General features: G+C 38.6%; 204 protein-coding genes and 1 pseudogene (1 of these 205 only partly in view). 75 read left to right on the top strand and 130 right to left on the bottom strand.

Annotation, left to right across the window (positions count from 1 at the left end):
- The 5 genes from AOB46_RS01795 to AOB46_RS01815 all read right to left on the bottom strand — a co-directional run.
- Positions 1 to 74 carry the 5' portion of a WxL protein peptidoglycan domain-containing protein gene (locus AOB46_RS01795; protein ID WP_241489146.1) on the bottom strand. It extends 727 nt beyond the left edge of the window, so the window shows 74 of its 801 coding nt (coding positions 1–74); it begins with the start codon at positions 72 to 74; its stop codon lies beyond the left edge, outside the window.
- An 80-nt stretch (positions 75 to 154) separates the two neighbouring features.
- The gene (locus AOB46_RS01800; RefSeq protein ID WP_062696322.1) at positions 155 to 700 is read right to left on the bottom strand and encodes a hypothetical protein; all 546 of its coding nucleotides are present in this window, start codon (positions 698 to 700) and stop codon (positions 155 to 157) included.
- A gap of 203 nt (positions 701 to 903) precedes the next feature.
- Positions 904 to 1,449, bottom strand: a complete 546-nt coding sequence (locus tag AOB46_RS01805; protein WP_062696323.1) for a hypothetical protein — start codon at positions 1,447 to 1,449, stop codon at positions 904 to 906.
- A 205-nt stretch (positions 1,450 to 1,654) separates the two neighbouring features.
- Complete coding sequence (locus AOB46_RS01810; protein ID WP_062696324.1) at positions 1,655 to 2,197, bottom strand: hypothetical protein; 543 nt, start codon at positions 2,195 to 2,197, stop codon at positions 1,655 to 1,657.
- A 418-nt stretch (positions 2,198 to 2,615) separates the two neighbouring features.
- A complete protein-coding gene (locus AOB46_RS01815) occupies positions 2,616 to 2,978 on the bottom strand; it encodes a winged helix-turn-helix transcriptional regulator (RefSeq protein WP_062696325.1) in 363 nt (120 codons plus the stop codon).
- A gap of 127 nt (positions 2,979 to 3,105) precedes the next feature.
- On the opposite strand from AOB46_RS01815, the gene AOB46_RS01820 reads away from it, so the two are divergent.
- A complete protein-coding gene (locus tag AOB46_RS01820; RefSeq protein WP_062696326.1) occupies positions 3,106 to 3,897 on the top strand; it encodes an SDR family oxidoreductase in 792 nt (263 codons plus the stop codon).
- A gap of 21 nt (positions 3,898 to 3,918) precedes the next feature.
- Positions 3,919 to 4,236 (top strand): hypothetical protein, encoded by a 318-nt coding sequence (locus AOB46_RS01825; protein ID WP_062696327.1) that lies wholly within the window; start codon positions 3,919 to 3,921, stop codon positions 4,234 to 4,236.
- 97 nt (positions 4,237 to 4,333) lie between these two features.
- Here AOB46_RS01825 and AOB46_RS23940 read toward each other — a convergent pair whose 3' ends face one another.
- Genes AOB46_RS23940 through AOB46_RS01840 form a run of 4 tightly spaced genes read right to left on the bottom strand, consistent with a single transcriptional unit; the run spans position 4,334 to position 10,068 of the window.
- The gene (locus AOB46_RS23940; protein WP_262486706.1) at positions 4,334 to 4,762 is read right to left on the bottom strand and encodes an alpha/beta hydrolase; all 429 of its coding nucleotides are present in this window, start codon (positions 4,760 to 4,762) and stop codon (positions 4,334 to 4,336) included.
- Positions 4,708 to 5,508, bottom strand: a complete 801-nt coding sequence (locus tag AOB46_RS23945; protein WP_262486707.1) for an esterase — start codon at positions 5,506 to 5,508, stop codon at positions 4,708 to 4,710. Before AOB46_RS23945 ends, AOB46_RS23940 begins: the two co-directional genes overlap by 55 nt.
- A 35-nt stretch (positions 5,509 to 5,543) precedes the next feature.
- On the bottom strand, positions 5,544 to 7,835 hold the full coding sequence (locus AOB46_RS01835) for a glycoside hydrolase family 3 protein (RefSeq protein WP_062696328.1): 2,292 nt from the start codon (positions 7,833 to 7,835) through the stop codon (positions 5,544 to 5,546).
- A gap of 10 nt (positions 7,836 to 7,845) precedes the next feature.
- On the bottom strand, positions 7,846 to 10,068 hold the full coding sequence (locus AOB46_RS01840; protein WP_241489147.1) for a TonB-dependent receptor: 2,223 nt from the start codon (positions 10,066 to 10,068) through the stop codon (positions 7,846 to 7,848).
- A 382-nt stretch (positions 10,069 to 10,450) separates the two neighbouring features.
- Between AOB46_RS01840 and AOB46_RS01850 the strand changes: the two genes are divergently transcribed.
- Entirely contained in the window at positions 10,451 to 11,200 is a 750-nt protein-coding gene (locus AOB46_RS01850) for an NUDIX hydrolase (RefSeq protein ID WP_062696786.1), read from the top strand.
- Between the two features lie 571 nt (positions 11,201 to 11,771).
- Here AOB46_RS01850 and AOB46_RS01855 read toward each other — a convergent pair.
- The 9 genes from AOB46_RS01855 to AOB46_RS01895 form a co-directional block, all read right to left on the bottom strand.
- Entirely contained in the window at positions 11,772 to 12,290 is a 519-nt protein-coding gene (locus tag AOB46_RS01855) for a DUF2911 domain-containing protein (RefSeq protein WP_062696331.1), read from the bottom strand.
- A gap of 22 nt (positions 12,291 to 12,312) precedes the next feature.
- Complete coding sequence (locus AOB46_RS01860) at positions 12,313 to 14,004, bottom strand: sodium:solute symporter (protein ID WP_062696332.1); 1,692 nt, start codon at positions 14,002 to 14,004, stop codon at positions 12,313 to 12,315.
- Between the two features lie 100 nt (positions 14,005 to 14,104).
- On the bottom strand, positions 14,105 to 16,609 hold the full coding sequence (locus tag AOB46_RS01865; protein ID WP_062696333.1) for a PIG-L family deacetylase: 2,505 nt from the start codon (positions 16,607 to 16,609) through the stop codon (positions 14,105 to 14,107).
- A gap of 262 nt (positions 16,610 to 16,871) precedes the next feature.
- Positions 16,872 to 17,999 (bottom strand): L-dopachrome tautomerase-related protein, encoded by a 1,128-nt coding sequence (locus AOB46_RS01870; protein WP_082376996.1) that lies wholly within the window; start codon positions 17,997 to 17,999, stop codon positions 16,872 to 16,874.
- A 16-nt stretch (positions 18,000 to 18,015) separates the two neighbouring features.
- A complete protein-coding gene (locus AOB46_RS01875) occupies positions 18,016 to 18,951 on the bottom strand; it encodes an NADP-dependent oxidoreductase (RefSeq protein WP_062696334.1) in 936 nt (311 codons plus the stop codon).
- 39 nt (positions 18,952 to 18,990) lie between these two features.
- Positions 18,991 to 20,064 carry an L-dopachrome tautomerase-related protein gene (locus tag AOB46_RS01880; protein WP_062696335.1) on the bottom strand — a complete coding sequence of 358 codons (1,074 nt, stop codon included), beginning with the start codon at positions 20,062 to 20,064 and terminating at the stop codon, positions 18,991 to 18,993.
- Positions 20,065 to 20,208: 144 nt separating this feature from the next.
- Entirely contained in the window at positions 20,209 to 21,099 is an 891-nt protein-coding gene (locus tag AOB46_RS01885) for a helix-turn-helix domain-containing protein (protein WP_062696336.1), read from the bottom strand.
- Positions 21,100 to 21,199: 100 nt separating this feature from the next.
- A complete protein-coding gene (locus tag AOB46_RS01890) occupies positions 21,200 to 22,024 on the bottom strand; it encodes an SDR family NAD(P)-dependent oxidoreductase (RefSeq protein WP_062696337.1) in 825 nt (274 codons plus the stop codon).
- Between the two features lie 298 nt (positions 22,025 to 22,322).
- On the bottom strand, positions 22,323 to 22,694 hold the full coding sequence (locus AOB46_RS01895) for a glycine cleavage system protein H (protein ID WP_062696338.1): 372 nt from the start codon (positions 22,692 to 22,694) through the stop codon (positions 22,323 to 22,325).
- 265 nt (positions 22,695 to 22,959) lie between these two features.
- On the opposite strand from AOB46_RS01895, the gene AOB46_RS01900 reads away from it, so the two are divergent.
- Together AOB46_RS01900 and AOB46_RS01905 are read left to right on the top strand one after the other, a co-directional pair.
- A complete protein-coding gene (locus AOB46_RS01900) occupies positions 22,960 to 23,646 on the top strand; it encodes a Crp/Fnr family transcriptional regulator (RefSeq protein WP_062696339.1) in 687 nt (228 codons plus the stop codon).
- Positions 23,647 to 23,749: 103 nt separating this feature from the next.
- Positions 23,750 to 24,469 carry a YoaK family protein gene (locus AOB46_RS01905; protein ID WP_062696340.1) on the top strand — a complete coding sequence of 240 codons (720 nt, stop codon included), beginning with the start codon at positions 23,750 to 23,752 and terminating at the stop codon, positions 24,467 to 24,469.
- Positions 24,470 to 24,504: 35 nt separating this feature from the next.
- Here AOB46_RS01905 and AOB46_RS01910 read toward each other — a convergent pair whose 3' ends face one another.
- From AOB46_RS01910 to AOB46_RS01960, 11 genes are all read right to left on the bottom strand, one after another.
- Complete coding sequence (locus tag AOB46_RS01910) at positions 24,505 to 25,173, bottom strand: MarR family winged helix-turn-helix transcriptional regulator (protein WP_062696341.1); 669 nt, start codon at positions 25,171 to 25,173, stop codon at positions 24,505 to 24,507.
- A gap of 63 nt (positions 25,174 to 25,236) precedes the next feature.
- On the bottom strand, positions 25,237 to 26,265 hold the full coding sequence (gene hemH, locus AOB46_RS01915) for a ferrochelatase (RefSeq protein ID WP_062696342.1): 1,029 nt from the start codon (positions 26,263 to 26,265) through the stop codon (positions 25,237 to 25,239).
- A gap of 36 nt (positions 26,266 to 26,301) precedes the next feature.
- Positions 26,302 to 27,585: a cryptochrome/photolyase family protein gene (locus AOB46_RS01920; RefSeq protein WP_062696788.1), complete on the bottom strand. Its 1,284-nt coding sequence runs from the start codon at positions 27,583 to 27,585 to the stop codon at positions 26,302 to 26,304.
- Positions 27,586 to 27,787: 202 nt separating this feature from the next.
- Positions 27,788 to 28,087: a hypothetical protein gene (locus tag AOB46_RS01925; RefSeq protein ID WP_082376997.1), complete on the bottom strand. Its 300-nt coding sequence runs from the start codon at positions 28,085 to 28,087 to the stop codon at positions 27,788 to 27,790.
- Positions 28,088 to 28,187: 100 nt separating this feature from the next.
- Positions 28,188 to 28,877, bottom strand: coding sequence for a lycopene cyclase domain-containing protein (locus tag AOB46_RS01930; RefSeq protein WP_062696343.1), 690 nt, complete (start codon positions 28,875 to 28,877; stop codon positions 28,188 to 28,190).
- Positions 28,874 to 29,326, bottom strand: coding sequence for a sterol desaturase family protein (locus tag AOB46_RS01935; RefSeq protein ID WP_062696344.1), 453 nt, complete (start codon positions 29,324 to 29,326; stop codon positions 28,874 to 28,876). Before AOB46_RS01935 ends, AOB46_RS01930 begins: the two co-directional genes overlap by 4 nt.
- Before the next feature lies 1 nt (position 29,327).
- The gene (locus AOB46_RS01940) at positions 29,328 to 29,795 is read right to left on the bottom strand and encodes an SRPBCC family protein (RefSeq protein WP_062696345.1); all 468 of its coding nucleotides are present in this window, start codon (positions 29,793 to 29,795) and stop codon (positions 29,328 to 29,330) included.
- 57 nt (positions 29,796 to 29,852) lie between these two features.
- Positions 29,853 to 30,689, bottom strand: a complete 837-nt coding sequence (locus AOB46_RS01945; protein WP_062696346.1) for a phytoene/squalene synthase family protein — start codon at positions 30,687 to 30,689, stop codon at positions 29,853 to 29,855.
- Position 30,690: 1 nt separating this feature from the next.
- Positions 30,691 to 32,181 carry a phytoene desaturase family protein gene (locus tag AOB46_RS01950; protein ID WP_062696347.1) on the bottom strand — a complete coding sequence of 497 codons (1,491 nt, stop codon included), beginning with the start codon at positions 32,179 to 32,181 and terminating at the stop codon, positions 30,691 to 30,693.
- Between the two features lie 44 nt (positions 32,182 to 32,225).
- Positions 32,226 to 32,882 (bottom strand): MarR family winged helix-turn-helix transcriptional regulator, encoded by a 657-nt coding sequence (locus AOB46_RS01955; RefSeq protein ID WP_062696348.1) that lies wholly within the window; start codon positions 32,880 to 32,882, stop codon positions 32,226 to 32,228.
- A gap of 330 nt (positions 32,883 to 33,212) precedes the next feature.
- Positions 33,213 to 33,569, bottom strand: a complete 357-nt coding sequence (locus AOB46_RS01960) for a hypothetical protein (protein WP_131724292.1) — start codon at positions 33,567 to 33,569, stop codon at positions 33,213 to 33,215.
- Between the two features lie 404 nt (positions 33,570 to 33,973).
- On the opposite strand from AOB46_RS01960, the gene AOB46_RS01965 reads away from it, so the two are divergent.
- The 5 genes from AOB46_RS01965 to AOB46_RS01985 are packed head-to-tail and all read left to right on the top strand — an operon-like array spanning position 33,974 to position 39,482.
- Entirely contained in the window at positions 33,974 to 34,981 is a 1,008-nt protein-coding gene (locus AOB46_RS01965; protein WP_062696350.1) for a LacI family DNA-binding transcriptional regulator, read from the top strand.
- A 54-nt stretch (positions 34,982 to 35,035) separates the two neighbouring features.
- A complete protein-coding gene (locus AOB46_RS01970) occupies positions 35,036 to 35,950 on the top strand; it encodes a carbohydrate kinase family protein (protein WP_062696351.1) in 915 nt (304 codons plus the stop codon).
- Between the two features lie 10 nt (positions 35,951 to 35,960).
- Positions 35,961 to 37,205 (top strand): sugar MFS transporter, encoded by a 1,245-nt coding sequence (locus AOB46_RS01975; RefSeq protein WP_062696790.1) that lies wholly within the window; start codon positions 35,961 to 35,963, stop codon positions 37,203 to 37,205.
- A 5-nt stretch (positions 37,206 to 37,210) separates the two neighbouring features.
- On the top strand, positions 37,211 to 38,620 hold the full coding sequence (locus AOB46_RS01980) for a carbohydrate porin (protein WP_062696352.1): 1,410 nt from the start codon (positions 37,211 to 37,213) through the stop codon (positions 38,618 to 38,620).
- A gap of 19 nt (positions 38,621 to 38,639) precedes the next feature.
- Complete coding sequence (locus tag AOB46_RS01985; protein ID WP_062696353.1) at positions 38,640 to 39,482, top strand: sugar phosphate isomerase/epimerase family protein; 843 nt, start codon at positions 38,640 to 38,642, stop codon at positions 39,480 to 39,482.
- A gap of 165 nt (positions 39,483 to 39,647) precedes the next feature.
- Here AOB46_RS01985 and AOB46_RS01990 read toward each other — a convergent pair whose 3' ends face one another.
- Positions 39,648 to 40,331, bottom strand: coding sequence for an MBL fold metallo-hydrolase (locus tag AOB46_RS01990; protein WP_062696354.1), 684 nt, complete (start codon positions 40,329 to 40,331; stop codon positions 39,648 to 39,650).
- A gap of 55 nt (positions 40,332 to 40,386) precedes the next feature.
- On the bottom strand, positions 40,387 to 40,974 hold the full coding sequence (locus tag AOB46_RS01995; protein WP_062696355.1) for a Crp/Fnr family transcriptional regulator: 588 nt from the start codon (positions 40,972 to 40,974) through the stop codon (positions 40,387 to 40,389).
- A gap of 255 nt (positions 40,975 to 41,229) precedes the next feature.
- Between AOB46_RS01995 and AOB46_RS02000 the strand changes: the two genes are divergently transcribed.
- Complete coding sequence (locus AOB46_RS02000) at positions 41,230 to 41,811, top strand: Crp/Fnr family transcriptional regulator (RefSeq protein WP_062696356.1); 582 nt, start codon at positions 41,230 to 41,232, stop codon at positions 41,809 to 41,811.
- A gap of 376 nt (positions 41,812 to 42,187) precedes the next feature.
- Here the strand turns inward: AOB46_RS02000 and AOB46_RS02010 are convergent, their stop codons facing one another.
- The 4 genes from AOB46_RS02010 to AOB46_RS02025 form a co-directional block, all read right to left on the bottom strand.
- Entirely contained in the window at positions 42,188 to 43,069 is an 882-nt protein-coding gene (locus tag AOB46_RS02010) for a pirin family protein (protein WP_062696358.1), read from the bottom strand.
- A 250-nt stretch (positions 43,070 to 43,319) separates the two neighbouring features.
- Entirely contained in the window at positions 43,320 to 43,904 is a 585-nt protein-coding gene (locus tag AOB46_RS02015) for a Crp/Fnr family transcriptional regulator (RefSeq protein WP_062696359.1), read from the bottom strand.
- 9 nt (positions 43,905 to 43,913) lie between these two features.
- Complete coding sequence (locus tag AOB46_RS02020) at positions 43,914 to 44,225, bottom strand: hypothetical protein (protein WP_062696360.1); 312 nt, start codon at positions 44,223 to 44,225, stop codon at positions 43,914 to 43,916.
- Positions 44,226 to 44,292: 67 nt separating this feature from the next.
- Complete coding sequence (locus AOB46_RS02025) at positions 44,293 to 45,897, bottom strand: Na+/H+ antiporter (protein WP_062696361.1); 1,605 nt, start codon at positions 45,895 to 45,897, stop codon at positions 44,293 to 44,295.
- Positions 45,898 to 46,076: 179 nt separating this feature from the next.
- Here AOB46_RS02025 and AOB46_RS02030 point away from each other — a divergent pair, with 179 nt between their 5' ends.
- Positions 46,077 to 46,790 (top strand): 2OG-Fe(II) oxygenase, encoded by a 714-nt coding sequence (locus AOB46_RS02030; protein WP_062696362.1) that lies wholly within the window; start codon positions 46,077 to 46,079, stop codon positions 46,788 to 46,790.
- Positions 46,791 to 46,870: 80 nt separating this feature from the next.
- Here AOB46_RS02030 and AOB46_RS02035 read toward each other — a convergent pair whose 3' ends face one another.
- Positions 46,871 to 47,776 (bottom strand): DNA-3-methyladenine glycosylase family protein, encoded by a 906-nt coding sequence (locus AOB46_RS02035; protein ID WP_062696363.1) that lies wholly within the window; start codon positions 47,774 to 47,776, stop codon positions 46,871 to 46,873.
- A 58-nt stretch (positions 47,777 to 47,834) separates the two neighbouring features.
- Complete coding sequence (locus tag AOB46_RS02040; protein WP_082377010.1) at positions 47,835 to 48,473, bottom strand: hypothetical protein; 639 nt, start codon at positions 48,471 to 48,473, stop codon at positions 47,835 to 47,837.
- Between the two features lie 362 nt (positions 48,474 to 48,835).
- On the opposite strand from AOB46_RS02040, the gene AOB46_RS02045 reads away from it, so the two are divergent.
- Complete coding sequence (locus tag AOB46_RS02045; protein ID WP_062696364.1) at positions 48,836 to 49,624, top strand: PhzF family phenazine biosynthesis protein; 789 nt, start codon at positions 48,836 to 48,838, stop codon at positions 49,622 to 49,624.
- Between the two features lie 126 nt (positions 49,625 to 49,750).
- Here the strand turns inward: AOB46_RS02045 and AOB46_RS02050 are convergent, their stop codons facing one another.
- Positions 49,751 to 50,488: a hypothetical protein gene (locus tag AOB46_RS02050; protein WP_062696365.1), complete on the bottom strand. Its 738-nt coding sequence runs from the start codon at positions 50,486 to 50,488 to the stop codon at positions 49,751 to 49,753.
- A gap of 639 nt (positions 50,489 to 51,127) precedes the next feature.
- Here AOB46_RS02050 and AOB46_RS02055 point away from each other — a divergent pair.
- Positions 51,128 to 51,310: a hypothetical protein gene (locus AOB46_RS02055; protein ID WP_062696366.1), complete on the top strand. Its 183-nt coding sequence runs from the start codon at positions 51,128 to 51,130 to the stop codon at positions 51,308 to 51,310.
- Here AOB46_RS02055 and AOB46_RS02060 read toward each other — a convergent pair.
- From AOB46_RS02060 to AOB46_RS02075, 4 genes are all read right to left on the bottom strand, one after another.
- Positions 51,307 to 51,501, bottom strand: a complete 195-nt coding sequence (locus AOB46_RS02060) for a hypothetical protein (protein ID WP_062696367.1) — start codon at positions 51,499 to 51,501, stop codon at positions 51,307 to 51,309. The genes AOB46_RS02055 and AOB46_RS02060 overlap by 4 nt on opposite strands.
- 70 nt (positions 51,502 to 51,571) lie before the next feature.
- Positions 51,572 to 52,111, bottom strand: a complete 540-nt coding sequence (locus AOB46_RS02065; protein WP_131724293.1) for a hypothetical protein — start codon at positions 52,109 to 52,111, stop codon at positions 51,572 to 51,574.
- Positions 52,112 to 52,419: 308 nt separating this feature from the next.
- Entirely contained in the window at positions 52,420 to 53,181 is a 762-nt protein-coding gene (locus AOB46_RS02070; RefSeq protein ID WP_062696369.1) for a LytR/AlgR family response regulator transcription factor, read from the bottom strand.
- Between the two features lie 7 nt (positions 53,182 to 53,188).
- The gene (locus AOB46_RS02075; RefSeq protein WP_062696370.1) at positions 53,189 to 55,141 is read right to left on the bottom strand and encodes a tetratricopeptide repeat protein; all 1,953 of its coding nucleotides are present in this window, start codon (positions 55,139 to 55,141) and stop codon (positions 53,189 to 53,191) included.
- Positions 55,142 to 55,382: 241 nt separating this feature from the next.
- Between AOB46_RS02075 and AOB46_RS02080 the strand changes: the two genes are divergently transcribed.
- The 18 genes from AOB46_RS02080 to AOB46_RS02165 all read left to right on the top strand — a co-directional run bounded on the left by AOB46_RS02080 (position 55,383) and on the right by AOB46_RS02165 (position 71,308).
- Positions 55,383 to 56,081 carry a hypothetical protein gene (locus AOB46_RS02080; RefSeq protein WP_062696371.1) on the top strand — a complete coding sequence of 233 codons (699 nt, stop codon included), beginning with the start codon at positions 55,383 to 55,385 and terminating at the stop codon, positions 56,079 to 56,081.
- Between the two features lie 95 nt (positions 56,082 to 56,176).
- Complete coding sequence (locus tag AOB46_RS02085) at positions 56,177 to 56,647, top strand: hypothetical protein (protein ID WP_062696372.1); 471 nt, start codon at positions 56,177 to 56,179, stop codon at positions 56,645 to 56,647.
- Positions 56,648 to 56,950: 303 nt separating this feature from the next.
- Positions 56,951 to 58,834 carry a type VI secretion system Vgr family protein gene (locus AOB46_RS02090; RefSeq protein WP_062696373.1) on the top strand — a complete coding sequence of 628 codons (1,884 nt, stop codon included), beginning with the start codon at positions 56,951 to 56,953 and terminating at the stop codon, positions 58,832 to 58,834.
- Positions 58,835 to 58,911: 77 nt separating this feature from the next.
- Entirely contained in the window at positions 58,912 to 60,564 is a 1,653-nt protein-coding gene (locus AOB46_RS02095) for a DUF6402 family protein (RefSeq protein ID WP_062696374.1), read from the top strand.
- The gene (locus AOB46_RS02100) at positions 60,530 to 61,036 is read left to right on the top strand and encodes a hypothetical protein (protein WP_131724294.1); all 507 of its coding nucleotides are present in this window, start codon (positions 60,530 to 60,532) and stop codon (positions 61,034 to 61,036) included. The genes AOB46_RS02095 and AOB46_RS02100 overlap by 35 nt, the downstream gene beginning before the upstream one ends.
- 59 nt (positions 61,037 to 61,095) lie before the next feature.
- Positions 61,096 to 61,803 (top strand): hypothetical protein, encoded by a 708-nt coding sequence (locus tag AOB46_RS02105; protein ID WP_131724295.1) that lies wholly within the window; start codon positions 61,096 to 61,098, stop codon positions 61,801 to 61,803.
- A 58-nt stretch (positions 61,804 to 61,861) separates the two neighbouring features.
- Positions 61,862 to 62,437: a hypothetical protein gene (locus AOB46_RS02110; RefSeq protein ID WP_131724296.1), complete on the top strand. Its 576-nt coding sequence runs from the start codon at positions 61,862 to 61,864 to the stop codon at positions 62,435 to 62,437.
- Positions 62,438 to 62,457: 20 nt separating this feature from the next.
- Positions 62,458 to 64,122, top strand: a complete 1,665-nt coding sequence (locus AOB46_RS02115; protein WP_062696378.1) for a hypothetical protein — start codon at positions 62,458 to 62,460, stop codon at positions 64,120 to 64,122.
- Positions 64,119 to 64,601, top strand: a complete 483-nt coding sequence (locus AOB46_RS02120) for a hypothetical protein (RefSeq protein WP_062696379.1) — start codon at positions 64,119 to 64,121, stop codon at positions 64,599 to 64,601. Before AOB46_RS02115 ends, AOB46_RS02120 begins: the two co-directional genes overlap by 4 nt.
- A gap of 18 nt (positions 64,602 to 64,619) precedes the next feature.
- Complete coding sequence (locus AOB46_RS02125; protein WP_062696380.1) at positions 64,620 to 65,489, top strand: hypothetical protein; 870 nt, start codon at positions 64,620 to 64,622, stop codon at positions 65,487 to 65,489.
- A gap of 125 nt (positions 65,490 to 65,614) precedes the next feature.
- Complete coding sequence (locus AOB46_RS02130; protein ID WP_062696381.1) at positions 65,615 to 67,207, top strand: hypothetical protein; 1,593 nt, start codon at positions 65,615 to 65,617, stop codon at positions 67,205 to 67,207.
- Entirely contained in the window at positions 67,200 to 68,183 is a 984-nt protein-coding gene (locus AOB46_RS02135; RefSeq protein ID WP_062696382.1) for a hypothetical protein, read from the top strand. The genes AOB46_RS02130 and AOB46_RS02135 overlap by 8 nt, the downstream gene beginning before the upstream one ends.
- 343 nt (positions 68,184 to 68,526) lie before the next feature.
- Positions 68,527 to 68,763, top strand: a complete 237-nt coding sequence (locus AOB46_RS02140) for a hypothetical protein (RefSeq protein WP_062696383.1) — start codon at positions 68,527 to 68,529, stop codon at positions 68,761 to 68,763.
- A gap of 130 nt (positions 68,764 to 68,893) precedes the next feature.
- Complete coding sequence (locus AOB46_RS02145; protein ID WP_062696384.1) at positions 68,894 to 69,124, top strand: hypothetical protein; 231 nt, start codon at positions 68,894 to 68,896, stop codon at positions 69,122 to 69,124.
- Positions 69,125 to 69,587: 463 nt separating this feature from the next.
- Complete coding sequence (locus AOB46_RS02150; protein WP_062696385.1) at positions 69,588 to 69,995, top strand: hypothetical protein; 408 nt, start codon at positions 69,588 to 69,590, stop codon at positions 69,993 to 69,995.
- A gap of 45 nt (positions 69,996 to 70,040) precedes the next feature.
- On the top strand, positions 70,041 to 70,484 hold the full coding sequence (locus AOB46_RS02155; RefSeq protein ID WP_062696386.1) for a hypothetical protein: 444 nt from the start codon (positions 70,041 to 70,043) through the stop codon (positions 70,482 to 70,484).
- Between the two features lie 90 nt (positions 70,485 to 70,574).
- Positions 70,575 to 71,000 (top strand): SMI1/KNR4 family protein, encoded by a 426-nt coding sequence (locus AOB46_RS02160; protein WP_062696387.1) that lies wholly within the window; start codon positions 70,575 to 70,577, stop codon positions 70,998 to 71,000.
- Positions 71,001 to 71,035: 35 nt separating this feature from the next.
- On the top strand, positions 71,036 to 71,308 hold the full coding sequence (locus AOB46_RS02165) for a hypothetical protein (protein WP_062696388.1): 273 nt from the start codon (positions 71,036 to 71,038) through the stop codon (positions 71,306 to 71,308).
- A 193-nt stretch (positions 71,309 to 71,501) separates the two neighbouring features.
- On the opposite strand, the gene AOB46_RS02170 is transcribed toward AOB46_RS02165, so the two are convergent.
- On the bottom strand, positions 71,502 to 71,996 hold the full coding sequence (locus AOB46_RS02170) for a hypothetical protein (protein WP_062696389.1): 495 nt from the start codon (positions 71,994 to 71,996) through the stop codon (positions 71,502 to 71,504).
- Between the two features lie 280 nt (positions 71,997 to 72,276).
- Between AOB46_RS02170 and AOB46_RS02175 the strand changes: the two genes are divergently transcribed.
- The 3 genes from AOB46_RS02175 (at position 72,277) to AOB46_RS02185 (ending at position 73,809) form a co-directional block, all read left to right on the top strand.
- A complete protein-coding gene (locus AOB46_RS02175; RefSeq protein ID WP_062696390.1) occupies positions 72,277 to 72,765 on the top strand; it encodes a GNAT family N-acetyltransferase in 489 nt (162 codons plus the stop codon).
- 4 nt (positions 72,766 to 72,769) lie between these two features.
- Positions 72,770 to 73,051, top strand: a complete 282-nt coding sequence (locus AOB46_RS02180; RefSeq protein WP_062696391.1) for a hypothetical protein — start codon at positions 72,770 to 72,772, stop codon at positions 73,049 to 73,051.
- Between the two features lie 92 nt (positions 73,052 to 73,143).
- Positions 73,144 to 73,809 carry a hypothetical protein gene (locus AOB46_RS02185; RefSeq protein ID WP_062696392.1) on the top strand — a complete coding sequence of 222 codons (666 nt, stop codon included), beginning with the start codon at positions 73,144 to 73,146 and terminating at the stop codon, positions 73,807 to 73,809.
- Positions 73,810 to 73,970: 161 nt separating this feature from the next.
- On the opposite strand, the gene AOB46_RS02190 is transcribed toward AOB46_RS02185, so the two are convergent.
- The 9 genes from AOB46_RS02190 to AOB46_RS02230 all read right to left on the bottom strand — a co-directional run bounded on the left by AOB46_RS02190 (position 73,971) and on the right by AOB46_RS02230 (position 78,742).
- The gene (locus AOB46_RS02190; protein ID WP_062696393.1) at positions 73,971 to 74,339 is read right to left on the bottom strand and encodes a hypothetical protein; all 369 of its coding nucleotides are present in this window, start codon (positions 74,337 to 74,339) and stop codon (positions 73,971 to 73,973) included.
- Positions 74,340 to 74,525: 186 nt separating this feature from the next.
- Positions 74,526 to 74,963 carry a hypothetical protein gene (locus AOB46_RS02195; protein WP_062696394.1) on the bottom strand — a complete coding sequence of 146 codons (438 nt, stop codon included), beginning with the start codon at positions 74,961 to 74,963 and terminating at the stop codon, positions 74,526 to 74,528.
- Positions 74,963 to 75,232: a hypothetical protein gene (locus AOB46_RS02200; RefSeq protein ID WP_062696395.1), complete on the bottom strand. Its 270-nt coding sequence runs from the start codon at positions 75,230 to 75,232 to the stop codon at positions 74,963 to 74,965. Before AOB46_RS02200 ends, AOB46_RS02195 begins: the two co-directional genes overlap by 1 nt.
- Positions 75,233 to 75,282: 50 nt before the next feature.
- On the bottom strand, positions 75,283 to 75,831 hold the full coding sequence (locus AOB46_RS02205; RefSeq protein WP_062696396.1) for a hypothetical protein: 549 nt from the start codon (positions 75,829 to 75,831) through the stop codon (positions 75,283 to 75,285).
- Positions 75,832 to 75,885: 54 nt separating this feature from the next.
- Positions 75,886 to 76,629 carry a hypothetical protein gene (locus AOB46_RS02210; RefSeq protein WP_062696397.1) on the bottom strand — a complete coding sequence of 248 codons (744 nt, stop codon included), beginning with the start codon at positions 76,627 to 76,629 and terminating at the stop codon, positions 75,886 to 75,888.
- 35 nt (positions 76,630 to 76,664) lie between these two features.
- Complete coding sequence (locus AOB46_RS02215) at positions 76,665 to 77,168, bottom strand: hypothetical protein (RefSeq protein ID WP_062696398.1); 504 nt, start codon at positions 77,166 to 77,168, stop codon at positions 76,665 to 76,667.
- Positions 77,169 to 77,256: 88 nt separating this feature from the next.
- Positions 77,257 to 77,418 (bottom strand): hypothetical protein, encoded by a 162-nt coding sequence (locus AOB46_RS23270; protein ID WP_157845027.1) that lies wholly within the window; start codon positions 77,416 to 77,418, stop codon positions 77,257 to 77,259.
- Between the two features lie 79 nt (positions 77,419 to 77,497).
- Positions 77,498 to 77,677, bottom strand: a complete 180-nt coding sequence (locus AOB46_RS02225; RefSeq protein ID WP_131724297.1) for a hypothetical protein — start codon at positions 77,675 to 77,677, stop codon at positions 77,498 to 77,500.
- Between the two features lie 282 nt (positions 77,678 to 77,959).
- Positions 77,960 to 78,742, bottom strand: coding sequence for a DUF4261 domain-containing protein (locus AOB46_RS02230; RefSeq protein ID WP_062696401.1), 783 nt, complete (start codon positions 78,740 to 78,742; stop codon positions 77,960 to 77,962).
- Between the two features lie 550 nt (positions 78,743 to 79,292).
- Here AOB46_RS02230 and AOB46_RS02235 point away from each other — a divergent pair.
- The 3 genes from AOB46_RS02235 (at position 79,293) to AOB46_RS02245 (ending at position 82,342) form a co-directional block, all read left to right on the top strand.
- The gene (locus tag AOB46_RS02235) at positions 79,293 to 79,781 is read left to right on the top strand and encodes a hypothetical protein (protein ID WP_062696402.1); all 489 of its coding nucleotides are present in this window, start codon (positions 79,293 to 79,295) and stop codon (positions 79,779 to 79,781) included.
- A 100-nt stretch (positions 79,782 to 79,881) separates the two neighbouring features.
- On the top strand, positions 79,882 to 80,430 hold the full coding sequence (locus AOB46_RS02240) for a hypothetical protein (RefSeq protein ID WP_062696403.1): 549 nt from the start codon (positions 79,882 to 79,884) through the stop codon (positions 80,428 to 80,430).
- Positions 80,431 to 80,710: 280 nt separating this feature from the next.
- A complete protein-coding gene (locus tag AOB46_RS02245) occupies positions 80,711 to 82,342 on the top strand; it encodes a helix-turn-helix domain-containing protein (protein ID WP_062696404.1) in 1,632 nt (543 codons plus the stop codon).
- A gap of 57 nt (positions 82,343 to 82,399) precedes the next feature.
- Here AOB46_RS02245 and AOB46_RS02250 read toward each other — a convergent pair whose 3' ends face one another.
- A complete protein-coding gene (locus AOB46_RS02250; protein ID WP_062696405.1) occupies positions 82,400 to 82,612 on the bottom strand; it encodes a hypothetical protein in 213 nt (70 codons plus the stop codon).
- A 1,541-nt stretch (positions 82,613 to 84,153) separates the two neighbouring features.
- Entirely contained in the window at positions 84,154 to 86,079 is a 1,926-nt protein-coding gene (locus tag AOB46_RS02255; protein WP_131724298.1) for a helix-turn-helix transcriptional regulator, read from the bottom strand.
- A 338-nt stretch (positions 86,080 to 86,417) separates the two neighbouring features.
- Here AOB46_RS02255 and AOB46_RS02260 point away from each other — a divergent pair, with 338 nt between their 5' ends.
- From AOB46_RS02260 to AOB46_RS02285, 7 genes are all read left to right on the top strand, one after another.
- Entirely contained in the window at positions 86,418 to 86,741 is a 324-nt protein-coding gene (locus AOB46_RS02260) for a DUF4870 domain-containing protein (RefSeq protein WP_062696792.1), read from the top strand.
- Positions 86,742 to 86,977: 236 nt separating this feature from the next.
- Complete coding sequence (locus AOB46_RS02265) at positions 86,978 to 87,586, top strand: hypothetical protein (protein WP_062696407.1); 609 nt, start codon at positions 86,978 to 86,980, stop codon at positions 87,584 to 87,586.
- Between the two features lie 41 nt (positions 87,587 to 87,627).
- Positions 87,628 to 88,161, top strand: a complete 534-nt coding sequence (locus AOB46_RS02270) for a hypothetical protein (protein WP_062696408.1) — start codon at positions 87,628 to 87,630, stop codon at positions 88,159 to 88,161.
- On the top strand, positions 88,149 to 88,685 hold the full coding sequence (locus AOB46_RS02275; protein ID WP_062696409.1) for a hypothetical protein: 537 nt from the start codon (positions 88,149 to 88,151) through the stop codon (positions 88,683 to 88,685). Before AOB46_RS02270 ends, AOB46_RS02275 begins: the two co-directional genes overlap by 13 nt.
- A 124-nt stretch (positions 88,686 to 88,809) precedes the next feature.
- Complete coding sequence (locus AOB46_RS02280; RefSeq protein WP_131724299.1) at positions 88,810 to 89,553, top strand: hypothetical protein; 744 nt, start codon at positions 88,810 to 88,812, stop codon at positions 89,551 to 89,553.
- An 80-nt stretch (positions 89,554 to 89,633) separates the two neighbouring features.
- Positions 89,634 to 89,801, top strand: a complete 168-nt coding sequence (locus AOB46_RS23275) for a hypothetical protein (RefSeq protein WP_157845028.1) — start codon at positions 89,634 to 89,636, stop codon at positions 89,799 to 89,801.
- Positions 89,802 to 89,930: 129 nt separating this feature from the next.
- Positions 89,931 to 91,628, top strand: a complete 1,698-nt coding sequence (locus AOB46_RS02285; RefSeq protein WP_062696411.1) for a CocE/NonD family hydrolase — start codon at positions 89,931 to 89,933, stop codon at positions 91,626 to 91,628.
- Positions 91,629 to 91,630: 2 nt separating this feature from the next.
- On the opposite strand, the gene AOB46_RS02290 is transcribed toward AOB46_RS02285, so the two are convergent.
- The 10 genes from AOB46_RS02290 to AOB46_RS02335 form a co-directional block, all read right to left on the bottom strand.
- Positions 91,631 to 92,056: a hypothetical protein gene (locus tag AOB46_RS02290; RefSeq protein WP_131724300.1), complete on the bottom strand. Its 426-nt coding sequence runs from the start codon at positions 92,054 to 92,056 to the stop codon at positions 91,631 to 91,633.
- A 33-nt stretch (positions 92,057 to 92,089) separates the two neighbouring features.
- On the bottom strand, positions 92,090 to 92,623 hold the full coding sequence (locus tag AOB46_RS02295) for an SMI1/KNR4 family protein (RefSeq protein ID WP_062696793.1): 534 nt from the start codon (positions 92,621 to 92,623) through the stop codon (positions 92,090 to 92,092).
- Between the two features lie 317 nt (positions 92,624 to 92,940).
- Entirely contained in the window at positions 92,941 to 93,906 is a 966-nt protein-coding gene (locus AOB46_RS02300; RefSeq protein WP_062696413.1) for an alpha/beta fold hydrolase, read from the bottom strand.
- A 178-nt stretch (positions 93,907 to 94,084) separates the two neighbouring features.
- Positions 94,085 to 94,702, bottom strand: a complete 618-nt coding sequence (locus AOB46_RS02305) for a hypothetical protein (protein ID WP_062696414.1) — start codon at positions 94,700 to 94,702, stop codon at positions 94,085 to 94,087.
- Positions 94,703 to 94,843: 141 nt separating this feature from the next.
- Entirely contained in the window at positions 94,844 to 95,170 is a 327-nt protein-coding gene (locus AOB46_RS02310; protein ID WP_062696415.1) for a transposase, read from the bottom strand.
- 73 nt (positions 95,171 to 95,243) lie between these two features.
- Positions 95,244 to 95,669: a transposase gene (locus AOB46_RS02315; protein WP_062696416.1), complete on the bottom strand. Its 426-nt coding sequence runs from the start codon at positions 95,667 to 95,669 to the stop codon at positions 95,244 to 95,246.
- 91 nt (positions 95,670 to 95,760) lie between these two features.
- Positions 95,761 to 102,009 carry a hypothetical protein gene (locus AOB46_RS02320; protein ID WP_131724301.1) on the bottom strand — a complete coding sequence of 2,083 codons (6,249 nt, stop codon included), beginning with the start codon at positions 102,007 to 102,009 and terminating at the stop codon, positions 95,761 to 95,763.
- Between the two features lie 204 nt (positions 102,010 to 102,213).
- The gene (locus tag AOB46_RS02325; protein ID WP_062696418.1) at positions 102,214 to 102,741 is read right to left on the bottom strand and encodes a hypothetical protein; all 528 of its coding nucleotides are present in this window, start codon (positions 102,739 to 102,741) and stop codon (positions 102,214 to 102,216) included.
- A 407-nt stretch (positions 102,742 to 103,148) separates the two neighbouring features.
- Positions 103,149 to 103,496 (bottom strand): AraC family transcriptional regulator, encoded by a 348-nt coding sequence (locus AOB46_RS02330; RefSeq protein WP_062696419.1) that lies wholly within the window; start codon positions 103,494 to 103,496, stop codon positions 103,149 to 103,151.
- Positions 103,497 to 103,666: 170 nt separating this feature from the next.
- The gene (locus AOB46_RS02335) at positions 103,667 to 104,422 is read right to left on the bottom strand and encodes an SDR family oxidoreductase (RefSeq protein WP_062696420.1); all 756 of its coding nucleotides are present in this window, start codon (positions 104,420 to 104,422) and stop codon (positions 103,667 to 103,669) included.
- A gap of 367 nt (positions 104,423 to 104,789) precedes the next feature.
- On the opposite strand from AOB46_RS02335, the gene AOB46_RS02340 reads away from it, so the two are divergent.
- Positions 104,790 to 106,370 (top strand): helix-turn-helix domain-containing protein, encoded by a 1,581-nt coding sequence (locus AOB46_RS02340; RefSeq protein ID WP_131724302.1) that lies wholly within the window; start codon positions 104,790 to 104,792, stop codon positions 106,368 to 106,370.
- 265 nt (positions 106,371 to 106,635) lie between these two features.
- Here AOB46_RS02340 and AOB46_RS02345 read toward each other — a convergent pair whose 3' ends face one another.
- The 3 genes from AOB46_RS02345 to AOB46_RS02355 form a co-directional block, all read right to left on the bottom strand.
- Positions 106,636 to 109,719, bottom strand: coding sequence for a T9SS type B sorting domain-containing protein (locus tag AOB46_RS02345; protein WP_062696422.1), 3,084 nt, complete (start codon positions 109,717 to 109,719; stop codon positions 106,636 to 106,638).
- A gap of 100 nt (positions 109,720 to 109,819) precedes the next feature.
- A complete protein-coding gene (locus AOB46_RS02350) occupies positions 109,820 to 112,159 on the bottom strand; it encodes a T9SS type B sorting domain-containing protein (protein WP_062696423.1) in 2,340 nt (779 codons plus the stop codon).
- A gap of 162 nt (positions 112,160 to 112,321) precedes the next feature.
- Positions 112,322 to 114,607 (bottom strand): fibronectin type III domain-containing protein, encoded by a 2,286-nt coding sequence (locus AOB46_RS02355; protein ID WP_062696424.1) that lies wholly within the window; start codon positions 114,605 to 114,607, stop codon positions 112,322 to 112,324.
- A gap of 379 nt (positions 114,608 to 114,986) precedes the next feature.
- Here AOB46_RS02355 and AOB46_RS02360 point away from each other — a divergent pair, with 379 nt between their 5' ends.
- The 9 genes from AOB46_RS02360 (at position 114,987) to AOB46_RS02400 (ending at position 122,422) form a co-directional block, all read left to right on the top strand.
- Positions 114,987 to 116,633: a helix-turn-helix domain-containing protein gene (locus AOB46_RS02360; protein ID WP_062696425.1), complete on the top strand. Its 1,647-nt coding sequence runs from the start codon at positions 114,987 to 114,989 to the stop codon at positions 116,631 to 116,633.
- Positions 116,630 to 117,760, top strand: a complete 1,131-nt coding sequence (locus tag AOB46_RS02365; protein ID WP_062696426.1) for a tetratricopeptide repeat protein — start codon at positions 116,630 to 116,632, stop codon at positions 117,758 to 117,760. The genes AOB46_RS02360 and AOB46_RS02365 overlap by 4 nt, the downstream gene beginning before the upstream one ends.
- Before the next feature lie 186 nt (positions 117,761 to 117,946).
- On the top strand, positions 117,947 to 118,168 hold the full coding sequence (locus AOB46_RS02370) for a hypothetical protein (RefSeq protein WP_062696427.1): 222 nt from the start codon (positions 117,947 to 117,949) through the stop codon (positions 118,166 to 118,168).
- The gene (locus AOB46_RS24075; RefSeq protein WP_062696428.1) at positions 118,165 to 118,350 is read left to right on the top strand and encodes a LytTR family transcriptional regulator DNA-binding domain-containing protein; all 186 of its coding nucleotides are present in this window, start codon (positions 118,165 to 118,167) and stop codon (positions 118,348 to 118,350) included. The genes AOB46_RS02370 and AOB46_RS24075 overlap by 4 nt, the downstream gene beginning before the upstream one ends.
- Positions 118,351 to 118,537: 187 nt before the next feature.
- On the top strand, positions 118,538 to 119,071 hold the full coding sequence (locus AOB46_RS02380; RefSeq protein ID WP_131724303.1) for a hypothetical protein: 534 nt from the start codon (positions 118,538 to 118,540) through the stop codon (positions 119,069 to 119,071).
- A 458-nt stretch (positions 119,072 to 119,529) separates the two neighbouring features.
- A complete protein-coding gene (locus AOB46_RS02385; protein ID WP_062696430.1) occupies positions 119,530 to 120,096 on the top strand; it encodes a hypothetical protein in 567 nt (188 codons plus the stop codon).
- 81 nt (positions 120,097 to 120,177) lie between these two features.
- Positions 120,178 to 120,879, top strand: a complete 702-nt coding sequence (locus AOB46_RS02390; RefSeq protein ID WP_062696431.1) for an ABC transporter ATP-binding protein — start codon at positions 120,178 to 120,180, stop codon at positions 120,877 to 120,879.
- A gap of 3 nt (positions 120,880 to 120,882) precedes the next feature.
- Positions 120,883 to 121,926 (top strand): hypothetical protein, encoded by a 1,044-nt coding sequence (locus AOB46_RS02395; protein WP_131724304.1) that lies wholly within the window; start codon positions 120,883 to 120,885, stop codon positions 121,924 to 121,926.
- A 52-nt stretch (positions 121,927 to 121,978) separates the two neighbouring features.
- A complete protein-coding gene (locus tag AOB46_RS02400; RefSeq protein ID WP_062696433.1) occupies positions 121,979 to 122,422 on the top strand; it encodes a hypothetical protein in 444 nt (147 codons plus the stop codon).
- A 398-nt stretch (positions 122,423 to 122,820) separates the two neighbouring features.
- On the opposite strand, the gene AOB46_RS02405 is transcribed toward AOB46_RS02400, so the two are convergent.
- Together AOB46_RS02405 and lpdA are read right to left on the bottom strand one after the other, a co-directional pair.
- Positions 122,821 to 123,621, bottom strand: a complete 801-nt coding sequence (locus AOB46_RS02405) for a patatin-like phospholipase family protein (RefSeq protein ID WP_062696794.1) — start codon at positions 123,619 to 123,621, stop codon at positions 122,821 to 122,823.
- 362 nt (positions 123,622 to 123,983) lie between these two features.
- Complete coding sequence (gene lpdA, locus AOB46_RS02410; protein WP_062696434.1) at positions 123,984 to 125,372, bottom strand: dihydrolipoyl dehydrogenase; 1,389 nt, start codon at positions 125,370 to 125,372, stop codon at positions 123,984 to 123,986.
- Between the two features lie 278 nt (positions 125,373 to 125,650).
- Between lpdA and AOB46_RS02415 the strand changes: the two genes are divergently transcribed.
- The gene (locus tag AOB46_RS02415; protein ID WP_062696435.1) at positions 125,651 to 126,541 is read left to right on the top strand and encodes a hypothetical protein; all 891 of its coding nucleotides are present in this window, start codon (positions 125,651 to 125,653) and stop codon (positions 126,539 to 126,541) included.
- Positions 126,542 to 126,633: 92 nt separating this feature from the next.
- Here the strand turns inward: AOB46_RS02415 and AOB46_RS02420 are convergent, their stop codons facing one another.
- The 15 genes from AOB46_RS02420 to AOB46_RS02490 all read right to left on the bottom strand — a co-directional run bounded on the left by AOB46_RS02420 (position 126,634) and on the right by AOB46_RS02490 (position 145,456).
- A complete protein-coding gene (locus AOB46_RS02420) occupies positions 126,634 to 126,897 on the bottom strand; it encodes a hypothetical protein (protein ID WP_062696436.1) in 264 nt (87 codons plus the stop codon).
- A gap of 136 nt (positions 126,898 to 127,033) precedes the next feature.
- Complete coding sequence (locus AOB46_RS02425; protein WP_241489148.1) at positions 127,034 to 128,509, bottom strand: alpha-L-fucosidase; 1,476 nt, start codon at positions 128,507 to 128,509, stop codon at positions 127,034 to 127,036.
- Between the two features lie 17 nt (positions 128,510 to 128,526).
- Positions 128,527 to 129,426, bottom strand: a complete 900-nt coding sequence (locus AOB46_RS02430) for a TIGR01777 family oxidoreductase (protein WP_062696437.1) — start codon at positions 129,424 to 129,426, stop codon at positions 128,527 to 128,529.
- A gap of 82 nt (positions 129,427 to 129,508) precedes the next feature.
- A complete protein-coding gene (locus AOB46_RS02435; RefSeq protein WP_062696438.1) occupies positions 129,509 to 130,219 on the bottom strand; it encodes a YqjF family protein in 711 nt (236 codons plus the stop codon).
- A gap of 35 nt (positions 130,220 to 130,254) precedes the next feature.
- On the bottom strand, positions 130,255 to 130,707 hold the full coding sequence (locus AOB46_RS02440; protein WP_062696439.1) for an SRPBCC family protein: 453 nt from the start codon (positions 130,705 to 130,707) through the stop codon (positions 130,255 to 130,257).
- 3 nt (positions 130,708 to 130,710) lie between these two features.
- Entirely contained in the window at positions 130,711 to 131,493 is a 783-nt protein-coding gene (locus tag AOB46_RS02445; protein ID WP_062696440.1) for a fatty acid desaturase family protein, read from the bottom strand.
- An 11-nt stretch (positions 131,494 to 131,504) separates the two neighbouring features.
- On the bottom strand, positions 131,505 to 132,317 hold the full coding sequence (locus AOB46_RS02450; protein ID WP_062696441.1) for a DCC1-like thiol-disulfide oxidoreductase family protein: 813 nt from the start codon (positions 132,315 to 132,317) through the stop codon (positions 131,505 to 131,507).
- Positions 132,314 to 132,685 carry a hypothetical protein gene (locus AOB46_RS02455; RefSeq protein WP_062696442.1) on the bottom strand — a complete coding sequence of 124 codons (372 nt, stop codon included), beginning with the start codon at positions 132,683 to 132,685 and terminating at the stop codon, positions 132,314 to 132,316. The genes AOB46_RS02450 and AOB46_RS02455 overlap by 4 nt, the downstream gene beginning before the upstream one ends.
- 62 nt (positions 132,686 to 132,747) lie before the next feature.
- A complete protein-coding gene (locus AOB46_RS02460; RefSeq protein ID WP_062696443.1) occupies positions 132,748 to 133,410 on the bottom strand; it encodes a class I SAM-dependent methyltransferase in 663 nt (220 codons plus the stop codon).
- Positions 133,403 to 134,347: a hypothetical protein gene (locus tag AOB46_RS02465; RefSeq protein WP_062696444.1), complete on the bottom strand. Its 945-nt coding sequence runs from the start codon at positions 134,345 to 134,347 to the stop codon at positions 133,403 to 133,405. Before AOB46_RS02465 ends, AOB46_RS02460 begins: the two co-directional genes overlap by 8 nt.
- A 153-nt stretch (positions 134,348 to 134,500) precedes the next feature.
- Positions 134,501 to 135,004, bottom strand: coding sequence for a GbsR/MarR family transcriptional regulator (locus tag AOB46_RS02470; RefSeq protein WP_062696445.1), 504 nt, complete (start codon positions 135,002 to 135,004; stop codon positions 134,501 to 134,503).
- Positions 135,005 to 135,259: 255 nt separating this feature from the next.
- A complete protein-coding gene (locus AOB46_RS02475) occupies positions 135,260 to 139,828 on the bottom strand; it encodes a TonB-dependent receptor plug domain-containing protein (RefSeq protein ID WP_062696446.1) in 4,569 nt (1,522 codons plus the stop codon).
- Positions 139,829 to 139,831: 3 nt separating this feature from the next.
- Positions 139,832 to 142,597, bottom strand: a complete 2,766-nt coding sequence (locus tag AOB46_RS02480; RefSeq protein ID WP_062696447.1) for a hypothetical protein — start codon at positions 142,595 to 142,597, stop codon at positions 139,832 to 139,834.
- 64 nt (positions 142,598 to 142,661) lie between these two features.
- Positions 142,662 to 144,926 (bottom strand): TonB-dependent receptor plug domain-containing protein, encoded by a 2,265-nt coding sequence (locus AOB46_RS02485; protein ID WP_062696448.1) that lies wholly within the window; start codon positions 144,924 to 144,926, stop codon positions 142,662 to 142,664.
- An 11-nt stretch (positions 144,927 to 144,937) separates the two neighbouring features.
- Positions 144,938 to 145,456: an RNA polymerase sigma factor gene (locus AOB46_RS02490; RefSeq protein ID WP_062696449.1), complete on the bottom strand. Its 519-nt coding sequence runs from the start codon at positions 145,454 to 145,456 to the stop codon at positions 144,938 to 144,940.
- Between the two features lie 288 nt (positions 145,457 to 145,744).
- On the opposite strand from AOB46_RS02490, the gene AOB46_RS02495 reads away from it, so the two are divergent.
- Complete coding sequence (locus AOB46_RS02495; protein WP_062696450.1) at positions 145,745 to 146,947, top strand: aminopeptidase C; 1,203 nt, start codon at positions 145,745 to 145,747, stop codon at positions 146,945 to 146,947.
- A gap of 381 nt (positions 146,948 to 147,328) precedes the next feature.
- Here the strand turns inward: AOB46_RS02495 and AOB46_RS02500 are convergent, their stop codons facing one another.
- Positions 147,329 to 148,390, bottom strand: a complete 1,062-nt coding sequence (locus AOB46_RS02500) for an NADH:flavin oxidoreductase (RefSeq protein ID WP_062696451.1) — start codon at positions 148,388 to 148,390, stop codon at positions 147,329 to 147,331.
- A gap of 180 nt (positions 148,391 to 148,570) precedes the next feature.
- Between AOB46_RS02500 and AOB46_RS02505 the strand changes: the two genes are divergently transcribed.
- Positions 148,571 to 148,957: a winged helix-turn-helix transcriptional regulator gene (locus AOB46_RS02505; protein ID WP_062696452.1), complete on the top strand. Its 387-nt coding sequence runs from the start codon at positions 148,571 to 148,573 to the stop codon at positions 148,955 to 148,957.
- Positions 148,958 to 149,026: 69 nt separating this feature from the next.
- Here the strand turns inward: AOB46_RS02505 and AOB46_RS02510 are convergent, their stop codons facing one another.
- Positions 149,027 to 149,764 (bottom strand): methyltransferase domain-containing protein, encoded by a 738-nt coding sequence (locus tag AOB46_RS02510; RefSeq protein WP_062696453.1) that lies wholly within the window; start codon positions 149,762 to 149,764, stop codon positions 149,027 to 149,029.
- Positions 149,765 to 149,897: 133 nt separating this feature from the next.
- Entirely contained in the window at positions 149,898 to 152,330 is a 2,433-nt protein-coding gene (locus AOB46_RS02515; RefSeq protein ID WP_062696454.1) for a transketolase C-terminal domain-containing protein, read from the bottom strand.
- Between the two features lie 137 nt (positions 152,331 to 152,467).
- On the opposite strand from AOB46_RS02515, the gene AOB46_RS02520 reads away from it, so the two are divergent.
- On the top strand, positions 152,468 to 152,761 hold the full coding sequence (locus tag AOB46_RS02520) for a hypothetical protein (RefSeq protein ID WP_062696455.1): 294 nt from the start codon (positions 152,468 to 152,470) through the stop codon (positions 152,759 to 152,761).
- A gap of 1 nt (position 152,762) precedes the next feature.
- Here AOB46_RS02520 and AOB46_RS02525 read toward each other — a convergent pair whose 3' ends face one another.
- The 5 genes from AOB46_RS02525 to queA form a co-directional block, all read right to left on the bottom strand.
- Positions 152,763 to 153,740, bottom strand: a complete 978-nt coding sequence (locus tag AOB46_RS02525) for a polyprenyl synthetase family protein (protein WP_062696456.1) — start codon at positions 153,738 to 153,740, stop codon at positions 152,763 to 152,765.
- 73 nt (positions 153,741 to 153,813) lie between these two features.
- Complete coding sequence (locus tag AOB46_RS02530; protein WP_062696457.1) at positions 153,814 to 154,692, bottom strand: hypothetical protein; 879 nt, start codon at positions 154,690 to 154,692, stop codon at positions 153,814 to 153,816.
- 140 nt (positions 154,693 to 154,832) lie between these two features.
- Positions 154,833 to 155,768, bottom strand: a complete 936-nt coding sequence (locus AOB46_RS02535; RefSeq protein ID WP_410470260.1) for a sterol desaturase family protein — start codon at positions 155,766 to 155,768, stop codon at positions 154,833 to 154,835.
- 77 nt (positions 155,769 to 155,845) lie between these two features.
- On the bottom strand, positions 155,846 to 156,880 hold the full coding sequence (gene rlmN, locus AOB46_RS02540; RefSeq protein ID WP_062696459.1) for a 23S rRNA (adenine(2503)-C(2))-methyltransferase RlmN: 1,035 nt from the start codon (positions 156,878 to 156,880) through the stop codon (positions 155,846 to 155,848).
- Between the two features lie 186 nt (positions 156,881 to 157,066).
- On the bottom strand, positions 157,067 to 158,116 hold the full coding sequence (gene queA, locus AOB46_RS02545; RefSeq protein ID WP_062696460.1) for a tRNA preQ1(34) S-adenosylmethionine ribosyltransferase-isomerase QueA: 1,050 nt from the start codon (positions 158,114 to 158,116) through the stop codon (positions 157,067 to 157,069).
- Between the two features lie 155 nt (positions 158,117 to 158,271).
- On the opposite strand from queA, the gene AOB46_RS02550 reads away from it, so the two are divergent.
- The 6 genes from AOB46_RS02550 to AOB46_RS02570 all read left to right on the top strand — a co-directional run bounded on the left by AOB46_RS02550 (position 158,272) and on the right by AOB46_RS02570 (position 163,591).
- Positions 158,272 to 158,997 carry a hypothetical protein gene (locus tag AOB46_RS02550; RefSeq protein ID WP_131724305.1) on the top strand — a complete coding sequence of 242 codons (726 nt, stop codon included), beginning with the start codon at positions 158,272 to 158,274 and terminating at the stop codon, positions 158,995 to 158,997.
- Positions 158,998 to 159,030: 33 nt separating this feature from the next.
- Entirely contained in the window at positions 159,031 to 159,723 is a 693-nt protein-coding gene (locus tag AOB46_RS02555; protein ID WP_062696462.1) for an AIM24 family protein, read from the top strand.
- 60 nt (positions 159,724 to 159,783) lie between these two features.
- Positions 159,784 to 159,921 carry a hypothetical protein gene (locus AOB46_RS23280; protein ID WP_157845030.1) on the top strand — a complete coding sequence of 46 codons (138 nt, stop codon included), beginning with the start codon at positions 159,784 to 159,786 and terminating at the stop codon, positions 159,919 to 159,921.
- A 352-nt stretch (positions 159,922 to 160,273) separates the two neighbouring features.
- The gene (locus AOB46_RS02560) at positions 160,274 to 161,671 is read left to right on the top strand and encodes a Gfo/Idh/MocA family protein (RefSeq protein ID WP_062696463.1); all 1,398 of its coding nucleotides are present in this window, start codon (positions 160,274 to 160,276) and stop codon (positions 161,669 to 161,671) included.
- Positions 161,661 to 162,569 carry an NDP-sugar synthase gene (locus AOB46_RS02565; protein ID WP_062696464.1) on the top strand — a complete coding sequence of 303 codons (909 nt, stop codon included), beginning with the start codon at positions 161,661 to 161,663 and terminating at the stop codon, positions 162,567 to 162,569. Before AOB46_RS02560 ends, AOB46_RS02565 begins: the two co-directional genes overlap by 11 nt.
- Entirely contained in the window at positions 162,560 to 163,591 is a 1,032-nt protein-coding gene (locus AOB46_RS02570; protein WP_062696465.1) for a phosphotransferase enzyme family protein, read from the top strand. The genes AOB46_RS02565 and AOB46_RS02570 overlap by 10 nt, the downstream gene beginning before the upstream one ends.
- A gap of 210 nt (positions 163,592 to 163,801) precedes the next feature.
- Here AOB46_RS02570 and AOB46_RS02575 read toward each other — a convergent pair whose 3' ends face one another.
- The 5 genes from AOB46_RS02575 to AOB46_RS02595 all read right to left on the bottom strand — a co-directional run bounded on the left by AOB46_RS02575 (position 163,802) and on the right by AOB46_RS02595 (position 169,769).
- Positions 163,802 to 164,293, bottom strand: a complete 492-nt coding sequence (locus AOB46_RS02575; protein ID WP_062696466.1) for a DNA-deoxyinosine glycosylase — start codon at positions 164,291 to 164,293, stop codon at positions 163,802 to 163,804.
- 81 nt (positions 164,294 to 164,374) lie between these two features.
- Positions 164,375 to 166,369, bottom strand: coding sequence for a S9 family peptidase (locus AOB46_RS02580; RefSeq protein ID WP_062696467.1), 1,995 nt, complete (start codon positions 166,367 to 166,369; stop codon positions 164,375 to 164,377).
- 262 nt (positions 166,370 to 166,631) lie between these two features.
- On the bottom strand, positions 166,632 to 166,976 hold the full coding sequence (locus AOB46_RS02585; protein WP_062696468.1) for a phage holin family protein: 345 nt from the start codon (positions 166,974 to 166,976) through the stop codon (positions 166,632 to 166,634).
- Positions 166,977 to 167,084: 108 nt separating this feature from the next.
- Positions 167,085 to 167,507, bottom strand: a complete 423-nt coding sequence (locus AOB46_RS02590; RefSeq protein ID WP_062696469.1) for a PaaI family thioesterase — start codon at positions 167,505 to 167,507, stop codon at positions 167,085 to 167,087.
- A 135-nt stretch (positions 167,508 to 167,642) separates the two neighbouring features.
- Positions 167,643 to 169,769, bottom strand: coding sequence for a type IA DNA topoisomerase (locus AOB46_RS02595; protein ID WP_062696470.1), 2,127 nt, complete (start codon positions 169,767 to 169,769; stop codon positions 167,643 to 167,645).
- A gap of 622 nt (positions 169,770 to 170,391) precedes the next feature.
- On the opposite strand from AOB46_RS02595, the gene AOB46_RS02600 reads away from it, so the two are divergent.
- From AOB46_RS02600 to AOB46_RS02630, 7 genes are all read left to right on the top strand, one after another.
- Positions 170,392 to 171,390: an EamA family transporter gene (locus AOB46_RS02600; protein ID WP_062696471.1), complete on the top strand. Its 999-nt coding sequence runs from the start codon at positions 170,392 to 170,394 to the stop codon at positions 171,388 to 171,390.
- Between the two features lie 18 nt (positions 171,391 to 171,408).
- Entirely contained in the window at positions 171,409 to 172,437 is a 1,029-nt protein-coding gene (locus AOB46_RS02605; protein WP_062696472.1) for a methionine ABC transporter ATP-binding protein, read from the top strand.
- Entirely contained in the window at positions 172,430 to 173,086 is a 657-nt protein-coding gene (gene metI / locus AOB46_RS02610) for a methionine ABC transporter permease MetI (RefSeq protein ID WP_062696473.1), read from the top strand. The genes AOB46_RS02605 and metI overlap by 8 nt, the downstream gene beginning before the upstream one ends.
- A gap of 37 nt (positions 173,087 to 173,123) precedes the next feature.
- Entirely contained in the window at positions 173,124 to 173,930 is an 807-nt protein-coding gene (gene metQ, locus AOB46_RS02615) for a methionine ABC transporter substrate-binding lipoprotein MetQ (RefSeq protein ID WP_062696474.1), read from the top strand.
- A gap of 263 nt (positions 173,931 to 174,193) precedes the next feature.
- The gene (locus tag AOB46_RS02620) at positions 174,194 to 176,404 is read left to right on the top strand and encodes a glycoside hydrolase family 3 C-terminal domain-containing protein (protein ID WP_410470261.1); all 2,211 of its coding nucleotides are present in this window, start codon (positions 174,194 to 174,196) and stop codon (positions 176,402 to 176,404) included.
- Between the two features lie 236 nt (positions 176,405 to 176,640).
- A complete protein-coding gene (locus AOB46_RS02625; protein ID WP_131724306.1) occupies positions 176,641 to 177,753 on the top strand; it encodes an SMI1/KNR4 family protein in 1,113 nt (370 codons plus the stop codon).
- Between the two features lie 4 nt (positions 177,754 to 177,757).
- Positions 177,758 to 178,249: an SMI1/KNR4 family protein gene (locus tag AOB46_RS02630; RefSeq protein WP_062696477.1), complete on the top strand. Its 492-nt coding sequence runs from the start codon at positions 177,758 to 177,760 to the stop codon at positions 178,247 to 178,249.
- 47 nt (positions 178,250 to 178,296) lie between these two features.
- Here the strand turns inward: AOB46_RS02630 and AOB46_RS02635 are convergent, their stop codons facing one another.
- From AOB46_RS02635 to AOB46_RS02685, 11 genes are all read right to left on the bottom strand, one after another.
- Positions 178,297 to 179,091 carry a response regulator transcription factor gene (locus tag AOB46_RS02635; protein ID WP_062696478.1) on the bottom strand — a complete coding sequence of 265 codons (795 nt, stop codon included), beginning with the start codon at positions 179,089 to 179,091 and terminating at the stop codon, positions 178,297 to 178,299.
- Positions 179,092 to 179,211: 120 nt separating this feature from the next.
- Entirely contained in the window at positions 179,212 to 181,359 is a 2,148-nt protein-coding gene (locus AOB46_RS02640; protein WP_062696479.1) for an outer membrane beta-barrel family protein, read from the bottom strand.
- A 185-nt stretch (positions 181,360 to 181,544) separates the two neighbouring features.
- On the bottom strand, positions 181,545 to 182,099 hold the full coding sequence (locus AOB46_RS02645) for a DUF2652 domain-containing protein (protein WP_062696480.1): 555 nt from the start codon (positions 182,097 to 182,099) through the stop codon (positions 181,545 to 181,547).
- Between the two features lie 58 nt (positions 182,100 to 182,157).
- Positions 182,158 to 183,573, bottom strand: coding sequence for an efflux transporter outer membrane subunit (locus AOB46_RS02650; RefSeq protein WP_062696481.1), 1,416 nt, complete (start codon positions 183,571 to 183,573; stop codon positions 182,158 to 182,160).
- 18 nt (positions 183,574 to 183,591) lie between these two features.
- Positions 183,592 to 186,732, bottom strand: a complete 3,141-nt coding sequence (locus AOB46_RS02655; protein ID WP_062696482.1) for an efflux RND transporter permease subunit — start codon at positions 186,730 to 186,732, stop codon at positions 183,592 to 183,594.
- A 9-nt stretch (positions 186,733 to 186,741) separates the two neighbouring features.
- Positions 186,742 to 187,887 carry an efflux RND transporter periplasmic adaptor subunit gene (locus tag AOB46_RS02660; protein ID WP_062696483.1) on the bottom strand — a complete coding sequence of 382 codons (1,146 nt, stop codon included), beginning with the start codon at positions 187,885 to 187,887 and terminating at the stop codon, positions 186,742 to 186,744.
- Positions 187,888 to 188,103: 216 nt separating this feature from the next.
- A complete protein-coding gene (locus AOB46_RS02665; protein ID WP_062696484.1) occupies positions 188,104 to 189,018 on the bottom strand; it encodes a helix-turn-helix domain-containing protein in 915 nt (304 codons plus the stop codon).
- Positions 189,019 to 189,100: 82 nt separating this feature from the next.
- Entirely contained in the window at positions 189,101 to 189,847 is a 747-nt protein-coding gene (locus AOB46_RS02670) for a metallophosphoesterase (RefSeq protein WP_062696485.1), read from the bottom strand.
- 75 nt (positions 189,848 to 189,922) lie between these two features.
- Positions 189,923 to 190,702 (bottom strand): GLPGLI family protein, encoded by a 780-nt coding sequence (locus AOB46_RS02675; protein ID WP_062696486.1) that lies wholly within the window; start codon positions 190,700 to 190,702, stop codon positions 189,923 to 189,925.
- 105 nt (positions 190,703 to 190,807) lie between these two features.
- A complete protein-coding gene (locus AOB46_RS02680) occupies positions 190,808 to 191,071 on the bottom strand; it encodes a hypothetical protein (RefSeq protein ID WP_062696487.1) in 264 nt (87 codons plus the stop codon).
- 478 nt (positions 191,072 to 191,549) lie between these two features.
- Positions 191,550 to 192,938 carry an MFS transporter gene (locus AOB46_RS02685; protein WP_062696488.1) on the bottom strand — a complete coding sequence of 463 codons (1,389 nt, stop codon included), beginning with the start codon at positions 192,936 to 192,938 and terminating at the stop codon, positions 191,550 to 191,552.
- Between the two features lie 142 nt (positions 192,939 to 193,080).
- Between AOB46_RS02685 and AOB46_RS02690 the strand changes: the two genes are divergently transcribed.
- Entirely contained in the window at positions 193,081 to 193,551 is a 471-nt protein-coding gene (locus AOB46_RS02690; protein ID WP_062696796.1) for an Lrp/AsnC family transcriptional regulator, read from the top strand.
- A 186-nt stretch (positions 193,552 to 193,737) separates the two neighbouring features.
- Here AOB46_RS02690 and AOB46_RS02695 read toward each other — a convergent pair whose 3' ends face one another.
- The 11 genes from AOB46_RS02695 to AOB46_RS02745 form a co-directional block, all read right to left on the bottom strand.
- Positions 193,738 to 194,256, bottom strand: a complete 519-nt coding sequence (locus AOB46_RS02695) for a hypothetical protein (protein ID WP_062696797.1) — start codon at positions 194,254 to 194,256, stop codon at positions 193,738 to 193,740.
- A 19-nt stretch (positions 194,257 to 194,275) separates the two neighbouring features.
- A complete protein-coding gene (locus AOB46_RS02700) occupies positions 194,276 to 195,274 on the bottom strand; it encodes a hypothetical protein (protein WP_062696489.1) in 999 nt (332 codons plus the stop codon).
- Positions 195,275 to 195,603: 329 nt separating this feature from the next.
- Entirely contained in the window at positions 195,604 to 195,885 is a 282-nt protein-coding gene (locus AOB46_RS02705; RefSeq protein ID WP_131724307.1) for a hypothetical protein, read from the bottom strand.
- Between the two features lie 249 nt (positions 195,886 to 196,134).
- Positions 196,135 to 197,733 carry a hypothetical protein gene (locus AOB46_RS02710; protein WP_062696491.1) on the bottom strand — a complete coding sequence of 533 codons (1,599 nt, stop codon included), beginning with the start codon at positions 197,731 to 197,733 and terminating at the stop codon, positions 196,135 to 196,137.
- Positions 197,733 to 198,668 carry a hypothetical protein gene (locus AOB46_RS02715; protein ID WP_062696492.1) on the bottom strand — a complete coding sequence of 312 codons (936 nt, stop codon included), beginning with the start codon at positions 198,666 to 198,668 and terminating at the stop codon, positions 197,733 to 197,735. The genes AOB46_RS02710 and AOB46_RS02715 overlap by 1 nt, the downstream gene beginning before the upstream one ends.
- A 3-nt stretch (positions 198,669 to 198,671) precedes the next feature.
- Positions 198,672 to 199,697, bottom strand: coding sequence for a hypothetical protein (locus AOB46_RS02720; RefSeq protein WP_062696493.1), 1,026 nt, complete (start codon positions 199,695 to 199,697; stop codon positions 198,672 to 198,674).
- A 128-nt stretch (positions 199,698 to 199,825) separates the two neighbouring features.
- Entirely contained in the window at positions 199,826 to 202,216 is a 2,391-nt protein-coding gene (locus tag AOB46_RS02725; protein WP_062696494.1) for a DUF262 domain-containing protein, read from the bottom strand.
- A gap of 3 nt (positions 202,217 to 202,219) precedes the next feature.
- Positions 202,220 to 204,115: a DUF262 domain-containing protein gene (locus AOB46_RS02730; RefSeq protein WP_062696495.1), complete on the bottom strand. Its 1,896-nt coding sequence runs from the start codon at positions 204,113 to 204,115 to the stop codon at positions 202,220 to 202,222.
- A 129-nt stretch (positions 204,116 to 204,244) separates the two neighbouring features.
- A complete protein-coding gene (locus AOB46_RS02735) occupies positions 204,245 to 204,967 on the bottom strand; it encodes a siderophore-interacting protein (protein WP_062696496.1) in 723 nt (240 codons plus the stop codon).
- A gap of 88 nt (positions 204,968 to 205,055) precedes the next feature.
- Complete coding sequence (locus AOB46_RS02740) at positions 205,056 to 205,931, bottom strand: helix-turn-helix domain-containing protein (RefSeq protein ID WP_062696497.1); 876 nt, start codon at positions 205,929 to 205,931, stop codon at positions 205,056 to 205,058.
- A gap of 81 nt (positions 205,932 to 206,012) precedes the next feature.
- Positions 206,013 to 207,296, bottom strand: coding sequence for a retropepsin-like aspartic protease (locus AOB46_RS02745; RefSeq protein WP_062696498.1), 1,284 nt, complete (start codon positions 207,294 to 207,296; stop codon positions 206,013 to 206,015).
- Positions 207,297 to 207,511: 215 nt separating this feature from the next.
- Here AOB46_RS02745 and AOB46_RS02750 point away from each other — a divergent pair, with 215 nt between their 5' ends.
- Positions 207,512 to 208,108, top strand: a complete 597-nt coding sequence (locus AOB46_RS02750) for a helix-turn-helix domain-containing protein (protein WP_062696499.1) — start codon at positions 207,512 to 207,514, stop codon at positions 208,106 to 208,108.
- Positions 208,109 to 208,196: 88 nt separating this feature from the next.
- Positions 208,197 to 209,681 carry a serine hydrolase gene (locus AOB46_RS02755; RefSeq protein WP_062696500.1) on the top strand — a complete coding sequence of 495 codons (1,485 nt, stop codon included), beginning with the start codon at positions 208,197 to 208,199 and terminating at the stop codon, positions 209,679 to 209,681.
- Positions 209,682 to 209,824: 143 nt separating this feature from the next.
- On the opposite strand, the gene AOB46_RS02760 is transcribed toward AOB46_RS02755, so the two are convergent.
- From AOB46_RS02760 to AOB46_RS02805, 11 genes and pseudogenes are all read right to left on the bottom strand, one after another.
- Positions 209,825 to 210,370, bottom strand: a complete 546-nt coding sequence (locus AOB46_RS02760; RefSeq protein ID WP_062696501.1) for a hypothetical protein — start codon at positions 210,368 to 210,370, stop codon at positions 209,825 to 209,827.
- 208 nt (positions 210,371 to 210,578) lie between these two features.
- The gene (locus AOB46_RS02765) at positions 210,579 to 211,706 is read right to left on the bottom strand and encodes a 1-acyl-sn-glycerol-3-phosphate acyltransferase (protein WP_062696502.1); all 1,128 of its coding nucleotides are present in this window, start codon (positions 211,704 to 211,706) and stop codon (positions 210,579 to 210,581) included.
- Between the two features lie 157 nt (positions 211,707 to 211,863).
- Positions 211,864 to 211,971: pseudogene (locus AOB46_RS24080) on the bottom strand (DUF4357 domain-containing protein); the annotation flags it as partial.
- Positions 211,972 to 212,102: 131 nt separating this feature from the next.
- Positions 212,103 to 212,648 carry a hypothetical protein gene (locus tag AOB46_RS02770; protein WP_062696503.1) on the bottom strand — a complete coding sequence of 182 codons (546 nt, stop codon included), beginning with the start codon at positions 212,646 to 212,648 and terminating at the stop codon, positions 212,103 to 212,105.
- Positions 212,645 to 213,898, bottom strand: coding sequence for a condensation domain-containing protein (locus tag AOB46_RS02775; RefSeq protein ID WP_082376998.1), 1,254 nt, complete (start codon positions 213,896 to 213,898; stop codon positions 212,645 to 212,647). Before AOB46_RS02775 ends, AOB46_RS02770 begins: the two co-directional genes overlap by 4 nt.
- Positions 213,895 to 215,166 (bottom strand): condensation domain-containing protein, encoded by a 1,272-nt coding sequence (locus tag AOB46_RS02780; RefSeq protein ID WP_062696505.1) that lies wholly within the window; start codon positions 215,164 to 215,166, stop codon positions 213,895 to 213,897. Before AOB46_RS02780 ends, AOB46_RS02775 begins: the two co-directional genes overlap by 4 nt.
- Before the next feature lie 4 nt (positions 215,167 to 215,170).
- Entirely contained in the window at positions 215,171 to 217,576 is a 2,406-nt protein-coding gene (locus tag AOB46_RS02785; protein WP_062696506.1) for a glycosyltransferase, read from the bottom strand.
- The gene (locus AOB46_RS02790; protein ID WP_062696507.1) at positions 217,569 to 218,351 is read right to left on the bottom strand and encodes an alpha/beta fold hydrolase; all 783 of its coding nucleotides are present in this window, start codon (positions 218,349 to 218,351) and stop codon (positions 217,569 to 217,571) included. Before AOB46_RS02790 ends, AOB46_RS02785 begins: the two co-directional genes overlap by 8 nt.
- Positions 218,352 to 218,456: 105 nt before the next feature.
- Positions 218,457 to 218,642 (bottom strand): hypothetical protein, encoded by a 186-nt coding sequence (locus tag AOB46_RS23780; RefSeq protein WP_241489149.1) that lies wholly within the window; start codon positions 218,640 to 218,642, stop codon positions 218,457 to 218,459.
- Positions 218,630 to 222,877, bottom strand: coding sequence for a type I polyketide synthase (locus AOB46_RS02800; protein ID WP_062696508.1), 4,248 nt, complete (start codon positions 222,875 to 222,877; stop codon positions 218,630 to 218,632). The genes AOB46_RS23780 and AOB46_RS02800 overlap by 13 nt, the downstream gene beginning before the upstream one ends.
- 18 nt (positions 222,878 to 222,895) lie before the next feature.
- Positions 222,896 to 229,828: an SDR family NAD(P)-dependent oxidoreductase gene (locus AOB46_RS02805; RefSeq protein WP_410470262.1), complete on the bottom strand. Its 6,933-nt coding sequence runs from the start codon at positions 229,826 to 229,828 to the stop codon at positions 222,896 to 222,898.
- Between the last annotated feature and the right edge of the window lie 858 nt (positions 229,829 to 230,686).

Genomic DNA, 230,686 nt, shown 5'->3' on the forward strand with positions numbered 1-230,686 from the left:
GAGATACTTTGTGCCAAAAGTGAAGAAGAAGCTGTAAGGATAAAGAAAATGAAAAGGTGAATAAGTTTGTGCATGGTGCAAATAGTTTAATAGTAAAATATTCTCAAAACTACTGAAAACATAGTAAAAAGTACTTTTATAAACTAAAATTTTATTACAAAGCAGTTGCGGTATAAGTTACCGTTTGCGTATAGGTTCCGGCCGGTTTACCTAAAATATCAGAAGATGATGATTTTGCTGCCGGAATGATATAGTCCAGATTCAGCGTTAATGCACTTCCAAGCGGAGCATTTTCTACCAGTTTTTTTTCTCCTGCAGATAAAACCACGTCGTTTTTTGTTCCGCCCATTGTTCCGGAAGCTGCTGCAGCTTTGATTGTTAAAACATCTACAGGGATTGAGTTTGAACCATTGACGAAAGTCGGGCCACCTGCTTTCACCTTTACATTAAAGACTTTTGTTGAAGTGATTTTCAAAGCAGAGGCCTGAGCAACTGTTTTTTCCGAATTATAGTCCGCTGCAGTAACATAGTTAAAGGCAACTGTGCCGCCAATTGCAGTACTTCCTGCGTCAATAGAGATGACATCGTTCAGGGTGATGTTTACCGTTGTGGTGGCGGTTGTATTTTGAGCCAGAACATTATGAGTTCCTAATATGATTGCTCCGATAGTTAAGGCTGTGATTACGATTTGTTTTGTCATGGTAGTAAGGTTTAATTGTTATTCTTGTTTAATTGTTCTCTTTTGAACACTACAAATCTACAGCGGCGACAAAAGTTTCTTTGTAGAGGAAAGAGGAAGTTCATGTAGTAAAATAACTACAGGATTACGTATTGGGTTTAAATAGAAAAACCCTCAATACCTGGAAAGTGCTGAGGGCATATATAATTGATGTGTTTTTTTTATTATAAAGCAGTCGCGGTATAAGTCACTGTTTGCGTATAGGTTCCGGCCGGCTTACCTAAAATATCAGAAGATGATGATTTTGCCGCTGGAATGGTGTAGTCCAGATTCAGTGTTAATGCGCTTCCCAGTGGAGCATTTGTCACTAAATTCTGATCCGTTGCAGATAAAACTACAGTATTTTTTGTTCCGCCCATTGTTCCGGCAGCTGTTGCAGCTTTGATTGTCAAAACATTAACAGGGATTAAATTGGTTCCATTCATGAAATTAGCACCTCCTGCTTTTACTTTAACATTAAAGTTCTTCGTGGAAGTAACTTTTAATGAGTTGGCTTTAGTAATCGTCTGATCAGAGTTATAGTCTGCTGCAGTAACATAGTTAAAATCAACTGTATTACCAATGGCAGTACTTCCTGCGTCAATAGAGATGACATCGTTCAGGGTGATGTTTACCGTTGTGGTTGCGGTTGTATTTTGAGCTTGAACACTGTTAGTTCCTAATATGATTGCTCCGATAGTTAAGGCTGTGATTACGATTTGTTTTGTCATGGCAGTATTATTTAATTGTTATTCTTATTTAATTGTTCTCTTTTGTATACTGCAAATTTATAGTGGTGCTAAAAGTTTCCTTGTAGTGGAAAAAGGAACTTCATGTAGTAAAATCACTACACGGTTTATTCATTTGACTTAAATAGAAAAGCCCTCAACACTTTTTAAGTGTTGAGGGCTTATATAAAATTTCTGCTTGTTTTTATTATAAGGCGGTCGCGGTATAAGTTATTTTTTGTGTGTAAGTTCCCTGTGGTTTTCCCAGAAGTACCCTGGACGCATTTTCCGCCGAAATGGAGTAAGCAATATCTAAAGACTGTTGGGTACCTAAACTTGCATTACTCACCAGCACCTGGTCATTTGTAGATAAAGTGACCTCATTCAGGGTTCCCACCAAACTTCCGCCCGGTATTGCTTTTACCCGTACTATATCTACGGGAATTACATTTGCGCCACTTACAAAGTGGGCCCCTTCAGATTTTACTTTTACATCAAAATTTTTAGAGGAAATAATGACTAAACTGTTAGGAACGGTCACATTTTTTGATGATTTATAATCTTTTGTGCTTCCATAGTTAAAATCTACAGCACCTTCTGAAGCAACAGAGCCAACATCCATTGCAATAACGTCCGATAAGATAATATTAACTGACGTACTCACCTGCTCTGAATTTTGTGCCATAACCTGTTGGGTTCCTAAGGCGATTGCTCCCAGAGACAGCGCAGCGATAAGGATTTGTTTTTTCATGATTAATAAATTTAATGAGGTATACTAAAATATTGTCATTCAGAAACTCATTATAAAGCTAATAACATTATCTGACATTACCAAGAATTTTTTCATCATTGCGTGTATTATCATCATAAAGTTTACAGATATTCAATCTGATAGAGTTAATTCTTGTTATGCATGATCTTACATTTCAATGGGAGGAGATGCAGATTTGTCGCTGAAATCATGGAATTAGCATATGTACGATAAGAATAAATAATCAAATTACCAGCAGCGTGATAGTTAAGGAAATTGTTGAACGGTCAGCCCAATCTGCAAAAGTTATATTATTGAATTAATGAACAGCAATTTCCTCTCGCTCCCTTCGTTTACAAGAGCAATCCATACCTTATTATTAGCCATAAATGTAATTGAATATAGATTTAAATAGTCATCAAGTATTTCCCCATTTTTTTAAAATTACTTCTCTTAGTCTATCTTCATTTTCGTCTCCCCAGCTTCCCAAAGCACTTATGACAGGAATTAAAGTTTTTCCAAACTCTGTTAGACTATATTCTACTTTTGGAGGTACCACTGGATATATTTTCTTTGCAATCAATTCGTGGTCTTCCAGCTCCTTTAACTGGATATTTAAGACCCTCCGTGAAGCATCCGGGATCTTACGCTGCAATTCGCTTGGCCGTTTATATCCCTGATCAATAAACCAAAGCAAACGTATTTTCCATTTACCGTAAAGTACTTCACCAATCAGATCGAGACCACAATTCAGATTTGGGATTATTTTTCTTTCATACATAATGTAAAATTAAACGTATGTTCCGATTTGCACAATAGGGGAAAAATTTATCCCTATATGAATCGTATTTCCGTACTTGTACCAACTGTTTTTATAGCCCAATTTTGTCCTATAAACAAATCTAAAAATGGAACAATTTAATTTCAACAATGAATTATCAGGCAAGATTGCCTTGGTGACCGGAGGTACAAAAGGGGCCGGAAGAGCAATTGCAGAAAGACTGCTACATGCTGGAGCAACAGTGATTATAACCGCAAGAAATACACCTGAAAAAGAAAACAGCAGTCTGCATTTCATTCCATCCGATTTGAGTAAAGCAGAAGGTGCCCAAAAAGTAGTCAACGAGGTCCTTACTAACTATGGAAGACTGGATATTCTGATAAACAATCTTGGTGGATCATCAACCCCTGCTGGCGGGTTTGCAGCGCTCAGCGATAAGGATTGGGAATCCACGCTACAGGCTAATCTTTTGGCTCCGATTCGTCTGGACAGAGGATTTTTACCACAAATGATCGATCGGAAAACAGGTGTAATCATCCATATTGCTTCAATTCAGGGTAAATTGCCTCTATATGATTCGACTTTACCGTATGCTGCCGCAAAGGCAGGACTGCGAAACTACAGTAAAAGCTTATCGAATGAAGTGACACCAAAAGGTGTTCGTGTGCTGACTGTTTCGCCTGGATGGATCAATACCACAGCGTCGGAAGCCTGGCTGGGTGAAATTGCAAGAAACGCTGACAGTACTGTAGAAGAAGCGCAACAAGGTGTAATGGACGCATTGGGTGGAATCCCCTTCGGGAGACCTGCTGACCCTCAAGAAGTGGCTGAGCTCGTTGGTTTCCTTGTTTCACCGAGAGCCAGCTATCTAACAGGAACTGAATATGTAATCGATGGTGGAACAGTACCGACAATTTAATATAATTTAAAAATAGAAAATATGAACTTACCTAAAATAATCACCGAGCTAGTAAAAACGCAGAACAATTTCGATAGTGCTGCTTATGCCAAATGTTTTACCGAAACCGCCGTAGTCTTTGATGAAGGCAAAAACCACAACGGAAAAGCAGAAATTGAACAATGGATTGACAAATCCAATAAAGAGTATGAAGCTACTATGGAGCCATTAGATTATGACGAAAAAGCAAATATTCTATCTGCAGAAATTTCTGGATCTTTTCCTGGAAGTCCGGTTATTTTAAAATTTCATTTTCAGTTGTCTCATGGGCTGATTCAATCCCTGAAAATAACCGGATAAAATCTGAAACAATCAGATTCAAAAAAGCTGAAGTATTTACTCCAGCTTTTTTAAAATTAATATGGTTGTTATGAATATTCTTTCATTTTCAACTTGTTTATTTAAATAACTGAGGAAGAAAATCATTGAGATAAGTTCTCCAATTGCTCCATGTATGACCGCCTTCGGATTCTGCGTATTGGTGTTTAAAGTTCATTTTGCTGAGCTTTTCACGATATTCCTTCACATTTTTGTATAGAAAATCTGTTTTTCCTATGGCAATCCAATACAATTTATAAGAATTGGTTTGCTGGGTTTTCAGCTTTTGCTCTAAATTCTGATAAACAGGACTTTTCTTTTCATCAGGCGGAAGAATTGCCGGAGAAAACAATCCTACATAATCAAACATTTTCGGCTGATTGGCAGAAATATACAATGAATGGAATCCACCCATTGAAAGGCCGGCGATCGCCCTATTTCCGGCGTCTGATTTTACTCGGTAATTATGCTCGGTAAAATCCATGATCTCACTGAAATAAGTTTCCATATCACCACTGAAAATATCGGGTGTTCGCATACCAATCTTATAAACCCCCTTGAAGATTCTCCCGGTGCGGCAGAATTGCTGGTATGGCCATTCGGCATAACAACAATCATAGGTTTTGCTTTTCCCTGAGCAATCAGATTATCCAGAATCTGTGAGGCTCTTCCTAATGTCATCCAGGCATCTTCATCACCTCCCATTCCATGTAACAGGTACAAAACAGGAAATTTTTCTTTTGAATTTTCATATCCCGGAGGTGTATAAACCGTTAATCTTCTGTCTTCTTTCAATCCGTCTGATGTGTACCATCTTTTAGAAACGGTTCCATGCGGGACGTTCTGAACTTTGTAATTTTCAGATTGCTTTCCATCAATCAAAATCATACTCATCACCGATGAAACATCACGAACCTGATATGAATTGTTTGGGTCGTTAGCCTTTACGCCGTCAACAATAAACGAATAGGTATAAATATCAGGGGCCAGGTCATCTTGATAGAATGACCAGATTCCATCCTTATCTTTTTTTAATTCCGCTGTTCCCGGTTCCCAACCTTGTCCCGGCATCCAGTTTCCCTGAAGTTTTACTGTTTTCGCTTCCGGTGCACGAAGGCGGAATGTTACGTTTTTACCTTTGATCTCCGGTGAAACTATTTCTTTTTTTCCACTGAAATCAAGGCTCTCCTGAGCATCGGTAAAACAAAGTGCACCAAAGAAAAGTGAACAAAGTAAAATATATCTGATTTTCATGTTGTCTCTATTTTAGTGATTGAATTTTTGCCGGACTATTTTTTATATTTCTCTGTTCTTGCATCCTTAATTACACCAGACCAGTTCATTCCGTACCCGAAATCATACTGATGACCTTCCGAATCTTTATGTGTTTCCATATCGTAAGGAACATCTTCTTTTTGCTTTTCAACGGTCGCCATATTTGCAGGCATCTGAAGCGGAAGCAATCCTGAAGGTTCATATTTTCCGGTTACGATATCCACAACCGCCTGATTGGAGACATTGAAATTCATCAGAATAGCATCAGCATGCTTTTCAAATTCGTTGAAAACCATCGGCTTTGAAGCTGTTACAGAAACAATAACAGGCTTTCCGTTCATTGCTTTGTATGTGTTTTCAATCGTTAATAGATCTGTAAAGTTAGTAGCAGTTGAAGTTTTATTTTTAAATGTTCTGTCATGCACATTGGGTGCCACAACCGGGTCGCCTGCAGCAATACTTTTCTCCCGGGCTTCGGTTGCTGTATACGTTTTGTATTGAAGAGAAATCGGAAGATATCCGTTTCCTCCTTCTGCTGCATCAATATCACTATAGCCGCCTTCTTCACTGTGAGGACTTTTCACGAAAACCAATGCGAAATCAGCTTTTGCAGGATCTTCGGTTACGTTGTAATGCTTTTTGATTTTTTCGATGTCAATTGGATAATCCAGAGAAGGAGCCGTATAAATTCCCCACCAGTTAAATGTTGCCGGAGAATATCTCTTCGGGATGTAAACCGTTTTTCTTTCCTTAATGGGTAAAATATTGTCCCTATTTTTTAACATCACGATGGATTTTACCTGAGCTTCATAACCCGCCTTCATAAATTCAGGATTACCAACAATCTTTTTGGTTTCTTCAATGTTGACATAAGGATTTTCAAACAATCCTGTTCTGAAGAAATTTCTCAGCAAACGAACGGCAGACTGTTCAAATTTTGCACGGTATGCTTTCTCGCCATATTGTTTTACGCCCATCTGATAGGCTTCCAAAACAGGTCCTTTATCATTATTTCCCCCGAACTGGTCAACACCTGCTTCCAACACTTTGTAGTGACGTTCAGCGATAGATAATTTCTCCGCGCCCCAAGGCTTTCCTGCAAATCCTCCCGGGGTTTTCGGCTCATCAGCTGTAATCAGCCAGTCCGTACACACAACACCATCATATTTATATTTTCCACGCAGTAAATCGGTGATAAGATATTTACTGTAGCCGTTTCCTACATTTTCCCCGTTTTTCGTATCCTGATTAAAACTAATTGTATAATAAGGCATTACTGCGGAGGCTTCTTTTGTTCCTCCGTTTAATTTGAAAGCACCTTCCGTAAAAGGTTTTACATGATTCTGGAAATTATTCCCCGGATAAACCGCAAATTTTCCCATCGCCCAGTGACCATCACGACCGCCTTCTTCCGGGCCACCTCCTGGCCAGTGCTTTACCATAGCATTTACACTTTTATTACCCCAGCCGTTTTTACTTCCGATGGTTGTCTGGAAACCGTCAATATAACCTCGTCCTAAATCTGCCGTCAGCTCCGGACTTTCAGAAAAAACGTAAGCGATTCTGTACCAACGTGGTTCTGTCCCCAAGTCGATCTGAGGAGACAGAGCTGTTGAAATTCCCAATGCCCTATACTCCTGGGCAGCAATGTTCCCGAATTTTCTAACCAATTCCGGATCGAAAGTTGCACCCATTGCCAAACCATCAGGCCAAAGTGAGATCTGTCCGCCTGCCCCTTCATTAAACTCAGCCGTTACGGTTGCGGAATGTCTCGGGTCTGTACTGTTGTTGGCTGGAATTCCCAACCCTAAGCCTTCTATGTAAGCCTGGATATTGTTGCTCCATTGTGCTGCAATTTCAGGAGATTCAACAGTCGTTACCAAAACATGACGAAGGTTATCTTCTTTTAAAAATTTCTTTTGTTGGTCTGTTAAATCAGAGGCTTTTGCCCCACTTTCTTTGTACAGCATTCCGTTATACTTTCCTGCCCGGAAACCGTCTGCAGGTGCAGGAACAGATTGGTGACCGCTGTAAAGCATTAAACCTGCAATCTGCTCAACCGTCATTTTTGATGCTAAATCTTTTGCTCTTTCATCAACGGGAAGCCGCCAGTCTTCGTATTTGTCAAGTTTTCCGTTTCTGTTTAAATCTTTGAATTTACTTCCGCTAATGGTAAGAATTTTCACCCCTGAATCTGCGGAATACCCTAAAACCGGACCTTTAGAATTTGCCACTGTCTGGATATTCTGTGAAAATGCTGTTACTCCTAAAAATAATGCAGCAATACTTAAAACCGTTCTTTTCATTGTTTATATTTTAGAAATTGAAGCTTACTGATAATTGACCTGTTAATGGCATAATGTATGTTCCTGTCAACAGCTTTCCATAATATGGACTTGCATCTGTAATCAATTCGGCACCATTGATGGTTCCACTGGCTCCTCTTTGGTTCAGGAAGTTGATGACTGTTGCACCAATGTTGATGTTTTTGTTTACTGTATAGCTTACACCCCCAAAGGTTTCCCATCTTGGCGCAAAGTATAGTGCATTGGTAAGATTTGCATATTGTTTTGAGAAATACCGGAAACTCGCCCAGAATTTCCATTTGTCAATAGAATAGCTTGGATCGATCTCCATTAAAACTTTAGCAACTCCTAATACATTGTTGTCGTTATAATCATAATCTTTTCCGAAAGCATTAAAATTAAATTTCTTATACACAGGATTTTGGAATGTAACCAAATAATGCAGATTGAATCCTTTGAATGGTTTTAAAACAAAATCCGTAGTCCAGCCCAGTGTCTGAATATCATAATAAACTGTTGTGGTTTGCGCTTGAGAACTATTTGCAGGATTTACCAGATTATATCTGTTAAGGTTGTTATTTTTCTTCAGATATGTAGCCTGAGAAATCAATTGAATCCAGTTTGTATTCCAGAAAACTCCGAATGCTCCCAATGGGCTTTTAATTTTATTGGTATTGGGTTCAAAAGCCTGGGAATAACTTTCCAGTCTTCTGTTTTCTTCTGTGTATAAGAAGTTGGCTAAGACCCCGAAGTTTTTGGTTATATTATAGGTAGCATTGAGGCTTCCAGCTACATGAAACCAATTTTCATTGATATTTTTAAAATCATCTGGGCCAAAAGTGAAGCCTGGGGTTCTTGGAGCTAGTGAAAATTTACCATCAACGGTATGGTGCCTTAAATGCAGGCCGTAACTAAGGTTAAAGTTATTAGACACTTTCCATTCATCAGTCGCATATAGTGAGATCTTGTTTTCTGTACCGCTGTGGAATTCGCCGCCCACATTATAATTATAAAATCCGTTGCCATCCGTAGTTGGACCAATCAGGCGTTGAGGCTGTGCACCTACAGTCTGAAAGAAGAACGATCGGTTGGAGGTGAAATCATCCACTTTATAATATTGTTCCAGAAGCCCAAGGGTAAGATTATGAGCCCCCAGCTGTTTGTTCAGTGAAAAACGTCCTGAAAGACTTGTAACCGGTGTTTCAGGTGTATGCATGGCAAGCTGGGTACCAACAGCTCCGGAGTAAGGCTGTCCATTGGAAGCCAGCGTATAGCCATTTGACGCATTTGCCTGGAAAATACTCAAAGGAATAATAGTGGAAATTTTCACTTTGGAAAAATGTGCCCGGGTTGAAAATTTAAAATTCCAGCCATTATCAAGCAGATAGTTACCAAAAATGTCGATATTATGAGATTTCGATCTGTTGTCATTTCCGTTCATAGAGGCCCAGTAATCTTTACCGGACAGGATATCTTTCATCTTTATCTTTCCGTCATTAACAACGTAAGAATCTCTGCCTATCCTGAAATCGTCCAACTCCGTCACTTTACCGTTTTCCCCATATTGAAATACGGCATAATTACCAATATTATATGAATCTGCATATTTATAGAGTGCTGTAATCTGGCCTTTATCATTGTTAAAATATTTGGTCACCCCTGCTCTGAAAATTTTTGTTTCATCAACATTTCTTGCAAAGCCTAACTTAAATGTGTTAGGGTCATAATTCAAAAATGCTCCGGCAGTATAGGTCCAGCCATTTTTGGAAACAGGACCTGAGATATTGGCATCTCCCTGTAGCCATCCAAAATTACTGGTTGTAAATTTACCTTTAATCTTAAGGTCTTTGGTTCCTGTTTGTGCATATGAATTTACAGCAAAACCAAGATCTCCCATCGTATTGGCCAGCTGGTCCATTTTTAAAAGTCCCGTTCTTTCCAGGCCAACACTTTGTCTCCATGTTTTATTAGGCAGTTCAGGCCAGAAAAAATAAACAACCGGAAGATCATTTTCAAGGATCGTTATTCCTCCAACAGTAGAAGGAAGTCCGATATTGACATCACGGGGGCTGGTATTATTGGCAGCATTGAGCATCACATTTCTGTTATTGTCCTCTTTGGAGGAAGTGATCTCTTTCTTGTTCAATGTTAAGCTGTCGGTTTTCTGTCCAAATGCTGCTCCACAAGAAAACATTAGTAACAAAGTAGAAATTCGGATTCTTGAGTTTTTCATAATTATCAATTAATCTGTTTTTAGTTGGATTACATAAGGAGACATTGAATTCCAGACAAATAACTTGTTTAAAATCAAATAAATAGCCAATAAGCCTATTTTATTTATATTTTGATATCTCCTACTAATTTTAGTTGCTTCATAATGAAGCAACCCAATATTACATTCTTTTCCTGATACAACCAAATCAATGTTAATTTTTTTTAACATTATTTTATATAATTGATTTACAGTTAAATAAAAAACAAATAATTAAAAATACTCCGAAAAAAAAGCATTTATTGCCTCAGAATTATAATCTATATGTTACCAAAAAGCATAGATGTTTGCTCCTTCATGAATATCCCCTTAAATTTGTTCACCAAGAACAATGAAAATAAAAATGAATCCCCGTAAACAGATCTTACAAAAATCAGCTGAAGCTTACCAGTTATATATTCCCCATATTTCTATTGACACTGTTATTTTTGGATTCAGTGAAAATGAGCTTAAGGTACTGGCTATTAAGATGAAGTTTAACGAGCAATGGTTTCTGCCAGGAGGCTATCTTAAAAAGGAAGAGAATATAGATAATGCAGCAATAAGAATTCTCCGTGACCGCGCGGGTGTAACGGATATTTTTTTGGAAGAGTTTTCCGTTTTTGGGGATAATGGCCGAAATGAGGAAGTTTTCAGTGATTATGATGATAGTTTATGGCATAAGCAAAGGTTTATTTCTATCGGTTATTATGCGCTTGTGAACTACAATGACGTTTCCCCAAAAGCTGATGAATTAAGCCACGAATTTGAATGGCTGGATGTGAATAACCTTGATCAGTATTCCATCACAATGGACCATAAGCAGATCATCTTAAAAGCGCTATTAACACTCAGGGAACGAATAACTTACAAGCCTATCGGCTACAACTTACTGCCAGAAAAATTTACAATGACAGAATTGCAGCGGCTATATGAAACGATATTAGGCAGGAATCTGAACAGGGGTAACTTCTATAGAAAAATAAAAAATTTAGGAATTCTGACTAAATTGGACGAACTGCGAACAGGCGGTGCTCATAAGCCACAAGATCTCTATTCCTTTAATAAAGAGCACTATGAAAAGGCTCTTCAGAATGGAGTGAATAGCTGGTAGCTGACTGGAAAGCCCAATATCGTAATGCAGTAATTATTTTTGTTTTATAATCGGGTTTAACAGTAACATGAAATTTCCATTAGCTTTTCTCCGGCATTAAAGAACCTACCAAAGAATCTTCTTTAGATAGCTGTAGTGCAGCATAAGTTGATTTCCCCTTCAAAAAAAACAATTGATTTTCAATAAGGTAAATTCAAAATACTTTCTATATCTGTAAACAGATAGTTCTTATATCCTACTGAACTCCAAGATCTATCCTTTCAGAAACGCCCAGGCCTTTCCCCTTGCACATAATTTTCTCACGGATCATTAAAATTAACCAGATCATTAAATTTAAATTAGTCCGGCATTCAGCTTATTTCGTCAGAATTTTTTCAGCAAATTCTTTAATCCTATCCATTACTTCTTTTTTTAATCCATTCATCAATACCATACCGTCTTATGGCTTCCTGATTAAAAAATGCTTAGTCTGTTTTAAATAGACAGTCTGAAATTACCTTAATCGTAATCTTTGATACAATAAACAAAAAAATCCCGTTAATTCCGGGATTTAATTTATCATATTTTAAATTTATTTTATCTCTACAGGAACTGAGATTTTGTCCCAATCCATTGTGAATCCATTACTATTTATTTTATACACTAAATTTTCCTGTGTTGCCTGTAAAGCTTTTGTTTTTACATCAACACGTAAAGCATCTTTAGCCTGCTCGTATTTATAAGCGCCCCATTGTTTTGGTTCTTTGTTAAAAATCGCAGTCCAGGTTCCGGATTCTTTAGGGATTAAGAAAAAGCTGTATTTACCTGCAGGCAGTTTTTTTCCCTGAACGGTAATGTCTTTATCTGTTTCGAAAGTAGTTGCTTCATTGGCTCCCGCACGCCAGACTTTATCATAAGCTTCTAAACCACCCCAGATTGTACGCCCTCTAACGGAAGGGCTGCTGTAGGCAATGGTAATGGTTGCATCTTTAATTTTTCCCGTTGCAGTAGCCGGAGGGCTTTTAGGTTTTTTAGTATCCTGTGCAAAGGCATTTACTGAAATCGTCATTGCAGCGAAAAGTACGGTAGCAGACTTGAACATTGTTTTCATAATATTTTTGTTTGTTGTTTGTTTACGAATTTACTGCTTTTGGCTTATAAAACAATAAACCGGTTGCCGAAAATATAATTACCGCCGCTGCCCCAATTACATTAAGCCAAAGGAAAGAAACGATATCAAACTGATAAACGGCAATAACCGCAATTTCTGATAAAATAGCAGAAATAAATACATTAGGACCGTTGATTTTTTTATAGTAAAATGCGACAAGAAAAATCCCCAATATCGGACCGTAGAAAAGAGAGCCCAATACATTAACCGCCTCAATAAGGGAACCCATTTGCGTGGCAAACATGGCAACGCCGATTGAGAAAATTCCCCAGGCTAAAGTATGCAGGCGGCTATACTTCAATTCGGTTGCATCATCAGGGATTTCTTTTCTGAATATCAGATGAACATCTTTTAAGGAGCAGGCAGCCAGTGAATTCAGTGCTGCTGAAATTGAACCCCAGCTGGCCAGAAAAATGACTGCAAACAGTAAACCGATCATCCCTACAGGTAAGGTATTTTTTACGAAATACAGGAAAATGTAATTGGTATCTGTTTTCTCGGCATTATAGTTTGAATTATTGATGGCTTCCTCTACCCTGCTGTGCAGTGCTTTTACCTGGATTTGTGTGTTTTTAAAATCCTGAATTGTTTTTTGGAGTTGTGGAGAATCATGTTCTTTCAGCTTTAGAATTTCTTTCGATTCTGCATTAAATTTTATTTGTAAATCCTGATGTTCTTTTTCAAAAACCGCAGCCTGTTCTGGTTTTGTTTCTTTTAAATATTGATAAGAGCGTTCGTTAAAATAAATCGGAGCCGGTTTTAGAGAGAAGAAAGCAAAAAGCAAAGCACCAATCAGGAGAATCGCAAACTGCATCGGAATTTTAACCAATCCGTTCAACAGCAGGCCCATTTTTGCATTGGTATTGTCTTTCGCTGTAATATACCTCCCTACCTGGCTCTGGTCTGTACCGAAGTAAGAAAGTGCCAGAAAAAAACCGCCAATCAGCCCGCTCCAGATATTGTATTTATCTTTCCAGTCGAAATCTGTAGTGATTACATTGAGCTTCCCTGATTTCCCCGCCAGATACAGCGCATCATTAAAACCAATTCCATCCGGCATATTCTGAATAAGCAGGTAGCCGGCAAAAGCCATTGTTCCCAGGATAATGAGAAACTGCAATTTCTGGGTGTGAGCGATCGCTTTTGCACCGCCAACATAGGTATAAATCAGCAGGATACCGCCTGTTAAAACATTGGTTAAATAAATATTCCAGTTTAAAACACTTGATAAGATGATACTGGGAGCATAAATGCTGATTCCTGTTGATAATCCTCTGGAAAAAAGAAAAAGCAGTGAAGTGAGCACCCTCGTTTTCTTATCAAAACGGTTTTCCAAATATTCATAGGCAGTGTAAACATTTAAACGCTGAAAAATCGGAATGAAAGTAATACAGATCACAATCATTGCCAAAGGCAGACCAAAGTAATACTGAACGAAACGCATACCGTCCGTATAAGCCTGACCCGGTGCTGAAAGGAATGTAATAGCGCTTGCCTGGGTAGCCATAATACCTAAAAGTACAATATACCACGGCATTTTATTATCTGCTTTCAGGTATGATTCGTTGCTTTTCTGGCCACGACCGATGAATACGCCGTAAACCACCACTGCAACAAGTGTAAAAATGAGAACTGTCCAATCTGTATTACTCATGCCCAGAATTTAGTAAACCAATAATAAAATGCGATCTGTAATACTAATGCAAAGGCTAATAGTATGTACCAGGTATTCCAATTTTTAAGTTGCTTGTTCATCAGTTTTTCTGTGCAGCTAAAAAGTTAAAAAATAAACGTGCCGCCCCAACATTTCCTGCAGGCAGCTGTCTGAAAAAGGCCAACGGGGTATAAATAAAATTACCTTTCCCGTATCGGGCATATAAAGTTGATCCCTGCAGAGGCTCTTCACCGGTATCGTGCATTTCAAAAAGCGGTTCATACGCTGCATCCCATTGAGCAGGGAAATAAGCCCCACGCTCCTGTACCCAGCCTTTAAAATCATCCGCAGTAATTTTGTTCGGGAAGTTCAGTAATTTATGATCAGGATTTAAAAACTTAACCGCAGCATTTTCTTCGGTAACACGCTTATTGGCAATACTGAAACTGTACATTCCCAATGTGTCAACGGTGGTATCCTGATTGGTGTTATACTGCATCACCAGATTACCTCCGGCTTTTACATATGACCATAAAAAGGGCATCCAGCGACCCAGCTTTTTCTCTGTGTTATTGGCACGAACACCAAGTACAATGGCATCATATTGTGATAGCTTGTTCTGACCTTTACTTTCACCAGATTCATCTATGTTTCCATAAAAATCCCCGTCTTTCAAAACATCTACCTGAATACCTGCAATGCGCAGGAAATCAGGAATGAAATCTCCCGCTCCTTCTATGTACCCCACTTTTTTAACCTTCGCCTGAATATCGCCTTTCATTACAGTTGCAGTTGCAGGCGCAAAATATTGTAAGGAGGGTAAATGCGGGTACTGAATTAATACCTGTTTTTTATTATAAGCAACTCCATCTGCGACAAAATCTGCATCCAATTGCAGGCGGGATGACTGTATTGCGGCAAGCTTCGTTTTTGGAATAACGTAATCAACAGTAAAATCGTTCCCACTGAGTGAATTTATATGGGTGCCACCTAACCGTTCTCCGTTATACATCAGGTTCAGAGTACCGTTACCGTACTGTCTTTTAGAATTAACCTTGAAATTTAAACTCAAATGTAAGTCTTCATTTTCTTTGGCCCAATAAAGCGGTTGTGTAAATTTCAGTTCCAATGCAGGAACAATACGCAGGGCTTCGACCACATCACCACGCACCGGGTCTAATTTCTTGAACGACAAAGGAAGTTTAACCTGAAACTTTTCCGAACCGATTCTTAAATCCAGCAAAACATTCAGTGGTGATTCTGCTTCGGGCAAACCGACTAAAGTATCATTCGGGACTGAGAAAGTTGCTGCATTTACAGGAGGTTTTGCCAACCAGTAAGGTTCGGTGAGTGCTGCATCCGCAGGAATCTGAATGTCATGCTGAATGGTAATTAAAGAATCTTTTGATAGTTTTCTGTTGAAACTTTCTGACGTATTTAACCACTGTACATTTTCCAGAACAACAGGATTTGCGGCTCTTGATATCAGATTTAACCTGAAATTATAATGATCCCCGGCAACCGCTTCAGCCTGATTGGTAACGACCTCGCCCATAAATCCTGCGCAACTTAAAATAATATTGTCAAGAGATTTAAGTTTATCCTTTTTCAGATCTCCATCCTGTAGCGCCACCACCTTTTTGCGTAAAGCAAGCAAAGCAGGTAAGCTGAGGTCGGGATTATTGAAATTGAAAGCGGAAATAATTTTATCTAATGACTGGTCAATATCAGCGTTTCCTTGTGAAGTCCAGGTTTTAACGATTCCGTCAAAAAGTGTTTTTTTTGCAGGTTCGCCACTAACGTGTGCAAAATATTCAGTTCTGATGCCGGCTACAGACTGCGTTCCTGCTCCCTGGCTTTTATGTAAGCTTCTGCTTAATCCGGCCAATTCACCATAGCCCATTCCCAATTGCGCATCATATTGCCCAACGGTAACTTTCAGTTGATTTTCAGCTGTTGTATTGACTCCACCAAAACGGAAGGTATTCCACAATACGCGTTTGGGCTGCCATACATTACCATATTTTAATTGATCCGGGAAAGCGGTTTTATCGCCTGCCAGCTTAAAAGCTTTTTCTGCAACCACCGCCGAAGCCGCATGCTGTCCGTGTCCTGCCGCAGCCGTAGGAGGAAAACGACAAATGATAACATCCGGACGGAATTGACGGATTACCCAGACTACATCAGCCGTAATGCTATTTTCATCCCATTGTTTGAAGGTGTCTGTTGTATTTTTAGAGAACCCGAAATCAATCGCACGGGTAAAAAACTGTTGGGCTCCGTCTAGCTTTCTTGCCTCTAAAAGCTCATGTGTTCTTATTAATCCCAATGCAGCACCCTGCTCTGTGCCTAATAAGTTCTGCCCGCCATCACCTCTGGTTAAGGATAAATAGCCCGTTTCTACATTTTGATCGTTGATTAACCAGGAGAGTAATCCTGTATTCTCATCATCAGGATGAGCCGCAAGGTATAAAACTTTACGCAGCTGTTTAAGGGTCTTGAGTTCCCGGTAAATTTCAGATGATTTAGAGGGCCGGACCTGCTGGGCCGAACAAAAAACCGTATAAAATCCAAGGATAAATACAGTACTTACTTTTTTGAACATTTAATTTTACTTTGCAGAGCAAATATAAGTAAATCATCTTTCTTTCAACCTTAAAAGAGTTAAACTGTGAATTTCATAAAAAAACTGTTTAAACTTTTTTTATTTAACCACAAACCGAAAGCTCGACGTAGTCAAAAGGCACAAAAGATTTTAAACACTTAAGTTGATTTTAGGAAATAGTTAATTGGTGAGAAGAACACTTAAGTTTAAAAAATCAAAGATTTTTTTGTTTGAATTAGTCAATAACACATTTCCTCTTATTTTAAATTTTAATTCTGAAAACTTTAAAAGGTCTTTTAAATTCTTCTTTTCCTTTATGAAACCAGGGCATTAACTGTATCTGCGAGTTGGAAATATATAAATATCCATCATCAGAAATACTATAGCTGTCAGGCCAGATCAGCTTTTCGTCATCTTTTATCATCGTATGCATTTTCAGGTCCGGTGTTACTTTCACAATTGAATTTTTCTCTAAATCTCCCAGATAAAGATTTCCTTTTTTGTCGAAAATCATTCCGTCTGTTGTGATAAATTTCCCCAAGTCTTCCACGTTTTTGTTTAATATCTCATCAGCTGTTTCAAAATTCCTCAGCAGTTCGGTTTTAATTCTGTATAAACGGTTATCGGTAAGGGGTTTGTAATATAAATACTGATTATCGGGAGTAAGGGCAATTCCATCTGAATTCACCTTCAATAAAGAGCCATCGCCTTTTTTGAGCTCGGTGCCCAACGGGGCAAAATGATAGTCCGGGTCTGATTTTACAGAAGGTGAATTTGCTAAGACCAGTCTTGATTCTCCACTTTTAGTATTTAAAACAACAATTCCACCGGTATTTGAATCGGTTAAATAAGCAAAACCATTTTGATTGTCGACACGGATATCATTAATATAAACATTTTCCCCCACTACACTACCCGGAAATCTGTAGATTCTTTCAATGGTATTTGTTGCCAGATTGATTTTCACTACCTTACTGCTGTTCTGATAAACTTTTCCCAGACCAATTCCTGCTGCATCTACAATCCAAAGAAAACCTTTGTCGTCAGCTACTACAGATTGTACCGTCACGAACTTATTTTGGCCGTCCTCCCCTTTTTGGAAGCTGTTCCATTCTTCGTCGGGATAAGGAACAGGCTTTCCGTTTTTCACTTCAATAACTGAATAAGAGTGGGTGTCCGTCCAATACGGATAATTCACAAAAATCCTGTTATCCTTTGCAGCAGCAACACCGGTCAGCTGATAAGTACTGTCTGAAAAAACCTCTTCTAACTGTGCATTTTTCGCTGTTGAAGTTTCAGGGATAGCTTTATCTGCCCTATTCGGGGATTTATTACAGGAGGCCAATGAAATCAATGCAGCTACCCATAATGTTATATTTTTAGAATTCATTTTTTAATAATGTTTATTACAGACTAACGACAATTTTCCCCACTGTTCTTCCGGTTTCCAGCTCCAGATGTGCTTCCTTCATTTCACTGAAAGGGAATATTTTTGAAACATGGGCTTTAATAGCGCCACTTTCCAGTAAAAAAGCAATCTTCTTCATATCTTCCCCACTGGACTGCACGAGAATAAAATAGCCCTTCACCCCTCTGGATTCTGCTTTTGAGGTTACTTCTTCGTTCAAACCGGTTGGGATGCTGATGATGGAACCGCCATCTTTTGTTACTTCCAGAGAATGATCAATATTATCTCCGCCAATCGTATCCAATACAAAATCAAAAGTTCTTCCGGCTGATTTCCAATTGAAACTGTGGTAATCGATATGCGAATCTGCTCCTAAACCTAATACGAAGTCTTTATTTTTTGCTGAAGAAGTTCCGGTAACTTTTGCCCCCAAATGTCTGGCAAGCTGTACCGCAATGTGCCCCACACCTCCGGAAGCTGCATGAATCAAAACATTTTGCCCCTTCTGAATATTGGCATTGTGAACCAAAGCCTGATAAGCGGTAAGAGCTACCAGCGTAGAAGCGGCAGCCTCTTCAAAAGAAATATTCTGAGGTTTTAATGCCAATTGATTAGCCGGAGCGGCAACATATTCTGCGTAAGCCTTTCCGTGTCCGGGGAAATTAACCATTCCAAAGACCTCATCACCCACTTTAAAATCCTGGCTTTGACTTTCTTCTACAATTCCGGAAACATCCCATCCTAAAATCAATGGATTTTCTGTTCTGATTCTACCGTACACTCCTTTTCCGGCACGGCTTTTTACATCAACCGGATTGATGCTGATGGCTTTTACCTTTATTAATACTTCACCTTCGCCAATCGTTGGTTTTGCCAATTCTGCATATTCTAAATTGTCTACATTTCCGGCTTCTTTTAATACAATTGCTTTCATAATTATTGTAATTTGTTGAATATAATTGATTTTCTGAATCTAATTCCTCTGAGGTTTTGCATTGATTTTCATCTTATAAATCACCACCGGGAATTTCACCTTACTTTTACCGCCCTGAAAACCTGCCAGCCGATTCAGCTGACCAGCCGGAATCCATAAGTATCCATTGTCATCAATCCATAAAGCGTCAGCCCAAAGCAGTTTTTTATCTTTAATGACCAGACTTTCTTTTCCTTCCGGTGATATTCTGATGATTTCACTTTTATTAACATCACTTAGATAGATATTTCCATCTGCATCTATGGCTGTTCCGCCGGTTGACGGGGTTTTATAAAACAATTCCACCCTGGAAGCTAACTGTTCCTCAGATGTATTTCCATCATTCAGATATTTTGTTTCCACTCTCCAGAGCGGCCCGCTTGCAGGCTGAAAGTAAAGCCATTTTCCATCAGGAGAAATTTCCAGCTGGTCTGCATGAATCCTGACTTCATTTCCTTTTTCATCTTTCATTATCCTTCCTTCGGCCTGTATAGGTAAATGATCTGTTGTTGAGGGATGGTTTTCCAAAACACGCCTGCCCTTTCCTGTAGCTTTATCCAAGACAATTAAAGCCGGTTCTCCCGCATCTGTAAGATAAATAGTATTTCCGGAGATCCTAAGGTCATCTATAAAAGTTGATGGTTTTGCGATTCCCGAGAGAGGGATAATCTGCTGAACGGTATTGGTTTTAATATTAATGGAAATTAGCTTCAAAGCATTTCCGGGTAAAGGATTCTGTCCCATCGAAGGGGTTCCCGTATCTACTACCCAAAGCAGGCCGTCTGGTCCTATTCTCAGCGAATTGGTTCTTACAAATTTATGAGCGGCATCTGCCCCGGGTTTCCATTTATTCCATTCTGAATCGGGATAGGGAATAATTTTTCCGTTTTTCAGGACTTCGCCTATCCGGATTCCTTTATCCCCTTCTATTCTCGGAAAGTTAACAAAAATTCTTCCTTCCGCACTTGTGGTTACACCATTCCAAACAGTACCTGAAACCGCTGCCTGTTCAAGCTGTGCATTGGCTAATCCGAAGTAAGCAAGCAAAATAAAGAGATTGATCCTGGTTTTCATCTGTTTTGATTTTCAATGATTTAATAAGCCAAAGATAGAGTCATTATCTCTGAATAAATAGAACATTTCGTAGTAATAATAGCACAGATTTACAGAAATTAAAAAGGCTGTTTCAAAAATGAAACAGCCTCCGTCATAGCTAATTTAATTCATCTGGGATTTTCTGAACTCCAGAGGTTTCATTCCCGTTTGTTTTTTGAATAATCTGGTGAAGTAAGACGCGTTTTCGAAGCCCAGTTCATAGGCAATCTCAGCAACTCCTTTTTCGCCTAATCTCAACAGGTTTTTCGCTTCGGAAATCATAAAAATATGGATGAGCTCCATGGCCGTTTTTCCTGTTTCCTGCTTTAATAAGTCACTCAGATATCTTGGAGAAACAAAAAGCTTTTCTGCTAAAAATGCCACATTAGGAAGCCCGTTTGTTTCAAGCAAACCATCCTCCAGATATTTCTTCAGGGCCTCATTAAATCTGGAAGCAGTTTTCCCGTTTACCTGCGCTCTGTCTATAAACTGTCTCTTGTAATATCGCTGTGCATATTTCAGGATAGACGAAATATGGCTTAAAATAATATCCCGGCTGTATTCATCAGGATTATTCTGATATTCTCCCTGAATTTTGGAATGGAGCTCCAAAATAATCTGTTCTTCTTTGGGAGAAAGATGCAGGGCTTCCGTCACTTCATAGTCAAAAAAGCTGTACTTTTCTATTTCCCTGAAAAGTTCATGCCCGTGCAGATAATCTTCATGAATCATCAGCATATATCCTTTTTCTTCAAATTCAAGATTTTTCATCTCGATAATCTGTCTTGGCTTAGCAAAAAAAAGACATCCGTTATTGTGGTCGTACGGTGTTCTTCCATACATAAAAATGCCTGATTTAATTTTTTTGAAAGCAATCATATAGCAATCTGTGGTAAACTCCCTATTCCCTAATTTACATTCAGACTGGCAGCCTATCATACTGAAAAGCGGATGTTCCGGAGCGTTCCAATGATTACCTAAATGTAATTCCGTAAGGGTTTTATAATGTTGCATCGGTTTAATTTTATCTAAGTTAAAAATAATTTGCCGGAAGCAGGATTATTTTATCCTAAAAAAAGGTTGATATATCCTGCGCTTTTGGAATAATATCTGATTAATGGCCGTGTGCGGCTATACTGACTTCTTTCCAGCTCTCAATATCTTCCAGTCTTTTCCTGTATACCTCATTGATACCATAGTAAGCAATTTTACCGAACAATAATCTTTGCGGAGGATTTTGGCTGTCGATAAGATTTAAAACAGGTTCAACCGTGGCTTCCGGTTTTCCCCAGATATCCGGATTATCTCCGCTTTCAGCAAAAGCTGCACGCACCGGGTTATAATCTGCAATATCCGAAGATGTCTGAACCGCAGAAGCCCCCGCCCAATCTGTTGCAAACCCGTTAGGTTCAATTAAAGTGGTTTTTATTCCCAAATGGGCCGTTTCGGAACCGATAGTCTCAATTAAACCTTCGACTGCAAATTTTGACGCATTGTATAATCCCAAAAGGGGTAAAGTTGTTAATCCCAAAAAGCTTGAAATCTGAATTATATGTCCGCTTTTCTGTTTTCTCATTACCGGCAGAACCGCTTGTGCAACCCATAATGAACCAAAGAAATTGGTTTCCATCTGCTCCCTGGCCTGCTGTTCTGTTGTTTCTTCTGTTGTTCCGAATAAGCCAAAACCTGCATTGTTAATCAAAACATCAATTCTTCCAAAATGTTTTTTAACCTGATCTGTAACTTCAAAGACTTCTGAACGGTTGTTAACATCCAGTTTTAAAGGAAGAATATGATCTCCGTATTGATTTTTCAGATCTTCCAGAGCCGAAATATTTCTGGCTGTAGCCGCTACCTTGTCTCCTCTTTTCAAAAGTGCTTCAGTCCATAATTTTCCGAATCCTTTTGATGCTCCTGTAATAAAAACTATTTTACTCATTTAATTTTTTTTTTGTTATTGTAATGATGCAAAGTTATCATCAAACATAAACGAACAGGTAGTCTGTTTCAGCGGAAGAATAGCACAGAATTACGAAACGGCTCTGCCTGGTTTGAACAGCTTATATACGACAGCAGTAATTCAGTAAAATATTTAAGCAAACCTCAGTTCAGGATAAGGATATCCGGCCTTTACAAAAAAGGTATTACCACAAATGCGGTAATACCCAAAAAAAAATACATAATATTCAGACCATGTAATTCAGTTCGCAAATTTTAATAAAATTGCCCTATAGAAATCATCTTATTATTTTCATATAATCTTCATATGTTAAAAATTCATCGGTTGAAACAGGGGTTGACAGAATAAAAAACCAGCAGCTGTAAGGATCTGTGTTGATATGGGAGGGCCTTACAGCTATATTCCGGTTTATTTCAGCAACTTTTCCATCACAGGGAGCAATAAGCGGAAAAGTCTTATTTACACCATATACAGCCCCGCAGGAACTTTCTTTTGTTATAAAAATTTCTTCCTTACTGAATTCAATCAGATGTATTTCTCCTATCTCTTTCTGGGCAAAATCTGTAATACCCGTACAGAAATCATACAGTCCTATTTTTCTTAACCACAAATGGTTTTTAGTATAATAAAGATTTTTAGGAACAAGCATACAATTGGTCAGTAAATAAATCTGACCATGGGGTGTCAGTGATACTTTTCTTCTTCAATCTATATTCAGATTTTGCATAGGCATCTGTTACCATATGCTGATCTTCCGGAGAACGCAGAATTTTTAAATATTCCATAAGCTTATGCTGATTGGCTATGTTCACAAAAGTATGGGCTTTACCATAAAGAAGAAATGATGCATATCTTTTATAAATTTGATTTAAGTCAAATTTAGATTGGAATAAAATTCATTACTTTGATACTCCATGATTTCAAAGTTTATTTTTAATAATCAATATCTTTTTGAAGAGCTTCCTCCTTATGATAAAGAGATGCTTCAAAAAGTGATGCAGATTAAAAATTACCGTAAAAATGAGGCTATTTTTACCGAAGGAACAATTCCAAACGGTATTTTTTTTTTAAAAGAGGGCAAGGTAAAAAAATATAAAGTTGATAATGACGGCAGAGAACAGATTATCTATATCTATAACGCAGGGGAGTTTTTTGGCTATTCGGCTATATTGAGTAATGATTCGTATGGTGATACAACACAAGCCATAGAGGGTTCTGTTATTGCTTTTATCTCCAAAGAGAATTTTCTGAATATTCTTGATCAGTCTGAGGTATTTTCCAAATTACTTCTCAAAAGCCTCAGTCATGAATTCAGTGTAATGGCTAATCTCATGACGGTTTTATCTCAACGAACGGTTAGGGAACGTGTAGCGCTCAGTTTACTAATCCTCCATAAAAAATATAAGGCAGATGCTTTGGAAAATAAAATATACATCACCCTCTCCCGAACAGATCTCGCCAGTATGGTAGGAACTGCCAGTGAAACATTAGCCCGGATCCTACATGATTTCCGGGAAGAACATCTCATTGGAATGGAAGGAAGAAAAATACATTTAAAAGATCTGGAGAAACTCACCCATATAGCCAATATTTACAGTTAACATACAGGCTTTAAACCTTTCCGGCGTGTTTACTGAAGCTATATGAGAAAGGATTTTCCTCCTATAAATTCAATTTAAAAAATTTGACATAAAGCAACGATTCATGTTTAGACATACAGGGAAGGGACGAAAATTTTCCCATAATTTAAAACTGGCTTCCATATTATCCGGTGTAGCCGGACTGGTTAATATCACCGGGGTTTTGTCTGTAAACAGCTTAACCACCAATGTAACAGGACATTTTGCTTTTTTTTCAGAACAACTATTCTTAAAGAATTATAAAATGGCTCTTATTTATTTGCTGTATATTTTATTTTTCTTATCCGGTGCCTTTATTTCAGGATTAGCTATTGAATGGACCGCCAAATACAAGCCTCACGGTTCCTATATCATTCCTCTATCCATTGAAATTATCATGATTATTTTTGTGGCCTTTTCATCTGATTTAATACCTCTTTACTCTCCCATGATCATCTCTTCGGCATTGCTTTTTGCCATGGGACTACAAAATGCACTCGTCACACGTGTTTCACAGTCTGTAGTACGAACCACTCATCTCACAGGGCTGTTTACAGATCTGGGAATTGAGTTATCCCTGTTGCTTTTTCATCATCAAAAAGGGAAACGGATACAGGTAAACAAAAGCATCTTTTTAAAACTAATGATTATCTTCTGCTTTTTCCTGGGAGGAATTGTTGGGGCACTCACCTATCAGCATTTTCAGTTGAAAACTCTTGTTATTCCTGCCGGTTTACTTTTATTTGCCTTGTGGTATGACAGATTATTAGTCAGATATTATCATATTAAAAGGAAATTCAGATAACTATAATTTACTCCTGATTAACCCTCCGGTAATCCTTAAAATGTATACTCATCATATACTGTATTGATAAGCTGATCTGAATTGATATTTCGTGAGAAAATAGGATAATGAAAACGATCCAGCTTATTTAGAATACGGATAAGCTCCATCTTTTCACGGTGATTAAGATTTCCGGCTACGATATTGGTCGCCTGGCGGATCTTTTCCATCTGGTTTTCCAGAACCTGCAATCCTCTTTCAGTAATACGGATCAGCTTACTGCGCTTATCCTGATCAGAATCGGTCTGCTCAATAAGTCCCTGACGTAACAATCTGGCAATAATAAGCATCCCCACAGGCTTATCATGGATATTTTTCTTGATTAGGGCCATCTTGGTCATCTCGCCAAAAGCTTTCAGGTTAATGAGATATATAAAGTCTTCCTGGGTAGAAAATTCTGAATCTGCAATGGCAGATTTTGAGTAGGTTTTCGCATACCGGTTAAGATGCACAAGCAATGTGCTTATGGCACTTTCCGGTGTTCTTCCATTCTCTTTTCCTTCCCAGTAGGGCTCTTCAGATTGATTGACTTCTGTTTTCTCCTTATCAGAAACCCATTCTTTAAATCCCTGAATGGTTCCCGGATACAAATCAGGACAAGCCTGAACTTCGGTTTCAAACTCCTGCAGCAGGTCTATAAAATCTTTAATAAGTGTATAATTCATATCCGTTAAATAGTTTACAAAAATACCTAATTCCTGAAAGAATTATGCAATATATCACCAAAACTATACTAAATAGAACTGATTCAGCTGTTCTTCACACAGGGTCCGGATGACTTCAATCCAGCGGTCTTCGTCGTTCAGGCAGGGTATATAGGTAAAATTTTCACCGCCTGCTTCCAGAAACTGTTCTTTTCCCTCAACGGAAATTTCTTCCAGGGTTTCCAGGCAGTCTGAAACAAATGCGGGGCAAACAACCGCAAGATTTTTAATTCCTTTTTCAGGAATAGTTTCTAAGGTATGATCGGTGTAAGGCTCTATCCATTTGTCTTTTCCTAATCTGGACTGAAAGGAAACAATGACCTTATCTTTTGGTAATCCAAGCTTTCTGATAACCCTATCGGTGGTATTAAAGCACTGATGGCGATAACAAAATGAATGACTGGGATGAGTGTCTTTGTAACAGCAGTCGTTCATATTACATGTCTTTGTTGGATCTGTTTTGTAAATATGCCGTTCGGGGACACCGTGGTAAGAAAATAATAAGGCATCAAAATTTTCAGGAAGTTTCTCCCTGATACTTTCCGCCAGGCAATCTGTATAGAGTTCCCGGTTATAAAAAGGTTGCACATAGTTGATTCTTACACCGGGGAATTTTTTCTTTCTGATCTCTTCTGCTTTTTCAATAACCGTTTCAGTGGTACTCATGGCATACTGCGGATAAAGGGGAAACAATACAATTTCCGTGACTCCTTTTTCAACAAGGCTGCTGATGCCTGTCTCAATGCTTGGTTCTGCATATCTCATGCCGATCTCAACGGGGACATCTACTGTCTTTTGCAGCTTTTCCCGTATCTTTTTTGTTATCACAATAAGAGGTGACCCTTCGTCTGTCCAGACCGTTTTATAAGCTTCTGCCGATTTTGCCGGGCGGGTCTTTAAAATAATTCCACGAACCAGAAGTGCCCGAAAAATCCATCGGTAATCAATTACTTTTTCATCCATCAGGAATTCATCCAGATATTCCTTTACATCTTCTACTGCCGTTGATCTTGGAGAACCAAGATTAATTAATAGGATTCCTTTTTTAGCCAATGTTATTTATTTTATAATGAATAGGTATACAACCGGCTATTCTGCCAATGCTTCTTTGTAAGCCTTCAATGCTCTTTCTCTGGCTTTTGTGTGTTCTACAATAGGCTTTTCCCTGTAATCTTCAGGAAGCCACTTTCTGATATACTGAGTATCTTTATCAAATTTTTTTGTCTGTTCATAAGGATTGAAAATCCTGAAATAAGGAGCGGCATCACAACCACAGCCTGCGGCCCACTGCCAGTTTCCGTTATTGGCAGCCAGATCGTAATCCAGCAGCTTTTCAGCAAAATAAGCTTCTCCCCAGCGCCAGTCAATAAGCAGATGTTTGGTAAGAAACCCTGCTGTAATCATTCTTACCCTGTTGTGCATAAATCCGGTTTTATTGAGCTGCCTCATTCCGGCATCTACAATTGGATATCCGGTTTTACCTTCACACCAAGCCTTAAATTCTTTTTCGTTGTTTCTCCATACAACATTTTCATATTTCTTTTTAAAACAATGGTGAACAACGTATGGAAAATGATAAAGGATCTGCATAAAAAATTCCCTCCAGATCAGCTCATTAAGCCATACTTCATTATGATTAACAGCATATTGCACACATTTTCTGACCGAAATGGTTCCAAAACGAAGTGCTGTTCCAAGATGGGTGGTATGATCCATTGCCGGGAAATCCCGGTATTCTCCGTAATAATCTATTATTTTTTTGTCCAGTTCCGGTTCTGTGAACTCAAGATCCGTTTTCTCAAATCCGATTGCTTCCAGTGAAATGATCTCTGAAGGTCCGTCATAATTTGCAAAATGAGTCCAGTTGGCAGCAAACGTTTCTATATTTTTCAGATTTTCCTTCCATTTCTTTGAATAGGGGGTAAAAACAGTATAGGGAGAAAGATTATCTTTCAGAATATCATTTTTTTCAAAGATGACCTGATCTTTATAATCTTTTAGCCGGATATGATGTTTCAGCAACAGCTCAGCTATCTGCTGATCCCGTTGAATGGCCTGCGGCTCATAATCCCTGTTGCAAAATACGGTACCAACGTTAAAATCCTTAATTATTTTTTTAAAGACTTCTGTTGGGGTACCATAATAAACATAGAGTCCGCTGTTATTTTTTTTCAGTTCCTGATGAATCCGTTGTAAAGCCTGATGAATATAATCTACCCTTCTGTCATTTTTATGCTGAAGCCGGGTGAGTATATCAGTATCAAAAATAAAAACAGGAATCACCTTTAATCCTGAATGAAGCGCATGATGAAGTCCTGTATTATCTTCCAGTCTGAGATCTCTTCTGAACCAAAAAATATTCACTTTATTCATGCTCCTGTCTTGTTTAAGATTTTTGTTATTTAAATACAACACAAATATACTATTTATATTTCAAAAAGAATATTTATAAACTAAATTTATACAAAATATATACCTTGGGAATTAAACACGCATAAAATAAAATATAAATAAACCAAATATGAATAAATAAATGACCGGAACTCTCTGAATTCCGGTCATCTGTCAAACTAACTTAATTGGTTTTCTTTCGCCATTCTGCTTTAACGTCTTCAGCCGCATCTTTGGTCTTTTCCCATGCTTCATCAGCTTTATCCTTAATATCTTCCCAGGCATCGGAAACGTTTGATTTTACTCTTTCCAGCCAGTCTTCCTGAGTTGCTTCCTGATCATTATTTCTTTTTTCGTTGATATAATCTTTAGCCTTATCCGCTAAATCGCTGATCTTCCACTTTGCTTCATCAGCTGCATTTTTTAAAGAATTTTTTGCCTGGTCCACTGCATTTTCGGCTTTGTTGTAATCTGAATTATTCATAATATGATATTTTAGTAATTGGTATATAAATAAACAATTTCCATGCCTGAAAAATAATTATCCTGTTAAAAAAACTTAATTTTTTTCAAGTTACCTGTATTTATTTTTGATTTTCAGTTATTTTTTTAAAGAAATAGATATTCAGTAAAAACTGACTGTAGCCGTAAACCGCATCTTCTACAGGGATCGTTCCTATTCTGATACCCAAAAAGTCATCAGGATTATAGTTAACAACTGGCGAAGGAATCAAAGATCCCGTCAGGATTCCGTTCACTGCAAAAAATCCGGGCATCAAAACCAGATATACAAAGCTGGCCCTTCCTATCCATTCTTTTTTAGCGATAAAATGCAGATAGCAAAGCGTGGATATTGTTACGATCACAGTTAGCAGGGTATATATTTTTTCATAATAGAGAAGCCCTACAACACCCAGAATAATAAACGCCGTAAATACAATAAGATTATTTAAAGTATCCGCCCGGTTGAGGGTATAAAATTTTTCCAGACAATAGTATGTAAAAACACAAGCGAAAGGAATACAGTAAAAAAACAGCCATTCTTCAATGGGAAGTCCTGCTATTTTCAATCCCAGAGTGTAATTAAGATCAAACCACCAAACCCCTTTTGCGGTGAACCATATATCCCAGATAATGAAAGGAATTGCCACAATGGTAGACGACAAAAGAAATTTTGCAAAAAGCTTATTAAATTGTATCCTCCTGTCAAAAGAAGCCAAAAAACATATAATGACAGTGAAAAAGTTAATCAGTATGTAAGTGTAAGGCATCATTTTTTATTGAAATACATTTTAAAATATTTAACAGGAACCCAGAGAAAGCCGAAACATTCTCCATTTTCTTTTCCCAGATGTTTGTGGTGCTGTTTATGAGCCCGCCTGATGGCAAGGAAATATGGATTCTTTGTCCGGGTAAAAATTTTTGTCCTCTGATGAATAAAAATATCGTGTACAAAGAAATAGGCCATTCCATAAAGGCTTATTCCCAGGCCGATAAAAAACCAATAACTGAAATCCTGCTGTACTCCAAGGTATAACAAAGCGATGGCCGGACTTGCAAAAATGAAAAAGAAGAGGTCATTTCTCTCAAGCTTCCCGTTATGGCTATGATCGTGATGATCCCGGTGCAGGCTCCACAGAAAGCCGTGCATAATATACCGGTGGATCAGCCATGTAGCCCCTTCCATGGAAATAAATACCCCCAAAACGATCAGAAAATTCATTTTAATGATGTTTGCTGTTAAAAAGATGATTTAAAACCCTGTACCTGAAATCGAAAATGCTTTTGAGCTTTTCTTTAACAAATAACTGATGGGCTATTTTACCTAAAATCCCCATCGGGAGTTCATAATCTACAGTATCTTTCATCAATACTCCGTTCTCATTAGGAATAAATTCATGAAAATGATTCCAGTGCTTATACGGACCTTCTTTCTGAAAGTCTGTAAAACTTTTATATTCTTCTACCTGGCTGATGATGGTCTTCCACCTCATCGGGATTCCCAATAAAGGAGAGACTTTGTAATCTATTTCCATTCCTTTAAAGATGGGCTTATCCTGAATATCCGAAAGAACCACAAAATTCATGCTTTCAGGGGTTATTTCGGATAAATTATGAGGGGATGAGAAAAACGTCCATGCCGTTTCTATAGTACAATTCAGCTGCTGTTCTCTGTATAATCTGTACATCATTTATTTTTGTTTGACTTTTAAACTTTTCAAAAATTATTTTACAACAGAATCCTGCGATCAGAAATAAGCAGATTTGTACCGTATATAGCTTTTAAATGCAACCAGCAGCTTTTGTGAATTGGCAATTCGGATTCTTTGCTGCAACATATTTTGGGAACTTGTCTTCTTTATTTTTTCAAATAGGGAAAGGTAGTATCTATAGGCCAGATAAACACCAAAAATGGAAGAGCCCGGTAGTTTTTTTATTCCCTGTAATGCTTCTTTGAATTCTTCTTCAATTTCTTTTTCAATCCGGGCTTTTACTGCATTATCGAAAACGGACATGTTCAGTGACGGAAAATAGGTTCGTCCTAAAATCTGATAGTCATCTTTCAGGTCCCGCAAAAAATTAACTTTCTGAAAAGCTGATCCCAGCTTCATAGCAAACGGCTTCAGTTTTTCATATTGCTGCTTATTTCCTTCTGTAAATATCTGTAGACACATCAGCCCCACCACTTCCGCAGATCCGTAGATATATTCTTTATACAACTCTGAGTTATAATCAATTGTACGGAGATCCATTTCCATGCTGTGCAAAAACTGATTGATCAGCTGTATATCAATATCATACTGACGAACGGTTTCCTGAAATGAATGCAAAATGGGATTAAGTGATATGCCATCTTCCAGCGCATTATAGGTTTCAGCCTTCAATCTCTTCAAAAGCTTCTCTTTGTCATAGCCATGAAAGCTATCTACAATTTCATCGGCAAGGCGCACATATCCATACACAGCATAAACAGCAGGTCTGATGGAAGGCTTCAATGCCAGTATTCCCAATGAAAAACTGGTGCTGTATTTCTGAGTAGTGTGCTTACTGACTTCGTAAGACAATTCATCAAACAATTTTTTCATATTATTTCATTTTTAGTTTACTTACTTCAGCCGCTACAATTTTCCCTGAAATAATTGACGGAGGAACCCCGGGCCCCGGAACCGTCAGCTGTCCTGCATAAAAAAGATTACTGATCTTCCGGTTTCTTATTTTAGGTTTTAGGACTGCTGTCTGCGATAATGTATTGGATAATCCGTAAGCATTTCCCTGGTAAGCATTATAGTCCGAAATAAAATCGCTTACACAATAGCTTCTTTTATATTCAATTCTGGAAATAAGGCGGCGCTCCCCGGTATGGTTTTCAATTCTTTCAAGCATTTCTGCCAGATATTTTTCTCTTACATCTTCCTCATCATGAATTCCAGGAGCCAGAGGTAAGAGCAGGAAAAGATTTTCACAATCCTCGGGAGCAACATCCGGATCTGTTTTTGAAGGACAGCACGCATAAAAAAGTGGTTTAGCAGGCCATTTCTTATTTTTATATATACAGTCTATATGATTGTCTAGTTCATTTTCAAAGAACAGGGTATGATGTTTTAAATGAGAAATCTTTCCTTTAATCCCCAGATAATAAATAAGGCATGAAGGAGCAAAGGTTCTGTTTTTCCAGTATGCATTATTATAGTTCCTGAGCGATTTAGGTATTAATGTTTCTGTATGGTGATAATCTGATGAAGCAATTACGGCATCAAATTCATACTCTTTACCATCTGCTGTTATTGAAGCAACCTTTCCGTTTTCTATATTAAGTTTCTTTACCTCATGATTAAAATGGAAAGTTACCCCTTGTTTTTCTGCCACTTCTTTCATTGCCGTGACAAGCCGGTAGAACCCTCCCATCGGATATTTTGTTCCCAAAACATAGCCTCCGTAATTCATAAGGCTGTAAAGGGCCGGAATATGCTGAGGTGAGGCACCGAGAAATATAACCGGAAATTCCATCAGGGACCTGAGTTTCGGATCAGCAAAATAGCCTGAAACATATTTCCTGAAATCACTTAAAAGATTAAGCTTTAAGGCACTGGCTGCTATTTTTAAAGAAATAAATTCCATCCAGCTATAGCAGGGTTTTGTGACAAAATCTTTCATTCCCACTTCATATTTAAATTGAGCAGACTTCATAAATTTGTCATACTGCCTGGCCGCTCCGGGCTCTATTTTTTCAAATAATTCACGGATATCACCATTTTTTTCCGGAACGGAAATCTTTTCTTTTGAAAAAACCATTTCAAACTGAGGATCTAAAGAAACCAGGCTAAAAAAATCGGCTGCTTTACAATTAAAATCAGTGAAAAAGCCTTCGATAATATCATGCATCCAGTACCAGCTGGGCCCCATATCAAAAACATATCCTTCGTCTGTCTTAAATTGTCTTGCCCGTCCGCCGGGCTGGTTGTGCTTTTCAAATACATGTACTTCATTTCCGGATTTCGCTGCGTATGCAGCAGCAGAGAGGCCGGAAAATCCAGAACCTATCACCGCAATCCTCTTTTTCTGGGTTTCAGTATTCATTGTTATTTATTTAATAGTCTGAACAGGTATTTTTTTATGCTGAATCAGTTCAACCTTTTATAAGCAGCATCCAGCAGATCCCTTGCTTCAAGATTCATACGGTAAAAAGAATCGTGGAATTCATCAAGTTTAGAGAGTATGGCAATGAGCAGCATTTGTTCGGAATGCGTCAGGTCCCCTACTACAACCCTTGAAGCTTTACGGATTTCACTCATATGCTCCTCCAATACGGCAAACCCTTTGTCTGTCATCTGGATGTATTTTTCCCGTTTATCTTTTTCAGAAACTGTCTGCTTAACCCAGCCATTACGGATTAATCGGTTAATAATCAGTATCCCTGAAGATTTCTCATGAAGATTATGTCTTATCAATTCCATTTTTGTCATAGCTCCCATTGTTTTCAGGCTTATCAGATAAATAAAATCATCCTGACTTGAAAAAACAGAATTGCCGATTGACCGTGAATATGTTTTTGCATACCTCCCCATTCTTATCAATAAAGTATTGATGATACTGTCGGAGCTCCTCCCTGACTCCTTACCTATCCAGTCAGGATCATCCGGCTCAGAAGCATTTTTACAGGAAGCATTCATCCACTCAGTAAATCCCCTGAGATCGTTGCTGTATATCGTCCTATCTTCATTTTGTTCTATAAATTGCTGAACAAGTTCCACAACTGCTTTTATAAGATCAAAATTCATTTCAAACAAATTAGTATACAAATATACTAATAAAAGATTATAAATATACTTTTATTTTGTTTTTATTTTGAACTTCAGAATTGTTTAAATACTTATTTCAAAAAAAAGACAGCATGAATTCAAAAAACAAATACATGAAAAACAATAAATTAACAACAGAACATAAAAAAACCTGTCCAATAAAAGACAGGTTAAAAAATCAATATAATATCAATAGCTAATAATTCAATAGTCTATTAATACTCCAAAATACGTTTTTCTACAGATGAGATCCGGATGAATGAGAGCTATTTAATACAAAGTTTAAAGCAGCATTTACTGATGTAAAAATTAAACCGGGGCATAACAGTATAAACACATCCAGCGTCCTTCATTATTTACAGCCTCAGCATCAAATACATAAAGTCCTTTGCTTACAATGTATTCTCTCTGGCTTTCCGTATTCCCTCCATCGGAAATAGTGGTTATATAAATGATGACACCATCCTGTTCGGCTCCGTATAAATTATTGCCTTTTGCTGTCAGCTCTGCTAATGTTAGTCTTGGAGGCAGTAATCCATCAATTTTCAGGGCTTCTTTTTTTGCAGTTACGTCCAGGGTAGCCTTTGGAGTATCTGTGTTAATTCCGGTTTGAGCAGACAAGCAGGATGCTGCAGCAATACAAATAATACTTAAAAAAGTTTTCATGTTGATTATAATTTTAATAATGTATAAGTTTTTAATAACCTCAGCCCGGGATAAAGATATCAGATAGGTACAGTTTTTAAGTCTGGAAGCGAAAAAGTACAGCTTTCAGCCTTTATACCCCAAGTCTTTAACCTGAACTTTTCTTACTAAGAAAAATCAGACAAATATATAATCTTTAAAAAAAATACTGGATAAACGTTTAACTAAATTTAATAATCATTAGGCTATAATGTAATAATTTATTAACACCAGAGTAATTAATACATAATAAAGCATTGAAAAACAAATACTTACATTATGATTGGAAATTTTGCGAATTTACATTATTTTATTAAACTACCAAAAAAATCCTGCTATTGTTTTTTTACTATTTTATGAAATATTTTTGCACAACAAATAATTAAATGAAAAGACCTTCTATAAAAGATATTGCAACATTGGCAGGAGTTTCCGTAGCCACGGTATCTTATGTTCTCAACAGAAAGGAAGGGCAGCGTATTGGCGAGGAGACCCGAAAAAAAATTTTTGAAATTGCTGAAACGATTAACTACACTCCCAATAAGATAGCTAAAAGTCTTAAAACCAATAAAACTAAGCTTCTGGGACTTATTGTTGCAGATATTTCTAATGAATTCTACTCGCATATGGCAAGGAATCTGGAAGATAAGGCTTTAAAACTAGGCTATACTCTGATTATTGGCAGCTCTGATGAAAATGCAGATAAATTTAAAAAACTTACAGAGCTTTTTTCTCAGCAGCAGGTAGACGGAATGATTGTTGCCCCGGTAGCAGGATCAGAAAAAACACTTGAAAGCCTTATCAATATCAAATATCCCGTTGTCACTATTGACAGGTATCTTAAGGGTGTTACCATTCCCGGGATTACCATTGATAATCAGGAAATAGCAGAGAGTACGGCCAGATTACTGATCAGTAAGAATTTCAATAAAATAATTTATGCCGGTTACGAAACAGAGCTTCCGCAACTGCTGGACCGTCAGCACGGTTTTGAAAAAGCGGTAAAATCTTCAGAAAAACCGCTTGAAATACACTACCTTTTGGTAGGATTAGAAAATATAGCCCAAGAAGTTCATTTAAAGCTAGAGAAGATGCTTGGAACAACACCGGAAAACACAGCACTGTATTTTTCCAGTAATAAACTGGCAGTAGCCGGACTTTCCTATATTGTTAAAAATAATATAAAGGTTCCGGAACAGGTATCTGTAGTGGCCTTTGATGAAACTGATGCATATGACCTTTTCCCTACGGAAATAACCTATATTCAGCAGCCTATCGAAGAGATGGCCGAAGAAGCTATTAAGCTGCTGGATGGGCAGATCAGTAATTATGCAGAAACCGGAAAAAAAGTTACCTTAACAGCCAAGCTGGTCTCTAAGGCCTCTTTAAAATAACCCAATTACAATTAATCATTTTTTTTATATAATAACTTAAACGTTTAACCAATTATGAATACAGAAAATATTAACTATGTGGTATGCTTTGGGGAGGTTCTCTGGGATATCTTCCCTTCCGGTTCCAGAGCTGGTGGTGCACCATTTAATGTAGCCTACCATCTTTTCAAAATGGGAATTGATACAAAAATGCTCAGCAGAACAGGAAATGATGAGTTAGGTCATCAGCTTCTCAATCAAATCGATCAGTGGGGAATAACAAAGGATTTTATACAGGTGGATCAGGAAAAGCCAACAGGAACTGTACTTGCTGATTTTGATGAGCATGGAGAAGCACGATATGAAATTGTAAAAGATGCGGCATGGGATTTTATTGAGGTTCTTCCGGAGCATACAGAACTGGTTCAAGGTTCTAAGGCATTTGTTTTTGGAAGTCTGATCGCGAGAAATGAAGTTTCCAAAAAAACGTTACTGGAACTTTTAGAGCATTCAGAATTCAGGGTATTTGATGTTAATTTCCGCCCTCCTTTCACTGATTCTGATTTCATTAAAAAACTGCTGCACAAAGCTGATCTTGTTAAAATGAACAAAGCGGAGCTTAGAACAATCCTGGAATTTCTCGGCGTAGATTATGTTGATGAAGATATCAGTATCAGACATCTTCAGAATTATTTTGACCTGAATGAAATTGTTCTTACCAAAGGAAGTAAAGGGGCCAGGTATTTTGTAGGCAGTACCTCTTACAATTTTCCGGCAGTTCATATTGAGATTGCAGACACGGTAGGAAGCGGAGATTCGTTTCTTGCGGGGTTTCTGTCTAAAAGGATTCAGGGCAGCTCACCTGAAGAGATTATGAAGCAAGCGACGTCGTTAGGTGCTTTTATCACTTCAAAATCCGGTGCGTGCCCGGATTATACGTATGAGGAATTCAGAACATTCAGAGAAAATAACTGCTGTAAAACTTCTTAAAACAGATACTATGACTACTCCAAAATTTACAGATAAGAAATATTATATTATCCTGTCTTTTGTGACTTCCCTATTCTTCTTCTGGGCTATTGCCCTTACCATGGGCGACGTCCTTAATAAGCATTTCCAGAATGTCCTTCACATCTCAAAATCCAAATCAGGACTTGTGCAGCTTTCCATTTTTGGTGCCTATGCACTCATGGGGATTCCTGCAGGCCTGTTCATGAAAAAATTTGGCTATAAATTGGGTGTCATCTTAGGACTTTCATTGTTTGCTCTCGGATCTTTTTTATTTATCCCGGCAGCCAATGCTTCTTCCTTTGAATTTTTCAGATTGGCTCTTTTTGTTCTTGCCATGGGAATGGCAACGCTTGAAACTGTAGCTCACCCTTTTGTTGCCGCTTTAGGAGATGAAAGAACGAGTGATCAGAGAGTAAATTTTGCTCAGTCATTTAATGGTTTGGGCGCTATCATTGGTCCTCTTTTAGGCGGGTATTTTATTTTCGGAACTCCGGATTCAGGATCAGGATCTCTGGATTCTGTAAAAAACCTTTATACCTGGATTGGTATTGTGATCCTGGTGATTACCCTTATTTTCAGCTTCATCAGAGTACCGGATCTGAAAGATCCTCACGCAGAAGAAAACCTGATTCCTGAAAATGAAAACAGTGAAGACGTTTCTGTTTCAGATCCTGATGCTCCGCTCTATAAACAGAGGCATTTTATATTTGCAGTCATTGCCCAGTTTTTCAATATTGCAGCACAGGGTGGAACATGGGCATATTTTATCAATTACGGCGTAGAAAAAATGCACCTTCCAGAAATACAGGCATCCTATTATTTTTCATTGAGCATGGCTATGATGATGATCGGAAGGTTTATCGGAACCTTTCTGATGAGGTTCATTGCTCCCAATAAACTGCTGGCCATATTTACAGCATGTAATATTATTCTCTGCCTGATTATTTCCCAGAGTTTCGGATGGGCCTCATTTATAAGTCTCATTTTACTCAACCTGTTCCTCAGTGTAATGTATCCTACCATTTTCAGTCTCGGACTTAAAAGATTGGGATCAAAGGTTCAGCAGGCTTCCTCATTCCTGGTGATGGCGATGTTTGGAGGCGCTGTTTTCCCTCCGATAATGGGCAGAATTGCAGAGAAGGATATAGCGCACGCTTATCTCCTTCCTATTCTGTGCTATGTGGTTATTTTATTGTTTGCACTAAAATTCTATAAGCCTAAAACCCTTAAGTAACTCCTATGAAAACAAAGATGTTATGGATCTGGTGCATTTTACTTATATGCATCAGCAGGAAAATTAATGCCCAGATTACCATCACCAACAAGAAATTTTCGTTGGGAACCACCGGGAGAATCGGAGCCGGATACTCTCCGAATGCAGACGGAAAAACAGGAAGACAGCTGAATCTGAATAATCAGGGATCTTTAGGGGGAAGGATGGACCAGGGAGATTATGTTGATTTTTTACCTGCTTTCCATTTCAGTCCTGTGGTTAACGGTGACAGTACAACAAGTACAAAGATTGATATGCAGGCAAGATTAAGCTTTTACTCCGGAGGAACTTTTCTTGGAAATGTAGATTCAAAATCTAATCAGGGAATGATTATAGCCTTACCGGAAGCATTTGTAGAGGCGAGGAATATTATGGGAAGCGATTGGGATGTATGGGCAGGGTCAAGATGGCTAAGGTATGACGACATTCATATTGCAGATTATTTTTATTTTGATGACCACTCGGCAACCGGATGGGGAATAAAACATAAGAACACCCGGTTTTCCATGTTTTTTCCGGCAGCTATTGATACCGCAGCCAGTAATTCTACTCCATACTCTTATACCAATGTCATCAGTGGATCAAAAAACCTGATCTACAGGCAGAGAGAAGTCTTTGTTCTGGAGCAGGCACTTCCTTTTAAAAATTCAGGACATTCTCTGAAGTTACTCGCAGAATTCCACCATGTAGAAAAATCAGGAGAAAACTCCATAGAGCAGTATCCGTCTGATCGGGGCTGGGTTTTCGGGGCGAAACTAAATACCCGTCTGCCTACAGAAATCCCGGGTTCATTCAATCAGATTTCTGTGAGATACGGAACCGGAATTGCCAATGGCGGAGATAATGGAAATACCCAGACCTGGAGGACGTATGGAGCTCCTGATGAACTGACAAAAACATACAAAAGCGCTTATTCTCTCACAGTCGTTGAACATTTCCTTTGGAATATTTCAAATCGATGGGCGCTTAATCCCTATGCTGTTTTCACCAAAAGCAAAGGAGGATCCGTCAGCAATGATAAGGCTGTGGACTATTATCACCGTGAAATTTTCAACAGGAAAACAGAATTTAATACGGGAATAAGAGCCACCTATTATTTTAACAACTGGTTTCATCTCCTTTCCGAATTCCATTATGCTTCCCGGAAAAACGGGACACAGGATGCTGCATCCATGATGAAGCTGGTTTTTGCTCCCACCATTGTTCCTACCGCAGAGCGAAGTGTTTGGGCCAGGCCCCACATCCGTTTTATTGCAGAAGTATCAAGATATAATAACCAGGCTATGAATAGTCTTTATTCCCCTTTTTTACAGCAGTCGGGAGCAAAAAGATTCGGAACTTATTTCGGAATACGAACAGAATGGTGGATTTTTTAAAAATAAAATAAAGAAAGTAATGAATATAAAATTAGGGGCTTCCCTACTCTCCTGGATCACTCCGCAATGGAATGCAGAATCCGGAAAATATGCTATAGAAAAAACCGCACAGACCGGGTTTGACCTCATCGAGATACTGCTGCCGAATTCAATGGAGTTTGATGCTGCTACGGTAAAAAAACAGCTTAGAGAAAATGATCTGGAAGCCGTATGCTCATTAAACCTTCCCAAAGATGCCCATATTGCGTTTTATCCCGGGATCGCAGAAAAACTCATCAAAAAAGCAATTGATAAAGTTAATGAGCTTGATACCCACCTGCTGGCCGGGGTACTGCATGGCGGAATAGGCGTCTTTACCGGAAAACCTGTCACAAAAAAGGAAAAGGACATCATCACTGAAGTATGGTGTAATGTGGCAGATTATGCCCAAGCCAGAAATGTAGATATCGCCATAGAACCTGTTAACCGCTATGAATCTTATGTCTGCAATACAGCGGAAAATGTTCTGGAGCTTATAAAAAAAACAGGAAAAAACAATCTTTTTCTTCACCTTGATACGTTTCATATGAATATTGAGGAAAACAATTTTTATGACCCCATTATCAATTCCGGAAAAAGGCTGAAGCATATTCATGTTACAGAGTCCCACCGCGGTATGCCGGGAGAAGGAACCGTGAACTGGGACGCATTTTTCTCGGCACTGGAAGAAATCAATTTTGAAGGGAATCTGGTTCTTGAAAATTTCAGTTCTTCAATTCCGGGAATGCAGGAAAAGGTTTCATTATGGCAGCAGTCACCGCATAATGCCCAGGAACTTGCCGAAGGAAGCCTTGCTTTTTTAAAGAAACATACAAAAAAATAGTCATTATCCGAGTAATGATTCACTTACGTTTTTCCGGCTATTATCACAATAGCCGTTTTGTTTTTGTCTTTAACTCCTTCATCTGCTCTTTAAGGTTTTCATTTTTTTACATTCCGCATTTGTGATTTTTCTTCTTTTAAATCTTAATTACAGCACGATGTATCTTTAAACAGCCGCGCCACATTCAGCCACAAATTTCTCAAACTTCCGATCTGTATTTCGCATGACCGGTCCGTGCCCGAAACAGATAATGGCAGGATTAAGCTCTGCTAACTTCCGGAGCGACCGGATATTGCGATGCTGATCTGAGGTGAATATGTTGGGCGGAAGCCGCAGTCCGGTTGCTGTCGTAAGAAGGTTCATATTGGTCGCCGCATCCCCTATTATCAGTACACCATCACGCTCACGGAATAAAGAAATATGGCCTGGCGAATGCCCGGGCGTCTCTATTACCCGAAAGTTTCCTATGCTGTCATTTTCAACGATTGTCCGTTCAACTTTATGCCCCTGCCCTGCCCAGTATTTCTGCTGGAGCTTTGCTACCCAATGTTCCGGGGCCGGATAATCGTTGGTTACCATACCCGTTTCGGTCCTGAAAACTTCGTCGGGATGACAGAGTAAGGGTATCGCGAATTCAGCGCATATCTGATCGCTACAGCCCTGGTGATCTGCATGCGCATGCGTAAGTATATGTTGATAAACAGGAATTTTCTGAAGTGCTTTCTTTACAGTGGTATATGAACTCCGTATTCCGGAATCTACCAATACACCTTCAATAATATAGCAGTTGATGCTGTTTCTGGGCATGAGTGAAATCTGGGTTACTTCGGGAGCAATCTTACGTAGCATTGTTTTTTTTATGCAAATCTACATTGATGGCCAGGATTGCATAAGGACATTTGTCCTATAATACATCAGGTCTGTGTATTTGTCCTTTTGCCCGAGTAAGCGATCGCTGCGTGATGCCCAGATATGATGCCAGATCCTGTGTTGCAGTGCGCTGGACAAGCATGGGTTCGCTGGATAAGACATGACGGTACTTGTCCACAGCAGATCTGTTATTGTAATTCAGCAGATAAAGTTCCTTTTCCCGATACTCCTTTTCCATCACTAATTTTATAACTCCGTTCCAGGCAGTTACCTGGCTGAGCAAATGCTGATAGTCCGGATAGCTTATTGTATAGATTATACTATCTTCTATAGCCCTGATACTCCTTCTGGACTTTTCCTGTTTCACAAACTCAGGAAACGAGGTTATGAATTCCTTTTCAAACTTGAAGCAGGTTATATTTTCCTTTCCTTCTTTGTCGGTAGCATATGCCTTTACAGCACCACTAACGATAAATCCAATATGACGGCAGAATTCATCCTCACGAATAAAAAAGTCACCTTTTTTTAAGCGGATCGGTTTGAAGAACTGCGCAGAAAAGCTGATTTCTCCGGCAGACAGCTCTTCTGTTGAGGATAGATAATTTTCAAATACTTCAGTCATTCCGCACTATTTTTTCTCTTTTTATATTCTTCTTAACCGTCTGCAGATTACAGACAAATCCGGCATTCAAATCTAACCATTATTTTACATTCAAAAAAGGGAGGATGTCTCAAAATATTCTGTTCTCAGGATGCTTATCAATACCAATCAATTTCCGGGTACGGACTCACCTGAACAGTCATAATCGTAATATTCCTTATGAAGGATTCCTATTTTCAGTATATTTACTTTTGAGTTAGGTAAACATAACAACTAATGTACGACACTTTAATAGAATATATTAATTCGCGGGTATCCAGACCTTTATCAGCCAATGAAATTGGCATTCTGAAAAGTAATTTTGCTCCTCATAAACTTAAAAAGCGTGATTTCTTTTTACATGCAGGAGATGTAAGCAGCTATATGGGATTTCTTGCTAAAGGTTCCATGAAAAAATACAGTACGGACAGCAAAGGTACCGAGCACATCATGAGCCTCTATATTGAAGGCTGGTGGGTAGGTGATCGTGAGAGTTTTGCCAAGCTCACTCCTTCTTCCTTTAATATTGAAGCTTGTGAAAATACTGATTTACTTGTTTTAACTAGGGAAGCAACAGCAGAAGTATTCTCTCTTCCTATTATGGATGAACTCAGACGTCAACTGGATGAAAATTATTCTTTCGCCAGCCAAAAAAGAATCAATGCAGCTATAAGTATGACGGCTGAAGAGCGGTATAACATGCTCATTGAAAGCTACCCTGAATTTTCGCAGCGATTTCCACAGCATATGATTGCATCGTATTTAGGCATTACCCAGGAAACCCTGAGCAGAATCCGTTCCCGGGCTATCAAAAAATAATCAGGATTGATTGACAATAAGAATTACTTTTCCCCGGTTAATTCAATAACTGATATTTTTTATAAAAACAACGGGCTGCCCCAACAGGAGACAGCCCGTACATCAACAATATTAATGAAACCTGTTCATTATTTCTTTTCAGACTCCGAAATAGCTTCCGAAATTCCGCTTTCCGCAGTTTTAAAAAAGGCGGGGCCTGCGAGCAGATATACTTTTTCTAATTTTTTTGTTGAAGAAAATTTAGCATGTATAATTCCTCTGACTACATTTCCTGCTATCAAAGCGGTTGGAGAATATATTCCTGCATCTTTTAAATCGCTGACAAAAGCTGCTTACGGTATTTTGTACTATACTTTTCATGATATTAAATCTTGGGTTATAATGTCATGGGTACTTCCATTACAAGAATTTCTGTATCTGCTGTAGTTGTTTTTAGGTTGATCTCTTTAACATCCCAAACCCCGAAACCATCTCTTTTTTCTAATTTTTGTCCTTCAATTTCAATGCTTCCTTTTATCAGAAATACATAAACCCCGTTTCCTTTTTTTCTGATCTGGTAATTAATTTCCTTCCCTTCATCAAAAGATCCCATATGAAACCAGGCATCCTGATGAATCCAAACCCCTTCAGCATCAGCATCAGCATCAGGTGAAAGAATCTGTTGAAATTTGTTGTGGCTTTTTGTTTTATCCAGAGTGATCTGATCATATCTTGGCGCTACGTTTCTCTTATTCGGATACACCCAGATCTGGAGGAACTTCACAGGCTGGTCACTGTTTCTGTTGAATTCGCTATGCATAATTCCTGTTCCTGCACTCATGACCTGGATGTCTCCACTTTTGATTACTGCTGTATTTCCCATGCTGTCTTTATGCTCAAGGTCACCTTCCAGAGGAATACTGATAATTTCCATATTGTCATGAGGATGAGTTCCAAAACCTCTTCCTGCTTCTACTTTATCATCATTCAGCACTCTTAATACTCCGAAATGCATTCTTTCAGGATTATAATAGTTGGCAAAACTGAAAGTATGCTGGCTCAGTAACCATCCGTGGTCTGCCTTTCCTCTTGAATCTGCTCTATGAATTACGGAGTTATCTTTGATTTTCGATTCTGTATTAGGCAGATGGTTATATCCGATTGGTTCCAGGGGTTCAATTTCATCAATCTCATTTTTCATGGTATTACCTAAAGAAGCAGATGCGACAAACATTCCTGTTCCCAGCAATCCTTTCTTTAAAAAATCTTTTCTATCCATATCTCACTTGTTATTTGCTTGTTTTTGATATAACAAATTTAGAGAAACGGAAGAGCCTGCACATTTAACTAGTTTAATAAATGACTTCAGCAAAAAAATGCAACTGAGTTTTTTGATAGTAACAGCTTGGAAAAACGCAACAAGCCAGTATCCCACAAACCACTGTAAATCCAATACAAAGCTGAAGTTTTAGAAATAATACAGAATGTTAATCTGCGCGATCAGTTTAATTTACGCTGCAACGGGAAGCTTATTTTTCCCTGGAAGCAAGACGCTTTCTGATTGTGCTTACAAATTCTTTAGAAACGCCCAGATATGAAGCGATATAATATTGAGCAACTCTCTGGGAAATAGAAGGATATACTTTGATAAACTCAAGGTACCGGTCTGAAGCTGATTTTGAAATGGTATTGACCAGACGGTTCTGAAGGGTGAACAGATTTCTCTGTACCAGCATTCTGAATACCCTTTCAAACTTAGGAATTTCTCTCAGCAATTTTTCTTTTGTTGTCGGATTCAGCATATAAATTTCTGAATCTTCCAGCGTTTCTATATAAACCCTTGCCGGTTTTTGTTCCTGAAATGAAGAAATATCACTGATCCACCAGTCTTCGATGGCAAACAGCAGGGTAACCTCGGTTCCGTTATCATCTAAACAATACATCCGCAAGCATCCTTTATGAATATACCCTTCAAACTGGCATATTTCTCCTTCTTTTAATAAAACGGATTTCTTAGGAAATGTCCTGCAAACCAATAAGTCTGTAAAGGTTTTTTCTTCTTCCGGAGTAAGGCTGATAAACCGTGTAATGTTTTTGATGATATTATCAAACATAAAAATATTTTATGTCTGCAAATTAGGAAAAAGACTGTAAACTTCATTCTTTAACAGTCCGCTTCCTCCTCCATAATGCTCAATAACGTTTACTTTTTTGTCTAAATTTCCACAAAATACTTTAATATCTTTCTCAAACTGCTCTTCCAATCCGGAACTTAAAAGAACAATATCCACATCATTTTCTTTAATATATGCATAACTGTGTTCTTCATCACTTTGAATTTCTGCAGTCCAGCCTTCATTATTTTCTATAATCCGCTTTAAGACATCCAGAATTTCCTGATTTTTTCCAATGACTAAAAAATGTAATACTTTCATTAGGGTTTAAGGTTTAAAGTTCAGGGGTTAAGCTTTATTCTGAGCATTATTTTCAGTTTTCAGGCCGTTATAAATGTTTGTTTCCCGTTATTTTCAATTCATTTAAATCAAGCTGTGACTCTGCTTTTCTGATTTCATCATCACTGAACAATTTTTCACGTTTCATTTTGAACAATTCTTTCCTCTGTAAGGCAAAAATATCAAGCATGATCTTATGATACTCCTTCATATCATTTTGCCTGTTGGTACACATTTCCAGGGAACTTAAATGATTCTGATGAAGTTTAATATCATTTTCCAGGGCAGTCTTAAGGTTTTCAATTAAACTGTTGGAGCTGACCTCCTGCTCTTTATTAAGCTGTTCTATAGCAAGCCTGTCGAGTCTCATCTGAATTCCTGCCTGCTGTTCATGGGAAGGGATCACAGGATCAATCTCTCCTATTTTTGTTAATCTGATGATCAAAGGTAAGGTAAGCCCCTGAAAAACCAATGTTACAAAAATAACGATGAAGGTCATAAAAATAATCAGGTTTCTCATAGGGAATTCAGTCTGTGCGTTCATCATTACCGGAATGGATAATGCTGTGGCCAGGGAAACAACTCCTCTCATTCCTGCCCATCCTATAATCAATGGATTTTTCCATCCCGGATTGGGATCACGCCGGGCTTTTTCACTTATCCATCTCGGAATATGAGCTACCGGATAGATCCATAAGAGACGAACGATAATAACAATACAACTGATGATTAATCCATATTTAATTCCCTGTACCAAAGAGGTTTCTCCCAACCCGCTGATAATATCCGGCAGCTCAAGGCCTATCAGAACAAAAACCAAAGCATTCATTACAAAAATCAACGTATTCCAGACTCCCGTCATATTAATTCTTGTTGTTCCTGTTTTGAAAATTTCATGAGCCCGGAAAGACATGAACAGTCCTCCACTTACTACGGCCATTACTCCGGAAAAGTGAAAATGTTCTGCAGAAAGAAATAAAATATATGGTGTCATTACCGTAAGTGCGGCATCAATAGCCGGAGTCGTAGGCAGAAACCTGTGAATGGCATAGAAAATATGAGCTCCTGCAATCCCTGTAACAATTCCCATTCCTGCCACCCAGAAAAACTGTCCGGCTGCTTCATGCATAGAAAAAGCTCCTGTCATTACCGCAGCCAGTGCAAAACGGAATACGATCAGGGAAGAAGCATCATTAATCAGGCTTTCTCCTTCCAGTATTTCAATGGTTCTTTTGGGTACTTTCAATCCTTTTAATACAGTTGTGGCTGCTACAGCATCCGGCGGGGAAACAATTCCCCCCAGTAAAAAACCTAGCGCCAGTGTAAATCCGGGAATCAAAGCCTGTGAAGCATAGGCTACCACCAGGGAAGTCAAAAATACCAGTCCAAAAGCCAAGAGGCTTATGGGGCGCTTCCATTTCCAGAAATCATTCCATGAGGTATACCAGGCCGCTTCATACAATAACGGTGGCAGGAAAATAAGAAATATAATATCCGGATCCAGCTTTAAAACAGGAACTCCCGGAATCATGCTGATGCCAAGCCCGGCAAGAACCAGGAAAATAGGATAGGCAATTTTTATTCTTTGTGCCAGCATGACCAGCAGCATAACAATGAGCAGTAATCCCAATATTAAAAGTAGTTTTTCGTGCATGGGCTATAAATAATAATAGTAATCTTTAATTTTTAAGCTAAATTACAACTCATAAATGACTTGTACATTTAACTGGTTTAATAAATCTGAAAAATTCAGAATTCAGTTTCCAGAAATACCACAGGTTTCGGATTTTCTTCTCCCCCGCTTAAAGCTAATTTTATTCCCATAAAAATATTATGAAAAATATAGAAGCAAGATTAGAAACCAAAGACTGGCAAGCAATCAGGGAAGAACTGCACGACAAAGGCTTTGTTATTGTTCCGGAGGTATTGAGCAAAAACGAATGTGATGACTTGATTGAGGCTTATAATGCAGATGATACCTACCGGAAAACGATCATTATGGAACGGTATCGTTTTGGCCTGGGGGAATACAAATACTTTCAGTACCCATTGCCAGAACTGATAACTGCATTGCGGGAAAACGTTTATGCTAAAATAGCACCTGTAGCCAACCTGTGGATGCAGCAACTGAATATAAACAGGAAATTTCCATCTGCACATGAAACAATGAAAAAACTCTGCCGGGAACACGGCCAGGAAAAACCTACGGTTCTTATTCTGAAATATGGTGAGGGAGGTTTCAATACCCTGCATCAGGATCTATATGGTGAAATTTTCTTTCCGATACAGATGGTTTTCATGCTTGATCAGGCAGATGAAGATTACACCGGCGGTGAATTTGTCATTACCGAACAGATTCCCCGCGCCCAGTCTAAAGTAAATGTGTTAAAACCCAATTGTGGTGATATGGTATTATTTACCACCAATTTCCGTCCTGTGAAGGGAAGCAGGGGCTACTACCGGGTCAATATGAAACATGGCGTCAGTCCGCTTCATAGCGGTCACAGGCATAGTCTCGGCATTATTTTTCATGATGGGCGCAGTTAATTCCGGCTTTCAGCATTTATAAAAAAGCGAAAACAGGCACAGGCTGTTTTCGCTTTTTATATTTATTGAACCGGATGTAATTATTCTTTGGGCCGGGCAAGTGTACGCCATAGATAAAATACTAAGTAAGCCTCCCACCCTGTAAAGGGTTTGAAGAATTCCTCTATGGATGCTTTATCATTCTTTGCTTCAATAATTCCATGATTTATGAGGGCATTTAAAAGTCCTGCATCCCCGTGTGGTATGCCGGATGGTTCTTTCAGGCTTTTCATCAGCGCATAGTTCGCCGTCCAAAGACCAATACCCCTTATATTGGTAAGGTATTTAATCCTGCTTTCAAGATCGGGAAGGTTCTGTAATAATTCCCGGCTTAATGTTCCGGCCGAAAAAGCTTTGGCAATAGTAATCAGATATTCTGCTTTCTTCTCAGAAAACTGAAGCGCTCTCAGGTCATCAGTCTTCACTTCTGAAAGTACTTCAGCTGCCGGAAACACGTAATATTTCTCATCTTCATACAGGGTAAATGTTCCGTACTTCTCTACAAGCCTGCGCTTTAGCTTATAGGCAAAAGAAAGATTGATCTGCTGCCCGATGATGCCCCAGGCCAGCGCTTCAAAAAGGTCAGGAATACCGATAAATCTCAGTCCTGAATACTCTTTTGCGATATGAGCTATCCGTTTATCCTCAAGAATTATGCTGTAAAATTGAGTTAAGTCTGTCTCCAGATCGAACCATTCTGAAACAAACCGGATTACGTTTTCAATATCCTGATCACATGGCTTCATGTTCAACCACTCTAAAACCAATTCATCCGGCATCATATAAACATCCACAACCATAATGCTCCCGGCTTCACCAAATGCCCTTCTAACCCGGTCTTTATAAACACGATACATACAATCATCAAAATCACGGCTCAAAAACCATAAACATTCGTCTTTATTGAATAATTCCGGTACCGGTATCTTTATTTTTGTATTTTCCATATTTCAAAAAGCGCTATTTTCAAAGATAAGGAATGCGGATTTTATGATGAACATTCCCTCAGCTGCCCTGCAACTCTGCAGTCTTATCTATCTGGGGCTTATATCCTGCCATAAAGGTATTAACAATGGAATGAGGTGTAAGCACCTTAACAATAAGCTCGGGCATTGCCACCTGGCAACGATCATATCCAGACGGCGTCCAGTGATGGAGTTTTCCATTGAAAAGAAGATAACATTCCTCTTTAATATCAACGAAAATTCCGTCGGGCAGGTTTTTAATCTGCTCAGGGTACATCAGCTTCTGCCGGTTCCGGTCAATACGCTCATAGTGTATAATATCATCAATTTTCTTAACAGGTGTTTTCATGTCAAACCCATATTGAGGGTTGCCTTTTAGCCAGTATTCCTTAAACCGCATGTGATCTTTGTACCTGCATTGAAAGCAGGGTCTATGCCCCGCGGAAAATGTTGTGGCCTCATCAAGAAAGAAAAGTTCTGTCCAGGAATTGGGCTGCATTATTTCCCTGTGCCTTCCCCTGAATTCCAGTACGCATGTTATCCACGCTTTAAGTTTAAATGGCTTTATAATTTCCTGCTTCTCATTGTGGATAACCCCACGATTGCCAAGCCAGGCGCCCCGTGCTTTGGTTCTGATAAGGGAGCCATTGGGAGAAACCCTATTCTGCATTATTGTCATAAAAGGTAAAATGTTTGTTACTACTATATATTTTGGGGATGATAATGGTTTTATTCTGATATTTATTTCAACCATCCGAAAGCATCTCCGCTTGTTTAGGCTAACCTGAATACCCTGTTTCTCTAATTTCCATAACTGATCTTTTTTTATATTACAAAATTATTCCGGAAAATAAGCTTATACAATCTGAATCCTGCTTTAATTGGCAAAAAATATATTTAAAAATACAGGAAACAGATTTTCCACCGGGCAAATAAAAAATTTAACCCGGAAGAGCTAAAAGTATTCATCATTAATTTGCCTTAAGCGAAGGACTGTTCCGGAAATACATTATCTTTGTTACCTCCCTAAGTTAATTAATAATGAAGTTAGAATTATACCAGATAGATGCATTTACAGAAGAAATTTTCCATGGAAATCCTGCATGTGTTGTCCCGTTAAAAAACTGGTTACCCGATGAGATGCTCTTAAAAATAGCCCGTGAAAATGCTGTGGCAGAAACAGCTTTTTTCATTGATAATGGCCATAGTATTCATCTGAGATGGTTTACCCCGGAAATAGAAATGGACTTATGCGGCCATGCTACCCTTGCCACAGCTCACTGCTTAGTTTCCATCCTAAACTATCAGAACAAAAGAATTGTTTTTGAAACCAGAAGCGGAACTTTAACCGTAGAGGTAAAAGACGGATTGTATTATATGGACTTTCCCTCAAGAATGCCTGATGCCTCCACTCTTCCGGATAGTATAGCCCGATCTCTCAATATACAGCCTAAAGAGATCTTCAAATCAAGAGACTATGTTCTGGTATATGAATCTGAGGAGGATATACAAAAAATCAAAATTGAAAGATCAGTTTTCGACCTCATCAATCTGGATCCGGGAGGGGTTATTGTAACGGCTGAAGGTACTGACAGTGATTTTGTTTCAAGATATTTTACACCTCAATCCTCAATTCTTGAAGATCCTGTAACCGGCTCTGCGCACTGCTCGCTCATTCCGTTCTGGTCATCAAGATTAGGAAAAGATAAGCTTTTCGCCCGCCAGCTCTCTGAAAGAGGAGGACAGCTCTATTGTGAAAATAAAAACGAAAGAGTGATTGTGGCCGGTAAAGCCAGGACTTATTCTATGGGATATTTATGGACAGAATAATAATTCCGTTATAATGGGCAACAGTAAAAGTATTTTTGCGGTCATCCTGCCGGAGCTGCCAGCCCCATAATAAAAGAGAAGCTGACCTTTTGAGGAACAGCTTCTTTTTTTATTTTTCTAAAATTATTATTCTACTACTTCAATATTGGTTATTTTACCGTTTTTCCAATGAGTGGTTACTTTGGCTTTAGTACCTAGAACATTGGTAACATTGAAAATATATTTTGTCCCGTCTTCTGTGAAATAGGAAAGCTCTGCTTTATTACTCATCATGTTGCTGGCAGTAAGAAAACCTTCCTGGGTTGCAATATCATGAACATTTTTTCCGGTTTCAACATAAGGAGCAAAACCTTCCAGCAGTCCAATGGCTTTATTTTCGGAATAAGAATCAATAATACGCTGTACATCTTCAGGAATAGAAATTTTACTTTTTGTTGCCACCGGATTCAGCACGGTATATTCAGTTTCGGAAGGTGTGGTAATTATAATTTTGTCAATAGCGGTATTTTCATCTACAAGATAATAAGCATCCTCGAACCCGCTTTCTACATCGTGGGTATAATACATAAGATTATCTTCTGATTTCAGCTCTTTATCTTTACTAAAGGCTTTCAGGAAAATCATTTCATTTTTCGGATTTTTTACTTCCAGATAGATGTATTTTTTTCCTTTTGGCGCTACCTTCACCATTTCTTCTTTAACTGCACGCAACACTTTTCCTTCCTCCAGTTTTAGAATCGTTACAGGGCTTTGATCTACTTTAAATTCCTTCCCTATTTCTACATTGGTAACTTCTTTTCCGCAAGATGTAAAAAGAAGGGTAAGGGAAAGAAGCGGGATTAAAAAAAATGACTGTTTTCTCATAAGTTTAATGATTTTGAATTAATAGTATCAGTTTATATAATTATTAAATTTTCTCCTTTTTCTGAACGATTTACACTGCAATAATAAATGAAAGTAAAATATGAATTCTGTTTAATGAACATTTGTCAGAATTTCAGATATATTCGTTGGGGTTTTAAATAAATTTGTCGGAATGACTGTTTTTATTTTCAGTACGGCATTGATACAATACCCCTTTATTTTATTCAATTTATAGTAAAATAAAATCCCGTTAAAAAACGGGATAGCTTTAGGGAACAAGGCTAATAGAGCCCAATCACCATTTGATACGGGTTTCTGTTTTCGAAATATTCATCTCTATCATTTGCTGTTCCCGCCTTCTTTGAAAATTTCAGTTTCTTCAGTGGTGTTCATGGATACTATATAAAGAATGGCAATCCAAATTGTGTTACCCAATCCAAAAAACATTAATATCATGTCTGTCATTGATAAACTATTCATTTTTCCGCCGTTTAATTTTTATGAACCATCAGTTTACTGAACCCGGGATTTTAAAAATACTGCTTAACCTGCAGCAGGGTTAATGATAAAACCGGAAGCTGGGAGAAGGAGACTGGAAGTTAATTTTAGTTATACAATTACTGAGTGTCATCATAAAAGATGAAAACAGATGTAATGGTTATTTTTCATGGTTTTTACAGCTTCTATCCCCCGGCTTCAAACCTGTCCTGCATCCCGGCCAATGCCGTTATACAGATCATCGGTTTAAAAATGGCCTGTTGCTATATAGAACATAAGCCAGCCCAGACAACCAACTGCCAGCCTCCAGATCAGTTTTTTTAATAAATTATTAGATATTGCTTTTCCTGTTTCCAGATGTGCATCTGTATTTTCATTGGCTGTTCCTGCCTTTTTTGAAAGTTTGGTTCCTGCCACACAGCACTTAATGATAATATATAAAGCACTGCAACCCAGGCGGCATTCGCAAATCCAAGAAACATTAATATCATTCCTATTATTGATAAAGCATCCATGTTTTTATTAGTTTTAATTTTGTTTTTTTATTATCCTAAACTCACTGGTTTTTGAACTTCAATTTATTATTTAAGCAGCAACTCTCTTTTTTAGATGTAATTTATAGCTCATAAAAGCACAGGCTGAAGAAACCGCTAAAGCTCCCCATGCAATTAAAGCAACTGTTTTAGGATTCATTCCAGAGTATTTACCCGCTGCAATGTCAGGCGCTGAAAACCATACCACAAGTCCTAAAATGACTACAGCTATGCTTAATTTTGTTACCAGCTCCTTTTTCATAAATGCGGTAATTACCATCACAAAAGCAAGAACAGCTAATAAAATTCCTAATTTCCCTGCATATTCAACTTTCCATCTTGGAGGTGTTTTTGAAATAATATCAAGGCTTTCCTGAATCTGGGGATCGTCTACCTTGGTTATATCCACCCCCTGTTTCTTTAATTCATCAATTTCTTTTTGTGCATTATCTACAAGAGCGTAAACCTGCTCCGTTTTTTGAGAATCACCATCGGTTCCCATCCTGTTTTCTATGCACTTAAATTGAATTACCGATAAAAACCCGCCTATTATAAAGGCTAAAACCATAAAAATTAAAGTTAATACTCTCATAAAATTGTTGTTTAAATTGAATAATGGTTAGTCATGTTTAGATGCTTTACTCAAGCACTTTTCAAAAATAAAACAAAAGTTTTTTCAGAGTTCAGTGAATGAACATTCGTAGGAAATTGAAGGAAATTCGTTAAGCTCCGAATATATCTAAGGTATAGCACTGCCATTATGAAAATAAGCAGGTGAGTAAATGCGGTCTTTGGGAGGAAAAATACGGATCATGACATCCGTTACTTTTTGATAAGCTGAACCCCACAGCAACAACCCATGGCAGCTTTACAGAGGTTATTGATTAATGGAACGGCTATTTAAAAAGGGCTTACAGTATTTTCAAGAAGTCTTAAAAAGTCATCTTTTTTTCTTACAGACAGCGGAATAACCGTTTTGTTTTTCATGATAATTGTATTCCCGCCATCAGCTTTGATAAAATGGTCAAAATAAGCCATATTAATCAGATGGGACTGATGTGTTCTGAAGAAATTAAACGGTGTCAGCATGTTTTCATATTCCTTCAGATTGGTAGAAACCACAAGTTTGGGCGCATTGATGAAATAAAAGGTGGTATAATTTTTATCGGATTCACAGTTTACAATATCCTGGATGTTCACAGAATAGATCTTATCCGCAGTTTTCAGGATTAAATTCTGAAGGTTTTTAGGACGTTCCAGATTGGCAAACAAATTACTGAGCTTCATATCAAAAACATCTTTGCTCAATGACTCTTCTGCTTTTCTTACTGCTTCAACCAATTCGCCGGCATTAAGTGGTTTCAATAAATAGTCGATTGCAGAAAAACGGAAGGCTTTTATGGCAAAGTCTTCGTATCCTGTAATGAATATTACTTTAAATGTAATGGGAGTTAGCTTTTGAAGCAAGTCGAAACCGGTACCGTCAGGCATTTCTATATCCAGAAAAACAATATCGGGGGACAGTTGCCTGATTATTTTTATCCCTGAATCTACCGAATCTGCCTGTCCTATTATGGTAATATTGGGGCAGTTGGCTTTTATCAGAGTACTGTTCTTCTGTCTGATTTCCTCATTGTCATCAATTACGATGGCTCTTAACATGCTTCAATTAGTTTTCACAAATATAAGGTATTTTAAACATAACTTTCGCTCCTTTCAGGTTTCCTTCGGCATCTACCCTGTTTTCTGATATAATTTCAAAATTTTTATTTTGGGTATAGTTCAGGAGGCGTTCTCTGGTAATATTCATCGCCATTGATTTATGACCATGCTGTTTCTTTTCATGATTGAAGCCCAAACCATTATCAGTTATTTCAAATAATAATTTTTCCTGTTTTAACGAAAAAACAATTTCAATCATTCCTTTTTCAGCCTTATTTCTCATCCCGTGCTTAATTGAATTTTCTATAAACGGCTGGGCCAGCATTGGTGGTATAAAAAAGGATTCTGTATCAGATATTTTTTCAATATTGATGCTGAAATCAAATTTGTCTTTATAAAGAAGCTGTTGTATGGATAAGTAATTTTCAATCATATCCACCTCTTCTTTCAGCGAAATATAATTCTCATTAGAGTTTTCAAGGATCTGCCTTGTCAGTTTGGAAAAACTGTCCAGATAGGATACCGCAACCGTCTCTTTATGGTTGATGATAAGACTTTGGATGTTGTCTATTGAGTTGAAAATAAAATGAGGATTCATCTGTGAAAGCAAAAGCTTCTGCTTTATCCTGTCTTTTTCAAGGACAGTAATTTTCTGTTTCTGCCTGTTGTTCCTGTAATAGAAATAGCCCCCGAGCAATACGAGCAGCAGGGTTCCCGACAGTGCAATCAGCCAGTTATTTTTGGCGGCAGCCTTCTTTTCGGCCTCCAGCTTTAAATTTAATGCTTTTTTCTCGTAGCTGTACTTAAGCTGCTGCTGTGCCAGTGCATTTTTAGAAGCTTCGGTTTTGCTGGAATCGTTTAACTTCGCCTGGAACTCATAGATTTCCAGGGCTTTTTCGAAATTATTATTTTCTTTGAAGACTTTCAGAAGCAAACCTGCAGCGTTCTCCTGAAGCTGTAAATTTTTAATTTTCTTACCGATGAGAAAACCTTCTGATAAAAAATTCTCAGATCTGATAAAATCTTTTTGCCGGTAATACAGATCTCCTAAATTAATATAGGCATTGGCTTTCGATAGTTCATCATCATTATTTTCCAGGGCCTGCTTCAGAAAAGTTTCAGCTTCCGTATATTTCCCCTGCTCCATCTTTACCTGAGCAATTTTACTCAGGCTTATACTGATGTAGGGGCCATTATTTATTTTCTTAAAATAGAAAAGCGCTTTATTAAAATAACCGAGAGCCTCTTCATATTTTTTTGAAGACAGGTAAAATGTACCACAATTTATAAGTGCTTCACTCAGGCGGTATTCATCTTCTCCGGCCAGCTTTTTCTTGGAATTAAAATAATCAATGGTTTTTTTTGAATAGGCAATGGCTTTGTCATACATGTTCTGATCTCCGTACAGGGTTGCCAGTGTATTATTTACATAGGAAATGCCTTCCTGATTTTCTTCAGGGTTTTTCTCAAAATATTTTAATGCGGTGAACAGACACTGTATCGCTTTTTCCTTATCATTAATCTGGGAATAGAAAATTCCTTTGCTCACCAACACATAATTCATTTCATAATCTGCCCCGATGGATTTAAACAGTGCCATACTTTTATCTATATAGGAAACCGTTTTCACCGCATCTCTTTTCATGGTATACTGCCCGGCTAAGTTAGAATAATAGGCAGCCAGATATTGGGTATATTTTACGTGCAGATCCTGCGGATTTGTATTTTTTAAGTTTTTTGAAGCCAGCCTGCCCATCATTTCATTCAGTTCCTGGGCTCTTTTATCATTGGAGGGTATCTGGTCTATCACCGTGGCGATGCTCATCAGCCTGGTGGTATCATGTATTCTGGGGTTCTGCAATGCTTTTTTCAGAGAATCAATCGTTCTGTCCTGTGCAAAAGAACCCGAAGATATAAAAAACAAGAATGCAGCAGCGATTATTAGTTTAGTTTTATACATAAAAGAAAGTGAAAGAATATATTTCAGTCACAAAATTAAGTATTTTAGGCACTTTCACCTAGTCATATTTATTTTTCTCTGCCTTTATCTTATCTTTTTTTATCTTTTTGAAGAAATATCTTAATAATCAGGTGTGCAGCAGAGATTTTTTGTTATTTTGCACCCGCCTTTAAACTAAGTAACCGCTGTAAATTCAGGATTCAGCATACCCTTGAATCAATCTTTTCTAAAATAGAAGAAAATGGAAGATATATACCTATACAAAGACGAATTTGAAAACGATTGCCAGTTTCTCAGAAAAAAGTATTATGAACATGTATCTGCCATAATTACAGATTTTTTTGAAGAACCATTACCCGATAATGAATTTCATCAACGTTTTCTGAATATGCTCAATACTCCTGAAAATTATGAGGATGTATACCACATCACAACCGAAATGCCTTTTTACTGGGCCATCTGCATCATCGAAGACAGATGGACGAATAATCATCTGATTAAAAATAAAACCAATGATGATTATAGAAAATGGAATAACAGGTATTGTATAGAAAATGATATCATCACATTTATTATACAAGGGATTAATGAAGAAACCTATGTTTTTAACAATAATGAGGGCGGTAAAAGCATATTTTTAGTTAAAAAATTTTATGAATTTGTAAGCAGTCTGGTGACTGATTTTTTCAAACAGCCTTTTGAATATAATATAATGAATGTCAGACTTATCAATCGTTTAAATGCTTTATGTTCTAATGGATATTATAAAGATATTAACCCATTCATAGGCAACCCGCCTTATTGGGCACTGTCGATCATAGAAAATAAAGAAACAACCTGTGTTTTGAGTGTAGAGCAGTTAAAATTATATCCGGAATTTCTTGAGAAGTTTTTTAAGAAAAACGGGATCAGCTCGTTTGTTATTCCGGAGAGTTCATAAAAGAACTTTTAAATTTAAACAATATTAAGCAAAGCAAAAAAACATCTTTTCAAAAGAAAATCCTAAATATTCCGTTTAATTCTTAAATTTGACTAATGCAAAAGAATCTTTATCTCATCATTATATTATTTTCCCTTAGCAGCTGCTATACTTACCAGGTAAAAAAGCAAGCAGATCCGGTGTCCGATAATAGGCCGGAAGCGAAAAAGAAGGCAGCTCTTGCCAATACTACTGCTGCGGAAATGAAAGGTGCACCTGCTGACCCTCTAAGCCAGACCCCAAAACAGGCACCTATGCCTATGAATATCCGGGAAAGGCTTGTCCCTAACAAGAATTTTAAAATTGACGTTGATGGCAGATCTTATAAAATAATCGTTGACCGCTGGGAAAGCGACAGTCTGGTGGCCCATCCTGTTAATAGTCCTAAAAAAACACTGAAATTCCATAAGAACCAGATTAATGCCGAGAAAATTGCAGAAAAACGATTCTCACAACCCATAGCTGATATTATTACAGTGGTGGCTTATACCGCAATTGGTGCAGGAATCTATCTTCTTGTCCGCTAATTTTTAAAGTTTTTCCGGTAATTACAGAAATACTGCTGTCCGAAGTCTCCTGACTTCGGACAGCAGTATTTTAGACACCCCATAACTCCTTATTAAAAAACCTCTTTTATCACTAAAACTCCCATCCAACCTCTCCCTCTATTTAATTTTTTCCCCGCTACCGCGCGAATCCTTTCGTATGGTCTTCAATACTACAATCGTAGTTCTACTACAATTTTACAGATTTAATGAAAAATTACATTTCATAATCTATTTTTTATCTAAATTAGGTGATATAATACCAAAAAAAACGCATAAAATATTATGAAAAACACCTCAAATTCTGATAAAGTGTCAGAAAACCACATTGCGGGCATCAACCGGGTGGTAAAACTGGACATTGTGGTTGAGGGCAGGGCTATCAATCACTTTAAACACTTTCGTTTACAACAGAGTGCAAGAAAGCACCATGATTTTGAACTGGTATTGGCTCACGATTCTTTGGGTGAAGTGCAGAACCACAATCTTGCACAGGCCCAGAAGTTTCTGGGAAAAAGAATCACCATTGTCTTCAGATATAAAGATGCCGAAGATGAAAGCCCCGAAAGAACCTTTGTGGGCCTCATTACCAAAGTGGCATTCAGCCAGGAAAAAATGAGCCTGGGAAACATTATCCTGAAAGGAAAAAGCCCCACGATTCTGATGGATGCGGCCCCGCATACCCAGAGTTTCGGAGGAAGCCAGGAAGTGAATACCAATATTATTGCCAACCGGATTATTAAAGAAACGTTAGGCACCAATAAATTCGATTTCAGAATAGACACCCAGAATAAAAGCTATATCAGCTACAGCTCCCAATACAACGAAACCCATTACAACTACCTTACAAGGATTGCGGAAGCTTATGGAGAACAGTTTTATTATGACGGCGAAATCCTTCATTTCGGAAAGCTTCCTTCTTCTGAAAAACCGATCCAGCTGATGTATGGAAGCAATGTAACTGATGTGATGGTTGAACTGAAAGCTGTTCACACCAAACCGGAATACTTTGGCTACAACAGCAGCAGCCATACCAAAATGGTGGGTTCCGATGATCGTATACAGCATTTGGGAGAATTATCATCCAGAGCCTATGAGCTGAATGACACAATTTTCACGACCCGATCTCTCACCCCTACGCCCGTTAACCCCAATATGTTCCTCGATGTGGATGATTCCCAGAAAAGCGCAAGGGGAAGTAAGGCCGTAGAGGTTTTTACCGTTACAGGGCAGACTACCGTTCCGTTCCTATATATCGGTTGCGTGGCAGATTTAGCCATGAGAAAGACAGACAGCAATGAAACCTCACATTTTACCACCTTAATGATCACAGAGGTGAGTCACGAAGTGGATGCAAGAGGATACTATACCGGGACCTTTGAAGCCATCGCCGAAGGAACCGGCTTTATGCCTAAACCTGATTTTGAAATGCCCAATGCAGAACCGCAGGTAGCCACTGTGATCTCCAATGCAGATCCACTGAATCAGGGCAGAATACAGGTACGCTTCGACTGGCAGCTGAATGATACCACCCATTTTATCCGAATGATGAGCCCCGATGCAGGCGGAACAGATGCCATTACCCAAAACAGAGGCTTTGTAGCCATTCCGGAGATTGGCGATCAGGTGATGGTAGGATTTGAATACCATAATCCCGATTTTCCGTTTGCCATGGGCGGAATGTTCCACGGACAGGTAGGCCTGGGCGGAGGCGTAGACAATCACCTGAAATCTATACAGACCAGAAGCGGCATAAGGGTTTTAATGAACGATGCGGACAAAAGTGTAACCATTAAAGACCCAAGCGGAAACACCTATTTTATGGATGGACAGGGCAATATCCAGGTGACAGCTCCAAAGAATATGACCTTTATAGCCGGAGAAGACATGCATATTTCAGTGGGAAGGAACATGACCACCAAAATCGGGCAGGACAGCACCATCAATATCGGCAATGACCACACCGAATCGATCACCAAAAGATACACCCAGATCTCAGAAAACAAAAGTGTTACGGTTAGAAAAGATCAGACGGAAAGCACTGGCAATAAATTTAAAAGCATTGCCGGAGAAGCCGATATACAGACCTCTAAAGGTGATTTAAAACTTAGAGGAACCACACTGGCCGTATTCCAGGGAGGAAAAGACGTTAAAGTCAGTAAAGGCTAGCCAACTACAGGTGATGAAAGTAAATTTTCAGTTGTTAACAGCTACAGCAATTGAATCCAAATCCAAAATATGAACACATGGAAGAGCAAAAGACTTCAGCGCATGACCGGAAGCTTTCTGAAAAAAGAGCAGAACGGCAGAAAAAATCCAGCGAAGATTCTCCATCAGAAAAGAGAGAGATGGTAATGCATGGAGCCAAACTGAGCTGTCCTTATGCTCAGGCGCCAGGAGAGCTGAAAGTTACCTCCAATGAAATAAATCTTCAGGATAAGCTATTTGCCACAAAGGGCGATGGAAACAACATGGTAAACCTTCAGTTTAAAGGAACCTGCGGACACCCGAAATGGCCCGCCAAAAACATGTCTCCTCCACCCTGCATGAGCGTGATCAAATTAAGTCCATGGCAGAACCTGGGAACCTCCATCATACAGGAACAGACCGTTCTGGTAAAAGAATCTTACATCAATTGCACTCCTGATTTTAATGCGGCTGTTGCTTCACCAATTCCGAAGGCTGCAAGTATAGCTTCCAGTATTGATGATAAACCAATCATTATTTCAGGGTATTGGGTTGATAAGAATAATCAAAAAGTAAAGCTGCACCCTTACGGTGATGATCAGTTACGTTTTTATTTTGAAGTGAATAAATCAGCTGTAGGAAAAAAGATAACATTTACAATATATGAATTAGATTCAGGCCCATTAAATGATGATAATGTATATGAAAAAGAATACACGGTCGCTCATGAAAAAAATTACATCAAAGTCCCTTTAACAGCAGATCTGTTTACCAAAGGTGGGGAAAGCATATTACAGCTATATGCGGAAATTAAACTAGAAAGCACCACCTATGAACTTCCGCAGGAAACCGATCATCTCAAAATTCACGTCGTTGAATTTGTTCCTAAAATAGAAGGCGCATTGAACTGGACAAAAGCTAAAATGCTGCAGGAAATATGGTTTAACGGCAATGAAAATGATAAACCCTGGTTAGTTGATCCTAAAGTTGATTTACTCTCCATGGATTGGGTAATATCCTATTCCAGAATGAAGACTGAATATGATAAAATTATTGCAACTAAATGGAAATCTGAAAATGCTTTAAAGCTTCTGAAAAAAAGGATTAAAGAAATGACAAAAAATCCTGATGTAGGCTTAAAGCTTCCTAAAAAAGATAACGAAACGGTAAATTTTGGAGTATCCCGAAATGACATCCGGAAGTTTAATGATATTGAACAGCCTAAATTAGGAGGAAAAAAAGCCCAGGAAATAATGCCATTATTTGAACGGTTTTATTATCAGAGTGTTTCCTATAATATCAGCAAAAATCCTTTTTCAATGGAGCCTTTGGACGATTTATTCGGAGCATTGGCGAGCTGCCAGTTCAGAGTCATTGCATTTGGAACCATTACACGTAAAAACTGGAAGTCACCTTTAGGAATGAATTTAAACAGCTATCTGGTTAAGATCACAAAAATTGGAGTTTATATAAAGGACAGTTTCGATTTTATCACAGAAGATGAATATCTGGGTGACTGGTCGCCTAAAAAGAATACAGTATCGGTAAATCCATATGGAGTTACCAAGGATACTTTCTATACCATAGAGAACAAATCATATAGAGAATGGAGAAAAGATTATAAAAAAGGAATGGACTTTAATTTGTATACCGATGTAAAATATTTAAATGTATATCATGAATTTTATGCTTCCCCTAACGAAATTGAATAGATTATCCTATACTGTTGTATGCAGTACGACATTTTTTGTCGCTGCATCAGTACTGTATTTTATTTTGAATAATTTGGTTGATAAAGTCGTAGGTTCTCCTTTGGGAACGGCCTATCATTGGGCACATCCTTATTCATTTATTATGGTATTTGCTGTTTTTTTTATGATAACGATGCTGTTGACAGGAAACAGAAAGACTGCTCACAGCAATATGTTCTATTTTATTTTTTATGCAGTCTGGATTGTGCTTTCTTTGGTTTTTTCCGGTTTGTTGTGGTCTCTTTTTGATATGAGCGCAGGCTACTTCCCCCAGGGATCTGATCTTTTCAAAAAAATATTTTCGGATATGTTTTATGGGTTAACCTGGGGCGGCTGGGCTATTTTAAGTGCTATTCCTTTTAATTTTTTAGTTTTTGGAGTGTCATTTTTTATTATTAAAAATTATAAAAATTTTATTATCAATCATTCTTAAACAAATAAGAATTAGAATTAGAAAAGTAAACAGTGATTTAGAATGTTTAAATTTTAGAGATGAAAGTTATTCGTAGTGTAATTCTAGCGTTATTGCCTGCTTTCGTTAGTTGTCATTCATCTGTAAATGCGTCTAAGGATATTTCGGTTGGAAGTATAAATGACTCTATCAATCTTTATGCATTTATAGGAGAGAAAATTTCAGTTGAAGAATTTGATCCTAATATCAATAACGAGATTACAGGAAAAGAAATTGATGAAGAAACCGGAGATTCAGTACGTGTTATTAAACAGCATTTTGTAATGGATAAGGCATATCGTTGTAAATATAAGATAGTGAAAAACATCTTCAATAATTTACCGAATGACACTATTGAATTTGTAGCCTATGATCATTATGGAAAACCTGCATTTTCAGAAAGAGACTTTGCAATTCTTTATCTCTCGGAAAATAAAAAAGACAATCATTATTTTCATCAGAAATATCAATATGATGGGGTGTTCAGAGATAAAGACGGAAATTATTACAGCTATCCAAAATTCAGAAATACAGAAGATTTGAACTATGCAAAAGAAAATATAAAAAGCTTTAAAGCAAACTTAAAAAATGAAAAATTTAATTTAACAAATTTAAACTCTGAAGTCAGAAAAACATACTATCCGGAAGAGTTTTATGCAATTAAAAACAATTTTGCTTTCCCAATCAAAGGACTGTATTTAAATGAATTAATACATTACAGGCTAAAAACATCCTTTAAGGATTTGTAAAATTAACCTATTGAATTACAAATATGAAGATCAAAACTTTAACTGTTTATTACAAAAAATGAAAAAATTGATTACTGGCTTCATATTATTTTTCTTGATCTCTGTTTGTGGGCAAAAAGCTGCTCATGACAGTTTGAAAATGTATTACCAGGATTCATTGATTGTCAATAGAAACTTTAAAGACGGAACGGGATTCAGTAAACTGACCGTGAAGGTGATCAATCCGTGTAATGGGGAAAAAGAAAGATTTGACGGAGTGGTAACCATGATCAGTGCTGTTGTTAAAAATAAAAATTACGGCGATAGTATAGTTTATGATTATCCTGATGCACAATCGGGCTTAATTAATTTAAAAGCAGAGAATATCTCTAATTATACAGTAAATAAAAGTCAGGCTGTCTTCATCCCTTTTACGTATTGCGGAAATTGGGATAATGATACAAAAGTCTCATTCATCATACTGTATAGCCGCAAAAAGTATCTGTATCATATCAAATACTATTGTGGTGAAGATGGAAAATGCAGAATTAATGATAATCTGAACATCAGATTGAAAGATCTGCCTTCAGAATTAAGACTGAAAGTGAGGAAAGACTTGGAAACAAAGTATAATAAATCAGATGATTTTTACTAATCAGCTCAAAATAAAAGGTTATGAGTGACGAACAACAAAAAGATGATTATTCTGCCAATCCCAATCAAAAAGTTTATGATGTGCCGCACCAGGTGGATCATGAAGTGAATGTGGTGAAAATATATTTTGCAAAACAGGTTCCTAAAATGATCTGGGAAACTAAAGAAGAAACCTATCCTGTAAAAAAAGGAGGGCTGGTATCTGATGTAAAAAAGAAATATGAAAAAAAAGGAAGAAGGAACATCCGGGCCGATAAAGAAGATTCTGTAAGATTAGCCGCAAAAGAAGAAGTGAAAATCACCTGGGAAGAAGAAGTACAGGCAAAGAAAGCAGATGGCACCCCTGATTTTGATTTTGAGCAGATCAACAGCACCACCATTAAAAAGAAAGTCTGGGTGGTAGCCAACTGTGAAGGAGCAAGCGGAAAACTCTCTGTTGAGATCCACGAAAATAAACTGAAAAACGCAGAAAACGTCTATGAAAATCCGGTGAAGTTTTTAGATGGAGAAGAAGAGAAAAGCAAAATTGAATTCAGCATCAACGGAACACTGGTTTATTCCAAAGAAATAACACTTCGTCCCAAAAGTGATGAAGATTTAAATAAGCTGATCGAAAAACTTAATAAAAGGGATGATTTAAACGCCTTCTTATATTTCAAAGCCGAGGTAAAAGAAACAGAAGATGAAGTAAAGTTTCCGGATGACACCCATGAGTTTCTGAATAACGACAGCGAAAGATTTGAGATCAGGTACTGTGACTGCGGAAAAAAATATACGATCATCTGTACCCGGTACAGTGGTGAATACGGGCCCGCCTACTGGGGCACAAAGAAACTTGAAAATTATGCCGACTGGGGCACCCTGATTGAAGACAGCAAAATTACCGCTGAAGAAAAGGCTATACTGGTAGGAATGTCTGAGAATGAAGGCAAGCTGGACTCCGTTCAGTCCTATGACTGGGATCTCTCCGGTGAAAAGATGATATTAACCGCAGGGGCAATGCAGAAAACAGTGGATCATACCGGAAAAGGTGAATTTACCACACAGGTTGAAGAGTTTAAAGCCCAGTATCCTGAAAAATATGAAGAGCTGTTTGTATCATGCGGATGGACGGTTGACTCCGGGATTTTGTATTATAAAGATCCGGCAGATTCCAAAGCGGAAAAAATTACAGGCAATACCCTATCCGCTAAAATCAGGGAAAACTGTAAAGAATCTTTATTTGGAAAAACGGTAGAATCCAAACCTCTGCAGCCCATCGTCAACGCCGTTATTGATAAAACATTTCAGGAAAAGCAGGTGCTTGATTTTATCAAGAGATTAAAAGAAGTGGTTATGCCTATAGTGCCAACGGGACATTCCTATAAACTTTCAGATTACTTAAAATCAAAATTAGGAAAGGCCACCGCACTGGATCACCATATTAACAGGCCCGGATTTGTAAAAGATGATTTCGGTGCTGCATTAAACAGGTTTTTTGCTAAAAAAGATGCCCAGACGGACAAAGAAAATAAAAACAGGAAAGAAGGTGAAAAATTAGGAAAAATATCGAGAAATCCCGGCGAATGGGGAAATATGCACAGCACCTATGAACAGGAGATTCTTGATGATTATGGTAATAAAAGAAGAGGTACCGATATGGATAAACGGTATGAAAAAATGAAAAATAATTCAAACTTATCATGAAAAAAATGACAACCCTGCTGATGATTTCAGTGACTTTAATTACGTGTGGGAATATGGCTTCCCCCCGGAATCATGATGGACAGAATAAAACGGTAAAGAAAGATACCCTTCTTACGCTAAACAATAATGTATCCCTGTATTATGCGTCATACAACAAGGATATGAAGCTATGGTACAACCTCTATATTATTAATAAAAAGAAGCGTATAAAAATAGATAAGGGAAATCAATACAAAGGTACCGGAAGCGAGCTCTTTACTTCCCTGTCCCCGAATGCCAATTATGTAGTAGTGGATGCCATCATCAAAGATTATGTGCATGAAAGCGACAAAGACAGTACCCTTCACGAAAACTACACGTGTGCGATTATTGATTTAAAAAAAGCAAAAATAGTTAAACAGATGCAGCAGGACTGCGACGGATCGTGGAACAAAAAAAACCAGTGGGTTTCTTCCGGAGGAAAAGTAGTTTTTGAGTAAAATAAGGAGTAGAGAATTATGGAGCCAGTATTTCCCATAGATATTCAAGTAAACCTTACTGAAGGAAAAAAATTTTACCGTTATTCCTGTAATGAGTATACCACCACCAACGGAAATACGCACAGAAGCGAACTCAATAAAAATTTTCATGTTACGCTGAAGCGTTTAGAAGAAGAAAAATTTGAATACCATATAGAAATTTTTGACAGGGTTCACCGGGATAAGGAACTGTCACTGTCTGAAAAAGATTTCTTAGCCAGAATTGCAGACATCAATGATGAGGTAGTCCTTATAACAGACAAATATGGCCGTTTAAAAAATATACAGGGATTGTCTGTTCTTCAGGATAAAGCAGAAAAAACGATAGAAAAGCTCTCCCGGTCCTATGTAGGTAAAAAGGCTGAAGATTTTTATCGGTTTTTAAAAGACTTTTACCAGAAAGAAAATTTAGTATGTAAAGACTTTTTAAAAAACAATCATTTCGGAATGATCCTCCATAAATTTTATGGAACATATGAAAAGGAAAATCAGGTAAAGTACAGCACCCGTTACTCTAATTTTATGGCCAATACCATAATAGATATAGACGAAACGGTAGAAACAGAAGCCATGCGTTATGATGATGAATTATTACTCTTACAGTATACCGGCACTATTCCTTCAGATAAAAACAGGGAAATGTTTTATGGAGAAATGAAAAGAAAGGAAATCACTTATAACGCTGAAACAGATGCTCCTAAACTGGATAAATATAAAGGACAGATGTTATTGGATTTTACCACCAAAGAAGTTTTGGAACATAAGCTTACCATAGAATTTTCACTGGGGGAAAACTACCAGAAGAAGATCATCTATCATATAAAAGAAATAAGCTATGAAGAAGTATAAAAAACAGGATGGCTTGAAGAAATGCAGCCACGGGAAGATAAACAATCCGGCGAAGGGATATCCCATCCCGGCTGTATATTTTTATTATTTGGGTAATTCCCGTATTTAAAAAAGAAAAATTTAAAATGGCAACACGTATTACTATAACAGATTCCGGACAGACCCAAACTTTAAACGGTCCATTGGCTCCGGATACTCCCGATGATTCATTACAGCGTATCACTGACGTTTATTTTGCCAAAAAAGTGACCACAAACGATGGAACAAGAGTAAGTTTCACAAAAATTGACTCTGCCCATGTGCAGCAGGACCATCTGAACCAGCCGATTCCTTACGACGCTGTACTAGGAAAAACGGTCTATCTGGTCCTGGAAACCAGCAATATGACCAGCCTGAGTATAGATGTGGCCATAAGACCTTCAGCAAATACGTTAACCGGAAATACAGATACATTACAGCTAATGCGTTTCATATCCCCCAACCGATATGAGGCACAAAGACTGTTTACTGTACAGGTTGGAAATTTTGATGCCCTGAACAACAGAGCAGGAGCTCATAATCATTATACTAATTTACAAAGCGATCACATCAATAAAGCCATAATTAAACTGCAGCTGAGACCTGACTCAAGAGCCACTCTTGATGAATGGACCGAAAGACTGGCTGATGGCAGCATTAATCTGGAAGTGGCAGTAGAAAGAACGGACAATAATCCCTGTGCCTACGGAGATGGACAGGAAGAAGTAAACGGAGCCGGTATTTTCCTGAATGATGACAGAGGAAGGTTCCGATTGGTCAATAAGACGATATACAACATTCATCATGGTGATAATACTTACAATACTTTAGCCGTAATCAGTACAAATCCGGAAAGAAGAAGAAGGATCCAGAAAGTGGTGAGTAATCATTCTACCGAGATTATTTATTTTTATTATGATCAAAATGATAATGAACACAGGATCTGTTCCAGAACCAAAGAAACTGTAACCAGGAAAAGAAGAGTGAATACGGTTCCACCGCTGGCTCAAAGAGGAAACCTTTTGCAGACCATAGATTTTACCGCGAACAGAAATGCCGGAGAAAGTATAGACGCCCATCAGCTATTGGTATATTCCAACGGAACCCTTGGTGATGGAGCCACCGATAAATGGTATGCCAATCAGCCGGGAGAAGTAGAACTGATCAATATGGATATTATAGGAAATGCAGGCGTTGGGCCACAAATTTTTGAGGCATTCAACTATAACCGGGATGGCGTTATCATCCGATATGGATTCCAGCATACCAGGAGAAGAAGTATTCAGCCGGATTTATTTTCCGGTTTCCTGGGGGCATTGGCACAATTCAGACAGGCTGGAAACAATCATTATATTGTATCCCAGGGCTTTTCCTATTCTGATGCATCGTGTTATCCCAGTGCAGAGCATGTAAACGGAGAAGCAGGAGACCTGAATTTATTAACGACTCAGGAGGATGGAGTCAATACGGTCCTTACCGCAGCGAATTTTGATTATGACAGTCAGGTAACGCTTCGGAATCTTCTTTATGAATTTGGATTTGAATCGGGACGGTCAGAAAATTTTTCCAACCCTTCAAATCCCAGCACTGAAGACAATGCCACCACACGGTTGCCCCATACCACGCATACCGCTACTCCAAGACATAATAATCACCTGCATGTTCACGGTTTCACCCCAATATCAGATATATATGCCTAAAATTAATATCTCTTTTACCATTTTGTTTTTCCTCTTTTTCAGCTGCACTACAGCTCAGACGGAAAACAAAGTAATAAACAGGGAACCACAGTCACCAGGGAAAAAGTCAATCCCGTTCAGCAACAGTACAACGGATTGTATAGCCCTGCCTTTTGGATATTCAGATATTTCAAAACGCATGACCGCCGATGCTGTTCTGCCTGTCCTGCAGGATGTAAAGAAATTAAAGGAAATCAATGCCTTAAAATTTGAAACACCCATCAAAAAAGATCTTATCTTACTTCCCGAACAGTATGATGTTTTTCTGCCATTCAGCAAAGACGTCAATGAAAAATATGACCGCATTAAGATTGCATCCCATTTCATTTGCCATGGAGAGTATTCTCTGTACTTTATGGCAGTTTATAATACCGTTCGTTACGCAGAGCCGTTTATTGAAAAAATATATCTGATTTCAACAAAGGACAATAAGCCTCTTGATATGAAGAGAATATATCTTCATCATGAAGGAGAAATGGGTTTTGCCAGCCATACATTGTTTAATATTGATAAAAACCATATCATTTCCCTCCAGGATTATGAATTTTCCGAGAGTCCTTTTACCTTAAAACCTTTACAGAAATACCAGATTTTACCCTCCGGAAAATTTGCCCGGTATTATGATCAGGATGGTCTTTATAAAAATGATGAAGAACAGGGCATGGTGAAAAACCACATCAGAGAAGGAAAATGGACAGAATTCAAACCCAACAGATTGGTAGACTCACAACTATCTCCGGAATTTACAGATCCCTATACTTACCTGGAGGCAGAGTATAAGAATGGTTTACCCGTTGGAGAATGGAAATGTTATAAGCTGCTCCAGAAATATAATGAAGAAACCGGAGAATCTATCATCAATACGAGGAAAAAAGGACAGCTGATCTATACGGAAATATATAAAAACGGAGTATTGGAGAAACGGGATTTTCAATAACACAGATGTTGGTGAAAAACCTGCATAATCTACAAGAGAATTAATTTTTTATCGCCGCGAATGCACGAATCCTTTTCATTCGTGCATTTGTGGCATTATAAACCAGTCCTCAATTTTATTCGGAAATAGATACAAAGTCATTCTGAAAATCTAAATACAACCTGAATATTTTAAGTTTAAAATATTTCATATCAAAACATTACAAATAATTATCTGATTTACACAATCTGAAACCTTCCCACATTTAAAAGAACTATTTTTGATAACAATATTTAATTATATTTGAAAATAACTATACTCCGTAACCAGGAAACTTAATTGATCTGATTTTTTAAACTTATCCATGAATAAAAGAAAATTATTAGAAGAAAAAGAATGGGAATATTATGTTTTTGAGGAAAATGATACTATCCAATTATCAGTTCCAATTCCTGCTCCAACCCCGGGATTTGATATTATATATACTCTGAACGATTCTGAACGGGAAAAATACTTACGTACGGGTATTAAAGCCCTTGAAGAAAGGATACAGGATATGAAAGTCAATTTTTCAAATTATACCATGAATTCATGGAGATAATCCTGTATCATCAATACAAAAAACAATTTGCAGATCATTTCTATTCTCAGCAGCAAATGCAGCACTTTCACTAACAGCTCACAAGATATTTCCGTATGCAAAATCAATGGAAACAGATAAAATATAAAAAATGAAAGCAAAAAAGATAATGTTTGCCCCATCGGCAGTAGAGCAATTTACATACAGGTTCAACCAGGAAAATAACACCTATATTGAGCATACAGATGAAATACTGGACGGCTCACCTTTCGTTACAATAGATTTTAAAGAAACTCCATTTCAGTTAATTTTTGAGTACACTTACGAACTGGGAAGTATACAACATCATTTAGAAAAAGAAAATAAAGATTTTTTACATTAGATTACTACCCCTTTCCTCCTGAAGATGGTAAAAATATAGCTGACGTTCGCCAGACCAAACAGGAATTATTTGACGGAGATGAAGAAAAATGCCTGCATAAGATTTTTAACATTGACGATCAAAAAGTCACCGTAACAGATTTTTACAACAGCCCATTAAGAGCATTACAAAAAGAAATAGATGCTGAAAGTTTTGATCAGGTAATTGAAGAAAGTAAATTTAACCTGATCAACTCGTACAATGAAATATATACATCTGAAGAAGGACTGGAAGTTTATTATCTCATAAGAAATGAAATGATCTACCTGTTTTCCTACGGGGAATATCAGACAGGCAGATATATGCTGTTTTTAGAAGGGGTCTGGTATTACAAACCATGGAATAAAGATGAATAAAGAACAGCTATTGGATCATTTTATTAATGAAAGATAATCAAATAAGGAGATTTTAAGTATTTTAAGGAATGGAAAATAATAATTTTGAATTCAGCCTTACTTTAAATGGCTCTATACCGGGAACATCATTTAAAAAAATAGAAGAATTAATAGTTCCTCATTTTAAAAATATAGAGAAGATCAATTTCCATGATGATGGGTATGGTAATGTAACGGTTGAAAATAAATACTGGGAAATTTATATCTGTCTCTCGAATATGCTGATAGAAGATGTAGAAGAAGATTATTTATTAAGTATGGCCTATAAAGGCTCTTTTGAAGAAGGAGAAAAAGAGCTGAAAGAATTTGCAGCGTATCTGTATGAGAAAGGCTTTATCTATTCTCTGGAGTATGAAGATATAAATGATCATGAGTATCTGATACAGCATCCTCAATGGAAAACTTTTTTTGAGGAAAGAAGAAAATATTATAAATAATTGAATGAGACTTTGCAGTAGAATATTTTTAATCCTTTACATAAAATGGACGAAAAAGAATTTGAAATAGAAGGATTCTTCAGTACCTCATTGGTAGAAGAAATCATGAAAGAATTTGTATGGCCAATGTCTTACACAATAATTGATGATGATCTTGATCTTTTTGCAGAGATTATTTTCCCTCAATGTACATTGCTGTTGTCAGATGATGGTCTTGGTGCGACAGATTTAGATTTTACTTCATATAAAAGTGAAGAAATAAGGATTAATATTGCTGTTGCATTAGGAGCCAGAAATTTGAAAAGCTCTCATTTGCACCTGGCAAAACGGTTAAGTGTCTGGCCTAATGCAGAAGACATGAAAACAGCCATACGAAATACAATGATAATTTTACAGGCTTATTTCCTGCCATTTATTACAGGAAATGATGACCAGCTGATGAAAGATACTCAAAAATTTTTATTAAGTTTTCCAAAATATAAATATTAGCAAGTATAGGCAATAAAGGAAATTATAAAACTGAACAGTCCTCTTAAAAAGCTTAAACAGGTTTCAAATTAAAAAAGTAGTACATTTAAAATGATAGATATAAAAATTAAAAATAAGCTTATTACCGAAAACGAAATCAGTGAGCTCACCAATCAAACAGGGAAAATATTTCCAAAAGATTATAAAGATTTTTTGCTGAAAAACAATGGTGCTTATTTTGAATCTAACGATATTTTCTTTGGAGAATATGACGATGATATCAATGTATTTGAAATTTACTCTTTAAAATATGGAAAATCAAACTTTTCAGAACACAACGAATTCAATGATGGTATTCTTGATGATGGTTATTTTAATATAGGCAGAATTAGAGGAGGTAATATCTGTATGTCTTTGCAGGAACAGAATTATGGTTCCATATATGCTTATTATTCTACTGGAGAATTAGAATTTCTGGTACCTTCTTTTACTGAGTTTCTGGAGGGATTAATTGATTACAAAGATATTTTGGGATAAACCCACTACTCTGCTGCCACACAAATTCTTTAAACATGATAGACGTAAAAGTAGAAAACGGAATAAAAAAAATTAATAACAAAAAACTGGAAGAGGTACTGGAGCACATAAATCCCGTTCACACTAATATTAATTTGATTGAAAAAATATTTAATGATATAACTTCGGAAGATGATTTCGTAACGGAACTTAGGCTGTTAAAAGAAAAAGAAACTCCCACGGCCCTTCTTTTATACATCATGCACATAGGAAGCCTGGATTCTTTGTATGATGCCAACATCATTTTTGCAAAAGTATTAGAAGGATAACCTCCGCCGCCGCACAAATCTTTTCGTGTGGTTTCTAATATTATAAACACTCCGCTCTCCGAAGTCTCCTGACTTTGCACAGCGGGGGATCTATTTGACACCAAAGAACTCTCACCTGGCAATGAAAATGTTGTAAAAAAAGCCTCACCATCAATGTGAGACTTTTTTGTTTTTTGGAAAATACTATTTTAGCTTAAGGATTTTTATTCAATACAACGGTATAAACAACATTAGGACTAACAGTAGTAGAACGTTTTAAACGAATGATATCATTCCCTAGATTAACAGACAGTTCACCTGTAATACTCAGATCTGAAATCTGTTCCCGATTAAAAGTATATTCTCTTTTATAAACAAGATGATTAACAGGATCAACAACACTCCACCCTACACTCAGCTTATGAATAGTATATGATTCGAGAGGGTTAGGAGAAGTACTGACATATAAGGCTGTTTGTCCATTGCTAATATACTTGCTTATAGACAGCAAAGGACCTGAGACGCAGGAACTAGGTGGTGTTGTTAAATAGCACGTAGTAATGTCGTATTCTGCTGTTACCTTTATGGATGGTTTAGGCGTAGTTCCTTCTGCTTGGTACATAATACTGAAAGAAGTTTGCGCAAAAACTTTGGTTCCTGAAGCCAATGTAAATAAAATGGCTAAGAAAAATGTAATGTTTTTTTTCATAATAAATAAAATTTAAAAAATTGTAATAATTTATAGTTTTTATTAAAATTAGAATGACTCCACAGGCAAAGCAAATTAAACCTTATAACTGCGAATATTGGGTTTATAAGTGCGAATGTTTGGTATACAAGTGCGAGTTCCCGCTACCGCACGAATCCTTTCGTGTGGTTCCTAATATTATAAACCCTCTCTTACCATTTTAATAAAACACGACACCTGAAATATAGGTCCTGATCATAATATTTAATTATATTTGAAAATCCACTAATCAACCATTAAGATGAGCGATAGCAAATACGAAATAAAACTCAGGCCGACAACAGTTGCTGATTTAGATATTCTCTATCAGTTCCAGATTGATGATGAAGCCTGTCATCTGGCAGCATTTACATCAAAGGACTCTGCCAATAAAGAAGCCTATCTGGCCAAATATACCCGATTACTGAATGATCCTACCGTGAACAACCAGACCATTATTGCCGATACTGTTATCGTAGGAAGCATAGCAAAGTTTGTATTGGAAGGTGATGCGGAAATCACGTACTGGATTGATAAGGCTTTCTGGGGAAAAGGTATTGCCACAACAGCATTGAAAGATTTTCTTAAGATTGAAAAAACAAGACCTATTTTTGGACGTGTTGCCTTTGATAATATGGGCTCACAGAAGGTTCTTGAAAAATGCGGCTTTGTAAAAATCGGTACTGACAAAGGTTTTGCCAATGCCAGACAAATGGAAATTGAAGAATTCATTTACAGACTTGATATTTAATTCAATGAAAATAAGCAGCGCTTTTTATGCAGATATTGCCGTAATACAGTTTACCCATTGGTTTAATACTCAAAACAATACACAAATCTGTGCCTGTGCAGAACTTAAAGAAGGAGTCCCTTTTGTGGAAATTGATTTTAAGGATACTGGCAAAGAATTTATCTTTAAATATGCGCTCCGGCTTGGAGAAATACAAAATGAATTATCCCAAAAAGAAAAATATTCTTTGGATTACTTACAGTATCCATTACCCCCAAAGGAAGATGAAAGATATCAGTTAGATTAAATAAAAAAAATAATGATAAAAATTTCTGCCTCTCCTAAAGTCAGAAGACTCTATCAGCAGCAGGCAGAAATCCCCTGAAAAACTAGTAACTTATGAAGTATTTTGAGATTATCATCAATGCAGATTTGCCGGTAACAGGCAAATATCCTCAGGTAAAAGGTTTAAAAATTAATTTTCATGAAGCAAGGGCTTCACAATGGGGAATAATAAGGCAATGGAAATCTGAAGACGATATCCCGGATCTGAATAATTTCCTTTTTCAGAAAGGTTCCAAACTCACAGATATTGTCACCAATAACTTTGTTAACATTAACTCCGGAATTTTCATCAGCGAAAAGGCCAAATCTGTTTTTGATTCTTTCAGGATTAACGGTACTATTTATCCGGTTTCCATTTACGAGCAGGATAAAAAGCACAGCTATAATTTCCTGTGGTATGAAATAGGCGGCAAAAGTAAAACAGACTGGAAAGCATCTGTATTTATGGAGTATCAAACTATTGAAGAGCAATATGGTGAAATCATTCCGATTGAGGATTTTGAGGATTATAAAATGAAAGGCAGGAAATTAGATACAGAGAAAGATGGATGGGATATTGTTCTGAAAACATTGAAGCTGAAAGAATATTTCGATATTACCCCGGCTTTTGGTATTGGTTTAATATGCAATGAAAAAGTGAAAAATGCCATTGAAGAAAGTCATTTAACCGGTTTTCTGTTCAGGCAGTTAGACACTGAAGTTGTTTTTGAACAATCATAAATTACCTCTGCTCTCTGAAGTCCCCGCTCTCCGAAGTCTCATGACTTCAGAGCATACTTTACAATTTTTTTTGGGTGTATAGGCTCAAAGTCAGGATCCTTTACACAGAGGCCAGGCCTTCATTTATTTTTATCTGCTTATTCCCTTGAATGTTTCTAAAATTAGAGATACCTTTCATAGTCTGTTTCAAAAGAAATACCTTGATAGCTTTCATCCTGCCAGCTTTCTCCCGGAAAGAAAATATTCCACATCAGAAAAAATATTTCCTGAAGTTCTTCATTCTTATCACTCGGGGCCAAATCTTCTATAAAAAAGAACTGAAATAAACTCACTTTCTCAAGATTATTCAATGTAATTTTCAAACTTTCCCTGAACCTCTGAAAAAAAAGATCCCGGTCATTTCTTCCCATGATCTCTTCTTTTATTTCATTAAACCGGATGTTATAGGCATGATATAAATCTTTTTCAAAAACAGCATCTACCGCCTGCCCGATTACATATTGTATGTCACTAAAATAAATGGTTTTCATGTTAATTTTTATTTAAAACATTAAGATCCTTTAAATCTTAAGATGAATTAAGGAAAAAATCTAAGATTTTTGTAACCTTAACACTTTAAGACAATGCCCGGTTTAATATTCTGAAAACTTCCACTTCTTAATCCGGATAAAAACAGGGCATCAGATTAAGATAAAACTTTTCATTCCAAACAGATCTTAAAAATCATTTTGGATAACGAAGCAAGCCTCAATTTTTATGGGTTTTCCTATGGGATTCAGGGCCTGCAATTCATCGTCCTCCCCTAGTTCGGCTAAAAATTCTTCTTCGGAACCGGCTGTTCCGAAAACAATCCACGGTTTTCCGAAATCGGTATGCATATAATACACAGGAATCTGTGACTGCCCGGAATCTGAGTAAAAAACATCACCAACCGGAAAACCATGTAGTTCTCCGATGCGTTCGAAATCTGTGCAGTTTTCCCGGTCTCCGACTGATTTTAGAAGCCGGGAACGCTGCGTAGATTCTATTTCCCAGCTTTCATCTTCTTCACTTTGGGATGCATTATTAAAAGCTGGCCGCTCTGTACGCAATACAAAATACCGTGTACTGCCCGACGCTTTATAAATGCTGAAAATATAATGTCCACCTGCCATCAGAATGAGTTTTTTAGATTATGTACATTGGAAAAACTGACGCACCAGGCGTGAATGCCATAAAATGGAACATCAGGCCTTCCCCCTTCAGGTTTTGCGAGAATTCCGGGAACAGAAAATTCCGGAATCAAAATCTTCTGTTCAGTGTATTTTTTATCTTTTTCCACCAAAGCTTCTGCCGGATAGCTCGTCAGCATTCTGTCTGGTGAACCCGGCGAGGCACCGGGCGATCCTAATTTTTTATATTTGGTAAACTGTCTTGGTTTCATTCTATTTTTAGTCCTTATTTTTTCCTGATGCAATTCAGAAAACTTATTATTTAATGGATATACCGTCTTATGTTAGTTTGGTTTTTATTGATCTCAACACTGTCTGAGGAAATAAATTCCACTCCAAAATCCAGTTCATCAATTGACAAATAAGTGGGTACGCTGCAGCCTGTTAATTTTTGGGCTTCTATCCAGCATGATTCAAACCAATCATCAAAAATTTCATACTTTTCCTGTTCATATTCCTCCCTCATTTCTTCCCATTCTTCCTCATCCTCACAATCATCTTCCAGATCACTGACAATGTCCATTAACTCTTCTGACTCTGAAAAATAAGCGTTCAGCTCATTCCTCAGGAAGTCAATTTTTTCTGTAATGGTCAAACCAGCTGAATTGGAGCCGAAAAATACCATTGAAAACCATTCGTGGCGGTATTCAAAATTATGGGCTGCAATATCCTCTTTCTTAAAATCCGGAAGCATTGAAATGGCGTTCCCATTGAGGACATTCACCAGCTCACCTGTTATTTTTTCACGAATACCATTTAAAGCTGATTTTAATATTCCGTTGGATTTTTTAAGTTCTTCTATCTGTTCCATTGTGTTAATTGTATTTCATATGCTGTCTGTTATTTCGGGCAGATTGGTTAATGTTTAAGCCGGAAACCACTCAATAATCCGTTCCTTTACTCCTTCTACCTGCTTTTTTTGAGCCTCTAATTTTTTCACTTCCCAATCAAGAGATTCCATATAATTATTGACTATTTTCTGCTGGATTCTTGTGTTCCCTTCATGAGCGGACAAACCTGCCATCATACGCGACTGGCTTTCTAAATCCGCTTTATCGAGTATATTATTAAAAAGGTAAATCGCTGAATAATCATCCCAGACTGTTGTTTCCCGGATAATTCCCTGGGCCGTCATTTGAAGTTTCCAAAGCTCTCCGAATACGGAATGGAACATTTCTAACGCTTCATACTCCTCCGGATATTCATTCCTGTCTACAAACTTCATTACATTATGGCATGACTGGGCAGCCATCTGGTAGATGAACCCCGTTGCCAGAAAGTAATCGGAAATATCTAGTTTACCTTCTTTAAAATTGGATAAAAATGTGGACAATCCTTCTATTTGTCCCCGTGAAAACATGTCTGATGCGTCTTCATGGGTTTTTACAACAATAAAAAATAATCGAAAATTTTTTCCGAATCTTTCATAGGCTGCTTCAATTTCTTCATGTTTATGATCTAAATGATAGGTAAAAACCGTAAGTACATTTTCAAATAACTGCTCATCATAACCAGTTTCTTTGAAATATGTTTCGGTATTTTCTATTCCATTGGCAAAATCGCTGAATTTAGAGCTTTTAAGCTGCTCAAGTATGGCTTCTCGTGTCATCTTAGTTTCTTTTTAAATAAATAGGTATACATTGTTTATGATGCGAAAAACGGATTGGCTATTTTAAAAATTCCGTAGTCATAATTCTCATTGGACTTGTCAGGGTTCAGATAAAATGTAATGTGCAGATCAAGTTCTCTTTCATCATCAAGAATATGATCAGGAGCTTGTTTGATAACGTCTAAAAAGTTTTGATGCCCGTCAGGAGATGAAAAAATGGGAATTGAAAAATTTAGTTTCTTCTGGTTGCTAACTGTCATTGGAAGTGCGGTCGTCTGATCAATAATAGCCTGGTGCTGTCCGAATTTGTCATCAGATTTCATCAGATAGATGTCGAAAGCATCAATATCCGATTCATCTTCATAGCTGAAAAAGTTCACTTCCTGCAGGGCAACCTGAAAAGTAACATCTTCCACAATAAGCTCTTCGTGCAAGTCCAGCGTTACTTCTACATCAAAGGAATCTATATCGTAACTTCCTGTGTCCTTAGGATCAAATTTATGTTTAAGTTCTATCTCAATTTCTTTTTTGTAGTTCATCGTTTTAGTAATATGTATTAATGTATTTTAATTGGCAGATCATTATCTATTTTAATGATTCTTCAAAACTTGTAAGGATTTCAATAAATTATTTCTGCTTAAACGAAATTGAATCACAGTACACCATAAATTCAGGGTCATCCCAGGCACTCTGAAGATACCTGATCAGACTTGCTTCAAACCCATTATCTAACTGATAATAGGCCATATCCAGCGCTTCCAGATCTGCATTTCTTTTTACTTGATTCAAGATGTTCAACCCCTCAGTAAATCCGATTTCTTTAAATGCCTGCTTTATTTTTGCGTGGGTAATTTTTCCATATTTTATTTCATATAAATAAATACATGTCAAAGCCTCTGCTTTTTATCATTCCATCGCCATAAACAGCAATATATATATTCTTTGCTACAGGATTACCGTCCAGAATTTCCTGACTATTAACGGTTCTTAATATCGGATTACCATATTCTTCCCGAATGGCTTCATAGAATTCGAGAACCGTGTTCATGTTTATTGTCATCGTTATTTATTTATCATTTATTAATCGTATTTAACCTTAGTTTGGGTTAAGATGTTTAAATGTAAAAGGCTGGAAGATGGAAGCAGGAGGCTGGAAGTTACTTTTAGTTATACGCATTGAAAGTCACCAGAAAATCAAATTAAATAAAAACTGATCAATATTTATTCTTAGTGGCTTTTCAGAACTTCCCTCTTCCATCACCCAGCTTCAAACCTGCCTCCATCAGATATTCTTATCCCGGAATGAGGTTATTTAATGATCATCAGGAATTTACAATTCAAACTTAAATGATTCGCCTTCTACAAACACTCCTTTTGACTGCACTATTTTAATTTTCTGTTCGGCCGTAAAACCTAATGTTTCACCGCTTTTAAATGTGACATTGCTTTTGATGACATACCCGCAGATTTCGCTTAAATAAGTATGCAGTTCTCTCAACTCAAGCGGTGCGTTCACAAATTCCATTTCCAGCTTATCAAAAGTCGTTAATCCGTAAGAATAAGCACTATTCCCCTTCTCTCCTCTCCTGACACCGATATAAACCCACAAATCCAGCGGAACCACATCCGATTTCAAAGCTTCCGCACTATCCAGGTACTGCTCTTTTGGAATAAGCAAAGACTGAGAACCCTGGTATACCCCAATACAATTGCTGGTAGCAAGAATTGCCGTCAGAACTTTTGTCAAAATTCCAAAGCGCTCTTTATGATTAGTATTGTTTGACAGGATGGTTACGATAAGGTGTGAATTATGATCTTCCAGATCAGCTTCTGCAGTGGGCCAGTTGTAAGCATATTGTGCAGCTCCCTGAATGTCTCCCCACGGAATCTGTGCAGCAATTGTACCCAGTACAACCGTTTCTCCCTGAACAGAAAAGCTCACTGTTTCCGATGAACCGTTGATATCCGTTGCTTCAATCCCCCAGTCGGATAAAAGGTAGGCTATGACTTTTTCCAGATCAAATGTTTCTCCGTTATTAAACATCGGCATCGCCAATAATACATTGCTTTTAGATTTTTCTTCCTTTTTTTCTTTCTTTTTAAATAATCCCATGGTTTTAAATTGGTTTTTATAGTTAACTGTTTAGTTTTTTTAATACCTGAAAATACTCTCCTGCTTTTGAGTATATATTGATTTTTGTTTTCGGATCAATTGCTGATATAAGCTGCAGCTTCAGGGTTCTGATGTTTATACAGGCTTACCGGAAAAAGGATGAACGGAAGGAAGCAGATGAATACTGTTTTCTCATGATTTTTAAATTCAAATGGTTATTGTTTTTTGAGCATGTAATGTATTTAAAAATACGGATTACGTCCTGCGCTATTAGTTTTGTTAGTGTTCGGGCCTAAATATAGCAAGTTTCATTGAAATGTACGGCAAATTTTTTCTGTACAATTTTCCTCCACTCATTTTCATAGCTGTTAATTTATTTTCAACCTCCGTTTCTTCATTTCATCAATTAAAAATATCATCAGTGAAAAACGCTTCAAAAACACCCTTGAAAGATTTAATTCCTGTGTCACATTTTTTTCTGAAACACCTCTGCTATATTTCCTGTTATGCCCTTTTTTAGCTATTTTTACGTGATAATATAAAATACCATATGAGAAAATTTATACTTGCAGGAATAGTGACACTGGGAGGATTTTTAACGGCAAAAGCACAGTGTAATACCATATCTTCCATTACAGAAAATTTTGATGCATGGAAAGATATTAACAAATGCTGGACTGCCCAGCCAGGAAAAGCAATGCTTTATGCCAGTGATAAAAAAATCATATTTTATTCTATGAGCAGCCCGAGAGAAAACATGTATCTGGTGACCCCAAAAATTAAAGCAGGAACCTATACATTATCCCTTGATGCTTCTGATAACGGAGGAGAAACTACACTGGAAATTTTCTCAATAGCCAGCTCATCTGATGCAAAATCATATATTTCAATAGCTAAGGCATCTGAGATTACAGGAGATAAAAAAAACTTTACGATTTCTTTAAAAAAAGATACTCACCTGGGTCTGAAGGTTTTGCTTAACGGAATACATCAGGCTGTTTATATAGATAACTTTTCCCTGATACCCAAAAATAAATAATCTATATTTTTTTATGAAAAACCGGAAACATCATCTAAAAAACTGATGTATCTATTTTTTTACAGCAATATTTTATTTAACATTGCAAAAAATAATCTCCATGAAATATTCAAAACTACTTGTAGCTGCTGCTTTAATGTTATTTTCAGGCATGACGGTTAATGCACAAAAAAAGAAACCGGCAGCCTCTTCCAAATCAGGACCTATAGAAATGCCTAAAGACACTGAAATCAAGGTAATGTCCGGAGAGGAAAGATTTAAAAAAAGTCTTTATAAGCTTGAAGATTTTATAACCTTTAAATATGATGCAGATTATAAAAAAGCAGACATATATATTACGCATAATGGTCCACAAAAGCTCATGTATAAAGCTAAATTAAATGATACAGGAGTTGACACAAAATTAAAAGCACGAATCTACAACTATAAAATATATAGCCCGGACGGTAAGAAACTTTTGTTTACCTACGAAACAGAAACCGCCGTTACCAGTTTAATAAAAATGATCTATCATTCTCCGGAAAAAAAATTCACAATCCTGGATTTCTCCAACATATACAGAAGTGATGAATATACGATAGGTAAATCAGAAACTTTTAAGTATTATCCTGTCTTTTTATACTACTCAACATTTGATGCTCCAGAATAATCAATGCATTTATTTTACAGCATAAAGAAATAAAGTTCATAAAAACCATAATTTGATATACAACGAAGATGTTTCTAAAGATCAGCTTCGTTTATTACAGTCAGACTTATTGGATCAGACTTCAAACAGAGAACCGGGTATAAAAATGAACACAGATTTTATTTTTATATCTTTTCAGATTCCGGATTTAACAATATTTAATGATAAATCAATTTTAATATTTATATATTTACAAAACTTCTGTTTTCCTTAAAAACTAATATAATTCCGATTAAAGTAAATGAGACTTCACCATTATTTTTTATTGCTTATTACTCTGCATACGTTTGCATTGGGAAAAAGTCAGAAAATATCAGAACAACAGTTAGAAGATAAGTTGTATCAGGTACAGAAGAATATTGCCAGGACAGGGATAGTGAGCACTACTGTCCAGGAGCTCGAAAAAAATTACCGGACAGCAAAAGAAAACAAATACGATGTCAGCTTTCTGCTAGGTGCTGAACTGGTACGGACTTACGCCACTTTAGACAATGCCGAGAAGGTTATTGAAGTCTCTACAGATGCAGAAAAATACATTAATGCGCGCAGCCCTTCAGAAGAAGTATCCAATATGTATAAGTCTAAGGCGCGTGCGCTGGGGGATCTGGGCTTTCTGGAAGATTCCCATAAAGCTTATCAGACATCAAAAAAATACCTGAAGACAATCAGTGACAGCAATGTCCGTTATTATTACAGCAGCTTATTTTATTCCAATTATTCCTCTTATTTTGATCAGAGTAAAAAACAGTCTGACTCCGTCCGTTTATGTCTTTTAAAAGGATTGAGTGAAGCAGAAAAAATATCTGATAAAAGCACTGAAATACTGCCACAAAAGAAATACGACCTGATTCTCTCCATACAGGCTAACCTTACACTCTATTATTTATGGATTATGCAGCCTTCTGATCCAAAAACAGCAGAGAAATATCTTTTAAAATCACTGGATATCGTCCGAAGCAGAAAGATAAGTCCCCTTAATGAAATGAATCTCTACAGAACGGCAGGTGACTTTTATTTTGATCAGAAAAACAATGATAAAGCCATTCATTATGCTTTGGAAGGTTTAAAGCTGGAAAAAAGAATTTCTTCCCCCGGCAGCAGAGAAGTTCTATATGAGATTTTAACAGAAGCTTATCTGGCACAGAATAACACTGTGGAAGGTAAAAAATACAGCCAGCTTCTTACCCAGTTAAAAGACAGCATAAAAATAGCAGAAAAGCATTCGGTAAACAAGGTTGCCAGTGCAATAAAAAAAGAGAAAGAGCTTGAAAAGAGCGATACACTCAAAAGCTATCTGTATATTTTCCTGGCCATTATTCTTACTGTAGGAGGCGGTATCTGGTATTACTGGAGAAACAGAAATAAGGTTCTCCAACAGAAATTCCAGGAACTCATCGCCAAAATCAAACTTGAAACAGAAACCCGAAACTCTGAAAAGGAAGAAGAAAAAACAGTAAAAGCTCCTCAAACAATTGCTGAGGAAACAGTCAACCAGCTGTTAAGTAAAATATCCCGGTTCGAAAAATCGGAGAAGTTCCTAAAGAGCGACCTCACCATTGCCGGGCTTGCAAGCGATCTTAATACCAATACAAAATACCTTTCTGAGATTATAAGAAATTACAGGGGCACAAATTTTAATGGTTACATCAATGGTCTCAGAATTAAATATATTACCAGAAAGCTTTATGAAGAGGATGTTTACAGAAAATATAAAATCAGTGTTTTAGCAGAATTATGCGGATATGCTACTCCCCGGGTATTTCAGAATGCCTTTAAAAATGAAACGGGCTTAACTCCTTCAGATTTTATTGAGAACCTGAAAAAAGAAACAGAAGCGAAAATAACAAATATGAATACTCATTTTATGCAATAATGATAAAAATACTACTTCACCGGCCTGCTTAGAATCCACGTTCAGACAAATCCATTTTTAAAACTTTGAGATGGTGTATTGTCCAGTTACAATATCATTATGGTCAAATTCCAGAAAAAGAATCTTTGTTTTCCCGTACCAGTATTTTTTCAGAACATAGCTCCATTCTTTATCGGGATAAAAGTTGAAGCCTTCCCCCATTTTTTGTATAATTTCTTTTTTGGAAAGTCCTATGAACTCTTCTTTTTTATCCGGGATACTATTTTCCATACCTGTTTGTGTTTAATTATTAAAAATCAGAAATATTGTCTATATTTTTTCTGGGATCAATAACCGGGTAATAGGTTTTAAAAGCAATGGTGTTTAAAAGCCTCCAGCCGGTATTACACTTCAGTTACAACTGAACAGAAACTTTAATACGGCTAAAGGCATAAAAACAAATGAAAAAAAATTACGTTCTTCCCAGGTTTCTGGAAATTCTAATTTCTCAGATAACGAAATGCTCAGTTGCAATACATCCATCATCAGGATAGCAGATCCCGGATTTACAATGTTTGCCTTTCAGGCATCCAATCTTAATTTTCATAAAAACAAAAAATTGGTCTTACAATTTCTATTACGCTCTATCCTTTCAATGGATATCTTTTTATTGATAACAAAATTTTTGTAGAACAAAATTTTAACACAGAGAGTAATATCATTCCCTGTGTTAGAAAATTTTGTTAATATATATGAGATTGTGTTTTCGGAAGCAAAAGTATTTAAGTCTATGATGGACCGGGTATATCCAACTGTTAAAAAACGTTATCGGAAGAACTTTTCATCGTATAAAAATGTTAAAAAACAAAAATCAAATATCTGATAATCAAATAAATAAATAAAAAACATTGTTAATTATAACCGGTTGATAAATAAAATTATTTTTTGTTCTGATCTCTTAAATCAGGATGAAGCTTAATAGGTGTAGACCAATTCCTTCTTTCATTATCTTTCTATACGCCATTGCATTTATACAGCATTAAATCATAAAAAGCGATAATTACTCCTTAACAACTTCTACAATAAACTTTCAGGCATTATATTACTAATCTGACAAATGAAAAGAGTATAAAACCTGAAAAACAACACTAAATAACCCTTATTCAGATATTTTCAAAAAAATAACATCAAAATTTAACCAATATCAGTAATACGTAGTATATTTTAAATATATTAATAAAAAAGAAAATATAACACCCTATCTTACAATCAAATACGCTATTATTAATTAACATTATTTCCCCAAAAAACACAATAGATTAACAACTATTAACAGCAGTCAATAGCAGGAAATTCAGATTATTGACATTATTTTACACCACACTTACTTTTCAACAACACACAATGATGAAAAACTATTTCAATTCCAGAGGAATATCAGTGCACTGAATAGTCTGAATTGAATTTCGCTGTCTTGATCAGGCACAATTTAAAAAGCATTTAAATAATTTTAGTTGTGCCTTGGCAGCGGGTATCTTATCTGACCTCAGATCATTTTAAGCCTGTCAGCCATGATGCGTCCAGATTCACATCGCAGGCCTCTCATCGCTTAGTGAGAGCAAGCTACCCTTAATAAAGCTTAGAATTGATGTTATATTATAAGAATATTACCGATCTCAATACGTGAAAATAAGTATTTTGACTTGCTATGAATTAAATTTACTAAAAGCATTTGAAGCCGTTTGCTAAGTCCTTAAGGAGGCACTACCTGGTAGCTATTCCTTTTTATGTTAATATAAAGTCGGGACTAAAAGATCATTTTGAAATGCATTTTACGCCAGTTTCCGGATAAATTCATCCAGATCATCAGCCTTTTCAAGTCCTAATTTCTGTTTAAGCCTGTATTTACTCATCCGGATGCTTTTAGGTTCTACGTTAAGCAGCATCGCCATTTCTTTCGTACTCCGGTTCATAAAAATGTAGGCACAATATTTCAGATCTAACGAGGTGAGCCTGTGGCCGGCTTTTTCCTGCAGACGGTTATAAAAATCAGGGTGAATTTCCCGAAGATCTGTTTTGAATTCTTCAAAATCACGGTCAATATGGGAATGTTCTTTCAGGATTTTATTCAGGTTAAAATTATCAAGGTTTTTTCCGGGATTTTCCTCCAGTTGATTTTTAAGGCTCTGAAGGATTTTATTTTTTTGTTCTACCTGAAGGTTCCCGGCAAGAACTTCTTTCTGAAGGATTTCTTTTTGAGCCAGTATCACCATTTGCTCGGTCTGCAGGCGGTCTGCTTCTTTTTCTTTTAAACGGGCAATCAGTTCTGCTTTTTCTTTTTCAACGGCCATAATCAGGGTTTCGTCCTGTTTTACCTGGGCCAGCAGCCGTGCTTCCTCTCTTTCCTGTTCAAGGATTTTTTCGCGCTGTAAAGAATAGCGAAGTCTGAAATGATAAGAACGGAACATAAACAATAATCCAAGCAGCAGCGCTACAGCAATTCCGATATAAAGGTATTTCTGGGTTTTATGCAGGGCCTCTCTTTCTTTCAGATATTTTATTTCCTGCTCTTTTTCTTTAGCCTGATATTGCGCTTCCAGTTTTTTCCCTGCGCTGTTCTGCTCGCTGTCAAATATTTTCCTGTAATCTTCCTGATAGGCTTTTTGGTATTCCAGCGCTTTAGCGTAATCTTTTTTCCGCTCGGCAAGTTCCGACAGATCTTTGTAAATAGAAGACCGGATGTAATAATCGGGTGTAGGGCTGCTTAGCATCAAAGATAAAGCCTGTAGCAGATAGGATTCTGCAAGTCCGAAATTTCCATTGCGTTTGGCATCTTCATTCATAATTCCAAAGGAAGCCGCCTGCATTCTCATATCTTTGCCTTTTGTAGCGTAACGCAGTGCAATATCAGCATAATGGCGTATCGAGTCTGTTATCTGTGCCGATGCCGGAAAGTGGCGGTTATAAGCATCTGCAATATTAACACTTGGAATGGAGATCAACTGCGTATTCTTCATGTAAGGTTCATGTGCCACATATACCTCAACAGCTTTTTTCTGAGCTGCCAGTGCAGAATCGAGCAGCTTTCTGTTTTGTGTTTTTCTGAACCGGTCTGCCGCCGCTGAGCCAACAGCCTGCCAGGATTCACAGAGGTTATTGGGGTCGTTGCTTTTTTGGGCTGCTTCAAGAGAAAGTAAGGCATATTTACTTTCATTGTCCACATCTTCCCAGGTACTGAATATACCATAAAATGCATAATAAATAGAGGCTTCTTCTTTCCAGTATCCTTTGCCTTTAATCCATTGCAGGGCTTTCAGCTGTGCAGCAACAGCATCTTTCTGATTTCCCTGATAATCCAGGGTTCTCCCCTTCCCGTACCATGCCCAGGATTTGGCTTTTATGTCTTTGGTTTGTCCGGCAAAAAATATGCTGCTATCCGTATCCTTATTGGCAAGATCTATCTTCTGCATGCTTAAATACACTGCCGAACGGGTTTCGTAAGCATATACCTTATACCTGGCGTCCTTCTCTTTTTCTGCCAGATCAATGGCCTGTTGTGCCAGCTTCAGGGCTTCTTTCTGATCGTAATAACGTACTATACCAGCTAACCGGGACAGTATCATCACTTTTTCCTGTCTTCCGGCTGCGGGTGATTTCACCAGATTATAAAGACTATCAGTATAATGGTTCTGAGCAGTGCCGGACATAGGAAACAACCCTAAAAGCAACCAAAATATATGAGTGATTCTATGTTTCATTAGATTCTAAATTTAGATAAATAGTATGGCACCACATCTATCAAAATGAAGCAGATATTCCTACTTATTTCCCTAATCATTAAGGATGTCTACACCACAAAAATAGCCTATTTTATGAAGATTTAAAACCATGTAGACACATTGTAGACGCATCCGGTTTCTCTATGTAGTTAATTTGTAGCCGGATAAATAATCAGCCGATTGATCACAGCATATATCTTTGTTTCGGAAGTAAAACAAGCCATTCTTCTCACAACAGAACTGTCATAAAAAAGAATCAGTTCATCACTATGGATATTTCATCAAAAATATATTTTATCAACATAAAAATTATCAAAATGGACAACAAAACACTTTCTATCGTTTCGTATATCAGCATTATAGGCTGGTTAATCGCTTATTTTATGGGTAAGGATAATTCTGACAGCCTTTTAAGGTATCATTTAAGACAATCATTGGGACTGGCTATTACCAGTATCCTATTTTCTGTAGTATTGAACATACTTGCTATGATTATTCCGGCATTGGGTATTTTAGGAATACTAAGCTTAGGAATTGTGATTCTGTGGATCATCGGTATTATTAATGCGGCCAACAATACCCAAAAGCCTCTTCCGGTTATCGGAAAAATGTTTGAAGATAAATTTTCTTTTATTGGTTAACATAAAATATAATGCTCTTAACTGTGGCTGCCTGAATGTCAGTCCGGATAAGCATTCCTGATTTGAACAAAACGGAAGTATGGAGATTGAATTATGAAACTTATAAGATATAAACACTGCTTTATGTTTATCTGTTATTCATTATATGGTTGCTAAAATACCTTCCAATCTCCTGCCGTTTTAACCTAAACTTTCACCCTAATTCACATGACTATAAATATTAAAAAACTTTTATTATGATCATTTTTGGACTTAGAAGCGGAAATCTTAAATCCGATGATGGGCCTTTAGCCGACTGTGCTCACTGCCATTCCAGCAAGACTGTACACCTCCACTTTTATGTAAGATATATCCACATCTTCTGGATACCGCTTATCCCTTTATACAAAACCGGTATAAGCCAATGCAGCCATTGTAAGCAGTCTCTTGACAAAGCACAGATGTCTCCTCAGCTGTTAGCCGGCTATGCAGCCGCCCGGAAAAAGACTAGAATACCTTTAAAGTATTACAGCTGGCCAATCATTGCCTTTCTGTTTATCCTATTCGCTCTGTTTGCTGTTCTCTTTGAAAACAAAGATACCAAAGCCTGGCTGCAGCAACCCAAATCCGGCGACATCTATGAAATGAAAGAAGACGGCCGGTATGCCCTCTATCGTGTGAAGGCAATTAAAGGGGACAGCATATTTATGAATCCTCATAAATTCACCGCAGAAAAGCTATCCGAATTGAGAAAACTGAAAAACGATCATCCCGAAAGCTATTCAGATAGTGCCATTGGGCTCACCCGCCACGAGCTTGAGGTGCTCTATACCTCAAAAGTACTTAAAAAGATCAGCAGAAAATAGAAATGAAGCGGCTGCAATTCATATTGATTTTGTGGTCAGTAATGGCATTTAATCCTGGCTGGGCTCAGCAGAAGCATGAAAAGAGCGTCCAGCAGCAGTTGAAAAACGGTCAAGGGACTGATGATGTACTGGAAGCACTATCTGGACAGGAATTTATTACCGGAGATTTTAACGGGGACCGGCAGCCGGACACCCTGACTGTATCATTTGTCAGCCGTATTGATAACAGCCCTATCCTCATCAATACAGATTTGGATTATGATCAGCTGATTCAGAAAACCGTTGCCAAAAAGCCCATTTTAGAGCTCACTTCCGACAACTTACAAACTTTGCATCTGAATAAGGACAATTTCTATATCCTAGGCCTTGATTTACTGCAAAACATCGGAAATATCAATACGTTTCCCGGTGATGAAATAGCCGTTATCCTCAAAGCAGCCGATTGGTCCGGTATAAATGTGTGTTCCATATATACTTATAGCCGTTCGGGATGGATAAAAATCAAAGAAACAGAGATAAGAGAAGAAGAAATACCCGATATTCGTACAAGAAAATTTAAACCATGGAAGAGATAAAAAAACAGCTGGACCAATTGTCCGGTTCCAATAGAAAGTATTATGAATTTGAGTTCTCAAAATTGAACGAAGAAGAAAAGCGGCGTCTTGAGGAACTCGTTCAGCGGATGGTGCAATCCGGGGCAAGAAAGCCTCTTGACTGGGCATGGAGCGAATTCCGGGAAGGAATTCCGCAATGGGCAAGGTTTATGATCCTGAAAGAGATGTATCTGTCCGCTCATGATGTAGCCGGTAATATAGATGCTGCTGAGGAATTCAATCCGGAAATGAGCCGGAATTATGATGAAATGGGTTCCGTAATCGGTACAGAGAAACTTCATCAGTTCCTGACCGGTTATGCAAAAGGAATGCTCTACAATATGCTCGGTATCTTTGATGAAGGAAATTTTGATTATGAAAGTAATGACAGCTGGATCCTGATGACCCAAAACAGGAAAACAGATGAACCGGGGAAACCTATAAGCGGACTGCACGAGGATTTTTTAGAATTTGAAGAACAGATAGAAATTCCTCCTCAAATCTGATTGCATCTTTTTTAAACGGACTACCATAAGAGCCTGAAAACCATAAATCCTTATCCATATATTCATGATGCCAATCTGCTCTAACATAAAAACAACAGTATATTACCGTTAATCCCATTTTAGTATGATGACAGAAGAAAATATTACGCTATATCCCGAACCTTCCAAGGTTTTTACTGACCCGTCTCTGGCGATGTATTTCAAGCCTCTTCTGACCACTTTAGCCCATCTTAAAGGACAACAATACACAATACATCTTTTAAGCACGGATGGACTGATCTGTAAGGAAGAAAGTTCTGTTAAATATTCGGAGAATTATCTTTTCGGATTCCGGGATCATCACGGGATTTATGAATTCCTGGGAAATCCGGAAGTGTTTATCAACAATACTTCTGTTCCGGCGTTGTATGAACTGCTGCTGCAGGATTTTCTTGAAAACAGAGATGAATACCTTAAAGCCAAAAAGACCGTAAAGGAATACCTGATGGATATTCGTGAGCCCATTTTATCTCTACCGGAGCTTGATGACACAGATGCTGCCCAGTACTATGCAAAGGCATTTTACAGCTATGAATTCACAAAATATTATTATCAGAAATACGGTGTTCACAGACATATTTCGGTAGTTACCGAAGGCTGGGGCAAAAATACGGACCCCTTTCTTCTGGATAAAGAAGACGGACAGGATGTACTGGAAGAATTCCTGATGAATATGGAAGAAGACTCTCTGCATGACTATGGTCTGAATCCGGAGCAATTTATAGCAGGAACAGAACGCAGAAGGTTTGTTTCCCTTTCAGGCGGCCTGGTTCTCGCACTGAGAGATCCTGAGAATGATATTATCTACATCGCAGAATACGGTTCTTAATATAAATGGAATAAGGATAGCCGAAGTTACTTTTAGTAATACGTTTATTCTTATCCAGGACTGAGGTTAACTATAGATATATGACAACTTTAACAGCAATAGAACAGCAGTTTGGTTTCACTTATCCGAAACTGTATCATAATATGCAGTTTATGAGCTTCCTGATGAGGAAAACTTCAGAGAAGACCTTAAGAATTTTATCCGGACTCATCAAAAATATCTGCCAGCGGCACAGGTACAGGTGTTAGAAGAGATTTATGCAGCCCAGGCAGAACATAAGGCAATTATTAATGAATCCCGGTTACCGTTTCTTTTGAAAAAACACATTAACTTTGAGAAACTCAATCAGGAATTTAAATATCAAAACAGCTAGATCTATGAAATCTATCTTCATGCTGATCACTTTTGTATTCGCAGGTACTGTTTCTGTTTTCGGACAAAAGCTGAAATCTCCCGACACTGATTTTATGATTCAGGACAGTATTATGATTCCAACCCGGAGCGGCGTTCCGATCTCTGCTATTATCGTACGGAAAAAGGGTAACCACCGGCCGGTTCCGGCTATTCTGTTTTATACCACCTACTATGAGGGACCTGGTGATGCCATTCTTGGCAAAAGGTCTGCAGACAGAGACTATGTGGGCATTGTAGCTTATGCTAGGGGAATCAGAACAGACCTGAAAAACTATAGCCCCTATGAGCATGAAGGATCAGACATTTATGATATTATTGAATGGATTACCCAACAAAAATGGTGCAACGGAAAAGTGGGTATGCTGGGAGGAAGCTACACCGGCTTTTCCCAATGGGCTGCTGCAAAGAAAATTCATCCGGCCCTGAAGACCATTGTTCCGCAGGTTGCTGTAATGCCCGGCTTTGATATGCCTTATGAAAATAATGTGCCTATTGGCAATATATTGAGCTGGTCCAACGACAATATTTATAAATATCCGCCATTAAGAAGAAGTCTTCCCTTTGAATGGTTTGATAACGGAAGCTCATTCCGAAGCCTGGACAGTCTGTCCGGCCGGCAAAACCCAATATTCAGAAAATGGATTGATCATCCGGCATATGACCGGTACTGGCAGTCTCTGGTTCCTTCTCCTGAAGAGTATGCCAGGATTAACATTCCTGTTCTGAGTACAACAGGATATTATGACGGTTCGCAGCTTTCAGCACTGGAATACTTCAAACTGCATACCCGGTACAACAAAAATGCTGATCATTATTTTGTTATCGGACCTTATGATCATATCGGCGGGCAGAGAAATGCCCAACCTGATCTGATGGGGTATACTATTGATCCGGCAGCCCACATCAATATGCGTGAACTTGCTTATGAGTGGCTGGATTTTATTTTAAAGGGTGCACCTAAACCTGCCCTTCTTAAAGATAAAGTAAATTATCAGGTAATGGGAGCCAATATCTGGAAACACAGTCCCGATCTGACTAAAATCAATAATGATACACTAACCTTGTATTTAACAGAAAAAAGGGGCAGCCAAGGTTATCTGCTTGGAAAAAAGCACCCGAGGCGTGCTTCTTTTATCCCTCAGACCGTAGATTTTAAAGACCGTAACAATCAGAATAACTATTTCACGCCAACCCTGATATTTGATACCCTCGATGTCAGTAACGGTGTTCTGTATACGACAGATGCATTTGATTCTGATTTTGAAATGAGCGGTTCTTTTACAGGAAACCTTTTTGCCTCCATCAATAAAAAAGACCTTGATGTTTCTCTGGCTTTATACCAGATTCTTCCCAACGGCCGGTACTTTCTGTTAACCCGCTATGTAGGCAGGGCATCCTATGCGAAGGACAACAGTAAACGTCAGTTGCTGCAAGCAGGCAGAAAAGAAAGTATTCCGGTTCATACAACCCGGTTTGTCAGCAAAAAAATTGCTAAAGGAAGCCGTTTTGCAATTCTTTTAAATACAAACAAACATCCTTTTGAAGAAATTAACTACGGATCGGGAAAGGAGGTTCATGATGAAACGATACGGGACGCCCAAGAACCGTTACAAATCAAATGGCATACCGACAGCTTTATTAAAATTCCGGTCCGTAAGTAATTTTACTCTATCGTAACCGTGGCCTCTTTTCCATTGCAGGGGTTGGTGATGATGAGCTCATTTCCATTACCGGGCCTGATATGCAGTGTAACCATCGTACGGTAAGGTACACCGTCTTCACGGGTAAAATGCCCTTCAAAGATTACGGCAACGGTTCCGAACTGGCTGGAACGGTTATCTGTCACACCTGCGGTTATGAACTCACGGATTTCCTGGCTGCCATCGGTAACTTCTTTGGGTAATATGAGCAGCTGATCTTTATAATATACTTCAAAGTGCTGATAGGCTCCCGTAGAGAAATGCCTCTTTTTTACGAGATAGACTTTCCAGTGATACACTCTGTTCTCAGCAATCAGATTCTTCCGGGTTCTGTAACAGGAACTCAACACAAGTATGCAGACGAGTGCAGCCGCTATCCCTATGATCATTTTCAAAGTCATTTTAATTCAGTTTCTGATAATTTAATCATTATAGAAAGAGTTCTCTCTCAGCCCACGGACAAATGTCTCGAAATTATTGGCAAGAAAGGTCTTTTTATAATTGTTTTCCTGATCCACATGTACAACCACAGGCTCTCCCTGAGGACCGCATGCAGAATAGTCCAGTAAAATCATATCATGTCCTGCCGACGGACAGTCAGCAATGTAAACTCCGTGTGCCGGATATCCCCATTCTTCTATCCAGAACGTGCTTCCACAATCGCCGTACAAAGTGGATGGTTTTTGCTGACCAATGCCAAAAATACCGGTAATGGCAATATGATCTTCAGCCCAGGAGGTAGGTTCACTTGTCGGATAGCAGTTTTTTACGGGAGCACCACCATTTCTTTCCTGCATCAGCTCGATATAGGCAGGGGGTAATTTATATCCAAGCAGGTTTTCTATGGCGGAAATTTCTTCTGCTCCCGGTATTTCTTCTTCATATTCTTCTTTATAGAAAGGATCATCATCCCAGAATCCTGTAAAATCTATGTCTTTAAAAATTTTTTCTTCCATAATCATTCAATTTAAAATTATTATACCATCAATTTTTGAAATAAAAGATGGTAAGAAACAGATCTGCCTGTTTATACAAAGGTGCGATTTCTTCACATTCCGTTACAGCAGCGGGTGTCGACATTGTGTCTACGTTATTTCCGGCAGTAATCTACATTGCGTCTACATCTGTTTTACAGATTCATGTCACGTCTTCAACCCTGAATCTTTAATATGTAAATATATTGGTAAAAATCAGATAGCCCTCATAAAAAAAGTCTGTTTTACAGTGAGTAAAGCAGACTTTAAAAAGTGATATTTATTAAAATATTCCGTTTTTATCTTTGCAGCGCCATATCCAGTTCTTTCCTGAAAATTTCAGGCTGGTCTATCCAGATATTATGCCCTGCTGATTTGATTAATCTGAAATTAATTTTTTTATGGTTTTTTATCAGTTCCCGGTGTACTTCCCCGTTAAAATCGAGGAAGTCATGATCACCAAAAATAATGGTAGTTTTAGCGTTATCATTGAGTGATTTTCTGTAATCATATTTCCAGTTTACGGTTTCTGACATTACAGAGGCTTCATCTTTATAGTAATGAAAGCCGCCACGAATAAGTTTATAACGGTCAATTTTGTATATATTGGATGCGGCAAAAGCCATCCTGTTGAAATCTGTTCTTTCTCTGTCGCTGGTGAATTTACCTTTTAGCTCTTTATATCTTTTATAGATCGGCAAGGCTTTAACTTCAGGTCTTGAGCTCAGAAATTTTATCTGTTCATTCTGGCGTTTTGAAAAAACACTTTCCATGCTGTCTGACCTGGTAAGGATAGCTCCTGCTAAAACCAGGTTTGAAACCTTCTCCGGATGCTGCTGAAGATATTCCATAGCAACCAGTGTCCCCATAGAATGGGCCATAATTTTAACTTTCCTATTTCCAAGCTGTCTGATCAGTAAATCTAAATCATTTACGTTTTTCTGAAAGGTAAGTTTTTCTTTTGGAGCAGGAGAAAGCAGGGAACCTCTCTGGTCATAGAGTACAAAATGATATTTATTTTCCAGCCCTTCTATGGCATCCAGCATATAGTCATGGTTGGCTCCAAAACCGCCATGAATTACCACTACAGTATCTTTTCCTGTTCCTAATTCCCGTACATAAATATCCTGGTTATAAGCATCAAGACTGTCCGGGGTTCTTAAATACCATTCAGAATAATTTTTACTCTGGCCGAAAGACTGATTGTATAAAGCGATAAAGCAAAGAATTACCATCCTTATTAAAAGGGTCGTTTTTTGTTTCATATAATTGTACTAAAAATTGTTTTCCACTGATCAGTAGATGAAAATAATCCTATTGGGTGCACAAATATATTTAAAATTGGCACAAATCGGCTCAACAGGCTTTACCAGAATCGTGAAAAGCACAGAAATTACTGTCCTAATAAGCTGCTGAATGAGCCGGGAAAGCCGTCAGCTTTGTCTAAAGATTTCCGTATACCACGATATAACCAGCATATTCCAGCTTATCTTCAAGCCAGTTTACCAGATTATTTTTAATTTTTTTCACAGCAGAATCCTCTGTCTCCGAATGCCTGATTGTTTCAATAATCTTTCTGCAGGCTGCATTGTTAAAATAATTATGCCCGCAGATATCAAAACTGTTACCATCATAATTAATTTCGGGATATTGTAAAGGAAAAGCCGCTTTAAATGCATGGATAACATAATCGAAATCTGCTGTGGGAATAAATGCATCATTCCGCTTTTTTGTTTTATAATATTCTCCATCGGATGCTACCGGCCACAGTATAAACCCTATTTCATTACGCGGAAACGGCTTGTCTCCTGTTGTAATAATTACCGGAAGCGCATCAATCTTTTCAATGGCTTTTGCTATATCATACCTGCATTCATTATAGTATTTTTCTGCTGTTTCTTCATTACAGGGAGCAGCGATACAAATCTCCCTGATGTTGTCACGATGAAATTCTTTCTCACTGGCCAGGACATCACCGTTATTCTTTTTTAAAAGCTGAATAGCTCTGTTCAAGGGAATTGACAGTCTGTTTCTGAGGTCATTGAGGGTTTCCGTATCCATGGGATTAATCTGCTCTTTTTATGAAATTAAAAAATGTTTTCGCTAATGTATAAAAAACACCGGCAAAATTATATTTACCGGTGTTATCAGATGTGTTTATTAAGGCCTCATATTAAAAATTATAAACAAAAATCATGTTCATTACAGAAATACTTTTTTCCATTTGGTCATCGAATTTCGGCTTAATCCAAAATGTCTGGCTACCTCAGAATTGTTCATTTTATGGGTTTTCTGGTAATCCAGTATCCTTAAAATATCAGATTTGCCATAAGAACGGTGTTTCTGGTTCTGTTTTCCTATTTCTGTGTTTTTTGTTCCGAAAATTCTTTTATTAAGTTCTAAAATATTAATTACCGACAATTCTTTTTTTCCTAACAGTTTTTCACATTCCTGTTTCTTATGAGGAAAATTCCGGGTAATAATATCAGCATAAATCCGCTGATAATTAGGCTGGCTATATTTTTCCATCTTTAGCGTACGTTTGTTAAGTTGAAATTTTCAATAAAGCTTTTTATACTACAATTATTTTTTTGTCTGATTTCTATGAGGCACCATATTTATTGATCCATTTGTTTAAAGTACTGTTAGGTATTCCGTATTCATCAACAATCTGCCTTCTGGTTTTCTCTCCTGTGTTAACCAGTTCCAGTATAAAACTTATAATCTCCTGAGTGTAGATATTTTTTCTGAATTTTGGCAGTTTTGATCCTTCTGTATCATTAGCCAGTGCTGAAGGCGGAGCATACAGTATTAAATGCTGAGAATACAGTCTGAAGAAATCATATTCGAGCAGCTTGCTCCATCTCATCAGAATATCTGTGGGAAGATTCTCCTGTAAATACATTTCGCTGACTTCTTTTTCTGTGCAGTTCATAAAGCTGCAGATACGGGACACATCAGTTCTGTTTTCGGTCACCCTTAAATGAATCAGTTTTCCAATATGAATATTTCTGAAATTTGAAATCATACTATTAAATTATTTAAGAAACAGCCTTGCCAAGATATCTCAACAAGGCTGTTGATTTTACTGTTTTCCGAAAGATTTTACGTTCGTCAATCTAGTCCGGGCAGGTCTGTGTAGAGATGCAATGCCACTTCATGGAAGCATCGCCTTCTTTCAGAGTATACATCTTCATACATTTGTTGGTCGTATCGTATACCATCATTCCTTCTACAAAGTTAGCAGCCGGAATGCCCACCGGATTTCCTGAAGCATCAAACGCAACTCTGTTAGGTACAAAACCTTTGGTTTTCGCTTCTAATGCAATCCAGCCTCCTTTTCTTACCATTGGCCAGTTATCTGCATTTACTCCTGCTCTTCCCAATGCCGTGATTCCCATTTTAGTATCCAGTGCTGTTCCGGCTATGAGACCCGGTTTATAGCAAGGGTTTGAAGGGGATATAATTGCTCCACAAAGGTTTATTTCAGGGGTATTTGCAAAGTTATATTTCATCTCGGTAGCATTTGTGCTTGTACCATCGCCCATACTTCCATTAACCTTGTGCCCTACATAGCCGTATTTTTGGCTATTGTCCTTAACGATCATGGAGGTATGCCCACCGGTTTCTACGGCAATCACCTTATCAGTCCAATTGAATTTTCCAATATCGTATGGATCAGTGGCAGGAATACTGCCCGGCATTTCGGTTGGGTCTATTGGATCACTTGTTCCTCCAAGCATATAACTGTCATTTGTTCCCCAAGCCCATAGTCTGCCACCTGCCGTTAGTACATTGATGGAACCAAAACCGTAATAGTCGTGTTCATTTGGACTGATATAGACCACATTGGTCAGGTAATCACCTGCCGTTGCCGATTTCTGTACCTGTACCCAGACGTTGCTGTCTGTCGTGCTGAAGTTACCGAGTTGTTTCCTACTGTTTGCACCCAAACTATAGAGATTACCATTGGTACCCAAAATGTAATAAGTAAGATTAGTACTACCCGTTGACCCTATCATTTTTGGGGTAACACCTGCTGGTAAAGTCATTTGTGTAGCAAATGTTTTAGTTGTTTGGCTAGTTCCGTCACCTAACCATGTACTCTGTCCCCAGGTATATACCTGACCGGTAGCAGTTAATGCCATCAGCGTCTGAGAACCATTTCCACGTATTGCAACAACATTGTCAAGCGTAGTAGAAGCATTAATATGTACCCGGTGCCACAGCTGTTCATTCGTACTGGACCACGCCACACCATCAGCGTATTGAGATGAATTTTGAGCCAATACCCAGACATCGCCGGAGCAGGTGGTCAAAGCTAACGTTTTGTAAGAGCCAAACAACATTTTGACATTTTCCGGTGCCACACCGTCAGGCAAACCATCTGCCTTTGGTGCACCTCCATTTACTCCGTACGTTCCTATTCCTATCTTTTGAAACGTTGTACTGCTTGTAAGGCCTGTCGAAATCAAATACCCTTGCGCTCCCCAAGCAAACAAACCGTCTGTGGTTAAAACGACTCTTTGGGCATTAGATTGACTACTGCTTCCACCAGTAAACTTGAGAATATCTCCGGTAAGTGCCGGATAGTTAGTACTATTGACCTCTGTAGGACTCAATAAGCTAGTTGACCCATTGTTTGCCATATTTTCTCCCCATACCATTACAGCTCCGTTCGATGCATCACGTATCATAGTGCTATGGAAGGTGCTTACCACATTGTCATACTCAATCGTATTGGGATCTGAAGTGTGTAAAAAGGTGTTTGGATTACAATCTCCGGTAGGGCAATAATTAGGTAAAAGTCCTGCAAAAGTAAAATATTCTCCATTGTTTAATGTAACGGTAGCCGTGTTATAATCGGTTCCGTTAATGGTAATTGTATTACTCATCGAGGTAAAAGTATCCCCGGTGTCAAAGGTTGCATCGGCAGATTGTACCAGATTTAGATTGTTGATTCCTACCGGCCAAGCTACTGTAATGTTTCCTACACCATTGGTATTCTGCACTTTCCAAATGGCCTCAAAACGGTGACTAACCGGACCATTAGCAGCATTGTGAATCAAAGGTGTTTTAAGTTTTTGTACCAAACCATTGTCACCTGTCATCAGGTATTGTAGGTTATTTGGCAGATCTGTACTGTTTTCTGCATTGGTATTCGCGAAACCTGTGGTAGAAATAACCAGCTTTTGTAATGCATTTATACTTCCTGACTGCTTTTGGTGTAATGCTGAAATATTGTCTCTCGCAATACCGAAAATGTTATTGTTATAACCGTTGTTAAGAGTTCTATCCCATACAATATTACTATTTGAAGCAAGGTAATTTTCTGCTGAAGTAACTCCATTCTTTACAGCAAGATAAGAATTTACTCTCGACTGCTCATTAGGAGTTAATAATTGTTTGTACCAAATAACTTCCATGATGTCACCCGAGAAAACACCAGCGCCTGTCCCGTAAGTGCTGTAACCTACTCTTAGATTTGGCCCGTCAAACTGGAATCTGTTTGCGGTACTGGTTGCATTTGAAGTTTCATACAGACCATTTAATCCTAATTTAACTTCACCCCCTGCATAAGCTGCTTCACCACCATTTGCTATTCCATTTGTTGCACTGGCAGAGAATACATTTGAAGTATTTAAAGAAAACGGTGTTGAAAAATTCTTAGTTGTTGCGGTAGCTGCATACTCATAAAAATTAGGGTATCCTAATCCGCCACTAACCAGCATTGCAATTGAAGGGTTTGAGCCATAACCAGCACCATCATTTGTCCCTATACCTGTAATACGACCTGTACCATAAGCAGTAGGTCTTACTGCAGAAAATATAGAATAAGAAGTAAGATTAGTTCCACCGTCCGGATTTAATTGTGTATTTGGATTGTGAAAATTCTTAGTTGTACTATAATCTGTGGTATAAGGATGGAAATTGTGTGCTCTGTCAGCTGATGAAAGTGCCCATGTGCCAGCAGCAGGAATATCATCAGCATTTATGGAATGATCTTTCCATGCCGTAGCAATAGTTCCGGCATCATCTGATTTCACCCAGAAATCAGTTCCCAGAACACCTCCCGGTGCCTGTTCGAAACCTGCAAACGTAAAGTATTGTCCATTACCTAAAATAACGTTAGCCGTATTATAAACTACACCGCCTACCGTAATTTCCGCAGTCATTGGTGTAAAGGTGTCCGTTCCGTCAAAAACTGCATCCGGAGACTGTACCAGATAAAGATTCTTCACGCTTTTCGGCCATGCCACCATTACCGTTCCTACAGCTCCTGTGTTCTGAACTTTCCAGATCGATTCAAAACGATGATTGGTAACGCCATTTGAACCTGCAGAGTAAGCAAGTGGGACGATAAGCCTTTGCTTCAAACCGTTATCTCCCGACATCAGGAATTGCAAATCGTTAGGCAGATCTGTTCCGTTAGCAATATTGCTATCTGCCAGTCCGGTTGTTGAAATTACAAGTTTCTGCCCCTTATTTGTACTTCCTGACTGTTTTTGGTGCAATGCCGTAATATTATCCCTTGCAATACCGAAGATATTATTGTTATAACCGGTATTATTAGCTATGTCCCAAACTACATTGCCAGTTGTAGAGAGATAATTTTCGTTTAATGTAGTACCATTCTTTACGGCAAGGTAAGAATTAATTCTGGATTGCTCATTAACGGTTAACAGACGATTAAACCAGATAAGCTCCATGATGTCTCCCGGAAAAGCACCGGCAATAGCAGGAGTTCCTGTAGTCCATGCAGAGTGCCCGACTCTAAGGTTATCAGATACCAGCTGGAAGGTGTTGGTTGCAGCAAACCCGGAGAAATCTTCATAAGTTCCGTTCAGTCCTAATCTTTTTGTTCCGCCCGGTATGGTGGAAGTTCCGCCATAGGTTGTATAATTATCTGCTGTTGCAGAGAATACATTAGAAGCACCTATAAGAAAAGGATTAGAAAAATGAGAGCTTGTTGTTCCTGCAGCACCTCCTGTAGCATTATTCCAATATTCATATTGATTAGGTTGTCCCAAAGCATTAATAGAAATACTTGGATCAGCAGCATTGTTGTCATCATCAAGCCCCATAATACGCCCGGCAGCTAATGATGTAGGTCTTACTGCTGAGAACAATGAATAGTTTGATGGTGGATTAGTAACCGTAGGAACATTTACTTTTGAACTGTTATTCTGAAAATACTTCGAAGCACTATAGCCTGTGGTATATGGATGAAAGTTATGTGCTCTGTCCGCAGGGGAAAGCGTTACTCCTCCTATATTCGGGATATTATCTGCGTTGGCAGACTGATCTTTCCATGCTGTAGCAATGGTTCCTGCATCATCTGATTTTACCCAGAATGCGGCCCCGGAAACTCCTCCCGCAGCAGCAGATATAACATTGACTGCCAAATCACTGGAGCTGGTACAGGTACCAGTGGTAATGGTCCATCTGAATGTGTAAGAACCGGCACTGTTAAGTCCTGTGACCTGAGTATTGTATGCTGATGGTGTTACAATCACCGGATCCGGTGCACCGGCAGGCTTTGATACCAGCGTCCATAAACCGGTAGATGTGGCTCCCGGATTGTTTCCGTTAAAAGTAGTCGTTGATGTGCCAATCACCATTTGGGCAGATCCCGCATTGGCTCCCACCTGAGTGGATACGAATATAGAAAATGTTCCCTCCAGAGAGGTTCCGGAGCACGCATATTCTTTATTTAAAAAATTAGGATCTACTCCCCCGGAATCAGGTCCGGCTTTTATTTTAAAAACATACTCCCCTTCTTTATTCAGGTTGCTTATTACGGTAGAAGTACTTGTAATGGTTCTAAGATTCGAGGATTCAAAAACAGGATTGGCAGATCCCGCCGGCTTTGAAACCACTGTAAAACTATATCCGCCGTTAAATCCCTGCAAATAGCTTGTATTGATTACTCCCTGATATACTGCAGGTAACGGAATCGTAGCTGTTACAACTCCCGATCCGGGGTAACATACCGTCATATTAGGAACAGTTACATTCGGACGGTTGCCATCTGAAATATGGATATAGAACGTCTGAGATCTGGAGCAGGTACCATTTCCTATAGATATTCCGATGGGATATGTACCTACCCGCCATCCGCCAGAAGGAGGCGTCACCACAACACTTCTATTCATTGTACCGTTTCCGTTCAAAGCTAAAGTTGGCGGTCCTCCGGGAGGTGTGGTCCCTGTATTATTAAGTGAAGTCGTGGTTGTAGCAGGGTCAGCAGGATCAATCTTAAAATAAAAGGTAATAGGAGTTGTTTTTCCTGCCATATTACAATATACAACACCTCCGCTTCCACTGGAAGAATAAAGGGTCATCTGTTCGGGATGGGCAGAATCAAGGAAATTAATATAATTAGGAAGTGTTCCGTTATAATTATACGTAATTTCAGGTGTTGTATAGGTTCCACTTGCATTGCTTACCGTTAATGTAAATTTATAAGTTCCTATAGCACTTACTCCACTGAAAAACAGTGTATTATTTCTCAATTTCAAGAATGAAATATTCCCTCCGGCCGGCTGGCTGATTGCATTCACCGTAATTGTTGTTCCAAATGCAGGATTTCCTGAAGAATTCGGGGTATCTGTTGAAAATACGGGAGAATTATTGGAGATCAGGTTAATGTATCTTTCAGTTTCTGATGATCCGTAACATCTGTTGTGAGTAGTCTGCAGACTGATCTGCGGGTTGGGAATAAACCTTACAATAACATCATCTTCATACCAGCAACTCGGATTGTTGACAGATGTAATCCTTGCCACTGCACGATAAGCCGGATCAATTGTATGATCTGCTTTCTTAATAAGACTCAGTGTAGGTGTTGCAGTTGTCGTATTTGACATCGTCGCATTCGTCGTAGTAATATTATTATAAAATTCTTTATCATAAATATTATAATACGTCCACGATACGGTATAGCCAGCAGGGATTACAGCATTTAGTGTTGCTGTTCCCGTAACTGCCGAAACATTGGTGATATCCGGTCCAGCCGTGAAGGTAGATACACTTCCCGGTGCAGTAATCGTTACCTGGGATGATGCTGTTCCTACTGTACAGTTCTGTGTAATCTGGAAAACATAATCACCCGGGAAAGTCATCCCTGTGACCCCGGTATTGTATGCTGAAGGATTTGCAATCACCGGATCCGGTGCTCCTGCCGGTTTGGATACCAGCGTCCAGACGGGATTCCCCGATGTAGTGCCCCCCGGGCTTCCCGAGAGATTCGTAGACGTGCCACATATAGTGACATTGGCACCTGCATTTACATTGCAGTTCTGTGCCATGACCATCATATTACCCAAAATGAGCAATATGAAAAAAAGGATAGTCTGTTTTTTCATTGTTTAATAAATTTTTAACCGGTTTTCCGGTGACATGTGTTTTTTGATTGTGTAGGAGGTTTACCCATAGTTCGATAACAGTCAAGCAGGCTAGTACTAATGCCTACTTGACCACAAGCAATTACATTTACAAATGAGCGGTGAATAAATAGAAGAGGTTTTTCTTTTGAGTAAGGCTAAAAGCTTTCCGGTTGGCAGTCAGATTTAGGGTTTCCAGAATGTCCAAACCTTTCCGTTATATACGGCAAGATGTTTTTTAGAGGTATCATATACCATCATTCCGGGAGCAGGATTAATAATATTAAGATGAGGGCTGGCCACTTTAGGAAGAATCATAGCTTTGTCCGATGCTTCCAGGACAAAAATTCCCTCGGTAGAGGAAACAGTCCCGATTCCTGTTTTAGCAGTGGCTTTCTCTACCTTATCTACTCCCTGTATGCTCAGGTCTGCAGTTCCGATGGTTGCTGCCGTACCGTCATCTTCGCTGAGATTTACCCATTGTCCGCCGTTTTTTAAATACTTCACTTTGTGATCTGTGGTATCATAAATTATGCTTCCTTCAGCTGAAACTGCAGTTTTATTTTCAACATAAGGGAGAATCATTCCCCTGTTTTCAGTATCGGAAAATTCGAGGGATACGGAGGTATTGGTAACGTTTTCTTTACCTATTGCTACCTGTGCTTCTGTAGTACAAGCTGCCAGAATGGTTAAAATCAATAGTGTTTTTTTCATTATGTTTTTAATTAGTTTTTAAAAATGACTGAGATTACCTGTTAAAAAATTCAGCAAAATTTTATACTGATAAATCCTTTAACATTTCATGCAATATTATCATTCCACAGAAACGTGCACAAGGATAATGCAGGAAGAATTCAGAAAATTTCGCGTCTGTTTCTTACGTTATACAAATAAGCAATACTGATAATCAACAACTTGCAATAAAAAATACTTTTACATCAGAAATACCCTGTTCTAAAGAATCATTAGAAAAAACGGGAAGCTGACAGCTGGAAATCAAGTTACGGAAGCATCCTAAATCCAACCAGCTTAAAAAGATAACATCTGTTATTGATGTCTTGATGCGTTTTACAACTTTCCTGTTTATTGGAGAGAAAAAAATGTGTTCTTCTACCCGCAGATCAGGTATTCTTAGGATTTTTAAGTTCTTTTATGAAATGAGAGGGAGAAATTCCGGTCTCTTTTTTGAACGTTACTGTAAACACTTCTCTTGTAGAAAATCCTGATTTTTCGGCCAGATAACTGATCTTACTATTCTCTAAAAACAGGATTCTCATATAACTGGCGGATAATATACCCGGCTCACCCGGCTGGCTTTTATAACACCCACTAAGGCCATTCAGGTTTCTGTACGGTTCCTGAAAGTGGAAGGTTCTGATCAGACCTATACGCTTAGACACAGCTATATGCAGGTACACCAGATCAATCCCTGTACGAATTAATGGAAAAGAGTGAGCCTGAGCATTCATCCATAAGGTTTCCGGACTGTTATAACAATAAAATCGGAGTACCTCTGAAAAGCTGTACTCCAATCATCTGTACTGTTTCCGGCATTCTATGTTCAGTCCGTATCATAGAATTATGATGCAGGAAATACAGTAAATAAAAAAATTATTTATACTGTATGAATGATCATGATCTACCTTGTAGTGTATCCTCCGTTGGCAAAAATGGTCTGCCCGGTAATCCACCAGCCATCGGTAACCAGGAATTCCACTAAAGGTGCAATATCTTTAATGTCCGTTAAACCTCCAAGCGCAGATGCAGATTTGTGATAAGCTACAGCATCATCACTTTCCTGACCATAGAAGAAAGGAGTATCCATAGGTCCCGGAGCAACTGCTGTTACTGAAATACCTCTTTCGCCCAATTCCTTAGAGGCAGCTCTGGTAAAATGTTCCACAGGAGCTTTCATTCCGGCATATGTAGAATATAATCCCGTATAAGCTGCCAGCAGAGAGGTAACGATGGTACAGATTTTTCCATCATTATTCAGTTTTTTACCAGCCTCCTGAATGAAGAAGTAGGCAACTTTTGAATTGATTTCACTCATGCTGTCGTATTCTGCTTCGGTAGTATCAGCAAAAGGCTTTTTCAGAACTTTGCCCACAGTATTAATGGCAATATCAATTCCTCCGAACTTTTCAATACCGGCATCAAACAACTCAGTGATCTTCCCTACTTTCGTAAGATCTCCCTGCACCAGGATAGCTTCTGCTCCCAAAGCCTTTACATCAGCCAGTGTTTTTTCGGCATCGGATCTTGTGCTTTCGCTGTTGTAATGAATTACCAGTTTTGCTCCTTTTGCGGCAAGATTACGGCTCAGCAAACCGCCAAGATTTTTGCCCCCTCCGGCAATTACTACTACTTTTCCATTTACATCGTGTGTTTTCATACTATTGGATTTTTTTAATTATATAACAGCATTTTCGCCGTTCATTATTTTTTCGGAGAAAGAAAATCTTCTCCCTTTATCCAGAGAGAAGAATGTGTACATCATCGTATTTTCAGAATCTGTTTGAACCATTTTTGCCTGCGGTTGTCCGGCAATATTAAATCTATACAGGATACTTCACAACATTAGTTATGGAAGAATTCAGAAACTGTCATGTTAATAAAAGTTATTTTACAAAAAACATCTTATGATAATCAATTAAATATATAATCATCGTACATTTTTATAACTCAATCCATTGCGCCCATGTTGGTATTTGAAATTTTGGAATGAATTCTTTCTTAAATTTGCAGAAAACAATAATGACATGATAAAACTCTATTATTTGATTTTTATTCTTTTTTTATTTCCTATTCTCATTTCTGCCCAGAACACACTGCCTACAAAACAGGAAATCAATAAGCTTTATAATAACGTTAATAATCCAACCAAAGACCAGATCGGAAAGATTGAGAACATTATTGAGCTCTCAAAAAAAATCAATTATAAAGAGGGAATTGGAAAAGGAAAAATTAAATTATTGTATGTTTATTTTCATCTTTCTGATTACAAAAAGATGCTGGAGCAGATTAAAGATACTGAGGAACTGGATTTAAACGATAACCGGACACTTACAATGCTATATTTCTATAAATCTTTTGTAAATAAAGCAATGGGTCTACAGAAAGAGGAATTTCGGAATATTAAGGATGCTTTAAAACATGTAAAAAAAATAGAAGAAACGAACGAAAGGCATTACTTAACATCTACTATTTACAATAGATTTTCAATTTTTTATGATTATAACAAGCCTGACTCACTGATTTACTATTTAAAAAAAGAACTTGAGGAGCTTCATCAGATAAGCGATAAATATCCAAAACTAAAATCTGACAAATATGAAAGCATTGCTCTTAATAACCTTAATATTGGTAATTTCTACCTGGGAGTTGTAAAACCTCAGCGCCTGGATCTGGCAGAACCCTATTATTTAAAAGCGTATAACTATAAAACGACGCAGCCTGATATTTTTGAGAAATTAGATATGCCCATACTATGCGGGACAGGTAGATTTTATTTAGAAAAACATGATTATAAAAGGTCTATTGAACTCGCCAATGAAGTTTTAAGACGGGAAAAATATAAGAAAAACCCGAGTTACAGACTTTACGCCTTTCAGCTTCTTGCAGACTCTAATGAAGGATTAAAAAATTCATCGGAACAAGCCAGATATACACTTCTATATGCCAGGCTCAATGACAGTCTCAATACTGCCGCCAAAAAAGAAGTCGGTAAACAGCTTGACAGACTTGTGACTGCAGCAGAAACAAAAAAAGATAAAGAGCATACATCCAGCATAAGAATTCTGCTTTTAATTGCAGGGGGATTCATTATTCTTTTAGCCTTGTCCATATGGCTTTACTGGAAGAGAAAAAATAAAACGGTTCACAAAAAATATGAGGATCTGATTGCCAAAATAAACAGTGAACGAACGGATATTCGTGCAGAAACCAAAGTAAATACAGAAGTTAAGTCCTCTGTCAGCATTACAGATGAAACGGTAAAAGTACTGCTTGCCAGACTTGAAAAATTTGAACAGTCTGAAAAGTATCTCCGAAAGGACCTAAGCCTTACCTGGATGGCTAATAATCTTAATACCAATACCAAGTATATTTCGGAGATTATAAAAACCTACAGAGACAAAAATTTCACTGCCTACATTAACGGACTCAGAATTGGATACATCACTAAAAAGCTATATGAAGATCCTATCTACAGGGAATATAAGATCAATTATCTTGCTGAAGAATGCGGCTATGCGACTCCAAAGGTTTTTGTAACGGCCTTTAAGAATGAAACAGGTTTCACGCCCTCTTATTTTGTGGAGCAGCTTAGGGTTCCTTCATAGCTTTAAGAGAAAATAACGATAGAACTGCCTTGCTTTAAGGCGGCTTTTCATATACTATCAAAGCTGTATTTATAAAGATACAGATAGTTTCCTGAACCGGTTTATGATTACGTGCATAAGCCAGTTATTACATTATTGATAAGTTATCATGAAGCATAAAACGGGCAGCACAAATCAAGATCTGTACTGCCCGAACAAAAGTATTCATCTGCATTTATCTACTTCATAATTAATATAATAATAAATCCCCTTTAATAAAAAATTCCTAATTCCTATTTTTTACAAGGATCCATCCCGAATACGCTACAGGGGTCCTGGTATCCGGTTCGGTCCAGGTTATTTCGTACCAGTAGGTTCCACTGCTCACCGGTGTTCCTCCAATAGTCCCGTTCCATTTCAGGCTGTTGTTTTTTTCTGAAGAGAACAAAAGCTGTCCGTATCTGTTGAAAACACTGAATTTCAAATCTTTCAGGTAAGAAAGTTCACTGTAATCCAGATCATCATTAATTCCGTCACTGTTCGGAGTAATTGCATTCACAAGATTAGGTACTGTGATCTGTATCTGTACCGGGTCGCAGTTGAATGAATCTTTTACATAAAACGTATTACGCCCCCGCGGAAGCCCCGTAAATACATTGGAATCCTGCCATTGAATTCCGCCCCTGGAATACTGATAAGGAGGTTCTCCACCTTCTACAGTAATGGATACTGTATTATTTTTAACATCAAGCTTTTTGATCTTCGGGCCCGGTAACGCAATTACTCTTACCTCCTGTCTTGTCTGGCAGCCATCAGCCGTCAGGATGACCCAGTAACTTCCTACCGGTACATTCTGAATAGCCTGCGTAGTAGCTCCTGTACTCCACAGATAGGAAGTATAACCTGGTCCTGCATCCAGTTTGGTAACAGCCTGAGGACAGATATACTGATCTACTAAAAGCGAGGATGGTTTTGGAGGAATAACTTTCAGGGCTATTTTAGCATAATCAGAACACCCGTTTACAGTAGTGATCTTTACATACACCGTTGTATCCGGAGAAATATACGGGTTGGGCATTGTAATCTCGCTGGTTCCGTTAATCGCGTCATTAAGCGTGGGATAATATTTTTTGGTGACAGGATTGGTTGTGGTAACAATTGCTGTTGTCAGGTTAAAAGTACCATGCCCCGGCCGGTTGGGAACAGAACATCCGGAAAGTACTGCATCAATTACATCCGGACCACGGTAATACTGAAGCGTGATCTTCGCATTCGCTGTACACCCTTCTGCTGTAGTCACTTTCACATAAACCGTTGCGGGCAGTGTGGCAGCATAGGCATTGGCAGGAATAATCTCTGCGGTTCCAGCATTCAGGTCCGCCAGTGTAGGATAATATTTTTTTATAGCCGTAGCAGGGCCTCCCACGTTGGCAGATGTCAGGTCAAATATCCCTGATCCGCCCATATTACACGCACTTACCACAGCATCGGTAAGAACTAAAGGCTGCACCGTAACATTTACTTTTACCTGTTCGCAGTCTGTAAATTCCGGATCATTCCCGCAGAATTTATAGGTAAAGGTATCCCCTGTTGTTCCTGTGTTGGCTGTATACGTTAATATGCCTGTGGCCGGATTTATGGTTAAGGTACCGTTTGCCGGAGGGGTTATAATCTGCACACTGCCCGGAACCGGAATCTGCGTTGAACTGGTGAATGCAGGAGTAATTTGCGTAGCCATTCCGGCACCACATGCATTTAAAGGTTTCACCGTATTAACCAGACAGGAATACACTTTATAAGGATAGGTAGTGTATACACAGTTTTCTTTAGTGATAGATACTGTATAGCTACCGCCCTGCGTAGGGGAAAAAGTATTGGAATTGGCTCCCGGAATAGGGTTACCGTTAAGATTCCACTGATAATGAGCAAAGCCACTTTCAACCTGTAAAACAATTCCCGGAGCACATTCTCCGGAAACCTTACTGATAACCGGAATGGAGCTGAATCCTGCAAAATAGCCTCCGTACCCCAGATTTCCGCTTCCTCCTGCAATTCCTGCAGTGACTGCCTTTGTGGAATTTACAGTAATGTTTCCTGCAATATTGGGAACTGTGTATGAAACCCAGTCTGTGGTTCCCGTTACGGGGAAAGGTCCATATGCAGCAGCCGGATTGACGTTATTTACTGTAACAACAGCACCGGCCTGTGTAAGGATATTCAATTTTACAAATAGCGGTGGATTAAAAGTAGTTCCATAAGGCAATTCATCTATCCGGCCTATTTCATCTATGGTTTTGGGGAGCAAACAGTTTAACGGGGGAATATAATTAAAGCCTTCTGTGGCATCATTATCTGCCGTTCCTGACAAAAGCTGATAGGTATAGACATTTTTACTTGCTTTAATATACATATTAAGATGAGAAGGTCCATTCACTACATATCCGGAAGCTCTGACACGATAATAGCCACCTGCATTTAATGTGGCAACAGGCGTAGGGTTATTATTCAGCCAGATTTTAGTATCATTTTCGGTCGCTACAATAATAGCTCCTTCAATTTCGGGAAGAAGATTTCCCATTCCTTTAATCAGGACAAATTCATTTCCTAAACGTTCAACAGGAACGGACTGATCCATGATGATATCTTCTCCGTTATAAGGCGGGACAAGCCCGAACTGGCCACGAAAATTTCCATTAGTTACCGAAACAGGCTTTGTGGCTTCTATTTTAGCACCTATAAATCCGTCCTTATTTCCGGGTCTGTTAGCATTTCCGGAAAATATATAGGACTGCCCTTTATTCAGGGTAATCGTAATAGAAGGATGGGTAAGACCGTTGAAATTATTAACAAACCAGGTGGTCATATTATACCCGGAGACTTTCACCTGTGTATTGTCTTCAGTAGCCAGAATACCGCAGGTAAAATTCAAAGAGTTGGTATTGTTCATCAGCGGGGCATAAACCGCATAAAACAGCGTTCCGATTCCTGCTTTTCCTTTGGAAGTTAAAATTTCCCCATGATTTATCTCTGAAAATCTATAGGTTGCAAAAAACGGAAGATCACCATGAAGATACAGACCTCTGGTTTTTACACTCATGGCATCAGTAGCATTCTGCCCCAGCATAAGATTTACAGGCACATCAAAGGTCTGAGGATTTCCTTTACTGATGGTCACAGTTCCAATTACTGCATTATTGTTATAAATGGTCACAGGAAAGGGCGTTGTACTATCGGTGGATAAATACAGCGCTTGTTTGGGATTCCCATTACTCAGGCTTCCTGCCATGGGAGCAAACCAATGATCCGTATCTCTTTGTGCTTGAATAGAAAGAGACAACAACAGCATAAAAATAAATAAGATCCTTTTCATAAATTATAAGGAGATTTTTAAATTCAGCAAACCTCAGCAGCTCTTTGGCAGGTTTTCCGCTGATGGTATTGCGATTATTACTAATTATATTTTTCAGAATTTAATCCCTGTTTTTCAACAGAATCCAGCCGGTATATCTGATCTCTGCATTTTGCAGATTCGGTTCTTTCCATGAGATTTCGTACCAATAGGTTCCGGAAAGCATTTTCTTATTACTGAATTTTCCGTCCCATGTATAGTTGTTGAAAGCTGTTCCTTTAAAAACATGATTTCCGTATCGGTCATATACTGAAAAAGACAAATCTTTTTTATAGCCGAGTTCTGAGTAAGAAACTACATCATTGATGTTGTCTCCATTCGGGGTAATGGCATTGATGATATTAATGGCGGTCATTTCTACTGCTACAGGATCACAGTTGTAGGCATCTTTTACATAAAACTTATGCTGTCCGTTCGGAATATTGGTAAACACGTTGGAATTCTGCCAGTTAAAATTATCCATAGAATACATATAAGGAGGTTTTCCACCGGTAACCGTGATTACCGCTCTTTTTTGCTCAATATCAATATTCTTGATTACCGGTTTCGGGGCAGATTTTACAGTCACCTCAAATTTGCTGAAACAGCCGCTATTTCCAAGAATAACCCAGTAATTCCCGATTCCTGCATTAGAGATGGAGGGTGTAGTGGCTCCTGTACTCCATTCATAAGACTGATAGCCGGGGCCCGCATCCAGTGTTGTTGTTTCATTCGCACAGATTACCTTATCCGTAAGTAAAGCAGGAGGCATAAGAGGAATGGTTACTTCAAATACCGGAGTGGTTACAGAAGGACAGCTTCCTCCTGCCGATACTGTTACCGTATAGTTGCCTGCTCTAGTTGGCGAGTAGGTATTCGCTGTAGCTCCCGGAATGGGGTTTCCATTGAAATTCCACTGATAAGAAACATAGCTGTCATCCACCTCCAGAATCATTCCCGGAATACAATTTCCATTCTTTTTCGCAATAACAGGAATAGAGGAAAATCCTGCAAAATAACCACCATATCCAACATTCCCTTCCCCTGCCGCAATTCCCGCAGTGACGGCTTTGTTAGACTGTACGGTAATATTCCCTGTGACGTTATTGACGGAATAGGTCTGCCAATTAGGGTTTCCCGTAACCGGATACGGCCCCTGTGCACCTGATAAGGTGACTCCGTTTAAAGATACAGAAGCACCTGCTTCAGTAATAATATTCAGCTTTACATTGGGGGTGATTGTCGTGTAATAAGGCAGGATATCTATCATTCCTATTTCATCGATCTTTTTGGGAAGGAAACAGTTGAGCGGAGGAATATAATTCGCCCCAATCGTAATTTCAACCCATGAGGACTGGGCACCAGCCATTAATTGATAAACATATACATTTTTAGTACTGCGGATTCTCATATTGTAATGACCGCTGAAATTCTGGCTGATGTAAGCCGTTGATTCTATCCTGTAGAATTGACCTTCTTCCAAAATGGCAACAGGATTGGTTTCATCATTCAGGTAGACCTGTGTATTATTTTCTGTAGCCACTACGATAGCTCCTTCCACGTTGGCCGCTATCGGAGCCATCCCTTTTACAAGAACAAATTCATTACCCAAACGCTCTACAGGAATAGACTGATCCATCAGAATATCCCCTCCATTATTTGAATTGACGACCTGCCCATTAAAATTACCATTGGTAACAGTTACAGGTTTATCAGCTTCAATTTTCGCTCCCATAAAGCCCGTTTGATTTCCTGCTTCGTTTCCAATCCCTTCAATAATATAGGACTGGCCTTTGTTCAGAGTAAAAGTCATTACAGGATTAGTCATTCCGTTTGTTCCGTTAGAAAATTTAACGGATGCTTTATAGTTGGATACAGTTACTCTGGTATTGTCTTCGGTAGCCAGGATTCCACAGGTAAAATTATTACTCGAAGAAGAAACAGCAATAGGGCCATATGCAACATAAAATTTAGTTCCGATTCCCGCTTTTCCTTTTGAAGTCAGTATCTCGCCATGATTTTTGGTTGAAAACCTGAAGGTGCAGAAAAAAGGCTTATCTCCTTTTACATACAGTCCTTTGGTGATGGCTGTAAATACTTTATCCTGAGAATCAGCAATCATCATACTCACAGGAATATTGAAAGACTGCGGATTCCCTTTACTGATAGTTACCGTACCTATAACGGTATTGTTATTGTAAATGGTAACAGGAAAAGGAACAGCAGAATCTGTAGACAAAAACAGGGCCTGTTCATTATTACTGCTGTTAGGCCTCATCATCATAGGTGCGAACCAGTGCTCCGTATCTCTTTGCGAAAAAAGATCGTTGCTGGCAAAGAGAAGCAGTAAAAAGCCAAGCAAAAGCCTCTTTGAAAAGGTAAGCCATTGCTTTGTATGGTGGGATATTTTTTTAGGAATCATTGAAATACTTTTGTTTTATAATAGAATAGAAAAGAGGGATAGCTTTTCATCATCTTTCCTGATGGCTTCAGAATACATATCATATCTTGATGATCAGGATAAAAAATCTGCCATGTAAGCATTGGGATGAGTTCGTTGCTTATCATGGCAGAGACAACATATTTATTTTTTTACGGCTTTTATGGTTTTGGAAGCACCGTTTTTCATGACCAGTTTAATCATGTACATTCCTGAATTAAGTTCTTGCAATGAAATTGTTCTTTCAGAAGATTTGATTTCCTTCACTACTTTACCCGATGCATCGTATACCGACACCGACAGCAATGGCAGCTCCCCGGAAATAGTAATCATATCGGTAAACGGATTAGGATAAATAACAATATCATGTTTTGCAGCGATTTCATTTACTCCTAAAGAAGTAGTAGGAGCCCAGGATACATCATCATAATAGTAGGTAAGATTAGCACCGTCTGTAAATATAGCCAGCCTTGCATTAGCCGGAACTGTATTAGGAACAGCAATGCTGTATTCACTTGCGCCTGTATAAGATGTATTGGTAATATTTACATCCTGAATCAATACGAATGAAGCAATATTCGTTGGATCAGTTACATATCCGATGTGCATTACCCCTGCATTAGTACTACAGTATGCTCTGAATTTCAATGAATGGGTTCCTGCATTGATGTTGCTCAGTTCCGGTAAAATAGCCATCGCTGATCCTGTAAGAGGCCTCTGCATAATATGCCTTGTTCCTGAATAAGCACCTGTTCCGTTAATATTTGTACTTCCTATTCCCGTAACCAATCTTCCCCAGCATGGAGCGTTCGTTAGAAGACCGGTATTATAAGAATCAAAATTTTCGAACAGTGATGTCTTTGGTGCGCAAAGCGTTAATGCTGAAACAATGTTTGTCCACCCGCTCTGATCTGCGGCACTGCATCTTGATCTTACCCAGAAATAATACGTGGTTGCAGAATTAAGCCCCTGTATTGTATAAGGATTTTCCGTTACTCCGGTTACATTAGGCGGTGTAGAAGAAGTAGGCGGTGTGCTGCTTGTGCTGTAATAAATATCATATCCTGAGGCAGGAGCAGGTGTCGGAGCAGTCCAGCCAATGTTCACAGATGCACTGGTAACTGCGGATAAAACCACATTGGATGGCGTCAGACAAGTAGGTTTAGGTTCCCAGTAAACATTATCCAGATAATAACTGTTGGATGGCGTACCTCCGTGTCTTATAGCCAGTCTTGCATTAGCGGGAACAGTATTGGGAACAACTACAGAATATTCGTAACCGTCAAATACACCGCTTATGATATTTACAGTCTGAATATTTACAAACGAGGATTCATTGGTATCGCTGGTTACATAACCCACATCCAAAGGACCTTGTGCAGAGCCGGAATACCTGGCTTTAAATCGAAGCCAATGGGTTCCTGAATTTACATTGCTGAACGCCGGAAGAATAGCAATCACCATATTTGCAGCACCATTAGCACTCTGATATAATGCCTTTGAGCTGTTCACTCCACTTCCGGAAGCAATAGACTGATATCCGTTAGCCAATACAATTTTATCCCAACAGTCTACATTGTAAGTGGTTCCCGTTGTAGCATTTTCAAAATCTTCAAACATATAGGTCATAGGATTACACTTAGTTTTAAATGTACCTCTTAATGACCAGGCGCTTTTGTCGGATGAACTGCAAACTGATCTTACATAGAAGTAATAGGTGGTAAACGCATCTAATCCACTGATAGGAGCAGAAGTGGTTGTGCTTATTCCGGATGCCGGTGTAGAAATGTCCGGAACAGCTGAAGAAGAAGTATAATAATATTCATAGCCGTTTCCCGGGACTGTAGAAGGAGCGGTCCAGGAAATAGAAGCTGTATTGGTAGCAATATTACTGGAAGTAAGGGCAGAAGGAACAAAGCAGGCTGGAGCGGCTTCAATCTTTAAACTGAAGTCTACAAAATTACCGTTGGCATTTGTATTAGGTCCGCAGGGATTTGGCGAAGTCCCCAGTGATGTCCCTGTCTGCACCCTTATTCTGTAAATCCCGGGAGCCTGTGACGGCGGAATAAAGAATTGATCATCCACAACGGAATACGGCGATGTACCGAGTGGGTTTTCATAGAAATCATTAAAATCTCCATTGCCGTTCCAGTCTACCCACACCAGGGATTTTGTTCCGCTGCCTGCGAATTCAAGATGCACTTTCACTGTTCCTCCGGGATAGGACGTTACAGTTTGGCTTGCAGAATTGTCTACATACGCCTGATAGGCTGCTGCATCATAGTAAAACGCTCCCTGATCTGAAAAAACAGCATTTTTCAGATAATACGAAGAGTTTGTCCCTCCGGTGACCGGAGTACAGTACGTCTGTGCCTTCAGCGATAAAAACGGAATCAGTAAAATCATCCATAATAGGTAATGCTTTCTCATTTTTTATTGTTTAGAGTTAAGAATGTTTTATTCTGTTGAAAAATTTGTAATTATCAATAGGATTATACCCTGTCACTCCTCCCGGATTCTGCTATCATAAAAGGAAGAAGAATTTCAACCTAAGAGTTTATACATTTATCAAATCATTATAGAAATCTCACTATTTTTATACAACCATAACCCCGTATAAGTATGATAATTTCATTAAAATTTCCAGATAAGTCTAATATTTTCAATCAGCCTAAAGGTTTAAACAATATTAGCGTTATATTTGTCCCTGATAAAAAGATTGGCTTGCATAATTCATTCATTTTACAAGAATTAAAAACATAAAAACGTGAAAGTCAACAAATTAAAAAAACCTCATTAAAAAAGGCAGATGCCAGGAATATCAAAGGAAAACAGGCAGATCGGAAAAGTTCTGCATCAAAGCATACTGAAAAGTAATATCTGGATATTATTTTTTATATCGTTATTTCCAATTTTTATGAGCGGGCAAACCACTCCTGATTTCAGCATTTCTACAGATAAGGCTTTTCAGAAGCTGTATCAAAATCCGGAGGACTGCATCAGCTATTCACAAAGCCTTCTGATCAGTGATAAAAACCCTGAACATAAAATAATTCTAAGAAAAATTATTTCACAGGCATATGCCCTTCAGGGAAATTATGTTCAGGCGGTCAATATTTCCAATCAAAAAGAGGACGAAGGTCAGAATGAACCCCTCTCCCACTTTATCCAGCTGTTCGGGGATTACAATCTGGCGGATCAGTATCAGAATTTAGGGCTGTATGGCCAGTCTAATAAAATAATTACCCGGATCCTTGCCGACCGTGAGCTTTTAAAAAGCACCCACCTGAAGGAAAGAATGACCATTGCCAAACTATTTCAGCTGCAGGCCATCAATTCAGGAATAACCCGTAAGTACGGCACCGCTCTTCAGTACCTTGATGAAAGCGACCGGTACCTTGACGGCAAAAATGAAGAAAACAGGATCATAAGACAGGAAAATATCATCTTCCGTGCTACCTTCCTGATGAAGCAGAACAGGCCCGAAGAATCGAAAAAATTACTGGATCACGTCATACAGGATATTGAAAGCCACGGGAACGATCCTTTTCTTGCTGCATTTGCCTATGAAAGCATCTCCCGCTATTTTTTCCTGAAGGAAGATTATAGTACTGCTTTGAAATATCTGGATGAAGGGTTCTCAAAAATTAACGGACTTCCCTATCATGATATGAAAGTTATTTTTTACGAGTTGTTTGCCAAAAATTATCTTGCCCTCAATAACGATGAAAAATACCGTTATTACAATAATCTTTATACGGAACTGAAAACCAAGATCGATTCCAGCAAAAAAGAAGGCATACAGTATATTGTAAAACTGGTTGAAACTTATCATCATAAGGACGTTGAATTTCTGAGGCAGAATAAATTAACCCAGTTCAGGATTATTGCCGCTGTTATCCTGTTCCTTATTCTGGCCGCCATTGCATATTTCTTATATGAATCCGGAAGAAATAAGGACCTGAAAAAACAATTAGGATTTTTCGAAAAGCTGAAAGAACGGGAAAATGCCGTACAGAAACAGACAGAAGACTCTAAAAATGATACCCTTAAAATTAACAAGAGCCAGGAAAAAGATTCTCCAAAGATCTCGAGAGAAAAGGAGGACGAAATTCTTCAAAAGCTGAAAGAATGGGAGGAAACCGATAATTATCTGAACAAAAATATGTCAATTTCGGTTCTTTCTGCCCAGACCGGGATTAATACAAAATACCTTTCGGAAGTTATTAATAACCATAAAGGCAAAAACTTCAATGGCTACATTAATGAGCTGAGAGTTAATCACATTGCGCATTTGTTAAAGACTGATCCTGCTTATCTCAATTACAAGGTAAGCTATCTTGCAGACCATGCTGGGTTTTCATCACATGGCGCCTTTACGAATGTTTTTAAATCCATCACAGGAATGTCACCGAATACCTATATCCAGGAAATCATTAAAAATAAAAGATCATGAAATTAACTACCCGAATCCTCCTGCTGATGGTATTACTCTGCCGGATCCCGCTGTCCGGGCAGAAGACTTCCGAAGATTCCCTGATAAAAAAAGCCAATCAGGAGATTTACAATAATCCGGATAATGCAATCAGCATTGCAAAAAAACTGCTTCAGAAAGAGAAGGATATTAATAAATCCATTAAGATCTATCTGCTGTTATCCACAGCAGAAATTGCCAAAAGAAATTTTGATGAATCGCTCCGGTATATCCTGAAGGCCAGAGAATTGGTACGTAAAACGGATGACCTTAAAGTACAGACCAGTTTCTTCATTTCGGCGGCCGTTCAGTTCCAGCAGATGGAGCTGTACAGCAAAAGCCTTGAAACGCTGGATGAAGCAGATGAATACCTGGCCAAACTTCCTGAAGGTCTTTCTTATAAATATTTTGAAACCGCCAGAAGCTATGCTTTACGGGGAATGATTTATAAAAGCCAGTCCAATCCTGAAATTGCACTTCAGGAGTTCTTAATTTCTGTCAGAAATTTTGAAAAGGTAAAAGAAAAGAAGACCACCTATTTTAACCAGAGCATCATATACTATAACATCGGGTACTGTTATCTTAACCTTAACCAGCCTGAGAAAGCAGAATCTGCATTTACAAGATCCATGATTTTTGCGGGACTGATCAAAGCGAAAAGCCTTGAAGCTTTTGCCTTAAAAGGTATGGCCGAAATGCATAAACAAAAACATCAGAACCAGACTGCACTGGATCTGCTGCTCAAAGCCCGGAAATTGGGAGAAGAATCCGGAGACCTTACCCTTAACGAAGGGATTTACAAAGAAATGGCGGATAATTATCTGGCTATGGGAGAACAGAACCAATATCAGATCTACAGCAGAAAGTATATTGAAACCCGTTTTAAAAGGGAACAAAGCGAACTAAGTTCTATTAATCGTGCCCTTGATGCCCATACCATAGAAACAGAAAAAAAGAACAGTGAAATAGTCTCCCGTTATAATTATCTTATTACGGTTTCTTTGGTCATCGGATTAATTGTTCTCAGCCTGCTGTTAATTATAATTTTAAAAATAAGAAAGCACAATAAAAACTATCAGAAAGAGATCCAGAAGCTTCTCAGATCTTAAAAAAGGGTAAAAAGCAAATAACCCGTTATTTTTAATAACTTCCATCTCACTGCTTCAAACCAACATTAATCAGTATTCTTATTCCGAACTGAAATTAATTTTTTAAGGTCTCTTTCCCATCGGCCTAAAACAATTTTCACCACTGCCTATCGTGATTTTGCGCTGGAAGGTTTTGAATTAGAGGTGATGGACTATCTTCTAAAGCCTATTGCTTTTGAACGTTTTTTCAAATCTGTAGACCGTATTTTAAGGGATCAAAAAGATTATGAAGAAGATTTTATTATTTTCAAAACAGAGGGAATGAACAGGAAAGTTTCAGTACAGAAAATCATTTATTTTGAAGGCCAGGGAAATGATGTAAAAACAGTCCTGACAAAAATGAAAATTTCATCTCCAAAAACAAAATGACAGATCTGGAAACAGCCCTGTCCGGTAGAATTCACAGATCATTTATGATTAACTCCCATTATATAACGGCTTTTAGCAATAATGAAATCGTGCTGGATTCTTATACAGTTCCTGTGGGAAGAAGCTATAAAAATGAATTTGATTCTTTCGTTTCCCTGCTATTTAATAAACGTTTATTATAAAGCATAGCATTATTGAGGGATTACGACAAAACTTAAAGGTATTTTTATATATTAGCGAAAATTTCAAAAGCAAAAAATACCCCGTTTTACAAAGCTACAGGGGGATTTTATACAATAATTTACACAGGGAAATAAGCTGAACTGACACCCTCAAACAGTAGTAAGCCTTAGTTTAAAGCAAAAAACCATGAACAAACAATTCAAATTAACAGTTATATTGTTAGCAACAGTTGCATGCATGAGTGCAAATGCTCAAAAAAAAGCATCCGCAAAAACAACCAAACCAACCACTGAAAACAAAGCCGCCAAACCGACCAAACAGGAGACAATGGACTGGATAGCAGGGAAAATGAAAGAAAGATTAGTTGCTCCCAGACAGTTTGTCTCTTATTCAAATGGAGAATTTGTATACAGAAATCTCTTAGGTGTATACGGATGTAATATTACCATATATTTAAACAGAGTTACAGGTTCATCCCCTGAATATTCCTCAGATTTTTATGTAAAAGGATCAGGATTAACGTATACAGCCTGCGACAAAGGGTATGAACATTATAATAAATCTAAGAATGAATTATCAATTGGAGGTCCGAATTATAATGACTATTCTGAACCATTCGACTTTAAAAATGATAATAGCCTGGTTGAAAGATTAAAAAAAGCTTTTGCTACATTAATTGAATATAATTCGGACAAAAAAACCAACGATGAGAAATTTTAATCTCTAAAATACACCGTAATTTTTTTTTACCATTGTATATAGAACAGAGGATTATAATTAAGTTTAATGTTTCTGTAATGAAAATGCCAATGCTGTTAGTATTGGCATTTTTACTGATCTTAAAAAGGATATACTCCCGTAATTCAGATAATATATTAATTTTTTATAGATTTTATTCTAGATACATACACAAACATTACTTACTGTATATGAATCACTTACATATAATAGCATTTTATTAAACACAAAATGGGATATGTGTCAAAATTCGATATTTTATTCATAAGAATCTGATTTTCAATTTCATGAATACCTGACGACATGCATAACATCTATAGGCTGGCTCCTATGGATATTAAAAAAAAGTATTATTTTTGCCTTAAGGAATAAAGTTGCCCATCAGCATTTTTATTAGTAATTTTAGTACACCAATTTATAAAACATTAAAATTCATCCACATGAGAAAAATACTTCTACTCATTACATGTATATTCGGCATTTCAGTTTTCTCACAGATCAAAGTGCTGAAAAATGAAAGCTTGGTGGAAATTGGCAAAGATAATTCCGTAGGTTTATATAAAAAAGAAGATAAATTCACCATCAACTATCAGGATCTGAATACCAGCAACCTGAACACCATCAGATCTTTTTCCTTTCAGAATCTGAACAATGATGTCTCTGATCTGTATAATCTTATTATGGCTGGTTTTGTATCAGTTCCGGAAGAAAATGTTGTGCTGGAACTTCCTAATGATATCATTGAGCTTCATTATGAGAAAAATTACGGCCAGCCAACCATGCAGTTTATCCAGTACATCAACAAAAACCGTAAATATGTCGGAAAATCTCAGTTTTTAACGAAGAAACAGATGGAAAAGGTTTTCGGAAGAACCAACGGGAAATATGCAATGTATGACAAACCTGCTGCTCCGGCTCATCAGGTCAATACCACAAAGCCCAGTCAGGCATCTACAGCTGCCCCCGCTTCGAACAGCAGCAATAAAAGCAAAAAATCAAAAAAATAAACGTATTTTTTCAATATTACTGAACTCATTCATCCGAATGAGTTTTTTTATTTTTATTTTTGCAGAAAGACAATACCTATTATGCCGCTTCAGATAATCAATTTAACCAAAAAATTTGGCGAACAGACTGCACTTAACCAGATCAACATTTCTATTGATAAAAATGAAATCATCGGGCTTCTCGGCCCCAATGGTGCGGGAAAATCTACCCTGATGAAATCCATTGTCGGGGCATTGAAAATTGATCAGGGTGAAATTATCTTTAACGGGATGAATATTGCTGAAAATGAAATTGACTGCAAAAGAAAAATAGGTTTTCTTCCCGAAAACAACCCGCTGTACCTGGAAATGTACATCAAAGAATATCTTCAGTTTGTAGCCAATATTCATAAAATTCCGGCATCCAGAGTAGACGAAGTCATCGAACTGGTAGGCATTACTCCTGAAAAATCAAAAAAGATCGGGCAGCTGTCTAAAGGATATAAGCAAAGAGTAGGACTTGCCCAGGCTATCATCCATCAGCCGGACCTGCTCATCCTGGATGAACCTACCAATGGCCTTGACCCTAACCAGATCATTGAGATCCGGAATGTTGTGAAAGAAATAGGACAGCAGAAAACCGTTCTTCTGTCTACCCACATCATGCAGGAAGTAGAAGCATTGTGCTCGCGGGTTATCCTGATTCATAAAGGCACCATTCTTCAGGACTGCCCTATTGATGAGTTTAAAGGCAGATTCAACAGCCTGGAGGAAGCTTTCGCAAGCTATACCGCTGTTTCATAAGCTATGATGGAGTTTTCTGTTACCAACGGACAGGGAATCATCAGGCTTATATCTGATGGTTTTGCCCACTGTCTGAGCATCCGGCGGACTGTTGCTGTTAACTGGCCTGACTGCCGAGGCAGTGTGGGCGAATATTATGCTGTATCTGAGCTTTCAAAAGAAGAACAGATTCATATGACCGATCAGCTTAATCAGGCTCTCATCAACGGAACAGAAGAGGAAATCATGGCCGGCATTCAGGAATTTCTTCAGCTTTTTGAAAACGGAACTTATCAGGTATATCCTGAAAATATGCCGGTTGACAATACGGATTTCCATACCTACAGATCTTTGCCTGCTGATGAGTTACCCTCTAATGGTGATTTTTTTTCAGGCTGGTTCTATCCTTTTAAGGATTTTGACCATATTTTTACCCTGGCAGGCAGCAGTATTGATGAAACAAGAGTCTGTTATTATATAGATCTTATCCGGAAAGGGGCACGTCCCAAAGCATTGGCATTCAGTAAATCTTACACTATGGACTCCGGAATAAGCTCTTCCTTTATTCTGGACGGCCATCATAAAATAGAAGCTTATATCCGGCTGAAAATGGATATTCCGGCCATTGTCATCTATAAACAAAACAACGGTTATGAAACGGCCCGGGATGTATTATATGCCGCACGTCCCCTTCTTAACGATGATGAGTTTGAGCATCTGTTCCAGAATGACGACGAGAATATCACTGAAATTAAATTTACGGATGATGAAATGCTGACTGCTGAGCTGGACAGAATTCTCCGATCATCTGAAAGAATCGATCCGGGGATTATCAATATTCTGATCAGGCATCATCAGTCCGGATCTCCGGAAGATAAAGAATGGCTGGACAGACGTCTTGAAGCGTTGAGAATTAATATTAATGTAAGTCTTTTCAATGACAACAAAAGCCTTATGACCTTTTCCCGTCAGTATGTGGAAAGATACAGGAGCCATGGGTGGTTCTCTAAACTCATTCAGCATCCTCACGAACTGGACAGCTGGATCAGGGAAACAATTTTGATATAAAAAATGGCTTTATTTTTGATGGGCAATTAACCTCAACAATAACCAATACAAAATGAATAAAACAATTGTACTAGGAATTTTCTGCATTGCTCAGTTTTCCTTTATGAACGCTAAAAATATTACCGGCGAACCATTACCATTTAATCATACAGCTTCTCACAGCTTTTTTCAGCAGGTTCCAAAAACGGTGATCATTAAGACTAAAAAGTTTAAGATCAGAATTGATAAGCAGCCTAATGGCAAGTATCTGTACCAATCGTGGGGAGCCAATTCCAGCATTACCACCAAACCACATATGATCATCAGCGATGGTGAGCTGGTTCCTGATGGCAGCGGAGGCAATTATTCCATCGTTTTTAACAATAATGGCTATACCTATCAGGTATGGAGAAATTACCTTACGGATTCTGCAAAAAAACCTCCTTATACCTTAACGGTTACTGATGATAATGACCAGGAGATCGTTAATGAATATGGAACCGTAGTGAAAAAATAAATAAAGAAATCCTGCTTCTATGCGGGATTTTTTTATACCTGTAATGAACAAATCATTAATAATCCCGGCTTTAACAGTCATCCTTGCCGCTGCCAATACGGTTATACTGATCATATTTTAGGCTCTGTTTTATAAAAAGTATTCAACGCGGAACTTTTTTGGAAAATTCCAGCGTTTATTACTTGGATCTTTATTATTTTCACATTGATCTGTAGTGTCTTTATGGGAGGGGAAATATCGTGGGATAAAAGTTACTTCTGGTTACAGACATTGGCTGTCATTATACAATTTTAGAGTCTGTGATAAAAAGAAAATAGATCAACAATTATCGTATTGATGCCTTTATAACTTCCTTCTTCCAGCTCCGGACTTCAAGCCTTATCCCGAATTGAAGTATATTAAGTTCCGGATTTTTGAAGTCCTGTGTGGAATCGGCTGGTATCAAAGCTTTCTTCTGCAGCCTTGTAACCAATATTGAAAATCTGGTCCAGACGGTCTTTTTTCCTTTCAAACGTTCCGTAGGTAGACAGTTCCTGTGAGGAAATGAACCAGTCGCAGTAATCAAATTTTATTTTTTCAATCCTGTAGGAAAGAAGGTCATAGGAACGGGAAACAATAGCTTTGATAGACTTCAGGTCTTTGATATCGATGTCATTGGGTGGAGATACAAAAACACCAATCAGCTTGTCACATTCATCACGGATAATATCAGCGGGAAAGTTATTCAGTACCCCACCGTCACAGTACATTTCATCATTAATGATATAAGGTGTTGTGATGCCCGGAATGGAACAGGATGCAATGATAGCGTCTACAACTTCGAAATCTTCATCAAAGATCTTCTGGGTTCCGGAAACAAGTTCTGTGGCTACAATCTTTACTTTGATATCCAGATCCCCCAACTTCATATCATGAAATATGGGTTTAAGATAGTTCCTGAAAATAACGGACGAAACCAACCCGGGCTGATTAAAAGCAAAGTGTTTCCAGTTGAAAAAGTAAACTGAATTGAAGAATTCAAGAATTTCTCCGGGAGTTTTTCCTACAGCATGAAGACATCCCACAATGGAACCTGCGCTACAGCATGACAGGACGTCCACCTCAATGTTTTTTTCGCTTAAGAATTTCAACACTCCGGCATGGGCAATTCCTTTGGTACCGCCTCCTGACAAAACAAGTCCTACTTTCTCAAAATTCATAGAATAAATGTAAGAAAACATGGCGAGAAAATCAGGTTAATTTTTCTAAATATGCTGATTTTATCATTATTTTAACAGAACATGATGCAGAATGGCTTATTCCGGATTGTATCAAAATATAAGAAGTTCATCAACCTGATGTTAATCTTTTTTGCAGACTTGAGGAAAAATTTACTGATGGCTAAATTCTACCATCCGGGAGAGGGTTAACTGTAAGGGAAATCTTTGAATGATAACCTGAGCCGGATGGGAAAACTCAGATTAAAGACCGGAAGTTTTGTTTAGTTGCAGGATTTTAGCCATGACCACAAAAAAAGCCCGGAAATTCCGGGCTTTTATATATCTGTAAGATCTTTTTAAGATTAGATGTGAATCACTTCACCATAAGCTGCTGCTGCTGCTTCCATGATCGCTTCAGATACAGTTGGATGCGGGTGGATAGATTTGATGATCTCATGACCTGTTGTTTCAAGCTTTCTTGCCACTACAGCTTCTGCTACCATATCGGTTACTCCTTCCCCAATCATGTGGCATCCCAGCCACTCACCGTATTTAGCATCAAAGATTACCTTGATAAATCCGTCTGTATTTCCGTTTGCAGTAGCTTTACCACTTGCAGAAAGAGGGAATTTACCTACTTTGATTTCATATCCTTTTTCTTTAGCCTGTTTTTCTGTAAGACCTACGGAAGCTACTTCAGGGTGGCAGTAAGTACATCCCGGGATATTTCCGTAATCAATTTTTTCAACATGCATTCCTTTAATTTTCTCAACACAGGTAATCCCTTCAGCAGAAGCTACGTGTGCCAGAGCCTGGGTAGGGATAATATCTCCGATTGCATAGTAACCCGGTACTGAAGTTTCGTACCATTCGTTTACCAATACTCTTCCTTTATCCGTCTGGATTCCCACTTCTTCTAAACCAATGTTTTCGATGTTTGCAGCAATACCTACAGCAGAAAGCAGAATATCCGCTTCAAGCGTGATGTTTCCGTTTGCTGTTTTTACATTGGCTTTTACTCCTTCACCACTTGTATCAACGCTTTCTACAGAAGCATTGGTCATAATTTCGATTCCGGATTTTTTAAGAGATTTCTCTAAGTGTTTAGAAACTTCTTCATCTTCTACAGGAACAATGTTCGGCATAAATTCTACAACCGTTACTTTAGTTCCCATCGTGTTATAGAAATCGGCAAATTCTACCCCGATAGCTCCGGAACCTACAACAATCATAGATTTCGGCTGCTCTGGAAGTGATAATGCCTGTCTGTATCCGATTACTTTTTTACCATCCTGCGGCAGGTTAGGCAGTTCTCTTGAACGTGCTCCTGTTGCAATGATGATATGGCTGGCTGAATATTCGGTTACCTTACCGTCTTTATCGGTAACAGAAACTTTTTTACCTTTCTGAACTTTGGCAGTTCCAAGAATTACATCAATCTTATTCTTTTTCATCAAGAATTCGATTCCTTTGCTCATTTTGCTGGCCACACCGCGGCTTCTCTGGATTACATTTGGAAATTCAAAGCTTCCTTCTACTTTGTTTAATCCGTAATCTTCAGCATGGTTAATATAATGAAAAACCTGAGCAGATTTCAATAAGGCTTTCGTTGGAATACAACCCCAGTTAAGACAGATTCCTCCTAAGTTTTCTTTCTCGATAATTGCGGTTTTGAAACCCAACTGTGCTGCTCTGATTGCAGTAACATATCCACCAGGACCACTTCCAATGACAATAATATCGTAATTCATTATTTTAAAAATTTTTATGCGAATTTAAGGAAAAAATTTTGATGTTTCGTGGTCTCCTGTTCCATATTTCACTGAACACAAATCCTGTTTTATCAATCAGAGGCTTAAAATACAGTGAAAAATTATCAGTTTAGTTTTAAACACAGATTTCTAATTCTGCTATATTTTATTCCTAACATCTCACCACTAAGAGATTTAATGTTAAAAAACCAACTTTAACACTCTATAAATAAATATGATAGAATAATTTTTTATATTTTAGCTTAAAAAATAAAAATATGAAAACAAAGATTATTACTTCCCTCATTTTGCTATGGGGTGTTTTATCGAATGCACAAGTTGGCATCAATACACAAACTCCTAACAGTACTTTAATGATTAACGGATCATTAGGAGCCAACTACAAAGAAATTACGGCTGTATCATATAACATTATCGCTACAGATCATTATCTTACGTATAACGGCTCAGCCAATACTACTTTTACGCTTCCGGTTATCGGAACGGGTACAACCAGCTTTACGGGCAGGATTTATAAGATCAAAAATATATCGTCATTTGATATTACCCTTCAGGCATCCAGTGGTAATACCTTAAGAATTGACAATAACCCGGTATCTTCTTTTACCATTCCCACCGGGGCCTATGCGGAAGTTGTGAATAACAGCAACACGACTTTGGGAACCTGGGATCTGTCATTTACAGTATTACCTAAACCCAACAACGTTGAAATTTTCGGAGTTCAGCTTTTTATTCCTCCGCATAAAGACGGAACTTCTCCTGTTGCAGACTGGACCAATCATACAGTGAGTACATACGATACAGGAACGGGAGCAAACGCATGGTGGGTCATCAGCAAAACCTCTACTCCCTATGGTCACACGACTAATTATGCCAATGCAAGCAGAATGACCCTTGTTTATGAATATCAGGGGCCGCCCTTCAATGTGAATAATATGTATCCTATTCTTACGGCGGGAAACAACTCAAGCTTTCCGGATGTGTTTACCGCTTCTTTTGTGAGTCTTGCGAATAACGGGACCGGCGGAAAAACGCGGCTTACGGTTTCAGTGGCCCGTATTGATTTTATCGGGAACAACGGTTCTAATAACAGTAACTGGACGGGAACTTTCCTCCTTAATCTTCTACTGGCCAGAAAAGTGTATTAAATATCATTATAAAAACACAAGAGCAGGACTTTTAGCCTGCTCTTTTTATTTATTCTGTGCTGTTTTTAATTGGTTAATCAAAAAAAATCTGATTATTTCATTCTTTTAAGAAGCCGTTTCTGGCTTTGATATTTCTCATTAAGTGCCTGCAGTTGTGCTTTTTTCATTTTTTTGGTTAAAAGCGGATGTTTCTGGATCAGTTTCCTTTCGGCTTTATATCTTTTATCCAGTTCACTCATTTTGTGATTAATCAACTCTGTTTTTGACGGATGTGGAGGAAGCGGAGGATGTTCCTGGGCAAAAACATTCATCGATAATCCTAATAACAATACGGTTGAAATAAATAACTTTTTCATGATATTTACATTTTAAGAGAATTTAATTATCTTAAATTCATCCTGATTTACGATAAATGTACATATACCATACCAAAGATAATTTCAATTCCCGGATAATCCAGGCTGGCAGATAAAACGGATCTTCCGTTCTCTCTTATTTCTTCATCTGAATAACTGTTGCATATTGTAATGCTGATCTGTCCCGCGGCATTTTAATTTCTATTGTATTACCGCTGTGCTTCCACTGTATTTTTGACGGAAGTCCTAAGATTTGTACAGTGTTAGGTTTGAAGTTTTCAGGGACGGTGAATGCAAGATTCTCCGGAGCTTTATATTCTGCTTTTTCACTGATGTGAAAAACATTTACAGTTTTGCCGTCTTTACTCCGGGTATAATAAAAATTCTCTTCGTGATAAGGGGCGATGCTTCTTGTAGCAAAAACCGCAGACTGGTTTTTCTCCATCCATCCGGAAATTTCTTTCAGTCTGTCATATACCACAGCATCGTAATCGCCATCAGGTCCGGGAGCGATATTCATCAGGTAATTACCTCCTCCTGAAATAATTTTGATAAGCGTTTCAATGATCTTTTGGGAAGACTTATAGTTGTCATCCGGAACATAGGAAAAGGAATCCCCCATAGTAATACAGCTTTCCCAGGGAATGGAAAGAGCGTGTTCGGGAACGGCCTGTTCGGGAGTAACATAATTCTCCCATTTTCCGGGAACGGTACGGTCTACAATAATAATTCCCGGCTGATTTTTCCTCGCCATCGTCCCAATTTTATCCATGTCGATGTCCTGCTCTACTTTGATGGTCCTCTGCCATTCTACGGCGGGATCAATGGAATGAAAAGGTCTTACCCAGCCGCCGTCCAGCCATAGAATATCGATTTTTCCATAACTGGAAGTAATTTCATTCAGCTGGTTGAAGGTGAATTTTTTAAAGCTATCCCATCTTTCGGGGTATTTCTTCGGATCGTAATTAACATTCCTGTCTTTTGGCGGGAAATAGGGCCACCAATAATTTTCGGAGTGCCAGTCCGGTTTTGAAAAATAGGCTCCTATTTTAAATCCTTCTTTTCTGAAAGTACTGAAGATCTCTTTGGTAACATCCGCTTTGGGATTTTTTGAAAAAGGAGTTTTGGAGGAAGTAATTTTATAATCAGATTCTTTGGTATCGAACATCGTAAAGCCGTCATGATGTTTTGTCGTAAACACCACATATTTCATTCCTGCTTTCTTTGCAGCATCTGCCCATTTCTGAGGGTTAAACCTGGTAGGATTAAAAGTCGTCTGCAGATTCTCATAGTTTTTCACATAGTCGTAATAGGATGCTCCGTGCTCCGGCTTTCTCTGTGTCCACGACTCATCTTCCGGGCAGAGGCTCCAGCTTTCCACAATTCCCCACTGGCTGTAAGTTCCCCAATGCATAAACAATCCGAACTTAAGATCCTGCCACTGTTCCAGATGCTGTACCACAAGAGGATCATCCGGCTTAACATAGCCCTCAGAAACATTGTGCGCCTGTGAAAAAAAGGCAGTTGAGATGAGAAATGACGACAGCAAAAAGGACTTTGACTTCTGTTTAACGGGCATATGAGGTTCGTTTTCTGCTAATTTAATCATCATTTCATTAATCAGCAAGTTTAACTTTTAAGCAAATCTTTCAGTGCTTCCTTAAGGTTGAAATACGTAAACTGAAAACCGCTTCTCATGATTTTTTCGGGGTATACATTCCTGCTTTTAAGCAATAATTCGGTTTCGGTTCCTAAAAGTGCAGAGGCTATTTCCAGCTGCCAGACCGGAGCATTTAATCCGAAAGGAATTTTCAACAGCTTTCTCATTGTCTTCATCAGGTCATTATTGGATACGGGTTCAGGAGAGGTTATATTAATCACGTCTGATATGTCTTCACGTCTTATGATCCATTCTACGGCCCGGCAGAAATCATCAATATGAATCCAGCTTACTTTCTGGTCTCCTCTCCCCTGTTTTCCGCCGAGCCCGAGTTTTGTGATCATTCTCAGTTTTGGAAAGGCACCGCCATCACACCCCAGTACAATAGAAGTTCTCAACGCTACTTTTCTTACGTTTTCACTCTGAACGCTGAAGAATTCTTTCTCCCAGCTTTTGCAGATATTCATGGAAAAATCGTCCCCGATAATTCCGTTCTTTTCGGTATTCTGCTGGGTTTCGGAATGGATGTAAATGGTTGCAGAACTTGCATTCAGCCAGACTACAGGTTTTACTTTACATCGGGTAACCGCTTCCTGAAGGATTCTCGTACTGCTGATTCTTGAGGTATAGATTTCTCTTTTATTTTTTTCGTTATATCTGCAGTCAACAGATTTTCCGGTAAGATTGATCAGCACATCAGACCCATCAAGAATACGCTGCCATTCGCCAAGGCTTTCTGCATTCCAGTAGATTTCATTTTTTCGTTTCGGATTTCTGGTGAGGATGAACACCTGGTCTCCTTTTTCAGTAAAGTATTTTTCAAGGTTTTCTCCGAGGAATCCGGTTCCTCCGGCTATGACTATTTTCATGGGGTTTAGGATTTAAAGTTCAAGGTTTAGGGTTCAAAGTTTAGCGGTTAAGAACTAAGATGCTTGTTTCCAAAGAGAGTTTTCAGATTTTTCTGAGGTACTTTTTTGTTTTTACCTGAATTTCGGAACCTTCTGCCAGCATTACGGAAACAGGTTTCTGATGGTTGAGACATTCAAAATCAGTTCCGTATATCTTGCTGAAGCAGAGGTCCAGCTGATGATTTTTTACATGGTAATGATCCCATTTTGGATGAACTACCTCATATTCTGAAGTACTGTTTTGCCGTTTGGTAAACCCATAATAATGCTCGGTAATGAATTCAAACTCTGAATCGGCTTCCATTTTTAAAAGTTGGTTTCCGGCTGTTATTTCAATAGAATGCCAGGCTTTATCTTTCCATGAATACCGGATTAACAGCTCATTATCCTTTTCATGTATCTTATTTTTCATGGGCATTGTGGTGTAATTTTCTTTATAAACGGAATTGGCCACAAAACTAAGGGCGGGCTTGGGAACAATTTCTTTAATAAAAACCACTCCTCTTTTCCAGATTCCGTTTTCTTTCTTTTTCACATAAAATCTGAGATTCACTTCCTCAAAGTTTCTGTGAAACGGAATGGGAAAACCAAGCAGCTTAGTATTGAGAAACATAAATCCAACCAGACTGACATAGCATTTATCCTGATAAAAATCGAGTTCCGTACCTTCCGGCAGGTATTTTAAAAGGATGTCAGGATTAATATCATAGTTGATGATGGCCAGTTTACGCCATTCTGCTTTTAAAAAGTTCATTTTTCCGGGGTTTTAATGGTTAAAGTAAGATGTATTTAATTTCCTTCTGCTGTTTTCCTGATCAGTTCGTTCCTTTGGAGCAGAAACTGCTTAAGGTAATTTTTAAGAAAAGCTTTGCTGAACATTTTCCCAATGATCCCGAATGGTGATTCAAACTCGAAAATGTCGATCATCAGGGTATTTTCTTGTTTAGCTTTAAAAATATGCTGATGTTTCATGCTTTTAAAAGCTCCTTCCAGCATGATATCGGTAAAGCGGTAAGGTTTTTCCATGCTGATGATTTTTGAGGTGAGCGTCTGGTAAATTCCCAGATGTTTTGCTCTCCAGGTTACCGTTTCATTTTCTTCAATCAATCCGGAGGTCCTTCCTGCAATTGCTTTTTCATGGGTTCCTGCAGTGGATCTCTGGTGCAGATCTATGTCTCTTGCCAGGTCAAACACTTTCTGAATATCTGCTTTGATGAGGGTTTCCAAATATATGCTTTCCATCTTTTAAAAGGTTTGTTTTTTATCCAGTTCAGGGAGTGCTTTATCAATTCGGGCAGCCAGTTCGGGCAGCTTAATGGTGGGAACTGCCGGAAACAGGTGATGCTCCATATGATAAAACATGCTGAACGTAAGCTTATTTTTCCAGAATCCCCGCTGCGTTCTTGCTACATTTGGGTGTTCATGGGTATCGTGATGAACCGTCCATACGGCAAAAAAGGCCATTAAAAATTCACTAAAGATCATCACTGAGATATGGTAGATCAGGAAATGAATCTGGAAATAAAAGGCTGCAGCTACAAAAGCGATGACTGAGATCAGCTCAAAGAGCATTTTCTTCCTGTAATTTTTATTGGCCAGCCTGAAAGTGATCAGATGAATCAGAAACATATGCTTAGGGCCATACAGAATGGCTTCATACCATTTCATAGAAGCAGGTTTCCCTTCATAATCTTCTTCGGAAAGGCAGTATTTATGATGTCTCATATGATTGAACTTTACAGCGTGAATAGAAGTCATCATCAGAATACTGTTAAGATACATAGACAGCCAGGTAAGGAATTTTCCGGTCCCGAGTGAATTGTGAAACCCGTTGTGAACCTGTCTGAGCGCTGTCAGGAAATAAAATCCCGAAAACGGCAGAGCAGCCCAGTAATATCCATGATAAGCCAGAAATAAGGAAATAAAGAACCACGGAAGGCTGATATTATTTTCAATCAGTATTTCCTTCGTGGAAAGAGACCTCAGATCCTTCCATTCTACTTTTTTTATAAGTTCGGCATGATTCATTTTTTAGTTTTTTAAAGGTTAACCAGAATAAGTACGGCTAAAACGGTCATTCTGAATATCATCCATGAAAGAGTAGGAAGAAGGTTTAATTTTAAAATCCGGCATCTTCTCAGATGCTCCAGAAACATAATAAATACTACTGTTCCAAAATAAATGATAGCAGGAACGGACGTCAGATTCAGCAGTAGAGCGGGGATCAAAAGCAAGGTTCCGATCAGGGAAACGGTCATCATATTTCCAAGATAATCCCAGATTTTGTTTTTTAAATACACTCTTAAGAATAAAACCTGCCAGGCAATCTGTCCAAAACATATCATGAGTTCTCTCCAGAAATTCTTACTGATTCCTAATCCTAATTTCGCAGAAAATATGCTCAGAACACCGGCTGAGAACATGACCACAAAAACCATATAAGCCAGTCTGTATTTCAGGTTAAAATCAGGAGTACAGGCCTGTTCCGTGTGATCTTTTTCTGACGGAATGATCTGTTTTCTGTTGTAAGACACAAAAGAATACATTTTTCTGAAAAACCAGTAGAGCGGCTGAATCCTCGCTATTTTCTCCAATAATGGGAATGAATTCCCGATAATCAGCAGCAGGCTGTCCAGGCCATAAACAACCTTACTGCTTTCATGATTGATTAATGCAATTTCATTTTTGGCACGGTGGAAATCAATCAGCTTTCTGTTCTTTAAACTTAACTCCGTAAAGGCTTCACGGCCGTTTTCATCAAGCATTCCACAGCTGGTAAAACCTTTTGAATAGATGCTGCACATCGGACATTCATTGTCGTAGATCAGGGTGTGTTTTTTTAAGGTTTTCATGATTCTGAGTTATAGAATTTGTAATTTATATAGCAATAGTAGATGTATATAATCGCCATAATCGGACTGTACATCAGAGAAGACATTAATAGATAGAGCAGAGAAGCAGGGTATTTAAAGGGCCCCATCAGAAAATAGACCAGCAAAATAATCCAGACCGGAAGAATGAGTATTCCATAGGCGATATATCCCGGAGATTTTTTTTCTTTTAAAAACAGTCTTATCATAAAACTGATCAGCTGTGAGCCGCCCACAATAAAGTAAAAACGTAAAGCTCCCATATCCTGAAATCCGTTAATTAAAGACAGAAATCCCACTAACAGAGCGAAAATCTGTATGAAATAATCAATCTTTGTAAACGTTTTCATGATAATTTATTTTAAAAATAATAAAACCGCCTTTGGTTATTTATACAATTCCTGATTTTAGATTAACCTTTTTTTACATGCAGGATTTCAATAAGATCAAGATATCTTTTATACGTCAAAACCGATAGGTTTTCATTGATGAAATGTTCTTTAAGATTGTGCAGGCCCTCATATTGATTGATATAATAGAATAATTCCTTAAACTCTTTTCCAAAGATTTTTGAAACCAAAATTTCAATATAGCATTTCACACAGCTGAACCGCCATGGAGTTCTGGGCTTAACAAATTCTACAATGATAATCTCACCGTTCTGGTCTATAATTCTGGATAATTCCTCCGCGAAAAGCTGCTCTTTTTCTTTTTCAATGGTCTTTGTACCGTAAGAACAAAGAATAATATCCATGGAACAATCCTGAATCCCGTTGCTGAAAAAGTCTTTTTCAATCTGCCTGATGGAATACCGTTCTTTAAACTCCGAAGACAGCTTCCGGTTCATGGCTGAGGAAAAATCCAGAGTTACAATACGGGTATTTTTATTTGGCTTCTGAAGATACCTGAGATTTTCTCCCTGTCCGCTCATCAGGTCCAGCACCCTTTTATCGCTATAATTTTTTACTTTTCTCACCGCCATTTTTCTGAATAGCCCTGTAAAGCCTAAGGAAGCGATTTCGTTGATATAGTATTTCGGCTGGATGTCGTTAAAATAGGTTTGCAGATCAGTCATGTTCAGTTTGGTTTTTAATAGAATTCAATACATGTCCCTGCATTTTATCCAGAATATAATTGGACCATTTCTTCCAGTACCATTTCGGAGCAATCTTATAGCTGTATTGAGTTTTCGCAGTTATTTTTGTTTTGTTTTCTGAAAGTTTTTCCAGAGAAATTTCGCCGTAATTGACAATAAAATACTCGTGTAAATGTTTAGCATCTATTTCGTCATAAGGACTTACTTCTTTCATGGGTACGGTTTGGTTTTCCAGAGAAAATTTAACTTTTTTGTTGTCTGTGAATTCGTCGATATTCAGATTGATCTTATCATTATTGGTTGTACAGGTGTAAAAAGATCTGCCGTTATGTTCAGTTAATTTTATACTTTGAGGATAGCTTACTCCTTTTTCAAACAAGACAAAATCCGGTTTGCTGAACTTTATTTCTGTACTCAACAGCTGCCATACTTTTTCTGAAGGAGCATTGACAATCATTTCGGTAGTCACTGTATCCTGAATGGGTTCCGCATACGTATCAAAAATATAGGAAGCCGGATTAATGATAAGAAAAAACAGGAGAACACTGCCGGTATATCTTGATTTATCCAGGTTTCCAAGGATTAATCCCACAGAATATCCTACCAGTATAGCAAAAGCGATAAACGGAAGTGCCATGATAATACAGATGGCTCCTTCTATACCGCAAACAATAAGAATAACCGATATTATAAGCAAACCTCCGGCTATTTTACCTCCTATAGTGAGGATTTTTCTTATACTGAAGTCTTTAAAGTAGGATAAATACCCAATAATAAATCCAATGGTGATGGGTATGGTAAGGAACAGGGTAATTCCATAACTTCCATTTTCTATCAGCAGGAACCATGCGATAATAATCAGGGCAATGATGGTGAAAACCAGCAGGTAAAGATGTTTTTCAAATAGTTTTGTCATGGCTTTTGTTTTTAAGTTTTAAAAAATCAGATTTTTACGAAATAAAAGATCAGAAATAAATGAATGATCAAACTTCTCATAATTTTTATTTATTTTATATTTTCAGTAATTTTTGAAAATCAATATGAAATAAAAAAGGATGAATATCCTCTTCTATTTTAACAGGTTGGTGATCTTCCCTACCAGCCAGTGGTCGTCACTTTTGATTGCCAGATCCATAATATTGCTGATCTTATTGGTAACTGAACTGAAATCCCCCATCAGTTTTATAAACTCTTTTGCTTCATCCGAGTCCTTGTCTTCAATATTTCTCAGTTCTTCCAAAAAGGCAATCACCGGATCAATTTCTCTTTTTCTACGTTCTTTGGTGATTTGCTTAAACAGATACCAGACATCTTTTTCTGCAACAAAATATTCTTTCCGATCTCCTTTAATCAGCTCTTTCCTTACAATTCCCCAGTCAATTAAAGCCCGGAGATTCATATTGGCATTTCCTCTTGAAATTTCCAGCTGTTCCATCACTTCATCAGTAGAAAGAGGCTTTCCATTCGCCAGAAGCAATGCATGAACCTGCGCCATGGTACGGTTGATTCCCCAATTGGTAGCAAAGGTTCCCCACGTCTGTATATACTTTTCTTTTGCTTCTGAAAGCTGCATATGTTCTTTCTTTTTAAATTCCTGTTACAAATATAATTAAATATTTTGAATTTTCAATAATTTTTGAAAATTAATTTTGCTCTTAATTACCTTATTTAAATTTTTCTATTTTATAATAGATGATGATTATCAGAAAACTCAATGACACAAGGATTTAAATTATTATGCTGTTTTTAAAACCTCTGTTTTCTGTGTCATCTGTGGGAAATAAAAATCCCGGATCATGCCGACCCGGGATTCAGACTATTTTTTTATTTAGTATTCTGTTTTTACTGTTACTCCCTGATTCCAGAATTTAGATTCCGGCATATAATACATGTAGACATTACTGGATTTTCCGGTGTACTCGCCTGCAAATTCCACTTTCAGGTCAAGGTTGATTACTTTGGTTTCCTGGGCATCAAAATGTTCCCAGTACAATACCAGATAATTATCGGAAATCTCATAATAAGATATCTGTTTTTTATCGATAAGATCTTTCAGCAGGGCATTTTGTAAGGACAGTCCGGCAGGAATACCAATTTTTGCAGTAACCATCGGCAAAGGTCCGTTGATTTTATTTTTAACATTTACTGTCATTCTGCTGGTCTCTCCTACCTTTGAAATTCCCTGTTTTAATCTGGTTTCCAATATTACCGGAATATCTTTGCTTTCAGGTGCCTGAAGTGTATAATACTGATATTCCAGCTTGTAAGGAAGCCCTTTCTGGATTGAGCCGTCATATTCTACTTTAATTTCATTCTGTCCGGTTTTATAAGCTGAAGACAGGCTGAGATCCGGTTTTGTTTTTGCTCCGTTGATGGTAACAACCGGTTTCTGTGTACCGTATAATTTCTCATTTTTCGCAAAGAAATCAGATAAGGCTTCCAGAGCAAGTGCCGTTGCCTGTGTAGATCCGAAACCGTAATATCCGTTATAATTAACAAGCCTATCAACAGCTTCTGCAATTTTCAGTTCATTCAGTTTTTCATCTTTCTGCAATGCCATGATGTACAGCGATAAAGTTTCTGCTTTGGCAGAAAAGCCTCCCGAGCCGGTAAAAGTAGTTTCTGTTTTCAGCTTATCATTTTCATACTGCTGATTCAGAAGGGTTATGAGTTCCTGATAATCGCTGTCTTTATTAAGATGGGCTGCCGTATTGGCCATTAAAGCCAGCTGATATGAATCTTTGGTTGCTTTTGCTTTATCCAGTGCTGTCTTATAGACCTGATCCAGCCCTTCTTTAATTCCTGATTTAGAAAGCGCATAGATTACATACAGATTCCTGGACCATGCGTGTTCATTAAAAGGGCGCTGCATTTCATAGCTCTTTCTCACTTCAAAAACTCCGTTCTGATTTTTCTTAGATAAAATAAAGGAGGTCAGATTCTGTATGATCCTCTGGTCAATAGGAACGTATTTTTTCAGGTCTTTAAATTCCATCAGGGCAAATGCAGATACCGCAGCATCAGACTCCGAAGAATTGAAATATCCGAAACCGCCGTCTCTTCCTTTATAAGCAAGCATTTTCTGAAATCCTTTCCTCATATTTCTAATCACTAAAGCTTCTGTTTCTGGTGTTATTCTTTTAATTGCTTTGAGATAATCAAGAATAAAAATATTAGGATATACTGTTGATGAAAGTTGCTCAAAGCATCCGTGAGGTTCCCGTTTCAGCCTTTCAAGATCTTCAAACAGCTGAAGGGCTGTATTATCAAATACTATATAGGAAGAAAAAAAACTTCCGTTGATGTAATCCGGAATAACAGGGTGTATGTTCTCCGCCTTATTGCTGATCAGGGAATAATGATGCGGAAATCCTTTTTCTTCCACATTAAACGGAAAAATTGCTGTTTCCCTGAAATCTCCTGACTGTATGGCAAACTGGATATTGGAACTGATGACATCATCCGTCTGCATTCTGACCAGCATTCTTCCTGACTCTAGTGGCTTTAAAGTAATAATACTGTCGAATTCTATTAATTTAACCCGGTTTGGAACAATAACGTCAAGCTTCATTTTCCGGGTTTCTGACGAATTATTTTTGATAACAACAGGAATGGTCATCTGGTCTGTCCTCGTCAGGTATTGTGGAATTTTCGCATCAATGGCAATCAGACTCTGCACCGCATAAGTGGTTTCATCCCTTCCAATCTGCCCTGTTCCGGAAATTCCTTCCGTCATGATCCTGAATGCTGAATTGGCATCAGAATTATAAAATTCAACTTTGGCTTTCCCGTTCTTATCGGTTTCCACTACAGGATTCCAGTACAGGGTTTCCCGGTAATCAAAACGATAGGGCGTATTGGTAGTTTTGTAGACAGGATAGGAAAAATTTCTGCTGTATGAATAAGACAAAAGGCTATCTCTCGGAATGGCCATTACGGCATAATAGGTTTTCGGGGTAATATCAGCTTTCAGTCCTGATCTTTTATTGCTTAAAGAATTGATAATCACCACCCCATTTGCAGCCCGACTTCCATAAACAGAGGTTGCGACAGCGTCTTTCAGAATGGTTATATTGTCGATGTCATTAGGATTAATGATCGCGCTAAAATTCTCTACAGGCATTCCGTCTACTATAAACAGAGGTGTTTTGTTTGAAATAGAGGTTGTCCCTCTGATCCGCAGACTGACCATACTACCGGCCTGTCCGTTTGGAGAATTTACTGTTACTCCCGCTACTTTACCATTCACAACAGAAGCAAGGTCCGGGTTTTGTAATTCTTCTGCTTTGACAGGCGTTACGGCTGCTGTGAGGTCCTTTTTTCTCATTACACCATATGCAACCATAACTACTTCTTCAATACGGGTATTCTTCATTATTGTATCTTTCAAACTTCCTCTCGATCTTGAGGGTCTTTCCGGACGGTTTCTGAAAGTCTGTTTTGAAGTTTCCATATTCGCTTGCTCTGACTGGGGTTCTGCCTTCAGTTTTATGGTTCCTGCCTCTTTCAGCGCTTCTTTTACCACCTCTTCCACATTGACGTTATTCAGGGATTTTTTTGCCAAAGGATTGACAGCCAGCCTATAGGATAAAATTCTGATTTTCACTTCCTGTTTCGGCTGAAAAGATTTGGCAATCAGCTTGTAGCCATAAGACTGTTTGAGATCTGAAAAATAAAAGGTTCCTTCGTTTGAAGTTTCCTGTTTCAACACTCTGCTTCCTTCTACCAGATAGATATCTGCTTTCACAGGGTTTCCTTTTTCATCTTCAACAATTCCATAAATAGGGTTCTTTTTTTCGGGAAGGTATTTGTATTTCTGATTTTTAACCACTTCCGGAACCAGCTCAAAATACCGATATCCGTTGGTAAGCATCACCAGATCAAGACTTTTCTTTGCTTTTTCTTCTTTTTTATCAAAATAAAACTGGGGTTTTTCTATTTTCCCTTTCAGTTCAGAATCCATGAGGAGCCATGAAAGAATATGATTCTGCTTGTCATCTGCATATGTCCACAGCTTATCATCCACTACGCTCATCGCAAGATTGGCAGGAATAGGTTTTCCGTTATGGTCTGTAGTCTCAATATCCAGAACCACCTTTTCCCTTGGAAGATAATGCTTCTTTACCGGTTTTATCTTAACGTTCATCTGCCGGTCTTCATTGGTGAAGACAATCCGTTCTGCAAGAGGCTTTTCTCCTTCTAAAACCGTAAACCTGCTGATTCCTGACGGAAGTTCACTTTCCGGAATTTCAAAACGGTTCTGCCCTTTTTGCAGGGAAAGCGGCTTGCTGTAGATCTCTTTTTCACGGAAACTGCCTTTCACCACAATATTCCTGTTATCTGTGGAAGTAATGGTGAAATAGATCTTCTGATGATCTTTCCGGAGGTTAAAAATAATACCTGCATCCTGAGCTGTAGGAAGCGGATATATCTGTGAAATATTTTCAGGCCGGGTCACTTTTGCATAATACGTCTGTCCTTTTTCAGGGGTGAAAATAAAACTTCCCATTCCGAAGTTATATGCAGACGCTTCAGCGACTTTCTTATGATTCCCGTTATAGATTTCCAGTACTGCGTCTACAGGTTTTTCAAATTCATCAAGAATTTTGAATGCTATATTCTGTTCTGTTCCGTTGATAAAAGTTCCTCCTTCCGGCATGAATTTTACATCCAGCTTATTGAGAACAACCGGAATATTTCTGGAAATGGATTCTGTAAACCCATCAAAAACCACTTTGATATTAAGAAGTGCATCTGATGATGTTAAAACTTTGGGAAGATTAAATTTAAGCTGGTTTTTTCCTTCTTTATCTGTTATCAGGCTGCCTTCCGTTACTTTTTCCCCGTTGTACATCACGGTATAATACGCTTCATAGAACGGAATTGGCAGGTTGGCAAGACTCCGCATTGAAAAATCAGCCGTTACCTCATCTCCTGCCCCGTATCCCTTTTTAGGGAAATCGAGCTTCATCAGAATTCTCGGCGAAACCACTTTCTGAAGGGTGATTTCTTTTTCAAAGGCATTTTTTCCTTCTTCATTCTGCATCCAGCCTGTAAATGCCCTGATTTTGTAAATTCCACCTTTCATATCCTCATTGAAATAGAAATATCCTTCTGACCAGCCGTTGGTAATCTCATATTTATTTTTTGAAACAACACTTCCTGACGGATCAATCAGCTCAAAATTCACCACCCGGCTCTGGTCTGCGGGAAGATTGTTTTCAGCCTGTACTGTATAAATTTTAAAATACATCGTCTCACCGGGTTTGTAAAAAACATGGCTGGTCTGTATATAGGTTTTTTCTTTTTCGAAATCTTTAAACTGCTTCTGCGCTTTCAAGTGATTTGAAAACAACGCGACGAGCAGTACAATATATGCTGTAAATCTGAAATTCATACTTTAAAATTGAAATGAAACCATACATCCGAAAGTCTTGTAGGAAGGGAGATTGAAGAAATCAAGCCCTCTTCCGTTATCCAGATCATAAAAGTTCTGGTTAGGATCTGCCCCTTTATTGGCCTGCCAAAGCAGAATATTATTCACATAAAGCGTTACGCCAAGCCCTCTTTTAAACCGTCCGACATCGAACTTTCCGGTCAGCGAGATGTTATTGATCCTGATGTAATCTGCTTTCTGAACATAGTCTTCCGCTACTCCCAGATAACCGTACCTCGTCCACCGGTTCTTTGAAACATTCTGCCCGGGATCATAGAAATCCACCGGAATCTGGTTGACATTTCCTCCTGCATTCACTCCCTGGAAGACATAATTTTTGATATTTCTGTCTTCACCAGAACTTTGAGAACGTCCGTAATAATCCATTACCGCCTGAGTTCCGTTCCAGATCTGGCCGCCCTTCTTCCACTCCCAGTTAATGTCCAGGGTCAGCATCTTATAGTTGAGATTATGATTGAATTTCATGACAAAATCGGGAGTGGGATCGGAAATAATTTTCAGTCCGGCGGCCTTTTTGGGGTAACCGAACTCGTCAATAATCAGCTCTCCCGCAGCGTTTCTTTCAAAATAGCTTCCCTTTACCGCACCCAGAACCTCCCCTTCTGACAATGTCTTGTAAATATCTCTGAATCCTGAAACCGCTAATCCGTTATATCCTGGTTTTACGCTGTTTACAATATCTTTATACTTAAAAAAGGAAGCTTTATTCGTCATCCTAAAATCGCTGCTAAAATATAGGTTATTGTATTCGGCACTAACTTCAAAGCCATTATAGGTGTGGTCTGCTACATTTTTGAGCTGCAGTCTGTTGTTTTCAAAAACAGGGAAAACATCATCCGTTATTTTCCTGTTAAAATATTCTGCTTCAAAATTCAGGTGGCGGCCTGTTGTGTAGATCAGCCCAATTTTTCCTTCCCTGCTGTTGATATTGGAAATAGTACGAAACGTTTCTGCTTCAAGCACAGGGAAATACTGATAGGCATCCTGAGCATTCAGCCTTGTGGTGGCATAAGAGGTATAGGATTTTGTAATTTCCGGTTCCGAACTCAGCCGGGTATAGCTTCCCAGAATTTTGAAGCTTGTATCATACCAATTAAAGATTTCATCAAAAAACAGGTAAGCATTCAGTTTCGGAAGCCAGTAATTATTTTGAGCTGAAGTGTTTGATATATAGAACGCATTTCCCACATTAAATCCTGTTCTGAATCCCCGATATCCCTCATAATCAAATTTATAATTCAGAATATAATCCTGCGAAGTTCTTTGGTAGGTATATTTTGTCTGCGTAAGGCTGTTATATACATCGGTTTCCCTGTTATTCAGAATAAAATTAAAACTTAATACACTTTTATGATTGTAATCTCCCAGAGAATAAAACCCCTGAACATTGGAATAATAAAGTCTGTTTTTCTGTTCCCTACTGTTATAGATACCATTTACAAAGCCATAAGTAGAGGGTTTATAAAGGTCAGTATTTTGGAAAACATCATTTTCATACGTCTGGCTGATATTCAGTTTCCATTTATTCCAGTTTCTTGACAGATCAAAGCTGAACTGTCTCCTCTGATCCCTGTAATTATATTTGCTGTTCTGATCCAATAAGAAATAAGGATTGTCTGCCAACCGGCTGTAGCTTCTTTGGGTTCCATCCGGCAGCAAACTGTTCTGCACATTTGAAAAAGAAACCGGAGTGAGCAGTGAATTTTGATAAACCCTGTTGTAAAGCCCTATACGGTTTGAATTCACCGCCTTATTATTGTCATAATTAAAACCGAAATTCAGAGAAAACTTAAGAATATCTGCATACAATTTGGTTTTGAATGAGTTGGAAATATTATACTGATCAGCAAAATACATCATATCTTTCTGCTGACCCAGATCGACGGATAAACGTAATTTGTCGTAATATTCTCTTTTCAGAGTGCCACTTAACCTCAGTTGATTATTATACCCGGCCACTGTTTTGAAAATATCATTACGATAGGCTTTTGCCGGAGACATTCTGTTGGTTAAAGGAATCAGTCTGCCATTCACATCATACGGATAGGGCTGATGATCATATCCTAACGAAGAAATATCAGGACCAAAGCTGAACATTTCACCTGTTTCAGGACCTTTCCATATCAGTTGTCCGCTTTCTGAACGCCCCTGTACATAACGATCTTGGGTTTCTGGAATTGAATTTCTCTGTTTAATATCAAAGGAGGTAGTAAAACTCCCGTTAAAGACAAGGTATTTTTCCGGCTGGCTCTTTATTTCGTATGAATTTTCACCTGTTTTTTTTATCCTTCTCACCTTGTATGAAGAATACCCTGAATTGTAATCTCCGTGGGTGAATCCTTTTGAATTCTCCAGGCTGAACTCATCTTTAAATTCTTTAGTTACCAGACTATCATAAGCACCACTTGTAATCTTTCTCACATTTTCTCTCGCAATATGATCTTCTAAAATCTTTTTGAGCTCCTGGGTTCTGCCTACTATGAGTCTGCTTTTGCCATTGTTCCAGGTCAGAGTATCATTCTCTTTGGCTTCAATAATGGTAAAACCTCTTTCATCGGTAAGTTCATAAACTCCGTTATTTTTATTATAAACCTTTAAAAAATTCTTTGGGTTATCTTTCAGGTCCAAAAATGTTCCTGAATAATAAGTGTTTTGTGAAAACAAGAAATTAGCCGCCAATGGCAGGAGTGTCAGATAGATTTTCTTCATACATGGTTATCTGTTTAAAAGTAAATAAAAAAAAGAAATCTCCGAAGAAATTTCTTTTTTTTCATTAATTTTTAATCACTTTAAATGTTTCCCAGCGGTCATTGAACCTCAACCTTATCAGATAAATGCTCTGAGGATACGCTGTAATGTCAATTGTATTTTTACCTCCTTCCAGTTTCTCTTTTCTCATGATGATCTTTCCTGCCAAGTCATAAACAAACAGTTCATCTATCATATTTTTGGATCTGATATTGATGATCCCTTTGGTAGGATTCGGGAAGATGGTGACTTTAGAATCTTCCTGGTTATCTGCTTCTGTTTCCAGCTTTTTATTCAGGTTCTGGTTGGTAATTCCGTCCTGGCACTCCGGAAGGGTTGCTCTCTGAAGAATCAGTCTTAGCAGCAGGGCGTTCAGTTTTTCCACTTCATAGGAATCAATCGTTGGTTTTATGTGATGATTTCCTATTCCGCTGTCATTGGTAAGGAAAGTATACGTTCCGTTGGTCATCAGGGCAAAAGTTCTCATCAGGTACTCAGTCTGTTTGTCGGTATCACTTGCGGCAAGAGGAATGATGGTAATTCCTTTTTGGGCTGCAGTCTTTATTTTTTCATAAAGAACGGCAATATTCTCATCAGACTGATGCGGGGGGGCATCCAGGATCAGAAACATTATTTTCGTTGAATTTCCGGTGCTCCATTTTAATTCATCTACAGCAACCTGCAATGCTTCTACTACGGCTTCCGGTGTATCTCCGCCACCCGCTGCTTTCTGTTTCTTTATAAAACCGATCAAATCTTCCGCATTCTCAGAAAAATCGAATTTCCGGGTTACATATTCATCACCTTTATCTCTGTAAAAAACAGAACCATAACGTACATCTGTATTCTTAAGATTTCCTTCCACTTTTCTCAATACGTCAAGAAGCTCAGACTGAAGATAGGAAATTTCATCCCCCATCGATCCGGTAGCATCTACTACAAAAGCAATATCTAAATTTCTTTTGATCATGCAGGTTTTATCCAATACAATAAGATTCTGACCGTTCTTAAATTCCCTTATATTGGTACTGATGGTATGCCCTGAACCGTCGGCCAGAGAATATTTTCCTGAAAATTCGCCTCCTCCGGTCATTGGATTAATCCATAGCTCCGCGTTTCCTAAGTTATCAGAAACCGCTTCCCAGATTACATCTTTTCTCTCATTCAAAAGCTTTACTTTTTCCCCGATCACGGGTTTTTTATTTTTGTTCACCAGCTGTACGGACACTCTTCTGTCCGGGAAGAATTTCCAGCTATTTTTATATTGGGCAAGTGTAGGAACAGCAATATCTTTCCAGTACTCCCATTTGGAAAAATCATTGACTTCTCCTGCTGTCAGCTGTCCTGCTTTCGGAAGTGCCTTTTCAGGTTCAGGATTTTCTTCTTTAGTCGGCAGTTCTTTAATTTTCTTAAGTTCAGCTTCAGAAAGGCTTTTTACGGTTGTAATGACCACTACTCCCCCACTGGCTTTGCTTCCATATAAAGAAGTTGCGTCAAATCCTTTCAGAACTTTTAATTCTTTAATATTTTTGGTATCCAGAACATTCAATACCCCCTCTTTTGCCTCTATTACTTTACCGTCTATAATGTAGAGTGGAGATTTTGCAGCTCCAAGGCTACTGGCTCCTCTTATCCTTATTGCTCCCCTTTTATCAGCGCCTGGCAATACAGATACCCCGGCTACCCTTCCACTTAAAGCTGGGGAGGCACTTACATACGATGAGGCGATTAAAGCACCTGATGAAGTCACTGAAGCAGCCTTTTTCATTCCGTATCCTATTACAACCACGTCCTCCAGAGCTGATTCTCTTGATGTTGTATCACTCCCTTTACGGGAGCTTATATATTCTTCATACACTTTAGGAGGTTCCGGCAGATGTAATGAAACGGGAGGAATAACCGGACCGGGAATGGCTTTGGGCTCATAGGCTAAGACAGGGGCCGGAATATCTTTTTTGCTGTCTTTCTTAATATTTGCCCTTACAGTGCTGTCTATCTTCAGAATATCAGTTTTGGCTGGCTTTTCTTTTATACTTTTTGCCACCACAGGCTCCGGAGGAAGAACTGTATCTTTTTTATTCAGAAAATAAAAGGCTCCAAGGCCCAAGATCAGGCTGGCGGCAATTCCATAAGGCAGCCATGCCGGGATGATTTTCTTTTTGTTTTCTTTTTTATCCAGTTTTTCTTCAACTTCTGCCCAAACTTTTTCAAAACCAGGAAATCCGGCAGGTTCTTCTGAAAACTTTGAAGCATCATTGAATCTTTTATCTATATCGTGATTATTTTCCATTGTTGTAAAGTTTAAATGTTTTGACTTACCAAAAGTTCCTGTAGTTTTTTCCTGGCAAAATTGAGCTGAGACTTGGAAGTTCCTTCGCTTATGGAAAGCATGGATGCAATTTCTTTATGCGGATAACCTTCAATTGCGAAAAGGTTGAATATCGCTCTGCACCCTTCGGGAAGGAAGTTTAACAGGCTGAGGATATCTTTTTCAAAGGAAATATTTTCTGCCGGTACACCGGATGTTTCTATAAAGCCGTCTTCTAAAGAAATAAATTGTGTCTTCCCTGCTCTTAATTTCTGAAGGCATTCATTCACTGCTATTTTTCTGGCCCATGCTTCAAAAGTATCCAGATTCTGGAGCTGGGTGATCTTCGTGAATATTTTGTAGAAGGTATCTGCCAATACTTCTTCAATATCTTCATCATTTTTCAGGTAGCGTCTGCAGACTGAATACAGCCGGCCCGCCATGGTTTCGTAAACTTTCCGCTGTGCACTGCGGCTGTTACGCTGACATTCTATTAGTAATTCTCGTTCCATAGTCTGGCTTTATACTTATATAGATGCATTAACTTCCGGATAGGTTGGAAACATATCAACTTTTTTTATAAAATAAAGGAAACCGTTAATCAATAAAGAAAGAAGGTATAAAAGTCTGACAGGCAAAGAAAACCGATTCTTCTGTGCTCTTATCAGCTATAAAAAAATTTTATTTTGTTTTATATTTCTTCACTTTTATGAAAAATTTACTGTTTCAAATTTAACATTTCCCTTTGTAACAAATCTTTACTATGAACGACTATTTATATAAATAATCTTTTTATAGTAATGAAAAATAACAAATTTGTGTCATTACTTTTTGTTTTGTCTGCAGGAAGTATGATGTTTGCCCAAGATGATTTAATTAACAAACTAAAAAACAATCACTCTCAAAATGCTAATTTCCAGTTCACCACATTAAAAGACGTGGGAGCTACTTCAGTAAAAAACCAGGGTTCTTCCGGAACATGCTGGAGTTATTCGGGAAATTCTTTCCTGGAATCTGAAATGCAGAGAATGGGTAAAAAGCCTGTAGATCTTGCTGAAATTTTCACAGCAAGAAATTCATACCATGATAAAGCTAAATTATATGTACTGAACAGCGGAGCAATCAGCTGGGGTGACGGAGGTGAACTTCACGACGTGATTAATATGTACAAAAAATACGGAGCCGTGCCTCAGGACGTATATACCGGACTAAAAGCGGGACAAACCCTTAATAACTTTAAGGAAATGCAGGGAAAACTGAAACCTGTTCTTGACAGCCTTGTGCAGGCAGGTTCAAAAGGAAAGCTTACGGATAACTGGATGGATTCTGTAGATGCTATTCTGGATGAACACCTTGGGAAGGTACCTGCTAACTTTACCTATGAGGGAAAAAATTACACTCCAAAAACTTTTGCAAAAGAGGTTGTAGGCATCAACCCCGAAGATTATGTAGAAATTTCTTCTTATAAAGATTATCCATACTACCAGAAGTTTGTCGTTCCGATTCCTGATAACTGGAGCCACGATTCTGACTGGAATGTTCCGATGAAAGACCTTACAGCAATTATTGACAATGCTGTAAATAAAGGATATTCCGTGGGTTGGGCTACAGATGTGTCCGAGCCTTATTTCTCTTATAAAAACGGAGTAGCTTATGTTCCTGACATGGATTTGGACCAAATTAATGCAGATAATAAGCAATCTTTGTTTACGGAACCTAAAAAAGATAAAACCATTACCGAGGATATGCGTCAGAAAGCTTTAAATAATCTTTCTACAACAGATGACCACGGCATGCATATTGTAGGATTGGCTAAAGACCAGACCGGAAAAGAATATTATATGGTTAAAAACTCATGGGGTGTAACCAATGATTTTGATGGGTATCTTTATGTAACAAGACCTTATGTTGAATATAAGTCTACCGCTATCCTGGTTCACAAGAATGCCATTCCAAAAAACATTCTGAAGCAGTTGAAACCAACCAAAAATATTGGTTTATAAACACAATCACTATTGCCGGTAACGGCAGTTTTAGATATTTAAATCTGTTAGTAGTCCGCTCCATCTCTTTGGAGCGGATTTTTTGATCATTAGACATAAATTTCTTTTTGAAATACCTTTTGAAAAAAACATCTATAAACATTCTGTTATAGAAACCTATACCATTTTAATGATGACTCAACCTACAATACTAAAAAATCAAATCCGGCTTTCAGGAGGTTCTGAAAGCCGGATTTTAAATAAATAGGTGAAAAATTAAATATAAAAATAAAGTGTATCTGAAATTTTTATGCCGGGTAGATTCAATGATCAATTTTTACTCCGTAAAGTAAATCTTTAACGATCTGAATAATTGACTGCAAAGCAAATTCACCATTCACTCTAAAACAGTTTCCCCATACTTTCTGCGGAAAAATCCAGCAATTCTTCCGTATTTCCGGTTTTGATTTTCTGAACCCACTGATAATCCTGAAGAATGGCACGTCCTACTGCTACCAGATCAAACTCTTCTTTCTCAAGTCTGCGTGTCAGTTCTGTAAGATCTGTTTTTTCGGTTCCCTGGCCGGCAAATGCATTAAGAAAATCTCCTTTTAATCCCACAGACCCCACTGTTATTGTTGGCTGCCCGGTAATTTTTTTGGCCCAGCCTGCAAAATTCAGATCAGAGCCTTCAAATTCCGGTTCCCAGAAGCGGCGCTGTGAACAGTGGAAAATATCAACTCCGGCCTCTTTTAACTGTAGAAGCCAATCTTCCATTTCATTGGGAGTTTCGGCAAGCCTGCTTTTATAATCCTGCTGCTTCCATTGGGAAAGGCGCAAAATAATAGTAAAGTCTTCTCCTACGGCAGCTCTGATTGCTTTTACCACTTCTACGGCAAAACGGCTTCTTTCCTTGATTGTTTTCCCACCATATTCATCAGTTCTGGTGTTGGTTACTTCCCAAAAGAACTGATCAATAAGATACCCGTGAGCTCCGTGAATTTCCAGACAGTCGAATCCAAGATCTTTTGCTGATTTAGCAGAAGCGGCAAATTGGGCAATCGTATCCTGAATATCTTCAATAGTCATTGTAGATACCTTTTCCATCGGAACCAGCGGATAATCCTCCGCCATTCTGGTGTCCCCCACGTGCCAGATCTGAGGTCCCATTTTACCTCCATTCTGGTGAACGGCATTGATCACATTTTTCCAGCCTGCCAATGCCTCATTTCCGTAAAAATCCGGAATATTCTGCAGGTTTTTGGAAGCCGGTCTGTTGATAACCGTTCCTTCCGAAAGGATTAATCCTACTTCTGAAGCAGCCCTTCTTGCATAGTATTCTGCTATTTTAAGCGTTGGCACTCCGTTATCAGACTGTGCTCTGGTCATGGGAGCCATAACGATTCTGTTTTTAAGCTCTAAATTTTTATAGCTAAATGGTGTAAACAATGATTCTGTACTCATTTTGTAATATTTTTTGCTAGTGCATTTTTAAATTGTTACACAAAGTAACTAATAATAGTTTGTTTTTGTATCTTTCATTGAAAAAATAGTGGTAACTTCGCAGTAACTTTCAATAGTAACGTTGAAGTAACATATGAAATTCCGATTCTAAATGATAACCAAGAAATAAATATCTTTCCTATGAAAAAGAATGAACTGATGCAATACAGCTGCCCTCTGGGCAAGGCAATGTCTGCTTTGGGAAGCAAATGGAAACCCATTATTGTTCTTGTAATCAAAGACAGGAAGCTTCGTTTCGGGGAGCTGGCTGTACGGATTAATGTGATTTCAAGAAAAGTTCTGACCGACCAGCTTAGAGAGATGGAAGCTGATGGCCTCATCATTCGTGAAGAATTTAAAGAGCTGCCCCCAAGAGTGGAATATTCTCTTACGGAAAAAGGATTGGCTTTGCTTCCTATTTTATATAAACTGGAGGAATGGGAAGCAAAATATCAAAATAAAGAAATACACTCTGAGCATTGCAGTATACTGAATAAGGAATCGGTAAAAGAAACAATCAACTGGTAAAGAAAACTGGTAGAATGCCTTCTCCTGAAAATCAGAAATTTAAGATACCTCTTTAAAAGTTTATTCTTTTCAATTATTTCTTATAACCAGCATATCAGCAAAAGGAGTGATCTTTTTATTCTCTGATATTTCCAGGCCTGCGGAATAGATGGCTTTTTCCCATTGTTTACGGCTTAGAAAATGAAAAGCACCAATATTAAAGAAGATGAAATTGGTTACATCTCTGAACTGTTCCGAAATAATAATGAATCCTCCCTTTTTCACCACTCTTTTGGCTTCTTTAAAGAACAAAACCCGCTTCTCATGATCCAATATTTCATGAACGGCAGTAACAGCAAGAATAATATCCTGAGAGCCATCTTCAAAAGGCAGTTTATCCGGCGATATTCTGATCTCCTTATCATTGGGTGGAAACAGCTTCTTTGAAACGTTTATTCCGCTTTCATGCTCGTGCCTGTTGCCATAAATATCACAGACCGTTAAATGCAGATTCGGGTATTTCTTTTCTAAATGTGTGGATAAAGGATCAAAGCTGGCATGAATCAAAACCGCTTTCTCTGTTTTATTCCAGTCTACAATACCTTTCAAATTATTTAATTCATAAAGATCGGACTTGTCGTAAAGAATATAAGACGCTGCAACAGATGCAATGATATTCAAAAGGATAAGGGCACTTATTATTCTTAAAAATAGAATCCAGTCACGGGAATCCACCTGAAAGGATAAGAGAAAAAGGATGAGGGAAATAACAGCTCCTAAAATGATCTTCCTGTAATTAAATAGGATAACAAGCCTGGTGATTTTCATGGAAACAGTTTTCTATTGAATTCAAATGTAAGAATTTGATAGAGATTAAGCTTAAATATCAGCGGAAAATTAAACCCTGCAATAAAAAAAACCGCTCTCCATTGGAAAGCGGCTGATTATATTTTAATCCTGATTAGAATACTGAAGGGTATTTCTGAGGATTTGCTTCGTGGAACATCGCGTAGATTCTTTCAACCATATCGTCTGATGATGGTTTGCTGAAATAATCTCCGTCACTTGCATAGGCAGGTCTGTGGTCATTTGCAGCGATTGTTAACGGATCAGAATCCAGATATCTGAATGCTTTCTGTTTTTCAAGGATCTGCTGTAGAATGAATGCGGAAGTACCTCCTTCTACATCTTCGTCAATTACTACCAGCCTGTTGGTCTTTTTAACGCTCTCTGCAATTTCGTGGGAAAGATCGAAAGGAATCAGTGACTGAACGTCGATAACTTCAGCTGAAATTCCTAATTTCTCCAATTCTTCTGCGGCTTCCATGACAATTCTCCATGTTGAGCCGTAAGTTACCAAAGTAACATCTTTTCCTTCTTTGGTTATTTCAATCTTACCTACAGGAACAGTGAATTCACCTAAGTTATCAGGCTGCTTTTCTTTTAACCGGTATCCGTTCAGACATTCAACAATTACTGCAGGATCATCACTCTGAAGCATGGTATTATAGAATCCGGCTGCTTTGGTAAGGTTTCTCGGAACCAGTACTAAGATTCCTTTAGAAAGGTTAAGAATTCCCGCCATTGGCGAACCTGAGTGCCATACCCCTTCCAGTCTGTGCCCTCTTGTTCTGATAATTACCGGGGATTTCTGACCTCCTTTTGTTCTGTACTGAACTGTTGCAAGATCATCACTCATTCCCTGAAGGCAGTATAAAATATAGTCCAGATACTGGATCTCTGCGATTGGTCTCAATCCTCTCATTGCCATACCAATTCCCTGTCCAAGGATGGTAGCTTCACGAATTCCGGTATCGGCTACCCGTACATCACCGTATTTTTCCTGCATTCCTTCAAGTCCCTGGTTTACATCACCGATATTTCCGGCATCTTCCCCAAATACTAAGGTTTCAGGATATTTTTCGAATATTTTATCGAAATTATTTCTTACCACTACTCTTCCGTCTACTTCTTCAGAAGCGTCTGAGTAAACCGGCTTGATTTCTTTTACATTTTCAGCTTTCCATTGAGACTGGGAATATAAATGGGAAGAATAGTTATCTTTTTCTATTTCAAATACCTCCTGATACTTCTGCATCAGCTGGTTTCTTTCCGCAGAGTTTGTCCCTCTGGTTGCCATAAGCGTTTTTCTTGCCAGATGGAATATATCTTTTTTAGCCTTGGAAACTAACTTATTGAACTGGGCAATATATCCTTCTATTTCAGCGTTCTGTCCTTTAAGATTTTCTACCAATGGCAGAACAGCCTGAATAAGTTCTGTGATGGCTTTCTGATAATTTTCCCAGGCATTTTTCTGGCCCGCCTTTACAGCCTTTTTAGATTCTTCATCAATAGCATCCAGCTCTTCAGCAGTAGCAATGATTTCTTCTTTTCCATCAATTTCGATGGAATAATTAAGGATCCATTCTCTGAATTTCACCAATCCGTCAAAATCTGCTTCCCAGGCAAGACGCTCTTCATTTTTATATCTTTCGTGAGAACCTGAGGTGGAATGCCCCTGCGGCTGGGTAACTTCTATCACATGCACCACTACCGGAACACTTTCTGTTCTTGCAAAATGTTCTGCTTTGGCATAAGCATCCAATAATGCAGGATAATCCCATGCTTTTACCTGAATAATCTCACATCCCTGATTTTCGCCTTCTTTTCTCTGGAAACCGCTTAACATTTCAGAAATATCGGCCTTTGCTCTCTGGTTTTTAGTCGGTACAGAAATTCCGTACCCGTCATCCCAGATAGAAACAATCATAGGAACCTGAAGGGCACATGCTGCGTTCAAAGTCTCCCAGAAATGGCCTTCTGCTGTTGAAGCATCCCCAATGGTACCAAAAGCAATCTCATTCCCGTCTTTCGAGAATTTTTCAGATCCTTTAAATTTTACACTTTTATACACTTTAGAAGCCTGGGCCAATCCTAATAATCTTGGCATCTGTCCTGCGGTAGGCGAAATATCTGAAGAAATATTTTTCTGAGCCGTAAGATCTTTCCAGCTTCCGTCTTCGTTCAGACTTCTTGTGGCAAAGTGTCCGTTCATCTGTCTTCCTGCTGAGGCAGGTTCTCTTTCTACGCTTGTATCGGCATATAGCTGTGCAAAGAAACTTTCCACTGTTAATGCATCTGCTGCTAATGCAAAAGTCTGGTCTCTGTAATACCCTGAACGGAAGTCCCCGTTTCTGAAAACTTTTGCCATGGCCAGCTGCGGAAGCTCCTTACCGTCTCCAAAAATTCCAAATTTAGCTTTTCCCGTAAGCACTTCTCTTCTTCCGAGATAAGACATTTCGCGGGAAATCCTTCCTAACCTGTAGTCTTCAAGTATCTGATTTTTAAAATCTTGGAAGGAAATTTGCTGTGTTTCAATATAAGTTGTCTGCATAGCTAGATATAAAAGTTTTTATTCTTCAAGTATTCTGCTAATATACACTTTTTAAATTAATTTTAATTTTTAATAATCTTTTTTAAAAATTTGATAATAAAAAAAATTGTGTTTTATTTTGAAAAAAATTGTAACAGATGGAAAAAAAGTCGCCTCATATCCTGAATGCTTCCAGTAATCTTTTAGGCTTTTCGCTGATTATCATTACCTCTCTTAAAATCACAAAGATCAGTCACAACACACATTTAGACGAATTTGCAGGTCTTGCCTGCCTTCTTTTTGCGTGCAGTTGTTTTTTTTCATTTCTGGCCATCAGAACGAAGCATGAAAAGCAGGAAATCAGATTTGAGACTATTGCGGATTATTTATTTTTAATCGCCTTATTTTGTATAGTTTTAGCTGTTATTATTCTCACCATGAAGATTATTTAACCTAAAATTTCCGCTCAATAACATAATCCAGCATGATCTGTAAAGACCTTCTGGGCTCAGATTCCGGAAATTCATTCAGGATGTCTTTTGCCTTCTGCTGAAAATCTTTCATCACCTGAACGGCATAGTCAAGGCCTCCTGAACTTTTAACAAACTCAATCAGTTCTTTTACCCGTTTCGGATTGTTATTGTAACGTTTTATGGTATTGAAATAGTATTTTCTATCTTTTTCAGAAGCTGTTTTCAGGGTATGAATCAAAGGAAGGGTCATTTTCTGCTCCTTGATATCAATACCCACCGGTTTCCCGATAACATTTGAGCTCAGGTAATCAAAAAGGTCGTCTTTGATCTGGAAAGCCATTCCGGTATAGGTTCCGAAATCCTGCATCTTTTTGGCAAGGACTTCATCTGCATTATTAGACAGGACCCCAATCTCACAGCAGGCGGCAATAAGTGTTGCTGTTTTCTGACGGATAATCTCGTAATATACTTCTTCCGTGATATCCAGTTTTCTGGCTTTTTCAAGCTGAAGAAGTTCCCCTTCAGACATTTCGCGGATTGTTCTGGAAATTACACTGAGAAGATCGTAATCCTTATGGTCTGTAGAAAGCAGCACGGATTTGGATAAAAGATAATCTCCAACCAAAACAGCAATTTTATTTTTCCACAGGGCATTGATTGAGAAAAAATTACGGCGTTTGAAGCTTTCATCCACCACATCATCATGCACCAGTGTAGCCGTGTGAATCAACTCAATCATGGAAGCTCCACGATACGTTTTCTCATTAACCTCACCAATCAGCTTGGCACACAGAAATACAAACATCGGACGCATCTGCTTACCTTTGGTAGTAACAATAAAACGGGTTACTTTATCTAATAAAGGCACTTTGCTCTGCATTGATTCATAAAACTTCTGCTCGAAAAGTTTCATTTCCTCATTGATCGGTTGTTTGATTTCTTCTACAATATTGGCCACAATCTGCGAATAATAGGTAAATACTAATTAATGATCACAAAGATAATTTTTTTCAGGCAATTTTAAGATAAAATTAATCTTTGAGTTTGTCTTTCGGGATAAAATAGAGTGCTGGTTCTGCCTTTCCGAACTTTGATTTAAATTTCTCCCCTGAAATGTAAATCCCTCTTTCATCAACAGCAATACCTTCAATCTGCCCTACCGCTAAAGCGCTTCCCAGATAATAATGCCGTGGCTTTTCCTTAAAAAATATCCCTGGCTCTGTTTCGGTAAATATATCCATAAAGACTTCTGTTTTCTTGGTATATCCTACCAGATATAGTTTTTTATCAAAATAAGCAGCATCGGTTACTACAAAGTTGGTTTTATAAGCTTCTGTTTTCAGAGCTTCCTGTTTTCCAGTTACTTCCGGATCAACTATATAGTGAGAAGTCGATTTTGAAGCCCATTCTTTGGTAAAGATATGCAGTTTTCCATTCAGGTAAATCATAGCTTCCGCATCATAATCATTATCAGTGTATTTGGGAATGAATTCTGTCTGATCCGGGTAATAAAAAGAAATTTTGGCAATGGAATCATTCTTGGACTCATGGTTCCCGAAAGGCAGCTTATAAATTTCCAGATCTCTTCTCGTTCCGGCATTATTTCCAAAATCACCAACATAGAAGTTTTTCCCGTCATTCGCCAAAGCTTCCCAGTCCTTATTCTTAGCATTGATTTTAAGGATATTTTTTATACTGCCTGTTGTATCATCCAGCTCAAAAAGCTCAGGATCATTACCGCTGTCATTGAAAGTATATAATTTCCCGTTAAAAATACTCAGCCCCGAAGTTTCTTTGATCTTATCATCTAAATAGCCCAGCCTGTGTTTTCGTATTTTCAAAAATTCAGTTTGCTGGGCCGCTACAGTCTGTAGACTTATTATTGTAATAAGCAGGAGTATTTTTTTCATAAAGCAAAAATAAAGGTTTACGGATAATTGAAAGAATGAACATTATGATTTCTGATCTTTCATTTAATAAAAAACGGGCCTAAGCCCGTCCCATCGATTTTATTGTAGATTTTTATTGATGTAAATAATGTAAAGGGGGATCAGGCAGACTGCTTTTTCTGTTCCTGTTTTTTTGCTTGTCTTGCCAAATACTCTTTTTGATATTGTCTCACCGTCTTCCCTGTTCCGTCATGCCTCCATCCCGGGGAGTTGAAGATATAATTGATCCTGTCTGTAAATTTAAGTCCCGGCTGTCTGAGATCTTTCCATATTTTCCTCCATTCATAAAGAAGAACTGTATCGGGCTTATTGTCCGGCATTTTCGGGTAAATCCCGAATTTTACAGGCACATTGGGATCTTCTTTTTCAAAAGTTCCGAAAATTTTATCCCAGATAATCAGGCACATTCCCATATTTTTATCCAGATATTTAATGTTGCAGGCATGATGAACACGGTGATGGGAAGGGGTTACCAGGATATATTCCAGGAAACCCATACTTTTTACAGTCTGGGTATGCACCCAGGTTCCATACACCTGCCCGATAGCATATGCGACCATAATGTGCCATGGGTTGAAACCTAAAAATGCCAGCGGAGAAAAATATAAATACCTGTAAAGCGGCTGAAGAACAGGACTTCTGAATCCGGTCGTAAGGTTAAAAAACTCTGAATTGTGATGGGTGATATGAACAGCCCAGAATGCTCTGGAACGGTGATCTACATAATGCAGCACATAATAGGCAAAATCTGTTACCACAAAGCAGATCAGCCAATAATACCATGCCGTAAAATCCCAAGAGAAAAGCCTGTGACTGTAAAAGAAAAACATGACTCCCATGGCAAAGGCTTTCATGACCAGGTCCAGTCCGAAATTCATCAGGGCAAGGTAGACATTGGTAGCTACATCTTTCCCGCTGTACAATTTAGCTTCCGAAACATGACTGTAGATCATTTCAGCCAAAATAACAGCAGCATGCAGCGGAATTGCCCATGCATATACACTTTCAAGCCCGTCTTCGCTCATTAAAAAGTCCATCATCACGTATTAACTTTAATACAAAGGTAGGACTTTAAGGAATTTTTAAGAAAATTTTTCGTTTTTTTAAGGAAATTTTAATCGGCTGTTTTATTGGCCAATTGTCCGCAGGCTGCATCAATGTCGCCACCACGACTTTTTCTGATCATAACAGTAATTCCTGCATTTTCTAACTGGCGAACATAATTCTCTTCCGCCTGTTTATTGCACTGATCATATTTTCCGTCCCCGATTGGATTGTATTGGATCAGGTTTACTTTAGAAGGTACCTGCCTGCAATATTTTATAAGGGCTTTAATGTCCTCGTCTCCGTCATTGATCCCTTTCCAGACACAATATTCGAAAGTAATCACAGAACCGGTTTTCTGATACCAGTACTGAAGCGCTTCCATGATGTCCGTTAATGGGAATTTATCAGAGAAAGGCATAATCTCGTTACGCTTTGATTCGATTGCTGAGTGAAGGGATAAAGCCAGCTTCACACGCAGTTCATCATCAGCAAGCATTTTGATCATTTTCGGAATTCCGGATGTAGAAACGGTAATTCTTCTTGGAGACATTCCCAGGCCTTCAGGCTGGGTAATTTTTCTGATCGCTTCCACCACGTTTTTGTAGTTCATCATCGGCTCCCCCATGCCCATAAATACGATATTGGAAAGCGGTCTGTCGAAATACATTTTACTTTGGCTGTCAATCAGGGCAACCTGATCTACAATTTCGGCTACTTCAAGATTTCTCATTCTTTTCAGCCTTGCTGTAGCACAGAATTCGCAGTTTAATGAGCAGCCTACCTGTGAAGACACACAGGCTGTAGTTCTTGTTTCGGTTGGAATAAGAACAGATTCTACCATCAGTCCGTCATGAAGCTTCACTCCGTTTTTAATGGTTCCGTCTGAGCTTCTCTGCAGCAGATCTACAGAAACCGGATTAATGGTATATTCTTCGGAAATTCTTTCACGAAGTGTTTTTGAAAGGTTCGTCATTTCATCAATTGAATGGAGGTTTTTACTCCACAGCCAGTCATAGACCTGTTTCGCGCGAAACGGTTTTTCTCCTAAAGATACGAAGTAGTCTTTAAGCTGGTCTAATGATAATGTACGGATATCTTTCATAATATTAAAAGGGCCAGGTTAAAAGTAAAAAGTTCTTAAAGTTCAGTATTGTTAACTATTGCAGCTAAAATATTTTTAGCCCCTGTTGAAGCAGCTAATTTCCCAAGCTGAAATCGTACTAATTTAGTCAACCGTTTGGTTTTATCCCGATGTATACTTTTTAACCTGGCTCTTTTTACTTATTTTTTATAAAATTAACATTGCGTCACCGTAAGAATAGAATTTATACTTTTCTTTTACGGCTTCTTCATAAGCATGCATTACGAAATCTCTTCCTGCAAATGCTGCAATCATCATGATCAGAGTAGACTTCGGTGTGTGGAAGTTGGTGATCATTGAATTAGCCACTCCGAAATCGTGAGGAGGATAAATGAATTTATTAGTCCAGCCATTGAAAGCAGAGATTTTTTTATTGGAAGAAACAGAGGTTTCCAATGCTCTCATAGTAGTGGTACCTACTGCACATACTCTTCTGTGAGCATCTACGGCTTTATTAATAATTTCAGCATTTTTCTCATCAATGATGATTTCTTCAGACTCCATTTTATGTTTAGAAAGGTCTTCTACTTCAATTGGATTGAAAGTTCCCAATCCTACGTGAAGCGTAACTTCAGCGAAATTGATCCCTTTAATCTCCAGTCTTTTCATCAAATGTTTAGAGAAGTGTAATCCAGCTGTAGGTGCGGCAACAGCTCCTTCTACTTTTGCATAGATGGTCTGATATCTTTCTGCATCTTCAGGCTCTACAGCTCTTTTGATATATTTTGGAAGCGGAGTTTCTCCCAGTTCTTTTAATTTGGTTCTGAATTCGTCATAAGATCCGTCAAATAAGAATCTCAGAGTTCTTCCTCTGGAAGTGGTGTTATCAATTACCTCAGCTACAAGAGATTCATCTTCAGTGAAGAATAATTTGTTCCCAATTCTGATTTTTCTTGCAGGATCTACCAGTACATCCCAAACTCTTGTTTCTTTATCAAGCTCTCTTAAAAGGAAAACTTCAATTTTAGCACCTGTTTTTTCTTTATTTCCATAAAGACGTGCAGGGAAAACTTTGGTATTGTTGAAGATAAATAAATCATCCTCGTCAAAATAATCAACCACATCTTTGAAAAGCTTATGCTCAATGGTTTCCGTTTTTCTGTCAAGAACCATTAATCTGGCTTCGTCTCTGTGTTCTGATGGGTGTTCTGCCAATAATTCCGCAGGAAGATCAAAATTAAAATCTGATGTTTTCATTTTTTAAATTACGGTTTAAAAATTATTGAAATTACAAGGTGTAATTTTCGGAGTGCAAATATACGACATTCAGTACCCCTTTGTCAAGTATTATTTAAATTCAAATATAAAACCGTGATTTTACGGGAAGTTTTAAAACGTAAAAAAGTGTATTTTTGGAAAAATTGAAATTGAGCATGGAATCTGTAAGTAAAATATATTTCCTTGATAATCCATATCCTAACGGACATAAAATTGATACTTTCAGCTGGAGCGGGCGTATTGACGAAAATGGATTTATCTGGTTTGATTTTCATTTAAAAACTGAAAATTATTATGCCAATGACGATGAAAACAGCGAAGAAGAAGAGGAAGAAGACGAAACTTTGTCTGATTGGGACTCCAAAATAGTGTGGGGAAATTACCATGCGTGTACGCTATCGTCAAATTACTGGAGCGAACAAAGAGGGATCAGAATTAACAAACTGGGTGAAAAGCTGGATTTTGATACTATTGTGAAACATGAACTTTTCACCAGCGATCTCCCGTCTGAACAACATTTTGATGATGCTGATCTCGCCTTCAGCATTTATTTGCTGGGACATGACAGCTGTGCGGACCATCGGATCCGGTTTTCAAAAACAGGCAATAATCAATATGATATAACATGGACTGGTAAAATAGCACTGACGTACTCTGGCGATGATGAATTTTCCCATGAGTTCAAAGCAGAGATTTTCAATGCTGAGTTTGAAGGTTTTCATTATCCTAAAACCTGGTCCGTAGAAAAGGCAGCAGAAATGTTCAAAGCTCAGCTTGCCAATTTTGAAGACTATGAATTTGTGGATCTAAATCCCAAAAGTAACAAAAGAGAGTATAAACTCGACAAACTAAAACACTAACAATATAAAGCAGCAAATTAAAAAATTATAATTATGAGCAAGTATTCAATTGAAGCATTTATCAATGAAACCAAAGAGAATCCGCAACAGAGGGATTATTTTGAACTGGAAACCAAGCACCTTCTGGAAATCAACCTGAATAATCAGGCGGTATGGACGAAGAGAGGAAGTATGGTAAGCTACGTGGGCAACATTAATTTTGAAAGACAGGGAATGCTGTCCGGAGGAATCGGAAATCTTTTAAAGAAAGCAATCAGCGGAGAAGGTACAAAGCTGATGAAAGCTGAAGGAACAGGAAAACTATATGTGGCAGACTCCGGTAAAAAAGTCCGTATCCTTTATCTGAACAATGAATCGGTGTGTGTAAACGGAAACGACGTTCTGGCCCACGAGCAAAGTGTGAAAAGTGATATCACCATGCTTAAAAGTGTTGCAGGAATGATGGCTGGCGGACTTTTCCAGGTAAAACTTTCCGGAACCGGACATATTGCAATAACCACCCACGGAGATCCTTTAACATTATTGGTAACTCCTGATACCCCGGTGTTCACAGACCCTAATGCTACAGTAGCATGGTCCGGAAACCTGAACCCTGAAATGAAAACCAACGTTTCATTCAAAAGCCTTATCGGAAGAGGAAGCGGCGAGGAATTCCAGATGAAGTTCTCAGGGCATGGATGGGTGTTGATCCAGCCTTATGAAGAAGTATATTATATGGAAAAATAATACCATCAGATACTTACCTTTGAAGTAAGTAATTCTAATGTTCATTTAAACTACGGCCCTATGAAATATATTCTGACAGGATTTATGTTGATAATGTTCAATACCATTCATCCACAAATACAGAAAATCGGAAAAACGATTGCCTCTCCTGTAAAAGAAGACTGTTTCAACGGTTCTGTTTCTTTGGACCAAAAATGACAAGCTGAATTACTTACTTACAAAGGTTTATCTAACAGGCATTATCAGATTCCATTCTATCACTAACCTTTTGAAAGGTTCTACAGAATCAGCTCCTTACTCTTCTGAAAATGTAATTGCAGCTTATTATGGACCATCGTTTATTAAGGCTGCTTGTTTATTTTTTACTATTGATTCAGATATAGGTTATCCATTTCAAGACTTTTCGTCTGTAATATAGCTCTCCCGTCAACCAACATCCGGCAACGGTCAACCAGTACCGCTATTCTGCTATTATTCTCCGGTCTTTGAACCAGTATCCCCCACTCCATCGTTGTTTACAAAAGTTTTAATATATTTAGAAAAAAAATAGATGGATAATCATACTTCCCGCAGAAACTTCATTAAAACAGCTGCTCTGGCAGGTTTTGGTGCTCTGGTTCTTCCCAATTCTTTATTTGCCTATTCCAATGATTTTAAAACAGATAAAAAAGTGCGTGTCGGATTTATTGGTGTAGGACTTCGCGGACAGGAACATTTAAAACTGCTGGCAAAACGTAATGATGTAGAGATTGTAGCGTTTGCAGATCCGGACAAAAGAATGCTTGCTGCTTCTCAAAAGATATTAAAAGACAACAGCAAATCGGCGGCTCAGGAGTTTTCCAATGGTGAATATGATTATCGGAATCTCTTGAAATTAAAAACAATAGATGCTGTTTTGATTGCCACTCCATGGGAATGGCATCTCTCTCAGGGTGTAGAAGCAATGCGTGCTAAAAAGATTGTAGGCATGGAGGTTTCAGGAGCTATAAAACTTCAGGACTGCTGGGAGTTTGTAAAAGTATATGAGGAAACAAAAGTCCCTATTTTCATGATGGAAAACGTCTGCTACCGGAGAGATGTTATGGCCATTCTGAATATGGTCCGTAAGGGAATGTTCGGAGAGCTGGTTCATGGAAGAGGCGGTTATCAGCATGATTTAAGAGGTGTCCTTTTCAATGACGGGGTTACCCCTTACCATTCCGGAGTGGAATTTGGAGATAAAGGCTTCAGTGAGGCTAAATGGAGAACGGAACATTATGTAAAACGTAACGGAGAATTATATCCTACCCACGGATTAGGACCTGTTGCCATGATGATGGATATCAACCGGGGAAACCGCCTGACGAGGTTGTCTTCATTCTCTTCAAAGTCTGTAGGATTACATAAATACATCGTAGAACACGCTAAGGGAGGACAAAACCACCCGAATGCCAAGGTAAAATTCAACCAGGGAGATATTGTAACTACTCAGATTGCATGTGCTAATGGAGAAACGATCCTTTTAACCCATGATACCAGCTTACAGAGGCCTTATGATTTAGGCTTCAGAATACAGGGAACTGAAGGATTGTGGCAGGATTTCGGTTGGGGAGATTTTAATCAGGGACATATTTATTTTGAAAAAACAATGAGCCACAGCCATCGTTGGGAGAATACGGAAAAATGGATGAAGGAGTATGACCACCCGATGTGGAAGAAGTTCGAAAGCAGTGCTGCCGGAGCAGGACACGGTGGAATGGATTTCTTCGTTATGAATACTTTTATTGAATGTATTAAACGGAATATAGAGTTCCCGATGGATGTTTATGATCTTGCGTTATGGTATTCTATCACTCCATTAAGTGAAGAATCTATTGCCAAAGGAGGGCAGATGGTAGATATTCCTGATTTCACCAACGGAAAGTGGAAAACCCGTAAACCTGTATTTGGAATGACTGATGAGTTCTAAAAAAGCATTACTTATACTGGCCGGCGGATTAGGAAGCCGTTATAAAGGATTGAAACAGGTGGACGGAATACTTGATAACGGTTCTCCGATTTTGGAGTACTCTATCTACGATGCACTGGAAGCCGGCTTTCGGAAAATAGTCATCATTGTCAATAAATTTATTCCTCAAAGCTATATTGACAGGCTTAATCACATTTCTGAAATCAAAAGCTTTGAGCTGCACTGGATCTGTCAGGAAATCAACAGTATTCCGTTACAGGGTTTTGATTATCCTGCACGTGAAAAACCATGGGGCACAGCCCATGCCGTTCTCTGTGCCAAATACACAATACAGGAGCCTTTTGTTATGATCAATGCGGATGATTTTTATGGAAAGGAAGCTTATAAGCTGGCTGCTGATGAAATAGACCATCATCATATTTCTGAATTGCAGTTTGGAATGATTGCTTATCCTGTAAGCACAACATTAAGCGGTCATGGGACTGTAGCAAGAGGAATATGCACATTGGATCCCCAACATTACCTGATCAGCGTGGAAGAACAAACTTCCATCCAAAAACTTAATGGCACCATCATTTATAACGAGAGCGGAGAGAATAGACAACTATCCCCCGATACCCTTGTATCTATGAACTTCTTCATTTTTAATCCCCATATTTTCTGTTTTCTGGAGGCTTACTTTTATGATTTCATAGAATCTGAGCCGGGGCCAGGCCAGGAATTTTATATCCCTTCCGCCGTCCAGAGAATGATGGATGAAAAGGATATAAAAGTTCTGGTAAAAACGTCTCCTTCACAATGGATGGGAGTTACATATGCCGATGACAAAAAGAATATTAAGGATTTCCTGCTATCGGAGATTCAAAATAACAGATACCCTGAAGATTTATGGAAATAAATGATATTGCTACCCAATTTACAGGAACGAAAAATTATACTCTTTCTCCCATCAGTGACGGCCTGATCAATACCACCTATCTTTTGGAAAATTCAGACCGGCAGAAAAAATTTATCCTGCAAAAGATCAACCATCATGTTTTCAGACAGCCTGAGCTCATTATTAATAACCATTTAGCAGTTAACCAGCTTCTGGAAAATGGAAATTATCCGTTACAGCTTATCATCCCCATTCCTTCTTTAACAGGAAAATTTATTGTAAAAGATCAGGAAGGCGGCTCATGGAGAATGACCGCTTTTATAGAAGACACCACAACTTTTTTCAGAATACCTGATTCCGAAACGGCATATGCATCAGCAAAAGCAATAGGCTGTTTTCTCAACACCATCAATACCGGAAATATTCCGGAGATCCAAACTCCGCTTCCTGATTTTGTCAACTTTGAAAAAAGAATTTCAGATTACAGGACTGCTTTGGATAAAGCTGAAAACCTTTTGATAACGACCGCTTCTGCCGAAATTGAAGCAACCAACAAGCTTATTACGCTTCCCCGGCAATGGATTGATATGGAACGCAACGGCTCTCTTCCCAAAAGAATTATTCACGGTGATCCGAATGTAAGAAATATTCTCTTCAGGGGTTCCAAGCCTTTAGCCATTATTGATCTGGACACGGTCATGATCTCTACTTTACTGTATGATTTCGGAGATATAGCCAGATCATATACCAATACCACGGTTGAAGATGACGGAACAGCCACAGAAAATTTCAATGCAGAAATATATGAAGCTGTAAAAGAAGGCTTTCTATGTGATCTAAGGGAAAAGATGGTTCCGGAAGAAGTTAATAATCTGGATTATGCAGCACAGGTTGTTATTTATATTCAGGCTGTACGCTTCCTGACCGATTACCTGAATGGAAGCACTTATTATTCCATACAATATCCTGAACATAATCTGGACAGGGCAAGAAATCAGCTGGAACTGTTGAAAGGATTGAGAAAGTACTTAGTTGGTAGTTGATTCCTGTTTTTTGTTGTCATCGGGAATGATTGGTAATTTGCAAAATTCATTTATAGAGGCAGACTCTCGTCCGCCAAAATAATAAAAGACCCTCCGTTGGCTTTAGCCAAAACTTATACAAGCCAATCTGTAAATAAAAATTGTGGATTGGAGACTGATATTTAGCGACAGATCCACGAATAAAATCTGCGGAATTTACGAGGTAAAAACCTATTGCAGAAAATCCAGGATTTTTTTCCATTCTTCTAATTTTTTCTCGAAAGATATTGTGTGAAGCGGGCTGGTAGAGGGCAGTAAAAAGATTGGCAGTCTGTAGGTTTTCCCTAACAGCTTCTGTAGGTTTTTGTAGGATTTTCCACCGTTACAGAAAATAGCTTTAACGTTGGGATGCTCTTCCAGAAGTTCAGCAATCTGATTGGCTTCTTCATTTCTGATCTCAGAATCCAGGCTTCCTTTTCTTTCACAGGAATCTATGACATCCCAAAGAGCGATGTGGTATTTCTTCAGGACTTCAGTTCTTTTTGTATAGTTTTCGGTAGCCTCTTCATTCAGCAGCTCAAAGATAATTTTCCAGAATTTGTTTTGCGGATGGGCGTAATATTGTTGCTTTTCCAGAGATTTTACACCGGGAATTGAACCTAAAATTAAAATTTCAGATTGGTGATCGATAAGGGGTGGGAATGAGGAAATACGGTTTTGCATATTCAAATATATCAATTTTGACTAAAGCCATTGAATTTTCTAATATAAAAAAGCGGGCTAAAGCCCGCTTCCATTGATGTATTATAATGTTTCTTTTAACCAGTCGAAGAATTCCCTCTGCCACACCAATCCGTTTTGCGGATGAAGCACCCAGTGATTTTCGTTCGGGAAGTAAACCAGCTTAGATTTTAATCCTTTTAATTTCGCAGCCTGGAAAGCCTCTTGTCCCTGTTCGTAAGGTACACGGAAATCAATTCCTCCCTGAACAATCATAATAGGCTTGTTCCATTTATCAACAAAGTTGCTTGGGTTGAATTCTGTGTATGCTTTCGGCAGTGGCTTTTCCCATGGGGAACCGATATCCCAGTTGGCGAACCAAAGCTCTTCCGTTGTCAGATACCAGGATTTCATATCAAATAGCCCATCATGTGCGATAAATGTTTTGAATCTGTTTTCATGGATTCCGGCAAGCATGAATACACTGTATCCTCCGTAGCTTGCTCCAACTGCTGCTACCCTGTTTCCATCTACGTAGGGTAATGTTTTTGCATAGTCTGTTGCTGCCAGATAGTCTCTCATTGGCTGCCCGCCCCAGTCTCTTGATATATCTTCATTCCATTTTGTACCCCATCCCGGCATTCCTCTTCTGTTAGGAGCTACTACAATATAGCCATTGGCAGTCATTAAAGCAAAGTTCCATCTTACACTGAAATATTGGGTCAGTGCAGATTGCGGGCCTCCCTGGCAATATACAAGTGTGGGGTATTTTTTATTTGGGTCGAAGTTGGGTGGATAATGAAACCAAACACCCATTTCTTTGCCATCGGAAGTTTTTACCATTTTAAGTTCAGATTTTCCCTGAGCCAGTTTAGCATAAGTTTCTTTATTGGCCTCAGTAACCTGCTTCATTTCCCCGTTTTTAAGGTTAACAGAGAACAATTCTGTAGCGTGGTTTACGTCTGTTCTTCCTACTAAAAGTGAAGTTTTATTATCGGTAAAAATTTCATTAACATCGAAATCCCCTTTGGTAATCTGCTGTACTTTTGCTGATTTTGAATCTAATGAGAAAAGTTGTTTTGTTCCTCTGTATGCGGCTGTAAAATAGATTGTTTTTGAATCTGCCCCCCAAAGAACATCTCCGGAAACACTTTCATCCCAGGCTGCGGTAAGATTCGTTGTTTTGCCTGTCTTCCAATCCATGATTTTTACATCATTTTTATCCGCTTCGTACCCGTCTCTGGCCATGCTCTGCCAGATTAACGATTTACCATCCGGGCTGAATTTAGGGTTTACATCATATCCTTTATTAGATTCTGTAAGGTTCTTTGTTGTCCCTGAAGCCATATCATAGGCAAAGATATCCGTATTGGTGCTTGTTGCGTATTCTTTACCACTTTTAGGTTTTGTAACGTATAAAAGCTGTGCAGAATCCGGGCTCCAGATAAAATCTTCAGCGCCACCGAAAGGTCTCTGGGGAGAGTCCCAGGTCTTTCCTTCCAACAGGTCTTTTGCGGAATCTACTTTATCAGAGGTATTGACAACAAATACGTGATTGTATTTTCCTTCATTGAAGTAATCCCAATGTCTGTGGTTCAGATCAGTGTATACCTGAGCAGTAGTTTTGGGAGTATCAGCATATTTGTCTTTCCCCATTAGTTTTTCCACCAGAACCTGCTTACTGAAAGCAATTCTCTTCCCGTCCGGAGAAATAACAATATTGTCAGCTTCCCCGATGGTATAAAATTCACTCCATGTCTTCCCAGCATCCTTTGAAAGGTAAATTTTATCTCCTTCCTGGGCATAGATCCCATTTTTATCCCATTGAATCAAAGATTTTTTACCGAAATCTATTTTGGAAGACTGATGATTAAGAACATTCAGGAAATAGTTCTCACTTTTTGTTTTTTCTGTTTTCAGATCTACCTGCCCTACTTTATAAATGAGGGAAGCCTGATCCGGTGAAACTGCCTGTACTCCTACTTTTTTCAAAGTCCAAAGAATTTCAGGCGTCATTACTTGTTGTGCATTCATTAAGAGCGGAGCTGCCAGAGCCAGCAGACTGTACTTAAGTTTCATATGTTGATATTCATTTTTAACGGACGTGTATTCATTTTACTTCATACATTCCTATTATTAAATTCAAAGATTGCCAAAGTTAGTACTTAAAATAAAGATTAACGAAATAATTAACATTAAAATTAGGATGAAAGATGAAAGAAGGAAGCCGGAAGTTACTTTCGGTTATAGATATTAAAGAATGATTGAGTTCTCTTACCGTTTCCAACAAAAAAGTCCGCCGGCACTATACCAACGGACTTTATACCTTTATTTGAATCAATTAATCTCCATCTGAGAACATTGAATTAGCCAGAGAGGTGACAATTGACAGGAGTATACTAAAGATGAATGCCCACCAGAAGCCATCTACCACCATACTATTTATAAAGTAATCCGCAATAAGGATAATGGCAGCATTAATAACCAATGCAAAGAATCCTAACGTAATAATGGTCAGTGGAAGTCCGAATAAGCTTAAAATAGGCTTAACAAATATATTCAGGACTCCCAATACAATAGCAAAAATAATGGCTGAAGAAAATCCTTCAAAATGTACTCCCGGTAAAATTTTCGTTAAAAGATAGGCAACTATTGCCGTTACGAACAATCGGATAATTAAGTTCATATCGTTAATTTTTAATGTTTATGGGGGATATGGAGCAAAAGCTATTCCATTTCGGTTAAAAAAATTCTGTAAACCCTTTTATTCAGGGAATTTTTTATGATCAGGTGATTATTTTATTTTCATCATCGTAACCAGTGAAGTGGCCACATGACTTTCTGAATCACCACTTTCATTCTGAACATAAATTTCGGTTCTCACGACAATAATCTTTCCCCCTCCCTTGATGACATAAGATTTTGAAACAAGTGCATCTCCGATAGCCGGACGCAGGTAATTCACCTTCAGCTCTACCGTAACTACATAACAGTCTTCCGGATAATGGCTTACCGAAGCATATCCCGAGGAAACATCCACCAGTGAAGCAATCATAGCGCCGTTGAACATTCCTGCTTTCCGGGTCATCATGTCCATTTTAGGAATTTTAATGGATACGAAATCAGTTTCCACCTCCAGCAGTTCGGCTTTATAGAATTTTAAAGTTTCTGAACGGCTGAAGCTGTCTGTGATGAGTTTCTTTTTCTCTGGTGTCATTATTTTTTAATTTGATGTAAATTTAAAGATAAATCAATTGTGAAAATATAATCTGAAATTACAGGAATAAAAGCCAGAGTTTTCATACCTGCGGCCCGGGTGCTGCAGATTGAACAGACGTATTAATAAAACAGGTTAGTTAAGCTGTACCTGAAAATCATTGGTTAGGGCCAAAGCACCTTCTGATAAGCCCTCCGGATGCGTACTGAAACCTTTAAGCTTTGAAGTTTTTCCTTTTACAACCAGATCCATTAATTGTTTATCTGAAAGCTTCTTTCCAAAAATTTCAAAACCAATTTTAAAGCCGCAATTTTTGAAATCGGAACAACCGACTGCTGCTTTCCCTTTCATCAGGGTATGGTCTTTACATTTCGGGCATTTTGTTTCCTCCCAGGACTGAAGTTCTTTTTTCTGCGCAGGTTCTCTTTTTTTCTTTTCCTTTATTTCTTCTTTCTCTTCTTCCTGCAGGGTAATCACTTTTCCTGTTCCGTAGACTACTTTTTCGGTAAGCTCGGTTACCATCTGGATCAGTTCTTCTTTGAAAAGGTTGGCTTCATATTCACCTTTCTCAATTTTACGAAGTTTTGACTCCCATTCTCCGGTCAGTTCCGGGCTCTTTAAAAGCTCGTCTTCGATGGTATCGATCAGCTGGATTCCGGTTTGAGTAGCAATCAGGTTTTTCCTTTTCTTTTCGATATATTTTCTTTTGAAAAGGGTTTCAATAATATTGGCCCGGGTAGACGGTCTCCCGATTCCGTTATTCTTTAACAATTCCCGAAGTTCTTCATCTTCTACCTGTTTTCCGGCCGTTTCCATTGCTCTCAGGAGGGTTGCTTCCGTATAAGGTTTTGGAGGGGAAGTTTTTCCCTGATGGATCATGGGATCGTGAGGACCTGTTTCACCCACAATAAATTCAGGGATCGTCTGCTCTTCCTCCTTTTCTTTTTCTTTATCTGCAGCCTCTTCTTTAGGCTCTTTTGAATAAACGGCTCTCCATCCCGGCTCCAGAATCTGTCTTCCGCTGGTTTTAAATGGGATGGTTCCTACTTTTCCTTCTACTAATGTATTTGAGATTTTACATTCAGGGTAGAAAACGGCAATAAAACGCTTGGCAATGAGATCATAGATTAGTTTTTCTTCCCTGCTCAGGTTTTGTGAGGGTGGAATTTCGGTTGGAATAATCGCATGGTGATCCGTTACTTTTGTATCATCAAAAACAGCCTTTGATTTGGGAATAGGTGCTTCCAGCAATGGGGCAATCAGCTCCTGATAAGGGTACATTTTCTGAAGAATACCTTCTATTTTCGGATATAAACTTTCGGATAGATACGTGGTATCAACACGCGGATAGGTTACGTGCTTTTTTTCATAAAGACTCTGAACATAATTCAGTGTATTTTCTGCGGAATAGCCGTATTTTTTGTTGGCTTCCACCTGAAGGGCGGTCAGGTCAAAAAGTCTGGGGTTCTTTTCTTTTCCTTCTTTAATTTCAAAGGAGACGATTTCAAAGGGATTGACTTTAAGGTACTCCAACCCTTTTTCGGCACGCTCCAAAGTTTTTAAACGGTCAATAGCAGCATTGAAAATAACATCTCGGTATTTCGTTTTAAGCTCCCAGTATTCTTCTGTGGTAAAGGCATCAATTTCTTTCTGGCGCTGTACGAGCATGGCTAATGTTGGAGTCTGCACTCTTCCGATGGAAAGAACGGCTTTATTTCCTCCAAATTTTTTAGTGAAAAGCCTTGTCGCATTAATTCCCAGTAACCAGTCTCCGATGGCTCTGGCATTTCCGGCGAGATAAAGGTTTTTATACTCTTCAGCAGGCTTCAGGTTTGCAAAACCTTCTTTAATGGCTTCTTCCGTTAATGAAGATATCCATAAACGCTGAATAGGTTTGTTACATTTTGCCTTCTGCAATACCCATCGTTGGATGAGTTCTCCCTCCTGCCCGGCATCCCCGCAGTTAATGACCTCATCACATTCCTCCACTAGTTTTTCAATTACTTTAAACTGATTTTCAACGCCTTTATTCGGAATCAGCTTTATGCCAAAACTGTTGGGAATAATCGGCAGCAGAAATAAATTCCAGGATTTATACTGAGGACCGTAATCGTGAGGTTCTTTCAGGGTACAAAGATGTCCGAACGTCCATGTCACGCAATAGCCGTTCCCTTCCATATAGCCTTGTTTAGGCGTAGTAGCCCCTAATACTTTGGCAATATCTCTGGCAACACTGGGTTTTTCGGCAATACATAATTTCATGAAATCGGGTTTATTGAAAGAGTGCAAAAATCGGTATTTTTTTTGACTTTAGCTAATTTTGTTGAGCCTTGCCAACCCATACTTCATGACTGAAAGGCCTGGAAACTTCTTTTGGTTACAGGTGAGAAAAGTTTAAAAAACACGATTAAAAAAGAATTACGCAAAGTCTCATTTAACTAATTCTCATAAATTACAGTTTATTTTATATTTTTCACAACCTGAATTATTGACAAAAAAGCTGAAAAACTGAACAAAATAAAATCTAAAGGGCAATTATTCTTTGTATATCCAGAGAAAAACAAAAAAACATAAATAACTAATAAACAATCAATTAAATAATTAACAGTAAATTAATATTCAAAAAGTCTACTTTTTTAGTGGACTAATAAAATTTATATTATATATTTGCAAACGTATTCAGGAAATAAAACAAAATGAAGGCAGAATTAAAAAATAATTCAACAAAGAAACATAACATCAAAAAAATGATGATGTGGATCTGTATGCCTATACATCAGAAATACTGCGGATGACCTTACTTTTATATGACATATTTTTTAAAGGCTCTGCAATACTGTAGAGCCTTTTTCATTGAAAAACGAACAACATTAAAAAATAAAAAATGAACAATTCTAAAAACAAATGGCTGGTTCCATTGGCTTTTACAAACATCTATGTAATATGGGGAATTACGTTTTTAGCTATTTCATTTGGCCTGAAAGGGTTTCCCCCCTTCATACTTTCCGGATTGAGGTTTCTGGTAGCAGGAATTCTGATGATCGGGTATCTGCTCTCTAAAGGAGAAAAGGCCAATTCTCTCGTCAACTGGAAAAGAAATGCCATTACCGGGATCCTTATTCTTACCGGAGGAACAGGGCTTGTAGCATGGGGAGAACAATATGTAACAGCTTCAGAGGCGGCCATATCTATCGCTACCGGACCATTCTGGTTCATTGCTATTGACAGAAAAAACTGGAAATATTATTTCTCAGATAAGTTTATCCCAATAGGTCTGGTTATTGGTTTCGTCGGATTGGTACTATTCCTGAAAGGAAGTGCACATCCGAATACTGCGCATGCGGCGGTTAACGGCAGTCTTCGTATCACAGCATTTGTTGTATTAGGTTTAAGCTCTGTAGCCTGGGTATTGGGTTCTTTATATTCTAAAAAAAATCCGGCAACCCAATCAACCTTTATGAATATTGCCCAACAGCTTATCATAGCCGGATCAGCCTCTTTTCTTATTGCTTTTTTAAGAAAAGAATGGAGCGGTTTTTCCGTTTCAGCGGTTCCGTTATCGGCTTGGGTGGGAGTTTTGTTTTTGATTTTCTTTGGATCGATAGTCGCTTATTTGTCGTACATTTGGCTCTTGTCCGTGAAGCCCGCTGCCCTGGTAAGCACCCACACCTATATTAATCCGATTGTTACAGTGATTGCAGGCTGGATTGTTGCTCATCAAAGCATTAACGGAGGTCAGCTGTACGGTTTATCCGTTATATTGCTGGGAGTACTTCTTACAAATGTTACCAAGTACTTCAAACTTTCGAAGCGGTCAAAGGTTAAAATCAGACGGGTAAGGAGATTTTTTAACAGAACAAATAAACGGTATCTGCCTGTTTAAAATAGTAAAAGCATCAGAATGATAGAAATTAAGAATATATCAAAAACTTTTCACCAGAAAAAACAGTCCTTCAAAGCACTGGATCAGGTGAGCCTCAGTATAGAGAAAGGTGATATTGTAGGGATCATAGGATTTTCCGGGGCAGGAAAAAGCACCCTGATCCGTACGGTCAATCTTCTGGAAAGGCCGGATGAAGGCCAGATCATTATTAATGGTAAAGATTTCACCCGGCTAAGCTCAAAACAACTGGCCGAAGAGCGTAAAAAAATAGGAATGATCTTCCAGCATTTCAATCTGCTTTCTTCGAGAACTGTTTTTGATAATATTGCACTTCCTTTGGAACTGGATCATCTCAGCAAAGATCAGATCAGCCAAAAGGTACATGAACTATTAAAAATTGTGGGTCTGGAAGATAAAGCCCGGGATTATCCCAGAAGCCTTTCCGGAGGCCAGAAGCAAAGAGTAGCTATCGCACGGGCGCTAGCCAATGATCCCCATCTCCTGCTCTGTGATGAAGCAACAAGCGCTCTTGATCCGGTCACTACACAATCTATTTTACAGCTGTTAAGAGATATCAACCAAAGATTAGGAATTACCATCCTTCTGATTACGCATGAGATGGAGGTCATTAAAGCAGTCTGTAATCATGTTGCTGTTATCGATCACGGAAAATTATTAGCTAAAGGAACTTTAAGTGAGATTATTTCGGATAAAGAAAATCCGGTGATCCGGCAATTTATAAATTCAGATGTCATGACCCTGCCACAGGAACTCAATAAAAGACTACAGAAAGAGCCCCGGGAAGGCTTATTTCCTCTGGTTGAAATAGAACTTAACGAAAATATCGGTGTTGAAGAACTTCTTTCAACCTTATATTCCCAATATAAAATCCCTTACAAACTTTTGAAAGCTGATGTTGAATATCTTGGCAATTCCAATTTTGGAAAACTGCTGCTGCATCTTCAGGGAGGAACGGAAGAAAACCAACAGGTCATCTATTATTTCAATCAGAATAAAATTCAAAATACAGTAAAAGGATATGCTTAGTGATACAGTAATTGCTCTTTTAGCAAAAGGAACCTGGGAAACGGTTTATATGACTTTTGTATCCGGATTTTTCGGATTTGTTTTAGGTCTTCCGGTTGGGATTATGCTTTTTTTAACCAGAAAAGGACAATTGCTGGAAAATACGCTCTATCACAGAGTGCTTTCTGTTGTGGTGAATATTTTCCGTGCTATTCCTTTCATCATTTTAATTGTATGGATGATTCCTTTTACAAGAATTTTGGCCGGAACTTCTATTGGTGTCAATGCAGCTTTGGTTCCCCTGAGTATTGGAGCCGCTCCGTTTATTGCAAGACTCGTGGAAAACAGCCTTCTTGAAGTTCCTCATGGCTTAATAGAAACAGCCCGGGCGTTGGGAGCATCACCATTCCAGATTATCAGAAAAGTTTTGCTTCCGGAGGCACTTCCTTCCCTCATCAATAATGCGACAATCACATTGATTACTCTGGTTGGATATTCTGCTATGGGAGGAGCAGTAGGTGCAGGCGGATTAGGGCAGGTTGGCTATCAGTACGGATACATCGGATATGATATTGTTATTATGAATACTGTGCTTATACTGCTGGTATTACTGGTATTTATCATACAGTTTCTGGGTGACAGACTATCAAAGAAATTTGACCACAGATAACGAAATGAAGTTGTTTAGAGAAAAATAAATAAAAACAATGAAAAAAATAAAGATCCTAGGTGTATTAGCAGCCGGAATACTTCTGTTTTCAGCATGTTCCGGAAGGAAAGACGATCCGAATTTTATCCGTGTAGGCATAACGTACGGCCCGGAACAGGAAATTGCCGAAGTGGCTAAGAAAGTGGCTAAGGAAAAATACAACCTTGAAGTGGAACTGATCCCTTTCAATGATTATGTAGTTCCCAATGAAGCGTTAACTAATGGTGATATTGATGCCAATGCCTTCCAGCATGTTCCTTACCTAACAGAGCAATCGAAACAGAGAGGATACAATTTAGCGGTTGTAGGCAATACTTTCGTTTACCCTATCATAGCCTATTCTAAAAAAATTAAAAATATCAGCCAGCTGCAGGAGGGAAATACAATTGTTATCCCTAATGATCCTACTAACGGAGGGCGCTCGTTGCTTCTGCTACAGAAAAACGGTTTATTGAAGTTAAAAGACGGTGTAGGACTTCTTCCAAAAGTGACTGATATTACAGAAAATCCGAAGCAACTGAAAATCATGGAGATTGAAGGAGCACAGATCCCGAGAGTACTGGATGACAGAGATGTTGTTGTAGGTGTTATCAATAATAATTTTGCAGCTCAGGCAGGTTTGGATTCTGAAAAGCAGGGAGTTCTTAAGGAAGACAAGGATTCTCCTTACGTGAATGTGGTAGTGGCAAGACAGGATAATAAGAACAGCCAGAAAGTAAAAAACTTTGTGAAAGCTTATGAATCTGATGAAGTAGAGAAGAAAGCCAAAGAAATTTTCAAAGGAGGAGCTGTAAAGGGATGGTAATGAAGAACTTGCTGGTCTTCAACCGAAGACCTTTATTTTCAGGAATCAAAACAAAAACTGAATCATCTGTATAATTTTTCAGCTTTAAAATTAATGAAACTGCCTTTAGATAATCCCGGCAGTTTTTTTATGAAGCTAATTTCATTTTCTCAATTTGAGATAATAAAAAATTTTCTTTACTTTTGCTTACAATCAAATAACCAGGCATTATGTTAAAGAAAACCGCCATTCTAAGTTTATTCACCTTTATTTCTGTTTCTTATATGGCTCAGACCAATACTTCCCTACCCGTTTATTTAGATGAATCTAAACCCGTTGAACAGCGTATTCAGGATGCTCTTTCGAGAATGACTCTGGAAGAAAAAGTGGCTATGCTTCATGCCCAGTCAAAATTCAGCTCTCCCGGAGTTCCAAGATTGGGAATTCCGGAGTTCTGGACAACGGATGGCCCTCACGGCGTGCGTCCGGAGGTAATGTGGGACGAATGGGATCAGGCCGGATGGACGAATGACTCTATCATTGCCTACCCTGCCCTGACTGCTTTATCCGCAACATGGAACAAGAAAATGTCATGGAACTATGGAAAAGCATTAGGAGAAGAAGCCCGCTACAGAAAAAAAGATATCCTTCTGGGGCCAGGTGTTAATATTTACAGAACCCCATTGAATGGAAGGAATTTTGAGTATATGGGTGAAGATCCTTATCTGACCTCAAAAATGGTGGTTCCTTATATTAAAGGCGTACAATCTAATGGAGTGGCTACCTCTGTAAAGCATTTTGCCCTCAATAATCAGGAAATGTTCCGCCATACCAGCAATGTTATTGTTGATGACCGGACTCTTTATGAAATCTATCTGCCTCCTTTTAAAGCCGCTGTAACTGAAGGAGACTCCTGGACGATTATGGGAGCTTATGATATGTATAAAGGTCAATATGCCAGCCAGAATCAATATCTTTTAAACGATATTCTGAAAAAAGAATGGAATTATAAAGGCGTAGTGGTATCCGACTGGGGCGCTGTAAATAACACTGAACAGGCAATTCATAACGGATTGGACCTAGAATTCGGGACCTGGACAAATGGCCTTTCCGCAGGTACTAAAAATGCCTACGATAATTATTTTCTGGCAAAACCTTATTTAGATTTAATCAGATCCGGAAAAGTAGGAACCACTGAACTGGACGATAAGGTAACCAGACTACTTCGTCTTGCCTACAAAACAACAATGAACAGAAACAAACCTTTCGGGAATATTGCTTCTGAAGAGCATAAAGCTATAGCCAAGGAAATTGGTGAAGAAAGTATTGTTTTATTAAAAAATCAGGGAAATGTTCTTCCTGTTGATCTTAATAAGGCAAAAAAAATAGCTGTTATTGGTGAAAATGCCATTAAAATCATGACGGTAGGCGGCGGTTCCTCTTCATTAAAGGTAAAATATGAAACGCTCCCTTTAGACGGAATTAAATCCAGATTCGGGAAACAGGCTGACGTACAGTATGCCAGAGGCTATGTAGGAGACATCGGTGGTGAATATAACGGGGTAAAATCCGGACAGGATTTAAAAGATACCCGCTCTGAAACAGAATTACTGGCCGAAGCTGTGGAGCTGGCTAAAAAGTCAGATTATGTGATCTTCGTGGGCGGACTGAACAAATCTGATTTTCAGGACAGTGAAGGAAATGACAGAAAGAGCTATGGCCTCCCTTACAATCAGGACCGTGTTATCTCTGCTTTAGCTAAGGCCAATAAAAACCTGGCTGTAGTTCTGGTTTCCGGAAATGCAGTCGCAATGCCATGGATAAAAGAGGTCCCAACGGTTCTCCAGGCCTGGTATCTGGGATCGGAAGCAGGAAACTCTCTTGCTTCTGTTCTGGCCGGTGATGCCAATCCTTCCGGAAAGCTTCCGTTTACATTTCCTGTAAAACTTGAGGATAATTCGGCTCATAAGCTTGGAGAATATCCGGGACAAAAAGATGAATTGGCAGCAGGAAAAGGAAAAGATCAGAAAAACCCGATCAATATTACCTATAACGAAGGAATTTTTGTAGGATACCGCTGGCATGATACTAAAAATATTAAACCCCTTTTCAGCTTCGGACACGGATTAAGCTACACCACTTTTGAATTCGGAAAAGCAAAAGCTGATAAAGCCAGCATTTCTCAGGATGACAGCATCACGTTTACGGTAACGGTAAAAAATACAGGAAAAAAAGCCGGTGCTGAAGTGGCCCAGCTTTACATCAGCGATTTAAAATCTTCTGTACCGCGCCCTACCAAAGAACTGAAAGGTTTTGAAAAAGTATATTTAAGCCCCGGCGAACAAAAAGAAGTGTCCTTCACCATTGATAAAACCGCATTAAGTTACTTTGATGCCAATAAACATGACTGGATTGCAGAGCCGGGAGATTTTGAGGCTTTGATTGGTAACTCTTCAGATGCAATTAAAACGAAAGTGAAGTTTACTTTAAAATAGATAAGGCAGGAAAAGAGAGACTCACATTTCCGGCAGTTTTTTTTAGTTGATAAAGCAGATTTCTGACAGGACTCTGCTTTTTGTCTTTTTAATCCGGATTTTTTAAACGGATTTTTATTTTAAACAGCCCGCTGATCCTGTAGATTACAAAGGTTTTCCTCAGTAAAATCACAGATTTTCAAAAAATTTAAGTCTTATTTTTTTTAAATTTACATTTGAAAATTCTACCCAATCCTATGCAGCAACAACTTCCCATGCACTGGCATTCTTTTATCAAGGTGTTTAAGAAAAAATATAATGAAGAGATTGTATACGGTATCTGCCGTATATTCCGGGATGAAGAAGCAGTTTGGGAACGGTATGACACCTATGATTTTGAGCAATATCTGCCCTGCTATATTCCTGTTGCAGATGATTCGGGAGGCCGCGTAGCTGTTATTTCAATCCATGAGAATGACAAAAAAGTCTATCTGAGCGATTATGGTGTTTTACAGGAATCCGAGCTGTCTGTTCTTGACCGGGACCTAATGCACTGGATGCAGCGAAAGTTTCCTTTTGACCCAGATTCTCCCAAAGAATTATCAAAAGAGAATGTAGAAAACTTTCAACAGCTGAACCATACATTATATGATGAGATTACCCGGCATACCGATATTCTCAATTTCCTGAAAGCAAAAATCAGGATAGAAGGAATGTCCCTTCCTGAAAATTACGGTAAGCCTAAAGAACTTTACTTTTTTCAGCAGGGATATCGTTACAACTTCAATGGCGAAGACCTGACTGGGCTAAAACCAGGCGACTTCAAACCAACCTGGCTGGTATTGGCTACCAACTATTTTGATGATCCTTTTTTTATTGACCTTGAAGAGTCCAAAAGGCAGTTTCCTGTCTATTTTGCCTTTCATGGCCAAGGAGAATGGATTCCTGTTATGATAGCAGATTCGGTTCGGGAATTTGAACAACAGTTAATCGATATTCAGACGGTCCAGTATGATAGGGAAGCTTTAATTGATTACCTGAAAAAAGTTCCGGAGAATGAATTCTGGAATGAAGTACGGGAAGTGGCAGCATCCATGTCATCGCTGGATGAAGAGGAGGCTGAAGAAAAAATATCCGCATTAGACTGGCAAAAAGCACGGCTTTATATAACCGACACCGGTCCCAATAAAATCAAAATAATTTCTTTATTAAAAGCAGAACTGAATATTTCAGGTCCTGAAGCGCTGCAGCTGAGCAGGCAGCCCAGAATCTTATTCTCCGAAGCCTATTTCAAATGGATAAAAGCTGATATTAAGAAACTGGAAAGCCTGGGTGCAAAAACAGAAATTGAGTTTATCACCGAAGAGTAAAAGAATGAATCCATTAGCAGATCACCCCGATTTTATTATAGAAAACGGTTCAGGTGAAAAGTTTTCTGAAGACTTTTTGAAACGCTATCCCAAAATTCCGGAAGATTACATACGTTTTCTGGAATCTTTTTCACAGTTTACCAATTCATCCGATACCACATGGTTTAACAGTATTGCTGATTTTAACGGTTCCCATAAGGAAAATGAATTCAGCTGGAACGAGTTTGAACAGCAGTCTCTGGAAGCTTTTGAAGATGATGAAGCAACCAGAAAACAGATCATCAGCTTTTGGGATGATCATCTACCCATTATTCTTTCCGTAAAAAACGGGTATGCCTATTTCTCAATCGGCACTGCAGAAAGTAATTTTGGAAAGATTTATTTCGGGGAAGAACCGGAGTATGAGGAAACTGATCATGTAGCCGAGAGCTTTTCCGAATTCATGGAAGCATTAAAACATAAAACCCTTGAAGAAAGATATTTAAATCTGTTTTAAAATTTAGCTTTACTAAGCCATACCCCTTCCTTCTGCCAGTTTCACTTTTAAAGATATCCATATTCAATAGCGACTTTCACAAGCTCTGAAACTTTCCTGCATCCGATTTTCCTGAGGATATTTTTCCGGTGTGTTGTGGCCGTATGATAGGAAATGTTCAGCTTATCTGCAATCTCTTTTGCCGGATTTCCGTTAACCAGCAGGGAAAGAACCTCAACTTCCCTCTTAGTGAGTAAATGCTTCAGTTCCGGATTTTTTTTATCGGGCAGGTAATGCATCTGGTGAAAATCATTCCTACTCCCAATTCCCTGTACCAATACAACATAGCTGTTTTCTCTGGTAATATGCTGGATATTAGTGTGAATATTGACTGCCTGCAGTAATTTTCCGTCATTACTTTTCGAGGTATGAAGAGCCTGATGATGAAACATTTCATAATTTCCTTTCGCGGTTTTCATCCGGAAACAGTAGCTTGTTTTAAGCTGCTGCTGATGTTTAAAGCCTTCTATTTCTTTCATTTTTTCAATGCTCATTCTTTCGGCTTCTATTACAAAATCGAGATCTGCAGGGTGAATCAGGTCTATAATTTCTTTAAGATGATGAGGGTAATGTTTCAGCCCATGCATGGTAAGGATATTAGGATGATGCCCGCTCAAAGTACTGTCTGTAAAATTAATCACATAATAGTAAAATTCGCCCATGGAAAATAAATCTCCGATAATCTGCTCAATAGGAGGCGGAGGAAGAATTTCATTTCCATTGTGTAAAATTTCAGGATAATCATTCCAGACTTTTACCAGGAGATGAGGTTTTTCAGCATCAGTTAAAAACTTATCACCCATAAAGTTACTTTGCTATAAAATTAACATAATTTATGTTAAAAAAATAGTCTTTTTGAAACATCCATAAAAAAAGCACTCACAGAACTCTGTAGGTGCTTTTTAATAAGGCTTTATAATTTATTACTTCCCTCCTCCCGAATTTTTCTCTACATCGGTTTTGGAATTCGATTTCACTTTCTGGTTTCCAAAGCGTTTCACAAAAGAAATGGAAGCTCCATACCAGTCCCATTTTGATGAAGTCCGGATAGTTCCGTACTGGCTGTAGCTGGTGGCATCATAATTCGGTCTCTGGAAAATATTCATCAGCTGAAGGCTGACTTCCATCTGAGTCTTAGGGAATATTTTCGTGGCAGAGATGTTATGGAAAACATTCACTTTGTTTCCATATGAGTTTCCGCTGTTCTGATTGGCAATTTCTACCCAGGCGCTCAGGTTAATATTCTTGTTGAAGAGATTGGTATAAGACAGGTTAGCAGAGCCTCCAAGGTAACTTAGATATTTAGCACCTTTAAGATCATTCTTTTCGTTAAAGTCATGGTTATCTACATAATACCACCCTATTCCTACATTTACATTCAGCTTATTTTTCAGGAAAGACTGGTTGGTGTTGGCAAAGAGATAGTATTTCTGAACCTTACCGTTCAGGTTGGAAGGAAGCGTGACAAGTAAATTGTTTTCTTCTTTTAAAGTGGTCCAGTAATCCTGATCGGTAAATATATACCTTGCGGAAAGGAAATATTTTTTCTTGTATCCGAATTTCATATATAATCTATGGCTGGGATTGGGTTCCAGGTCCATATTTCCTCTTGTGTACGTTCCGTCATTAGTCGGAAGAAGAAAGGGATTAAATTCGGAATACCACGGGCGCCAAAGGTTTTTGTTGTAGGTAAGACTCAGGTCATATTTATCTGAAAAAGTATATTTCACCAGTAAATTTGGAAGGAAAGCTCCATAAGAATCTTTTCTTTCTGTTCCGGCAATATCCTGTCTCATTTTAAAATCTATATGTTCATAGCGTAATCCTACCCTTGTTTCCAGTTTTTCAAAGAATGTTTTACTGTAGTTCGCATACAGGGAATTGATGTTATCTTCATAGTGGAAAACGTCATTTTTACGCACATTGTTCAGGTAGCTTCCGTTGGCATCATTCGCAATCACATTATTATTGAAATCCATTTTTCCTCCTACTTCAAAGCTGCCACCGGATTTCCCTAAAGGCTGCGTATAATCAACCTTCACATAATAATTCCGGGTCTGTTCATCAGAATTGGTTAACAAAAGGTCTGAAACCGGAGAAACATTAAATACTTTTAAGAACGTATTGGAATTGATCTGCGAATTATAATTGGTCCCTACGTTGATATCAAGGATCTTATTCTTCTCTTTATCATAGTATTTATAGAAAAGGTTGGTTCCCAAAGTCCTGTATTTTCCCACTACATCCTGGTCCTGATGATAGGAATCCTGATATTGATTAAAATTAAGATAGTTGATCCCATCAGCATCTGATGTGGAGGTATTTCTGCTCTGATAATATTCCAGGATAAGCCCCACATTATTTTTATCATTCAGCTCAAACTCAGAAGTTGAAGAAAAAGAAGGACTTTTCCCTCTTCCGGTTACTTCATTATTGACCTGGCTGAGAGAGTTATCTTTATACAGCATATTTTCAAAAAAGCTTTTCTGAACATAGGTATTGTCACTGTAGCTTCCGATAAGCGTCTGGGTAAAATTCTTCTTGTGATAATTCAGATTAAGATTGGTATACTGTGAGTTCTTTCTCTGCTGTCTGTTGTTGAAAGTTACACTCCCTTTCATTCCCTCATCATCTCTTCTTTTTAACACAATATTGATGACGGAGCCTGTTGTTTCATACCGTGAAGATGGGCTTGTGATGACTTCAATCTTCATCAGGTTATCCGCAGGAATGGTCTTAAGATATTCCTTTAATTCCTTTCCCGTAAAAACAGATTTACGGTCGTTAATGTATACCGTTACCGATTCTCCCTCCGCTTTTACGGCATCATTATTATCAATACTTACCATAGGGGTCATTCTCAGCACATCCCAGGTTGTATTTCCGGCAAGAATAGAGCTGTTGGCAACATTAAAGACTGTACGGTCCACTTTAGATTCTACCGTTGGTTTTCTGGCAGTAAGTGTTACAGCTTCTATTTCTTTCTCATTTTTCTTTATCGTATCATTCGTGGCCTGGGCTAAAGTTAAAGAACCCATTAATAAAGCCACCGAACATATAATTATTTTCATCCAAAGTAATATTTCAATTATAAGACACCTATGGGTGAAAGTTTGTTACATAAAAAAAGAAAAATATTTTAAAGTCCTGTTTTAAAGGGAAAAACCGAAACCTATTATATCACAATAAAATGAAAAATGCCCGGAAAAATCCGGACATTCAATAGCAAATTTACAAGGATTAAAAAATAGATATGCTAATTCATATTTTCAAAATAATGGATCACCCCTACCTCAGGAAGATGATGGCTGGAATCTTTCATATTAACTTCACTTTTACTGCTGCTTTCCAGAAAAGAATTGCTGAATAAAGCATAAGAAGGCTGCTCTGCAAAGTCATTTTTCAGCATCTGATGGGCCTCTACAACAGGTTTTCCATAAAGCTTTCTGAAATTCCCGATCTGATACTGCGAAAATTTTCCGTAATGCACAATAAATTTCAGTGAGAGATCAATAGAGGTGCTTAGCGCCCTGCTCAATTCTTCAATTTTTTTGTTGAAAGCATTCCGCATTTTCCAGAGCATTGCAGAAATATTCCCGTAAGACGGATTCTCATCGTAACGGTAAAACAAAATAGCATCACCTTCAATCTCCGAAATTTCGAAATAACGTCCGTTCACATCAATCAAAGTTGAAAGAAGCTGTCTCACAATATATTCTCCCGTATAAAGCTTTGTGTTGAACACAAATTCGGTAAACCCGCTGAAATCGGGAATAAGAATAATACCATCTTGTATATCTGCATTCTTCATAATAATATGGATTAAAAACCTGCTGCATCATTACAGACGAAGCAGGTTCAATTTTACTTTATTGCCATCCGCCGCCTACTGCTCTGTAAAGTTCAGTAATGGCATTCAGTCTTTGTGCTTTCAGGGAAGCAAGGTCCAGCTCTGCCTGAAGTTTATTAGTTTGGGCCATAATCACCTCAACATAGGTTGCTGAGTTGTATTGAAACAGAATATCTGATTTCTTTACCGCTTCATCCGATTTTACCACTAACCCTTCCGCTATTTTCTGCTGCTCTTCAAGCTTCTGAATCTGTATTAACGCATCAGAAACCTCTCCTACCGCCTTCAGTATAGACTGCTTAAAACTGATCTCAGCCTGATCTGCCAGCACTTTGGACTGCTCATACTGTGTTTTCAGCTGTTTCCCGTTCAGAATAGGCTGTGCAATAGCTCCGGCCGCCATTCCGAAGAGTGATCCCGGGATACTGAACCACTGACTGGCCTGGAAAGCATTTAAACCACCCTGTGCCGTAATATTCAGTGAAGGATACATGTTCATTTTCGCAACATGAATGGCTGCAGCACTTTTTCTTACCTCAAGCTCAGCGCTTTTAATATCCGGCCTGTAGCTTAATAATTCAGAAGGAATACCTGCTGCAAGATGATCCGGTGACTGCACATTATTCAGACTTGCGCTTCTTTCAATCCTGTCCGGCATGGAACCTGTAAGCAGACTTAATGCATTTTCCTGTGTAGCTATGGAACTTTCTATCGCCGGAATAGATTTCAGAATCTGATCTTTTACAATTTCCTGCTGCTGTACAGCCAGTGCAGTGGTAAGTCCTAATTCCTGCTGTTTCGCTAAAAACTTCAGGGTGCCGTCTGCATACGTAAGATTAGATTTCGTTATTTTCAGTTGGGTATCCAGCATCAGCAGGTTATAATAGCCTTGTACTACAGAAGCTACAAGCTGTGTCTTAACGGCTTTTGCAGCTTCCTGTGTCTTAAGGTATTCTGCCAGGGCCTGCTCTTTTCTGCCTCTGATCTTTCCCCATATATCAGCTTCCCACGAAAAATTGAGAGAGGCGGTATAGTCTTCCATATACCGTTTTCCCATAAACTGTCCTGCCATCATTCCGTTCATACTGTTATCCGAAGGTCTGCTGATGTTGGCATTAAGCCCTCCGGTGATCACGGGAACATTTCCCCATTTGCTTTGGTTATAAGCTAATGATGCAAATTCTATCTGCTTTAAAGCAACGAGAAGATCATTATTCCGTGTAACGGCTTTATCAATCAGCGCAACCAGAACAGGATCCTTAAAGAAATCCCGGTAGCTGATTTTTGCGATATTATCCTGAGTATCCACAGCACTGCTGTCGTTTCTGAATGTTTCCGGCATTTTCACTTCAGGCCGGTCATATTGCTGAACCTTGCAGGATATTGCTGCACCTGAAATAAGGGTGATATAAGCTATATTTTTAATTGAATTCATTGTCATAATCATTTGGATTTAATATTCCCAGTCGGCTTCTGTTATTGTTTTTCCGCTCATCTTTTCGTGTAAAGCCTGGAAGACTACAAAAAGTACCGGAACCACAAAAATTCCCAGGATTGTTCCGAAAAGCATTCCAGAAACAGCTGCATAACCGATGGAATGGTTTCCTAATGCCGAAGGACCTACCACAAACAACAGCGGAAGAAGACCCGTGATAAATGCCAGAGAGGTCATCAGAATCGGACGCAGACGTGCTTTTGCCCCTTCTACTGCTGAAGCGATCAGACTTTTCCCGGCCCTTCTTCTCTGGATGGCAAATTCCACAATCAGAATTCCGTTTTTGGCCAGAAGCCCGATCAGCATTACCAAAGCAATCTGCACATAAATATTGTTGGAAAGGTCTGCCAATGTAATTCCTACAAACACCCCTGATAACCCTACCGGAATAGCGATCAGAACCGCTAAAGGAAGTACATAGCTTTCATATTGTGCAGAAAGAAGAAAGAATACAAACACAATACACAACCCAAAAATCATCACCGACTGTGAGCCTGCTGAAACTTCTTCACGGCTCATGCCTTTATAATCATAAGTATATCCCGGCGGAAGAACCTGTTTGCCCACCTCTTCAATTGCGGCCATAGCCTGTCCGGTACTGAACCCCGGCGCCGGCATCACTGTTAAATTGGAAGAGTTGAACAGATTGAAACGATCCACCACTTCAGCACCTGTTACCTGCTTTAAAGTAACCAGTGTATTCACAGGAACCATTTCTCCTGAATTATTTTTAACGAAAATACCGTTCAGGGATTCTTTATCTTCCCGGGTTTCCGGAGTAGACTGCACCAATACCCTGTAATATTTCCCGAACCTGTTGAAATCCGAAGACTGTATACTTCCGTAATATCCCTGCATTACGCCAAGAACATCGGCCACGCTTACGCCTAATTGTGCCGCTTTCACCTCATCTACAAGCACTTCAAACTGCGGATAAGTAACGTCAAATGTGGTAAATGCCACTGCCACTTCCGGCCGCTGCATCAAAGCACCCATCATTCCGTAAGAGATATTTCCTAAATTCTGAAGCTCTCCGTTGGTACGGTCCTGAAGCACAAGCTCCATCCCGCTGGTATTTCCGAAACCGTCTACCGTAGGCGTATTCAGAACAAGAAAATTCGCTCTTTTATCCTGCGAAAGCATTCCCTGAACCTGACCGATAATATCATTGATATTACTTACTTTCCCCCTTTCTTCCCCTTTTTTCAGTTTTACGAAAATAGAGGCTGCTGAAGAAGACATTGAGCCGCTGAACAGATTCAGTCCATCTACGGAAATCACTTCGTCTACTGCCGGATTTTTCATCAGAAGATCTTCCGTATCCGAAACCACCTTTGAGGTTCTGTCTTTTGAAGCTCCCGGCGCAAGATTGGCTGTTACAATGATAAAACTCTGATCTTCATCCGGAATAAAGCCTTTAGGGGTTGTCATTGACATCCACGCAAACAGCCCTCCGAAAACAAGGATAAGAATCATTGCCACCCATTTTCTTTTTAACAGAAACAATACTGATTTTCCGTAACGGAACGTCAGCTTATTGAAGCCCGCATTAAAACCGGCAAAGAAACGGTCTTTGAAATTCATTTTTTCATGGGCTCCTCCATGATGCTGCTTCAGCAACAAGGCGCATAAAGCAGGGCTAAGGGTTAATGCATTCACTGCAGAAATAACAATAGCAATAGCCAGCGTAAGAGCAAACTGCTGATAAAACAGTCCAGTAGAACCACTCATAAACGCTACAGGAACGAATACCGCAGACATGATCAGGGTAATTGAAACAATTGCTCCTGTGATCTCGCTCATCGCCGACATGGTTGCGGCCCTCGGGTTGAGTTTTTTATGTTCCATTTTAGCATGGACCGCTTCCACGACGACAATGGCGTCATCTACCACAATACCAATGGCCAGTACCAATGCAAATAACGTCAGGATATTGATGGAGAACCCGAAAATTTTCATAAAGAAGAATGTTCCTATAATGGATACCGGAACGGCAATAGCCGGAATCAGGGTGGAACGGAAATCCTGCAGGAAGATATACACCACGATAAATACCAGGATAAACGCTTCTATCAGGGTATGAATGACCTGGTCAATCGACTGGTCAAGAGCTTCTTTTGTGGCATAGGGAATTTCATAATTCATACCTTGCGGGAAGGATTTCTCGAGTTCTTTCATTCTTTCCTGAAGGGCGATCTGCACTTCGTTCGCATTGGATCCCGCCATCTGGAATATCGCCATCGTTACCGAAGGTTTCTTGTTGAAATTGGAAGAAACCGTATAGCTGTATGCTCCGAATTCCACTTTGGCAATATCTTTTAATTTTAAAACGGAACCGTCACTCAGGGCTTTAATGGTAATATTTTCATATTGTTCAGGTTCTGTAAACTTTCCTTTGTAGCGGAGAACGTATTCCATTGCTTCCTTACTTCTTTCCCCGAATCTTCCGGGTGCCGCTTCCAGGTTCTGAGACTGGATGGCACGGGAAACCTCTGCCGGGGTAAGGTTATAGGAAGTAAGCTTATCCGGATCCAGCCATACCCTCATGGAATAATCTTTATTTCCGTATACCATGGCATCTCCCACTCCTTTCACTCTTTTCAGTTCGGGAACGATATTGATTTTAGCGTAGTTTTCCAGGAAAAGATCATCCATAGTTCCATCTTTACTGGTCAGAGAGACCATTGCGATCATACTGTTCTGTCTTTTCAGTGTGGTGATCCCGGCTTGTACTACTTCTGCAGGAAGCTGGTTGGTTACCTGTGCTACTCTGTTCTGCACGTTAATGGCCGCCTGATCGGGATCTGTTCCCAACTTAAAGATCACGGTAATGCTTAAAGTACCGTCGTTACTTGCGGTGGACGTGATATAATCCATATTCTCCACTCCGTTGATGGCATTTTCCAAAGGCGGTGCCACAGATCTTGCTATGGTTTCCGCATTGGCTCCCGGATAAGCAGCTGTTACCATAACGGTAGGCGGTGCAATATCCGGAAATTTGGTAATCGGCAGGCTTACCATACCCACGATCCCCAGAATGACAAGCAGTACGGAAATTACGGTTGCCAGTACGGGTCTTTTTATAATTCTTTTTAACATGATATCTTCTTACGATTTTTTCTGTTGCGCATTTTTCTTCTGTGCCGTTACAGGGGTTCCCGGCTGAAGTCTGTCGAAGCCTGTGACAATATACTGGTCACCGGCTTTCAGTCCTTTTGAAACGATGAAATTATCCCCGGCTTTTCCGTTCACTTCTACCGGAAGCATCATTGCTTTTCCGTCTTTAATGGTGAATACGAAAATCTTATCCTGAATGGTTCTTGTGGAGGCAATCGGAAGAAGGACTACATTGCTGTAAAACTGATCCAGTACGATTTTCCCTGTATTTCCGCTTCTCAGAAGATTGTCCGGATTGCTGAACTTTGCCCTCAGGGTAATAGACCCTGTTGTCTTGTTGAACTGACCTTCCACCGCATCAATTTTTCCGGTTTGGGCATATTTCTCACCGCCTGAAAGCAATAAGGAAATGGCAGGTGTATTTTTGATAATTTCATTGATATTGCTCCCTTCATGCTGTTTCTGAAAATTATTGAAATCATTTTCACTCATGCTAAAATAAGTGTATACTTCATGAATATCAGACAGAAGGGTGATTGGTTCCTGGTTGGAAGGGGTCATCAGGCTTCCCAGACGGTAATTAAATCTTCCGATAAACCCGCTTACCGGAGCTTTAATTGTTGAAAAATTAAGGTTAATCTTCGTTGATTCAATGGAGGACATGGCCTGACTGACTGCACCTCTTGCTCCGTTATATGCCGCTTCTGCTTCCTTTACCTGAATATCAGAAACCATTCTATTTTTCAACAGTTCTTTTTTACGGTCAAGGTCTATTTTAGAAGCCGCTAAAGTAGCCTGTGCGGTAATCAGGGCTGCCTGTGCACTTTTCAGCTGCTCACGGAATACCTGATCTTCAATTTTGAACAGTGGCTGCCCCGCTCTCACATAATCACCTTCATCTACAAAAATTTTGCTTAAATAACCGGTTACCTGAGGGCGGATTTCTACATTGGAAACACCTTCAACCGATGCTGCATATTCTCTGGAAACAGAGGCATCTCCCTGCTTCACCGTTTCCACCGGAAGCTCAGGTACCTGCTGCTGATAAGACTGATTGGGGTTACTTTTCTTACATCCCGCCAAAACAATAAGCGAGAGGAAAAGGATAGTGGATTTCTGGATAAAAAATCTCTGCATAACAATATTCCTTTTAAATTTACCCGGCAAAATTCGTCCGAAAAAAATTCAATAGAAATATTCAAAAAACCCCTTCTTTTGTCAAAAAGACCCCTTATTTAGAGAAATATGATAAATATCATTTATAGAGGATATAAATAACGATGTCTTATATTTTTAATCAAAAAACAGCTATTATTTAGCAAAAAGACATCTAAAAATACAATTCATTGATTATCAATATAAATCATCTTTACGATATTCCAACGGAGATTTACCGACATGTTTTTTGAAAAATTTACTGAAGGACGCCTGATCAGAGAATTTAAGCTGCGCAGCAACCTCCCCTACATTAAGATTAGGATTTTTGAGTAAAAGCCGCGCTTCTACTGCCAATACCTGATGGATAATGTCTCTGGGAGATTTAAACATGGTTTTATTGATCACTTTGGTCAGGTATTTACGGCTGATAAAAAGTTTATCGGCATAAAACTGGACATTGTGCTCTTCTTTAAAATATTCCTGGACGAGTGTAAAAAAACTGGTAGTTAACTCATCTTCCCGTAGGGTTACCTGATGTGGCTTTTCAATTTTTTTGAAGTAGTTATCAATTTCATAGATCACGAGTGAAAAGTGATGCCAGATCATTTCATTGAAGTAATAATTATCTTTTTCTGTATTGTTCAGAATTTTCAGCTCATCCAGATGAAAATTAATTCTTCTGTACAGGTCCGGTTCGTTCCTGATAATGTGGGTAGGATCTGATGACAGGCTTTTCATCACGTGGTTCGACTTATAATTAAATCCGGCCTGGGAGATAAAGTCTGCGGAAAAGAAAATATATTTGGATTTGTAATCATCGGCAATCTTTTCTACCCAGAATGTTTCAGACATCGGACAGAAAACAATATCTCCTTTAGCCACCTCATAGCTTTCATCATAAAGCCTGAAACGAATATCTCCCTGCTGAACCATAAAAATACAGAAATAATCTGAACGGTAAGGGGTATTCAGTTTGACTGCATAGCTTGCTCTATCAATCTCCATTACTACAAATTCTTTCACACGAAGATCAAATTCCACCTGCTCGAGAAGCTCTTCAAAAGTGAATATAGAAACGAATTCCGGTAATACAGCTGATCTTTTAGGCATTGGAGGTGAAATTATATGCTAAATTAGGAGATTTGCGTGATAAATCGAAAGCATTCTGACAGGAAAGCTAACAGAAAACAGCTTATGCTTCAACAAAAAGCTCTTTATCGTAGCCATTGTATTTTTCAGTGATATAGCCATGAGGATTACAGATGACCTCGGTGGCTCCGATCCTATACCTGCACGGAGTATGAATATGCCCGTGAATCCAGTATAAAGGCTTATAATCCATGATCAGGTCCTCAAGGTCTGAAGCATAAGCCGCTGTAAGAGGGTCTTTGTGATAATTTTCCGGGACTGATTTTATACTTGGTGCATGGTGGGTTACAACTATATTTTTCAGACCTGCTGATTCTTCGAGGCTTTCTTTCAGCCAAAGCCTTGAAAACTGATGAATTTTAAAGGTATCAACGGTTCTCATTTTTGAATAGGAAGGATCACGGCGGATCATTTTGTAATCGTTCATTTTCGGCTGACAGAGCATTCCGTACTGTACAGGATTTCCAAAAATGGAAAAGTCAGTCCAGAGTGTAGCTCCATGAAAACGGATTCCGTCAATATCTACTGAAGAATTTTCAAGGACAAAAACAGAGGAGTTTTCTGCTGCCGCTTTGATCTTATTCAGTGTTTTTGGATAGAATCCTTTATAATATTCATGATTTCCCAGCACATAAATGACCGGCTTATTCTGAATTTCAGATTTGATCCATTCTATTCCTTTTGTGCCTAGATTAATATCTCCTGCCAGCACTACAAGATCTGCACTGCTGAAGTCGAGATCAGTAGATCCGAATTCCTGGTGAAGGTCGCTGATAATCTGTATTTTCATTCTGCAAAAGTAAAATATAATCACAAGAAGTAAAAATATGACTATGCAGACTGCTATAGGACAATCTTTTTCTTTTTATTCAGTTGGTTTATTTTCCCATTCAAAATTTTTCTCTATACCTAGCCTATTGGTACTGTATTGAATTTTGGCACCTGGAGGAAGGGTTTCTATGATTTCTTTATTATTCCTTAAAAGTAGCTGGTCTTTAAGCTCTATGAATTTGTTCATTTCAATTTTTGGATATTGTTTAAATGATGGTGTTAAATTGATATTTTCTTTATAATCAATTTCAATATTTTCTACTTTCCAAATATTATATGCCTTATTATCAACTCTAATATCTAAAATAAGTCCAGGTAAACCATAAAATTTAAATGGTCCAGCAGAATAAGGGAGATCTTTTGCAAAGTACGCAGTTATATTTGAACCTCTAAAATTCGTAGTTGCTTTAAAACATTCATATCCTAAAATTTTCTTTCTGTTGCTTTTTTCTATGGTCCATACTGGCTTGAGAACATTATCATGTATAAAATAATTATCATTAGGATCATTTCCATTTACAGTACCAGTAAAGAAAAAATCCCTTGTGTTCTGATCTTTATTTATAGTAGACATATAGTAAAATGCTCTTGTAGTTTTTGACGGCTTAAAAGCGGTTATTGTACCGCTCGATGTATTCTGATTTCTGAATTGAATGAGCGAATCCTGTCTTGACATAACTTTATTATTGTCAATATATAGGTCTTCATAAAGCGTTGCAATTTCTGACCGGACATTTAAATACTTTACATGAATTTTTTGTGAAAACCCAAGTCCCGAAATTAATACTAAGCTTAAAAATATAATGTTTTTCATACTATTTTAAAAAATGGGAAATTATTATTAATTTCCCATTTTAATTTTTTAATTCATTGAAACAGTAAACCCTTTCTTCTGTAATCTATGGATTACTAAGCTTTGCTACATCTGACAGTTTTCTAATGAGCTTTGATCTGATGTTATGAGATCATATCCCGAAATGTTTCCATCACCATCGTAGTAAGTTACACTAACCCCACAAAGCTGAAAAGGAGTAGTATTAGAAACTTCTTTTTTCGTTTCTTCTGAAACTTTCACATCATATGTTTTCATGTTTGTTAATCCTGTTGGAACTTTCACATCGCCTGTTTTCGCGTTTGTTAATCCTGCAACTCCAAAAGCTGCAAATAAAATAATTTTTTTCATTTTTTGATTTTTTAAATTACTAATTTCTGTGATTGCAATCTTGAACAAGTATAAGAACTTTTTTTATATCACAATTAAGGGAAGCTATATTTGCTAAAACTTTTTTAATTTATATAAAATCAACAACATAAAACATTTTTTTCTTTAGTTATTTTTTCAATACCTCAAAAAAAGTATAAACTATTAATCAAGAAAATTACCATTTCCTTGATTATCTTCTACCTTTTCTAACCAGAATCAATTCATATGACCATAATAATATTTTTTTTCCAGGATCCTTGAGTTTAAGTCTTCTCTAAAGTTTGATGCTTTATTTGGGTTTAATATCCGGGAAAACTGGTTGAACCGTCAGTATTTATATCAATTTTTTACATTCTTTAAAGAAAGTACAATAAAAGAAAGATTGAATGTGGTTCAAAAAAAAGAACCGATACTCAGGCACCGGTTCTTTTATCATATAGTTTGTGTGTTTTTACGATTATGAAACTGCAACCGCAGTCTGTCTTATTTTTAGGTTTCTGAATATAAAGTACAGCAGCATTCCCAATGCCAGAAGGGCATAACCTATCAGGATCATCAGGCTTAGATCTCCTACTGCATATTTTGAGGGGAAAATCTGGCTCATCAGAGTCATGAATGAAAGTCCGATTCCTGCGCCCAGGAAGTAACTTGTAGAGCTCAGACTTGAGGCCACGCCATAATGCGAAGGCTCTACATCCTGAATTCCCATTACCGAAAGGGCGGTAAAGCAGAAGGTCATTCCTATTCCTGAAATACAGGCAGCTCCCAGCAATACTACAGCCAGTGGATGGCCGATATAAACAGACAGCAATAAAGACAAGGCACCCGTCAGCATAAAGCTCCACCCGAAAACTCCCATTTGGGAAGAGCTCAGCCTTTTGGATATATGAGGCAGTACAAATTTCGCCACCAGTGCTGACATGATGCTGAAAGGAACCAGCATTAGCCCAGCAGATGCAGCGCTGTGTCCCATATCTTTCTGAAGCATTAATGAAATAAGGAATAAAAATCCGATAAAAAAGGCCCCCAAAGTAAAAAATACTGCATTTGAAACCACCAATGACCTGTGCCTGAACAATTTCAGGTCAATCAGGGGTTGGGAAACAGATCTTAACCTCCTATAGACCGTTACCAACAGCAGGACTGATAACACCAGTGAACCTACGATCAGCGAAGGCTGTTCCTGAATGTGAATCAGTTCATGCGTTCCGTAGGTAAGACTTAATAATCCCAGAACAAGCAGAATTCCTGAAACAAGATCCGTTTTCTGTGCAGTTTCATTTTTCTCATCTAATGGCAGATAACGGTATGCAAAAATCAGGGTAATCAGAAGAATAGGAACATTAATAAGGAAAACCCAGTGCCAGCTCATATAAGTACTGATAATTCCGCCAACCGACAGACCGCTTCCGGAGCCAATAGCTGCAAATGAACTGAAAATCCCGATGGCACGGTTGCGTTCCTGCTCTTCTCTGAACGTATTGGTTACAATAGATAAAGCTGAAGGCATGACTAATGCTGCCCCCAACCCCTGAAGGGCACGGAACACTGCTAAAGCTTCAAAGCTTTGGGAAAGACCGGCTCCTAATGAAGTCAGCATAAAAATAAGTGCTCCGGTCAGAAACATTTTCCGGCGTCCTATCTGGTCTGAAAGCTTACCTCCAATAATCAGAAAACCACCAAAAAACAATACATATAGTGTCTGCAGCCATTGTACTGTACCCGCCCCGATACCAAACTGTTCCTGGATAGAAGGAATAGTTAAATTAATAATGGCAATATCCAAAGCCTCTACAAAAGTTCCCACCGATGCGATAATCAATATTAAATTCTTCCTCGTATCCATATATTCAAATTTCCTGCAAAATTAGAATTAACAGAACATATATGAAAATTATACATTAAATTTGGAACAAAATAACAAATACCGAAAAACAAAAAGAACAAATACACTTCAGTATTCAATTATTCATTTAAAAACAGAACAAATGACTACAGATTCATACAATCCTGACGAAAAAGACCTTTCTATTCTTCGTCTGCTGCAAAAAGATGCTAAAATGAGCGTGCGGGATATTTCTGCAAGAATCAACCTGAGCCCTACTCCTACCCATGAACGGATTAAACGGATGGAAAAAACAGGAATTATTAAAGAATATACTGCGGTTCTTGACCGTAAGAAAGTAAATAAGGGCATGATGGTGATCTGCATGATCGCTCTGAATGTTCATAACAAAAAAACGGCAGGAAAATTTATTGAAGAGGTCGGGAAACTGAAAGAAGTGGTTGAATTTTATAATATCAGCGGTGATTTTGATTTCATGCTGAAGATCCTGGCTCCCAATATGGATGAGTTTCATGAATTTTTTGTCAACAAGCTTTCAGAGATTGAAGGAATCGGGCAGACCAAGAGTATTTTTGTCATGAACAGCATTAAAGAAAGCGTACAGATTATGTAGAAACGGTACATTCATGTTGAATAAAATCAACCAAAATTAACTTCTACTCTCCTTTCTTCCATCTTCCAGCCATTAATAGCCGAGCTGGAAACAAATTTAATATTCACTTCATGTAAAAAAATCCTCAAAACACGATATGTTTTGAGGATTTTTGATTGTAGATTCTGGTTTTTATTTTAACAGGCTTTACTTCCAGTAGCTCCATACAGTGCCATCAAATACAGCCAGCGTCTTACTTGCTGTGTCATAGCAGATCATTCCCGGATAAGGATTTTTCACATTGATGTGTGGTGACGCAATCTTAGGAAGAATCATGGCTTTCGTACCGGACTCTAAAACCAGTACTCCATCTGCACTGCTTGTGGAATCTCCCATGATAACACCATTTCCGGACTCATTTGAACTGTTAACGGAAACAGCACTTGAATCACCTGTATCTGTCAATGGTTTCCAGGTATTATTTTCATATACTTTCACTTTACTATCCGTGGTATCAAAAACAAAGGTACCATTGGCCAGGGACCCGCCGGAAGGAAGCCCGGATGTGGCAGGAAGAATCAGGCCTTTTGTGTTTCCGGGGACATTATCAAAATCCAGAACCGTGCTGCCGCCTTCTACTGTTTCTTTTCCTATCGCAACTTGTGCGTTATAAGCATTAAAAATAAAGAAAGCGGAAATTAAACATATGTGTTTTATATTTTTCATAATTGTCTGCAAATTAAAGTTATTCATTACATCCTCGTTGAATACATTTCCATTCGGAGCCATTATAAAGCTTCACACAGCTGTCCTGAATATCATATACCATCATTCCTTCTTTAGGCTCTGTAACAGCATCTCCGGGCTGCGGGGTCTGACTTACATGCGCTACCCTTGTAATGACCAATCCTTTATTTTTTGACTCCAATGCGATGAAACCATTAGGAATATTTTCAGGCCATTGATTACTTTTTTGCTGCACCGTAATTCCGAATTTCGTATATCCGTCAGGAGTACCTGTAGCTGCAGGTTTGGTACAATATTCATCCATTTCGTCTATTACTTCAATGGCATAGCCACACAACATTTTGTCATCAGGAAGACCTGCGGGCCATAATGAAGGGCATTGGGCCTGTGTAGCATAGGGACCGCAAAAACTGGCACCACCCGGCAGAAGTCCTACTACAGAATCCATGGCGATGGCAACGATCTGACTATCGTTACTGAGTATAGAAGTTCCGCCACCGCTTACCTGGGCTTTCGCTATACAATAAGCTTTTCCTGTTGGTATTCCCACATAATTTACGAATGGATAAGTAACAGACTGCTGGTTGAACGTTCCGCAAATCTCTATAACGCTATTGGTTCCCATCTCTATGGTGGAGGAAGTTCCGGGAAAATTTCCAAAAAAGGTAGGATCTCCCTGAGTAACCGATCCCGTAAGTGACAGGTATGATTTAGTACCCAGCTTAACTCTCGAGTTTTTCTGACTGTTAAAAGCCCCGATTATAATTGAACCTTCCGATTTTACAGCTGCCTGGTCGTTGATTTCCAGATTTCCATGTACGATAATTCCTTTCACGGTAAGCAGCCCGGACTGAATAATCAAAACCGCATCCGCAGGAATAGAAATATCTGTAGTCAGTGTAAGATTTCCATTCAGGCAGTAGGTGTTCCCGGGATCCATGGTCTGTCCCGTGTACGGTATACACTGCGCTCCCACTATACTATAAAAAAGCGTCATTAATAAGAAAATCACTTTCCTATTAAAAACACTAAAATTTAAATTATTCATACGATTTTATAATAAATTAATATTTTTCATTCATTTATATAATTAAAAAATGAAATATTCACATTATAAAAACCTACAAACAATTAACATACCAAACTCCTTTTTAACATAATAAAATAAATAAATGCATAACATAGCTTCAATTTTTTCTTAGTATTTATAGGATGTGGCGAAAATTTATAATTTTCTCTGAATACAGTAACTCCATCTTTCAACCTTTAATGGCAATGGGTTATTATTTATGATCGGTAAAAGTAGAAGAAGTTCTGTTCCAATTTTTAAAGCAGCAGACTATTATTGTTTATAAACTTACTCCAGGCTGATGTTATTTCTTTAAAATCACTGGTTGGCAGAACAAGATCAGGGATTGAGCTTTGATCCTGATAATGATCCATATCGGTATAAATCTTTACAACAGAAGGAAATATTTCTATAAACTGTAATCCATCTGTAGCCCATCTTACACTTCCTTCCTGTGGATGATCTTCAATATATTGAATTGAATCAAGGAGCAGATCACTCTTTCTTTCGGTACTAAATTCATTGATTAAATTACTCAATATAAAATTATTTGATTCCATAAACTTATAATCTGTATTATGAATTTTTTGAATTCCAAAATTAATTTGGTACTGTTTCAGAACGCTCATTTTTATTGTATTTTAAATTTATGCCGCGGCTCACTCTTCTGCTTTCCTGCGACTTATCATCTTTGAGAATACAGCAAATGTATTTCTTTTTTATCAAGCCCAAACGCAACAGCCCGGAAACAGGGTCCCGGGCTGTTGATTTCTGTAGAAAACAGGTATTTAAAACTTATTGTAATTAGGTACTTTTTTCAAAGTATCTACCCAGATGGTATCCGGGCCTTTAACAGAAAAACTGGCTGTATTGATACGGTAAAGCTTTTGTTTATAATCTTTTTTCTGATGCTTGTAATAGTCTTTGATGGTTGACGGATTAAGCTCATAGACAGCATTGACGAGACTGTCAATTTTTGTTCCGGACTTTACTTTTTTAGAAATGAGGATTCTGTCGTTATCATTCAGCTCTGAATTAGGCTGCGGGTTCAGATTTCCTTCGGTTTCTGTTGTCCTGGCAATTGCACTATCCGGCTGAGCAATAGGAATAGTCTCCATATTGTCCTGGTTTTCAGAAACGGAGGCTTCGGCATAAGGGATTTCTATCTTATGTCCTTTACTGAAAAAAAGAAAATAGGAAAGGTAGGATCCGGCTAAAAGAAACAGTAAAGCAAAAGTCATTATTTTATAGATCACGGCTCCGGACTTAGGGTTTTCTTCCCTGCTCCGGCCGGCATTAAACTCCGCAAGGCTATTCCCTGAAAAAGGGTTCTGCTTTAAAGTCTCCGGTCTTGCCGGGCCGGAAGATAATACAGTATCAAGAGAAGACACCTTTTTATTCTGACTTATTGCAGAATCCAGTACTTTCTTATTTTCATGGTACTCTTTTTTAACCGTCTCGGTTTTTCCCCCGGATCTTAAAACTTTAATCAGTTCATCTAATTTTTTTGAATACTGATCGTATTCCTGCCCGATCACCCGGACACTGTCTCTGCACGTCTGAATCTTTTTTTCGTTTTCCTGATGACGTTGTACATTTCGTTCAATCTGCTGATTAGTCTCGTTGATTACTTTCTGTTTTTCATCTTTCAGGTTTTCTTTTTCAGTTTCCAGTTCACGGATCATGTCCTGAACTGATTTTTCTTTTTCTTTCTGAAGAATCCGGATTTCATTGTCAAAGCCATCCGTATTCACTATTTTAAAAATCCCTTTCTGCTGTACAAATTCGGCAATCTCACTGCTTTGGGTAAAGTAGATGGTATCATACACATTGAGCAGCTGAACTGCTTTTGTAAACATTTCCTTCAGTTCCGCCGGATCGGTCATACAGTACACCACAAGATAATTCCCATTGAATCTGGTAAAATCCACCTCATCAATTTCCTTCAGATGAAATCCTAATTTATCAAAGTCTTTAGGCTTCTGTACCACAAACTGATCGGAATGGCTGACTGAAATGACTTCCTCCGTCACATTGTTCTTTTCCAGATTTTCATGAAATTCATTCAAGGTATCAATTACGAGACCTTCTGAGGCCGATTTACCGGAAAATAACAGGCCCGATCCGATAAATGTTCCGCCTCTGTTTGAGTTCTGCTCTTTAGCAAAGGTATACAGACAATATGAAATGAGACCTGAACCTCCGGCATAGTCTTTCCGCAAAGCATAGATACAGCTGTCCGGAAAAAGCTTAATAGCATTTGTTTTCAGGTCAAATGTCCGGATTTCTTTTGCGATTGCCGCATTCCCGCCCAATACAAAGGACTGCCTGAATCCATTCGGGTTTCCGAAAGTTCCGAATGCCGTAAAAAAATAAGTTCCGTTCATCAGCTTGTAAAACTAAATTTTAAACGCTCCCAGAAGGTTCCCTCATAATCCAGATCATATCCCGTAATGCTTCTGTACAACCATTTAGAGAGAACACCCGCTGTAGAAAGATTAAGCAGACTGATCCTTTCCTGTCCTGTGGTATTCTGAACGCTTCCTACTGTGTAATAGGTTTTGCTCAGTCCGTAAGTATCAATTCTCTGCGATGTCATTGGCAGGCGTTCTATTATAAAATCATCAAGCTCTCCGGCATTTTCCACATCCATTCTTCCGGACTTATCCCACTTGGAAATAACAAGAATAGCATTCACTGATTTCAGGTTTTTTCCTTTCCTTTCCAGCTCGTCCAGAAACTCATTGATCAGCGCATCATCTCTATGAGCAGATTCATAGCTTGTTACAATGATAAAAGTGAGCGGAATATTCGCATTCAGAAATGTTTCTATGCTGCTGTGATAGCTCCCTCCTCTTCTGATATCTTTATGATTTTCACCAGATGTCTCCAGAAAGGTAAGATTAATCGGAACTACCTTTTTTGATTTATTATTAGGTTCGAAAACAAGATCCAGCCTTGTAACCTGATCTTTCGTTGTTCTTTCCGGTAAAATACCCTGCCTGATATTTTCAAAAAAATCAGACAATAGTACATTGGCTTCTTTGGTATTGGGTGTTCCCAATTTAGGGCGTACTACTCCGGCATGGGCTCTCAAATAATACAGCATTGTGGACAGAATCACAGATTTTCCGGACTCTGCTGTTCCGAAGAAGAAAATAAAGTTACTGTCTTTATTTTTAATATCATCCGAAATGGTTCTGGCAATAGGGATAAAGTCTTCCTGAATATCATTATTATTTTCAAATGAAAGAGGTTTTAATGGCTGGCTTATGTCATTGTCAAAAGACATAGGTTTCAGATTGCTGCTGTTATTTTCCATGATTTAGCTGTTAGGAATTAAAGTATTACCGCTTCTTTTGTTTCTGAAGACACTTCCACCACTGTTTCTTCCGCTGTCAGGGCTCGTTACCAGTAAAATGATAATTACGATTACAAAGTCAAGTAAAATACATCCTGCCAGTACAACAAACTGGTACATTCCGAAATTCTTCACGGCATGCTCAAAAGCAAATCCTATCTTTCCGACTTCCTGAGTTTGTGAAGCGGCTGGTTCAAAATGCATTTTCTCTGCTCCTAAAACGTTCTGGGCACGGCTTCCAAGCTTGTTGTATTCCGCCAGTGATTCATCGATCAATCCCTGCGACAGAAGGTCTTTATCTTTTTTAGGCAATAGTAAAAGCTCCTGTATATTTTTACTCCACTTCGAGGCTGCATTGTTGATGTCTGTTTTTAGGGTTCTTTCTTCGGGAGACAGATCGGAGATGATATTATCAATCTGCCGTCCCATTCTTTCTGCCAGATCTGCGTAATCATTTCCCACCGGGGTCAGAAGATCAACTTTTTGTCCGGTAAGCTTTTCTATATCGCTGATGAGAGCCTGCGCACGGGTTCCGATTCCTTTGTTCCCCGGATCTTTAATCTGTTCCATCAGCTGTTTTTTCTTGATCTCGATATTCTGGGTGGTTGCTTTGTTGTATTTATAGCTTAACCTTGATTCCACGTCGCTTTCTAAAGCAGTATAGAGTTTATTGATCTCCCGAAGTTCATTGGCATAAATATCGGTTTTCATAAAGCGGGTATAGAGCGCATTAAAGTTGGCAATAAAGCAGAATGAGGCTATAAAAATATAGATACCGACCAGACTTCCGGTAGGTTTTCCTTCGAGCTTGGCATTTCTGAGCATCCAGCACAGAAAAAGAAGCAGCAGAGACAAAACAAGAGCGATAACAAATGAAGCGGGCCCAAAGATCTGCTGTAATCCAAGCCAGGTCTGATAAAAGCTTACGCTGATGAGAAGCAGTGCGAGAATCCCCAGAAAGAGATCCGCGGGTGTGGTTTTTTTATTCATAATTATTGAGTTGTTGTTTTCAGATTTTTATATTGTTTTATAATGCCCGAAACTACAAACAAGCTCAAAAAAAAAATTACGGCTTCCCGTAATTTAGTGTATTTATTCTCCGGATACAGAGTCTGTTTTTATGACTCAACCATAGCCGGACTATTTTTTGTAATATATTCTATAACTTCCTCAAGAGTCTGAAAACGACCAGTTTCATTACCCGTCTCTTCATCCTCAGCCACAAAAACATCCTCATAGGGAGCCAGCCTCAACCTCTCTTTACCAATAAGGATTGACGGGCTATTTTCCCAACCTTTGGAACGACGGGATATAACAGCATCATTATCCGGGAAATAGGTAAACTTCATATATTCACAGAGCAGATCGTTAAAATAACCACCCGTAGTGCTTGCATTTAACTGGTAACCATATTTTTCATTGGCCAGCATTATAAAACCATAATCTCCATATTTAAACAATTTCTTACAGTAGATATACAGCTGATGGTATTTCAAATCTGGCAGTTGCCGGCTTATATAATCTGTTGCCGGGTTTTGGCTGATAAAACGATCTATTATCAGTTGCAAAGAATTCTTTATATCCAAATCATTATAGAGCGGATCATCAACTAAAGAGATTAATATTTGATTTTTTTTACTGTCTGTAAGGAAGCCTAACCAATTTTCTCTTCTGGATCTGTACGTTTCACCATCATTTTTAAAAAATGATCTTTTACCTCTGCCTTTATTCCCAAAATAGTTTCCAAAGGTTAGCAAAGCTCTTTGCAGCAGATAATCTTTATGATTTAAAATATCACTTTCAAATAATGGTCCTATTTTTTTGCTGTACTTTCTAAACAGATTTTTTTCATTATTGGACATTTTCAGCAGGAATCCTATTTTTCCTTTAAAATAAGGATGTGCTTCTGCTTTACAGATTAATATATTCCATGAATCTTCAGAAGTCCTATCAGATTCTGAATTGATTAATGCTGATTTTAAAACCTCTTCTTCTACCTGATCTTTAGTAAAAACAGAAGTAAAGGTATTTGTATTGAGATTTGAAAGCCATTGATGAGTGTTGCTATTGTGTTCTTTAATATATCTGTTTATTTTTGTTATATCTCCTATAGCATTTTTATAAAGCTGGGCATTGTCAAAGGTCTGATTGTTATATAAATTAGATAATACCCTGTAATATTCATTAAAATGTTCTTTATCAAAAACCGAATCAGAGTTTGCTCCTATGAAAGCTATAATACTATAATTTTTAATCAAATCTGTCCATGCTATTTTCGATGTATTATTAAACAGAAATCTGAAAAATACAGAAACTTCTTCTTCATACTTTTCTGTCTCAAAAACATTTCCCGAACAGTAATTCAAAATATCAAAATAACGGCTCAGCTTGTCTCTGAAATCATCATGGTAAATCATTTCAAAATCGAAATCTGCCGTGTTATTCATAATGTTATCAATATCCTCTTTATTTTTACCTTCTTTAAAAGCAGAACCAACCAAATCGGTTTTTAACACCAGATCGGTTATATATACAATTTTAAAGAAATTAAAGTAGGCTGTATCTATTTCAAAAACCGTTTCCTCCTTATAAGTCCAGAACAGATCATTCCATTCAACATCAAATTTCAGGGAATCTTTCTCCCACCTTTCTTCACTGATCCATTTTTCATGTTCAATCTTTCCAAACAGCCAGGCTTTAAAATTCTCAAATTCACTCAGTTCTTTGCCACGGGCATTCATTTTTACGTACAAATCATCAGACAGACTGAAGTTTTTAAGATTAAGAAAGTCAAAATGCAGAATTTTCCGGTCTGTAAGGTTGGTCCAGATCAGGTGATAATCCGGCAGTTCGGTCTTCGTTTTAAAGTAGCCATGTATTTCTTCCAGCACATTCAGCATAGATTTTACAGTAGGATCATCCAGCCAAGTATTAGAAAATGTTTCATGATTGGCGATCTCTTCTTTCAGGGAATCTTCAAAGAGAAACTTAACCTCTTTGCTGCAAAGCATTTCTATAAAAAGTTCGGTGCTTTTTCTGGTTTTATATCGAAACCTTTTCAGCAACCCAAGCTGATCTCTGTTCCCCAGCTTTGAAAGAACAAACCAATGGATCAGAAATAAGGCCGTAAGTCTCTGTTGCCCATCTAATGGAATCAGAAATACACTTTGTCCGTTATCGTTGCTTTTGGTAGTAACACCAGTTTCCGGAACAATAAGATCAATGCTGTCCGCATAATCCCGGATACTTTTCAAAAGCGATGTAATAGCCGATGAGTTTTTTCGGATCTCCTCCTCATTCTTTTCCCCGTAAATTTTCCCGTAGACGAAATCAAGTCTTAACGGGCCGCTGTTCTCCAGTGCGGACAACAGTGCAGTGATAAATTTCCTTCTGATAACCGGAATTCTGCCACTCTCTCTCCCCTGTGCGTAATCTCTCTGTATAGCAGGAACTTCGATTCCTATACCGGTTACTATTTCCCAAAATGTACTATATTGATGATCAACCATGATTTAAGAATTAATTGTTGGTAAAAAGTATTCTAATCTTTCTGCAATAGAACTTTTATATTTCTTGCCGTCTTCTCCCGACCACTGTTCCAGCTTAAGATTTTCCGAAAACGTTTTATTAAAAGCATTAAGGGTTTCAACAGGAATGAATACAGGTTTATTATCATCATTCCTTCCCTCTCTGTCAAATTCCAATATTTTGTTTCTTTTTGTTTTAAACAGATGATTGCTTAATGAACTGTTGGTATTCCGGTCAAGAAGTACCAGATTTGATATCAGGTGTGTTTTGTCTTCGAAAGATTCTATAAGTTTATCAACCTGCTCCTGAAGTTCTCTATCTTTCTTGAGCTCTTCAAAGCTGCTTTTGTTTTCCAACTCATCTAGAATCATTTTTTCAGCATCAGAAATCTCTGCATTTTCTTTTCTGTATTCCAGCTGATCTTTAATCCAGAATCTATATTGTTCAAAATCTTCAAGATTTTTGGGTTTCTGCGGAACAATATGTTCTATGCTCCATTTCTCATTAACATACAGCTCAAACGGAAATTTGTTCGATGACATTTTATCCACATAATAGAGAACATTATACAAAAGAAGAACATTCTGAGTTTGTTTATAAAAATCATCATAATGAAGATTTTCTACAGCATAAGCCAGAATATCATGACCATCTTTTCTGACCGTCTTTCCAAATTTTTCTTTGATTCTATTTTTAAGCTTCTCCTGGAAAATCTTTTTAGTCTTTCCTTTACTTAAATCCAGAATATCCTCAAGACTGCTTAAACCCGTCACCGTTAAATAACCTACATAATGAAAAAAGAATGAATCATTATACCAGTCCACCAGTTTATTGAAGAGCTGTATAATTTCATCCCATTTTGCCTGAAATGCTCCCTCCCTGTCATCTTTTAACTCATTGAAAAACTTTTCATATTTACGGTAAGCTAAAGTATCATCATTACGGGAACTTTGTTTCAGTTTCAAATCAAACAGATAATCAATCCGGGTTCCTTTGTTATACCTCTCCGAATCAGGCTGTATAAAGTACCAGAATGTATCATCCTGAAGTTTTTTTTCCACCTGGTCCCACTCCAGAGCAAAACGATTGATCTTATATTCCGCAACAGCTTTGCTTTCTTTATTTGAAATATCCAGAATAAACAGCGCTTTAATCAATTCGGAAGTTGTTAAAGATATTTTTCCTTTATTGTTGTTCAGAAAAACGTCAATAACTCCATGATCACTCATGGCATCATCTAAAGAATACCATATGACATGAACATGATGAAGCAGTTTTTTAATAAAACATTTCTGTTTATCACTATCCAGACATTGTTCAAACCAGTTTTTTATATAATAGCCAACGATAAAAAAATGATAAATATCTACATTGTCAAAATGTCTGTTTGCCGTTACAAAATCTTTCCAGCTGTTATTGGCTTCAGCTACATATTTATAATCCTTATCTTCTAATAGATTCTCATTGATCTGCGAAGGAATATAGCCGAACATCTCTGTAAGTTTCTCAGAAAGAAACTCACCGCTCTTTTCCCGGATTTTATAACGAATAGAATACTGGATACTGTCTTCATCTGCATCAAGAAAACGGAGATAATGCAGTAAAATATAAATTGTTGTCATTCTCTGCTGCCCGTCAATCACTTCATTTTTTACGGATAGGTTATATCCCTCATATTCCTCTTTCTCAATTCCCAGCGGCTTCAGAATTACAGGTTGTATACAGTAGACTCCTTTCTTGTGATCGTATTCTCGAATATCATTCAACAGTTCAAGAATTTCTTTCTTCCCCCATTTATATCCCCGCTGATATTTCTCTATAATAAACCTTTTGTTGTTTAATCCGCGAACAGGCATCAAAAGCAGTGTATTATCTTTCATGCAGTATGTTTTCAGGTTTGTTTTTATTTTCACAATAAGCTTACACAGTACTTATTTGCTTAAACTACCGCAAGTATACTCAAAATCTTTAATTCCTGATTACGGGAACACGCATTTTCTGAAGAAATGTCACAGACCTTTCTTTCCCTCGATCCAATAAGCCTGTGACCGGATGCATTTAGGAGCAACTCCTTTTGCTTTAAGAAATTTACGGATCAGAGACATTGTGTTTCCGTTTCCGGTGAGATAAAATACGACCTCATCATTATTAATCGTTTCTTTTTCATCGTTCAGAAAGTCGTTTAAGGCTTCTATGATTTCCAATGGAGAATTTTTGGGAGTATGATACCCGAAAAGTTCAAATATTTCCAAAGCAGCAGGATCTTCAAGTTCGTGAAGACAGACAAAAGAACCTCCGGTTTCCTCAGCCGCTTCTTTAATCGAAAGAGAACTTCCTAACGAGGTTTCATCACCGATTGAAAAATGGATCTTAGCATCGGGCTCAAAAAAGCGTTTTCCTCTAGGCATCAGGATTTTTATGGAATCTCCTGAAGACAAACCGCTGATAAAACGGCTTCCAACAGCATCAGCATTATGAAGATGAAAGACCACATCAAAAGTTCCTTCTGTCTTATTAAAGCTAAGCGGTGAATAATTACGGAAATCTCTTTCATTCACCCGGATCCCAATGGCATAGGCCGGTTCAAAATCAACATTACTCAGATCGGTGCTGAAGCGCAGTCTACGAAGGTTCTCTGAAACAGATTCTATACGGGTAACCGTGCATTCTTTAAATTTTGAGGACCAGACATTTTCTACAGTGTCATTGATCCATTTTGGCAAACTTGGCATCTTTATTTTTTACTGCAAAGGAAGCCCCAAAATAAAAATATATCGATAGCTGCTTCGTTGTAATGATTGGACAAAACGCGGTTTATCTCTACTTTTGATTGATATCACGAAATTCTGACGGTGATTTTCCTTCTAATTTAGAAAACAGCCTTGTAAAATAAGCATGATCATTGTATCCAAGTTCGTAAGCAATCTCTTTTACGGTTAGATGGGTAAAAAACAGGGATCTTTTTGCTTCGATCAGAATTTCCTGATGAATCCAGTATTGTGCTGATTTTCCTGTTACTTCCCGGATCACCTCCGTGAGATAACTTCGTGAAATATTAAGAAGGCCGGCATAATCAGATGGACTTTTCAGGGTTTTAAAATTCTTTCTCACCAGAATTCTGAATGCTCGGGTCAGCTGAAAGGAACGGCTTTCGTTTGATATTTCCGGGCTGGTATTCTGAGTATAAATCAACGCAAACATTTCTGTAAAAGCATTGAGCAGAGATCTTATCACCAGATTTCCCCGTTGAGCAGAGAATATTTCGTCTGTACAACATTTATTTAGCACCTCTGCAGAACTGTTTAGCAGGTCTAAGCATTTTTCTTCAACAGGCAATGGTTCTATTTCAGTTAAAGTCTCTTCAAATACCACCCTTACCGTGTCGGGAACCAGGTCTGTCTTCACGGCGGCAAACCATCCGGAAACGTCCTTCATGAGAAGTCCCTGATGTACCTGGCCAGGCAGTACACAAAACATGGAAGCCCCTTCTGCCTCCACCCTGTTAAAATCTACCATCATTCTTACATGGCCACTTTTCATAAAGGTGAAGATATAATGACTGTCACGATGCACTCCTTTATCCACGAAAGTTTCCTCGGGATGTTTGATGCGGTCATCCATTCTTTCAACAATGAATCCTCGCTGGGAAATGTCGTTCAGATCATAGGTAGGAATAGATTGTTTTACTTTAGGCATAATGCATAAATATATTAAAAGAATGGAGGATGAATAGAATTAAAAGCCCGTTACTCTTCTATGCCTCGTTTCTTCTTTACTTTATTCAAATTTAATGAACATTTTATCAAAGTTCAGGGTTAGTTTCTGGAAGCTGTTAATAACATCCTGTCCGATATTTCCGTATACCTGATGTTTGCCAAATTTTTCTTTCAGCACGCTAACCTTATTAAGGGTTACTTTTTTATCCAGGATATGGAAAACTGCTTCAATTTCAGCTCCGTTATACGTTTTGGTTCCTCCTGCTCCGCCAAGGGTGATGGGAACGGTCTTATAATGTTGATCAATCTGATGTTTATTTTTCAGATAATAAGGATAATACAGCATGGAACGTTCGGCTCCGGTGTCAAAACTGAAATGCATTCCATCCATACCCATCATTGGGGTAAGGCCGTCAATGGCCATATTGGAGGGAGAATTGATCTTCGTTTCTTCTTTCGGGACGATAAAATAACCATCTTTCGTCATCTGTATTTCTTTAAAAGATTCAATGACAGGAAATCCTAAAATGCCGTTGATCTGATAACTGATCTGCGGAAAAGCCAGTGCAGCATCCGGGAATACCAGAAATACTGCATTTTCAACCGTAATATTTCCTAACATCATCTTCTTGCACACAGCGAGATCAGCCATCACTGAAGCTCCGGTAATCGCATCCACTTTAATCCCGGCAGGAATAATTTCCATTTTGAAACTTTTGGCTGTAGATTCCGTGATCACAGATAAATTGGCTCCTGTATCAAAAATGAAATCAGCAGAGTTTCCGTTGATTTCTACTTTAAGATTCTTCAAACCTGCTTTATCCTTCTCCATTTTCAGGGTGGTAGTACTTCTGATCTCTGTTTTTTGTTGGGGCTGCTGTGCCAATGCTGTCCAGATTTTCATTGTATTTTCCAGATCTTCTTTTTCTTCTTCAGAAAGCAGATTGCTATAATTCTTCTGTATGGTTTCCAGAATATTTTTAGCCGATTGATACTCATATCGCTTCATGGCATTGTCTTCCCTCACTCTGTAAAGTTTCAGCATCAAAGAGTCCGGAAGAGATGAACGAGAACTGATTAATGGTACTATTTTCTGTTCTGAAAGTTCCGGTTGATTAAAAGCATTGTACAATACGGCTTCTGTGAAATCTCTATACACTTCCGGAAACTGTTTTTTCTGTGCTTCAAACTGCTTTTTTGCATTAAAGAAATCCTTCTTCTGTATAAGACTGTATACTTCATTAAAAGAAGACTGCTTCTGTGCATAAGACCATTGAGCAAAAGAAACCATACTGAAGATGATCAGCACTGCTTTTGCCTGGTTTCTGAATATATTTACGAGCATATTTGATATTAATTTAAAATACAGATTCACAATAAGGGATCTTAAACATTTTGCCAGATGCACCAAGAACAAAGATAGATATTCAGACGGTAAAAAAGTGTTCCGGTATTAGAAAACAAGATATTCCATGATATTAAACGGTTTTTGTGTTTAGCTTCGGAAAAATGTAATTTAGCGGTCAGAAATTAACTAAAATAATCTTTTCAGAATACCCCATGTCTAAATTAAAAGCTGTAAGGGAACAGAAAAATCTGACGCAGGAAGAACTGTCGGAAAAATCTAAAATTTCCGTAAGAACAATCCAGCGGATTGAATCCGGAACGGAACCGAAAGGACACACCCTAAAAGCTTTGGCACAGGCATTGGAAATACACGAAAGCTTATTACAGGAAACAAAGACTGCTCCCGAAGCTGACATTGTACCTCAAGAAACCCAATTACAATCAGAAACAGAAATTCAAACCAGGAAAGAAGAACCCGGGATCAACTATTCAAAAATCAAGCTCATCAATCTTTCATCCCTTCTGTTCGTTGTACTTCCTCCTCTGAACATTTTAGTTCCTCTCCTCCTGATGTTTATCTTAAAGCAGCGGAATACTCTGGCAAGGCAGATTATTTCAGTTCAGATGATATGGACAGTGATGGCTCCCATTGTATTTATGCTGGGTATCTTTTTAAAACCAGGAAGACAGTTTACATTGATTCTTATGATCCTGGTTGTACTGACTAATGTTTTTATCATCCTTCGAAACGCAGCTTCCATAGACCGGAACAAAAAACTTTATTTCAAACTGAATTTCAGCATGATATAAATCCCGACAGGACTTTGGCGGGTTTTTGGCGGGTTCATCATCAGGATAAAAACAAGGGAAATTCTAATCTTTGTCAAAATTTTTAACAATGACAAAGTATACTCAGATACTGTTCTGTTTTATTATTATTTTCCTGAATACAGCCAAAGCACAGACTGATAAAACAAACAGCATTTATAAAACCATCCTATCCAGAGACAGCCTTCTTTTTTCCGTTGGCTTTAACACCTGTAATTTTAAGGAGATGGAAGACCTGCTAAGTGACCAGCTCGAATTTTATCACGATAAGGATGGTATTTCTGATAAGAAGAAATTCATGGCCGATTTTAAAAACGGTTTGTGCAAATCTCCGGAAACGTATCGGTCCAGACGCGCTCTTATCAGCAACAGTACTCAAATATATCCCATGTACAAAAAAGGAGAGCTTTATGCCGTCATTCAGAACGGAGCTCATCAATTTTATGAAAGAATCAATAATCAGCCTGAGCAATTAGTGGGTTCGGCTCAATTTACCAATTTCTGGTTTTTGGAAAACGGAAGCTGGAAATTAAGAAAATCGCTGAGCTTTGATCATCAGGCAAAGCAATCTTCTGAAGACATTATATCTGAAAATGACCAGGACATTGAAAACTGGCTGAAAAAAGTTAATATTCCTACCCTTGGATTAGGGATCATCGAAGGAAGTGAACTCAAACAGATCAAAGTCTTCGGTGAAATAAAAAAAGATGTTTCAGCACCTTACAATACCTGTTTTAACGTAGCCTCTCTTACCAAACCTGTAACGGCAATGGTTGCCTTACGCCTGATCAGTCTTGGAAAATGGAAGCCGGATGAACCTCTTGCATCCTACTGGACAGATCCGGATATTGCCCATGATCCCCGACATAAAAAACTAACCACCAGATTAATTCTGAGCCATCAGACCGGATTTCCGAACTGGAGATGGATGAATCCGGATAAAAAACTGAATTTCCAATTCGATCCCGGAACAAAATACCAATATTCCGGGGAAGGTTTTGAATACCTGAGAAAAGCACTGGAAAGTAAGTTCAAAAAAACACTCGATCAGCTGGCCAAAGAACTGATCTTTGAACCTCTCAAAATGGATGATACCAATTATGTATGGGACAAAAATACAGATGAATCAAGATTTGCCATCGGATACAATAAAGAAGGCCTACCTTATCCGGTTGAAAAAACAAAAACGGCCAATGCTGCTGACGATCTGCATACTACCATAGAAGATTATGGAAATTTTATGGTCAGCGTGATGAAAGGCAGGCTTCTGAAACCTGAGATTTTTCAGGAAATGATCAAAAGACAGGTTAAAACCAAGGAGAATAAGTATTTTGGATCAGGTTTTGAAATCTATGATCTCGGCAATGGTGAATATGCTCTGGCTCATGGGGGAGCTGATCTCGGCACCCGGTGTATTGCAATTGTTCTTCCAAAATCGGGAAAAGGAATTCTGATATTCACCAATACGGATGACGGATATAAAGTGTATGAAAAGCTGGCGATCCATTATCTGGGTGAACAGGGAAAGAAAATTTCAGAGATAGAAAATAAATGATGAATGCCATTTTGAAATAAACTTAAGCAGCTGTATAATCTGAGAGATCTGTAGAAAATTAAAGTAAGAAGCCTGCCTCATTTTGAGTATGCAGGCTTTATAATGATTTTACGAAATAGTTTATTAGAATTTAATATTCCGTCCTACTTCACTTTCTCCAGCAGATATAATTTTGCTCCGGAAAAGGCAAGCTTAGGCATTACATTTCCTTCCAGAACCATTGTTTTGTTATTGACATCAATCACAGAGATATAATTATCGGAATTGTATTCGATATAGTTTTCTTTTTCTTTAGTGAGAGGATTTTTACCGAACTCAAGGGAATATTTTACCCAGTCTTCCTTATCGGAACTGCAGTGTACCGGTTTGAACCTCGATTTTTTTGCCTTAAAAATAATCTGATCGAAGCTTTCTGTGCAGTCTGAGGTAAATGAGGCATCGGGATTCTGATCTTTTGAAAAATCTTCAAAGGAGCCACGGTATACGCCTACTATTTTCCAGGTTCCGTCCAGACGGTCTTCATCTATTTTTCCTTTGGCTTTGCTTACAGCCCAGCTGATCCCGTTTACGGTACCTTTTACAGCTTTATATCCAAGGGTTGCGGCACCTGTTACCACTTTCGCAGCTGTTCTTACCACACAGGAATTTAATATGAATACAGCTGATGCCAGGAAGATTATTTTTTTCATATTGTCAGGTTTTTATAGTGCGAAGATAAGGTTTTTGATTAAAAACGGGAAGATGGAAACCTCGTATGCAATAATAAAAATCTTATGTTTTAAATACGTATACACTAAAAAAATAACTTAAGTGTTAATTTTTATCCATGCATTAGTGGCAGATATATGGATTTATCTTGCCAGAAAACCACAGATATAAAAAAACAGCAGAGCAGCACTACTGAAGTTTCATTTTATTGATCAGAGGATTGGCGTACATCGCCAGGAAATATTCCCTTGAAACAGGATCAGACGGATCGATACGCATTTCGAGTCTCCTTACAAACAGCTGTTTTTCCTGTTCTGTATATTGTGAAGCATAAGTATTGGTATTCCGGAGCAGATCGTAGGCAATGAATTTAGTTGGCCAAAGCTTATAGTTCCTGATAATGGAATCGTCTATTACCTGGGCAACAGCCTGAAGCTGCCTATTTTTATTCTCAATCTCTGCCGCAATTTCATCCAGTTCCGTATCCAGAACATCACCGGCATGAAGGTGAATCCTTTTTTTCTGGCCTAAAATCCCGCTGAGCATTGTGGTAAAATCTTCATTCTTTCCTTTAATATATTCCTCTTCTCTGTGCTGAGCCAGCAGCTGAGGCATTTTCAGGGAATCTGTAGGGTCATATTCATAGGAAATAGAAATGGGAACAATCTTCAGGGTTTTAAAGTACTCCATTAACGGCTGATCTCCCGCTGCCATGGCAAGCATTTTCAAAACGCCCTGCTGGGTAGCATCATTCCCGTCTTTGGTACGGCCTTCCCGCTGGGCGATCCATACTGAATGTTTTTGGACATGTAAAAGCTGGTCAATATATTCCGACATGGTTTGGGAACTTTTCAGCTGCTCACGAAGCGAAAGTCCCCGCTGTACCAGAAAATTACGGTTCAGCTTGGCCAGAACATTTAAAAACTTCCTGCGGACAAGGTTATCTCCAATTGCTGAAGCTGTCATAATATGGCCGCTTTCCAGCAAAGCCAGATTAAGCAGGGAAGTATCAAGAACAATATCCCGGTGATTCGAAATGAAAAGATAAGGGGTGTTTTTATCCAACTTGTCGAAGCCTGAAGTTGTTAAGCCATCAGAGCTTTTCGCAAGGATCTGACGAACGGTATGCGCAATGAAATGGGTTTGAAAATCACTCGTAGAATGAACATTTTTCAGCTGTTCCTGCCAAATCTCCTCTTCCCTGTCCGGGAAAGTAAAGTTCACCAACGCCTTCATCATAGGGTCCCGGGCTATTCCCGCCAATGCTCCATTCACTTCATGATCATCAAAAAACCGGATTTCATCAAACTTTGACATGCAATTATTTAAGATTAAAAACTTTTTGCAAAAGAACGAAAATTTATCTGGGATGCGGTTATAAAGGATGTTAAAGTATTATGAATGGCGTAGGAGTAATTGGTTAGATATAAAAATCCTCTTAAAAAGATTACTTCTAAAGAGGATTTTGTATCCATTAAATTTCCAGATATTTTAACTGAATTCCGTCTTCTGTCTTCCATTCCAAAGGGCCGCTTGCCGATCTGGCTAATATGACTTCTACTGCTCTTGAAGATAAATTGAAACTATAATCTTTGTAACTGTTTTATGCACATCTATTCCCGCAGGCAAATATAGTTTCATATCTATGATACTATCAAAGATAATAATTTATGTAAAAAATAAATACTAAAGTGTATTGAATACTACCAAAATCTACTGATTTAAATCCACCATCATAACCCGTCTGCACATCCACCTCCTCAACCTCCACACCGGCAAATACACAAAAATCACAGACAAAACTCCCGCTAAAACTCCCACTACCACAGCCATCGCCGCACCATCCAGCTTATAATCCTTTGATAAATTAACCTGTCCCAAAAACAACAAACTCAGCACGAATAAACCGGTAACCAAACCATACAAAATACTCAGTCTGGTCATTAACTTTTTAATATTCAGCTGTTCATCTATGGTAAATTCTATGGCTTCCTGGTTGGCAGCATCGCTAACTCTTTTGATGATATCAATCGTGAGGACTACCGGAAGAAAGATCGCCATAGGCAGGGTAAGGCGGGCCAGATTTTGTTCTCCGGCGAAGAAATGGGTGTAGCCTAACTCTTTGAAGCTGGCATAAGCAATGATGAAATTAAAAAATACGTTGGGTAAGACATAATACATCGTGCGCTTTAATAAAAAGCGTTTCAGGGTGGTTTTCCTGAGTTTTTTAGGTTGTGGCGATTTTATTTTCAATTTCATACGGGTTGCATCAGGAATTCAAGGGCTTTATCTTTAATTGCTGTGGCTTCTGCTTTAGGAAGGAAGTCTTCATGTGAGATGAACATAAAATCCATCTTTTGGTTGAAGGTAGTGGTCACCAGTGTTGTTGAGTTCAGCCAAGGAAAGGCCACTGTCGGACTATAGATGGTTTCTACTTTAAAATGGTTATAATCAGCCGGAATATTGAGTTTTCCCATGTTGGATAAGGTAACATCATGTCCTCCCCTGCCCGATTTCAGCAGGCTGATCATGCGCTCAACAATCGGATGCATCTGTTCACCCATCCACAGTAACTCGCGGGCCTGTGTCTTTTCTATTTTCAAAGCCAGCTGTTCTTTGATCCGCTTAGCATTCTGCATCACGTCCCGGCTTCCTTTTTTAATCGAAAGTTCAACAGTAGGAGCAAATGCAAATACATGATCCTGTTTGATCTCCGGAATAAAATGGCGCACATCCACAGGACTGATCACCTTTCCCTTAGCCTTACTCCCCTGCTTCTCCTGAAAAGCCTGCATAAAAGAAGCACATAACAGGGAATGTATAGAAATCCCCTGAGATTTACACATTTTTGTGATCTGTGAAGTGGCTTCAGCATTCATTTTCCAGTGAATAACATAATTTTTTCCGAGATTTCTTATTTTACTTTTCCGCTGCATCAGGAAAAACAGCTTAGCCATCAGCAGGTAAAATCTGGCATTTCGTTTCTTCTTTTTCAGGTCAAAATCCGGAGGCAGGAAATCATCGGCTGAGCTGAAAACTTCATAAGGCTGAAGTTCAGAAGAAGGATTATCCAACAGTTCCAGAAGTTCCCGCATCAGCGTGACCAGAGATCCTCCATCACCGATGCAGTGAGGCATTACCCAAAGAATTTCGGAAATATCTTCCCCTTTTACCCACACGACTTGGGCTAATGGCTTCTTTTCATCGTTAAACAGACGAAACCATTCTTTCTCTGATTCTTTCATCCAGTCGTCATCTGTATGTCTTTCAACAATACGGATAGGAATCGGTTCCATTTCCTTTTCTTCTGTGTAAATGGGATATACTTCCGTTTTATAATCAATACGCATTCTTAGCAGAGGATGCTTCTGCTGGATTTTCGCCAGGGCCGTTGCAAAGTTCCCCTCAGCAATTCTGCCATTGATCTTTGCTGTAAATATACAGTTGACAGGTGTTTCAGGATCAACATACATGATCCTTTCCGCCATCATTAATCTTCGTTTCATCATGATACAGTATTGTATTCCATTTCTTTTTTAACAGTCCGAATAACCTCATCACGGATGGCCAGAGCCTCGATATAAGGCAGATAGCCTTCACTTCCTACAAAGGAAAAATCCATCTCACCCCGGAAAGTTGAAACTACCATAGTCGTTGTATTTCCCAACGGACCAATTACAGAAGGGCTGAAAATGGTATCCAGGGTAAATGCTTTATATTCATACGGAATCTGAATCCGCCCCAGATTGGAAAACATACAGTCGTTGGACGATTTCCCATTCTTCAGGAGTTTCGTAAAGTTCTTCAGTGCATCGTGTCCGGATTCCATAACCATCATCGTGATATAAGGATTTAGTTTAGAGGTTTTAAGTTCCACCGCCTTCTGCATCACAGGTAAATTATCGGAAAAACTCAATTTTTCATTCGCGGAAACCACAATCATCAATCCAAAAGCGAAAATATGATCGTTTTTAATCTGCGGAGCAAACCTTCTGATGTCTACAGGACAGGAAACTTTATTGAAAGCTGCCGTTCCTTTTACCTTTTTGAAAGCCTGAAGTATTGCCGCACTTAAAAAAGTATTCACCGTAACATTTCTGGATTTACAATACTCCATAAATTCCCGGCTTTCTGTTGGATTTAGCTTCCAGTGGATCAGATAATCATTCTTTCTTTCAACGGCTTTTTTACTGACAGGAATGCATTTAATGGCCGTAGCAGCCAGTCTTCCGATGAATTTAGCTTTGAACTGCTGTTTTCTGCTGGCCAGCATAGACGCTGGCACTACATCTTCAATTCCCAGGATCGGATTTTCGGTTCCGATGTCTGCGGAAGGGTCATCCAGCACTTTCAGGAACTCATACAGAAATGCCATGGCAGAACCTCCATCGCATAAACAATGATGAAACGCAAAAAGCATATCAGAAACCTCTTCTCCTTTAATCCACACAAAACGGATCAGGGGAAGTTTTTTATAATCAAAAGGTGTCTGCCATTCTTTTCTGGATTCCTCCTGCCATTGGTTATCTCCCTGGCGGGCCAGAATTCTTACCGGAATGGATACAGGATTTTCCGGAACATCAAACCAGGGCACATTTTTTTCATCATGACTGATTAATGCCCTGAGCCATGGATGCTTGTCCTGGATACGTTCCAGTGCCTGCCGGATCTCTTTCAATGTAAAACTTCCTCTCAGCCTGAAAGGGATCACCGCATTAAAAGGTTCCGTTCCGTCGCCCAGCAGCATACGTTCTCCAAATAACAATCTTCTTTTCATAGGCTCATATTGAAGCTAATTCCGCTTGTTCCTGTTGTACAAAATGTTCTAAAAGTTCTACTGCTTTATCATTACCACCAGCGGTAAGGAATGTGTTCTGAACTTCCTGAGCTGCTGTTCTGTATTCTGGGTTTTCTAACAGCTCAAAAACAGTTTCACGAAGGGCATCAACCCGCAGTCTCTTGTACCGGATACTTTTTCCGCAGCCAGCCTGTTCAATTAGCTTAGCAATATGGAAATGATCGTACGCAATAGGCGTGATCAACATTGGTAATCCGTTTCGGAAAGTATCATTTACCGTATTAAAGCCTCCATGGCAGATCACCATATCCATATGAGCCATCACTGCCGACTGCGGTACAAAACTGCTTACAATAAAATTATCCGGCCATTCTTCAAAAATCTCCGGCGGAGTAGCTGCCACAACGGTTACCGGCTGATCTGCAAATGCAGCGATGATCTTTTCAAAGAAAGCTTTTCTGATGTCTACCAGTAGTGTTCCCAGAGATACAAATATTTTCGGGGTGGTTGAAGCGTTCAGCTTTTCCCAATCGAAAGGGACATCATTCGGACGTCCTTTCACCGGACCTACAAATTTCATATGAGACGGAACGGTTTCAAAGCCTGCAAAAGCCTGTGAGGTAAATACCATATTGAGTTTGTGGGAATGGATATAAATGCCTTCCTCATGAATTCCGACTTCTTTTTGCAGGTCCTTAATCAGATTCTGCTGCCATTCCCAGATTTTAGGAGCATTTTTTTCGGTGTCCCCCATTACATCCGGCGGAACAGGTGTTGTTGTTACACAGGGGATGTTATTTTTATGAGCAAAAAGAGCTCCTCCGAAAGTAATGCAGTCATTCACAATAACATCAGGCATCCAGCTTTCTGTCAACCTGGCCAGGCCCGGCATCATCATTTTGGCAAACGGAACATAGGTTTCTTCCAGGGCCAGCTTCATAACTTCAGGACCGGAACATGAAGGTCCGTCGTCCTGCCTTTTTAAAATGCGCTGAAGCTCTTCCTGATACGGAATAAGTTCTTCTTCAGGATAGAAATACGATCCTCCTTCCGGAATGTGCTTACTGTCCAGCGGGGTAATTCCAAACCATTTTACTTCATGACCACGCGCAATCAGGCTGGCTCCCACACTTAAAGTAGGACTGATATGTCCGAAAAATGGGGGAACAACGAATAAAAATTTAGATGGTTTTTCAGGTTTTGAAGCCTTCGCCAGCGCCTGTTCCAATAAATCTGCCGCTGTTGCCGAACCTCCTGCTTCCACGAAAGACTGCCCTACTTTCCGGGCCGCTTCACGATAGCAAGGATTATTTAATATCTTCTGCACTGCTTCTCTCAGATGGTTGGCTTTAAAACGGTTGAAATTCAGACGTTCACCCGCTTCTGTACGCACTACCCTTCCGGCAACATGCGACTGGTCATAGGCAATCGGGATGACTACCAAAGGTATTCCGTTGGATAAAGCTTCAGAAACGGTATTGTGTCCGCCGTGGCAAACCACTCCGTCAAGATGAGGTAACAGATCCAATTGAGGAACCTGCCTGTACACCATGAAGTTATCAGGCCACTGCTCAAAAAGCTGCGGATCTGAAACCACTACAACCGTTAAGCTTTCATCTTTAAAAGCATCGATTACCTTCTGGAAAAATGCTTTTTTATGATCATGATCGAAAGTTGTTCCGATGCTTACCAGAATTTTTTTGCGGTCATTGCTTTTCAATTTTTCCCAATCAAATTCACATGAGATACGTCTTTCTGTAAGAACCGGGCCTGTGAATTGATATTGGGCAGGCAGATCTTCCATTTCACCAAAGAAATAATCAGAGGTTAAAACAAGTGTCAGCAGGTCTGAAGTCGCCAGAGAGCGTTGTTCGTGGAAGCCAAGCTCCTTTTGTAAATTGATAATCTGATTTACTTCCCATTCGTGCACTTTTGGAAGTTCATTCATGATTTTAATGGCTGCCGGAGCGGTAACGGAAGTAGCATAAGGGATTCCAAGAGCTTTCGCAGCAACAGGAGCGGCAAATAGCTGATGGTCACCAATAATCAAATCAGGCTGGTATGTTTTCAATAAAACGATCATTCCCTTATAGCAATGTCTGTTCAGCGGAATAAGGACTTCTTCATAAAGGAACTTAACACTGTCAATACCATACACTACTTTCTTCGAAATAATATCGAGATACTGTTCACTTTCTTTCTTTTCTTCGTCAGTCTGATCGTATTTGATCAGTAATAATTTTCCTCCTTCGGGAAGTTTTGCCTCTAAAGCAGGATCAAGGCTGATCCAGGCTACTTCATGTCCTCTTTCCAGCAGCGTGGCACCGATGCTTAAGGTAGGATTGACATGTCCTGTTAATGGTGGAACTATAAATGCAAATTTAGCCATGATTCTTCGTTAAAATATTAGATAGAAAATGAGCGATCGTTTCTGCTATGAGCTGAGGTTCCTGAATGGGAATATTGTGATCGCCGGGAATTAATTCAAGTTCGGATGAACCGATTTGAGACTGCAGCCATTCTCCTGTGGGTCTACAGTTGGAATCAGCACCATAAAGCAATAACGTGGAAGCTGTTAATCCATTGAAATCAGCTTCACCAAGAAAATGTTTTTCCCGGATCATATCTGCCTTGATGCTGGTCTGATTAAACAGGAATTCATACATACGATGGTTTTTTTCCATCTGTCTTTTACCCATCTGTACTTTGGTGGTATCTGTAAAGTTGGCAACATAATGTTCAAGGAATTCTTTGCTGTATTCATCAATGATGTTACGGGCTTTTTCGTCCTGGGGATCGGGAGCTTCCATCACGACCAACTGACTGATCCGCTCAGGATATTCCAATGCTGTTTTTAACGCAATAAGGCCTCCGAAACTGTAGCCGACAAGGTGTACTTTTTCCAGTTTAAGGTGATCTATTAAACCTATCAGATCAGATGACATGCTTTTCAGGTCGTAACCATCCAAAAAACGTTCACTCATACCGTGACTTTTCAGATCGTACATCACTACATGAAAATGCTTTGCCAGCACAGGGGCAATATTAAAATAATAAATGGACAGGTTGCTGAACATACCGTGGATCAGTACCACAGTTTGTTCAGCTCCCTTATTAAGTTCCTGAATATGAACTTCCTTATTGTTTACACTGATTATTGGCATTCGTAGATATAATTGATGATCATACTCAGGTCCAGATTAATCAGTTCGTCAAGATCCATAGAAGACAACCATCCGGTAAAATCAATCTGATCCCCGAAATGAGCTTTAATCTTTTTCAGAAAAAGAGACAATCTCTATACTGTCCATTTCAAGATCTTTGGCGAATGAACTTTCCGGAGTAATGTCCATTTCCTCTACAAATTCAGCACCGATTACTTCAGTAATAAAACCTTTTAAAAGGATAAAAAGTTCTTCGTGGTTCATTTTTAATGTTGCGTTTACAGTGTCCATCCGATAATATAATTTTGATGTTTAATAGTTTTGATTTCAATGTTATTGATCCACAGGTGATCGTCTTTTATAAGTTCGACTTCGAAGGCTTTAGGATTTCCTTTCAGTCCGGTTCCTAAGAACTTTCCGTAGGCTTCCTTAGCTACCCAGAACCGGGTGGTCCATTCTGCCTGGTCTCTGTCTTTTAACAGGGTTAATTCTTTGTCAGTAAATACCATATCGTAGAATCCTGAACTGCGTTCTTCCATCAGTTCCATATCAATACCTACCGATTTACCATATCTCGCTATACCTACGGCTTCTTTTCCTTTATGGGCTAAAGAAATATGAATATTCTCTGTAAAATCACTGATGAGATAAGGTTTCCCCGACTCATCGGAACGAATTTCAAAGGTAATCGGGAAGCAGGCATGATTTTTTTCCTGACGAAGAAGGTTTCTAACGGCATCTTTAACCGCTACACGGCTTACCATCCAGTTTTTCTTCCTGTTCGGTACTAATTGCTGATGATGTTGTTTTTCTGTTTGGTTAAAATATCTTTTCAGGATAAAATCCCATGAAGCCACTCTGGTATAGGCCTGGCGGAAAAAGAATACTTCAGGAGCAATCTCTTCCGAAAGGCGGTTGTACAGCGGCGACATGGAAACATTCCATAAAGCGGCATCAATTTCCAGTCTTCTGTTTTGCCAGCCGGTGATAGCGCACCATACTTTTCCGTCTCTTTTCAGGATAATATCGGCTATGGCAAACTCATCATTAAGTTCGGTCAGCATGCAGGTACATTCAAAAATACCTTCCTGATCGTGCATGTCACCGAAGAATTCAATATCTCTGATTTTCACCGGGAATGCAATACGGTCTTTCACTAAGGTAAGCTGTAACCAAAGTCCGAATAACTGTCCTGCATTATCCAATAGAGAACCTTTCCCTCCGTTTCCTTTTATTTTTCCAACAATCCCTTTGTCTCCAACGGCTGAAACTTCCGTAATTCCCTGGTATTTTTCTCCATGGAACATGTGCATGTCATAGATTTCCTCAGGGGTTCTTTCAATAGGCAAAAGATTACCGATGGAAAAATTAAAAGCAGGAACAGGAACAGATGATGATTTTAAGATCACCTCTGCATTGGCGAAGTTTTCAATATCCAGATAAGCATGGTTAGTTCCACGCCATTCCCCTTTTACCGTTTTTTCAAAAGGCCTGGCTACGTTCATCCACTGGAAAACACTTACATTCATGATTTTATGAACCTGAGTTCCGGGGATTTCGGCTTCTGCAATCTCTGCCAGCTGCTCAAAGATCATCGTCATCGGGATTACCGGTTCCATATCGGCTACATGAGCCCATCCTTTAGGCTGCCTCAATAAGCTGTGGTCGATCAGGTATGGATGACTTTCCAGCGTTACATACAAATCTTTAGAAAAGGTTGTACTTCTCGGTGTTTTTGGAGCAACTTGCTGTGCTACAGGCGCAGGTCGTTGAATAGTGATTTCCGGGCGGTTCTGGAATAAAGTCAGGACTTCTTCCTGCATACGGATCATATCGGCAACATTATCCTGGAATGCCTGTACCAGCGGATGTCCGCTTTTAGTGGTAATGACCGAACCTGCATATTGTTTTGGCACATCAAATGATTGAGCCAAAGCTTTAACTTCTTTAAAATCACGGATAATAGGCGAACCTAATTTCAGTTTAATGCCTTTGCCTGTTGATTTTTTTGAATGATTCTGAATGCTTAAAAAGTCAAGAGCAATGGTCTTACCTTCTACAAATAATGAGGCCACCACACGCTGTAACTGGGATAATGCGGAACGCACCGGAACACTGGAAGCAATCGTACTGAATGCTTTTCCTTTCAATGTATCATCAATAAACCCTATCAGACCACCGGTTCCCACCTGAATAAATACTCTTGCACCTTCTTCATATAATTTCTCCGTCAGCTCACGGAAGCGGACCGGTTCAACCAAATGTTCGGCACTCAATTTTCTGATGGCTGCCTGATCTGAGGGATAAGGCTCCAGAGTTGTAGCAGACCATAACGGGATTTTTGTCTTCTGAAACTGCGCTTTCTCCATTCCGGCAAGAATTACATCCAGTTTATCAGCGATAAAAGGAGAATGGAATCCGGACTGGAACGGCAGAATCTGATGAAATATCTGTTTTGATTTTAACAGGGGAACCAATTCATCCAGAGCTGTGTTGCTTCCGCAAAGAATCACCTGATTAGGGCAGTTATCGTTGGAAACATATAAGCTTTCAATCTCCGCAATAAAAGGTTTTACGACATCAATTCCTGCTCCGATAGCAATGAACTTAGAATCTTTTAATTCAAAGGTTTCCGGATTCAGGACGTCGATTAAAGCTTTTACAGAATTAGCTTCTGCCAGTTCTGATGAATATCCTGCCAGCCATTCTCCTAAACTATGTCCGGCATTCATGTCCGGGATAATTCCCAGTTTTTTTAATGAATTATCAAGGATGCTGCAATTGTTGAAGATGTTCAAAGCATCAGTTAAAAGGCCTTCTCCTTCGGTTTCTATAGGTGCTGTTAATCCGAAATACCGGCTCACACTTTCTACTTCTCCTTTCGCAAGACCGTCTAAGCCGGGAAACACAAAGGCTACTTTTCCTCCATCTTTTAGCAATGGTGCAGAAGTATACCAGATATCCTGCTTATTTTTCCAGATAAGATTCCTGGAAACAATTTTAATGGCTTTTTCTACTCTTGCAGGGGTTGGATCGAATATCGCTACTCTGAAATCACCTTCCCCTAACGTGGTATCATTATTTTGTAATGCAGAAAGCAGTTCTTCATGGGTGGGCCTTGCCAATATCAGTATATGATCTTTTTTAGGCATCTCATAGCTTTCAAGAACAACGTGTGCGTTAATTCCCCCAAATCCGAAAGCATTCACTGCTGCTACCTTTGGCAAACCTGTTTTTGACCAGCTCTTCGGCTCCTGTACAGGTTCAAAACGGGTCTTCTGCATATCTGCAACCGGATTTTCACAGTGTAATGTTGGGGGCAGTGTGTCATGATGCAGGGCAAGACAGGTTTTAATTAATCCTGCAATTCCTGCAGCAGGCATAGCATGACCGATATTTGATTTCACAGAGCCAATCCCTGCTGTCGGAACTTCTTCTTTCCCGAAGAACTGAGCCAGGGTCTGAAGTTCTGTTTTATCTCCAAGCGGAGTTCCGGTACCATGAGCTTCAAGGTAGCCTACTTTATTTTTATCTAAACCTGCATTCATCCAGGCCTGTTCCAAAGCTTTCAGCTGCCCTTTTACAGACGGACTCATCACACTGGTTCCGTTTCCGTCACTGCTTACACCTACTCCTTTAATGACCGCATAAATCTTATCCTGATCCCGGATTGCATCTTCCAGTCTTTTTAGAACCACAAAACCACAGCCTTCCCCAATCAGAAGCCCGTCTGCATCTTTACTGAACGGTTTGATCTGCTCCTGACGGGACATAGCTCCAAGCTGGGCAAAAATGCTCCAGAAAGCAGCATTTTGTCCGGTGTGTACGCCTCCCGCAATCATGATATCGGAGCGTCCCCGCTGAAGTTCCTGCACCGCATGGTCTACTGCAATCAGGGCACTTGCGCAGGCTGCATCTACAGTAAAGGCTACTCCTCCCAGATCAAAACGGTTGGCCACCAGCGAGGCCACGAGATTAGGAATTAATCCCATAGCCGTATCAGCGGCAAACCGTCCTTTCTTTTCCTGAAAGGCATATTTAACTTTTTCAATATCTTCTGATGAAACCTGAGGCAGCAATTCTTTCAGTAATGACGAAATCTGTTCTCCGGTTCTCACAATTTCAATGGCACGGGTAGCACCCGGCCCGGTATAGTTTCCTTTCCCAATGATAATTCCCGCCTTTTCAAGGGAAGCATTTTTTTGAAATATTCCGGCGTCCTCTAAAGCTTTCTGAACTAAATCAAGGGTCAGTAGATGATCGGGCTCTGTTCCTTCCACAGCAAGGGGTAAAATTCCAAAAGCGACAGGATCAAATTCATAATCAGGGATAAACCCTCCCCGTTTACAGTAGAAACGGTCAACCGGGCTGGTAGCATCGCTGAAATGAACAGGATCAATCCTGTCAGCAGGAACGGATTGGGTAGAATCTACTTTATTGATAATATTCTGCCAGAAAGTGTCGGCATCCTGTGCCCCGGGAAAGACACAGGATAAGCCGATTACAGCAACATCTGTTTGTTTCATATAAATTCTGTACAGAGGTTACCAGTTGTTTCCTGACATGATCAACACCTGACTTTCAGTTCCGTATCTGATCTCGTTAAGGAAGATTTCTTTCCCTTCATCCAACGGGATCATGGAAATGCCACGACGTTCATATTCTGATTCAAGAGTGGAAGAAACCATTCCGGCTCCTTTCCACGGGCCCCAGTTAATGGAAATTACTTTTCCTTTCAATCTTTTATTCAAAGCATTCGCGTAATCATCCAAAACACTATTGGCAGCCGCATAATCGGTCTGGCCTTTATTACCGTACACAGAAGCAATACTTGAGAATAATACGACAAACTGGCAATCTGTACGTAGTTGTTCTGCTAATACACGCAATGGTTTTACTTTGGTATCAAACACACGTCCGAATGAAGAAGTCGTCTTTTGCCTGAATAATTTATCTTCTAAAAGACCTGCACCGTGAATCACTCCGTCCAAACGATTGTATTTTTCATAAATACTGCTGATCAGGCTGCTTAATCCTTCTTCATCACAAAGGTCTAGGGATTTATAGACCATTGTATTTCCAAGCTTTTCCATATCTTGAATCGTACGCAGAATCTGATTATTTTTGAAGATTCTCACCGTTTCTTTTTCTATTTCAGCAGGAGAAGTGAATTTTCCGGATTTAATAAGTGAATTTCTTATTTCCTCTTTTGTTTTCATTCCTTCGAATTCTTTCAGAGCAAAAGCTTCATTTCTTGGATCTGCTGATCTGCCTACTAAAATATAAGTACATGGATAAGCCTGAGACATATGCTTCACCAATTCTGCGGTTATTCCCTGCGCTCCTCCTAGTACCAGCACTACTGATTTCTGATCCAGCTGAATGTGTGCTTCATTTAAACTTGTAGATAATGGTGAAGGAATAATGTTAACCTTATGTCTTTTTTCGTTTTTATAAATAACCTCAGCAGGTTTATCGTTGGTTAGTATTTCTGTTAACGTAATTTCAGCAATCTGATCCATCTCCTGCGGGGTATTCAGGCTGATCAGCCTGCAGGTTGTATTTTCAAATTCCCTTGCCAGACTTTTGAAGAGTCCCGGATATCCCTGATGATGACGTAAAACACTTACATCGGTAATTTCCTGAAGATGGGCAGGAATATCAGAAATCAGATATACCCATTTTACTTTATCAAAATCCAGTTTTTTAATGAGATCAACATGGTCAATAATGCTTGGCTTATCAGTGACTGAAAAAAGGTCTAACATGATTAACCCGTCAACATTTGAAAGATCTTTTTCTGTATCTGCCAATTCTACGATGGCTCCATGCTTTTCCAGTTCATTTTTGATCGCTGATGTTTGTCTGCTGTCATCCTGAGTGATGGCAAAACGTTTTCCTTTCAGAATTTCAGTACTCTGTACCAAGGAAACCTCTTCTGTAGGGGCAATGTCAAAACGAAGACGTGATAATCCATTATTGGCAGTTTCGGGTGTGGCTGTTTCCTTTACTTCGTTTTTCAGTTCCCTGGTTTCGCTGCTCATTTCACTGATCCAGCCAGCCAGGCCACGAAGAGTTTTAATGGCTGCCAGTTTTTCCATTACATCATCTGCCTGTTCAAGATTTTCACCAAAACCGATCTTATTTTTAAGGTCTGCAATGATCTCCATACGTTTGATAGAATCAATGCTAAGGTCTGCTTCCAGATCAAGATCAAGACCCAACATCTCTTTCGGATAGCCTGTTTTTTCACTTACGATATTAAGTATAGCATTTTGAAGGTCTTCCAGGGATAAAGCAGATTTTGCCTGTGGCTTTGAGGTTGCTTCAGCCGTGATTCCATTTTTTTCAGGAGTTGCTGTACCTGTTCCGGAAAATTCAGTAAGCCATGAAACCAATCCACTCAGGGTTTTAATTCCGGCCAACTGTTCCATTACCGTATCTTCATTGGTATTACCGTTAGCTAGTGTTCCCAATTCATTACGAAGTGTTCCGATGATTTCCACTCTTTTAATGGAATCGATACTCAAATCTGCTTCAAGATCCATTTCCATGCCCAGCATTTCCTGCGGATATCCTGTTTTCTCGCTTACTACCTGTAATAATAATGCTTTAATATCTCTTGTTGGCGCCGGTTTTACAGCAACCGCAGAAGCTGCCACCGCAACGGCTCTTTCCTGATGAACCGGCTGCACAGGAATCATACGTTCGGGAACCTGATTGGGTATTGGTACATTGTAAACAGGCATCGGAGCTCCCTGAGGATTCTGCCCCATAAAGGAGAGCATCACATCACGCTGTGCCTGTATCATTAATTTCATGCTGTTTAAATATTCCTGCAGCATGCGTTCAGCTGTAGACAAGCTTTCCGGTGCAGGGTTTTGTGTAGTATTGGTAGTAAAATTGTTCATGGGAATAGGATTTATAATAGGAAGGGCGCCATTAGCAGGCAATGAACCTGTTGACGGATGTGCGGCTTGTCCGTTCACACGCCAGACCGCAGGGCTTTTCCTGTACAGTTCAGGCTGGTTAATATTAATGAGCTGAACGAAACGGCCATCAAAAAGTTTCTCAATGTTGAAGCTGCGTCCGGTTCCTAAATATTGGGCCAGCATGCAAAGAAGATGGGTAAATTTATTACGGCTGTTATCTTCAACATATAAGGTCAGCTGATCTTTTTCAAGGCATGACTTAGTTAATCCTGTAAGGACTTTTCCAGGTCCTACCTCGATAAAGATTCTTGCACCATCGTTATACATCGCCTGCATCTGCTCTACGAATCTTACAGGCTGTACCAGATGCTCGGTTAATCTTTCTTTGATGGCTTCAGGCTCTGCCGGATATATTTCTGCAGTTGTATTGGACCATACAGGAATCTGCATTTCCCGGAAAGGAACGTTTTTTAATATGTCAGCATACAAATCTTTTGATTTTGCCAATAACGGACTGTGGAACGCACACGCTACTTCAAGTTTCTTCGCTGAAATACCTTCTTGTTTAAGGTCTTCCAGTAATTTATGGATAGCTTCTGTAGTTCCTGCAATAACGCATTGATTAGGTGCGTTGAAATTCACCGGATAACATCCTTCTGCTTTCGCAAGGAATGGCTGTAACCTTTGATGGGTAGCACTTACTGCCAGCATTGAACCCGGATCTCCTCCCTCTACTGAATTTAAAATAGACTGAGCTCTCTGAATACTTAAATCAACCAGCTGATCTTCTCCAAATGCACCTGAAAAACATAGAGCGGGCAATTCACCATAGCTATGACCGGCCAGCATATCCGGAATGATGCCCAATGATTCTAAGAATTTTGCCAATGCCAGATCAACAATTCCTAAAAGTGGCTGTGCCAGCCGGGTATCTTTAATGGTTTCTTTCTGCTGCTTTAAATCCGCTTCATTGAATGCTGCGGAAGGGAAAACTACTTTTTCAAGCTCCGGATATTTGTCAATAAGCTTACGCATTGCGGGAAACACTACAAACAGGTCACGGGCCATATTAATTCTCTGGCTTCCCTGTCCGGGAAATGTAAATGCTACTTTACCTTCTTTTTTATTAACGGTGAAGGTATCTTTAGTCTCTATTCCCAGCAATACCAATTCAAGCTTCATCATCAGATCTTCAGCGGTATCCGCAACAATACTGAACTGAATTGGTTTTTCTGAACTGATGCTTAAACTATAAGCGATATCTTTTAACGGAATCCCATCATTGATTTCCAGTAGAGCCTTGATCTGGCCAGACTGTCCTTTGGCTTCTTCATAGGTATCTCCACGGAACACGAATAATTCTGACGGCCACGACTGCATGGCAATGGAGTCATCCTGTTTCGGATGGTTGGCAATTACCGTGTGGAAATTGGTTCCTCCAAACCCAAAGGCACTGATTCCCGCATAGCGGTTCTTTTCAGTCCATAATCCCGTTTCTGCATGAAAAGAGAATGGACTGGTTTCCGGATTGTAGTAGGCATTTGGCTGGTGAAGGTGAAGTGTTGGCGGTTTTACACCATGATAAACGGAGAGAGAAGCTTTGATTAATCCTGCTAATCCCGCAGCACACTTCGTATGTCCTATCTGCGTTTTTACGGATCCTAAATGCGTCTGTCCCGGTAAAGCTCCTGAATAGCTGAACAGGTTGGTCAAAGCGCTAAGCTCTGTTCTGTCCCCCACTACGGTTCCTGTTCCGTGGGCTTCTACCAATCCGACTGCTGCAGGACTAATACCAGCTTGTGCATATGCACGCTCTAAAGCACGTACCTGTCCCACTTTTCGTGGAGCGGTAAGGCCCAGGGCTTTTCCGTCACTGGATCCTCCTACACCTTTAATGACTGAATAAATACGGTCGCCATCACGTACTGCATCTTCATATCTTTTTAAAACGAGGATCGCAACACCTTCTCCTAAGGCAATACCATCAGCTTCACTATCGAATGTTGCACATCTTCCTTTTCTGGAAAGGGCATGGGTACTGGAGAACATAAGGTAATCGTTGATTCCGTTATGCAAATCTGCACCTCCGGCAAGAACCATATCGGATTTTCCCAATACAAGCTCCTGACATGCCAGATCAATGGCTGCGAGAGAGGAAGCACAGGCAGCATCCACAGTAAAATTCCTTCCGCCAAGATCCAGACGATTGGTAATACGGCCTGCAATTACATTAGCCAGAATACCCGGGAAAGAGTCTTCTGTGGTATGTGGGAAAGCTTCTTTTACTTCTTCATGAAGCTCTCCGAAAACCTGTTTATAATAACCTCTGAAACTATAGCTGTTGGCAAGGTCATTTCCCCCTTCAGCACCAATAATTACAGAAATATTTTCTCTGTTGATGTGTTTTTCTCCATAACCTGCATCTTCCATTGCCCGTTTGGCAACCAGTAGAGTCAGCAATTGTGTAGGTTCAATAGCGGCAAGAGACTGTGGCGGAATTCCGAATGCCAGCGGATCGAAATCTATTTTAGGAATAAATCCTCCCCATTTGGAATGGGATACGTCCGGGCCTTCTGAATCCGGATGATAATAAAGATCTTTATTCCATCTTTCATCAGGAACTTCTGTTACACTGTCTTTTCCAAGAATGATATTACGCCAGTATTCCTGAAGGTTTCTGGCTCCGGGAAAGATACATTCCATTCCGATAACGGCAATGTCCAGCGGCTTTTCGCCCGATACCGGTCTTTCCGGAAGTTCAGCGTTGCTGATATATTCGTAGTTTCTGATACTTACTTCGTGGTGAAGGGCATCAAGAGAGATCACACGGTCATGCATTGTAGCTACCTGCCCGATCATATACATTCCCAGATCAAGCTGATCATTTTTAGGAATATTCACTAATTGATCTCCCTGGCGTTCTACGCCTTTGGCAGCAATTCTCAGACGGCCTACGTTTAATTTTTCAAGCTGTTCCCAGACTTCTTTTTTATCTGTTCCGGCAGCCAGCAGTTTTGCTTTTTCTGCGTTAAAGTGATGAGAAAAAGCCGTATTCAGGCAACGTGTTTCGTGTCCCGGTGCCGTTTCCAGCAGAACGGTATCTTTTGCCTGCATAGCCTGCAATTGGAATTCTTCCTGGATAGCTCCTGTAAGTACAGCTTCCTTTGTGTAGAGATATGCAGTTCCCATCAATACGCCTACTTTTACGCCTCTTGCGGCTAACGGAGCCGCCATTACAGAAACGAAAGCCGCTGAAAGGGCATTATGGATTCCCCCTGCAAAAAATACACTGATCTTTTCAGGATTTTCTTCTTTTAAAATACGTTCGATCTGTTTTTCCCAAAGCACCATGCTTGAAAGCGGGCCTACATGGCCACCACACTCTCTTCCTTCAAATATAAAGTGAGCTGCTCCTTCTTTTAAGAAAATATCCAGCAATGCAGGAGAAGGAACATGAAGAAATGCTGTGATCCCTGCTTTTTCAAATATTTTAGCCTGGGCGGGTCTTCCTCCGGCAATTAAAACTACAGGTGGTTTTGCTTCCAGTATATAGGAGGTCTGCTCTTCCCTGAGTTCCTGAGGTGCAAATCCTAAGATCCCTACTCCCCATGTTTTTTCTCCGGCCAGTTTTTTGGTTTCCATCACCAGAGATTTTGCAGCCTGCCCCTTCAGTAAAGACAGGGCAACAAATGGTAAAGCTCCTGCTTCTGCTACAGCATCAGCAAATAAAGGGACATCACTTACACGGGTCATAGGTCCCTGTGCAATAGGATAGCGCAGGTTGAACTGCTTTGCCATTCCGTTATTTTCGTCAATCACCTGAAGGGCTTTTGCCTGTTTCAGATGCCCGTACATTGCTTCTCTGAATCCGAAGACCAGTTTTTTCAGACTCCTGAAGTTTTCATACAGGTCTATGGCTAAGGAAATATCCTGACCCATCGGGATATAGCTACGATTAAGATCGAAACCGTTGAAATATTTTGTCAGTTCTTCAGCTGTAACATTTTCCGGAAGTGAAGGTGAATCAGGTCTTACCAACACCCGGTGATCGGCTATAATCCGGGTTTCTGTTCCGTTCAGTTTTGAGCAGAGGTCTTTGATATTCTGCGGCACATTGGTTTCCGGGAACAAAGCCAGCTGACTGTCCAGCACCACCCCTCTTGCTCCCAGAGCTTTTACTGCCGCTGCTGTATGAATTCCTATCCCTCCCTGTACCCAGACAGGAATAGTATTAATCTCTTTAATAACACGCTGAAACAAAACAAAGGTTGACTCATAGCCCACAAGTCCTGCCGCTTCATTTCCTTTAACAATAATTCCTTTTGCGCCTAATTCTTCTGCTTTCCTGGCTTCTTCGAGGCTGCTTATCTGGCAGATAACCGGCAGATTTGTAGCCACGTTTAAAGAAGCTCCACATGGCAGAATGGCAAATTTTACTTTTTTAGAAATCCGGAGGGATAAGAACCGATCGTCAACAAGACAAATACCATAAGAAGGCATATCGGTGTGATCCAGCTGATCCAGTGCTTCCTGAGCAGCAGCCAGCTCATATCCTAAGTTGAGAACAGGAAACGCACCCGCCTGATGCAATTTAGGCAAAAGACTGACATCTGGTTTTTCAAAGGGCGTTAATCCAATAATGGTTAAGTTTTTCATGCATCTATAGTATTGAAGTAATAAATTGGAAATTCCATATCACAATCCTGCTTTTTATTGGTGGTAAAAGCAGAAAATTATGACGGAATAAAAATAAATAAATTATATTATATTTTCAATCATAAATGATATTTGATAATAATTTTTTAATAATAAATTATTATTCAATCAAATAAAACTAAAATAAGACAATTCACATTATTATTCCTCGAAACAATAGGGCACAATCTTAGTATTATAATTATAAACAATTATAATTAACTATTATAAAGCAAATATAGAAATAAAAAACACAATATTTCAATAATAAGTGATTACTTTTTTCAATATTACAAAAATATAATATACTCAAAATAGGAGTTAAAACCGTGAAAAACTCAATAGTCAATTCAGGATGAAACAGATACGGATTTCATGTTTATTTTAAAAAAAAATCAAAACAGATCGGAAATTTCACTGCTGTTTTTGAAAATTTAATATGGTGAAAAATGGGATACAGGATGGAAATCGAAAGAAGAAGGACTGAAGTTTAAAATGGAGTGATAATATCGTAATTTCAGACAGTTATTATAGAATTCCAGAATCTGAGACTGAATGAAATTTTATGATTGCTGGTTCTGCGCCAGAATTAAATATAAACTTTTTATCGGCAGAATTTTATATTTTTTAATTGCTCTTATTCTGATATTCCTGAATGATCACCTATAACAGAGATTCGGTTACAACTTTCCATAATACGGATACTTT

This window comes from Chryseobacterium indologenes, from assembly GCF_001295265.1.
Taxonomy (GTDB): Bacteria; Bacteroidota; Bacteroidia; order Flavobacteriales; family Weeksellaceae; genus Chryseobacterium; species Chryseobacterium indologenes_A.

What these genes read in the sequence shown, in the direction of transcription:
- lpdA (WP_062696434.1), bottom strand. Translation starts at nt 125,372, where the DNA reads ATGAATTACGATATTATTGTCATTGGAAGTGGTCCTGGTGGATATGTT.
- AOB46_RS02595 (WP_062696470.1), bottom strand. Translation starts at nt 169,769, where the DNA reads ATGAAATTATGTATTGCCGAAAAACCCAGTGTTGCCAGAGATATTGCC.
- AOB46_RS01985 (WP_062696353.1), top strand. Translation starts at nt 38,640, where the DNA reads ATGAATATAAAATTAGGGGCTTCCCTACTCTCCTGGATCACTCCGCAA.
- AOB46_RS01950 (WP_062696347.1), bottom strand. Translation starts at nt 32,181, where the DNA reads ATGAATACTGAAACCCAGAAAAAGAGGATTGCGGTGATAGGTTCTGGA.
- AOB46_RS02395 (WP_131724304.1), top strand. Translation starts at nt 120,883, where the DNA reads ATGATGGAGTTTTCTGTTACCAACGGACAGGGAATCATCAGGCTTATA.
- AOB46_RS02665 (WP_062696484.1), bottom strand. Translation starts at nt 189,018, where the DNA reads ATGCCTAAAAGATCAGCTGTATTACCGGAATTCGTTTCTATATTCACT.
- AOB46_RS02320 (WP_131724301.1), bottom strand. Translation starts at nt 102,009, where the DNA reads ATGAAAAAACAGACTATCCTTTTTTTCATATTGCTCATTTTGGGTAAT.
- AOB46_RS02690 (WP_062696796.1), top strand. Translation starts at nt 193,081, where the DNA reads ATGACTACAGATTCATACAATCCTGACGAAAAAGACCTTTCTATTCTT.
- AOB46_RS01955 (WP_062696348.1), bottom strand. Translation starts at nt 32,882, where the DNA reads ATGAATTTTGATCTTATAAAAGCAGTTGTGGAACTTGTTCAGCAATTT.
- AOB46_RS02415 (WP_062696435.1), top strand. Translation starts at nt 125,651, where the DNA reads ATGAAAACAAAGATTATTACTTCCCTCATTTTGCTATGGGGTGTTTTA.
- AOB46_RS02760 (WP_062696501.1), bottom strand. Translation starts at nt 210,370, where the DNA reads ATGAAAAAAATAATCTTCCTGGCATCAGCTGTATTCATATTAAATTCC.
- AOB46_RS02245 (WP_062696404.1), top strand. Translation starts at nt 80,711, where the DNA reads ATGAGACTTCACCATTATTTTTTATTGCTTATTACTCTGCATACGTTT.
- AOB46_RS02275 (WP_062696409.1), top strand. Translation starts at nt 88,149, where the DNA reads ATGGAAGAGATAAAAAAACAGCTGGACCAATTGTCCGGTTCCAATAGA.
- AOB46_RS02740 (WP_062696497.1), bottom strand. Translation starts at nt 205,931, where the DNA reads ATGCCTAAAGTAAAACAATCTATTCCTACCTATGATCTGAACGACATT.
- AOB46_RS02050 (WP_062696365.1), bottom strand. Translation starts at nt 50,488, where the DNA reads ATGAGAAAACAGTCATTTTTTTTAATCCCGCTTCTTTCCCTTACCCTT.
- AOB46_RS02260 (WP_062696792.1), top strand. Translation starts at nt 86,418, where the DNA reads ATGGACAACAAAACACTTTCTATCGTTTCGTATATCAGCATTATAGGC.
- AOB46_RS02455 (WP_062696442.1), bottom strand. Translation starts at nt 132,685, where the DNA reads ATGAAAACGTTTACAAAGATTGATTATTTCATACAGATTTTCGCTCTG.
- AOB46_RS02405 (WP_062696794.1), bottom strand. Translation starts at nt 123,621, where the DNA reads ATGAATTTTGAGAAAGTAGGACTTGTTTTGTCAGGAGGCGGTACCAAA.
- AOB46_RS01945 (WP_062696346.1), bottom strand. Translation starts at nt 30,689, where the DNA reads ATGAAAAAATTGTTTGATGAATTGTCTTACGAAGTCAGTAAGCACACT.
- AOB46_RS02250 (WP_062696405.1), bottom strand. Translation starts at nt 82,612, where the DNA reads ATGGAAAATAGTATCCCGGATAAAAAAGAAGAGTTCATAGGACTTTCC.
- AOB46_RS02225 (WP_131724297.1), bottom strand. Translation starts at nt 77,677, where the DNA reads ATGAACACGGTTCTCGAATTCTATGAAGCCATTCGGGAAGAATATGGT.
- AOB46_RS02775 (WP_082376998.1), bottom strand. Translation starts at nt 213,898, where the DNA reads ATGATGAAACGAAGATTAATGATGGCGGAAAGGATCATGTATGTTGAT.
- AOB46_RS02475 (WP_062696446.1), bottom strand. Translation starts at nt 139,828, where the DNA reads ATGAATTTCAGATTTACAGCATATATTGTACTGCTCGTCGCGTTGTTT.
- AOB46_RS02310 (WP_062696415.1), bottom strand. Translation starts at nt 95,170, where the DNA reads ATGGAAAAATATAGCCAGCCTAATTATCAGCGGATTTATGCTGATATT.
- AOB46_RS01800 (WP_062696322.1), bottom strand. Translation starts at nt 700, where the DNA reads ATGACAAAACAAATCGTAATCACAGCCTTAACTATCGGAGCAATCATA.
- AOB46_RS02685 (WP_062696488.1), bottom strand. Translation starts at nt 192,938, where the DNA reads ATGGATACGAGGAAGAATTTAATATTGATTATCGCATCGGTGGGAACT.
- AOB46_RS02045 (WP_062696364.1), top strand. Translation starts at nt 48,836, where the DNA reads ATGAAGTTAGAATTATACCAGATAGATGCATTTACAGAAGAAATTTTC.
- AOB46_RS02430 (WP_062696437.1), bottom strand. Translation starts at nt 129,426, where the DNA reads ATGAAAATAGTCATAGCCGGAGGAACCGGATTCCTCGGAGAAAACCTT.
- AOB46_RS02355 (WP_062696424.1), bottom strand. Translation starts at nt 114,607, where the DNA reads ATGAGAAAGCATTACCTATTATGGATGATTTTACTGATTCCGTTTTTA.
- AOB46_RS01870 (WP_082376996.1), bottom strand. Translation starts at nt 17,999, where the DNA reads ATGAATTCTAAAAATATAACATTATGGGTAGCTGCATTGATTTCATTG.
- AOB46_RS02750 (WP_062696499.1), top strand. Translation starts at nt 207,512, where the DNA reads ATGTCTAAATTAAAAGCTGTAAGGGAACAGAAAAATCTGACGCAGGAA.
- AOB46_RS02085 (WP_062696372.1), top strand. Translation starts at nt 56,177, where the DNA reads ATGCAAAAGAATCTTTATCTCATCATTATATTATTTTCCCTTAGCAGC.
- AOB46_RS02265 (WP_062696407.1), top strand. Translation starts at nt 86,978, where the DNA reads ATGATCATTTTTGGACTTAGAAGCGGAAATCTTAAATCCGATGATGGG.
- AOB46_RS02065 (WP_131724293.1), bottom strand. Translation starts at nt 52,111, where the DNA reads ATGAGAGTATTAACTTTAATTTTTATGGTTTTAGCCTTTATAATAGGC.
- AOB46_RS02185 (WP_062696392.1), top strand. Translation starts at nt 73,144, where the DNA reads ATGAAGTATTTTGAGATTATCATCAATGCAGATTTGCCGGTAACAGGC.
- AOB46_RS02510 (WP_062696453.1), bottom strand. Translation starts at nt 149,764, where the DNA reads ATGAAAATCACCAGGCTTGTTATCCTATTTAATTACAGGAAGATCATT.
- AOB46_RS01940 (WP_062696345.1), bottom strand. Translation starts at nt 29,795, where the DNA reads ATGATGTACAGATTATACAGAGAACAGCAGCTGAATTGTACTATAGAA.
- AOB46_RS02230 (WP_062696401.1), bottom strand. Translation starts at nt 78,742, where the DNA reads ATGGGATTATTTAAAAAGAAAGAAAAAAAGGAAGAAAAATCTAAAAGC.
- AOB46_RS02160 (WP_062696387.1), top strand. Translation starts at nt 70,575, where the DNA reads ATGATAGATATAAAAATTAAAAATAAGCTTATTACCGAAAACGAAATC.
- AOB46_RS02440 (WP_062696439.1), bottom strand. Translation starts at nt 130,707, where the DNA reads ATGGAAAGCATATATTTGGAAACCCTCATCAAAGCAGATATTCAGAAA.
- AOB46_RS02505 (WP_062696452.1), top strand. Translation starts at nt 148,571, where the DNA reads ATGAAAAAGAATGAACTGATGCAATACAGCTGCCCTCTGGGCAAGGCA.
- AOB46_RS02170 (WP_062696389.1), bottom strand. Translation starts at nt 71,996, where the DNA reads ATGAAAAAAAACATTACATTTTTCTTAGCCATTTTATTTACATTGGCT.
- AOB46_RS01865 (WP_062696333.1), bottom strand. Translation starts at nt 16,609, where the DNA reads ATGTTCAAAAAAGTAAGTACTGTATTTATCCTTGGATTTTATACGGTT.
- AOB46_RS02345 (WP_062696422.1), bottom strand. Translation starts at nt 109,719, where the DNA reads ATGAAAAGGATCTTATTTATTTTTATGCTGTTGTTGTCTCTTTCTATT.
- AOB46_RS02680 (WP_062696487.1), bottom strand. Translation starts at nt 191,071, where the DNA reads ATGAAAAAAATTATTTTATTTGCAGCTTTTGGAGTTGCAGGATTAACA.
- queA (WP_062696460.1), bottom strand. Translation starts at nt 158,116, where the DNA reads ATGAAAACATCAGATTTTAATTTTGATCTTCCTGCGGAATTATTGGCA.
- AOB46_RS02645 (WP_062696480.1), bottom strand. Translation starts at nt 182,099, where the DNA reads ATGAAGAATGCAGATATACAAGATGGTATTATTCTTATTCCCGATTTC.
- AOB46_RS02715 (WP_062696492.1), bottom strand. Translation starts at nt 198,668, where the DNA reads ATGGAAAATAACAGCAGCAATCTGAAACCTATGTCTTTTGACAATGAC.
- AOB46_RS02400 (WP_062696433.1), top strand. Translation starts at nt 121,979, where the DNA reads ATGAATAAAACAATTGTACTAGGAATTTTCTGCATTGCTCAGTTTTCC.
- AOB46_RS01990 (WP_062696354.1), bottom strand. Translation starts at nt 40,331, where the DNA reads ATGCTACGTAAGATTGCTCCCGAAGTAACCCAGATTTCACTCATGCCC.
- AOB46_RS01880 (WP_062696335.1), bottom strand. Translation starts at nt 20,064, where the DNA reads ATGAAAACCAGGATCAATCTCTTTATTTTGCTTGCTTACTTCGGATTA.
- AOB46_RS02010 (WP_062696358.1), bottom strand. Translation starts at nt 43,069, where the DNA reads ATGGATAGAAAAGATTTTTTAAAGAAAGGATTGCTGGGAACAGGAATG.
- AOB46_RS02270 (WP_062696408.1), top strand. Translation starts at nt 87,628, where the DNA reads ATGGCATTTAATCCTGGCTGGGCTCAGCAGAAGCATGAAAAGAGCGTC.
- AOB46_RS01905 (WP_062696340.1), top strand. Translation starts at nt 23,750, where the DNA reads ATGTTTAGACATACAGGGAAGGGACGAAAATTTTCCCATAATTTAAAA.
- AOB46_RS02650 (WP_062696481.1), bottom strand. Translation starts at nt 183,573, where the DNA reads ATGAATTCAATTAAAAATATAGCTTATATCACCCTTATTTCAGGTGCA.
- AOB46_RS02725 (WP_062696494.1), bottom strand. Translation starts at nt 202,216, where the DNA reads ATGGTTGATCATCAATATAGTACATTTTGGGAAATAGTAACCGGTATA.
- AOB46_RS02095 (WP_062696374.1), top strand. Translation starts at nt 58,912, where the DNA reads ATGGAAGAGCAAAAGACTTCAGCGCATGACCGGAAGCTTTCTGAAAAA.
- AOB46_RS02255 (WP_131724298.1), bottom strand. Translation starts at nt 86,079, where the DNA reads ATGAAACATAGAATCACTCATATATTTTGGTTGCTTTTAGGGTTGTTT.
- AOB46_RS02070 (WP_062696369.1), bottom strand. Translation starts at nt 53,181, where the DNA reads ATGTTAAGAGCCATCGTAATTGATGACAATGAGGAAATCAGACAGAAG.
- AOB46_RS01980 (WP_062696352.1), top strand. Translation starts at nt 37,211, where the DNA reads ATGAAAACAAAGATGTTATGGATCTGGTGCATTTTACTTATATGCATC.
- AOB46_RS02155 (WP_062696386.1), top strand. Translation starts at nt 70,041, where the DNA reads ATGGACGAAAAAGAATTTGAAATAGAAGGATTCTTCAGTACCTCATTG.
- AOB46_RS02105 (WP_131724295.1), top strand. Translation starts at nt 61,096, where the DNA reads ATGAAAGTTATTCGTAGTGTAATTCTAGCGTTATTGCCTGCTTTCGTT.
- AOB46_RS02555 (WP_062696462.1), top strand. Translation starts at nt 159,031, where the DNA reads ATGAGCAAGTATTCAATTGAAGCATTTATCAATGAAACCAAAGAGAAT.
- AOB46_RS02135 (WP_062696382.1), top strand. Translation starts at nt 67,200, where the DNA reads ATGCCTAAAATTAATATCTCTTTTACCATTTTGTTTTTCCTCTTTTTC.
- AOB46_RS02500 (WP_062696451.1), bottom strand. Translation starts at nt 148,390, where the DNA reads ATGAGTACAGAATCATTGTTTACACCATTTAGCTATAAAAATTTAGAG.
- AOB46_RS01920 (WP_062696788.1), bottom strand. Translation starts at nt 27,585, where the DNA reads ATGAATAAAGTGAATATTTTTTGGTTCAGAAGAGATCTCAGACTGGAA.
- AOB46_RS02080 (WP_062696371.1), top strand. Translation starts at nt 55,383, where the DNA reads ATGGAAGATATATACCTATACAAAGACGAATTTGAAAACGATTGCCAG.
- AOB46_RS02150 (WP_062696385.1), top strand. Translation starts at nt 69,588, where the DNA reads ATGGAAAATAATAATTTTGAATTCAGCCTTACTTTAAATGGCTCTATA.
- AOB46_RS02785 (WP_062696506.1), bottom strand. Translation starts at nt 217,576, where the DNA reads ATGGCTAAATTTGCATTTATAGTTCCACCATTAACAGGACATGTCAAT.
- AOB46_RS02635 (WP_062696478.1), bottom strand. Translation starts at nt 179,091, where the DNA reads ATGGGTGATAAGTTTTTAACTGATGCTGAAAAACCTCATCTCCTGGTA.
- AOB46_RS01895 (WP_062696338.1), bottom strand. Translation starts at nt 22,694, where the DNA reads ATGCTTGTTCCTAAAAATCTTTATTATACTAAAAACCATTTGTGGTTA.
- AOB46_RS02390 (WP_062696431.1), top strand. Translation starts at nt 120,178, where the DNA reads ATGCCGCTTCAGATAATCAATTTAACCAAAAAATTTGGCGAACAGACT.
- AOB46_RS02780 (WP_062696505.1), bottom strand. Translation starts at nt 215,166, where the DNA reads ATGAAAAGAAGATTGTTATTTGGAGAACGTATGCTGCTGGGCGACGGA.
- AOB46_RS02350 (WP_062696423.1), bottom strand. Translation starts at nt 112,159, where the DNA reads ATGATTCCTAAAAAAATATCCCACCATACAAAGCAATGGCTTACCTTT.
- AOB46_RS02485 (WP_062696448.1), bottom strand. Translation starts at nt 144,926, where the DNA reads ATGGAAAATAATCACGATATAGATAAAAGATTCAATGATGCTTCAAAG.
- AOB46_RS02100 (WP_131724294.1), top strand. Translation starts at nt 60,530, where the DNA reads ATGAATTTTATGCTTCCCCTAACGAAATTGAATAGATTATCCTATACT.
- AOB46_RS02580 (WP_062696467.1), bottom strand. Translation starts at nt 166,369, where the DNA reads ATGAAACTTAAGTACAGTCTGCTGGCTCTGGCAGCTCCGCTCTTAATG.
- AOB46_RS02090 (WP_062696373.1), top strand. Translation starts at nt 56,951, where the DNA reads ATGAAAAACACCTCAAATTCTGATAAAGTGTCAGAAAACCACATTGCG.
- AOB46_RS02210 (WP_062696397.1), bottom strand. Translation starts at nt 76,629, where the DNA reads ATGACACGAGAAGCCATACTTGAGCAGCTTAAAAGCTCTAAATTCAGC.
- AOB46_RS01885 (WP_062696336.1), bottom strand. Translation starts at nt 21,099, where the DNA reads ATGCAACATTATAAAACCCTTACGGAATTACATTTAGGTAATCATTGG.
- AOB46_RS02030 (WP_062696362.1), top strand. Translation starts at nt 46,077, where the DNA reads ATGAAAAATATAGAAGCAAGATTAGAAACCAAAGACTGGCAAGCAATC.
- AOB46_RS01835 (WP_062696328.1), bottom strand. Translation starts at nt 7,835, where the DNA reads ATGAAAAGAACGGTTTTAAGTATTGCTGCATTATTTTTAGGAGTAACA.
- AOB46_RS02630 (WP_062696477.1), top strand. Translation starts at nt 177,758, where the DNA reads ATGAATCCATTAGCAGATCACCCCGATTTTATTATAGAAAACGGTTCA.
- AOB46_RS02570 (WP_062696465.1), top strand. Translation starts at nt 162,560, where the DNA reads ATGGAAATAAATGATATTGCTACCCAATTTACAGGAACGAAAAATTAT.
- AOB46_RS02285 (WP_062696411.1), top strand. Translation starts at nt 89,931, where the DNA reads ATGAAATCTATCTTCATGCTGATCACTTTTGTATTCGCAGGTACTGTT.
- AOB46_RS02295 (WP_062696793.1), bottom strand. Translation starts at nt 92,623, where the DNA reads ATGGAAGAAAAAATTTTTAAAGACATAGATTTTACAGGATTCTGGGAT.
- AOB46_RS02535 (WP_410470260.1), bottom strand. Translation starts at nt 155,768, where the DNA reads ATGGACTTTTTAATGAGCGAAGACGGGCTTGAAAGTGTATATGCATGG.
- AOB46_RS01935 (WP_062696344.1), bottom strand. Translation starts at nt 29,326, where the DNA reads ATGAATTTTCTGATCGTTTTGGGGGTATTTATTTCCATGGAAGGGGCT.
- AOB46_RS02720 (WP_062696493.1), bottom strand. Translation starts at nt 199,697, where the DNA reads ATGAATAAAAAAACCACACCCGCGGATCTCTTTCTGGGGATTCTCGCA.
- AOB46_RS02670 (WP_062696485.1), bottom strand. Translation starts at nt 189,847, where the DNA reads ATGAAAATACAGATTATCAGCGACCTTCACCAGGAATTCGGATCTACT.
- AOB46_RS02445 (WP_062696440.1), bottom strand. Translation starts at nt 131,493, where the DNA reads ATGAATCATGCCGAACTTATAAAAAAAGTAGAATGGAAGGATCTGAGG.
- AOB46_RS02470 (WP_062696445.1), bottom strand. Translation starts at nt 135,004, where the DNA reads ATGCAGCTTTCAGAAGCAAAAGAAAAGTATATACAGACGTGGGGAACC.
- AOB46_RS02590 (WP_062696469.1), bottom strand. Translation starts at nt 167,507, where the DNA reads ATGACACCAGAGAAAAAGAAACTCATCACAGACAGCTTCAGCCGTTCA.
- AOB46_RS02240 (WP_062696403.1), top strand. Translation starts at nt 79,882, where the DNA reads ATGAAATATTCAAAACTACTTGTAGCTGCTGCTTTAATGTTATTTTCA.
- AOB46_RS02305 (WP_062696414.1), bottom strand. Translation starts at nt 94,702, where the DNA reads ATGGATACGGAAACCCTCAATGACCTCAGAAACAGACTGTCAATTCCC.
- AOB46_RS02495 (WP_062696450.1), top strand. Translation starts at nt 145,745, where the DNA reads ATGAAAAATAACAAATTTGTGTCATTACTTTTTGTTTTGTCTGCAGGA.
- AOB46_RS02520 (WP_062696455.1), top strand. Translation starts at nt 152,468, where the DNA reads ATGGAAAAAAAGTCGCCTCATATCCTGAATGCTTCCAGTAATCTTTTA.
- AOB46_RS02655 (WP_062696482.1), bottom strand. Translation starts at nt 186,732, where the DNA reads ATGTTAAAAAGAATTATAAAAAGACCCGTACTGGCAACCGTAATTTCC.
- AOB46_RS02770 (WP_062696503.1), bottom strand. Translation starts at nt 212,648, where the DNA reads ATGAAATTGAAAATAAAATCGCCACAACCTAAAAAACTCAGGAAAACC.
- AOB46_RS02165 (WP_062696388.1), top strand. Translation starts at nt 71,036, where the DNA reads ATGATAGACGTAAAAGTAGAAAACGGAATAAAAAAAATTAATAACAAA.
- AOB46_RS02745 (WP_062696498.1), bottom strand. Translation starts at nt 207,296, where the DNA reads ATGCTCGTAAATATATTCAGAAACCAGGCAAAAGCAGTGCTGATCATC.
- AOB46_RS02175 (WP_062696390.1), top strand. Translation starts at nt 72,277, where the DNA reads ATGAGCGATAGCAAATACGAAATAAAACTCAGGCCGACAACAGTTGCT.
- AOB46_RS02110 (WP_131724296.1), top strand. Translation starts at nt 61,862, where the DNA reads ATGAAAAAATTGATTACTGGCTTCATATTATTTTTCTTGATCTCTGTT.
- AOB46_RS02425 (WP_241489148.1), bottom strand. Translation starts at nt 128,509, where the DNA reads ATGATGATTAAATTAGCAGAAAACGAACCTCATATGCCCGTTAAACAG.
- AOB46_RS01995 (WP_062696355.1), bottom strand. Translation starts at nt 40,974, where the DNA reads ATGACTGAAGTATTTGAAAATTATCTATCCTCAACAGAAGAGCTGTCT.
- AOB46_RS02585 (WP_062696468.1), bottom strand. Translation starts at nt 166,976, where the DNA reads ATGAACTTAATTATCCGATTGTTCGTAACGGCAATAGTTGCCTATCTT.
- AOB46_RS01855 (WP_062696331.1), bottom strand. Translation starts at nt 12,290, where the DNA reads ATGAAAACAATGTTCAAGTCTGCTACCGTACTTTTCGCTGCAATGACG.
- AOB46_RS02180 (WP_062696391.1), top strand. Translation starts at nt 72,770, where the DNA reads ATGAAAATAAGCAGCGCTTTTTATGCAGATATTGCCGTAATACAGTTT.
- AOB46_RS01890 (WP_062696337.1), bottom strand. Translation starts at nt 22,024, where the DNA reads ATGAGTAAAATAGTTTTTATTACAGGAGCATCAAAAGGATTCGGAAAA.
- AOB46_RS02060 (WP_062696367.1), bottom strand. Translation starts at nt 51,501, where the DNA reads ATGGATGCTTTATCAATAATAGGAATGATATTAATGTTTCTTGGATTT.
- AOB46_RS02000 (WP_062696356.1), top strand. Translation starts at nt 41,230, where the DNA reads ATGTACGACACTTTAATAGAATATATTAATTCGCGGGTATCCAGACCT.
- AOB46_RS02140 (WP_062696383.1), top strand. Translation starts at nt 68,527, where the DNA reads ATGAATAAAAGAAAATTATTAGAAGAAAAAGAATGGGAATATTATGTT.
- AOB46_RS02055 (WP_062696366.1), top strand. Translation starts at nt 51,128, where the DNA reads ATGAAAACAGATGTAATGGTTATTTTTCATGGTTTTTACAGCTTCTAT.
- AOB46_RS02640 (WP_062696479.1), bottom strand. Translation starts at nt 181,359, where the DNA reads ATGAAAATAATTATATGTTCGGTGGCTTTATTAATGGGTTCTTTAACT.
- AOB46_RS23780 (WP_241489149.1), bottom strand. Translation starts at nt 218,642, where the DNA reads ATGGACACTGTAAACGCAACATTAAAAATGAACCACGAAGAACTTTTT.
- AOB46_RS01840 (WP_241489147.1), bottom strand. Translation starts at nt 10,068, where the DNA reads ATGAAAAACTCAAGAATCCGAATTTCTACTTTGTTACTAATGTTTTCT.
- AOB46_RS02145 (WP_062696384.1), top strand. Translation starts at nt 68,894, where the DNA reads ATGAAAGCAAAAAAGATAATGTTTGCCCCATCGGCAGTAGAGCAATTT.
- AOB46_RS02205 (WP_062696396.1), bottom strand. Translation starts at nt 75,831, where the DNA reads ATGGAACAGATAGAAGAACTTAAAAAATCCAACGGAATATTAAAATCA.
- AOB46_RS02020 (WP_062696360.1), bottom strand. Translation starts at nt 44,225, where the DNA reads ATGAAAGTATTACATTTTTTAGTCATTGGAAAAAATCAGGAAATTCTG.
- AOB46_RS02215 (WP_062696398.1), bottom strand. Translation starts at nt 77,168, where the DNA reads ATGAACTACAAAAAAGAAATTGAGATAGAACTTAAACATAAATTTGAT.
- AOB46_RS02620 (WP_410470261.1), top strand. Translation starts at nt 174,194, where the DNA reads ATGGCTCAGACCAATACTTCCCTACCCGTTTATTTAGATGAATCTAAA.
- AOB46_RS01965 (WP_062696350.1), top strand. Translation starts at nt 33,974, where the DNA reads ATGAAAAGACCTTCTATAAAAGATATTGCAACATTGGCAGGAGTTTCC.
- AOB46_RS02575 (WP_062696466.1), bottom strand. Translation starts at nt 164,293, where the DNA reads ATGCAAAACCGTATTTCCTCATTCCCACCCCTTATCGATCACCAATCT.
- AOB46_RS02465 (WP_062696444.1), bottom strand. Translation starts at nt 134,347, where the DNA reads ATGACAAAACTATTTGAAAAACATCTTTACCTGCTGGTTTTCACCATC.
- AOB46_RS02015 (WP_062696359.1), bottom strand. Translation starts at nt 43,904, where the DNA reads ATGTTTGATAATATCATCAAAAACATTACACGGTTTATCAGCCTTACT.
- AOB46_RS02460 (WP_062696443.1), bottom strand. Translation starts at nt 133,410, where the DNA reads ATGACTGATCTGCAAACCTATTTTAACGACATCCAGCCGAAATACTAT.
- AOB46_RS02605 (WP_062696472.1), top strand. Translation starts at nt 171,409, where the DNA reads ATGATAGAAATTAAGAATATATCAAAAACTTTTCACCAGAAAAAACAG.
- AOB46_RS01805 (WP_062696323.1), bottom strand. Translation starts at nt 1,449, where the DNA reads ATGACAAAACAAATCGTAATCACAGCCTTAACTATCGGAGCAATCATA.
- AOB46_RS02190 (WP_062696393.1), bottom strand. Translation starts at nt 74,339, where the DNA reads ATGAAAACCATTTATTTTAGTGACATACAATATGTAATCGGGCAGGCG.
- AOB46_RS02120 (WP_062696379.1), top strand. Translation starts at nt 64,119, where the DNA reads ATGAAAAAAATGACAACCCTGCTGATGATTTCAGTGACTTTAATTACG.
- AOB46_RS02325 (WP_062696418.1), bottom strand. Translation starts at nt 102,741, where the DNA reads ATGAAAAAAACACTATTGATTTTAACCATTCTGGCAGCTTGTACTACA.
- AOB46_RS02130 (WP_062696381.1), top strand. Translation starts at nt 65,615, where the DNA reads ATGGCAACACGTATTACTATAACAGATTCCGGACAGACCCAAACTTTA.
- AOB46_RS02565 (WP_062696464.1), top strand. Translation starts at nt 161,661, where the DNA reads ATGAGTTCTAAAAAAGCATTACTTATACTGGCCGGCGGATTAGGAAGC.
- AOB46_RS02600 (WP_062696471.1), top strand. Translation starts at nt 170,392, where the DNA reads ATGAACAATTCTAAAAACAAATGGCTGGTTCCATTGGCTTTTACAAAC.
- AOB46_RS02625 (WP_131724306.1), top strand. Translation starts at nt 176,641, where the DNA reads ATGCAGCAACAACTTCCCATGCACTGGCATTCTTTTATCAAGGTGTTT.
- AOB46_RS02195 (WP_062696394.1), bottom strand. Translation starts at nt 74,963, where the DNA reads ATGGCAGGTGGACATTATATTTTCAGCATTTATAAAGCGTCGGGCAGT.
- metQ (WP_062696474.1), top strand. Translation starts at nt 173,124, where the DNA reads ATGAAAAAAATAAAGATCCTAGGTGTATTAGCAGCCGGAATACTTCTG.
- AOB46_RS02515 (WP_062696454.1), bottom strand. Translation starts at nt 152,330, where the DNA reads ATGCAGACAACTTATATTGAAACACAGCAAATTTCCTTCCAAGATTTT.
- AOB46_RS01960 (WP_131724292.1), bottom strand. Translation starts at nt 33,569, where the DNA reads ATGAAAACTTTTTTAAGTATTATTTGTATTGCTGCAGCATCCTGCTTG.
- rlmN (WP_062696459.1), bottom strand. Translation starts at nt 156,880, where the DNA reads ATGAAAGATATCCGTACATTATCATTAGACCAGCTTAAAGACTACTTC.
- AOB46_RS02330 (WP_062696419.1), bottom strand. Translation starts at nt 103,496, where the DNA reads ATGAATGCTCAGGCTCACTCTTTTCCATTAATTCGTACAGGGATTGAT.
- AOB46_RS02730 (WP_062696495.1), bottom strand. Translation starts at nt 204,115, where the DNA reads ATGAAAGATAATACACTGCTTTTGATGCCTGTTCGCGGATTAAACAAC.
- AOB46_RS02480 (WP_062696447.1), bottom strand. Translation starts at nt 142,597, where the DNA reads ATGAAGAAAATCTATCTGACACTCCTGCCATTGGCGGCTAATTTCTTG.
- AOB46_RS02710 (WP_062696491.1), bottom strand. Translation starts at nt 197,733, where the DNA reads ATGAACGGAACTTATTTTTTTACGGCATTCGGAACTTTCGGAAACCCG.
- metI (WP_062696473.1), top strand. Translation starts at nt 172,430, where the DNA reads ATGCTTAGTGATACAGTAATTGCTCTTTTAGCAAAAGGAACCTGGGAA.
- AOB46_RS02125 (WP_062696380.1), top strand. Translation starts at nt 64,620, where the DNA reads ATGGAGCCAGTATTTCCCATAGATATTCAAGTAAACCTTACTGAAGGA.
- AOB46_RS01825 (WP_062696327.1), top strand. Translation starts at nt 3,919, where the DNA reads ATGAACTTACCTAAAATAATCACCGAGCTAGTAAAAACGCAGAACAAT.
- AOB46_RS02450 (WP_062696441.1), bottom strand. Translation starts at nt 132,317, where the DNA reads ATGAAAACCTTAAAAAAACACACCCTGATCTACGACAATGAATGTCCG.
- AOB46_RS02700 (WP_062696489.1), bottom strand. Translation starts at nt 195,274, where the DNA reads ATGACGCTTTTTTATAGTATAGTGGGAGCGCAGTGTATACCGTACACG.
- AOB46_RS23945 (WP_262486707.1), bottom strand. Translation starts at nt 5,508, where the DNA reads ATGAAAATCAGATATATTTTACTTTGTTCACTTTTCTTTGGTGCACTT.
- AOB46_RS02675 (WP_062696486.1), bottom strand. Translation starts at nt 190,702, where the DNA reads ATGAAAAACATTATATTTTTAAGCTTAGTATTAATTTCGGGACTTGGG.
- AOB46_RS02560 (WP_062696463.1), top strand. Translation starts at nt 160,274, where the DNA reads ATGGATAATCATACTTCCCGCAGAAACTTCATTAAAACAGCTGCTCTG.
- AOB46_RS01815 (WP_062696325.1), bottom strand. Translation starts at nt 2,978, where the DNA reads ATGTATGAAAGAAAAATAATCCCAAATCTGAATTGTGGTCTCGATCTG.
- AOB46_RS23940 (WP_262486706.1), bottom strand. Translation starts at nt 4,762, where the DNA reads ATGGAAACTTATTTCAGTGAGATCATGGATTTTACCGAGCATAATTAC.
- AOB46_RS01925 (WP_082376997.1), bottom strand. Translation starts at nt 28,087, where the DNA reads ATGAATAATTCAGATTACAACAAAGCCGAAAATGCAGTGGACCAGGCA.
- AOB46_RS02200 (WP_062696395.1), bottom strand. Translation starts at nt 75,232, where the DNA reads ATGAAACCAAGACAGTTTACCAAATATAAAAAATTAGGATCGCCCGGT.
- AOB46_RS02360 (WP_062696425.1), top strand. Translation starts at nt 114,987, where the DNA reads ATGCCAGGAATATCAAAGGAAAACAGGCAGATCGGAAAAGTTCTGCAT.
- AOB46_RS02695 (WP_062696797.1), bottom strand. Translation starts at nt 194,256, where the DNA reads ATGAAAAATATAAAACACATATGTTTAATTTCCGCTTTCTTTATTTTT.
- AOB46_RS02280 (WP_131724299.1), top strand. Translation starts at nt 88,810, where the DNA reads ATGATGACAGAAGAAAATATTACGCTATATCCCGAACCTTCCAAGGTT.
- AOB46_RS01875 (WP_062696334.1), bottom strand. Translation starts at nt 18,951, where the DNA reads ATGAAAGCAATTGTATTAAAAGAAGCCGGAAATGTAGACAATTTAGAA.
- AOB46_RS02370 (WP_062696427.1), top strand. Translation starts at nt 117,947, where the DNA reads ATGGACTATCTTCTAAAGCCTATTGCTTTTGAACGTTTTTTCAAATCT.
- AOB46_RS02755 (WP_062696500.1), top strand. Translation starts at nt 208,197, where the DNA reads ATGACAAAGTATACTCAGATACTGTTCTGTTTTATTATTATTTTCCTG.
- AOB46_RS02235 (WP_062696402.1), top strand. Translation starts at nt 79,293, where the DNA reads ATGAGAAAATTTATACTTGCAGGAATAGTGACACTGGGAGGATTTTTA.
- AOB46_RS02290 (WP_131724300.1), bottom strand. Translation starts at nt 92,056, where the DNA reads ATGATCATAGGGATAGCGGCTGCACTCGTCTGCATACTTGTGTTGAGT.
- AOB46_RS01850 (WP_062696786.1), top strand. Translation starts at nt 10,451, where the DNA reads ATGAATCCCCGTAAACAGATCTTACAAAAATCAGCTGAAGCTTACCAG.
- AOB46_RS02035 (WP_062696363.1), bottom strand. Translation starts at nt 47,776, where the DNA reads ATGGAAAATACAAAAATAAAGATACCGGTACCGGAATTATTCAATAAA.
- AOB46_RS02765 (WP_062696502.1), bottom strand. Translation starts at nt 211,706, where the DNA reads ATGTCAAAGTTTGATGAAATCCGGTTTTTTGATGATCATGAAGTGAAT.
- AOB46_RS02660 (WP_062696483.1), bottom strand. Translation starts at nt 187,887, where the DNA reads ATGCAGAGATTTTTTATCCAGAAATCCACTATCCTTTTCCTCTCGCTT.
- AOB46_RS02340 (WP_131724302.1), top strand. Translation starts at nt 104,790, where the DNA reads ATGATAAAACTCTATTATTTGATTTTTATTCTTTTTTTATTTCCTATT.
- AOB46_RS02735 (WP_062696496.1), bottom strand. Translation starts at nt 204,967, where the DNA reads ATGCCAAGTTTGCCAAAATGGATCAATGACACTGTAGAAAATGTCTGG.
- AOB46_RS02435 (WP_062696438.1), bottom strand. Translation starts at nt 130,219, where the DNA reads ATGAACTTTTTAAAAGCAGAATGGCGTAAACTGGCCATCATCAACTAT.
- AOB46_RS01975 (WP_062696790.1), top strand. Translation starts at nt 35,961, where the DNA reads ATGACTACTCCAAAATTTACAGATAAGAAATATTATATTATCCTGTCT.
- AOB46_RS02420 (WP_062696436.1), bottom strand. Translation starts at nt 126,897, where the DNA reads ATGAAAAAGTTATTTATTTCAACCGTATTGTTATTAGGATTATCGATG.
- AOB46_RS02790 (WP_062696507.1), bottom strand. Translation starts at nt 218,351, where the DNA reads ATGCCAATAATCAGTGTAAACAATAAGGAAGTTCATATTCAGGAACTT.
- AOB46_RS02075 (WP_062696370.1), bottom strand. Translation starts at nt 55,141, where the DNA reads ATGTATAAAACTAAACTAATAATCGCTGCTGCATTCTTGTTTTTTATA.
- AOB46_RS02040 (WP_082377010.1), bottom strand. Translation starts at nt 48,473, where the DNA reads ATGACAATAATGCAGAATAGGGTTTCTCCCAATGGCTCCCTTATCAGA.
- AOB46_RS02025 (WP_062696361.1), bottom strand. Translation starts at nt 45,897, where the DNA reads ATGCACGAAAAACTACTTTTAATATTGGGATTACTGCTCATTGTTATG.
- AOB46_RS02385 (WP_062696430.1), top strand. Translation starts at nt 119,530, where the DNA reads ATGAGAAAAATACTTCTACTCATTACATGTATATTCGGCATTTCAGTT.
- AOB46_RS01900 (WP_062696339.1), top strand. Translation starts at nt 22,960, where the DNA reads ATGATTTCAAAGTTTATTTTTAATAATCAATATCTTTTTGAAGAGCTT.
- AOB46_RS02315 (WP_062696416.1), bottom strand. Translation starts at nt 95,669, where the DNA reads ATGATTTCAAATTTCAGAAATATTCATATTGGAAAACTGATTCATTTA.
- AOB46_RS02115 (WP_062696378.1), top strand. Translation starts at nt 62,458, where the DNA reads ATGAGTGACGAACAACAAAAAGATGATTATTCTGCCAATCCCAATCAA.
- AOB46_RS02530 (WP_062696457.1), bottom strand. Translation starts at nt 154,692, where the DNA reads ATGAAAAAAATACTCCTGCTTATTACAATAATAAGTCTACAGACTGTA.
- AOB46_RS02800 (WP_062696508.1), bottom strand. Translation starts at nt 222,877, where the DNA reads ATGAAACAAACAGATGTTGCTGTAATCGGCTTATCCTGTGTCTTTCCC.
- AOB46_RS02300 (WP_062696413.1), bottom strand. Translation starts at nt 93,906, where the DNA reads ATGAAACAAAAAACGACCCTTTTAATAAGGATGGTAATTCTTTGCTTT.
- AOB46_RS02365 (WP_062696426.1), top strand. Translation starts at nt 116,630, where the DNA reads ATGAAATTAACTACCCGAATCCTCCTGCTGATGGTATTACTCTGCCGG.
- AOB46_RS01930 (WP_062696343.1), bottom strand. Translation starts at nt 28,877, where the DNA reads ATGATGCCTTACACTTACATACTGATTAACTTTTTCACTGTCATTATA.
- AOB46_RS01970 (WP_062696351.1), top strand. Translation starts at nt 35,036, where the DNA reads ATGAATACAGAAAATATTAACTATGTGGTATGCTTTGGGGAGGTTCTC.
- AOB46_RS01910 (WP_062696341.1), bottom strand. Translation starts at nt 25,173, where the DNA reads ATGAATTATACACTTATTAAAGATTTTATAGACCTGCTGCAGGAGTTT.
- AOB46_RS01810 (WP_062696324.1), bottom strand. Translation starts at nt 2,197, where the DNA reads ATGAAAAAACAAATCCTTATCGCTGCGCTGTCTCTGGGAGCAATCGCC.
- AOB46_RS02335 (WP_062696420.1), bottom strand. Translation starts at nt 104,422, where the DNA reads ATGAAAACACACGATGTAAATGGAAAAGTAGTAGTAATTGCCGGAGGG.
- AOB46_RS23280 (WP_157845030.1), top strand. Translation starts at nt 159,784, where the DNA reads ATGAAATATATTCTGACAGGATTTATGTTGATAATGTTCAATACCATT.
- AOB46_RS02490 (WP_062696449.1), bottom strand. Translation starts at nt 145,456, where the DNA reads ATGGAACGAGAATTACTAATAGAATGTCAGCGTAACAGCCGCAGTGCA.
- AOB46_RS01820 (WP_062696326.1), top strand. Translation starts at nt 3,106, where the DNA reads ATGGAACAATTTAATTTCAACAATGAATTATCAGGCAAGATTGCCTTG.
- AOB46_RS24075 (WP_062696428.1), top strand. Translation starts at nt 118,165, where the DNA reads ATGACAGATCTGGAAACAGCCCTGTCCGGTAGAATTCACAGATCATTT.
- AOB46_RS02380 (WP_131724303.1), top strand. Translation starts at nt 118,538, where the DNA reads ATGAACAAACAATTCAAATTAACAGTTATATTGTTAGCAACAGTTGCA.
- AOB46_RS23275 (WP_157845028.1), top strand. Translation starts at nt 89,634, where the DNA reads ATGACAACTTTAACAGCAATAGAACAGCAGTTTGGTTTCACTTATCCG.
- AOB46_RS01860 (WP_062696332.1), bottom strand. Translation starts at nt 14,004, where the DNA reads ATGAGTAATACAGATTGGACAGTTCTCATTTTTACACTTGTTGCAGTG.